This window comes from Erwinia sp. AC075 (genome assembly GCF_979253995.1).
The window spans coordinates 1597152-1827837 of the sequence record NZ_CEEDEU010000001.1; the positions used below are offsets into that span (position 1 = coordinate 1597152).

The following is a 230686-nucleotide window of genomic DNA, read 5'->3' on the forward strand; positions in this document are numbered from 1 at the left end:
CACACAGCAGCACTTCACGCGTGGCGTGCGCCTGCTCTTCTTTGCCGTTGCGTAACCAGCTGACGCCCGTGGCGGTTTTGCCGCTGAACAGAATGCGGTCCGTCTGCGCATGGGTGACGATGGTCAGGTTTGAACGCTGCTTGGCCACGTCCAGATAGCCTCTGGCGGTGCTGGAACGGCGGCCCTGGGCGGTCACGGTGCGATCCATCGGGCCGAAGCCATCCTGGCGGTAACCGTTAAGGTCATCCGTTTCGTGGTGACCGGCCTGAGTGGCCGCATCAATAAAGGCGCGGAACAACGGATTATTGCCGGCTTTTGGCGTGGTGACGCTCAGGTAACCTTCGCCACCGTGATAGTCGTTCTCGCCGATGTCGCGTTTCTCTGCCTTGCGGAAATATGGCAGGCAGTTCAGATACGACCAGTTTTCCAGCCCTTTCTTACTGGCCCAGTTGTCGTAATCCATCGCGTTGCCGCGGATGTAGCACATGCCGTTGATCAGGGAAGAGCCACCCAGACCTTTACCACGACCACATTCCATGCGGCGGTTGTTCATCTTCGGCTCAGGATCGGTTTCAAACGCCCAGTTATAACGTTTACCCTGCAGCGGGTAAGCCAAAGCGGCTGGCATTTGGGTACGGAAGTCCCAGCGGTGATCTTTCCCGCCCGCTTCCAGTAAAAGTACCGATACGTCAGCATCCTCAGTCAGTCGCGTGGCCAGTACGTTACCTGCTGAACCAGCGCCAATAATAATATAATCAAATTTCTGCATTAAGCCTCCAGATAGCCGCGACAGTACTGCCGCGGCAAAAAAATCAGTCTGCGAAAAAAAGCGCGCGCATCAGAACGCGGAAGGATACTCGCCCATCTCAATCAGGATGGATTTGGTGCGGGTATAGTGGTGCAGCGTTTCCAGTCCGTTTTCACGGCCGACGCCAGACTGCTTATAGCCACCGACAGGCATAGGTGCCGGTGATTCGCCCCAGGTATTCACCCAGCAAATCCCCGCTTCCATCTGATGGATCACGCGATGGGCGCGGTTCAGCGAGGTGGTGAAAATACCCGCTGCCAGACCGTATTCGGTGTTGTTAGCGCGATCGATCACTTCCTGCTCGTCATCAAATACCAGCACGCTCATCACCGGACCAAAGATCTCTTCCTGCACGATGCGCATATCATCGGTGCAGTCGGTGAAGACCGTGGCTTCCACGTAGCACCCTTTGGCGAACGCGCCGTCAGTCATACGTGAACCGCCTGCCAATACGCGCGCGCCCTCTTTTTTACCGATATCGAGGTAAGAGACGACCTTCTGGCAGTGCCCTTCGCTGACCAGCGGTCCAAAGTTGACCTCGGGATCCAGCGGGTCACCGGCTTTGATGCCGGCCATTTTTTCCTGCAGGCGTTTTTCAAAGGCCGGCAGCAGCGAACGGTGAACAAAGACGCGGGTGCCGTTGGTGCACACCTGACCGCTGCTGTAGAAGTTGGCCATCATCGCGCCGTCGACGGCACGCTCAAGCTCGGCATCTTCAAAGACGATCAGCGGTGATTTGCCACCGAGTTCCATGGTGACCGATTTGAGGTTCGCAAGAGCCGCATCCGCCATGACGCGTTTACCGGTTTTCACTTCCCCGGTGAAGGAGACTTTGGCAATTTTTGGATGCTGGCTGAGACCCTGGCCGACCGGGCCTGCGCCCTGAACCACGTTAAACACGCCATCCGGCAAACCGGCTTCGGTAAAGATTTTGGCCAGTTCCAGCACGCTTAACGGCGTGACTTCGCTTGGCTTGAAGATCATCGCGTTGCCGGTGGCCAGCGCCGGGGCACTTTTCCACAGGGCAATCTGAATCGGGTAGTTCCACGCGCCAATACCGGCACAGACGCCCAGCGGCTCGCGGCGGGTATAAACCAGCGCGCTGTCGCGCAGAGGAATGGATTCGCCCTCTACTGCAACCGCCAGACCGGCGTAGTATTCCAGCACGTCAGCACCGGTGACGATATCGACCGCCGCCGTTTCGCTGATGGGCTTACCGGTATCGGCAGTTTCCAGCTCGGCCAGCTGTTGATTGCGTTCACGCAGCAGCGCAACCGCTTTCAGCAGCACACGGCTACGCTCAACCGGTGTGTAGCCACGCCAGATACGCTGGCCGGCTTCTGCCGAGGCCACGGCACGGTCAATATCCTGCTGGCTGGCAGAGGTGATCTCAGCCAGCACTTCGCCATTGGCGGGATTGATGGTGGTGAATGTTTCGCCATGACCGGGTTCTTCACGGCCATTAATATAAAGTCCACGGCGTTGCATATCTGCCATGCATCCTCCTTTGGGGGTTAGTGTGCTGCGGCGTTCAGCCACAACGCGAGATTTTGATAACAGAGCTCACGGGCATTTTCTACGCCGTTTGCCATCGGCTGTGGCGCTAAGGTCATACGCAACCACAAGCCGTCAATCAGTGCCGCCAGGCTGGCACCCGCATCGCGGGCCTGCTGCGCCGGGAGAACCCGGGCAAACTGCGCGGTCAGGTTCGAATAAAGGCGGCGATCGTTAATCCGCTGCAACCGCTGCAAATCCGGCTGATGCAGGCTGTTGGTCCAGAAGGCCAGCCAGGTTTTCAGCACCGGCCCGGCAATCTGCGAGACGTCAAAGTTGCCATCAATAATGGCGCGAATCTGCGACGCCGGCTGGTCATCCGCCTGTTTCCGATGATGATCGACCGCCAGGTATAAGTCGGAAAGGATCTGACGCATACAGGCATCCAGCAAACCATTCTTGTCGCCAAAATAGTGGCTGACAATCCCGGTCGAGACGCCGGCCTCTTTGGCAATCAAGGCCAGACTGGCATCGGCCAGTCCCACCCTGTCAATTACCGTCAGCGTGGCGCGGATCAGTTGCGCCTGACGTATGGCTTTCATTCCAACTTTTGGCATCGTGCATCATCGGTTTTAACTATTGAATGACAGGGATTATAGACTTTTTATATTGAACGTTCAATCAATAAAAAATTTCAAGGCCTGAAAGCGCCCGTGGTTAAAATGTTATAAAAATCACATTGCGGTGAAAAATCACTGCGAGAGCAAAAAAAATGTGTGATTTCAGCTGTAAAGCCGCTCTGGAAGGTTCAGGCTTATTTTTCAAGATTTAATATGTGATTTTAAAGTGATCTAAATCACATTCAGGCGTTCCGCCTGCGCTAAAATTGCGCTTTTCGATGCTTTCGGATCTGTAAGACTGATTAAAACCGCCCGAATGGTCATTAATATTGCCGGGTTAATCTCTGGCGACAGATTGCTCTATCTTTATGCGCTAAGTTGGTTACTCCGCCAGTTGGATAAACTTACGTCTTATTTAAGCCACTTATATCGCCGTTGTAGAATTTATCAGTGTAATCATCCGCCCCGCCGCTATTAACTTATCTTTAACACTTCCGGGCGGTGCGCGGGCGACATATGAAAAAACACTTGCCTGATGTGGCCCGATGAGCGAAATTAATCGCCGCTTTTCCACTCTTATAATCATGCGGCGAATGCCCACCTTGAATGACGACGACTTATTTTCTATGTCGAATCAGGATACGAACTCCAGAGGTACCAGTGTCAACTGCAAACAAACATCCCGAGGCAAGCAGCCTCAATGCGTTCAAGCAACCTAAATCGTTCTACCTGATCTTCTCAGTCGAACTGTGGGAACGCTTCGGTTATTACGGCCTGCAAGGCATCATGGCCGTCTACCTGGTGAAACAGCTGGGCATGTCAGAAGCCGACTCGATCACCCTGTTCTCCTCATTCAGTGCGCTGGTTTACGGTCTGGTTGCCGTCGGCGGCTGGCTGGGCGATAAAGTGCTGGGCACCAAACGCGTTATCGTTTTGGGTACGCTGGTTCTGGCTCTGGGCTACGCGCTGGTCGCCTGGTCAGGTCATGACGTCGGCCTGGTGTATATCGGCATGGCAACCATTGCCGTCGGTAACGGCCTGTTTAAAGCCAACCCGTCCTCCCTGCTTTCAACCTGCTATGACAAAGACGATCCCCGTCTGGATGGCGCGTTCACCATGTATTACATGGCGATCAACATCGGCTCCTTCTTCTCTATGCTCGCCACCCCGTGGCTGGCCGCGAAATTTGGCTGGAGCGTGGCGTTCTCACTGTCGTTTGTGGGCATGCTGCTGACGCTGGTCAACTTTATGATGTTCCGCAAGTGGGTGAAGAATTACGGCTCTAAGCCGGACTTCCAGCCGCTGCACATCGGCAAACTGCTGGCAACGCTGGTCGGTGTCGCCGCGCTGGTGGTGCTGGCGACCTGGCTGCTGCATAACCAGGGCATCGCACGCCTGGTGCTGGCCGTGATTGCTGCCGGTATCGTGTTGATTTTCGCCAAAGAAGCCTTCGCCATGAAAGGGGCGGCCCGTCGTAAGATGATCGTCGCTTTCATCCTGATGGTTCAGGCGGTGGTGTTCTTCGTTCTGTATATGCAGATGCCAACCTCGCTGAACTTCTTTGCCATCCGCAACGTTGAGCACAGCATTCTCGGTATCGCGTTTGAGCCGGAGCAGTTCCAGGCCCTGAACCCGTTCTGGATCATGATTTTCAGCCCGATTCTGGCCGCCATCTATAACAAGATGGGCGATCGCATGCCGATGCCGCACAAGTTTGCGCTGGGGATGATCCTCTGCTCCGCCGCCTTCCTGGTGCTGCCAATGGGCGCGAAATTCGCTAACCAGATGGGCATCGTTTCCGTTAACTGGCTGATCCTCAGCTATGCGCTGCAAAGCGTCGGCGAGCTGATGATTTCCGGTTTGGGCCTGGCGATGGTTGCGCAACTGGTGCCGCAGCGTCTGATGGGCTTTATTATGGGTTCATGGTTCCTGACCACTGCCGGAGCAGCGATGATTGCCGGTAAGGTAGCGAACCTGATGGCGGTGCCGGAAAACATCACCGACCCACTGCAGTCGCTGCACGTTTACGGTGATGTGTTCTTGCAGATTGGGGTGGCAACCGGTGTGATTGCTATTCTGATGATGCTGACCGCGCCTAAGCTAAACCGCATGACTCAGGACGACCAACAGTCTGAGCTGAAAGAAGCCAAGATCTAATCCAACGTGGTTAAGCGAATAAGGGCGACGTGATGTCGCCCTTTTTTATGCCCGTTATCCGGCGGCCAGGGAAGAGTCAGCAAACTCCACCCGCAGTCCGGCAGCAGGAAATAGCTGACGCAGTCGGGTGACGTTTTCAATCTCAACCTGCCAGTAACGTTCGGTCAGCCCCTGCGCAGGCGACTGCCACTCAATCTCGGCCCGTCCCTGAATATGCAGCGCAGCGCCCTGATGAAAGTCCAGCAGCAGCAGTGCGCATCGCGGTTCAACCAGCAAATTGCCCAGCGTGTTCATATAGCGGTTACCGCTGTAGTCCGGGATGCGTAATTTACCCTGCTGCACGGTGATAAAGCCTGGCAGACCTCCCCGGTGCGAAATGTCCACACCGCCCACGCCATTCTCGCGCTGGGCATAGCTGGCAACAAAAAAGGTGTCGGTGGCGGCAATCAGATAGCGGGCATCGGCATCCAACGCCTGCAAAGGTTCAACCTCCACGCGCGGTATGCGCCCTTCGCTGCCGCCCGGGATGTCCCGCCGCTGGATGTAATTCGGACAGTTACCGAAACTTTCCAGGACGCGAATAGTGACCTGCCGATCGTTAACCGTCTCCACCACGCCATTCACCCGGTTGCGCCTTCTGTTTGAGAAGTCGATCCCCAACCCGCCAACGGGCATTCCCGGCTTCAGCAGCGGTAACAGTGGCGCGTCGTTAATCGCTTCCCGGGCTATCTCCAGCCGCGACGCATCATTGCTATCAAGAAAACCGGTCGAACCCTGCAATCGCATCGCGACAGGAAAGCCCGTTTCATCCAGCGCCGACAAATAAAAGGCATTCAGACCGGCGTAAAATTGCCGGTGCTGATCGGGCATGCTCGGATAGACGGCTGCCCGCACCGCACCATACCCCGCCTTCTGCTGCGCCAGTCTTTCACCCGGGTGGAACATGATTAACCTGCCTCAGGGATCGGCAGCGGAGGCAGGCCAACAAATCCAGGGATTGCCTCCACCTGCTGAATCCAGCGTTGAATGGCCGGGAACGGCGTCAGAGTGATGCCCCCTTCCGGCGCACAGGCAACGTAGGCGTAACAGGCCACATCGGCCAGCGTCGCCTGCTCGCCCACCAGCCAGCGTCTGCCGCTGAGATGTTGCGCCATCTGTGGCAGGAATTTCGCCGCCACGCTCTTTGCCGAGTCGTAGTTTTCCGGCGTGGAAAACTGTTTGATCAGCCTGGCCGACGCCACGCCATAGCGGATCTCGCCCGCGGCCTTCGCCAGCCACTGGTGGACCTCCACTTCCTGTTTGAGATCCTTTGGCAACCACTGGCTGTCTGGCGCATAGCGCTTCACCAGCCAAATCAAAATGGAGTTGCTGTCGACAATCGCCGTGCCGTCATCGATCAGCACCGGTACCTGCCCGAGGGGGTTTACCGCAAGAAACTCGGCCGTTTTACGTTGCTCTGCGCCGGCCTCACGTTCTTCAAACGGCAAGTTCAGTAGCGTAAGCAGTAACTTAACGCGGTGGCCGTGGCCGGAAAGCGGTGTGGTGTACAACGTTAAAGCGGTCATGAGCGTCTCCTTTAGGGTTTAGATAAGCTTACTCTTGCGATAAACGAGGTAAAACCTGCAAAATGGCAATTCATAATTTCATTTATCGGAATAATCATGGACAAACTGGATGAGCTTGAGGTGTTTGTTGCCGTGGTTCAGCAGGGCAGCCTGGCGGGCGCGGCGCGAAAGCTGCGTCGTTCTCCGCCGGCCATTACCCGCGCGCTGGCGTCACTGGAGAGCCGCTTTGACGCCAGCCTGATTGAGCGAACCACCCGACACCTTTCGCCGACGCCCGCGGGCCTGGTGCTGTTTGAGCGTGCCAAAACCCTGCTTAACGACTATACGCTGGCGATCCAGGATGCCGCGCGCACCCAGCTAACCGGGCTGTTACGCGTGACGGCACCCGTACAGTTTGGCAGAAAGCACATTGCGCCGCTGGTGATGCAGTTTCTCGACAGCTATCCCGATATTCAGATTGAGCTTCTGCTGAACGACAGCTATCAGGACCTGATTGAACAGGGGCTGGATATGGCAGTCCGCATTGGGCAACTGCGCGACTCCTCGCTGGTGGCCGTTGAGGTGGGTAGCGTGCAGCGCATTGTGTTAGCCAGCCCGGCCTATCTGGCAACAGCAGGCACGCCGACATCGCCCGGCGATTTGGTTAATCACCTGCTGATTGCGGGCACCTCGATCAGTTCCAGCCGAGAGTGGCGGTTTGGCCCACCGGAAAATCAGGAGCGGGTACGCATCCAGCCGGCAATGATGGTGAATGAAGTGGAAACGCAGCTGATTGCAGCGCGTGCAGGCAAAGGGATCACCCGTCTGCTCTCCTATCAGGCGTTCGAAGAACTGCAACAGGGGCTGCTTTGTGAGGTGTTAGCCGATTACCGGCCGCCTGGCCTGCCGGTTCAGCTGGTTACGCAGAATTTGAAGTATATGCCTGCCCGCGTGCGGGCGTTCTGGGATATGGCGCGTGAAACGCTTCCCGCGTTGCCCTGTTTTCATCCGTCAGTCTGAGGTCGGCGTAATATCAGCCAGATAGTTTGCAGAAGTGCGCCGCCGGGCGCTGACTTTTTCACCAGTCAGCATTAAGCTTGGAAGATCTTTCGCCACTGAGCTAAAGGAGCACCGATGAAACTGTATTATAAGGCTGGCGCCTGTTCGCTTTCTCCGCATATCGTCCTGCAGGAAACAGGCCTCGATTTTACGCTGGTCGCCGTCGATTTGCAGAGCAAGAAAACCGAGCAGCAGGAAGACTATCTGCTGACCAATCCGAAGGGCCAGGTCCCGGCGCTGTTGCTGGATGACGGCACCGTGCTGACCGAAGGCGTTGCCATCGTTCAGTACCTCGCCGACCTGAAACCCGACCGCCATCTTCTGGCCCCCACCGGTCACCTGACGCGTTATCAGACCGTCGAATGGCTGAACTTTATTGCCACCGAGCTGCATAAAACCATTAGCCCGCTGTTTGGATCGGCGACTCCCGAAGCATACAAAACCCAGCTGCGCGAGAAACTGCACGGCAAGTTTAGCTGGGTGAATCAGCAACTGGAAGGTAAACAGTGGTTGATGGGGCTGAAGTTCAGCGTGGCGGATGCCTATCTGTTTACCATGGTACGTTGGGCAAAAGCCCTCAAGCTGGATCTGGCGGGTTTTGAGGAGCTGGAAAGCTGGTTTACGCGGGTAGCAGAACGTCCGGCGGTAGAAGCGGCGCTGAAGGCCGAAGGGATGTGATCGGACATTCAGCAGACATTCCCCTCAGCGATGGCGGCTGAGGGGGAAAACCATCAGAGCTTCATCGCACCAAAATGCTGTTGAGGATTGGCAATGGCATCCTGGGCTGCAACCAGCTGCAGCTCATACTCGCCCATCTCATGGGTTTTCAGCATCACTTCATATACCGCTGCGGTGATATGCTCCAGCGCCTCGCGCAGCGATTTGCCCTGCAGGATATCCACCAGCAGCAGGCCGCTGGTCAAATCACCCACGCCAACCGGCTGACGCACGCCAAAATCGACCAGCGGACGGCTGATATGCCAGGCTTCATCCGCAGTAACCAGCAGCATCTCAAAGCGATCGCTGCGCTGTCCGGCCCTGGCCAGATGCTTAATCAGCACCAGTTTCGGTCCCTGAGCAATCAGTTCGCGCGCCGTGGCGATCGCTTCCTCAACGTTGTTTACCGCGTGGCCACTGAGGATTTCGAGCTCGATCAGGTTCGGTGCGATGATATCGCTGGCGGGCATCGCCACTTTGGTATGAAACTCGGCCACGCCAGGTGCCACGATGCAGCCTTTTTCCGGGTGTCCCATCACCGGATCGCAGAAATACAACGCATCCGGATTTGCCGCTTTCACCAGACGGACGATCTCCATAATCTGCTCGCCCTGCTCTTCGGAACCCAGATAGCCGCTCAACACCGCATCGCAGGTCTTCAGCCGATCGATCTCGGCAATCCCTTTCACAATCTCCGTCAGATGCGTGGCCGGCATGACCATGCCGGCCCATTTGCCGTATTGCGTGTGGTTAGAGAACTGCACGGTGTTCAGCGGCCAAACGTTTGCGCCCATACGACGCATAGGGAATTCGGAAGCACTGTTTCCGGCATGACCAAAAACGGTATGGGATTGGATAGAAAGTATGTTTTTCATAGCGAAACCTGAACCCTGCCAAAAATAAAGGCCGGACAAGCCGGCCTGATAGAGGTTGTTTTATTACTTCCAGACGATCAGACAGTAGTTTTTCTTGCCGCGACGCAGCAGCGTAAAGCGGTCAAACAGGCGGTCGGTCTCGGCAAAGGTATATTCAGCGCTCAACTGCGGCTCGCCGTTGATGCTGACCGCTTTGGATTCGATCAGCTTACGCGCCTGACCGCGTGACGGGGCCAAATCGCCATCGACCATCGCCTGCTGGAGATCCTGACCGCGATCCAGCGCCACAAACGGTATGCCGTCCTGCGCCAGCTGTTCAAAGTCGGCTTCGGTCATTTCGCTCAGCGAGCCAGAGAACAGGCTTTTGGTAATACGTTCTGCCGCGGCCAGACCTTCCTCGCCGTGAACCAGACGGGTGACCCGCTCCGCCAGCACATACTGCGCGCGTGGGGCTTTACCGCTGTTTTTGTCTTCTTCTTCCAGCGCGTTGATCTCTTCCAGGCTCATGAAGGTGAAGAACTTCAGGAAGCGATAGACGTCGGCGTCAGCGGTGTTGATCCAGAATTGGTAGAACTTGTACGGGCTGGTTTTGCTGGCATCCAGCCACACCGCGCCGCCTTCGGTTTTACCGAATTTGGTGCCGTCCGACTTTGTGATCAGCGGAACCGTCAGGCCAAAGACCTGATTCTGATGCAGGCGACGGGTCAAATCGATACCGGAGGTGATATTGCCCCACTGGTCCGAGCCGCCAATCTGCAGCGCGACGCCGTGACGCTCGTTCAGGCAGGCAAAGTCATACCCCTGCAACAGGTTGTAAGAGAATTCGGTGAACGAGATGCCCTGATCGTCACGGTTCAGACGCTGCTTAACCGCTTCTTTATTGATCATCTGGTTAACGGAGAAGTGCTTGCCGATATCACGCAGGAAGGTCAGCACGTTCATGTTGCCGAACCAGTCGTAGTTATTGGCCGCAATCGCGCTGTTATCGCCACAGTCAAAGTCGAGGAACGGTGCAACCTGGTGACGAATTTTCTCGACCCACTCGCCGACCGTTTCGCTGGTGTTGAGCTTACGCTCATCCGCCTTGAAGCTCGGATCACCGATCAGGCCGGTTGCGCCGCCCACCAGCGCCACCGGACGGTGACCGGCATCCTGGAAGCGTTTCAGGCAGAGTAACGGCACCAAATGGCCCAAATGCAAGCTGTCGGCAGTAGGATCGAAGCCGCAATACAGCGCGATTGGCCCTTGCGCCAGTCGTTCTGCTAACGCGTCTTCATCCGTTACCTGGGCTATCAGCCCGCGCTCTTGCAATTGTTTGATCAGGTTACTGCTGGCCATCTGTGACTCCATGTAGAAAAGTCTGCACCTTAGCTGGTACACAGCTTTCCGCTGACTCGCGGAAGAAAAAATAAGGCATATAGAATAAAGCGCTGACGCACTCTGTGCCAGCGCTTAACGGGATTATTTCGCGGAATTACGGGGCGAGTCGGTCGATTTTCCAGCCGTCAGCATCACGCTGGTAGAAAAAACGGTCATGGAGGCGATGTTCACCGCCCTGCCAGAACTCCATCGAGTCAATTTTGATGCGGTATCCGCCCCAAAAGCTCGGCAAGGGCACTTCGCCCTGCTGGAACTTTTGCTTCAGCTCGAGGAATTTGCCTTCCAGCACGCCACGGGCAGAAATGCGGCTGGACTGTTTTGACACCCAGGCACCAATCTGGCTCTCACGCGGACGGCTGTGGAAGTATTTCAACACCTCAATCATCGACAGCTTTTCCACCGTGCCGAGCACCATCACCTGTCGCTCCAGCATGTGCCAGGGAAACAGCAGGCTGATGCGCGGGTTGGCTTCCAGATGATGCGCTTTCCGACTGCCGAGGTTGGTGTAGAACACCATGCCGCGCGGGTCGAAATGCTTTAACAGCACGATGCGCTGATAAGGCTGGCCGTGCTCGTCAACGGTGGCCACGCTCATCGCCGTCGGATCCGGCAGTTGGGCGTCCACCGCCTGGCCCAGCCAGTGTTCAAACAGCGCCAGCGGATCGGCAGGCAGATCGTTACGGCGCAGGCCGCCACGGGTATATTCACGGCGCAGATGGGCAATCTGCTGCAGGTTATCACTCTCGTTCATCGCTCAGGCTTCTGCTGACAGGGGGATGGCACATTGTGCGCCCGATCCCAATGGGTTTCAACGGCTTAACTGGCGTCCAGGCGACAGTCATTGATAATGATTTTATCGTTACGCTCGATAAATGCGCCGTCACCTTTCGACCAGAAAACATATTTCCCGTCACTGTAGCGCGTGCCGGAAGCGGCCTCCTGCTGTTTTAAGGTCAGCGGATTGCCATCAAGGATAAGGTTAACCTCCTGGCGCGCATTATCAAGGCTGACCGTTAACGGTAAGGTGCCGCAGGTGTAATGCAGGGTTTTCAGTTGTTCCGGCTCAGCGTGGAAATAGCTGCAGCCTGACAATAACGCCGCGGTGGTGACTAACAAAATGCGTTTCATTTTCTCTCCGGTGGACAGTGTTTAGCGGTAATGGCCTGGATTAGCCGGATAGATCGCCCCAAGCACTGAGGCTTCTCTGGCACCCGTGACGGACGGTAGATTGCCGGGCAGACCTGAAAGCGTGCGATAGGCCAGCCAGGCAAACGCCAGTGCTTCCATATCATCGCCGCTGATCCCGGCTTCGTCGGTGGTGCCCACTTCGGTTCCCGGCAGCAGAGATCCTAAACGTGACATCAGCATCAGGTTGCGGCTGCCGCCGCCGCAGACCAACAAGCGTTCACAGCCGCCACTCAGCATCACCTGTTCGGCAATGGTGGTGGCCGTCAGTTCCACCAGCGTGGCCTGAACATCCTGCGGTTGCAGGCCCGGGAACAGTGAGAGCTGTTGTTCTACCCAGCTCATATTGAAATACTCACGGCCGGTGGATTTCGGTGCCGGCAACGCAAACCACGGATCGGCCAGCATCTGTTGCAACAGCGGCATGACCACACTGCCCTGACCGCCCCATTCGCCGTCTTTATCGTAGCTTTTTTGCTGATGGCGCCAGATCCACGCATCAAGCAGCATATTGCCCGGGCCGGTATCGTAGCCGCCGATGGGCTTGCCGGGGATCAGCAGAGACAGATTGGCAATACCGCCAATGTTCAGCACCATCCGACGCTCTTCGGGATGCATCAGGATCGCCTGGTGGAAGGCGGGAACCAGCGGTGCGCCCTGTCCGCCTAGGGCCATATCGCGACGGCGGAAGTCGCCCACCACGGTGATCCCGGTAGCGGCAACAATTTGGTTATTATCGCCAATTTGCAGCGTGTTTGGCGCCTCACCCTGCGGTTCGTGCCAGACGGTCTGTCCGTGGCAACCAATCGCGGTGATGTCCTCACGCTCTAACCCTTCACGCTGGATGAGGGTTTGAACCGCTTCGGCAAATACCCTGCCCAACTGCGTATCAATCTGTCCAAGCTGTGACAGGGTTAACGACTGTCCCTGGCAGATGGATAAAATTGCCTGGCGCAAGGCGGCAGGCAGCGGATGACAGTAGCTGGCCTGCTGCGCCACCATACGCTCATCTATCGCCGCCAGCACCACGTCAATGCCATCCAGGCTGGTTCCGGACATAACGCCGATATAACGTCCTGATCTCATGGTTTCGCCTTACCTGCTTTAGGTGTAAAAAGGATCCTGCATATAGCCTCGCAAAATTAACCAGGCAATTCTATGATTAACTAGCCATTTTTGGAGCCTGTAGCGTTTTCTGGCGTGGTTGAGTCAATTTTGCAGCTGATTGAGTCGGGGTTTATTCGTGCTGCGGTACACTTACCTCAGCAGTTTTTTTCCCCGAATCTTCGGCTCGTAACATATAATTACCCTATTGATCGCTGCACAGCTGACGGCAGCTAATGGATAACTAAGGAGTTTTAACGATGATAAAGCGCTTATTAATCGTGGCACTGACCGGCGTGACTTTGGCAGGATGCACCAACACTGACACGCTTTCTGGCGATGTTTACAGCGCCTCTGAAGCCAAGCAGGTGCAGAACGTCACTTACGGTACGCTGGTTTCCGTACGTCCGGTACAAATCCAGGGCGGTGATGACAGTAATGTGATCGGCGCAATCGGCGGTGCCGTGCTCGGTGGCTTCCTCGGTAATACGCTGGGTGGCGGTACGGGTCGCAGTCTGGCGACTGCCGCAGGTGCTGTTGCCGGTGGCGTTGCGGGTCAGGGCGTGCAGGGCGCGGTCAATAAATCGCAGGGTGTGGAGCTGGAAATCCGTAAGGATGATGGCAACACCATTATGGTGGTTCAGAAACAAGCGGCCAGCCGTTATGCTGTTGGTCAGCGTGTGACCATGGCGTCAAATGGTAGCCAGGTCACCGTTTCACCACGCTAAGTGATAAAAAAAACCGGCAATTGCCGGTTTTTTTATTCATCCCGATTTTGCAGTTCGAGAATGTTCTTTTCCAGACGGGCAATCAACGTCACCATCTTGTCTATCTCGCTTTGTGAGATGCCAGACAAAATATCATCACGGGTCGCATCAATTACATGCTCAACCTGAGTGATAACCGGCGCTGCTTCTACCGTCAGTTTGATACGCTTCGCACGACGGTCGCTTGCGCAGGTTGTGCGGGTAATCAGCCCCTTCTCTTCCAGCTGATCCAGCGTGCGGACCAGTGAAGGTTGCTCGATGCCAATCGCTTTGGCCAGTTGGATCTGAGACTGATCCGGTGGCAACTGGTGTATGTTGTGCAGCGTTACCCAGTGTGTTTGTGTCAGTTCCAGTGGTTTAAGGCGTTGGTCAATCAATGACCGCCAGATACGCACCAATCGCGAGAGGTCTGATCCTAAAGGGGTATCCAATTTCATCTCCTTATAATTAGCTTGCTAGCTATTAAGCCTCATTTTAGACTATTCTGCGAGTTTACAGGACAAAATACAAATTCATCCGTCATGAAACGTATTGATTACCCGGCGCCGTTAACGGCCAGGCAAGAAGGATTTCTTCCGTGGATAACGCACATTTTTCATCTCCATCACCGCTAACCGATTTAGTGTTCGGTGCTTCGGTCTATTTTCCACCGCTGTTTAAGGCCGTGCTGCTGGGCTTTTTCATCTGGTTGCTGCTCCATCCGCTGCTGCGAGGCTGGATCTATTCAGGCGAAATCTGGCATCCCACGCTGTTAGACCTCTCCCTTTTTATTCTCTGCGTCAGCGCTTCGCTGTGGCTGCTTATCTCCTGGTGATCGCATGAAATTCAGCACGTTAAAATATTTTTCCACGGTTATTTTCTTTGCTGCTGCCCTGCTCGCCGGCTGGTGGCTGTGGAACTACTATATGCAGTCGCCCTGGACACGAGACGGCAAAGTCCGCGCCGAACTGGTAAACATTACGCCGCAGGTGTCTGGCCGCATTGAGCAACTGCTGGTGAAAGATAACCAGTTCGTTACCAAAGGCACCAAACTCTTAGTGCTGGATGATGAACCCTTTCGCATTGCCGTGTTAAATGCTCAATCTCAATTAGCAAAGGCGCAATCTGACTTAGTCAAAGCGCAGCACGAGGCCCGTCGTCGCCAAAGCCTGCCGCGCAATGTCATTTCCGCTGAAGACCTGGATGCCGCCAACCTTACGGCTAAAGGAATGGATGCCGCAGCCAAAGCCGCGCAGGCAGAGCTGGATCAGGCCAACTGGAACCTGTCACAGACCCAGATTACCGCGCCGACAGATGGCTGGATCAGCAATCTGGTGATCCGCCCGGGCAATTATGCCACCAGCGGCACGCCGGTTTTCGCGCTGGTCGACAGCCACTCGTTCTATGTCATGGGCTACTTCGAAGAAACCAAACTGCGTCATATTCGTCCGGGCTACAAAGCCTCTATCCGGCTGTATAGCGACGATCGCGAACTGCAGGGCGAAGTCGAAAGTATTGGTCGCGCAATCTATGACCAGAGCGTGGAGACAGACAGCGGCCTGGTACCCGATATCAAACCCAACGTTCCCTGGGTGCGCCTGGCGCAGCGCGTGCCGGTGCGTATCCGCCTGACTGACGTTCCGGAAGATCTGCCGCTGGTCGCTGGCACCACCTGCACCGTTTCTGTTCAGCCATGAACCTGAGCTGGCTGGAATGGCAGAATCTGCCATGGATAAAAGCGACCCGCGGTCAGTGGCGCTACGCTTTACGTAACGCCATCGCCATGTGTCTGGCGCTGAGCATAGCTTATGGTCTGCAGCTTGATGAACCCTACTGGGCAATGACCTCCGCAGCGGTGGTCAGCTTTCCTACCGTCGGTGGCGTGATCAGTAAAAGCCTTGGACGTATTGCCGGCAGCCTGCTGGGTGCCAGCGCCGCGTTACTGATTGCCGGTCACACCTTGAATGAGCCCTGGCTGTTTGCGCTGGCGATGTCCGCCTGGTTGGCGCTCTGTACCTGGATTGCTAACCATTATCAGAATAACGTCGCCTATGCCTTCTCGCTGGCGGGCTACACCGCCGCCATCATTGCCTTCACTACGGTGAATATCACCGACATCAACGATCTGTGGGATATTACCCAGGCCAGGGTGTGTGAGGTGATCTCCGGCATTTTGTGCGGCGGGCTGATGATGATGGTCCTGCCCAGCACCTCAGACGGCGATGCGCTGATTAAGTCATTGAACGACATGCACACCAAGCTGCTGGAACATGCCGGATTACTGCTGCAAAAGGAAACCACGGACAATGTGCGCAGTGCTCACGAAAGTGTCATCAGCCAAATCCTGACCATGAATTTGTTGCGCATTCAGGCGTTCTGGAGCCATTACCGCTTCCGGCGACAGAACAACGTGCTTAATTACGTGCTGCACCAGCAGCTGCGCATGACCAGCGTGATTTCCAGCCTGCGCCGCATGCTGTTGAACTGGCCCGATCCGCCAGACGTGCTGTTTACCGCAATGCATGAATTGCTTAACGAGCTGGCAAAAAGTGACTGCAGTAAATACCGCCTGGCGCAGATCCTTAGCGCGGCGGCGCCAGGCGATAAAGGCGATTACCGCCATCAGGCTTTCTGGCACCGCTTGCGCTACTTCTGCTGGATGTATCTGAATATCAGCCGCTGGCTGCGATTATTTGAACGGGCAGATGCCGACACCAGCCTGTCGCCGCCTGCTGTCCCCGCCCTTGCCCGCCACACCGACAGCGCTGAAGCCAGTTGGAGCGCACTGAGAACCTTCGTGGTCATCATGCTCGGGTGCGCGTTTACCATCACAACGCAGTGGGATTCCGGGGATGCCGCCATCACCTTAGCGGCGATCAGCTGTGTGCTTTACTCGTCGGTGCCTTCGCCTACCAACAGCGTTTCCTTACTGTTAAAAACGTTGATGCTGTTGTCCGTGTTCAGCTTTATCATCAAATTTGGTCTGATGGTGCAGGTCAGCGTGCTGTGGCAGTTTTTGATTTTCCTGTTCCCGTTGCTGATCACGCTGCAGCTGTTTAAGTTGCAGCAAAAAAAACGGGCCAGCCTGTGGGCTCAACTGATTGTATTTGGCGGCTCATTCCTCGCCGTCACTAATCCGCCTACCTACGACTATCAGTCTTTCCTGAATGACAATATCGCCAAGGTGTGCGGCGTGATGCTGGCCTGGCTGGCGTTCCAGATCCTGCGTCCCAGTTCTGATAAGCGCCGCAGCCGCCGGCATATCCGCGCACTGCGTCGGGAATTTCTTGACCAGCTCAGCCGCCGTCCCCACCTCAGCCAGAGCAGTTTCGAATCGTTGATTTATCACCGCATCAATCAGCTCAACAGCAGCCGGGACGATCAGGCCAGGCTATGGCTGTTACGCTGGGGTGTGGTGTTGCTTAACTGTTCACATATTGTCTGGCAACTGAGGGAATGGGATTCCAATTCCCCGACATTGCTGGCGATACGCGATGCCACCCTGCGCGATCTCCATCAAATTATCAGCGAGCGTGGCGTTCATCACGGTTCATTGACCGAAACGCTGGATGAATTGCAGGCGATGGTGACGTCGTTAGCGGCGGAAGGCGGAGCACGGGAAACGGAGCTGGCGGGGATTATCTGGCGGTTGTTCTGTTCGCTATCGCAACTTCAGCAGGCGCTGCCAGAAGGCGCGCGCGCGCCTGCGTAAGACATCGGCCAGGTGAGTCCCGACCTAAAATAGCGTCGGCTGCTCGGGTTCTTCCGGCAGATCCACTTTCCCGGCCCGTTGCAGGCGCAGGAAACGTTGGCGGCAGAGGCGAATAACCTCCCGCTTTTGCGCATCGGTAAACTTCATCCAGTTGAATCGCTCGTCACGACTGCGCAGGCAACCGCGACAATATCCGCGTTGGTCTGACTGGCAAATCCCGCGACAGGGACTTGGCACCGGGAAAAACTCAAGTTGTTCAGCCACTGCCCCTCCTGATGGATGCAATGCCTCTATTGAAGATCGGTTATCGGTTGTCTGCAAGTCTGAGTGCCGTTTTTTTATCCAATACCCACACGCCCTGGTGCCGGAATGAGCAGTTTGTGCCGGGCGGAACCCGGCCGATTTGTAACAGACCGATCGGTCTGTTACTCTGTGCGCCATGAAAACGATTCGATCCGACACCCGAGAACATATCCTGCTTACCGGAGAACAGTTGTGCGTACAGCGCGGCTTCAATGGCATGGGATTGATCGAGCTGTTGAAAGTGGCTGAAGTGCCAAAAGGATCGTTTTATCACTACTTCCCCTCAAAAGAGGCGTTTGGAGTAGCGATGCTTGAACGTTATTTTGCCGTTTATCATCAACGTCTTCAGGCGTTTCTGGATGATCATCAGGGCAATCAACGCCAACGCATCCTCGATTATTACCAGCAATCGTTGAATACTTTCTGTCAGGAAAGTGCCTTCGCAGGTTGCTTATCAGTGAAACTGTCAGCTGAAGTGTGCGATCTGTCTGAACCGATGCGTATCGCACTAGATGCCGGTTCTAAAGCGCTGATCGCCACGCTAAAGCAGGCAGTTGAACGTGCGGTGCAACAAGGAACACTGACTCTGGTCAACTCCTCTGAAGCCTGCGCACAGAATCTTTATATGCTGTGGCTGGGTGCCAGTCTGCAAAGTAAAATCTCCCGTGACAGTTCGCCGCTGGTGAATGCGTGGGAGGAGATGACGCGGATGCTGCCAGAACCACATTAAAAAAAAACACCATGACTAGTCGACCGGTCTACCAGGAGTAAGTAATGGAATTGAAGAAGCTGTTTACCCCGTTAAAATTGGGTGCGATCACCGTTCCGAACCGCGTATTTATGGCGCCACTGACTCGCCTGCGTAGCATTGAACCGGGTGATGTCCCAACGCCGTTAATGGGCGAATACTATCGCCAACGCGCCAGTTCCGGACTGATCATCTCTGAAGCAACCCAAATTTCTGCCCAGGCCAAAGGCTATGCCGGTGCGCCTGGCCTGCACTCTTCCGAACAGATTGCTGCCTGGAAAGCGATTAACGCCGGGATCCACCAGGATGGCGGTCACAGCGCAGTACAGCTGTGGCACACCGGCCGTATTTCGCATACCAGCGTGCAACCAGAAGGCAAAGCGCCGATCTCCTCTTCTGCTATCAATGCAGAAACCCGCACCTCGTTGCGTGATGAGCAAGGTCAGGCTATCCGTGAAGCGACGTCCACACCACGTGCCCTTGAGCTGGATGAAATTGCGGGCGTCGTCGCTGATTTCCGCAAGGCGGTGGAGAATGCCCGTGAAGCGGATTTCGATCTGGTTGAACTGCACTCTGCACACGGTTACTTAATCCACCAGTTCCTGTCCCCGGCCTCCAACCAGCGTAACGATATCTATGGCGGCAGCGTTGAAAACCGCACCCGCTTTGCGCTGGAAGTGGTTGATGCCGCGATCGCAGGCTGGAGCGCGGATCGTATTGGTATCCGTATTTCTCCGCTGGGCCCATTCAACGGCCTGGACAACGGTGAAGATCAGGAAGCTGCAGCGCTGTATTACATCGCTGAACTGGCTAAACGTAACCTGGCCTATCTGCATATCTCCGAGCCCGACTGGGCCGGTGGCAAGCCGTACAGCGAAGCCTTCCGTAAAGCGATTCGCGCGGTGTATCCCGGCGTAATTGTTGGTGCAGGTGCCTACACGGCGGATAAAGCCGAAGACCTGATCGAAAAAGGGCTGATTGATGCCGCTGCCTTTGGCCGCGTGTACATCGCTAACCCGGATCTGGTAGAGCGTCTGCGTGAAAATGCCCCGCTGAACGATCCTCGCCCTGAGCTGTTCTACGGCGGCGGCGCGGAAGGTTATACCGACTACCCAACCCTCGCGGGCTGATACCCGATTGCGTGATAAACAGGCTGCGCTGAGCGCGGCCTTTTCTTTTATCACCGCAAGTTGATGAATTTCCCGGCAGACAGAGCCTTCTGATTACCCTGCGGGCAAATCGTCGCTATACTTATTTTTTCCCCGTTATCGGATGATGACGTTTTACACCAAGAGGATGTTATGCGCTTACTTCACACCATGCTTCGCGTTGGCGATCTGCAGCGTTCCGTTGATTTTTATACCAAAGTGCTGGGTATGCGCCTGCTGCGTACCAGTGAAAACACCGAATATAAATACACTCTGGCGTTTGTGGGTTACACCGATGAGAGCGAAGGCGCTGTTATCGAACTGACTTACAACTGGGGCGTAGACAGCTACAACCTGGGCGACGCTTACGGCCACGTCGCGCTGGGCGTTGATGATGTTGCAGCGACCTGCGATCGTATTCGCAATGATGGCGGTAACGTCACCCGTGAAGCTGGCCCGGTTAAAGGTGGCACCACCATCATCGCCTTTGTTGAAGATCCGGACGGCTACAAGATTGAACTGATTGAGAACAAGCACGCTGGCCACGGCCTGGGTGATTAATGTTCCGGGGTGCCATAATGGCACCCTTCTTCCCCCTTCCCCTGCTGCATCTCGTGGTGAAATTTGCCATAATGCGCGCTGCATTTTTTCGCCAATGAGATCCTGATGTCTGAATCGAACGAACTGAACGCCCTCAGCAGCCGTTTTCGCGGTTTTTATCCGGTAGTAATTGATGTGGAAACCGCCGGTTTTGATGCGAAGACCAACGCATTACTGGAAATAGCCGCCGTCACCCTGAAAATGGATGAGAATGGCTGGCTGGAGAAGGACGAAACGCTCCATTTCCACGTTGAGCCGTTTGAAGGTTCCATTCTGCAACCCGAAGCATTGGCTTTTAACGGTATCGATCCGTCGAATCCGCTGCGCGGTGCAGTGAGTGAATATGATGCCCTGCATGCCATTTTTAAACTGGTGCGCAAAGGGATTAAGGATCACGGCTGCAATCGCGCCATTATGGTGGCCCACAATGCCACCTTCGACCTTAATTTCACCAATGCCGCTGCTGACCGTGCAGGGTTAAAGCGCAACCCGTTCCACCCCTTCGTGACCTTCGATACGGCGGCACTGAGCGGACTGGTGCTGGGACAAACCGTGTTGGCCAAGGCCTGCGCCGCTGCGGGAATGGCCTTTGACAGCAGCCAGGCACACTCCGCGCTGTACGATACCGTGCAGACTGCCGACCTGTTCTGTGAACTGGTAAACCGCTGGAAACGCCTCGGTGGCTGGCCGCTGCCGATCGCAGAAGAAAGCTAGCCTGCTAACTTTCAGCCATACTCTGCTGACCTAATGTGGAGATGCTGAATGAAAACAATTGCTGTCGTTGCGCCCGGTGCCATGGGATCTGCCATTGCCGGGCTGCTCACCCACCATCATCTTGAAGTGCTGACCTTAATCGAAGGTCGTTCCCAGGCAACAGCTGAACGCGCTAAACAGGCTGGGATGACGCCGGTCAGTGCGGAAGAATTGATGCGCGCCGATGTCATCCTCTCTATCGTCCCTCCCGCCTCAGCGGTGACGCTGGCGGAGTTTCTGGCTCCTCTGCTGAGTGCTGCCCAGACCAAACCCCTTTATGTCGACTGCAATGCCATCGGTGAAGATACCCTGAAACGGGTTGCCGCAACGATTGCGCCTACCCGCGCGGGGTTTGTCGATGGCGCGATTATCGGTCTGCCGCCGGCGTCCCCTGAAGATGAAAGTCCGCAATTTTGGTTTGCGGGCGATCGGGCTGACTCTCTGGCGGAACTGGAGAGGTTCGGATTGCGGGTCAAAATCATGCAGGCGCAGACTGGCGCGGCGTCGGCGTTAAAAATGTCCTACGCCGGGATCAATAAAGGCATCACCTTGCTGTCTGCGCTGATGCTGATTAACGCCAGTCGGGTGGGCGCTGCCGGAGCACTGCTTGAGGAAATGGAGGCGAGCCAGCCGGCACTGCTGGCGCGTTTGCGCAAGGCTATTCCGGATATGTACAGCAAGGCCTGGCGCTGGGCGCCAGAAATGGAAGAGATTGCGACGTTAAATGGCCGCGAATTGCCCGACGAGCCGCTTTTTCACGCCCTTGCCACCTTCTGCCGTCAGATGGCTGAGGATCAGCAACAAGGCGGAGATTTCACCGATCTGCTTAACGCTTTTCTGCAGCAGCAAAAATAAGCATAAAAAAAGGCAGGCGCTCATCACGCCTGCCTTTTCTGCTTCTGACGGGCTTATTCAGCGGCGTCAGAAGGGTATTTTTGCGCGGTATCTTTAATCAGCTGCTGCAGTTCACCCTGCTGGTACATCTGAATAATGATGTCGCAACCGCCGACCAGTTCACCGTCAATCCACAGTTGTGGGAAGGTTGGCCAGTTGGCGTATTTAGGCAGCTCAGCACGAATTTCTGGGTTCAGCAGAATATCAACGTAGGCAAAACGCTCGCCACAGGCTGAAAGTGCCTGAACGGCCTGGGCAGAGAAGCCACAGCTTGGCAGTTTTGGTGAGCCTTTCATGTACAGCAGAATCGGGTTTTCTGCTATCTGGCGCTCAATTTTTTCAATAGTACTCATAAATGGCTTCCTTAATCGGATACTTCGTGTCTATTTATTGTAGCGACTGTGCGGGCCCGATGAAAACGACATTTTTTAACAGTTGGGCACGCCCTCAGAGCCGCCAGCGTGCAGGCGATAGCGTTAAAATAACATTTTCCTATTGCTTTCGCTGGATTAATGCATGAGAAAAGCACAGGTTTTGCGCAGATAAACAGCTGATTTGGCTAATTTTTACAGTTTTTACTTGCTCTGTATCATTGAAACAAAAAAGACCTTACCTTTTGTTAATGAGTTAGATTAGAATTGCAAAATGACGCTGCTGAAAGGCAGAACTCCCTGTTTCTGGCAAGCTGTGGCCTCTGGTCGTAGCACAAACTGTTAATGGTAACGATGCGTTTACTTATCACGCTCTTCATGCTGGCCTTTGCCCAGCTGTTTTTCAATATGGCGCACGCATCGCCACATGCCCCTATTAATGCAAATCATCATAAGGCAGATAGCGGCACGCCTGCCCGAGAGGATGAGCGACGTAAACGCCGACCGGTTAAAGCCAACAGCACCAAAAAAGTTAAAGAATCCACCAGCAAAAAATCTCGCTTAACCTCAGTACAAAAGTTGAAGCTTAAAAAGAAACCTTCGCTGCAAACCGCCTCTGTTCAGACTGCCCCGTTGCACTCCAGCAAATACAAAAAGAAAACCACCTTAAACGCCGGAAAAAAACGCTATGGCCGCCATCGTGGCAAGGTTGTCGATACTGCTGAAGAGCTGACGTCAGACTCTGTTTCTGCGCCATTAAAGTTAAGTAAAGCTCACCGCGCCCGCTATCAAAAAGCCCGTGAAACCGCGATGACCAAACTGATGGGCCAGCTGGGTAAACCTTACCAATGGGGCGGAACGTCGCCTAAAACCGGCTTCGATTGCAGCGGCCTGGTGTGGTATGCCTACAAGGATTTAGTGAAGTTTAAAATCCCGCGCACGGCGAATGAGATGTATCACCTGCATGATGCGGCTTCGATAAAGCGTGATGAGCTGGAGAAAGGCGATTTAGTCTTCTTCCGCATTAACGGGCGCGAGACGGCAGATCATGTTGGCGTGTATCTGGGTGGTGGGAAGTTTATTCAGTCGCCACGTACTGGCAAGGATATTCAGGTCAGCGCTCTGGCAGATGATTACTGGCAGCGCCACTATATTGGTGCCCGCCGGATGATGACGCCAAAAACCATTCGATAGCGGAAATACTCAGAGCCGATCGTCAGACCGGCCCTGTTTGCACTTAATGCATAATCGCGGTGAAGCTAAACGCCATAATCATCAACAGTGCGCAAACCGTGGTCAGTAAAGAGAACTTCAGATCGGTATCCATTTTTAATCCTAAATAGCCCTACAGTTTATGATGCCATCAATTTTCCCATACTTGACGGTAAAAATCTCGTTTTCTCTGCCAAGCCTTGTTAGAATTCTTTTTTTGTTGCGCAACGGCCCGCACCTTAAGGTGTTTAGCGGTCTTTAATCAGCGCTTTTTCCTTCCTGACGACTCCGGACAGCAACTAAAAAACGACTTCAGACGTCAGGTTTTCGATCTCACCAGGCAAACGATTAACAACAGGCTTATCAAACAGTTAAGATAGGCGCAGGAGTAGTTATTTCATGGCAACAATTAAAGATGTGGCAAAGCAAGCCGGGGTGTCCACCACCACCGTCTCCCACGTCATCAACAAGACCCGTTTCGTTGCAGAAGAAACGCGGGAAGCCGTGTGGGCCGCCATTAAGGCGCTCCACTATTCACCCAGCGCGGTTGCCCGTAGTCTGAAGGTGAATCACACCAAAACCATCGGGCTGCTGGCTACTTCGAGCGAGGCGCCCTATTTCGCCGAAATTATTGAAGCCATTGAAAACCGCTGTTTTGCCAAAGGCTACACGCTGATCCTCGGTAACGCCCACAATGATCTTGCCAAGCAGCAGGCCTATCTGTCGATGATGGCGCAGAAACGCGTGGATGGCCTGCTGGTGATGTGTTCCGAATACCCGGACGAGCTGATCACCATGCTAGAAGATAACCGCAATATTCCTATGGTGGTGATGGACTGGGGCAAATCGCGCGGTGACTTTACCGATACGGTAGAAGACAACGCCTTTGAAGGCGGTTATCTGGCTGGCCGTTATCTGATCGACCGTGGGCATCGAGATATTGGTGTCATACCCGGTCAGATGGAGCGTAACACCGGCGGTGGCCGTCTTGCCGGATTTATGAAAGCATTGTCTGAAGCGGGGATTACCTTGCGTGACGAGTGGCTGGTTCAGGGCAATTTCGAACCTGAATCAGGTCACCAGGCGATGCAGCAAATCCTCTCGCAGAAGCAGCGTCCAACGGCGGTGTTCTGCGGTGGCGATGTGATGGCGATGGGCGCAATTTGTGCGGCTGATGAGATGGGCCTGCGCGTTCCGCAGGATATATCGGTGATCGGGTACGATAACGTACGCAACGCCCGTTACTTCACACCGGCCCTGACCACGGTTCACCAGCCAAAAGAACAGCTGGGCGAAACCGCCTTCGATATGCTGTTAGATCGTATCACCAGCAAGCGTGAAGAACCGCAGACGATTGAAGTACATCCTACGTTGATCGAACGCCGTTCGGTTGCCGATGGTCCCTTCCTGGACTATCGCCGCTAGTCCCGCTCAGTGCTGAGGGCGAATTCTCCCTCGGCACACTATGTTGACTCAGGGCTCTTCCTTCAGCCATTCACTGTTCAGCGTGTCACTGTCACCCAGATAATCCAGCAACCAGCTCAGCGCCGGTGAAGCCTGCTGCTCAGACCAGCTCACGCAGCACGGACTGTCCGGAAATCCGCCTTCCAGCGTCAGTTCATGCAAAGCGCCCTTTTGCAGCAGCGGTTGCGCCAGATGGCCCGGCACCATCCCCACGCACAAGCCCGCCAGCAGGCAGTCAAACGCGCTTTCCCAGTCTGGCACCACCAACCGCCGCTGATTATCCAGCGTCCATGTGGTGCGTTTCGGCAAGGCTCTTGAGGTATCTTCCAGCACCAGTGAAGGCCATTCGCCAATGGCCTCTTCACTGGTTTCTGCGTGCTGACGTGCCAGCGGATGATCCGCGGCGACCACACAGCGCCAGTTGAGCGCGCCCATATTGCGGAAGGCGAAGCGGCCACCTACCGGGATAGCCTGTGTCGCGCCGATGGCAACATCCACCCGCCCATCGGCCAACGCATCCCAGACGCCGTTAAATACTTCTGCTGACAGATGCAGTTCCATATCCGGAAAGTGCCGATAAAAGTCGACTACCAGCTGTCGGGTGCGCTGAGATTTAACGATGCGATCGACGGCGATATTAATTTGCCCTCGCCAGCCGTTAGCGACCTGTTGGCACTGCCGTCGGGTGGCTAGCATTTTTTTGATGACACTGCGGCCCTCCTGGATAAATACCCGTCCCGCATCGGTCAGCACCACATCACGGTGGCGACGCTCAAACAACGGCACGGCAAGCCATTCCTCCAGCTGCCGCACGGTATAACTGATGGCTGAGGGTACGCGATGGAGCTCTGCGGCGGCAGCGGTAAAACTGCCGCTGCGGGCAACTGCATCAACCACTTCAAGGGAATGTTCTGACCACATAATCTGCCTGCAATATTTTTGAACGCAACCTGCAAATATTACCGTTTCACAAGCTGTATGGCACGCGATTACACTCTGCGGCGTTTCGTTCATCACAAATAAAGAGCAAAAGAATGCCTTCGAAAGGATTTATTGTTTACCTGGCGCTGTTAAGCGTGGCAGGTTTCCTCGCTACCGATATGTACCTGCCTGCCTTTGGTGCCATGCAACAAGACCTGCAAACCGATGCCGGGATCATCAGCGCCAGCCTCAGCCTGTTCCTGGCGGGTTTTGCCATCGCCCAGCTGTTTTGGGGTCCGTTGTCGGATCGTATTGGCCGTAAGCCTGTGCTGTTGATGGGTCTGAGTCTGTTCGCCGTCAGTTGTGGCGCGATGTGGTGGGTAGATTCTGCTGCTGCCCTGCTGGCGTTGCGCTTTGTGCAAGCGGTGGGGATTTGTGCCGCTGCCGTCAGCTGGCAGGCACTGGTTGTCGACCGCTATTCCGCCAGCCAGGCAAATCGCGTATTCGCCTCCATCATGCCGTTAGTGGCACTCTCGCCTGCGCTCGCGCCGTTACTGGGCGCCTGGTTACTCAACCATTTCAGCTGGCGCGCCATTTTTGTCGCGCTTCTGCTGGTCGCGGTGGTGCTGCTGATTTCCACCTTGTTCCTCGCGCCAACGGTGAAGAAGCCGGTGGTGGATGGCGTGAAGAAAATGGGCTTTTTCAGCCTGTTAAAATCGCCGGTTTACAGCGGTAACGTGCTGATTTATGCCGCCTGTTCAGCCAGCTTCTTTGCCTGGCTGACCGGTTCGCCCTTCATTCTTGGCAATCTTGGCATGTCTCCCGGTGACATTGGGCTGAGCTACGTGCCTCAGACGCTGGCCTTTTTGATTGGCGGCTTCGGCTGCCGCACGTTGCTGAAACACACTGAAGGCCGCTCCCTGCTGCCCTGGTTACTGGCAATCTATTCACTCAGCATTGTGGCTTTTTTTATCGCCGCGCAGATTGAAGATCCGTCTATGGTGGCGTTATTGCTGCCGTTCTGCGGTATGGCGTTAGCAAACGGTGCGATTTATCCGATTGTCGTGTCGAATGCCCTCTTACCTTTCCCGCAATCGAGTGGTAAAGCCGCTGCCCTGCAGAACACGCTGCAACTGGGTTTGTGCTGCATCGCCAGTCTGATTGTTTCCACATTTATCAGCACTTCGCTGTTCACCACCTCGCTGGTGATGATCTCGACTGTTGTTCTGGCAGGAATCGGCTATATTTTACAACGGGCGAAGGCGGAAAAGCTCGCTCTGGCGGACGCGCACAGCGGTCGCTAACAGCTTGATTCCAATTGGTTAGCACCCTAACAATAAACAATTGAATATTGCCTGGCGTGAGCATATACTCATTTCAGGCAACACAAAATAACAAGTTCGTCGCAATTTTTTGAGTCCTGACAAGGTGGTCAAGGTGTTATCCCGCGCGGCATTCGTTGCGCAACTCTGCAGGCACTATTCTTAACAATCCTCTGTAACGCCGGATATCAGGCGTACGGTTTATCCGTGCGTGTTCTCAAATCCTGTAGAAATTGTCTATTCTATTTCTCAGGTTTCAATCACACAGGGTGATGGAGAAGCTATGAGTTCATCGTGTATAGAAGAAGTGAGCCTGGTCGAGGATCATTGGTATCGAATCGTCCAGGAAATGCTACGCAATGCAGATATTGAGGTCAACGGCACACGCCCCTGGGATATCCAGATTAAAAATCCGGAGTTCTTCAAGCGCGTGATGCAAGAGGGCTCACTGGGATTGGGCGAAAGTTATATGGATGGCTGGTGGGAATGCGAAAATCTGGATATGTTTTTCCATCGCGTTCTGGTCGCCAAACTCGATCAACAACTCCCCCACCACTTTAAAGATACGCTCAGAATAGCTGCCGCCAGATTAACCAATCTGCAATCACGAAAACGCGCCTGGATTGTCGGTAAAGAGCATTACGATCTGGGTAACGATCTGTTCTCACTGATGCTTGATGATCATATGCAATATTCCTGTGGCTACTGGAAAGAAGCGCAAACGCTGGAAGAAGCACAGAATGCTAAATTAAAAATGATCTGCGATAAACTGCAATTAGCACCAGGCATGTCACTGCTGGATATTGGCTGTGGTTGGGGCGGACTGGCTGAATATGCCGCCAGAAATTACGGTGTCAGCGTATTTGGCGTCACTATCTCTGCTGAACAGCAGAAAATGGCTCAAGAGCGATGTGAAGGGCTGGATGTCACTATTCTGTTGCAAGATTACCGCGATTTAAACCAGCAGTTTGACCGCATATCTTCCGTAGGCATGTTTGAACATGTTGGACCTAAAAACTACGCCACCTATTTTGACGTGGTAAACCGCAATCTGAAACCTGACGGTATTTTCCTGCTTCACACCATCGGTGCCAATAAGACCAATGAACATGTTGATCCCTGGATCAATAAGTACATTTTCCCTAATGGCTGTCTGCCTTCAGTACGCCACATCTCTGAAGCGCACGAGCCGCATTTCGTTATGGAAGACTGGCACAACTTTGGTCAGGACTATGACACCACTCTGATGGCATGGCACGAGCGGTTCCTCGCGGCCTGGCCCCAGCTGGCAGAAAAATACGGTGAGCGTTTTAAACGGATGTTCGTCTATTACCTGAATGCCTGTGCCGGCGCTTTCCGCGCCCGCGATATTCAACTGTGGCAGGTGGTCTTTACCCATGGGGTTGAGGGCGGTTTACGCGTCCCGCATTAAGATCACCCAGATAAAAAAAAGGCTGACAGGATGAATTGTCAGCCTTTTTTATTTTATGGGCTACTCATCAAGTTCTGAGGCTGCCGCAGCAAGCAGAGCCGCTTCACGTTGAGCCAGTACCCGTTCAACGGTTTCGACAATCGCCTGGGTATGAGGATCGATTTCAATATTTACCCGATCGCCCAGACGTTTCGCGCCCAGCGTGGTTCTCGCCAGCGTTTCAGGAATAAGGTGGACACAGAATTTAGTTTTAGTCACTTCACCCACCGTCAGACTGATCCCATCAATGCCAATAAAGCCTTTATGAAGGATATATTTCATCTGCTGAGCGTCCTGCGGCTTAAACCAGATTTCGCGATTATTCTCAGAAGTAATTATTTTGCTGATTTCTGCGGTGGTCATAATGTGCCCGGACATCAAATGACCGCCAATTTCATCGCTGAATTTTGCCGCACGTTCAACGTTAATCGTATCGCCGACGTTAAGGTCGCCAAGATTAGTAATACGCAGTGTCTCTTTAACCAAATCAAAACTGACGCGATCGCCCTGCACTTCAGTTACCGTCAGGCAGCAGCCATTGTGAGAAACAGATGCGCCCAATTCCAGACCCGGCAACAATTCAGTCGGTAAGCGGACGATATGCGTGCGGAAATTAGGTTTCTCTTCAATTGCCAGCACCTCTGCGGTGCCCTGCACAATACCGGTAAACATAGTCATGGCCTCAATAATTGAATTCTTACGCTAGTTTGCCCTGGCTAAGTGAGAAAACCAAATGCAACCGGATGATTTAGCGTGACATGAAGAGCTATTCTTAACGCGAATCATTGGCTATTTCCTCTGCGATCATTACACTGTGCGGCCTGCCCTGCTGATAATTCGCCAAAATAACGTTTTTTGCCTTCGCAGAGCCCCTTCCTCCAGTTAATTCAATAGGTGTATAAGTGCAGAAGTACCTGACAGAGGCGCGTCAATTATTAGCGCTGGCAATCCCGGTGATCCTTGCGCAAGTTGCGCAAACCGCTATGGGTTTTGTTGATACCATTATGGCCGGCGCAGTGAGCGCCACGGATATGGCCGCCGTCGCCGTGGGCACGTCTATTTGGTTGCCTACCATTCTCTTCGGCCATGGTCTGTTATTGTCACTTACGCCTGTCGTTGCGCAATTTAACGGCTCTGGCCGACGCGATCGCGTGGCTTATCAGGTTCGCCAGGCTTACTGGCTGGCTGGCGTAGTCTCCATCGTGATCATGGTGGTGCTGTATAACGCCGGATTTGTTATCCGTTCGATGAAGAATATCGACCCGAAAATGGCCGAGATTGCTGTCGGCTATCTGCATGCGCTGCTATGGGGTGCGCCGGGCTATCTGTTCTTCCAGGTCATGCGCAATCAGTGCGAAGGGTTGTCTAAAACCAAACCGGGCATGGTGATGGGCTTTATTGGTCTGCTGGTGAATATCCCGGTTAACTATATCTTCATTTATGGTCATTTCGGCATGCCGGCGCTCGGCGGCGTAGGCTGTGGCGTGGCAACGGCTTCGGTCTACTGGGTGATGTTTATCGCCATGAAGTACTGGGTCAGCCGCGCACGATCGATGCGTGATATCCGCCTGACCGATCGCTTCACCCGTCCCGATCATGCGGTTCTCTGGCGCCTGTTCAAGCTCGGCCTGCCGGTGGCACTGGCGCTGTTCTTTGAAGTGACGCTGTTTGCCGTGGTTGCCCTGCTGGTTTCCCCCATGGGCATCGTCAAAGTGGCGGGCCATCAGATCGCACTGAACTTCAGTTCGTTGATGTTCGTGCTGCCGCTTTCGCTGGGTGTGGCGACCACCATCCGGGTTGGATTCCGCCTGGGTCAGGGCTCAACTGAAGCGGCCCGGGTTTCTGCCTGGACTGCGCAGGCGGTTGGCGTGTCGCTGGCCTTGATAACCGCGCTGTTCACCGTCACCTTCCGTGAACATATCGCCCTTCTTTATACCGATAACCCGGAAGTGATCACCCTTGCCGCTCATCTGATGCTGCTGGCAGCGATTTATCAGTTCTCTGACTCTATCCAGGTGATCGGTAGCGGTATTTTGCGCGGCTATAAGGACACCCGGTCGATCTTCTTCATCACCTTTATTGCCTACTGGATACTCGGCCTACCGTGCGGATATGTTCTGGCGATGACCGACTGGGTAGTGCCAGGCATGGGGCCAGCCGGTTTCTGGATCGGTTTTATTATCGGCCTGACCTCTGCGGCAGTGATGATGGTGTGGCGGATGAGACGTCTGCAACAACAACCGGCAGCGGTGATTCTGGCGCGCGCAGCACATTAATTTTTCGGCGATTTTCTGCCGATGATGTTCAAAATTGCTGCGCTTCGCACAGTTGCGCAGCAGTCGCGAAGAAAAAAGCAGATTTCCGCTTGCCAGTCGTTGAGGCTGTCGTTAATATTCGTCCCCGCTGTTACCAAGACAGCAATCAGTGCGTTCTTAGCTCAGTTGGTTAGAGCACCACCTTGACATGGTGGGGGTCGGAGGTTCGAGTCCTCTAGAACGCACCACAGTGCGTCCGTAGCTCAGTTGGTTAGAGCACTACCTTGACATGGTAGGGGTCGGTGGTTCGAGTCCACTCGGACGCACCATTAGTTTCGCGTTCTTAGCTCAGTTGGTTAGAGCACTACCTTGACATGGTAGGGGTCGGAGGTTCGAGTCCTCTAGAACGCACCATCTCGCCTTACTCTGCGTTAAATCCTAAAAACACCCGTCTCCTTTTTTGCGCAACAAGCTGATCTATCGCAACCTTTGCCACACTCCCTACTGCTTTTTAATTGGTTTTCGCCAACTTAACTACTATAATGTGCAACGTTGTTTCACTTGAATGGTTTCAGCGTATGGTTGACCCTATAGCAAAAACGATAGCATGTTGCGCAACGCACTCTTGCGCGCGCGCTGAAACCGCGTCTCAACTTCCCCTGCACGCTTTACCACAGTCACCTATTCTTATTTTGTATCGCAGTTCGCCTTTCAGGCACGAATTCTTAGCCGGCGCTTTCCAGCTCCCGGGATCTCGCTTTTCTCATCCATCACAACTTAATAGATAACTCGTCATGAAAAAGACTAAGATCGTTTGTACTATCGGTCCAAAAACCGAATCCGAAGAAATGTTGACCAACCTGCTTGATGCAGGCATGAACGTAATGCGCCTTAACTTCTCCCACGGCGATTACGAAGAACACGGTAAACGTATCTCAAATCTGCGTGCCGTGATGAGTAAGACCGGACATCAGGCGGCTATCCTTTTGGATACCAAAGGCCCTGAAATCCGCACCATGAAACTGGAAGGCGGCAACGATGCCTCGTTGAAAGCCGGCCAGACCTTTACCTTCACCACTGACCAGTCAGTGATTGGTAATGATTCTCGCGTCGCAGTGACTTATGCAGGCTTTACCGCCGATCTGAAAATCGGTAACACCGTGCTGGTTGATGACGGTCTGATCGGTATGGAAGTGACTGAAGTCACCGAAAACACCGTGGTCTGTAAAGTGCTGAACAACGGTGACCTGGGCGAAAACAAAGGCGTTAACCTGCCGGGCGTTTCTATCCAGCTGCCTGCACTGGCTGAAAAAGACAAACGTGACCTGATCTTTGGTTGCGAGCAAGGCGTGGACTTCGTGGCCGCGTCCTTTATCCGTAAGCGTTCAGACGTGCTGGAAATTCGTGAGCACCTGAAGGCGCACGGCGGCGAGCACATTCAGATCATCTCTAAAATCGAAAACCAGGAAGGCCTGAACAACTTCGACGAGATCCTCGAAGCGTCTGACGGCATCATGGTTGCTCGTGGTGATTTGGGCGTTGAAATCCCGGTTGAAGAAGTGATCTTTGCGCAGAAGATGATGATCAAGAAATGTAACCGCGCCCGCAAAGTGGTGATCACCGCGACGCAGATGCTGGATTCAATGATCAAAAACCCACGCCCTACCCGTGCGGAAGCTGGCGACGTGGCAAACGCCATCCTGGACGGGACTGACGCCGTCATGCTGTCTGGTGAAAGTGCTAAGGGTAAGTACCCGCTGGAATCAGTGACCATCATGGCCACTATCTGCGAGCGTACTGACCGCGTGATGAAGAGCCGTATCGACTCTCAGCATGACAACCGCAAAATGCGCATTACCGAAGCGGTATGCCGTGGCGCCGTTGAAACTGCCCAGAACCTGGAAGCGCCAATCATCGTGGTTGCGACCGAAGGCGGTAAATCAGCCAAGTCAGTGCGTAAGTACTTCCCGAACGCCACTATCCTTGCGTTGACCACTAACGAGCAGACGTCTCGTCAGCTGCTGTTGAGCAAAGGTATCATCACTTCTGTGGTGAAAGAGATCGCCTCTACTGACGATTTCTACCGTTTAGGTAAAGAAGCCGCGCTGGCTAGCGGCTACGGTGTGAAGGGTGATGTGGTAGTCATGGTTTCTGGTGCGTTAGTACCAAGCGGAACTACCAATACTGCCTCTGTGCACGTGCTGTAATAGAAGATTACGCCTTGTAGATAAAAAGCGCCCCGAGAGGCGCTTTTTTTACAACTTGTGTTAAGGCCTTTCATAAAACTTCCATTTGAAATTAACCGTTCGAATAGAAAAATCTTAAGATGTGTCCGATTAAAGTAGCCTGTTTTAGCTAATTTTTTTGCATAAAACTGGAAAGACGGTGCATCTTTGAGCGAACGATCAAATTTAAGCACGTTCTCATCAAAAATTTATTCTCATTAGAAAATACTTTGTGTAATACTTGTAACGCTACATGGAGATTAACTCAATCTAGAGGGTATAAATAATGAATCGTACTAAACTGGTACTGGGCGCGGTAATCCTGGGTTCAACTTTGCTGGCTGGCTGTTCAAGCAACGCTAAAATCGATCAGCTGTCTACCGACGTGCAGACTCTGAACGCTAAAGTTGACCAGCTGAGCAACGACGTGAACGCAATGCGTTCTGACGTTCAGGCTGCTAAAGACGACGCAGCTCGCGCTAACCAGCGTCTGGACAACCAGGCTCACTCTTACCGTAAGTAAGAGTTCTGGTTTGAAAATGGCGCACATTGTGCGCCATTTTTTTTGGCTTTTTTTCAGCTTCCCTGCTGACCTCTTCTTCACTTCCCTTCCTGATATCCTGCTATAACCGACAAGGGTATGCTAAACGCGCCACAATCAATTCTGCGGGGTTTCGCCCTCAGCCTGACTCACGGTTGCCGGTTCCGCTTTCGCGCGCTCAGAATCGCTCTGCTGCATAATGGCAGGCATCGGCGTATCTGAGGTCACCGCTTCACCCTGACTCACCAGCACCGGCATGCCTGAACGGCGCGCTAAAACCTCTTTAATCACCTCAGCGTCGCTGTGCTCGCTTTTAACGAACTTCTTGCCCGTGGCATTAAGTGGCAGCGGCATGATCTGCGGATCGTCCTTATCGCTGTGTGAGAGCGGCTGATGGACCTCCAGATAGCGTTTGCCATCCGGTTCAACGGCATACTTCACCGGCTGGTTGATAATCTGCACCCTGGTGCCTTTCGGCACGCTGTTGAACAGTGCCTCGATATCATCCGGTCTGAGGCGAATACAGCCTGAGCTGACGCGCATGCCGATACCAAAATCCGCGTTGGTGCCATGGATCAGGTAGTGCCCCTGTCCGTAAGCCAGGCGCATCGCATACAGCCCCATCGGGTTGTCCGGACCCGCAGGCACCGTCACCGGCAAGGTTTTGCCTTCAGCGGCGTAGCGTTTACGGATATTGGGGGTGGGCGTCCAGGTAGGATTGGGGATTTTCTGGCTAACACTGGTGACCATCGGTGGCGTGTTCGCGCCCAGCTGGCCGATGCCGATTGGATAAACCACCACTTTGTTTTCCCCTTTCGGGTAGTAATAAAGCCGCAGCTCCGCCACGTTCACCACGATCCCTTCCCGCTTGGTATCCGGAAGCAGCATTTGCGTAGGAATGGTCAACTGACTGCCCGCTTTGGGTAACCAGGGATCGGTGCCGGGATTCGCTTCTAACATGCCCAACAGGCCAATTTTATATTTGGCGGCAACGACTTCCAACGGGCGACCGTCATTGGGTACGGTATAGGTGGAATTTTCGCCGATTAAGCGGCTGTTATCTGCGGGCAAAGGATAGTCGGTGGCGCGGGCATACTGCGTTGAGGCAAGGAGTGTCAGGAGCAATGCGGCAAGAGGAGACAAAAGTTTCATGCGAATTTCTCGGTTAGGATGAAGAAACTTCCCGCGTGCGAAGCGGGAAGCCTGTCGAGAAGTGTAGCAAGTTAGCCCTGGCTGAGAACCTGAGCTTTTTGACGAATAGCGCGGATCATCGCTTCCAGTCCCTGAGAACGGGAAGGCGTAAGGTGCTGAGCTAACGCCAGCTGTTCGAAAAAGGGACGCACATCAAAGGCCAGAATTTCTGCGGGTGTCATCTGCTGATACAGAATAAAGACCACCGCAATCAATCCTTTAACGATCGCTGCATCGCTGTCACCATGTAACTGAACACGGCCGCTGTCATCGGTGCTCATCAGGATCCACACCTGACTCTGACAGCCAGAAATGGTGTTTTCCGGCTGATGCAATGATTCAGACAATTCTGGCAACATCGCGCCTAATTCAATGACGTACAGATACTTCTCTTCCCAGTTCGCACAGCGGGTAAAGTTGCGAACCAGTTTTTCTTTCTCTGGCAAGGTTGCCATTCGTTCCTCCGAAAGCCGCCGGGCAATCAGCCCAACAGACGGTGTATACGTGTCAGTCCTGCCGCCAGGCGGTCGGCTTCTTCTTCGCTGTTATACAGCACGAAAGAAGCACGACACATCGCCGGCACGCCGTAATGGGTCATCAGCGGCATGGCGCAGTGGTGGCCAGTGCGGATAGCAATACCGTACTGATCGAGGAAGCTACCGACATCGTAGGCATGATGCTGTCCCAGATTGAAGGCGATGACGCCTGCACGCTGCTGCGGACCGTAAATCACCAAATCGGGAACCGAAGCCAGCTTGTCGAGGGCATAACGCATCAGCGACTGCTCACGCTCCTGGATAACGTCCAGACCCAGATCGGTTACCCATTTTAACGCAGCGCCCAGGCCGATAATGCCACCGGTGTTCGGTGAACCGGCTTCAAAACGCCATGGTGCCGCGTTATAGGTGGTCCCTTCTGTCAGGCTGACGTTGGCAATCATCGATCCGCCGCCTTCCCAGGGTGGCATCTGATCCAGCATGGCTTTACGCCCAAACAGGATGCCGATGCCGGACGGGCCGTAAATTTTATGCCCGGAGAAGGCATAAAAATCACAGCCGAGATCCTGCACATCGATGGTCTCATGCATTATCGCCTGAGCACCATCGACCAGCGTCGCCACGCCTGCGGCTTTCGCCTGCGCGATAATCTCTTTCACCGGGTTTACCGTGCCAAGCACGTTGGACACCTGAGTCAGCGCCAGCATACGCGTGCGGCTGTCGATCAGACCTGGCAGCGCCGAGAGATCCAGCTCACCGGTGTCGGTCAGCGGGATAAAACGGATTTCAGCACCGGTACGCTGGGCCACCATCTGCCACGGAACGATATTGGCATGGTGTTCCATCGCGGTGATGATGATGTTGTCACCCGCCTGTAACTGACTTCCGCCCCAGCTGCTGGCAACCAGATTGATCGCCTCAGTGGTGCCTTTAACAAAGACAATCTCTTCTGGCGAAGCAGCATTAAGGAAACGTGCCGCCTGAATGCGGACGTTTTCCATTTCGGTGGTCGCTTCTGCACTCAGGGTATGAATACCCCGGTGCACAGCGGCATAGCCATGTTGATAAAAATGGCTTTCAGCATCGATCACTGCTTGCGGCTTCTGGGCGCTTGCGGCGCTGTCGAGATAGGCCAGAGGCTGGCCATTCACTTCTCGCGACAGAACCGGAAATTCAGCCCGGACGCGTGCCAGGTCAAAACTCATTGAAGGCCTCCAGGGAAACGCTGAGCAATACGTTGCATCACCGCTTCTTTCAGCACCTCATCCGTAATGGCTTCAGTCAGTTCGGCGGCAAAGGCGTAGATAATCATGCGCTGGGCAGACTCTTCGTTAATCCCACGGGCACGAAGGTAGAACATCTGCTCATCGTCAATACGACCAATGGTTGCACCATGGCTACACTTCACGTCATCCGCGTAGATTTCCAGCTGAGGCTTGGTATCCACTTCGGCCAGGCGGCCCAGCAACAGGTTGTTGTTGGTCATCTGTCCGTCAGTTTTCAGCGCGTGCTTCGCCACTTTAATCATGCCGTTAAACACCGCACGGGCTTTATCACGCACGATGGTTTTGTGCAGCTGACGGCTCTGGCAATGACCTTTGTTATGCTCAAGGTAAGTGCGGCTGTCGCAAACTTCTTTATCTACTGGCAACATCAGGCTGTTGATACCCAAATCGGTACCCTCACCGTTCAGCTGAACGCTGGTGTTGTGGCGAGTCAGGCCCGCGCCCAGCAGGAAGCTGTGGCTTTTCACATTCGCGTCACGCTCAATCACCAGATCGTTGTGCGAGAAGTGATAGCTGCTGTTATGTTCAAACGCCAGTTTGTAATGCTTCAGCTGGGCGTTGTTCGCAACGTTAGCGGTGAAGCGTGCGCCGGTGAAATGACTGGCTTCGTTCAGGCTGACGTAGTGCTCAATAATGGTCGCTTCCGCGCCTTCATCTAACTGCAGATGATGACGGTAATGCGAGGTGCTCATTTCTGCCTGCGCGCTGCTGCTGATGTGCAGCATATACAGCGCACGTGCGGCCGATTTGCCACGGGCAAGGTGAATTGACGTCACCTCTTCCGCCAGGCTTTCGGTCAAATGCAGGAACACTTCCGCTTGCACAGGTGCGCTTAATTCGCGACGTTGCGCTGAATCCGTCACCTGAACGTTAAACAGATCGAATTCGCTGTCGCTTAAGGCGGCATTGAAGCGGCCATCAACGAAGACCATTTTGATCGCGTCAATATCCAGCGCCAGGGCTTTAACCTGCTCTGCCGTCACGTCAGCCGCTGTTGGTGCCGCAAACTGATGGTCGAACAAGCCTTCCAGCGGGGTGTATTTCCAGTTTTCCTGCTTGCGCGTAGGCAGGCCTAAACGCAGCACCTGCTGCCAGTGCTGCTGCGCCTGCAGGGAACGGTTAGCGCTCTGCGTTTCAAACATGTGATGCCACTGCTGGAGGGCATTGTCACTATTCCTGGTCGGTAAGCCAGCCATAGCCTTGCTCCTCGAGTTGTTTCACCAGCGAGAAGTCACCAGACTTCACAATCTTGCCCTGATACAGCACGTGGACGAAGTCAGGCTTGATGTAATCCAGGATACGCTGATAGTGAGTGACGATGATGAAGGCACGCTTGCCATCACGCAGCGTGTTCACGCCGTTGGCAACGGTTTTCAGGGCATCGATATCCAGACCGGAGTCGGTTTCATCCAGAATGCACAGCTCAGGTTCCAGAGCCGCCATCTGCAGAATGTCGTTACGTTTTTTCTCACCGCCGGAGAAGCCGACGTTTACTGAACGGGTCAGCAAATCTTCAGGCATTTTCAGCAGCTGAATTTTGTCTTCGATGAAGTCCTGGAAATCAAAACGGTCCAGCGCATCCTGATCGCGGTATTTGCGCACTGAGTTGACGGCCGTCTGCAGGAAGAACTGGTTGCTGACGCCTGGGATCTCAACCGGGTACTGGAAAGCCATAAAGATGCCTTCGCCAGCGCGATCTTCAGGGGAGAGTTCCAGCAGGTCTTTGCCTTTAAAGCTGACCGAACCACCGGTGATTTCGTACTCTTCGCGGCCCGCCAGCGTGGCAGACAGCGTACTTTTACCTGAACCGTTTGGGCCCATGATCGCGTGAACTTCACCCGCTTTCACCTCGAGGTCCAGCCCGCGCAGGATCTCTTTATCTTCAATGCTAACCTGTAAATCTTTAATACTTAACATAGTGTTTCCCTGGCAGTGCTGTCCGGCACTGCGCTGAATGACCGTTAGCGCGGGGGCTTAGCCCACGCTGTGTTCAAGGCTGATCGCCAGCAGTTTCTGCGCTTCCACCGCGAATTCCAGCGGCAGTTCGGAGAAGACGTCTTTACAGAAGCCGTTCACAATCATCGAAATTGCGTCATCTTCACTGATGCCACGCTGCAGGCAGTAGAACATCTGATCTTCACCAATTCTTGACGTCGTCGCCTCATGCTCCAGCTGTGCCGTGTTGTTACGCACTTCCACATACGGGAAGGTATGCGCGCCACAGTCAGCACCAATCAGCATCGAGTCACACTGGGTGAAGTTACGGGCATTGGTTGCCGTCGGCATGATTTTCACCAGACCACGGTAAGTGTTCTGGCTTTTGCCCGCTGAAATACCTTTAGAGATGATGGTCGACTTGGTGTTCTTGCCGATGTGGATCATCTTGGTGCCGGTATCCGCCTGCTGATGACCGCTGGTCAGCGCCACAGAGAAGAATTCACCGACCGAGTTGTCACCACGCAGGATCACACTTGGGTATTTCCAGGTGATCGCCGAGCCGGTTTCAGACTGCGTCCAGGACATCTTGCTGTTCTCACCTTCACACAGCGCGCGCTTGGTAACGAAGTTCAGGATACCGCCTTCAGACTCGCCGCCGGAGAACCAGTTCTGCACGGTGGAGTACTTCACTTCAGCATCTTTATGAATGATGACTTCAACAACGGCCGCGTGCAGCTGATAGGTGTCGCGAACCGGCGCTGAACAGCCTTCGATGTAGCTGACGTAGCTGCCTTCATCGGCGATCAGGATGGTGCGCTCGAACTGACCGGTTTTCGCCGCGTTGATGCGGAAATAGGTCGACAGCTCCATCGGACAACGGACGCCTTTCGGGATGTACACAAAAGTACCGTCGGAAGCCACCGCGGAGTTCAGCGCAGCAAAGAAGTTGTCGTTAGCAGGAACCACGGTGCCCAGATACTGTTTAACCAGTTCCGGGTGATCGTGGATCGCTTCGCCGAAGGAACAGAAGATAATCCCCTGCTCTGCCAGCTTGCCACGATAGGTTGTGGAAACCGATACCGAGTCAAAAATCGCATCAACAGCCACTTCCTGACCTTCACGAACCGGGACGCCAAGCTGCTTAAAGGCGTTCTCCACTTCTTCAGTCAGGTAGTTAGCAGGCGTCGCACCGGAAGTCTGCTGGGCACCAGGCTCGGAAGCACAGCTGTCATCACAGTTGCCGCACGATGGCGCGGAGTAGTAGCTGTAATCCTGGTAATCCAGCGATTTGTAGTTCGCCTTCAGCCAGTGCGGCTCTTCCATTTCCAACCAGGCAGCAAACGCCTTCAGGCGGAATTCAAGCATCCACTCTGGCTCGTTACGCTTGGCAGAAATCGCGCGCACAACGTCTTCGTTGATGCCGTTTTCAAATTCTTCGGTTTGCAGCTGAGTGAAGAAACCTTCTTTGTACTTCTGATGGTTTCCTTCCCAGACCTGCACATCATCCGATGTATCAGTGTTTCGGGACATAAGTTTTACTCAACGCCAAAGCTCTCACCACAGCCACAGGCGTGTTGAGCTTTAGGATTATTAAATTTGAAAATCTGGTTCAGACCTTCACGAACGAAATCTACTTCGGTACCGTCGATGAAAGGCATAGCCTGCAGAGGCACATACAGATGCGCGCCCTGATGGGTAAAGACCAAATCGTCGTCGGCAGGCTCTTTCACCATATCCATGGTGTAGCCAAAACCGGCGCAGCCAGACGTTTTCACGCCGAGCTTTAAGCCCTTCACTTGCGCGTCATCGGCTGCCAGCACAATGATCTGTTTTGCGGCGCTGTCAGTGATGGTCAGTCCCTTCCAGACGTAGTCGTCGGGAGAAAAAGAAGCCGTAGTTGCTGATGGCATAACATTACCTCGTGAGTCGATAGCCGTTAAGGCTAATGCCCCTATGTTAGTGATAATGAATATCGCTTCAACCTCTTGTTTTGCAGGGATTAAGGCCAAATGGGGTTTTTTAGCCCTCTTTATTCAGTTTAGACCCTGTAAGGAGGATTGCGATCTGCGTCACGCGTCGATTTAACGTAATGGTAACACATTGAAAACAAGTCAGTAAATCCAGGCGCGCTTACGCTAAACGGGAATAATACTCATTTTAACTCTTTCAGCGTCGCCAATTATCGTTATGACCAATTTATCTGAGAGGCCGCATTTATCGATAAAAATTTCTTACGGTGACGTTGAATTATACACCAGTTACTCTATGATAATGATTATCATTAACGAGTGAGCCCTAAAATGAATCTGTCGATAAGTGCCTGGCTGCAACACAAGATTGACGAATACAAATATTCCGTTCGTGATATCACCGTCGATTACTACATGGCACAAGCCAAAGTAGACCGTCCGGAATGCACCCTCGAACAACTGCGCAAATTCAATGATACCTGCCTGGATATGGCCGAACTTTGCCAGCTTAACGGCGACGACCACAGCTACCTGCATGCCATGGGAAAACTTCACCATCGCCTGGTTCAGGAGTTGGGAAACGCCGAACGTGACAGGTTGTTCCGTATGCAAGCCTGGCAGCTAGCCCGACACTCACTTACCCGCTTGTGCCATCAACTGGCAATGAGCGGCGAATGGGATAAAGCCACCAAACTGCAAAGCGAATTCGTTAAGCACGCATCCTGGATACTGTGAGGCGTCCGGGCGCGATTTTAAAGGCCCAGAAGTATATCACTCTTTTGCGCTGGCTGATATCACCGTGGTAGTGAGCCTGGAGCTGCAGCACAGGCGCTGCTGCGGGTCATAAACCTCAATCTGCCAGACCTGGTGACGACGTCCCAGGTGCAGTGCGCGACAAACTCCCCTCACCTCTCCTTCACGCACTGAGCGCAGATGATTGGCGTTAATTTCCAGTCCAACGATACGATCATCGCCTTCGGTACAGAGATAGCCCGCCATCGAACCCAGGGTCTCTGCCAACACGGCGGACGCGCCGCCGTGTAACAGGCCAAAAGGCTGACGCGTGCGGGCATCCACCGGCATTGTCGCCGTCAATGTCTGCTCATCCACCGCGGTGAAGACGATGCCCAGATGCGCCACCAGCGTGTCCTGGCTGCGCTGGTTAAGCTGCTCCAGGGTGAATTCACGCTTCCAGATTGTCATCGGATTAACTCCAGTAATGCCTGTAAGGGATGACGCATGCCGTTACCTTCCACACGCTTCACCTGGCTGCGACACGAGTAACCGGTGGCCAGACAGCGTTGGCGAGGCAGTTTTTGCAGCGCCTGATGCCACGAGAGCTCGTAAATGCCCAGCGAGTTTTCCAGGTTTTTGCTTTCGTGACCGTAGGTTCCCGCCATGCCACAGCAGCCGACGCTGATGTTTTCCAGCTTCGCGCCGAAACGGGCAAATATCCCTTCCCATTGCTTCGTCGATGCCGGCAATGCCGTCACTTCGGTACAGTGGCCAAACAGATACCAGGCCTCCTGATTGCCAGACTGAACGTCCTGAGGCGGAAGCGCCTGTTGCAGCCACTCATGCACCAGCTGCACGTGGAAGTCACCACGCTGATCTTTCAGGATCTCTTTGTACTCATCGCGATAGCACAACACCAGCGCCGGATCGACACCGACCAACGGCAGCTCCAGTTTTGCCACGCGATTGAGGAAATCGGCGGTTTTCCTGGCGGTCCGCGCAAAACTCTGCAGGAAACCTTTCACATGCTGCGCTTTCCCGTTCGGTGAGAAAGGCAGCACCACCGGTTTGTAGCCCAGCTTGCTGATAAGCTTGACGAAGTCTGTTACCAGCTGCGCTTCGTAATAGCTGGTAAACGGATCCTGTACCACCAGCACATGGCGCTCGCGCTCCGCCGGGCTCATCGCTTCCAGCGATTCCAGCGTGGTGTTGATGGCGGGCTGACCCGCGAGCTGCTTTTTCAGGTTCGGCGAGGAAAGCAAAGGCAGATCGACCATGCCCACGTGGCGTTTACTCATCTCCCGCACCAGCGGCTGGCGCAGGAAGAAGTTAAAGAATTTCGGCGCTTTGGCCATCAGCGGCGCGTAGCTCTCCACGGTGCCGACCAGATAATCACTGGCCGGACGCAGATAGCGTGTGTGATAGAGCTGCAGGAAGCGTGAGCGGAAGCCCGGCACATCAATTTTGATGGGGCACTGCGTGGAACAGGCCTTGCAGGCCAGGCAGCCGGACATGGCTTCTTTAACCTCATGGGAGAAGTCATATTCACCACGGCGCGCGTACCAACTGTTGCGGGTGCGCTCAATCATTCCCCGCAGGGTAACTTTGGCTTCCGGCAGACGCTTTTCCAGCTCCAGCGGATCAACGCCCTGCTCCGCCAGCAGCCGCAGCCATTCGCGGGTCAGGGTTGCGCGACCTTTGGGAGAATGAATGCGGTTGCCGGTGATTTTCATTGATGGGCACATAGGGCTGCGCACATCAAAGTTAAAGCAAAGTCCGTTGCCGTTACACTCCATGGCACCGCGCCAGTCGCTACGGACAGTAATCGGGATTTGACGATCGTAAGTGCCGCGCTTGGTGGCATCCACTCTCATCATTGGCTCGTCAACGCCTGCTGGCGCACAGATTTTACCCGGATTGAGCCGGTTAGCCGGGTCGAACACCGCCTTGATGTGGCGAAGATCGTTAAACAGCTCTTCGCCAAAGAACTCCGGGCTGTACTGTGCGCGGAAGCCCTTGCCGTGTTCTCCCCACAGCAGACCGCCATAGCGAGCCGTCAGCTCGACCACTTCATCAGAGATTTGCTTCATCAGCATCTCTTGTTGTGGGTCACACATATCCAGCGCTGGACGCACATGCAGCACCCCCGCATCCACATGGCCAAACATGCCATAACTCAGGTTATGGCCGTCCAGCAGCGCACGGAACTCCACGATGTAGTCAGCCAGATGCTGCGGCGGAACACAGGTATCTTCCACAAACGGGATCGGCTTGGCGCGGCCTTTGGCATTGCCCAGCAGGCCGACCGCTTTTTTACGCATCGCGTAGATGCGCTCAATGCCGTCGAGATCGTCGCACAGCTGATAGCCAATCACGCCCGCCTGGCGATTGCTGATCAAGCCATCCAGTCGCTGACAAAGTGACTCAAGCTGGCTGTCGATCAATGCCTTATCGTCACCGGCAAACTCGACTATATTCAGGCCGAGCATCTCCTGGTCGGGCACATCGGTAATCAACTCGCTAACCGAATGCCAGACGATATCTTCACGCGCCAGATTCAACACTTTTGAATCGACGGTTTCGACCGACAACGCTTTGGCTTCAACCATAAAAGGTGCACTGCGCAGTGCCGAGTCAAACGAGTCGTACTTGATATTCACCAGACGGCGAACTTTCGGGATCGGCGTGATATCCAGCCGCGCTTCGGTAATAAAGGCCAGCGTGCCTTCGGCGCCACACAGGATCCGCGTCAGGTCGACATACTGAAGATCGTCGCTGACCACATGACGTAAATCGTAGCCGGTCAGAAAACGGTTCAGTTTCGGGAAGTTATCAATGATGTTCTGGTGACGATCGCGGCAGCGTTCGAGAATGGTGCGGTAAATGCGGCCTTCGTTGCTCTGTTCTTTTGCCAACGTTTCAGCAAGCGCCACGGGAATACTGCGGGTGTCGAGAATATCGCCGCCCAGTAACACCGCTCTCAGGCCTGTTACGTGATCCGAGGTTTTGCCGTACACCAGCGATCCCTGCCCCGACGCATCGGTGTTGATCATCCCACCTAAGGTGGCGCGGTTGCTGGTTGAGAGTTCAGGAGAGAAAAAATAGCCAAAAGGTTTCAGGTAAGCATTGAGCTGATCTTTAATGACGCCAGCTTCAACCTTTACCCAGCCCTGTTCAACATTGATTTCAAGGATGCGGTTCATATGGCGGGACATATCGACCACGATCCCCTGATTCAGGGATTGCCCGTTAGTGCCGGTTCCGCCGCCCCTGGGAGTAAACACCAGGCTGTGGAAGCGTTCTTCACCCGCCAGGCGGGCGATTAGCGCCACATCAGCCGTGGAACGGGGGAACAGAACCGCATCAGGAAGGAGCTGATAGATGCTGTTGTCGGTGGACATGGTAAGACGGTCGGCATAGCTGGTGGCGGTATCGCCGTTAAAACCCTGCTGCTCTAACGCCTGCAAAAAATTCAGCACCAGTTGAACGAGGCCTGGCGCCTGGGAAATCTGTGGGATCATTATCGGGTGACCAGAATGTTGGGTAAACGATTGCTATTGCTGACTCTGTTTTTATCACATTTTTTTATGACCTGTCGCGATCTCAACAATATAGCTGAAAAGAATCGCGTGCCGTTTCTGTCGAAAATGCGTTTAATGCATCATGCTAAGGGATGTTCGGGGAGACAAGGGGTCTTCCGGGAGTATCCCGTCTGTTTTTCTCGCTGAGGTTACCGTGTCAACCATAAAGAACGTGCAAAAAAAAGGCTGGGATTTGCCGCAAATCGTCTTCTCGCTGATGTTTATCATTTTGATGATTGTGGCCTGTTTTTGGGTGGTTCAGCCCTTCGTGCTGGGCTTTGCCTGGGCCAGTATGGTGGTGATTGCCACCTGGCCATTGATGATCAAACTGCAGGGCCTGCTGTGGGGCCGACGCTCGCTGGCGGTGATTGCCATGACGCTGCTGCTGATCCTGCTGTTTGTGCTGCCGGTATCGGTGCTGGTCAACAGCCTGATTGACAGCAGCGGGCCGGTGATCGCCTGGGCCTCTGCCGGGCACATTCAACTCCCCGACATGCACTGGATGAACAGCATTCCGCTGGTCGGCAGAAAGCTGTTTTCCGCGTATCACAACCTGGTGCAGGGCGGCGGCAGCGCGATGATGACCAAAGTGCAGCCTTATATCGGCCGCACCAGTGGCTTCCTGTTTGCGCAGGCCGGGCATTTTGGCCGCTTTATGATGCACCTCGGTCTGATGCTGCTGTTCAGCGTGTTGCTCTATGCCCGGGGTGAACAGGTGGGTCATGGCATACGTCATTTCGCCTTCCGCCTGGCCTCACGTCGGGGTGATGCGGCGGTACTGCTGGCCGGTCAGGCGATCCGCGCCGTGGCGCTGGGCGTAGTGGTCACCGCGCTGGTCCAGGGCTTGCTGGGCGGTATTGGTCTGGCGATATCAGGCATTCCTTATGCTACCGTGCTGACGGTAGTGATGATCCTCTCCTGCCTGGTTCAGCTGGGTCCGCTGGTGGTGTTAATCCCGGCGATTGTCTGGCTGTACTGGACAGGTGATACCACCTGGGGAACGGTGCTGCTGATCTGGAGTTGTGTGGTTGGCACGCTGGATAACGTGCTGCGACCAATGCTCATCCGCATGGGCGCGGATTTACCGATGATCCTGATCCTTTCAGGCGTGATTGGCGGACTGATTGCCTTTGGCATGATTGGCCTGTTTATCGGTCCGGTGGTGTTGGCCGTCTCTTATCGTCTGGTGTCGGTCTGGGTGCATGAAGCGCCGGCGCCGGAAGATGACCCGCTTGAAGTGGTTGAAGAACTGGCAGAGATCGAACACGAACACAGCGCAAAATAATCCTTCCTCTGCGGCCAGCTTGCCTGGCCGCTTTCGTAATTAAAAAAATGTGCGTCACGTCTTAATTCACTTTGATTAGGGTTTTTTACCAGAAAAGCGCATTTTTCACCCTTTTAGCTGATAACACCTGGTAATTGATTACCAGATATACAGTTTCCCAGACGATGTCACCCGGGATCTGTCACAAAAGGTTATGGGTTTTAAACTAATAAGAGGATTCTTAATGACTCCCCCTGCCCGGCTGAATAGTATGAATGACATGTTTATGATCAAACCGCTGATTTCTAAACAACCTTTTTCCCCTGAGTAAACTAAAGAATTGCTGTGTGTAGTCTTTGCCCATCCCATGTGATGGGCTTTTTTTTGCCTGTAGAAAAGCAAAAAGGCCAGATAAACTGGCCTTCGGGGTTATTACAGCGAAATCTGCTACTTTTTCGGTATTTCCGCCAGGCTTAACCAGGTCTGAACCACCGTATCTGGGTTAAGAGATAAACTGTCGATTCCCTCATCCATTAGCCACGCTGCAAAGTCTTCATGATCGGATGGACCTTGTCCGCAGATACCCACGTATTTCCCTTCTTTTTTCGCCGCGCGGATGGCCATTGAAAGCAAGGCTTTAACCGCTTCATCACGCTCGTCAAACAGTGCGGACACCACGCCGGAGTCTCTGTCCAGTCCCAGCGTCAGCTGAGTCATATCATTCGAGCCAATAGAGAAGCCGTCGAAGTATTGCAGGAACTGTTCAGCCAGCAGCGCATTGGACGGGATCTCGCACATCATGATCAGCTTGAGTCCATTCTCGCCGCGCTTCAGGCCCTGACGCTCTAACTCCTCGACAACAGCTTTAGCCTGCGCGACGGTACGGACGAACGGCACCATGATTTCAACGTTGGTCAGTCCCATATCGTTACGCACACGTTTTACGGCTGCGCACTCCAGCGCGAAGCAGTCACGGAAACTGTCTGCCACGTAGCGACCTGCACCACGGAAGCCGAGCATCGGGTTTTCCTCTTCAGGCTCGTAGCGCTCGCCGCCCACCAGGTTTGCGTATTCGTTGGTTTTGAAATCGGACAACCGTACGATGACGCGCTTCGGTGAAAAGGCGGCGCCCAGGGTGGAGATCCCTTCGGTCAGACGCGCAATATAGAACTCAACCGGATCGTCGAAGCCTTTCATCATCGAGCGGATTTGCTTCTGCAGTTCCGGGGTTTGCTGATCAAACTCCAGCAGCGCTTTAGGGTGCACACCTATCATGCGGTTAATGATGAATTCCAGACGAGCGAGGCCCACGCCTTCATTTGGCAGGCAGGCAAAGTCGAAGGCACGATCGGGATTGCCGACGTTCATCATGATTTTCAGCGGCAGCTTCGGCAGCTCATCAACCTGTGAACTCTTCACTTCAAAGTCCAGCAGATCGTTATAGACGTAGCCGGTATCCCCTTCAGAACAGGAAACCGTGACCTTGTGGCCATCCTTAAGAATATCCGTCGCGTTGCCGCAACCGACCACCGCAGGAATACCCAGCTCACGGGCGATGATCGCCGCGTGGCAGGTACGTCCGCCACGGTTAGTGACAATCGCCGAGGCTTTTTTCATGATCGGTTCCCAATCCGGGTCGGTCATGTCGGTAACCAGCACGTCACCTTTCTCAATGCGGTTCATTTCGCTGATGTCGTGAATGACTTTGACTTCACCGGCACCGATGCGATGGCCGATTGCACGTCCTTCCACCACCACCGTACCTTTGCCCTGCAGCGTATAGCGCTCCATCACCTGCCCGTTGGAACGGACGGTTTCCGGGCGTGCCTGTACGATAAACAGTTTGCCGGTATGGCCATCCTTCGCCCACTCAATGTCCATCGGACGCTGATAGTGCTTCTCGATCAGCATCGCCTGGGTGGCTAAGGCTTCAATCTCTTCACTGGTCAGGCTGAAGCGATCGCGCTCTTCTTCAGGCACATCCTCAATTCGCACCTGCTCACCGTGCTCTTGAGAGTCGGCATAAACCATGCGGATTTTTTTGGATCCCATGTTACGACGGACAATCGCCGGCCGGCCGGCAGCCAGCGTCGGTTTGTGCACATAGAATTCGTCGGGGTTAACCGCGCCCTGCACCACCATTTCACCGAGGCCATAAGCCGCAGTGATAAATACCACCTGGTCGAAACCAGATTCGGTATCAATGGTGAACATCACGCCTGCAGAACCCAGATCTGAACGCACCATACGCTGAACACCGGCAGACAGCGCCACGCCACGATGGTCGTAGCCCTGATGCACGCGGTAAGAGATGGCGCGGTCGTTAAACAGGGAAGCATAAACATGCTTAATGGCAATCAGCACGGCATCGAAGCCCTGCACGTTAAGGAAGGTTTCCTGTTGGCCGGCGAAGGAGGCGTCCGGCATATCTTCTGCCGTGGCGGAAGAACGCACCGCGAATGAAGCTTCCGCATCATCGGAGGAGAGCTGCTCGTAGGCTTCACGTACGGCCTGTTCCAGCGCGGGCTGGAAAGGTGTTTCGACAATCCACTGGCGGATTTGCTTACCCGCTTTTCCCAGTTCATCAATATCATCAATATCGGTCTTATCCAGCAGATCGTAGATACGCTGATTGACGCCGCTTTGATCGAGGAACTGATTGAATGCATCTGAGGTCGTCGCAAAGCCGTTCGGTACAGAAACGCCGAGCGAGGACAAATTAGTAATCATTTCACCCAGGGAAGCATTTTTGCCACCCACCCGATCAACATCGTTCATGCCAAGCTGGTTATACCAGAGCACAAGCGGCAGTTCGCCTTTATTGGACATTGAAACAATCCTTTTAAGATTAATGAATAATATGAGGACAGAGTAGTGCGTTTTGAGCCTGGCACATTCCGGTGTTGGAAAGAAACTGTTGAATCGATCAAGCGGATTAAAAATGTCATTTTAAGAAAACTCCGCGCTGTTTTGCGGCGTTGCGCAACGAAGGGAATAAGATAAGTCTTTATCTTTCAGTCGCCTGCTCACAGTTTTATCTTTATCAGAGTAAACGGGTTGCGCAACAAAACTTGATGAAGAATTAGAATGCTTTTTTAACTAAGGGCTATTTTTATGAATAATAAAAGGGAACGTCATTTCATAAATCGGCTTTTTTTCGCTTTAATCTCAGTTTATAAAAATAAAAAGTTCATATCATTAACTTATGGAGCGTTTATTTTATTTTGCAGGCAACATCACTATTTGCTTTCACAGGCTGGATTAATTTAGTCTGAAATGATGCACAGCGAACGGAGATAAAATGGACGTGAACAGCGAGAGAAGTGTTTTTTATATTTCAGATGGCACAGCGATTACGGCTGAAGTGCTTGGACATGCGGTGCTGTCCCAGTTTCCGGTCGGGATCAACAGCGTAACCCTGCCGTTTGTGGAGAATGTGCAGCGCGCGCAGGCGGTCAAGGCACAGATCAATGCCTTATACCTGAAAAGCGGCGTACGTCCTCTGGTGTTTATTTCTATCGTGACGCCGGAGGTCCGGGAAATCATTCTGCAGAGCGACGGTTTCTGTCAGGACATCGTCCAGTCGCTGGTGGCACCATTGCAGCAGGAGTTGGGCATTGCGCCCGCGCCGGTCGCCAACCGTACCCACGGCCTGACGGCCAATAACCTGGGCAAATACGATGCCCGTATTGCCGCGATAGATTATACCCTGGCGCATGATGACGGGATTTCCCTGCGTGGGCTGGAAGATGCCCAGGTAATTTTACTGGGCGTTTCGCGCTGCGGTAAGACCCCCACCAGCCTTTACCTGGCGATGCAGTTTGGTATCCGCGCCGCCAACTATCCTTTTATCGCCGATGATATGGATAACCTGAAGTTGCCCCCTGCGTTGAAGCCTTTTCAGAATAAGTGTTTTGGGCTGACCATCGATCCGGAGCGTCTGGCCGCCATCCGTCAGGAACGGGCGGAAAACACCCATTACGCCTCGATGCGTCAGTGTCGCCTTGAAGTGGGCGAAGTTGAGGCGCTGTTCCGCACCACCCAAATTCGTTACCTCAACAGTACCAATTACTCGGTGGAAGAGATCGCTACCAAGATCCTCGACATCATGGGACTGACCCGCCGGATGTATTAATTAGTGATATTTATCGCGTTACGCCCGATTAGCGGGCGTTTGCGGTTGAAATCATCGCTGGTTGGTTTATTGTGATCGCCATCACTTCCCGGTACTCCTGCCGCTGCGAAGAAAAAAATTTAGAGATGGTTATGAACAAAACAGATGAACTGCGGACCGCGCGCATCGAGAGCCTGATTACGCCTGATGAACTGGCAAAACGGCACCCGATCACCCCGGCCATCGCAGCCAACGTCACCGACTCCCGTAAGCGTATTGCCCGTATTCTCTCCGGCGAAGATCCTCGTCTGCTGGTGGTGATTGGCCCATGTTCCCTGCACGATCCCGAAGCGGCGGTCGATTACGCCCGCAGGCTGTGTGTACTGCGTGAGAAGCACCAGTCGCGCCTTGAAATCGTTATGCGCACCTATTTTGAAAAACCGCGTACCGTTGTCGGCTGGAAAGGATTGATTTCTGACCCGGATCTGGATGGCAGTTTCCGCGTGAATCACGGTCTGGAGATTGCCCGCAAACTGCTGCTGGACATCAATGCGTTAGGCATGCCGACCGCCACCGAGTTCCTCGATATGGTGGTTGGGCAGTTTATCGCTGACCTGATCAGCTGGGGTGCCATTGGGGCCCGCACCACTGAGAGCCAGATCCACCGCGAAATGGCGTCAGCTCTCTCCTGCCCGGTCGGGTTTAAAAATGGTACCGATGGCAATATTCAGATTGCCGTAGATGCGATCCGCGCCGCAAGAGCCAGCCATATGTTCCTGTCGCCGGACAAGCATGGTCAGATGACCATCTACCAGACCAGCGGCAATCCTTCCGGCCATGTCATTATGCGTGGCGGTAAACAGCCGAACTATCATGCGGAAGATATTGCAGCGGCCGCAGCCAGCCTGCGTGAGTTCAAACTGCCGGAGCAGCTGGTGATCGACTTTAGCCATGGCAACTGCCTGAAGCAGCATCGCCTGCAAAAAGAGGTGTCAACGTCGGTCGCACAGCAGATCCGTGAGGGCTCGCGGGCCATTGCCGGCGTGATGATTGAAAGCTTCCTGCAGGAGGGTACGCAGAAGGTTGAGTCCGGCAAACCGCTGGTGTACGGCCAGTCGATTACCGACCCGTGCCTGAACTGGGAAGACAGCGAAGCCGTGCTGGCGCAGCTGGCTGCGGCGGTGGATGCTCGCTTCTGAGGGTAAAGCGTTAACTTCAGTGATGGGATGCAGCAACCCCGCTGCATCCCCTTTGCTCACCTGCGATCCCCACCTGCCAGTCGACATCGAAGATCACGGTCGGCCCTGCAATCGCCACTAAAATCAGCTCGAACAGCTTACTTCAAGTTTTTTGCCCCAGTCTGGCGGGCGCTGCATCAAATCGGCAAATTCTGGCGCGTCCGCATAAGGCTGGCTCAGCGCCTGATGCAATCTGCTCAGCACGCTGATGTCATCCTTTTCGGCCTGCTCGATCGCCTGCTGTGCCAGGTAATTACGTAACACGATGGCGGGATTGGCCTGCTTCATCTGCTGCTGGCGATCTTCATCGCTACGCTCTTCTTCCAGCACACGCTGTCGCCAGATGTTGTACCAGCTGTCAAACGCCTCACGATCGATAAACTCGTCACGCAGCGGTGAAGTGGATCCCTGCTGTACCGAATCAGACAGCTGACGGAAGGTCCAGGTGTAGTCGCTACCCTCTTTGGTCATCAACGCCAGTAACCCGGTCAGGATATCGTTGTCATGCTTGCCCTGCGTGGTGAATCCAAGTTTGGCGCGCATCTGCTGGCCCCAACAACGCATCAGCTCGGGCTCGTATTCTGCCAGCGCCTGCTTCAGCTGCTCGGTGGTCATCAGGCCCGACAGCGCATGAGCCAGGCGATTCAGGTTCCACAAGCCCACCACCGGCTGATTTTCAAAGCTATAACGCCCCTGGTAATCTGAATGATTACAGATAAAGTCAGGCTTGTAGTCATCAAGGAATCCGTAAGGACCGTAATCCAGCGTCAGGCCCAGAATCGACATATTGTCGGTATTCATCACGCCGTGAGCGAAGCCCACGCTTTGCCAGTGAGCAATCAGGCGCGCGGTTCTGCGGACGACGTCAGTAAACCACAACCGATAGCGATCCTCTTCGTCCTGCCACTGTGGCCAGTGATGGCGGATGGCATAATCGGCGAGTTCGCGGACTTTTTCCGGCTGCTGATTATAAAAGAAGTGTTCGAAGTGACCAAAACGCAAATGGCTTTCCGCCACGCGCAGCAACATCGCCCCGCGCTCCGTGGTTTCACGGTAAACGGGCTCATCGCTGGTCACCACAGTTAACGCGCGGGAAGTGGGGACGCCAAGATGATACATCGCTTCAGAGGCCAGGAACTCGCGCAGAGAGGAACGTAAAACGGCCCGACCATCACCCATGCGGGAATAAGGCGTTAAGCCCGCCCCTTTCAGGTGCCAGTCCATTTTACGGCCATCCTCCAGCCGTTGCTCACCCAGCAAAATCCCTCTTCCGTCGCCTAACTGACCGGCCCAGACGCCAAACTGATGGCCACTGTATACCTGCGCCAAAGGCTGCATGCCCGGCAGCAGAGACTCGCCGCTCCAGATACCAATTTTATCCGCAGCAAACCAGCTGTCATCAAGCCCCAGCTCAGCGGCAAGCCCGGCACTGTGATAAAGCAGACGTGGATTTTTTAACGGCGTGGGCGTGAGCGCGGTGTAAAACCCCTCAAGCTCCTGATGCCAGGTGTTAGTAAACTGCATGAGATCCCCTTGCGATATGCCCGTGCGGTCGCGACCGGACCGCAGGCAAACTATCGGTTAGTGTAAACCGCCTCGCAGCAGCTTAACACGGATACTGAAAGGGGTTATTAATGCGGCAGGCCCTGCAACTCTTTAGGAGGATGAATCAATGACGAGAGCGCGTCTTCGCCCACGGGCGAAAATAGTGCGCTTTGTATTCCGTCAAACTGGAAATGGCTAATCTTTTCCAGACCGGATAAATCATCAATTCCCTGAACGATTATCTGATGGCAGTGCGGTTTGATATGATCCAACACTGTACTTATAAATGGTTTAAAAGATAGCTTGTTGATATTGTGTTTAATAAAGCCTTTGTCGAGTTTGATGCGGTAGAACAGATCGTCATACACCGCTTTCGACGGCGCTTTACCGGATCCGTAATTTTCCAGACTTAAGTCAAATCGCTCACTTAAAGCCATTAATTCCGGATGGTCTTTACCCAGTTTTAAATTCGGGAAGCTTTCATTAATTTCAAGCTCAAGCCATTCCAGCGCATCCAACTTTTTCGCCAGAAAATCACTATCAAGGATCGCCTGTGAGGTGATGTCATCAATTTTCAGCGTCACCTTCACACCCTGCTGGCGAAAGAAGTCGTGATGTTTTTCAATGCTGGCTATCTGGCTTTGCAACAGAAGAATACGTTGTTCGCTGTCCATTTGCGGCAGCAACATTTCTTGCGGCATGGCGACATTGGCTGTGGTATGGGAAAAATGCGTCAACAATTCGACAGCGATTAAAAGGCCGTCAAAGCTGTAAACTGGGTAGAATGCTGTGTAACTTTTATAATCCGCTTCCAGATGGATTTTCATTTTATTCAGCCATGATGAAGTGCCAATTCGTGCACCCTGCTTCACCGCTAATGGCAATTAACAGTGCCAATATTAAGTGAGATTGTCGCATAAAAAGCAAAATAGACAGGGTGAGGCCCGTTGCGAAACAGTAAACTATCACACAATTGATAAGAAAGATGCTGAGCAGTTTATCGGTTCACTGGTGTTTAAGCACCAACTTGTCATTAACTTCAACATCTCTTTACTAAAATTTGACGTAATGCTGACATAAAAAGAGACTTAAGGGAAATTGAATTATTTTATCCCGGGTGGGCAATGCGTTATTTAATATCATCCCATAAATCAAATGACGAATAAATGAGCTTTATCTGTAATTGCTTAGCACGCTAAATATAAGGCGGATCAAATTCGTCTTGCCTGCCAGAACACTTTTTTCCAGTAAACGTTATTTAAAGAAGAACGAATCACACCCTGGCTGGTTGAAGCATGAATAAATTGATCGTCGGTATCGTAGATCCCAACATGCAGACCATTTTCGCCACTGCCCGTTTTAAAAAAGACCAGATCGCCTGGCAGCAATTCATCTTTGCTAATGCGGGTGCCGATATCGGTTTGTGCAACCGTCGTGCGGGGAAGTTGCAGATCAAAACGATCGCGGAAGGTCAGATAGACAAAGCCCGAGCAGTCAACGCCACCCCTTCCCATGCCGCCATAGCGATAGGGCGTGCCGTGCCACTGGCTAAGCTGCTCATTCAGTTGGGCAATCACCGTAATTGAATCGGACAAACGCCCATTGGGTGGCGGTGCATGGCGACTACAGCCCGCAAGAATAATGACGATCAGCAACAGCCAGTAGCGCATAACGGAGATCCTTCTGAGATGACGACTTACTCTACCTGCAAACGGGGTTTTCAGACAACAATGTCCGGCTAATCAGAGGAATGTGGTGAGGATTTGGTGATTTTCCACACTCAGTCGCCGGAACGGCACGTCAAAGACCTTGCTCAGCCCTTCGGGTTGCAGAACCTCATCAACGGTGCCCTGCTGAACCAGCGCCCCCTGTTTCATCAACCAGACGCGGTGAGCGTGGTGCAAACTGTGGTTGATATCGTGCCCGCTCATGATAATCGTCAGCCCCTGCGCCACGCAGCTGGCCAGATAACCATCAAACGCGGCCTGCTGAGCCAGGTCCAGCCCGGTCAGCGGCTCATCAAGCAGCAGGAGTTTGCCGTCGGGCTGAGACATCTGAAATAACACCGCGGCCAGGCGAACGCGCTGCCATTCCCCTCCCGACAGTTGGCTCAGCGGTCTGGCCAGTTTATCCACCAGCTTGAAGGTCTGGCAAAGCGCCATCAGTGCCGCCTCATCGGTTACCGCATTGTGCAGCGTGAGGTAGTGCCAGACCGGCATTCTGCCAGCGGGCACCTGCTGTTGTGCCAGATACGCCCGCGTTCGTGCCAGCGCACTGTGACGCCAGGCTTGCAAAGGCTGCCCCGATAGCAAAATGGTCCCTTCTCCGGGCAGCATACCGGCCAGACAGGCCAACAGAGAGCTTTTACCGGCGCCATTCGGCCCCAGCAGATGGATAAGCTCTCCGGCGTTCACCTCAGCGTTAAATGGCGCAAGGCGCTGCTTAATGGCAACACCCTCACACTGCAACAGCATTTATTTTGCCAAAGCCTGTTTAATCGCACTCTCAATCAGCGGATCGGCGGGTTCCATATCCGGCGAGAAGCGCTGGATCACCGTGCCGTCGCGACCGATCAGGAACTTCTCGAAATTCCACAGGATGTCGCCAGGCTCTTTCGGCGCACGGCCTTTGCTGGACATGCGCTCGAGGAAACCACTGTTATCGGGTGCGCTGGCCGTAGGCTGCGCCGCCACCAGCTGTTGATACAGTGGATGACGATCCGGGCCATTGACCTCGATTTTGCTAAACATCGGGAAGGTCACGCCATAGGTGGTGCTACAGAAGGTTTTGATCTCTTCTGCGCTGCCAGGTTCCTGACCGAGGAATGCATTGCACGGGAAGCCCAGCACCGAAAAGCCTTTCTCCTGCCAGTTTTTCTGTAAGGCTTCTAACTGCTCGTACTGAGGGGTAAGCCCGCATTTGGATGCCACGTTCACCACTAACAGTACGTCGCCCTGCCAGTTCGCCAGAGAAGTCTGTTCGCCATCCAGCGTTTCCAGTTTTGTGTCGAAAATAGTCATCGAGTGTTCCTGTTCAGTAGAGAGTGAAAAAGGGAGGCCGCTATGGCCGGTTGCGTAACAGTAACCAGATAAAGACCGGAGCGCCGAGCGTTGCCGTCACCACCCCAATCGGTAATTCTGCCGAAGACATGGCGACTCTGGCCAGCACATCAGCGGCCAGTAATATCGCCCCACCAGCCAGCGCACAGGCAGGCAACAGCATACGATGATCGTTGATGCCATTGAGGCGCAGGATGTGCGGGATAACCAGCCCAATGAACCCAATCGCGCCCGCCAGCGCCACGCTGACACCGGTGAGCCAGCCGATGCTCAACACCAGCAGATTGCGCCACATCAGTAAAGGCAGGCCTAACTGCCTGGCAGAAATTTCGCCCAGCGCAATCAGGTTCATCACCCGCCACAATGAGCAGAGCCAGATCAGCACCGGCAGCAACGCCAGCATTAACCAGCGATAACGCCAGTCTACGCCACTGAAACCGCCCATCATCCAGTACATCAACTGCCGTAAATCGAGATCGGTACTGAAATAGACTGCCCAGGTCATCACCGCACTGCAGATGATCCCCAGCGCCACGCCCGCCAGCAGCAGGCGGCTGTTAGAAAGATGCTGACGGGAAAACCTGAGCAGGATAAGCGTGACCACCAGCGCGCCGAAGATGGCACACAGGCTGATTTGCCAGAGCCCGGCAGCACCGGCAAAAATACACAGCACCAGCCCAACCCCTGCCCCGTTAGAAACGCCTAACAGACCGGGTTCGGCCAGCGGATTTTCAAACAGCGCCTGCATCACCGCGCCCGCAACGGCCAGCGAGGCGCCCACCAGCAATACCGCCACCGTTCTTGGCAGACGCAGTTGCCAGACATACAGCGAATTATCCGGCATAAACCAGTCGACAGGCATCAACCAGCGATCGCCGGCTGACAAACTCAGCATTATCATCAGCAGGCTAAAGACCAACAAACCTGCCAGCCAGCGCCGCTGGTGCTGCCGGGCGCTTTTCATGTGTTCAGAAAGCAGCGTCATGGTTCACTTCATATGAAAAAGGCCGCATAAGCGGCCTTTTTGACTAGCAGAAATCAGTCTTCTTTCGGTGTTGCGTTCTCGACCCGGCTTTTCAGCTTCTGACCAGGTCGGAAGGTAACCACACGACGCGCCGTGATTGGAATATCTTCACCAGTCTTGGGGTTTCGTCCCGGACGTTGGTTTTTGTCGCGAAGGTCGAAGTTGCCAAATCCTGACAGTTTCACCTGTTCACCGTTTTCCAAAGCACGACGTACTTCTTCAAAAAACAGTTCAACCAGCTCTTTGGCATCCCGTTTGCTAAGCCCCAGCTTCTCAAACAGGTATTCAGACATCTCAGCTTTTGTAAGCGCCATAGGTTCAATCCCTCAAGGATGCTTGGAATCGCTCTTTCAGTGCCTCTACGCATTTTGCAACGGTAGCGGCAATCTCATCTTCTTCGAGTGTCCGGGCGGTATCTTGCAAAATCAGGCTGATAGCGAGGCTCTTAAAACCTTCATTTACGCCCTTACCGCGGTACACGTCAAACAAGTTTACGCCAACTACCTGATTTACGCCAACTTTCTTACACTCTGTGATGATATCTGCTGCAGGGACGTTTTCAGCCACTACAACGGCGATGTCGCGACGGTTTGCCGGGAAACGGGAAATGCCGCTCGCATCAGGCAGGACGCGGTCTGACACCTTGTCCCACTCCAGTTCAAACACCACAGTACGGCCGTTAAGATCCAGTTTCCGTTCAAGTTCTGGATGCACCACACCGATAAATCCGATGCGATCGCCGCGTAAATAAATTGCTGCGCTCTGTCCCGGGTGCAAAGCAGGATTTGCTTCAGCGCGGAACTGAATCTCAGACAATTTACCGGTAAGTTCGAGGACGGACTCCAAATCACCTTTCAAATCATAGAAGTCAACTGCCTGACGCGCCAGATCCCAATGCTCTTCATTACGCGTACCGCTGATCACACCGGCCAGCATAACATCCTGACGAATGCCAAGGTTTGCCTGAGTATCAGGCACAAAGCGTAGGCCGCTTTCAAACAGACGCACACGGCTTTGCTGACGATTCTGGTTATACACCACCGCAGATAGCAGGCCCGTCCACAGCGAAAGACGCATCGCCGACATTTCAACCGAGATTGGGCTTGGCAGCACCAGATTCTCTTCGCCCGGGTGCAGCAACGCCTGGATCTTAGGATCGACGAAGCTGTAAGTGATCGCTTCCTGATACCCTTTATCGACCAGCATCGATTTCACGCGCTTGAGCGACAGATTCGCTTCGCGGTGCTTAGTCATAATCAGGCCGGCCTGCACCGGCACGTCTGGAATGTTGTTATAGCCATACACGCGAGCCACTTCTTCGACCAGGTCTTCTTCGATTTCCATATCGAAACGCCAGCCCGGCGCGACCGCCTGCCAGAAACCCTCACCTTCGGTCACTTCACAGCCCAGACGACGCAGAATGTCGCTGACTTGATCATCAGATACAACGTGGCCAATCAGACGGTCCAGCTTTTCACGGCGCAGCGTGATGGTGGCACGCTTTGGCAACGTCTCTTCATTGGTGACATCGATAACCGGGCCAGCTTCGCCGCCGCAGATGTCCAGCAACAGACGCGTTGCGCGCTCCATCGCCTTGAACTGCAGTTGCGGATCAACGCCACGCTCATAACGGTGTGAGGCGTCAGTATGCAAACCGTAGCTACGCGCACGTCCGGTGATGGAGAGCGGGTTGAAGAACGCGCACTCGAACAGCACATTGCGGGTCTCTTCGTTCACACCTGAGTGTTCACCACCGAAGATGCCACCCATGGCCAACGCTTTCTGATGATCGGCAATCACCAGCGTGTCCGCTTTGAGTTTGGTCTCGGTACCGTCCAGCAGAGTCAGCAGTTCACTCTCTTCTGCCAACCGCACCACGATACCGCCTTCGAGACGATCGAGGTCGAAAGCATGCATCGGCTGGCCCAGTTCAAGCAGCACAAAGTTAGTGATGTCGACAACCGGATCGATAGAGCGGATGCCACAACGACGCAGCTTCTCTTTCATCCACAGCGGCGTTGCCGCCTTAACGTTAATGCCTTTCACCACCCGGCCCAGGTAACGCGGGCAGGCTTCTTTCGCGTCAACACGGATTGGGAAGGTATCCTGGACTGTTGCTACCACCGGTGAGATGTCTGGCTCAGTCAGGGTCATTTTGTTCAGTACGGCCACATCACGTGCCACACCAATAATGCCCAGGCAGTCCGCACGGTTCGGCGTGACGCTGATTTCAATGGTGCTGTCATCAAGCTTCAGGAACTCACGGATGTCCGTTCCAACCGCCGCATCCAGCGGCAGCTCAATAATCCCGTCATGATCGTCGGAAATACCCAGCTCAGAGAAGGAGCACAGCATCCCTTCTGAAGGTTCGCCGCGCAGCTTGGCTGCTTTAATTTTAAAATCACCTGGCAGCACGGCACCGACCGTCGCTACGGCGACTTTCAGTCCCTGACGGCAGTTAGGCGCGCCACAGACGATATCCAGCAGGCGATCGCCGCCCACATTAATTTTAGTGACGCGCAGTTTATCTGCGTTTGGGTGCTGGCCACATTCCACCACTTCACCCACCACCACGCCATGAAACGCCCCGGCGACAGCTTCAACGCCATCCACTTCCAGGCCTGCCATGGTGATCTGTTCTGACAGTGCTGCACTATCAATAGCCGGGTTAACCCACTCACGTAACCAGAGTTCGCTGAATTTCATTGGTTTGACCCGCCCTTATTTAAACTGTTTGAGGAAACGTAAATCATTTTCGAAGAAGGCGCGTAAATCGGTCACGCCATAGCGCAACATGGTAAGACGCTCCATACCCATCCCGAACGCAAAGCCAGAGTAAACTTCTGGATCGATGCCGACGTTTCGCAGAACGTTAGGGTGAACCATGCCGCAGCCCAGCACTTCCAGCCACTTGCCGTTTTTACCCATCACATCCACTTCGGCAGACGGTTCGGTAAACGGGAAGTAAGAAGGACGGAAGCGAACCTGCAAATCTTCTTCGAAGAAGTTGTTCAGGAAATCGTGCAGCGTGCCTTTCAGGTTGGTAAAGCTGATGTTTTTATCAACGATCAGCCCTTCCATCTGATGGAACATTGGCGTGTGGGTCTGGTCGTAATCGTTACGGTAGACACGGCCCGGGGCGATGATACGGATTGGCGGCTGCTGGTTCTTCATGGTGCGGATCTGCACGCCAGATGTCTGGGTACGCAGCAGGCGAGTCGCATCAAACCAGAAGGTATCGTGATCGGCACGTGCCGGGTGATGGCCAGGAATATTCAGCGCATCAAAGTTATGGTAGTCATCTTCGATTTCCGGGCCCGTTTCCACGGCAAAGCCCAGTTCACCAAAGAAGGTTTCGATACGATCGATGGTACGGGTTACCGGGTGCAGGCCACCGTTCTCGATACGACGGCCAGGCAGTGAGACATCAATGGTCTCTTCTGCCAGACGCGCGTTTAGCGCAGCCGACTCCAGCGAGTCTTTACGCATGTTCAGCGCTTCCTGAACCTGCTGCTTGGCTTCGTTGATAACCGCGCCGGCTGCCGGGCGATCCTCCGCAGGCAGTTCACGCAATGTTGTCATCTGCAGCGTCAGATGTCCTTTTTTCCCCAGATATTCAACGCGTACCGTATCTAACGCGGCAACATCGTGAGCATCAGCGATGGCCGCTTTCGCGTTAACCACCAGTTCTGCGAGATGTGACATGCTTTCCTCTTCTTCCAGCCGCCGTGGCCGGTCTGTTTTTTTATGTGGACGAGCATTCGTCCGTTATCAGCTACGCCAGAAACAAAAAAGCCTCCACGGGGGAGGCTTTAAGCGCGATTTTTCGTTTCTTTTCTTTGCGCACAAGCCCCGATATTCAGGTGCTAAAGTAAAAAAAGAAACGGAAAATAGCAGCATTCATGCTTGCGATACCTTGTACAGAAAGAACGGGTGGGGCTTCAGTGAACAAAAAATAAAAGAGGGAGACAAGCTCCCTCTTCCACCTGACTTACGCCAGAGCTGTTTTCGCTTTCTCAACCAGTGCCGTGAAGGTCACTTTGTCGAAGACTGCGATGTCAGCCAGAATCTTACGGTCGATTTCAATAGAAGCCTTTTTCAGACCATTAATGAAACGGCTGTAAGACATTCCGTTAGTGCGTGCCGCTGCGTTGATACGCGCGATCCACAGCTGACGGAACTGACGCTTCCGCTGACGACGGTCACGGTAAGCATACTGACCAGCTTTGATAACAGCCTGGAAGGCAACGCGGTAAACACGTGAACGTGCACCGTAATAGCCTTTAGCTTGTTTTAAGATTTTTTTGTGACGTGCGCGAGCAACTACACCACGTTTTACACGAGCCATTTAGCTCTCCTGTTTAATATTCTGTTAAAAAAAAATAGACTTATGCGTACGGCAGGCAGGCAATAACCAGACCCAGATCGCCTTTAGAAACCATGCCTTTCGGGCGCAGGTGACGTTTACGCTTAGTAGATTTTTTAGTCAGAATATGACGCAGGTTAGCGTGTTTACGCTTGAAGCCACCAGAGGCGGTCTTCTTGAAGCGCTTGGCCGCGCCACGTACAGTTTTAATCTTTGGCATTTAAAAACATCCACTTCGCATTGTTAATAAAATGAATCAGACAGGCGAATAAAAGTCCGGGCCGAAGCCCGGACTTCGATTACTTTATGGCCTACTGCTTCTTCTTCGGAGCCAGCACCATGATCATCTGACGACCCTCGATCTTCGAAGGGAAGGATTCGACGATAGCCAAATCGATGTCTTCACACAGATCTTTACGGACGCGGTTAAGCACTTCCATGCCGATCTGCTGGTGCGCCATCTCACGTCCACGGAATCGCAGCGTGATTTTGGCTTTGTCGCCCTCTTCGAGAAAGCGAATCAGGTTGCGTAGTTTTACCTGATAGTCGCCATCATCGGTACCAGGACGGAATTTGATTTCCTTAACCTGGATAACTTTTTGCTTCTTCTTCTGTTCTTTAGAAGATTTGCTTTTTTCGTAAAGGAATTTGCCGTAATCCATGATACGGCAAACGGGCGGCTCGGCGTTAGGGCTGATTTCAACTAAATCAACACCTGCTTCCTCAGCTTTTTCCAAAGCCTCATTCAGACTGACAATACCAATCTGCTCGCCATCGACGCCAGTCAGTCGTACTTCTGTGGCGCGGATTTCTCTGTTAATGCGATTAGGACGCGCCGGTTGAACTCGTTTTCCGCCTTTAATACTTTATTCCTCCAATTGATGAAGATTGCGACTGCGAATTTCGTCTTGCAGCTTCGCGATCACTTCGTTTACGTCCATGCTACCCAGGTCTTTACCACGGCGGGTGCGAACGGCAACTTTGCCAGATTCCACCTCTTTATCACCACAGACCAACATATACGGGACACGTCGTAAAGTATGCTCACGGATTTTAAAGCCAATCTTCTCGTTTCTCAAGTCCGCTTTTGCACGAATGCCCGCATTCTGCAGTTTTCGGGTCAATTCTGCAACATATTCGGACTGGCCATCGGTGATATTCATCACCACAACTTGTACTGGAGCCAACCAGGTCGGGAAGAACCCGGCATACTCTTCGGTCAAAATACCGATAAAGCGCTCCACTGAACCCAGAATTGCACGGTGGATCATCACCGGCACCTGACGCTCATTATTTTCCCCAATATATGAGGCACTCAGACGGCTCGGCAATGAGAAGTCGAGCTGAACGGTACCACACTGCCATGCGCGATCCAGGCAGTCATGCAGGGTAAATTCAATCTTAGGACCGTAGAAAGCGCCCTCTCCCGGCTGATATTCGAACGGAATGTCGTTCTCTTTCAGCGCGGCAGCCAGATCGGCCTCGGCGCGATCCCACTGTTCTTCAGTACCGATGCGTTTTACCGGACGGGTAGACAGCTTCACCACGATTTTTTCAAATCCGAAGGTGCTGTACATGTCATACACCATGCGGATGCAGCTATTTACTTCATTACGCACCTGCTCTTCTGTACAGAAGATATGGGCATCATCCTGAGTAAAGCCACGCACACGCATCAGACCGTGCAACGCGCCTGATGGCTCGTTACGGTGACAGCTACCGAACTCCGCCATACGTAACGGCAGGTCGCGGTATGATTTTAGACCCTGATTGAAAATCTGCACGTGGCCTGGGCAGTTCATTGGCTTGATGCAATATTCACGGTTCTCTGAAGAGGTGGTGAACATCGCTTCTTTGTAGTTTTCCCAATGCCCTGTTTTTTCCCACAGCACGCGGTCCATCATCAATGGGCCTTTCACTTCCTGATAGTCATACTCAGTCAGCTTGCTGCGCACAAAGACTTCCAGCTCGCGGAAGATGGTCCAGCCGTCATTGTGCCAGAACACCATGCCCGGCGCTTCTTCCTGCATGTGATACAGGTCAAGCTGCTTACCGATTTTACGGTGATCGCGCTTGGCCGCTTCTTCCAGACGCAGTAAATAGGCAGCCAGCTGCTTTTTATCTGCCCAGGCAGTGCCGTAAATGCGCTGCAACATTTTATTGTTGCTGTCGCCACGCCAGTAAGCACCAGAAATTTTCTGCAGCTTAAAGTGGTGGCAGAAACGCATATTCGGCACGTGCGGACCACGGCACATATCGACATATTCTTCATGATGATACAGACCAGGCTGGTCATCATGGCTGATGTTTTCATCAAGAATGGTGATTTTGTACGTTTCGCCACGTGCAGCAAACGCATCACGCGCTTCCTGCCAGCTCACTTTCTTCTTGATGACATCGTAATTGGTTTCAGCCAGCTGGTGCATACGCTTTTCCAGCTGCTCAATGTCTTCCTGGGTCAGGGTACGGTCGATATCAACATCGTAATAGAAGCCGTTGTCGATTACTGGACCAATAGCCATCTTGGTGTCAGGCCACAGCTGTTTGATAGCGTGTCCCAGCAGGTGAGCACAAGAGTGACGAATGATCTCAAGACCGGCTTCATCTTTTGCGGTAATGATAGCGACATTGGCATCCTCGGTGATCGGATCAACCGCATCCACCAGTTCACCATTCACGCGGCCAGCAATACAGGCTTTCGCGAGGCCAGGACCGATGTCCTGAGCAATGTCCATCACGCTGACGGCGTGATCAAAAGAACGCTGACTTCCATCAGGAAGAGTAATAACGGGCATTTTACATCCTTAATTGCAGTGGTAACCCATACGCAAGGCTACATACAAAAGTAGTATTTAATTTGTACATCAAGGACTTTGCACTTGAAACCCACTCACATTTGTCGGTTTGGTACAGAGTCTGGTACACATATTCAAAAGTGTCTGTTTAACAAAAACTTCTGAGGGACGAACATCTTACACGCTATGCATCCTACGTCAAAGTATGAACACCGTGAGTTCTTGTCGGATAAGTAAAAGATGGGGACGAAAAGAAGAATGACAACAGGTAAGTGGAGGAAGAGCTTGAAGGTTTAAAGATTCGGGCCGATGGACTCGGCCCGGAACGCATTACATCGCGTAGGACAACATGATGGTGGTCTTGGTGTCGGTTTTGTCTGGAGCAGAATCAGGTGGGTTCTGGTTCCAGGTCACGTTGTAGGCTAGCTTCAACGAGAAGGACTGGTTGATAGCAACCTGCAGACCGGTTTCGGAGTTGACTGTCGTATCGTCACTACCCAACACGGACACACCCTGAATGAACTTGGTGGTATCGGTCAGCTGCCACTGGTAGCTCAACGCACCGTATGCCAGCGCGGTGGTATCGTGGCCACCGTCATGATAATCGTCATAACGCACGCCCGGACCGGCTTCCACACGCAGCGAGTGCACCGGGCCGTTCAGCAGCTGACGACCATAACCTGCCGCCAGGAATGAACGACCGTCGTAACCGTTGAAACGGTCGCTGAGCCAGCTGGCCTGACCGAACAGGTAGTCATAGCTGTTCATGTTGTAACGTGTACGGCCACCAACCTGGTACGTTTCTGAAGAACGCTCGTCGTTAGACGATGTATTGCTGGCGTTGCCCCACAGGCTGTAAGCGGTATTTGGCTGATACCAGGTCATGTTGGTATTGGCGGTCAGCGAGGAGCTGGTGGTGTTACCGGTTTGTGCCAGGTAACCCGCCGACGCACTCCCATCAAAATCCTTCTTTGCCGTGGAAGGGTCATCCATGACCGTAAAGACGTTGTTGTCTGCCAGAGCTTGATGGCAAATAGCTCCCCCGGAGAGCAAAAGAACTACAGACAGCTTGTTAAGCGCTTTCATTAAGTGTGACCCATACGACAGTTTAAAAAAGAGTGAGTCTGAAGGGTTTTGCAGGACGATCAATGCCTTTTACTGTAAGAAACGTAACATTTTATGAAATCGCTCTTTTTACCTGGCACATTGGCAAATTCAGACTCTGAATGAGAGGATTCTCATTAACGCGGCGAAGTATAATGGTTATTTAGGCATTATCCAGCATTGAGTAAATGAAATTTTTCTTTGAAGGGGGCTTGAAAGATGTCATTTGGTGTCAAAACATCTCTCAATGTTAATACCGGCGTAGGGGTTTGTCCGCGCTAAAAGTAAATCAATAAAAAAGGACGACCGTTACGGATCGCCCTTTTCTCATCAGACCTACCTCAGGTATTCCTGAAAATCAGTTTGCCGGTGCCTGAGCACCCAACACACCCTTCCCTAACGGCACTTTGGTGAAGCGAGTGACAATTTCTTTCCAGGTGTTAGCCGGGTCAAGTTCCGTAAACTGCTGCGGATAGATGAACTTCGCCAGGTACTCAAGTCCGACAATATTGTACGGATGGTTGTAGAAGTTGTGATACAGCCCGTAGAAGCGATGGTTGCTGATGGCGGATACCTCAGAGAAGCCGGGACGCTGCTTCATCTTATCGAAAGCCTGATCGACCTGCGCCTGCGTCACGTTGTAGCCGAATGGCACGGCCGCATTGTTTTTACTGGCCCACTGCGATCCAGAAACGATATAGACATCGGGTTTCATGGCGATCACTTTTTCCAGCGAAATATCGCCAGTGGCGCCCGGCAGCAGCCCGGAACCGATATTTTTGGCACCAACCGCCTCCACCATCGCACCCCAGCCCACATGGGCATGAGTAAAGCAGCAGGACTCAAGGCCACCCAAACCGGCTTTGGCTTCGATAAACACCTGCGGTTGCGGCTTAACGTCGCGGGTCTTATTAATGATGGCCTGATAATGCTGCTGATAAAAATCGGTATAGGCCTTCGCTTCGGACTCACGGTTCAGCGCCACGCCCAGTGACGTGATGCTTTTCGGGGTGTCGACAACCGGCTGCTCAAAGGTGTCAATAAACAGCACCGGGATGCCGAGCTGTTTCATTTTATCCAGCACGCCGCCCTGGCTCAGCGAAGGTTTAGAGCGCAGCTGGGCAATCATCAGGTCAGGATGTTCGGCGACCACACTTTCCAGATTCACCTCACCTTTGTCGCTGAAGCCCATATCGATGATCTTTTTGGCTTCCGGCCATTTCTTCTCCATCAACTCCCACGTCGGTGCATCACTTTTCTTCAGCAGGTTGTTCCAGGCAACCAGACGCTGGAAAGGATCGTCACGGTCCAGCAGCGCCAGCGTCAGAATATCGCGGCCATCCTGTAGCACGACCCGTTTCGGCTCCTGCTTCAGCGTAACCTGTTGGCCATCGCTGTCGGTAAGGGTCACCGGATAGGTGGTGGCAACGGCAGAGAAAGTGGCGGTGGAAAGCGCCAGCAATGAGGCAAGCAGGGAGAATTGAGGCTTCAGTAGCACGTCGGGCTCCGGAATGAACGTCAAAAGAAAGGGCCACAATAGTAATGATTATTACTTGCATTGGCAACATTCCCCCGGCCGGGATCCCCTTTCCTGCCGATGGGCTATGCTGAAAATCACGGATTAACAATGAGGTGAATTATGAGTGCTTCTGATATTGCGCAATACGTCGTGACCTTACGTTATCAGGAAGAAGGCCTTTCTGACGTTCTGGAACTTAATAGCGTGCTGACCAACGGCGGTTTCAGTACTTCGCTGACCGATGCGGATGGCACTTCCCATCAGCTGGGTACCAACAGCTTCGGCATTACCAGCCCGCAGGATAAAGAGAAGATCCGCGAACAGGCAGAAAAACTGGCTGAAGTGGCGTTAGGTCAGAAACCTGAGGTCGAGGTTCAGACCTTTGAAGCCTTTTTGCAGAACAATAAAAGCTAAGGTTGTGTAAAAAATGCGCCATGCTTTGCGCAGGCGCTGGTTTTGATTATTCTTTAAGCGCTATTATCCGTTAGTCCTGCAAGACACAGCGAAAAGAGGAAACCGCCATGTGGTCAGCCATTAGTCGTCTGTTGAGTGAGCAGTTAGGCGATGCTGAAATCAGCCAGCGTACGGAGTTACCGGGTGGCGACGTTCACCCGGCATGGCATATTCGTTATGGCGAGTATGATGTCTTTGTGAAGTGCAACAGCCGCGACATGCTGAATCTTTTTGCCTGGGAGGCCGATCAGCTGCAACTGCTGGCGCGCACCAAAACCGTTCGCGTACCGGCCGTCTATGGCGTCGGCAGCGATCGCGAAGTGAGTTTTTTGCTGCTGGAATACATTCCGCTACAACCGCTGGATCGGCACAGCGCCCACCAGCTGGGTCAGCAGCTGGCCCATCTGCATCAGTGGAGCGAGCAGGCGCAGTTCGGTCTCGACTATGACAACAACCTCACCACTTCCCCTCAGCCCAACAGCTGGCTTAAACGCTGGTCCATCTTCTTTGCTGAACAGCGTATTGGCTGGCAACTTCAGTTAGCCGCTGAAAAAGGCATTCAGTACGGCGATATCGAGCTGATTACCCATTGCGCGCAAACCGCATTAGGGAGCCATCATCCTCAACCTTCTCTGCTTCATGGCGATCTCTGGCCTGCCAACTGTGGTGGCAGCAGCACTGGACCCTGGATCTTCGATCCTGCCTGCTATTGGGGCGACCGCGAGTGTGATTTAGCGATGCTGTCGTGGTATGCGGATTTGCCGTCGGAAATCTATCAAGGCTATGAATCCGTCTGGCCGCTGCCGGCAGATTACCTTCAGCGTCAGCCGGTGTATCAGCTCTATTATTTGCTTAACCGGGCGAATGTCTTTGGTGGGCACTGGTTTGGCGAGGCCCAGCAGGCGGTAGGTGCGCTGCTGGATGCCGATGAACTGGGCAAGAAAAATGCCCGCCCGGCCTGAAGTGTGCTTCAGGCCGGTCTGTCAGAAGATAAAGCCGAGCAGCTTAAGGACAAAGTAACCCGCCACCGCAATCACGATGGGTAAGATATACAGCGGGAAAAACTGCAGGAAAATCGTGTGGCGTGGCACGATAATTTTCTCTTCCAACTGCTGGCGGCTGCGCCCTTCTGGCCCTTTCGCATTCTCCAGGATCACCTGATCCTCAATCCCTTCACGCAGATGGCGCGACTGTCGCCACATTCTCGCGCCGGAAGCCTGTAAGGCCAGCCCGACGAAGATCAGCCAGTAGACAATCCAGAAGGTGACGTTGCTGCCGTGATTAAAATCGGGCTGCGGTGAATTATTCCAGAACGCATTAAGGAACCCGGTGTTGAAGCGAATCATATCGATCATCACATGGGAGAAATCCTGCATCACCGCATTAATCCCTTCGCGCTTTTCCCGGCTCTTCTCGAGGAAGGTCATCAGTGAAATCAGCGTTGAAATGAGCGCCGGAATAAAAATAATCCAGCCAGCGACTCGCTTGAGGATCGCGACCCGGCCAGCTTGTTGATAAGTCATGCTTTCTCCTGACTAAGGTTTGAGGTGATAAGTTTACCTTCAGGTAGCGAAATGTGCCTGAAAAAAGTCGCCATGTCGCGTTAAAAGGGGAAGAACCGCCGCAAGCGGGACAATGTTGTCGGTGAAAGCTTCATGCTATGGTGAGGTAAATTTTCAAAAGGAGCCGCAAAATGTCCTATTCCCGCCCCGTCCTTGCCGCCATCTTTGATATGGATGGCCTGCTTATTGATTCTGAACCGCTGTGGGATCAGGCTGAGCTGGACGTGTTTTCCACGCTGAATATCGATTTGACCCGTCGGAATGAGTTGCCCGATACGCTGGGTTTGCGCATCGATCAGACCGTCAGAATGTGGCATGAAGCGCTGCCGTGGAGCGGCCCTTCACAGGAAGAAGTTACCCAGCGGATTATTGCCCGCGCGCTGCATTTAGTCGAAGACAGCCGGCCTCTGCTGCCGGGCGTGGAGCAGGCATTAAAGCTGTGCAAAGCCGAGGGCTTGAAGATCGGCCTGGCGTCCGCTTCACCGCTGCATATGCTGAATCGCGTGCTGGAGATGTTCAATCTGCGCGACTACTTTGACGTGATTGCCTCTGCTGAAGCCCTGCCTTACAGCAAGCCGCACCCACAGGTTTACCTCGATGCCGCCGCCGGATTAGGAGTAGACCCGCTGAATTGCGTCACCTTAGAAGATTCGATTAACGGTATGGTGGCAACCAAAGCCGCCCGCATGCGTTCAATCGTTATCCCGGCGCAAGAACATGCTGATGATGCCCGCTGGTCGCTGGCGAACGTTAAGCTGGCTTCGCTTAACGAACTCACCTCCGCGCACCTGCACGGCAGGTAATCCACACCCGGAGCCGGGTTTCTGCCCGCTCCGGTCTGATTTTTCGCCCGAAATCGCCCGCGCGACATCCTTCCTGCTGTTAACCCCTTCAATAACGTAAAAATAGTCATCTTTAGTTACAGGGTAACGTATAGTTTCTACTGTATATATCCCCTATACTGTATACATCGACAGTTCAGCAGCCAGGTGTTCCCATGACGGCCGAAGGCCATCTCATTTTTGCTATTGCCAGTGCCATCTTTGCCAAACGCGCCGACCTGACGCCGGAACTGGCTAACGGCGACTGGTGGCATATCGTGCCTGCGACACTGCTGACCTGCCTGCTGCCGGATATCGATCACCCCAAATCTACCCTGGGGCAACGCTTCAGATGGATTTCGCAACCTGTCGCGCGCGTGTTTGGACACCGCGGTTTTACCCATAGCCTGCTTGCGGTTCTGGGTGGCGTGGCGCTATTCCATTTGAAGGTCCCAACAGACTGGGTGATCCCCGCCGATGTCTTTCAGGGATTAGTACTGGGATATCTAAGCCATATCGCCGCCGATATGCTGACCCCTGCCGGCGTCCCTTTATTGTGGCCCTGCCGCTGGCGGTTTCGCCTGCCGCTGTTAAGGAGCCAGAAAGGCAATCAGTTAGAGCGCGCGTTATGCCTCGCACTGGTGGGTTACGCCATGTGGTTTCCGCAGGGAATGCCCCCCTTTGGTGCGTCCGGCTGGCCCGCGCAAATGGTTAATTCGGTGCAAAGCGGCATGAACCGGCTGATAAACTCGCAAAACGCCCATTAAACACCCAATTAAACGCAAATCGTTATAAGCCATATTTTTTGGATATATGGCAGCACCAGTTTGAGCTGATACCATTCACGCACGTGTCGTACTTGGTACGCGATAAAAATTATCTGAAGCTTACCGGCGTAGGGAATTACGCCATATTGACTGGAGAATTGGGGATGAACCTTCCATTACTCGCTAACCTGGCCGCGTTTGTTGCCCTGTTAGTGATCCTCGCCAAAACCGGCGGCGCCAACTGGAGCCTGTCGAAAAAAGTCCTGGTGGGACTGGTGCTCGGCGTACTGTTTGGCCTGGGCCTGCACACCATTTATGGGTCTGACAGCCCGGTGCTGAAAGAGTCGATCAGCTGGATTAACATTGTCGGCAACGGCTATGTGCAACTGCTGCAAATGATTGTGATGCCGCTGGTCTTCGCCTCGATCCTGAGCGCGGTTGCCCGTCTGCATAATGCCTCGTCGTTGGGCAAAATCAGCGTACTGACCATTGGCGTGCTGCTGTTTACCACCGCCATCTCCGCGTTGGTAGGGGTGTTTGTGAGCTGGCTGTTTGGTCTGAATGCTACCGGCCTGGTGCAGGGTGTGCAGGAAACCGCGCGTCTGGCTGCGTTGCAAAATAACTATGTGGGCAAGGTGGCTGACCTCTCCACGCCTCAGCTGCTGCTCTCCTTTGTGCCGAAAAACCCGTTTGCTGATTTGACCGGCGCAAGCCCGACCTCAATTATCAGCGTGGTAATCTTTGCCGCCTTCCTCGGTGTTGCTGCTCTGCATCTGCTGCGCGACGACAAACCGAAAGGTGAACGCGTGCTGGCTGCCATTGACGTGCTGCAGGCATGGGTGATGAAGCTGGTGCGTTTGATCATGAAGCTCACCCCATTTGGTGTGCTGGCGCTGATGACCAAAGTGGTTGCCAGCTCCAACGTGAACGACATTATCAAGCTGGGCGGCTTCGTGGTGGCGTCTTATCTCGGTCTGGCGATCATGTTTGCGGTCCACGCGCTGCTGCTGTCGGTGAATGGCGTGAATCCACGCCGCTTCTTCCGCAAAGTCTGGCCGGTGATTACCTTCGCCTTCACCAGCCGTTCCAGCGCCGCCACCATTCCGCTGAGCGTTGAGGCACAAACGCGTCGTCTGGGCATCCCGGAATCCATTGCCAGCTTCTCCGCCTCGTTCGGTGCCACCATTGGCCAGAATGGCTGTGCGGGACTCTACCCAACCATGCTGGCAGTGATGGTTGCACCAACCGTTGGCATCAATCCCTTTGATCCAATGTGGATTGCCACGCTGGTCGGCATCGTTACGCTGAGTTCAGCGGGTGTGGCCGGTGTTGGCGGCGGAGCGACCTTCGCGGCGCTGATTGTCCTGCCAACCATGGGCTTACCGGTGACGCTGGTCGCATTACTGATCTCCATTGAACCGCTGATTGATATGGGCCGCACGGCACTGAACGTCAACGGCTCGATGACCGCCGGTACGCTGACCAGCCAGTGGCTGAAGCAGACCGATAAAACGTTGTTAAATGCCGATGCAGATAACGACGTGGAACTGGCGCACCGTTAATCTCCACACGGGCTGGCACACTGCTGGCCCGTTCTGTTTTATCCCACCAAACATCCTGTCATGATTCCCCCGCCGCATATCCCTGCACTTTCCGGGCGTACCCGCGTCCCTGTTCTATAGTTACTGGAGTCTGAAACGACAATTGCAGGAGTAAGTGAGCATGTCGAAAGAAACCGATAACAAGGAACTGAGTCATAATGCGCCCTCTACCGGCCCCGATTCTGCGCGGCCAGGTATGGATTCACTGGCCCCTGAAGATGGTTCACACAAGCCGCTGGCTGAACCCACCGCGCCAGGCAAACAGCCTACGGCACCCGGCAGCCTGAAAGCACCTGATACCCATAACGCCAAGCTTGATTCGCTGGAGACCTTCCGTAAAGGAGGTGAAAACTTCCCGCTGACTACTAATCAGGGCACCCGCATCGCCGACGATCAAAACTCCCTGCGTGCCGGAACCCGTGGCCCAACGCTGCTGGAAGATTTTATCCTGCGCGAGAAAATCACCCATTTTGACCACGAACGGATCCCCGAGCGCATCGTCCACGCCCGTGGCTCGGCGGCTCACGGCTATTTTCAGCCCTACCGGGATATGAGCGAGATCACCAAAGCGGACTTCCTGCGCGACCCGGAGCGGATCACGCCGGTCTTTGTGCGTTTTTCTACCGTGCAGGGCGGTGCGGGATCGGCCGATACGGTGAGAGATATTCGTGGCTGGGCGACAAAGTTCTATACCGATGAAGGCGTGTTTGATTTAGTCGGCAACAACACGCCGGTCTTCTTTATTCAGGATGCGCATAAATTCCCTGATTTTGTCCATGCGGTTAAACCTGAGCCCCACAATGAAATTCCACAGGGACAAAGTGCCCACGACACCTTCTGGGATTATGTGTCGCTGCAACCTGAAACCCTGCATAACGTGATGTGGGCGATGTCCGATCGCGGCATTCCCCGCAGCTATCGCACCATGGAAGGGTTTGGTATTCACACCTTCCGCTTTATCAATGCCGAAGGGAAATCCACCTTCGTGCGTTTCCACTGGAAGCCCGTTGCCGGGAAGGCATCGCTACTATGGGACGAGGCGCAAAAGCTGACCGGGCGCGATCCGGACTTCCACCGCCGCGACCTGTGGGAAGCGATTGAAGCGGGCGACTACCCGGAATATGAACTTGGCGTGCAGCTGATCGCCGAGGAGGATGAATTCAAATTCGACTTCGATATCCTTGATGCCACCAAGCTGATCCCGGAGGAGCTGGTGCCGGTGGAGCTGATTGGCAAGATGGTGCTCAACCGCAATCCTGATAACTTCTTTGCCGAAACCGAACAGGTGGCCTTCCATCCTGGCCACATTGTTCCCGGCATGGACTTCTCCAACGATCCGCTACTGCAGGGCCGGCTGTTCTCCTATACCGATACGCAAATCAGTCGCCTTGGCGGGCCAAACTTCCATGAGATCCCGATAAACCGCCCGGTTTGCCCTTACCACAACTTCCAGCGTCAGGGCATGCACCGGATGGACATTGATACCAACCCGGCGAACTACGAGCCGAATTCAATCAATGATAACTGGCCGCGTGAAACGCCCCCTTCACCGCATCGCGGCGGCTTCGAGAGCTATCAGGAACGGATTGAAGGCCACAAAATCCGCGAGCGCAGCCCCTCATTTGGTGAGTATTACTCGCAGCCTCGCCTGTTCTGGAACAGCCAGACGCCGGTAGAGCAACAGCATATTGTGGATGCCTTCTCGTTTGAGCTCAGCAAGGTCGCGCGTGAATATATTCGCGAGCGGGTAGTGGATCATCTGGTGCATATCGATATTTCGCTGGCAAACGGTGTGGCCGAGCACCTGGGGATCTCCCTTTCCGACGAGAAGATGCACACCGCGCCGCCGAAGGATGTAAACGGGCTGAAAAAGGACGCCAGCCTGAGTTTGTATGCCGTTCCCAATGGCACCATTAAAGGTCGTCAGGTTGCACTACTCATGAGTGATGGTGTGATTGCGGCGGATACGCTGGCAATCCTGATGGAGCTACAGCAGCACGGGGTTCACGCCAAGCTGATTGCGCCTCATATGGGCCAGGTTCGGGCCGATGATGGCTCAGATTTGCCGATCGATGCCACCTTCAGCGGACTGCCGTCACTGACCTTTGATGCGGTGATCGTGCCGGATGGCAATATTGATGCGCTGCTGCTGAGTGGCGATGCGCGTTACTTCCTGCTGGAAGCCTATAAGCACCTGAAAGTGATCGGCCTGAGTGGCGATGCCCGGCGCTTCAAATCCCAGTTTGGTCTGGCTGACGATCAGCAGGAAGAAGGCATCATTGAAGACAGTAAAGCTGAAGGCGTGTTCATGAGCGAGTTCCTTGCAGCGATGGGTGCGCACCGCATCTGGTCACGCAGTCAAAAAGCGTTGAGCGTGCCGGCTTAACGATCGGGAAGTTGCGGTATTAGCTGAGGTTTTAATCAGCACAACGTCGTGATATGACAGGCTTGATGGAGGAAGCGTTAAGGAAGTGTTAAGCACTGTTAGCAAGCCACAATAGCGGCCCACTTGCTCTTGCGTTTTGACTGGCGCGGCGTAATGTTAGCGTCAGTCAGAACCAGGAGGATCCTTATGAAAAAGGTGATGAGTGCACTGTTAGTTGTAACGTTGTTGTCGCCTGCGCTGGCCTTTGCCCACCCAGGTGGCTGGGGACCGGGCCCAGGTCCTGACTGGCATGGCGATCCAGGACATGGATGGCACGGTGGCCACGGGCCAGACCACCTCTCTTTCCTGCCAGAAGCGGCAGCTGCGGTGTTAATCGGCGGCCTGACCTATTACGCGTTGAACGGTAACTACTATCAGCGGCAGAACGACAATACCTATGTGGTGGTGCAGCCTCCGATTGAGCGCGTCAGCGGCGATATGCGTTCACTGGATTACAACGGCGAACGTTTTTATGTGCAGGATGGCCACTACTACCGTCGCGACATCGACGGTCGTTATCTCGAAGTGCCTCGCCCGCCGGGCCTGTAACTTGCAAAAAAAAACGGTCACCCGAAGGTGACCGTTTTTCATTAAGCGGGTGCGATTACTGAGCCGCTTGCGGATCGGTATCGTACTCTTTACAGCTCTGGAAGCCATAGTTCATCACACGGCCAGTATCACTGTAGCTGACGAAGTAAGTCTGGATTTTGCCATCACGCTCGCCGAGCACATAGCTCTGGCAAGTACCACGGGCATGGACCATGGTGATTTCGGTAGAAGGAGGACCGGCAATATCACGAACCTGCTGGCGGGTCATTCCTTTCTTCACGTCCTGAACAACCGGTTTGGTCACGTAGCTTTCTGCACGGTCATAGGCCGAACAACCAGACAACACGGCCAGAGCCACCGCAGCACCAATAAATCCCGTTACTTTATTCATGTTTTTATTCCTCGTTTATTTTCCATGTGAGGATAAGCCTGGTACATAAACGCTGATTTATCAACTTTATGGCAGCAAATTGCCCAAAACACTTCGCCACCGAACCTCCGCAAGCCTATAATGCCGGCGTTGAGAATGAACGTTCGCTCTCACCCCGCTATCCCGCAGGTTTTCGCTCACCCGCGAACCGCTTACCGGCTTGAGGTCATGATGAGTACCCCAAATGAAGCCCGCGATGCCCGCCATCGTCAACGCCAGGATGAAATTATCGCCGCCGGACGGCGTTGTTTTCGTCGCTCTGGATTTCATGCTGCCAGTATGGCGCAGCTGGCGGCTGAAGCTCGCCTGAGCGTTGGGCAGATTTATCGTTACTTCACCAATAAAGACGCGATTATTGCTGAGATAGTGAAAAGGATCATCGATAACCGCCTGGTCTATATCGAAGAGACCACCACCTCGCTCAATCTGCCGCAGCTACTGGCATGGCGTCATGCGCTGGATGAGGATGATGAAGCCTTGATGCTGGAAGTCGCCGCCGAAGCGACCCGCAACCCGGCGGTAGCCAGCATGATGGTGGAGGCCGATGAGCGGATGTTCTCTCATGCCTGCCAGAATGTGAAAAAAAGCCATCCCGACCTCGACGATGAGCATATCCGCGCCTGCGTGGAAGTGTTTGCCGTACTGGCCGAAGGTACGTCGTATCGCCGACTGACGCCTCAGAAAGCGTCAGCGGAAAGACTCTTCGCCTTATACCAACAATTTATGGACCACCTTTTTAAGACAGAGGAAAAATGACAACTGCACACCGTAACCGTATTGGCTATGCCATTACGCTTGGACTTCTGGCGGCTCTCGGGCCGCTTTGTATCGATCTTTATCTTCCTGCCCTGCCGTCTCTGGCAAAGGATTTGCAGACGCCAACCGCCACCGCGCAGTTAAGCCTGACCGCCGGCCTGATCGGCCTGGGATTAGGTCAGCTGATCTTTGGCCCGATGAGCGACAAGTTTGGCCGCATCAAGCCGCTGCTAATCTCGCTGGTGCTGCTGCTGATTGCGTCAGTAGGCTGCGCGCTGGCACAGAATATCAACCAGCTGTTGCTGGCGCGTCTGTGTGAAGGGCTGTTCGGTGCCGGTGGCGCAGTGCTGTCGCGCGCCATTGCCCGTGATATGTACAGCGGTCATGAGCTGACGCGCTTCTTTGCCCTGCTGATGCTGGTGAACGGCCTGGCGCCGATTGCCGCGCCGGTGATGGGCGGCGCGTTGATGGCCGTACTGGACTGGCGCGGGCTGTTTATGGTGATTGCCGCCATTGCCGCGCTGCTGTTTGTACTGGCAAAAGTGAAGCTGACCGAAACCTTGATCCCCGAAAGGCGCAGCCAGGGCAGCATTTTTTCGGCCTGGGCCGCGCTGGGCTCGGTGATTAAACACCGTCCCTTTATGGGCTTCTGCCTGACGCAGGGCTTTATGATGTCCGGCATGTTTGCCTATATCGGCGCCTCGCCTTTTGTCCTGCAGCAGCTGTACGGACTATCGCCTCAGGCCTTCAGTTTCTGCTTTGCGGCCAACGGCGTTGGTCTGATCCTTGCATCACAAATCAGTGCCCGCCTGAGTCCGCTGTTTGGCGAATATCGCGTGGTTAAAGGTGCCTTAACGCTGGCTTTCGTCTCCTCCGGCACCCTGCTGATTACCGGGCTGACCGGCGCGGCGTTACCGATGGTGCTGGTAGCCCTGTTCTTCAGCGTGGCCAGTAATGGCGCGGTGGGTGTGGCGGCAGCATCACTGGCGATGCAAAGTCAGGGACATCGCGCCGGCAGTGCTTCAGCGGTGATGGGCGTCACCATGTTTACCCTTGGCGGCATCGCTGTGCCGGTCACCGGCATCGGCGGCACCTCGGTGCTGACCATGACGGCGACCATTTTTGGCTGCTATATGCTGGCAATCACACTGTTTTTACTGCTGGCCCAAAAACCGAAAACGTCTGATTAATCAGTAAAAGGTGGCGAAACAACAGCATTGATTCTTGTTGTTTCGCCCCGGGCGCGTTAGTTTTACCGCAGACATTTTTTAACTGCCGCGGATCGCGCGGAACGAATCTGAGGAGAGGTAAATGGCTCTGCAACAGGAAATTATCGAAGCGCTGGGCGTTAAGCCCACCATTGAGGTTAAGCAGGAAATTCGCACCAGCGTCGACTTTCTCAAGTCGTATCTGAAAACCTATCCCTTTATCAAGTCTCTGGTACTGGGCATCAGCGGCGGTCAGGACTCCACCCTGACCGGCAAACTGAGCCAAACGGCGATCGCCGAACTGCGTGAAGAAACCGGCGACAGCGCTTACCAGTTTATTGCCGTGCGTTTGCCTTATGGCGTGCAGGCGGACGAGCAGGATTGCCAGGATGCCATCGACTTTATCAAGCCGGACCGCGTGCTGACGGTCAATATCAAAGAAGCGATTCTGGCCAGCGAGAAAGCCCTGCGCGATGCAGGCGTGACGCTGTCGGACTTTATTCGCGGTAACGAAAAGGCCCGCGAGCGCATGAAGGCGCAGTACAGCATTGCCGGGATGAACGCCGGTGTGGTGGTCGGAACGGACCATGCCGCAGAAGCAGTGACCGGCTTCTTCACCAAATACGGTGATGGCGGCACCGATATCAACCCCATCTTCCGTCTGAACAAAGGCCAGGGCAAACAGCTATTAAAAGAACTGGGCTGCCCGGAACATCTCTACCTGAAACAGCCGACCGCCGATCTGGAAGATGACCGTCCTGGCTTGCAGGATGAAGTCGCGCTGGGTGTCACCTATGAAATGATCGACCAGTATCTGGAAGGCAAAACCATTGACGATGCCGCCGCCAAAATCATTGAAGGCTGGTATCTGAAGACCGAGCACAAGCGTCGCCCACCGATTACCGTGTTCGACGACTTCTGGAAGAAATAACCCTCACTTCGTCACTCCGGGCGGTCATCACCGCCCTTTTTTCATCATAACGGACCCTGATGGCACTGACACCGCAACGCGCAACGCTGACTGGCCTGTGCGCCATAGTTTTATGGAGCACCACCGTAGGGCTAATCCGCAGCATCTCTGAATCGCTTGGCGCCACCGGCGGCGCAGCACTGATTTACAGCGCCAGCGCGCTGTTCCTGTGTCTGGCTCGCGGCTTGCCCCGCTGGCGCAATCTGCCTCCGCGCTATTTATGGTGGGGCGGCGCGCTGTTTGTCAGCTACGAAATCTGCCTGGCGGTGTCGATCGGTCTGGCCCACAACCGCCCGCAGGCGCTGGAGCTGGGGATGATCAATTACCTGTGGCCCAGCCTGACCATTGTCTTTGCTATCCCGTTTAATCAGCAACGCTTTCGCTGGTGGCTGTGGCCGGGCCTTGCGCTGGCGCTGGGCGGCATCGTCTGGGTACTGAAAGGCCACAGCGTCTGGACGCCACAGCTGTTGTGGCACAACGTGATGGACAACCCGCTGGCCTATGGCCTGGCGTTTTTCGCCGCGATTGCCTGGGCGCTGTATAACAACGTTACCCGTCGTTATGCCGAAGGTCAGAGCGGCGTCACCCTGTTCTTCCTGATCACCGCGGTAGCGCTGTGGCTGAAATTCGCCATTGGTGGCCAGCCGGAGCCGATGCATTTCTCCCCCGGCGTGGTGGCTGAAGTGCTGTTTATGGCCGCCTCCACCGCCATCGCTTACTCCGCGTGGAATGCCGGCATTCAGCATGGCAACATGACGCTGCTGGCCACCGCATCGTACTTTACGCCGGTGTTCTCTGCGTTGCTCGCCACGCTGTGGTTACAGCTCACGCCCGCCTTCAGCTTCTGGCAAGGCGTGGCCATGGTAACCTTGGGTTCGCTGATTTGCTGGCGCGCCACGCGATAACTGGCGCTTTTTTATCCGCAGACCTCCTGCTACACTGTACAAGTAAACAGTAACTGGAGCGCAGTGTGCCAAGACGTGCAGCAAGTCATCGCCTGGAATTTGAACCCGCGGCGATCTACCAATATCCCGACCATCTCCGACCGTATCTTGAAGGCTTACCTTCTCTGCCCGGCGTGTATGTTTTTCACGGCGAGAGTGAAACTATGCCGCTGTATATTGGCAAGAGCGTCAATTTGCGCAGCCGGGTGATGTCCCATTTCCGCACCGCTGATGAAGCAAAAATGCTGCGTCAGGCAAAGCGTGTCACCTTTATCCCGACGGCCGGAGAGCTGGGCGCCCTGCTGCTGGAAGCGCAGATGATTAAGGTGCAGCAGCCGTTGTTTAATAAGCGACTGCGTAAAAACCGTCAGCTCTGCTCACTGCATATGGCCGGAGAAAAACCCACCGTGGTGTATGCCAAAGAGCTCGACTTTTCCCATACGCCGGATCTGTTTGGCCTGTATGCCAGCCGCCATGCCGCATTGGAAAAATTGCAGAAAATTGCCGATGAACAGCGCTTGTGTCTGGGGGTTTTAGGACTGGAGAAGCTGAGCAAAGGGCGCGCCTGCTTCCGCGCCAGCCTGGGTCGCTGTGCCGGTGCATGCTGTGGGAAAGAGAGTCTGGACGATCATCAGCAGCGGCTGATTGCGGCGCTGGAGAGAGTACGGGTGCAGTGCTGGCCGTGGCAAGGCGCGGTCGGCGTTGTTGAGCAGGGAATCAACCACCAGCAGATCCACATCATCAATAACTGGTTCTATCTCGGCTCGGTAGAAGATCTGGCGCAGGCCAGCGAACTCACCACCACGCCGCAAGGCTTCGACAGTGACGGCTACAAAATCCTCTGTAAGCCGATTCTCAGCGGAAAGTTCCCGATCCTTCCCCTGCCTTAAGCCGCACAAACGAAACCGCCGACGCTGTTCACGGCACCTGGCCCTCATGAACAACGTCGGCGGTCTCAATTCAGTTGAGGATTAGCAAGGCTTAGCCTTCTGCGTCCGGTGGAAGCATTTTACCTTCATGCTTCGGCTTTTCTGTCAGACGTTTCTCAAAGTTCTGGTTGAACTGCTTCTTCTGCTCTGGCGTCAGCACGTTATACAGCTTGTTCTGCGTTTCCATCATCTTCAGGGCACGATCCTTACCCTCTTCAGACATTTTCGTTGCCTGCGCTTCGGCTTTCGCCTGGTCGAAGCTGTCGGAGGCAATAATGCTGTGCATGGTGCGACGCTCATCCAGAGAAGGACGCTTCATGTCTTTGTGGGCATCTTTCATGATGCTGCGCATTTGTGTTTTCTGCGCGTCGGTCAGGTTAAGACCTTTAAACATTTCGTGGTGCATGCCGCCATGACGTGGTGGCTGATGCATGGTTTTATCGGCTCCGGCTGGAGGAGGCGTCATGTTATCAGCCGCAGCGTGAACGATATTCGCAGCACCCAGGGCCAGTGTCATTGCAACAACAAGAGAAGTTAATTTACGCATCGTTTTTATCCTTACTTTTCAGTTCTGTTACGACAACAATGTCGCGATGTCGGAACTCAGTTTAGGGCACTGAACGTCAAGTACTCAGAGCCTGGGTAAAGCCCTGAAAGCATAAAAGACAAAATGACGGCAATCATGGAGAGAATGCGAAGATTATCGTGAGGAATTGCTAACAGATATGAATTTTAAGGGATTAATGCAGGAATTATGGAGAAGTGTAATACGTTCGACAGGATCCGGAAAGGGAAAAGTAAGGGCGAAAATCCCTGGGCGACCAGATTAACGATCGCCCTGAATCAGGCCAGCGGCCAACGACTACTCGGTCGAACCTAAGGCTTCATTGTGGGCGTTATCTTCCACCAGCATCAACCCGGCCCGCTGCCCCAGCGCCACATTGGGATTGGGGAAAATCACGTACTCGCGCGCCTGCTGCACATAGAAACGTTCTTCGCCATCTTCAGCCAGTAAACTTCCCTGCGGAAAGGCGGTGAAGTTCAGCGTGTCATCGCTCATATGTAGCTTAAAGGCTTCGGTGTGACGGGTAATCTGCTGTGACACGCGATAACGCTGTGGCTGGGCAGTCACTTCAGGCAAGGCGTCACCGAACAGCACCGCGGCCAGCGCCTGTTTGGCGGCACTGAACTGGGTTAAGTCATTGCTGCCGAAAGGCAGCGCTTTGCCCAGCTCCAGCGTACAGCTGGCGGCGCTAAAGTGTTTACCGCTGTAATGGGTAAAGGTGCCGCCGGCGGAACGGTGAAACACCAGCGCTTCCAGACCTGCCGCACCCAGCCAGTGAAGGAAATCTTCCGGCCACGGAGTGGTCCGCAGCGGCATCACGCCGAATCGCGTGTGGTAAGAACCACGGATCGCCGTGTGCAGATCCAGGTGCCAGCGAACTTCATCACTGCTGCCAGCCTGCCAGAAGGTTTCCATCGCCTGCTCAAGCCGCCATGCACGGCGCGCTTCGGGGCAGTCTTCATACTGCTGCCAGCGGCCACCAAACATCCGGTTGATGTCGCAGCGCTGATAACGTTTATTGTTGCGTAACGCCGCCGGGTTGCCGTAAATCACCAGCAAACGAGGCAGCAAAGGCTTCTCGCCGCGCAGCAGCTGGCAAATCAGTTCATTGAGAATTTCAACCGGGGCGGTTTCATTACCATGAATACCCGCTGAGACCACAAACGCCTGCGACGTTGTGTTAATCGGGGTCAGCTCAAGGATCCCTTCATCAAGCCACTGCCAGCTCAACTGGTCATTGCGACCGGCGATCTGTTCGGGTAGCTCTCCGCTCAGGGTTTGTTTCAGGAAGTCCTGCATACGTTCTCCTTGTTGTGAGTTTCTGCTCCTTCAATAAGGCAAGGCGCATCACAGAGTACCATGATGCGCTTCGCGTCATCCGTGATTACTGCTGAAAGTTATAGACATTCCCTAAGTTTAGCAGCTTCGTCAGTTCGTCCAGTGCTTGCCGCCCTTCAATCAGCAATTGTGGGTCTGCCAGGTCATGCTGAGACAGCCTGTCGCGATAATGCCGCTCGACCCAACCATTCAGCGTGGCAAACAGCGAATCGTTCATCATCACCGACGGATTGACCGCCGCCAGCTGGCTGTCGTTGAGCACCACCCGCAGGCGCAAACAGGCCGGACCGCCGCCGTTGCACATACTTTCACGCAGGTCGAACACCTTCAGCTCGTCAATGGCGCCGCCGCTCTCCACCAGATCGCACAGATAACGCCAGACGCCCGGATGCTGACGCGCCTCTTCTGGCAGCACCAGCAGCATTTTGCCGTTCGGCTTGCTCAGTAACTGGCTGTTGAACAGGTAGGTGGCGACCGCATCTGCCACGCTGACCTGATTATCCGGCACCACAATTGGCGTAAAACCGGGCATTTTTTCCGCCAGCGAAGCCAGTAACGCCGGCTGGTCCTGAAACGCCAGCTGATGGCAAAACAGCACCTGCTGATTGCTGACCGCGATGACGTCATTATGGAAAACGCCCTGGTCGATCACCGCCGGGTTCTGCTGAGCGAACACCGTGCGTTCGGCATCCAGCTGATGCAGTCGGGCGACGGCCTGGCTGGCTTCAAGCGTCTGACGGGCAGGATAACGCGCGGGCGCGATGCCGCTTTTGCCCTCTTCCCGACCATAAACAAACAGCTGCACCCCGGGATCATTATGGGAAGCGCTAAAGCGGTTGTGGTTAGCCGCGCCCTCATCGCCAAACATGCCGACCTGCGGCAGCGCATCGTGCACGCTGAAATGCTGCGGATCGCGGAAAATCGCGCGCAACAACGCGCCGGTTGTCGGCGCTTCCATCGCGCGGTGGAATTTATTGTTCAGGTTGGCCACCGTCAGATGCACCCGTCCGTCGGCACTGTCCGTCGAAGGCGACACGGTGGCCGCGTTGGCCACCCACATGGCGGAGGCCGAGCTGGCGGCAGACAGCAACTGCGGCGCCTGCTTGGCCGCTTTGGCCACCACTTCCGCATCGGTGCCACTGAAACCAATCTGGCGCAGTGCGGCGACGTTCGGCCGTTCATGCGGCGGGATTACCCCCTGCACAAAGCCCATATCGGCCAGCGCTTTCATCTTCATTAAGCCCTGCAACGCGGCCAGCTTCGGGTTAGACACCTGATGCTGATGGCGGGTTGAGGCCTCATTACCAAACGACAGGCCGGCGTAATGGTGCGTCAGGCCCGGCAGGCCATCAAAGTTTGCTTCACGTGCACTCATTGCGTGCCTCCCGCCGGACCGAAGTCCAGACCAGGTGACAACGTCACGGGCAGCGACAGGTCAGCAGACTCCAGCGAGGCCATTGGCCATGCGCAGTAGTCGGCAGCATAGAAAGCGCTGGCGCGATGATTACCGGACGCGCCGATGCCACCGAACGGCGCGCTGCTGGCGGCACCGGTCAGCGGTTTATTCCAGTTGACGATACCGGCGCGGCACTCAATCAGCAGGCGATCGAACAGCTCACGCTTCGGCGAAATCAGCCCGCAGGAAAGGCCATAACGGGTGTTATTGGCCAGGCGGATGGCCTGATCGAAATCGTCGTAGCGGATCACCGTCAGCAGCGGCCCAAACACCTCTTCATCCGGCACGTTGTTAAGCGTGGTGATATCAATAATCCCCGGCGTCAGGATCGCGCTGTCGCGGGCGGGCCAGGTCATTGGCAGCAGCACCTTGCCACCGGCTTCCACGCGGGCCTGCCACTCGCTGAAGATACGCTCCGCCGCCTGCAGCGAAATCACGCTGCCCATAAAGGGTTGCGGCTGCTCGTCCCAACCGCCGGGCTTGATCCGCGCGGCCACTTCCGTCAGGCGGGCCAGGAAAGCATCCCCTGCCGCGCCACGTTTCACCAGCATCCGACGCGCGCAGGTGCAGCGCTGACCGGCGGTGATAAAGGCCGACTGGATCGCCAGGTTTACCGCGGCATCGATATCATCCGGGTCTTCAACGATCAGCGCATTGTTACCGCCCATCTCCAGCGCCAGCATTTTGTCCGGACGTCCGGCAAACTGGCTGTGCAGCTGATAACCGGTCGCCGCGCTGCCGGTAAACAGCACGCCATCCACCTGAGGTTCTTTCGACAGGCTTTGGCCGGTTTCGCGTCCGCCCTGCACCATATTCAGCACGCCATCCGGCAGGCCCGCGCTCTGCCACAGCTTGACGACTTTCTCGGCAATCATCGGCGTCAGTTCGCTGGGCTTGAAGACCACGGTGTTCCCGGCCAGCAGCGCCGGAACGATATGCCCATTCGGCAGATGACCGGGGAAATTATACGGCCCGAACACCGCCATCACGCCATGCGGGCGGTGACGCAGTGAACTTTCTGCCTCTACCGTCGTGCCGGTGCGGGTGTGATAGGCCTTTACCGAAATCGCGATTTTGTTGATCATCGCCTGAATCTCGGTGGCGGACTCCCAGCGCGGTTTGCCGGTTTCACGGGCGATGGTAACGGTCAGCTCGTCTTTATTTTTTTCCAGCAGCGCGGCAAATTTTTCCACTATCGCCTGACGCTCAGCAAAGGGACGACGCGCCCACGCCGGGAACGCCGTGCGGGCTGCACCAACTGCCGCCGACACCTGGCCGACGCTGGCCGCTTTGCCCTGCCACAGCAGCTCACCGCTGACCGGATCCAACTTGCTAAAATTCTCGCCCGCGCCCGTCAACCATTGACCTTCAATACAGTGCGTCATGCTTTACTCTCCGCATTCAGTGTTACCACGCGCAGGCTGTCGCCCGGCCCGCAGCGTAAAATTTCAGCCTGTTCAGCGCTGAGCATCATGCTGTCGCCATGCGGATCGACGTTCAGCAGGATCGCGCGGAAATCGGCGTAACTGTCGTTAGCCACCAGGCATAACGGCAGGCTGTTATCCGCCTGCTCACCCAGGCTGACCTTCAGCAGTCGGCTTTTACGGATTGCCCTCACGCGATCGATATCGCATTCCAGCGTTGGACCGCCGTCAAAAATGTCGATGTAGTTCATATAGCGGAATCCCTCCGCTTCCAGCACCGCACGGGCCGGTGCGGTTTGCGGATGGGTCTGACCAATCACGCCCTTGGCTTCTTCCGACAGGTAATCGAGATACAGCGGATGTTTCGGCATCAGCTCGGCAATAAACGATTTTTGTCCGGTGCCGCACAGGTAGTCCGCTTCGCTGAAGGACATCGAGAAGAAACGGCTGCCGACACTTTCCCAGAACGGCGAGTGGCCGGCTTCGTCGATCACCCCACGCATTTCCGCCACCACCTTCTGCATAAAGCGATCGCGGAAGGCGGCCATAAACAGGAAGCGGGATTTCGACAGCAGATAACCATTCTTGCCGTTGCGGTAGTCCGGATCGAGGAACAGCGTGCACAGCTCGCTGCTGCCGGTATGGTCATTGCTGAGTGACAGCGTCGGCATCATGTTGTAAACATTGAGTTCTTTTGAGGCATGGACCTGGCTTCCCACGCGGAAGTTATACCAGGGATCCTGCAGTCCTACCGCCACCTCAATCGCACATATCCCGACCGCTTTGCCCGATTCACTGTCCTCCAGCACAAACACATAGCCCTGCTCAGCCTGCGGCAATTCGTTCTGCCAGGTCTGAATAGAACGATCGATACGCGCCGACAGCGTGACGCTGTCAGCAGGCAATGAGGTCAATCCCCCACCCGTTTTGCTGGCAAGGGCCATCAGCTGAGCGAGATCGTCACGTTCAACAGGACGGATGACCATCATTTTGCGGCTCCTTCGATCACGGCGCGGCAGGCAATTTCAAAACGGGCCAGCCCTTCTTTCACTTCGGCTTGCGAAATGATCAGCGACGGTGCAAAGCGAATGACGTTAGCGCCGGCAATCAGCACCATTAAGCCTTCAACCGCCGCCGCCTGGTTAAACTGCTTCGCCTGGCCGTTGTAATCCTGGTTCAGCACGCAACCAATCAGCAGACCCAAACCGCGGATCTCGCTGAACAGATGCAGACGTTGGTTAATCTCATTCAGGCCGTCAACGAACCACTGGTGACGCAGTGCGACGCCAGCCATCACTTCGGGCGTATTGATCAACTCCATCACTTTGCCGCCCACCGCGCCCGCCAGCGGGTTACCGCCGTAGGTGGTGCCGTGGGTGCCGACGCCCATTGCCGACGCCAGCGTTTCGGTGGTCAGCATCGCGCCCATCGGGAAACCGCCACCTAACGCTTTGGCGGTGGTCAGCACGTCAGGCGTGACGCCGTAGTGCATGTAGGCGTAAAGGGAACCGGTACGCCCCACGCCACTTTGCACCTCATCAAAAATCAGCACAGCCTGATGTTGGTCACACAGCTCACGCAGGCCACGCAGGAAAGCGGGTTCAGCAGGCACAACGCCGCCTTCGCCCTGGATGGGCTCGACGATCACCGCACAGGTCTGGTCGGTAATCAGCGCGGCGGCCGAGGCCAGATCGTTATAAACGGCATGGTCGATTCCGCCCGGAAGCGGCGCGAAGTCTTTGGAATAGGCAGGCTGGCCACCGGCAGTCACGGTGAATAAGGTGCGGCCATGGAAGGCATTCTTGAACGCCACGATGCCGCTTTTCTTCTCACCCACCTTGTCGTGGGCCACTTTACGCGCCAGCTTCAGGGCGGCTTCATTCGCTTCGGCCCCGGAGTTACAGAAAAATACCCGGTCGGCAAAGGTGGCATCAATCAACTGTTTCGCCAGGCGCAAAATCGGCTCGTTAGTGTAGCCATTGCCGGTATGCCAGAGTTTTGCCGCCTGCTGTTGCAGCGCCTTCTGCAGATCCGGATGGGCATGGCCCAGCGCATTCACCGCGATACCGCCGGCAAAGTCGATATACGACTTGCCCTGCTGATCCCAAAGTGTGGATCCCTCGGCACGCACCGGGACAAAGCTGGCGGGTGCATAGGTTGGCACAATCCACTGATCAAAATTCTCGCGAGATACTGACGGGTTCATAACGGCCTCTGTTTACTGCGCACTGGCAGGTAACTTAAAAGTTTAAATAATGTTAACGAAATGATTCATTGCGGCTCTACTGTAGATTGCACGCAGCGTGCCAGCCAGCGATAAAAATGCATAAACCGATCGTATCCACCAAATATCAAGGAGTTACGAAAATCACTTATGCACAGTTAATGCATATAAAGTGAATAACATTCTGATTGGGGTGGGTTTGCCGAATAAAAAAGAGAAGAATTATGCAACGAGAAAATAAAATATCGCTTTTGTGATCGAAGCCGGGATTAGGGTTTAAAAAGAGGCATTTAGCGCACCATAATCGCGCTTTACGCACCCCTTTGAGGCAATGCCGGGCGCAACTGTTGCAACAGATTTCATATTAATGTGAGGCAACACGGTTAAAAATTGCTGTCTGTCCCCACCTCTTACGGCGGCAGCCCTCCGCGCGCGCTTGTCGGTTTAACGCGATAAAATTCGTCTGCTTAATCCTACGGCTCGCAGTTCTGCCATTAAATGCGTTAACAGCCAGTTGAGCATGCTGGGAAATTAATTATCACGCTAATTAAAAAAGCGGAAAGTTAACTACTCTCCGCGACAATAATAACCCTGGTAATTATCAATTCCCAGCTTGAAAGGATTAAAAAAACAACAGAAACATCCCGCAACACCAAATTAACTAAAATCGCAAATACGCTTTTATTCCAAGCCCATTTTTATTTTTGTTATTGAACAAAATAAACACAAAAAACACACGGCAGCACTAGTTATTAAATTAGAGAAATAATGTTATAGAAAGGTAAAATAAGGACACTTTATACTCTAAAACAACAATATACACCGAAATACAACGACAAAAGCAACCTCTATCCATGATAAGAAAGTGGCATTAAAAAGAAGAAAAAAAGCTAATTACTATTGGAAATTCTGATAACCCACCCTTATTTACATAATGTTACATATATTTAGTTTTTATGTCACGCTGTCCTGTGTCATTTTCTTTTCCGACGCATTCGACGTCATTACAATAATTAATTCACAGGGTTACTTAATGATGAAGCGCAACTTTCTGGCATGGGTCATTCCTGCCATCCTCGGGATTGGTAGCGTTAACGCCGCCGAAATCTACAATAAAGACGGTAACAAAGTTGATCTGACCGGCAAAATTAACGTCAGCCACCTGTTCTCTTCTGATGATGCTAACAACAGCGATAACAGCTATGCCCGTATGGGCTTTAAAGGCCTGACGCAGATCACCGACCAGCTCAGTGGCTATGGCCGTTGGGAATATCAGTACCAGTTGAATAACTCAGAAGGTGATGACGCGCAGACCGGCAATAAAACCCGACTGGGTTATGCCGGCTTGAAGTTCGGTGACGCCGGCTCGTTCGATTACGGCCGCAACTACGGTGTGATTTACGATGCGCTGGCTTACACCGATATGCTGCCAAAATTTGGCGGTGATTCCGCCTATACCGATGCCTTCCTGGCCGGCCGTTCCACCGGCGTCGCCACCTGGCGTAACAGCAACTTCTTTGGTCTGGTTGATGGCCTGAGCGTGGCCGCCCAGTATCAGGGCAAGAATGAGCGTAGCGGCGCTAACGCGGTCCGCCGGGCAAATGGGGATGGCTATGCGGCGTCCATTGCCTATGATTTTGACTTTGGCTTAAGCATGGTTGGCGCCTACGGCAGCATTGACCGCACTAACGCCCAGAATCTGGCTACCCGCGGTGAAGGCGACCGCGCTGAAATCTGGTCAACGGCCGTCAAGTATGATGCCAACCAGATCTACCTTGCTGCAATGTATGGCGAAACGCATAACGCCACGCCAATCAGCGGCGGATTTGCCAACAAAGCGCAGAACTTTGAAGCGGTTGCGCAGTATCAATTCCTCAACGGTTTCCGCCCTTCCCTGGCGTATGTCTCTTCACGGGGTAAAGACATCGAAACCATTGGCAGCGCAGACATCTATAAATATGTCAGCGTGGGTGCCAACTACTACTTCAACAAAAACATGCTGGCGTATGCCGAATACCGTATCAACCTGCTGGACAGCGATAATGGGCTGGGCCTGGCGGATGACGACATTACCGCCGTCGGTCTGACTTACCAGTTCTGACCGATCCTGACCTCATCACCCTCTGCCTGTGTCTGAAGAAGGTGACGTGTTAAAGGGCCTTTACGGCCCTTTTTTTATGCTCAGCAATCCCGCGTGTGCATCAGGTCAGGCGGTAGTACCTGTCCGGTTTTGGTGTGTCAGGCAGATCGCGCTGGTTATTCATCTCGAGAAGATTGATCTCAATATTGGTGCACATGGCATCCATCGGCAGGTGGTTGTTGGCATAGCCAAACGGCATCTCCAGCTCTTCGGCCAGCGTATCCAGCGACAGGAAACTGTAGGCGATAAACACCGAGACCAGCGGCGTCATGTAATGCAGATCCGGCACCAGCGCAAACGGCAGTAAGGTACAGAACAGATACACCGTGCGGTGCAACAGCAGACCATAGGCAAAAGGCAGCGGCATGCTGGCTAAACGCTCACATCCTCCCAATACCTGCGACAGCTGATGAATGCTGCTGTCCAGCTGCGCATACACGATATCGGATACCTCGCCAGTACGGCGCTGCTCCGCCAGCCACTGAGAAATCTTCATTTCGATGGCATTGGTCTGCGCCCGGCGGCGCAAAATTTCCTCGGCCTCGTCACCTAAATAACGATGAAGATCCTCTTTGGGATCGGTCTGACGTAACTGATGCTTCAGGCTGTAACAGAAGGCCATCAACAGGGCACTGATGCGCGGCGCATCGGTCGGCGAAATCGCCAGTACCTGACGCATAATGGTTCGACTGGCGATCAGCAGATTGCCCCACAGCTGGCGGGCTTCGGTGAAGCGTGCATAGCAGACGCTGTTACGGAAGCCGAGGAAGATGGCGATCGACACGCCGAGCAAACTGAACGGCGCGAGCGTCAGCTTGACGCCCAGCGTCTCGTACCAATCGAGGCAATAAATCGCCACGATAGACATCAGCAAATTCAACCCAAGCCGAAACATGATGCCGGACAGCACAGAACCGTGCCAGGAGAATAAACGAACAAACCAGTGGCGATGTGGACGAATTATCATAATTGAGGATCTGCAGGATTTTTCTGGATTCTGGCAAATTCCGACGGCGCTGCACAGCGGTTTTTTGTGATATTGATCTCATTTAATCGTGACAGGAGCGCGTACTGACGACCCCCTGAGCGCCTTCCCTTCCCTGCTTAACACAGCAAAACTTACCCGCTGACACCCTAAATTGACGTAATAGAGGGCGTTGTAGTCGATCGGCGGGCGGAATTGCCCCGACCCACGGTCGGAATATTTTTCAGGATACTTTCGACAAAAATACACGCTTATCAGACCTGATTAAATAAACACCCTGCGTTACAGCGCTAATTAAATGGAACCGATAAGCGATTCACGTAACGGTTAACATTAATAATAAAAATATTAAGCGGTAAACACCCCATCAACAAATTGAACTTATTCCCTGTGGATGCCATTAAAGATCGCTCGCGAGCGAAGCCAAATAAAACACAATAAAATCAACGCATTGTTAAATTAGTAAACATAATAATAACGTTATCGTTAAATAAAAAGCGCATAACACCTCAATTACCCACCCGCGAAATAAGTGATCTAAATTAAATATTTACATTTTGTTACGTATATTATGTTCATTTATTCAGCCCCTTCATGGCATTTTCTAACGCGACGCAAGTGGGCGTCTTAAAATGAACAGGGTGTTCGCATAATGAAAGTCAAATTATTAGCATTGGTTATTTCTACCTTCATGGGAATCGGCTGTATTCATGCAGCTGAGATCTTCAACAAAGACGGCAATAAAATTGACCTCAACGGAAAGGTCGATGTCTCGCGCATTTTTTCCTCTAACGACAGCAAACACGGTGATGACAGCTACGCCCGCTTAGGCTTCAAGGGCGAAACGCAAATCAGCGACAGCCTGACCGTCTACGGCATGTTTGAATACCAGTTCCGGCTTGATAACCCCGAAGGCGAAGGCGTGCAAAACGGCAACCGCGCCCGCCTGGGCTTTGCGGGTCTGAAGTTCGGTGACTACGGTAGCCTCGACTATGGCCGCAACTACGGCCTGATTTATGACGCGCTGTCATACACCGATGTGCTGCCTAAGTTTGGCGGTGACGCCGCCTACAGTGACGTGTTCCTTACCAGCCGCTCGGGCGGTGTCGCAACCTGGCGCACGTCAAACCTGTTCGGTATGGTTGAGGGTCTGCAGTGGGCTGCCCAGTATCAGGGCAAAAATGTACGTGAGGGCAGCCGCAGCGTTGTCCGCTCTAACGGTGACGGTTACGCCACGTCGGTGGGCTATAACAGTGATGCCGGTATCAGCATGGTTGCCGCCTGGGCCAGCATCGATCGAACCGATGCGCAGAACCTGGCACTACGCGGCGAAGGCAAGCGTGCCGAACTCTGGTCAACCGCCATTAAATATGACATGAACCAGTTCTATCTGGCGGCCATGTATGGCCAGACGCGCAATGCGACACCAATCGACGGCGGCTTTGCCAACAAGGCGCAAAACTTTGAAGCCGTGGCTCAGTATCTGTTCCTTAATGGCTTACAGCCGTCGCTGGCGTATGTCGCCTCGCGCGCGAAGGATATTGAAGGGGTGGGCGATGCGGATATTTATAAGTACGCCAATATCGGCGCGAAGTACTTTATGAATGTGAATATGGTGGCGTACATCGAGCACCGCATCAACCTGTTGAAAGAGGACAACCCGCTGGGTCTGCCAACGGATGATATCACCGGCATCGGCCTGATTTACCAGTTCTAACCCTCGCTGCATTACCCCCGGGCCTTTCACCTGTGTCTGACAAGGAAAGGCCCTTTTTGACGTCTGCGGCTCAGGGTGCCATCAAATCATACGGGTTTTGCTGATCCCCCTGCAGAGTGACCGGTGCAACCAGCTTCAGGGTGATCCAGTTAGAGGTGACGCGCTGCTGCTTGCTGTCCTCCAGCGTGACCGAAAGACGATACTCATTGCTCGCCCCTTCTGAACTGTCCCAGGCCGGAATAATGATGCTCCAGCCCTGCGGATCGGTATTGCTGGCGGGCGGCGTCAGGCTCAGCGCCTGGGTATCACCCTGCCAGCTGATGGCCTTGATCGCATTGGCATGACGAATTTGCAGCTTCAGCGGCAGCGTTTCGCCCGGCTGAACCTGCCACGGCGGCGTGGCGAGGAACACCGACAGCGTCTTACTTTGACGGAACTCCATCACCGGTGAGTTATTCCGGTTCACCGTGTCATAGCGGCTGCCGCTCAGCGAACGGGCTGCCGCCACGTTATCCGCCGACAGCTGCTTGCTAAGCGCGACGCCAATCTGATAATTCATCTTCAGACCGAACTGATCCTGGGTTTCGCCGGTATCTGCGGTTTTATGGCTGGCGGTGACGGTAAACAGCGGCACCGGGGTATAGCTGACGCCCAGCTCAATCGCCGACGGATTGCTGCCCTGGGTGCCGCTGTTAAACAAATCCACGTTGTCACCAAGATATTGCTCATAGCTTAACGAGACGCCCAGCTGGCGGTAAAACGGCAGATAGCCCTGCGACGTGATGTCATAACCGCGCGCCATACGCATCTCGGTCAGGCTGTTTTGATCACGCCAGCCGGACAGCGGCTGATAATAGTTGGCGGAGAAGCGCAGATAGTCGCCCCAGGCTTCCGCGCCCAGCGATCCGCGCTGCTGATTGGATTCAAACATCTGATCGACAAAGGCGTTGTATCCGACCCGCCAGTGACCGGCCACCCAACGCTGCCCCACGCCGGCATTGCCCACCAGACCGTAATCGGTCTGTTCGACGCCGAGCTGGCTGAAGGTGAGATAGCGATAGTTGTCCGCCCAGGGCGTCACTAATTGCGCAGAAGTGCCGGAAAAGTCGCCCTTCATATCCACCATCAGCGACATACTGGCGCGACCGTAAGGTGAGAGCAGCTGCTGCCCTTCGGTCTCGGCCCGTTTGGCGGCCTCGTCCCGGAAGTGATTGAATGCCCACTGGCCCGCCTCGCTGCCCAGTGACTGATCGTCATCACTGCTCATACTGGCTTCGCCAATGGTTTTCATCGCCTGGGCGACGCGTTTCTCTAACGCGCTGTCATCAGATGCGGTGCTGCCTAAGTCCGGCAGCGACTGGCTAAAACGGGCGGGATCGTCAAACGGCGCATCGGCGACACGGGTATCCGTGGTCAGCGCCTGCGCATCATGGTCAGCACCGCCGGCCAGAACCAGCACCAGCACAGCGCAAAGTGAGCGGATCGGGTGAAATTTTGTCATAACCTCAATGATTGCCTGCGGCAATGCAGTTTTTAAACGTGAAAAACGTAAGACAGATCACAAATCTAATCAAAGGGTAACGTAATACGCGGAGGAGCGCGAGTCAGATGGCTCCTGGTTGATCGGATTCTATCCAAATCATCCAGTTAACTGGCGAACATAAGGAGGATCGTCCAGGCTTTGACCAGGCATTTACCAACAGGATGTGACTGATGAAAAGAATTTTGCTCTGTTTCTCTTTGCTGGCTTGTGCGACTGCGGCCAGCGCCGCGCCCGTTTTCACCCTCAATTCGCCCGACTTTAATGACAATGATGTGATGGCCAAAACCTTTGCCGGCAATGCCAAAGGGAATGCCAGCTGCACCGGCGAAGGCATCTCGCCGGCCCTGAGCTGGAACAATCCGCCGCCGGGCACCAAAAGCTTTGCCCTGACGCTGGTGGATCCGGTCGGCGCAAAAGGACTGGGCGTCAATCATATGGTGGCCTACAACATTCCCTTCCAGCGCACCAGCTTTGCCAGAGGAGAGTTGACTGACGGCAAAGGCTATACCGGCGGCAAAAACAGCCCAGGCACCCTGCGCTATTACGGCCCTTGCCCGCCGGCAGGCAGCGGACAGCACCACTATAACTTCACGCTGATCGCCACGGATTTACCCGCCAACGCGCTGGGACAGGGCTTAACCCGTGAGGAATTGCTCAGCAAATTAAAAGGCCACACCTTAGGTGCGGCCGGATTGATTGGGCGGTTTGGCAACGAGTAACCGATGTCCTCAGGACATGATTAATCCGCCGTCGACGTTGATGGTCTGTCCGGTGATGTATCGCGCATCATCGGACGCTAAAAAGGCCACCAGCCCGGCGACATCCTGCGGCTGCCCTGCCCGCTTCAACGGAATATTTTGCACCCACTCCGCCATCAGCTCGCCCTTGCCGTAGGTTTTCTGTTCGGTGCTGAGAATTTCGCCCCACACCCGATCGTTATAATCCCACATCTCGCTTTCGATAATGCCCGGACAGAAGGCATTGACGGTGATGTTCCACGGTGCCAGCTCCTGCGACAGGCTCTGGGTAATGCCAATCACGCCCATTTTACTGGCGGCATAGTGCGGCGTGTAGATAAACCCCTGACGTCCCTGGCCTGACGAGGTGTTGATCAGGCTGCCCGACTGCTGTTTGACCATATATTTTGCCGCTTCACGGCAGCACAGCCAGACGCCGGTAGTGTTCACCGCCAGAATCTTATCAAAGTCAGACTTCGGCATTTTGTCGAAGGTATCGATGGTGATCACCCCCGCGTTCTGAATCGAGACGTCGATGGTGCCAAAGCGGGATGCCGCTTCCTGATACAGATGCTGCACCTGCTGTTCATCGGTGACGTCCACCTGCAACGCGAGGATCTCACTGCCGTGCGCCGCCTTAATCTTTTCGGCGGTTTCGAACACCCGCTCAGCGTTTGAAACCATCACCAGACGGGCGCCGTCGCTGGCGAAACGCTCGGCGATGCCCGCCCCAATTCCCCGACAGGCGCCGGTGATCACCACGGTTTTGCCCGCAAAATTACGCTTCATGCTGTTCTCCTTGATGGGTTTGGCCAGCAGGCTGCCAGAGCGTGCGCTGTACCGCCTCACGCCAGCCTTGCCAACTGGTGTTAAGTTGCTGATGGCGGGCGGCGTCAGGCAGCCAGCAATCGTGTTCAGGTAACAGCGCGATCAGCTGGCTGTCGTTAAGCTGTTCCAGTGCGCGCCTTGCCAGTAGTCCCGCGCCCAGCGCCGACAGTTCTGGCGTACTGCTGCGCGCCACCGGGCAACCCAGCAGATCGGCCTGAAACTGCATCAGCCACGGGTTTTGCGTCGGGCCGCCGTCGACCATCAGCGTCTCAAGATGGAAGCCGGGATGCTGACGCATGGCGGAGATCACGTCGGCAATCTGGTACGCAATGGCTTCCAGCGAAGCGCGGATCAGATGGGCTGGCTTCACGCCACGACTGAGGCCGCAAATCACCCCGCGCGCCTGATCGTCCCACCAGGGCGCGCCGGTGCCGGTCAGCGCCGGCACGAAATAAGCGCCCAGCGTTGAGTCGATGCTGGCAGGCAGTTCATGCAGCGCCCGGCTGAGGACCTGTCCTTTGCCGTCGGTCAGCCCGGTGGCCTGTGCCATCCAGGCCACGCCGTCGCCGGTGTGCGGAATATTGCCTTCCAGCCCGTACACCAGACGTTCGCCATCGTGCCAGGCGACGGTGGTCGCCAGCTGAGTAATACTGGTGTCCGGCGTCAGCAGCGGCGCCATCACCGAAGAACCGGTGCCGTAGGTCGCTTTTACGCCGCCCGCCTGCCCCAGCCCGTGCCCATAGAGCGCGGCATGGGAATCGCCGACCATCGCCATAATCGGCAGACCATCGGGAATTCCGCGCAGGCCACGGGTGGTGCCAAACAGTCCGCTGGACGGATGAATTTCGGGTAAGGCCACGCGCGGCAGGCCAAACAGCGCCAGCATCGCCTCATCCCACTCGCCGGTTTGCAGATTCAGTAGCTGGGTGCGTGCCGCGTTGGAGGTATCGCAGCGGAACTGCTTGCCACCGGTAAAATGCCACAGCAGCCAGGCATCGATAGTGCCGAGGCAGAGCTCACCGTTAGCCGCCCTTTCCGCGCCATCTGCGGTGTTATCCAGCAGCCAGCGCATTTTTGAGGCGGAAAACAGCGGCGCAATCGGCAGGCCGGTCACCGAGCGGATCAACGCGTCCTGATGATCGCCTCTGAGCTGCTCGCAAAATGGTGAAGAGCGGGAACACTGCCAGGTTATTGCCGGCGCGATCGGTTTCCCGGTCGCCCGCTCCCAGCCCATCGCCGTTTCACGTTGGTTACTGATTGCCAGTGCCGCGACACGATTTTCGCCAACGCTGTGGATAACCTCGCTGACCACGGTCAGCGAGGCGTTCAGCAGCATCATGCCGTCCTGCTCCACCCAACCTGACCGTGGCGTGTCCACCGTCAGCGGGCGCGAGGCTTTGGTCACTACCTGTCCACGGGCATCAATGGCGACCGCTTTAACATTGCTGGTGCCTTCATCCAGCGCAATGATCAGCTCTCTAGCCATGACTGACCTCAGAGAGCGGCGCGGCCGCCTGCTTTTTTTCGTGACGACGCATCAGCACCACTTTGCTTTGCAGCCGTTGCTGGAACTGGTCGATAACCACCGCGGTGACAATCACCAGGCCTTTGATCACCATCTGCCAGAAGTCGCTGACGCCCATCATCACCATGCCATCGGCGAGGAAGACGATCACGAACGCGCCGATAATTGAGCCCGACACGCGACCGCGACCGCCCGCCAGTGCGGTTCCACCCAGTACCGTGGCCCCGATAGCGTCCATCTCAAACATGTTACCGGTCATCGGGTGCGCCGTTTGCAGCTGCGAGGCGACAATCAGCCCCACCAGCGCCGCACACATCCCCGAGAAGGCGTAAACAAACACTTTCACTTTGATGATCGGCACACCGGCCAGCCGGGCCGCCGACTCGTTACCGCCGCTGGCGTAGATATAGCGACCCAACGGCGTTTTACGGGTGATATACAGGCCGACCAGCAGCAGGCCAACCATCATCCAGATCGGGATATAGACGCCCAAAATGCTGCCCGAGCCAAGAATGGCAAAGCCGGTATTGCCCAGCTGCGGCAAGCCCACCAGGTTGGCGTAGGTGCTGCCATCGTTCCATAACAGCGCGGCACCGCGCGCGACATACATCATGCCCAGCGTACAGATAAACGGTGCCACACCGAGCCGGGTGATCACCGCGCCATTGATCAGCCCAACCACGATGCCGAACAGGGTGACCACCAGGATCACTTCCGGCACGTTCAGGAACAGCGTTTGTCCGCCCCACAGCGGCAGGCCGTTGGTCAGCAGCGCACCGGCCACCATGCCGCAAATCCCGGCCACCGCGCCGACCGACAGGTCGATACCGCCGGTGAGGATCACCAGCGTCATGCCGATCGCCAGCAGGCCGGTGATCGCCACGTGCTGGGTCATGATCAGCAGGTTAGACGGAGTCAAAAAGTTCGGCACCATCACGCTGAAAAAGCCAATGACGATCAGCAACGCGATAAACGTACGGGCCTTCAGCAGATACATATAGAGCAAATATTTCTGGTTCATGGTCTTGTTCCTCAACGCCCGGGGGGCACGCTAATCATGTGGAGTGGACGCCGTGATAAGCCGCTCGCGGGTGGCTTCAGCCCGGGGTAAATCGGCGGTGATTTTTCCATCGGCCATCACCAGGATCCGGTCGGCCAACGCCATGACCTCATCCAGCTCTGAGGAGGAAAACATCACTGCCAGTCCCTGCCGGGCCATTGACCCAATCAGGTGATAAACGTCAGTTTTGGCGCCGACATCAATGCCGCGCGTCGGCTCGTCCAGCAGTACCACTTCCGGGCCGGTCATCAACGCTTTGCCTAGCACCACCTTTTGCTGATTGCCGCCGCTAAGCGAGGTGATCGGCAGTTCGACATCGCTGACCTTGATCGCCAGCCGTTCAATCATCTCGTTGACCCGCTGCGCTTCTTTCTGCGGATGCAGCAGGTTCAGCGCGCGGCGAAAGCCTTTCAGGCTCAGATCGCTCAGGGTCATATTGGTTTTGATCGACATCAGCTCGATCACACCTTCGCCTTTACGATCTTCCGGCACCAGCGCAATGCCCTTCTTCAGGCGGTACTGGAAATTGCGCTTGTCGAGGCATTCGCCGTTCAGCGTGACGCTGCCGCTCTGGCAGGACATCAGGCCAATCAGACCTTTGAACAGCTCGGTACGTCCGGCCCCCAACAGGCCATAAATGCCGACCACTTCGCCTTTGCGCAGCGAGAAGCTGACGTCGTTAAGCTTGTAGCCGCCGTTCTGCGCCAGCGCGGTTAAGCCATTGACGTTGAGTACCGCGTCGCCCTGCTCGGCGGCCTGATAATCAAAGTGCTTTTTCTTGTCGCCGACCATCTGCTCGATGATCCACGGCACGCTGGCATCGCGGACTTCACGCTCGCTGATAAAACGGCCGTCGCGGAAAATGGTGATGTGATCGCCAATTTCCATCAGCTCTTCCAGCCGGTGCGAGATATAGATGATGGTGACGCCACGGCGCTTCAGCGCCTCAATGACGTTAAACAGCACCTTCACTTCCGACTGGCTGAGGGCGGAGGTCGGCTCGTCCATGATCAGCACGCGGGTGTCTTTCGACAGCGCCCGGGCGATCTCGACCAGCTGCTGATGACCAATGCCCAGTTCGTTCAACGGCGCATAGGGATCGACATCCAGCTCCAGCCTTTCCAGCAGCGCCTTCGCCAGCTGGTACTGGTATTTCTCGTTGATCACCCCGCGCTGGAAGAATTCGTTGCCGATAAAAATGTTGTCCATCACGTTCATATTCGGGAACAGGTTCAGCTCCTGAAAAATGATGCTGATACCGTGTTTCTCGGCCTGCTGCGTGGTGTGTAAGGTCACCGGCTCGCCATCCAGCAGGATCTGCCCGGAGGACGGCACTTCCACGCCCGCCAGCATTTTCATCATGGTGGATTTGCCCGCGCCGTTTTCGCCAATCAGCACGTTGACCTTGTTGCGATACACGCGATAGTCCACCGAATCCAGCGCGGTGACGCCCGGATAAATGCGGGAAACATTGCGGGTTTCGATAATCACGTCCGACTGCTGGCTGGCCGGCGTCAGGACATCCGCTTCAGTGCGCGCCATGATTTACTCCTGTTGACGGACAACGCGGGCCGGAGTGATATCCGGTGCGGATTGCGGCACGTCCCAGCTGCTGAACACGCCATCGACTTCCACCCGATCGCCCACTTTCGGCTGAAGTTTTTTCACTTCATTCGAGGCCAGGGTGTTGATCGCCCGGCCGTAATCCCCAAACAGCACCTGATCGTTGAAGTCCTGATAGCTGGAACCTTTGTAGACATCGCGCAGGGCGGTGCCACGAATTATCGGGCCAATCTGCACCACCACGTCCTGGCCGCTGACGTCTTTTATCGTCATCTTGCCGCTGCGTGAGGTGGTATTCACCGCCGACACCGTGCCGTTAATCTTCACGGTGAAGACGCACGGATTCTCTTCCTGGCTACGGTAGCCAAACTGCTTACAGGCGCTGTCGATGTCCTTCGCCGCGGCCAGATCTTTCATTACCTCGCCCAGCGGTTTGGCATCGTTTAGCACCTGCGGCACGATCTTCTGCTGATAGGTATTGGTGACGTTCGCCATGGCCGGATTGGGTGGGTTTTTCAGGTCGGCTAATTCCTGTTGCGACACAATGCGGCAACCGCCAAGGGTTAACGCCGCGACTGCCAGCCAGACTCGCCTGGACATAAATTCTCTCCTTTGCGCCCCGTAAGGGGCGCAGCAGTATCACCACAACCACGACTCAGGATTTGTAATTGAAGTCCTGAACCTTCGAGGCATTGTCCGGGTTGATCAGAATGCCGCGGAACATCACACGCTGTTTCTCAGGCTTGGTGCCTTTCTGGATAAAGTTATCGAGATCGGTCACACCCTGCGCAGCGATGGCCTGAGCCTGCAGCATCACGGTGGCTTTCAGCGTGCCGGCTTTCACCGCGTCACGTTCATCATTGCTGCCATCAATACCGACCACGATCACATCGTTACGGCCTGCGGCTTTCAGCGCGGCAATCGCCCCCAACGCCACCGGGCCATTACCACAGATCACCCCTTTCACGTCCGGATGCGCCTGCAGAATACTGTCCATGATGCGCTTGCCGTCGATCAGGGTGCCTTTCGCATCCTGGCGGGCGACGCTTTTCATGTCGGTGTACTGGTCGAGAACCTGGTGGAAGGATTTGGAGCGGGTCACGCAGTTATTGTCGGCGAGGTTACAGGTCAGTTCGGCATAGCTGCCCTTTTCACCCATTTTCTCGACGAAGACGTTGGCGACGTCAGAGCCGGCCTGGAAGTTGTTGTGGGTAATCTGCTCCAGCGCGACGTTGTCGACCGGAATTTCGCGGTTAATCAGCACCACCGGAATGCCGGCATCCTTGGCTTTCTGAATGGCGGCGACGCTGGCGGTGGAGTCGGCGTTATCGAGGATAATGCCCTGCACTTTTTTACCGATCGCGGCATCGATCAGCTCGCTTTGTTTCTTCACATCTTCGCCGTGAGACAGGACCGACGTTTTATAGCCTAACTCCTGCGCCTTCATATTGGCCCCTTTCGCTTCTGAGGCGTAATAAGGGTTATCCAGCGAGTTCACCATTATCATAATGGTGCCTTTATCGGCTGCCAGCGCCGCATGGGAAAAAGTGCAGGCGGTGGCAACGGCTAATACAGTTAAACGCATGTTCATAGTGATGTTCTCTCATTATTGTAGGGTCAGCGTGTAGGGTATTGCGTTCGGACTCGCTTCTCTGGTCTGGGCGAAGTACTACCAAATGGTAAAGCCGCCATCGATCATCAGATCGGCGCCGGTAATCATGTCGCTACCGTTGCTGGCAAAGAACAGCACGGCGGCGGCAATCTCGTCGGTGTAGGCGAAGCGTCCCATCGGGATTAATTGCTTCATTGCCTCACCTTTTTCTCCCCGCCAGGCTTTTTCGCCCATTGGTGTCAGCACCACGGTCGGAGAGAGGGTATTCACGTTAATTTTGTGTGGCGCAAACTCCTTTGCCATCACCTTGGTCATGCCCAGTAATCCGGCTTTGGCTGAGGTGTAAGCCACATGGTTATCGATGGCGATGGAGGCGGCCTGCGAGGCGATATTAATAATTTTTCCGCCCTTGCCGGCTTTCACCATGCGTTTTGCCACCGCCTGCGAGCAGAGGAACGGCCCGGTCAGGTTAACGGCGACCTGCTTTTGCCACTCGTCAAACGCGGTTTCCAGCACCGGCTGCAGCATCACATAACCGGCGCAGTTGACCAGAATGTCGATATGGCCGTAATGCGCATCCACGTCTGAGATGGCCTGTTCCACTGAGGCCGGGTCAGTCACATCGCACTGCACAAACTGCACGCGGCTGGCGTCAAACTGGCTGGCCACGTCGCTCACTTTGCTCTGTTCAAATGCCGGGTAAAGCAGCGCCAGGCTGGCGCCTTTTTCCAGCAGCATTTTATTGCTGGCCATGGCGATGCCGCCCAGCCCGCCGGTGACCACCGCGACCTTGCCGGTCAGATCCATGTTGGTATCCACGCCATAGCGCAGATTGACATCATATTCATTGCTCATCAGTGGGTCCTCAGGCGGCGGCGACAACGTGTTGTAAGGTGGTGCGCAAACCTTCCGCATCAATGCGGAACTGGCTGCGCAGTGCAGCGCGACTGCTGCTGTGGGTAAATTCGTAAGCCGGGATCCCCAACGGGGTAAACCGCTGGCGCAGCGCATGCTTATGCAGAATTTCACCGATAATGCTGCCCAGACCGCCGCTCAGCGAATGCTCTTCCATGGTGATCACCTGCTGGTGCGCGCTGATCAGTTTCACCACCGCAGCTTCATCCAGCGGCCACAGCGAAGGCAGGGAAACGATGGTGATGCTGTCGTCTTTTGCCGCCAGCGCTTCATGGGCCAGCGTGCCCATACAGAACACCACCGTCTCTTTGCCTTCCTGCAGCACTTCCGGCTTGCCGGGAACGAACTGGTAATCGTCGCCATGCAGCACCGGCACTTTGTCACTGTCCATACGGATATAGACCGGACCGGTGTGCTGAATGGCGTAACGTGCAATGGCGCTGGCCTGCACGGCATCGGCCGGGGCAAACACCTGCAGGTTGCCGAAGGTGCGGGCAATGGCAATGTCATTGGTACAGTGGTGAGTGGCACCCAGCGGCCCGTAGGCGAAGCCGGCGTTCAGGCCAAGCATTTTGACGTTGGTTTCGGTGTAGCAAATATCGTTTTTGACCTGCTCATTAGAGCGGGCAAAAAGGAACGGTGCGGCGTTGGCGGTAAACACCGTGCGGCCGCTCAGGGCCATTCCCGCCGCCATGCCGACCATGTTCTGCTCGGCGATGCCGACGTTAATCACCCGATCGGGAAAGGCCTTTTCAAATGGCGCAATTTTGGAGGTTGAGGTGGAGTCAGCAACCATCACGCTGAGGTTCGCCCCGTTCTGTTGTTCATCCACCAGCGTGGCGATGATCGCGTCGCGTAAGTCTTGCATTAGTCTTCCTCCAGCTCTGCCAGCCCAAGGGCCAGCTGCTCATCATTAGGGACCGAGTGGTGCCAGGCCGGGACGTTCGCCATAAAGGAGATGCCGTGGCCTTTCTCGGTATTGGCGAGGATCACCCGGGGTTTGCCGGTCGACGGCTGATTCACCGCATTGGCAATGGCTTCAGGATCGTGACCGTCGCACTCCAGCACCTCGAAACCGAACGCCAGCCATTTATCTGCCAGCGGTTCCAGCGGCATGATGTCTTCGGTTTTGCCCGCCAGCTGCAGGCGGTTGCGGTCCACAATGGCCACCAGGTTATCGAGCTTGAATTTGCTGGCGGACATCGCCGCTTCCCAGTTCGAGCCTTCCGCCAGTTCACCGTCGCCCAGCAGCACAAACGCCCGACGATGGCCCATGCCGGACAGCTTGTTGCCCAGCGCCAGGCCGACGCCGATCGGCAAGCCGTGCCCGAGGCCGCCGGAGTTAATCTCGACCAGATCCGGCAGCTTTTGCCTGACCGGATGGCCTGCCAGCAGCGTGTCGTCGCCCATAAACTGGTCGAGGATCGCCGGGTCAATCAGCCCCATCGCCGCCGCGCTGCAATACAGCCCGCCTGCGCCGTGGCCTTTCGATAAAATAAAACGATCCTGATCGGGACGCTCAGCACCGCGATCCATCACCCCCATAAACAGCGTACAGATGATGTCTACCTCTGAGAGGTCGGCGCCGGTATGCCCTTTTCCCGCCCGATGATTCATTTGCAGGACATAACGTCGGGCCTGACGCGCTGTCTGTTTGATTGCCTGAAAGTCCATCATTACCTCTTCGTCTGTAACGCCGCTGACCGGATAGCGAAGTGGCAGTCCTGCGGCTCATTCGTTTTCGAATAAAAATATACGCTATCGTTTCTAAGCATATTGTGGGGTGGATCAAATTTCAAACAAAAGCCGGTCGAAAGATTAAGTCCTTGATCTACCAGTTTAATCCCCATTATTCAGAATAAGAGTAAGGACAAAAATGCTAAAAATATGTTTAAAATCAAGGCTGTTGCCGTGCATAGACTTTCGAACGAAAACGAAAAGGGAAAAATACCAGACTCGCATTCAATCGAATGCAGAGGTAATATTTGCGCTAATGGCCGTTTGGCGCGGGTTTTCGCCCGTTCAGCAGGTGAAGGGAGAGTTTCGGTTGAAAAGCAAAAGCGAACAATTAGCCGACATGCAGCAACGGCGGGAAAAAATCCTTGAGATGATCCGGGAAGACGGCACGGTGACGGTGAAGATGCTGACGGAGGCCTTTGGCCTGACGGAAGCCACCATCCGTACCGATCTCCGCGTGTTGCAGAAAGAGGGACATGTCCAGCGTTATCATGGCGGTGCCACGCTGATGACCGGTAAGCAGAATACCGGCGCGCTGATGCTGGAGAGGCAAACCCATCTTGATGAGAAGGATGCCATTGGCCGGCTGGCGGCGGAGTATATCGAAAATGGCGATACGGTGATTTTCGACTCCGGTACCACCACCACCGCTATCGCCCATCATCTGGGGCACATCAACAAGCTGTCGGTGGTCACCACCGCAGTCAATATCGCGCTGATGCTGGGCGGTGAGCCCGGCGTCAATATTCTGCTGACCGGCGGCACCTTTAAGTTCCCGACTCTTTCCACTTCCGGCGAGAAAGCGGCCAGCTTCTTTGAGAACGTACTGGCCGAGAAGCTGTTTCTGGCGACCGCCTGCATTTCACCCAAGCTGGGGCTGAGCTTCCCGAGCGAAACCGATATCAAAGTCAAAAGCGCGATGATCCGCTCGGCCAGCACGGTGTATGTGGTGGCCGACTCCAGCAAGATCGACAAGGTGTCGATGTTTGCCCTGCCCTGTGACTGGAGCAATATTCAGTACCTGATCACCGACAGCGGCATCAGCGCCGAGTCGACAGAGGCGTTTGAAGCGCTGGGCGTCAGGGTATTGATTGCCCGGGGATAGCCTCACTGGCGTAAAACCGGCAGGATAAAAAAAGGCGTCCTGCCTGTGCCGTGAGCACGAAGTTGGACGCCTTTATCCAAAGCACTCGCGCAACCGTCAACGGTCAAACAAATGCATTGTTGTGTATCCCTGTTTTTGCAAAGCCTGTGCCAGATCGTCAACCCTCTGATTCCTCTGATAAAGGCCAGAAAGCGTCAGGTCAACTGGCGCCAGTTGCCGAATCACGCCGGCGATTTTGCCCTGCCATGATGCACAAATCGCACTCCCGCTGTGCATTTCCTGACCAGCCCGATTGCGCGGCTTTTTTTAGCACTGTCCGCTTGCCGCCAACCGGCTTCTGATTGGATTAAGCACCTTCAGAGCCGCCTGCTGAAACTCGCTGGCTTTTAACTGAAAAAAGCGTGTTGGCATAAAAAAATCAGCCTGGGCAAAACATTAGCCACATTGATACGTTAAGCCTTGAAGCCGTTAACAGATGATGCCCGCTCTGAGCGCCGCTATTCATGCGGTCTGGCGACAGTTTATCGATCCTAATCAAATTGACTTCTTGTCACCTTTCAGGCAAAGATTGTCACCTCTCAGACCGCTGATAACATGTAAAGTGGCGGCCTGCAATTGTTCCCATTCTCAAAAGCGTCAGGTAAACTGACAACGAATTTATCTTTCTGTAAACCTGACTCTTTTTTTCTTGTTACCGACAGTTTACCTGAGCGGACGATGACAATGATTGTGGGGTTTTGCCTGTGGACTATAAGACTCACTGATGAAATGCATGAGGACCAATGTGAAAATAAGCATCGCGTTTACCCTGTTGGCAGTGCTGTCCCTGTCCGGATGCAAGGCTCCTCCTCCGCCGATAACGGATGACACCATCGTAACCAGCGAAGTGGATGGCGTGAAGTTCACCCACCGTCACGCGGTGCAGGCACCGACGTCGTTTACCCCCGTCAATGAGACCTACCGCGCGCTGTATAATGCGTCGGTGATGACCAGCCCGGATTTCAGCGGCAAGAACGTCCGCTATCTTGAAAATGGCAAACCTTTCACCGTACTGGGTGAAGTGGAAAATCACTGGCTGGCTATCGCCGATCCCGATCAGGAACAGCTGATTGGTTACGTGCCGTTCAAAGCCGGCGTGAAAACCGACCTGTATGACGCCACGATCAAAAGCGATCGTCCCCGCCCACGTAAAAACGCCAAAAAAGTGTGCGTCGATGTGGGTGGCCAAAGTAAAGCCTGCCGCAACAACGCGACGGCCACCTGGATCCTGGAATAATCGCGTTCTGCGCCACGGACGGCCAGAAATCACTCTTCGATCCGACGACCCAAAGCGCCCGCCTTGCTGGCGCCACACAGCCGAGACAGTAAAAGCCTGATGACCCCGGAATACCCCGCTGACGCGCTTCCTTACGTCAGCCCAGAAAACCCGTTGCTGGCCGCAGCGGCACCGTTGCTGAATGCAATTGTGCAGATCCGCCTGGCAGCCACGCATGACGACCCTGCCGGCCTGCGTCAGCAACTGGTCGATGAGATCCGCCTGTTTGAAACCCGATGTAAACAAGCCGGCCTGCCTTTTGACATGATCATTGGTGCCCGCTACTGCCTGTGCAGCGTGCTGGACGAAGCCGCGGCGCAAACCCCGTGGGGCACGCGCGGCGTCTGGTCGGGCAACGGTCTGCTGGTCACCTTCCATAATGAAAGTTGGGGTGGCGAAAAAGTCTTCCAGCTGCTTTCCCGCGTCTCGCAAAATCCCAAATTGCATCTGCCGCTGCTTGAGGTGATCCACTACTGTCTGCTGCTGGGCTATGAAGGCCGTTACCGTGGCATCGACCAGGGTAAGCTGCAGCGTGATGCGTTGCGCACCCGCCTGGCCCAGTTGATAAGCGATACCCGCGTGCAGCAGCAACCGCTGGTCGAACCCCAGCCGTTATCGCCCGCCAGCCAGAACACCTTCTGGCGACCGCCGGTGCCGTTGTGGGCATGCGTGATGCTGACCGCCTTTGTGGCCTGCCTGATTTATTCCGGCCTTAACTGGCGTCTGGGGAATTCGGCGGAGCCGCTGCTGCGTGCCATCTGGCAAACGCCGCTGCCCAAGGCCGAACCGGTCAGACGCTCAAACTCGACGCAGGCGATGCTGGATTTGCGCACGCGGCTGGACGATCTGATTGTTGACCGCACGCTGGATGTTGCCGACGGCGCCAATGGCAGCAAGGTGATTATTGCGGCCGACAAGCTGTTTAACCGCGGCGGCAGTGATTTAACCCCTGCGGGCCGGGCGATCATGGTGCGCGTCGCCGCCGCCATGGACAACATCAAAGGCACGCTGCAGGTCAGCGTCTATACCGATAACCAACCGCAGCGCACCGCCCGCTTCCCGTCTAATTATGAATATTCGCTGGCCCAGGCCCATACGCTGACCTCGCTATTGCAGCAGCTGATGATCCAACCTGGCCATATGATCCGCGGTGAAGGCCGCGGTGACAGCAACCCACTGCTGCCGAACGACAGCCAGGAAAACCGGGCGCAAAACCGCCGGGTGGAAATCCTGCTTTTCCCGGCGCCTGAAGTTCAAAGCAGCAGCAAACCCGCGGGGAAATCCTGATGTCTTCTCGCCTTTATTCCCTGATTTTTAGCCGCCTGCTGTGGGGCTTTTTCGGCATCAGCGCGCTGTCGGCGGTGATCTGGATGCTTGGCCCTCAGCTGTTAATCGGCAGCCACCACTGGCTGGAGCCGGTCATTAATCGCCAGCTGGCCATTTGCCTGTGCTTCTTCCTGTGGATTATCTTCCAGCTGATCCCCCAGCTGTATCGCGCCTGGTTTAACTCGCGCTTGCTGAATAACCTGCAGCACAATGACAACGTCGATTATGCCGACCGGGCGATGACCGAAGAGTTGCTCAGCACCCGCTTCAGTGAAGCGGCCATGCGGCTGAAGAAAACCCAGTTTAGCGGGCGGGATCGCAAGAAAAAGCCGCGCGGCTGGCTGCAGCGCGTTAATTCCCAGTATTTGTACCAGCTGCCCTGGTACATGATTGTCGGCGCGCCTGGCGCGGGTAAAACCACGGCGCTGGTGAATTCGGGTCTTGAATTCCCGCTCAGCGACAGCTTTGGTAAAACCGCGCTGCGCGGCGTTGGCGGCACCCGTCATTGCGACTGGTGGTTTACCGAAGACGCGGTGCTGCTGGATACCGCCGGGCGTTATACCCTGCAGGAAAGCCAGCGCGCGAAGGATGCCAGCGAGTGGCAGACCTTTATCACCCTGCTGAAACGCTACCGCACGCGTCAGCCGATCAACGGGGTGATCATGACCGTCAGCGTCGCCGACCTGCTTAGCGACTCGGCGGAAGCGCGCTTTAATCAGGCGACGGCGCTGCGCCAGCGTATGTCCGAACTGCACCAGCAAACCGGTATCCACTTCCCGGTGTATGTGATGGTGACTAAAACGGATCTGCTGAAAGGCTTTATGAGCTATTTCGCGTCGCTGGATAAAGCGCAGCGCGATCGCATCTGGGGCTTCAGCTTCCCGTGGGAAAATAACCGCCAGAGCGAATCGGCCATCAACCAGCTGTTCGACCGCCAGTTCCGCCTGCTGACCCAACAGCTGCAGGACGATCTGGCCGGCAATATGGCGCGGGAAAGTGACCTGACGCTGCGGGCCGAGTGCTTCCTGTTCCCGCAGGAGTTTGCTTCTTTACGGCCACTGCTGGCGGAATACCTCGATATTGTCTTCTCACCGGAAAATGGCGAGATGCCGTGGTCCGTGCGCGGCGTGTTCTTTACCAGTGGCACCCAGGAAGGGCTGCCGTTTGACCGCATTATGGGTGAGTTGAACAGAAAGCTGCAGCTGCCGCAGGCGTCAGGCCACTCCATCGCCAGCTGGGATTCGGTTAACCGCCATGCGCCAATCCCCGCTAACAAAGGCCAGAGTTATTTTATCCGCTCGCTGATGGATGACATGATTTTTGCCGAAAGCGGGCTGGCAGGCAGCGATCGCTCCTGGGAGCACCGCAACCGGCTGCTGCACTGGGCCGGCTATGCCTCGCTGGCACTGGCGCTGATGATTGCCACCATGCTCTGGACCACCAGCTATTATAAAAATCAGCAGTATCTGCACCAGGTGGAAAGCCGGATGATCGCGGTCGACCAGCAGGCGAAACGGCTGGCAGCCAATAACTCCGGGGATATCCTGGATCTGCTACCCTTCTTAAACAGCCTGGTGGCGTTGCCGCAAAGTGAGAGTTTCTCGGTTGAAGCGCCCCCGCTCAGCATGCGCGGTGGATTATATCGCGGTGGCCAGGTGAGCGATGCGGCCTGGGGCTTTTATCAGAACGCGTTGAAATCTCTGCTGCTGCCGCGCGTGGCGCAAAACATCACCCAGACCCTGCGGCAGGATAAAGGCGATGACAGTGAATTCAGCCGGAATGCGTTGCGCGCGTATCAGATGCTGTATCAGCCACGCAGCTATGACGGCGAATTCTTACGCGGCTGGGTGATGCAGAATCTTCAGCGCACCCTGCCGGCGAACGTCACGACCCGCCAGCTTCAGCAGCTGGACTGGCACCTGAGCCAGCTGCTGGACCGGCAGATCCAGAGTTCTCCCTTTATCCGGGACAATACGCTGATGATGAGAAAGTTAGCGCTGGATTTGGAAAATGCAGGACGACAGCCCGAAACAGGCACGGTAATTATTCCTGCGGCTGAACGTGTGGCAGCGAACGTTCACTGAATAAGGTCAGCACTATGGCAGAAAATACAGAGTTGGGATGGTACGGCAAGCTGCCTTCCACCGGTGATTTTCTTCAGCGCAGGTTGCCTGAGGCGATGGTCAACAGCTGGTCAAACTGGTTCCAGCTCGGTTTATCGCACTGGCATCACCACAGTGAGCGCAACGCCGAGCTGTTCAGCCGGGCGCCGGTATGGAATTTCGCCCTGCCCGCCACGCTGGGCGTGCAGCGGGTGCAGATTGGCTGCCTGCTGGCCTCACGTGACAGAGTGGGTCGCGCGTGGCCGCTGCTGGCGGTACAAAGCGTGCCGGTCAGCCTCTGGCATCCGGCGCAGCTGGCGGTGTCGGGCGACTGGTTTAGCCACCTCGGCCTGACTTTGCACCGTGCGGTGTCAACGAACGTCACCCCTGACGCACTCAGCCAGGCATTACTTTCCCTGCCGCCCCTGTCGCTTCCTGACACCGGCAGATCGGACATTATGGACGTGATTGGCTACCAGGATCTTCCCTGTACGCTGGCCTGGCATGAAGTCTCCCAGCGTTTTAATCCCGGCCAGTACACCAGCTACTGGTGGACCAATCAGAGCGACGGCTATCCTCTGGTCAGCCATAAACACAGCGGCAACCTCACCGCACAGCTTTTTTCACAATTATTCGATCCGGCCGCCGTGGCGCAACCGGGTCGACATGGACTCTATCCTCCGATGTTTGAATAGAGTTATTTGGCCTCTGGCCCTGGCTTCAGGAAAAGCGCATGCGATTTACCATTGTTGAGAGCAGAACCGAGGCGCCCGTCACCGCCTGTGACTTTGTCGCCCCCGGCGGCACCATTGGCCGCAGCGTGGATAACGATCTGGTCCTTCCCGATGACGAACGTGCTATTTCTCGCCTGCAGGCGGTGGTGCACGTGGCCAGCAGCGGCGACTGCCGGCTGACCAGTCACGGCAGTGTGATTGCGGTGTTGCATAACCAGGCGCCGCTGGCACGCGGCAGCCAGATTGCGCTGCAACATGGCGATTTGCTGAGCATTGGCGACTATCAGATCCAGGTCAGCGATCCGGCACGGGCCAGCGAAACGCCGTTCAGCGATGTCGACCCGCTGGCCCTGTTTGGCGAGGATCACTCGCTGCCGGCCGATCCGTTGGGGATCCTGCATGAAGAAGAGCCGATCGTTATCCACTCCAGCGATGCGCAGACGCCGGAGCAGCTCGCGGCGCGCACCGCCCGCCAGAATGATGCCAGGCTGGGAATCGAACCGATTGGTCATGACGCGCCTTACAGCGAACGCCCGGCCAGCGACAGCAACGCCGAACGGCTGCTGGCGGCGCTGATGGAAGGCATGGGTCTGGAGCACGGTGCGGGTAAACCGGCGCTGACCGAAGATCAGCTGCGGATGACCGGCAGAATGCTGAGCCTGTTTTCGCAGGGAACGGTTGCCCTGCTCTCTTCGCGCTCGATCCTCAAGCGCGGCGTGAAGGCCGAAATGACCATGATCCTCAATGAAGCCAATAACCCGTTCAAGATCCTGCCGTCGGGTAAAACCGTGCTGATGCAGATTTATCAGAGCCAGATGCCGGGCTTTATGCCGCCAGAGCAGGCGGTGCGCGATGCGCTGGTCGATCTGCAGGCGCATCAGCTGGGGATGATTGCCGGTATCCGCGCGATTATCGCCGCCATGCTGCAGTCATTTAATCCTCAGCGGCTGGAAGATAACGCGAAACGTGATGGCGTCTTGCCAAAATTTGGTCTGCCGGGCAGCAAAAAAGCCGCGATGTGGCAAGCCTATCAACGTCATTATCAGAACACCTCAGGCGAAATTGAAGACGATTTCCATACCCTGTTTGGCGATGCATTCCTGCAGGCCTATGACATGGAAGTGAATCAGTACAAAGACTCACAAATCCGACCGGAAGATGAATGAAGATTAACACTGCCTCGACCTCAGAAATTGGCGCAAGAGAGAGCAATCAGGATGAAACGGGTGAGTACACCGGCGCGCATTCTGCCTGTTTTTTAGTCTGCGATGGTGTGGCGGGCACCGAGGGTGGTGAGATCGCCGCCCGGCTGGCCCGTGATTCGTTACTGACCGAATTTGCCGATGACCGGCCGATAAATCCGGCTGATACCGAAAAATGGGTCACCAAAGCCGACCAGGCGATCCGCCAGGCGCAGAGGAATAATCTGAATTTTAAGCGCATGAGCACCACCCTTGCCGCGCTGTTTATTGACCGCGTGCAACAACGCGCATGGTGGGCCCACGCTGGTGACAGCCGTGTTTATCACTTCCGTCGTGGCTTCATCAATACGGTGACCCGTGACCACAGTCTGGCCCAGCAAATGAAAGAGGCCGGTGTTGATAATTCCGGTATTAACAGTAATTTACTTTATAATGCGCTCGGCGCGGATGGCACGCTTCCGGTCAGCTACAGCGATGTGATCCAGCTGGAAGATGGCGATGCCTTTCTGGTCTGTACCGACGGCTTCTGGTGCAGCCTGTCGCCGCAGGAAATGGAGCAGGCGCTGCGGATGGTCAACTCGCCGGAAGAGTGGCTGGCACTGATGCAAAAAGCCATTAATCGCAGTGAAAAAAAAGACAATTTGAGTGCTGTGGCCGTTTGGGTAGGCTCGCCACAGGAAACCACCCTATTACAATCGATGGCGGATTCGGCTCGTTTTTTACCGCCGCGTGATTAACACCAAGGATCGCTATGAAATTCTGGTTGCCAGCTACTGCCACACTGTTGATAGCAACTGCCGCACAGGCTGATGATTACCGCGTGGTTTACTCTCCCAGCCTGGCGCTGGAAGTGTTTATTGATAACGTGGAGAGTAACGCGCCGCAGGACTGGTGCCAGGATAACATTCATTTGCGTATCGTCTCCGGCAAAAGCAAAGAGTCCAGCGTGCTGACCACCTTCCTGCCGCGCGTGGGCAACCTGTTGCAAAATCAGTGTGGCAAGCTGGTCGAGCTGCCGTGGCAGATGACCAACGATGCCGGATCGGTTCTGGCCACCGGTACCGCCTCGAAAGAGCAGAGCTGGCGCCCGATCGTCATCGCCGATGCCACCGCCGCCGCGACCGCCAGCAATGCCTCACCGCTGGATCTGTCACAGCCGGCCAACAGCGCACCGTTGCAGCATTTCGATCTGCCTGCCGGCTGTCATTTCCGCACCTGGTGGGACGACAAAGGCCAGTCGCTGTTTATCCCCGACAGCAAGCGGCTGACCTGTTCAACCGAAGGCTGGCTGGAAGGCCCAAGCGAACTGACCCTTTCCAGCAACGGGAAATCCGAGCCGGTGCCGGTGCAGTTCTACGAAGGCTACCCGCTGAAAAATATTCACCCTGCCTCCGGGGCGCTGGATATTGTCGCAGCCAACAATCAGCGCCTGGTGGCCGCCAAAGCCGACGCGCCTGACAGTTGGTTGCTGCTGCCATTTAACGCCACGCAGCACGTCTGGTCGTTTGATGGCGTGATGCTGGTTAAAATGGACAAAACCCAGGCGACCGATCCCGAACAGCTGAAAACCCGGGTTGATGCACTGCGCAAGGCCTGGGCGAAAGTGATGGATCCGCAAGCGAAGATTACCGTGCTGCTGGTTGATGACCTGCATGCAGACCTGGCCGATCCGGCTATTGGCGCCTGGCGCACCGTTAACTAACTCCGGATGGATACTATGTCGGCGAACGAGAAAACCAAAACAGTCCCCAATGCGCTTCCGGCCGGGCACCGTTTTAATGAGTTTGAGATCAAGGAAGTGATTGGCGGTGGCGGCTTCGGGATCGTTTATCGTGCCTGGGATCATCTGCTTGAGCGCACCATTGCGATCAAAGAGTATCTGCCGATTTCGCTGGCCTCGCGCGGGGACGATCTGACCATCGTGCTGCGCGGTGAACGCTATCAGAAGTTATTTAACGCCGGCTTGAACAGCTTTATTCAGGAAGCCCGCCTGCTCGCCCGCTTTAATCATCCTGGCTTGCTGCACGTGCTGCGCTTCTGGGAAGAGAACGGCACCGCCTATATGGGCACGCTCTACTACAGCGGAATGACGCTGAAAGAGTGGCAGCAAGGCAGCCCGGAAAGCGTGACCGATGGCTGGATCCGCCAGCTGCTGCCGCCGTTATTCGGCGCCATTGATACCATTCATCGCGGTGGCTATCTGCATCGGGATATCTCCCTCGACAATATCCAGATTCAGGATAACCAGCTGCCGGTGCTGCTCGACTTCGGCTCGGCGCGCAAAGAAATCGGCAATCTCTCCGATGAAACCGAAATTATGCTCAAGCCTGGCTATGCGCCGATCGAGCAGTACAGCGAAGAGAGCGACAGCGAACAGGGTCCGTGGACCGATATTTACGCGCTGGGTGCGGTGCTGCATACGCTGGTGACCGGCAATCCTCCGCCGGTCAGCGTGGTGCGCTGTATCGAAGATCGCTATCAGCCGTTGACCCAGCTGCGACCGGAAGGCTTCTCGCTATCCCTGTTAAACGCCATCGACCAGTCGCTGGCGATGAAACCGCAGGATCGTCCTCAGTCTATCGACGCGCTGGCGGCGCTGATCGAGCTGCCGGTCAGCACGGTTGAGCAGCTGGTGACGGCGGTGACGCAAATCTCCGAACCGGCTCCCGAGCAGTCAGTCGAGCCGGAGCCGCTTCCTGAGCCGGTGATGATTGCCGTTAACCCGACGGCGGGCTCCGCAGAGATTGTCAGCCCGCGCAGCAGCCGTAAGCTGTCCAAACCGCTGGCGGTGTTGAGCGCGGTGGCACTGGTTGCGGTGGTGGGTCTGGTGGTGATGCTGAACCGGGGAGGCGATAAAACCGTCGAGCATCCGGCCGCGGCGGCGACGGCAGATGCCACGGCACCGGTCGCCAGTGCTGCGCCACCGGTAGCAGCGCAGAACACCGGCCCGATGCTGGCAACGGTCTATCTGAAGCTGACCGCCGGCGAAACCGTGTTGCTGAACGGCACGCCGATGGACGTTAAGCCCAATAACAACGGCTATGCCTCGCTAAATCTGGCGGCGGGAAGCTATAAAATCGAAGTCCATTCCGGCACGGCGGTACACAGCCAGCAGTTGGATATCAATAAAGCGGGTACCTGGCTAATTAACCCGGGCGTGTAAACGGTGGGGATCACCCCACCATATTGTTGTGGCACTCCTGCAGCTCGCGCACGCGCTGAACCAGGTCAGTCAGACAGTCGTCATACAAGCCCCGCTTCTTTAACTCCTGTTCAAGGGAGTAAAGATACTGCGCGTTGGTGCCCAATGGACCGCTGGCTTGTGCAATCAGCGGCGCAATGGTTTTCGGGCAGGAATCGGCTTCATACAGCGCATGGCGTGGGTCCATCACGAACGCCATTGCGGTCACCGTGCGGCCGTCTGCCAGCTTCAAATCGCACCAGGTCGGCAGATAGCAGCCGGTGACCATTTCGCGCTTCCACAGCAGCTCCAGCTCTTCATGCAGCTTCTCTTCGGGCAAACGATAGGCCAGCCCGGTGGTTTCACCGCCCTCTTTCAACGCCAGCATGCGTCCCGGCTGGGTCGCCGTGCCGCGCCCGGCGGTTAAGCGCAGGCAGAATGCCCGATGCCAGCCTTCCAGCGTGCCTTCGGCAATTTCATCCGATTCGAAGATCGGGTTCCACATCAGCGAGCCGTATCCAAAAATCCACACCGGGCTATGATTGGGACGACAGGCCAGCGTAGCGGCTAATGAGGCTGCCCGTTGCTCACAGGTCCATAACAACGATTCCTCAATAGCACCAAAAGCTGTCTTACAATCCGCTTTTAACAGGAAATCTCTTGTTAACATAACCCCTCCGCCCGCCACTGCTCACTCCCTGCCACTGCGTTTTACCGTCCCTGAAATTGAATTATTATGAAACTCATGGTTTCAACGCTATCAATGACCCTATGTCATTCATCACGCGCAATCAAGTTTGAACCGCGTCACAAAAGAAAAAATTTCACTTAACTTCATCATCGGCATTATAAGAATAAACTTCAGCAGCAATGTGGCGAACAGAGGGCTTTATCCGCCTCTTTTGCTGCTGCCTGGAACAGCGCATTGCTGGCCGCCTCTAAAGTCACGCCTTTCACCGCTCTTAAGCAAAAAATCTGCTTTACGCCCTGTTTACTCAGCAAAAATCCGCATAAAGCCAAATAAAGGTGGGGTTAATGATGAATAAAGACAAAATAAGCTATGCCAATACAGTATGATAGGTAACTAAAGTCATAGTTATTGGTCATTTGAGCTAAAAACATTAAAAACCTGTAAATTATGGTAAATAGTACAGGTTTAAAGTTGATAACCCGTTACAATTCCGTTGCTTGTAATATAACCACTGCCGTTCGATGCTATTATTTATGCCTGCAGGTGTTCCCTGAATTCAGGCTAACAGGACAGATAAACAAGGATAAATCAGCCTATGAGTGCCCATGAAGGCGTCAAAACACGCCATAAAGAAACATCCTTAATTCTTCCCCTCGCCGCGCTGGGTATTTTGTGGTTTTGGGGTGCCTCAAGCTCGTTTCCCATCGTTATCACCATCAACCTTATTGCCCTGTTCGCTATCCTTAGCAGCGCCTTTAGCGTGGTTCGCCATGCGGATGTGCTGGCACACCGTCTGGGAGAACCCTACGGCTCGCTGATCCTCAGCCTGTCGGTGGTGATCCTGGAAGTCAGCCTGATCTCGGCGCTGATGGCGACCGGCGATGCCGCACCGGCATTGATGCGCGACACCCTCTATTCAATCATCATGATTGTGACCTGCGGTCTGGTCGGCGCGGCGTTGCTGTTGGGCGGACGCAAGTTTGCCACCCAGTACGTTAACCTCGCCGGGGTTAAGCAGTACCTGATCGCCATTTTCCCGCTGGGTATTCTGGTGCTGGTGTTTCCCAATGCCCTGCCCGGCGGCAACTTTTCCGTCGGCCAGGCGCTGCTGATTTCGGCAATTTCTGCCGCGATGTATGGCGTGTTCCTGCTGATCCAGACCAAAACGCACCAGAGCCTGTTTGTTTACGAACATGAAGATGAGGGCGATGACCCGCACCACGGCAAGCCCTCCGCGCACTCCAACATCTGGCACTCGGGCTGGCTGATTGTGCATCTGATTGCGGTGATTGCGGTCACCAAGATGAACGCCACGCCGCTGGAGTCCTTGCTGACCACGCTGAATGCGCCAGAGCAGTTCACCGGCTTCCTGGTGGCCTTGCTGATCCTCTCACCGGAAGGTCTGGGCGCGATTAAAGCGGTGCTGGCGAATCAGGTGCAGCGTGCCATGAACCTGTTCTTCGGTTCGGTACTGGCGACCATCTCGCTGACGGTGCCTGCGGTGACGATTATTGCTACCCTCACCGGCCAGCAGCTGATCTTCGGCCTGGAGCCGCCACAGATGGTGATGATGATTGCGGCGCTGCTGTTATGCCAAATCTCCTTCTCCACCGGCAGAACCAACGTGCTGAACGGCGCGGCGCATCTGGCGTTGTTTGTCGGCTATCTGATGACCATCATGCTGTAACGCTAAACGCAAAGCATAAAAAAACGGGGCGAAATTATTCGCCCCGTTTTTATTTGACTGACTGACTGAAGAAGAGTTACTGCGCGCGATACACCAGCGAGTGGCCCGCGCCGGTCAGCGTCAGCGTGTTCTGCTCGAGCTTAACGGTGGCGCCCGCGGTCAGCATTTTACCAATGGCCATTTCCCACTGGTTCAGCTTCGGATCGCTACACATCATGCGGGTAGACGCCATTTGCGGCACGCTCAGCACGTTGCCTTTTAGCGTGCCCTGACCAAAGAAGCGATTACACATCACGCCGGTGACGCGCATTTCATCACTGAAGTTGATCCCCGGCTTCATGCCCTGAGGCGCGCTGATGGACTGGCCATCCACGGTGGTCAGCACAAAGTTACGGTTCGCTAGTGACGCCTGCGCGTCGTGCTGAGCAGCGCTACTGCATCCGCCCAGCACCATGGCGGCCGTTAACACGGCGAGGGTTCTTTTCATCATTCACTCCTTGTCCTGATTGTCCTTAACCGCTTACTCAGTTGCTGGTATCCAGCTCCGCAAAGCTTTTTACCAGATCATCAATCGCTTTGATCTGCGCCAGGAACGGCTCCAGCTTATCCAGCGGCAGCGCCGAAGGACCGTCGCATTTCGCATTAGCCGGATCCGGGTGCGCTTCGATAAACAGGCCGGCCAGGCCAACGGCCATCCCGGCGCGTGCCAGTTCGGTGACCTGACCACGACGGCCGCCGGATGCGGAGCCAAACGGGTCACGGCACTGCAGCGCGTGGGTCACGTCAAAGATCACCGGGCTGCCATTAGACACCTGCTTCATCACGTTGAAGCCCAGCATATCCACAACCAGGTTGTCGTAACCAAAGTTGGCACCGCGATCGCACAGGATCACCTTGTCGTTGCCGCCTTCGGCAAACTTATCGACGATGTTACCCATCTGGCCTGGGCTGACGAACTGGGGTTTTTTGACGTTGATCACCGCGCCGGTTTTCGCCATCGCTTCAACCAAATCGGTCTGACGGGCGAGGAAGGCCGGCAGCTGGATTACATCCACCACGTCAGCCACGGTCTGCGCCTGGCTGGCTTCATGCACATCGGTGATTACCTTCACGCCGAAGGCCGCTTTGATGTCCTGGAAAATGCGCATTCCCTCTTCCAGGCCTGGGCCACGGTAAGAGTGAATGGAAGAGCGGTTGGCCTTATCAAACGAGGCCTTGAACACGTAGGGGATACCCAGCTTCTGGGTCACGGTGACGTAATGCTCACAGATGCGCATCGCCAGATCGCGAGATTCCAGCACGTTCATGCCACCAAACAGCACGAACGGCAGGTCGTTTGCTACCTTGATATCGCCAATGTTAACCACTTTCTGTTTCATGTCTTCGCCTTATTCTCTGTTAATGCAGCGTAATCTGTTTTTGTTCAATCGAATGGATCTGCAGCTTAATCATTTCGCTGACCGGGTCTTCTGGACACTGTTCAACAAAGTAAGTCAGATCCGTCAAAGCCACATGTTCACACTCTAACTGGGCGAAAATCAGCCCACGGTCGCGAATTTCGTAGGGATCTTCCGGGTCCATCTGCACCAGCACCTGGCTGACCTGCAGTGCCAGCTCCATCTGCTTCTCTTCCATCAGCGCGGATTTCAGCGTATCGAGCATTTTATTCAGCACCAGCTGCGGTTCGGCTTCCTGAAGGTCGTCGTCATACAGCTCCGCGACCGGGCCAATATTGCCCTTAAGCCAGGCTTCCAGCGTATGTTCATCGAGGGTATCGCCGTTGAACGGGTTAATTAACCACATCTCTTCGTCGATCCAGTCGGCACGTAAAATCAGCTGGGTGGGGAAAATGACCGGCATCAGCGGTAACGACAGCTGACCGGCAATATGCAGGAAAATGATGCCTAACGAGACAGCCGTTCCCTGACGGGTTCTGAGAACATTATCCAGCCACAGAGTGTCGGACAGGCGATATACGCCGCTGGCGCCGCCAAATCCCCACTGTTTCCAGAACAGCTCAATTAACTTCTCAAGCTGCATGTCCTGCTCTAACTGCTGTGGAATTGCTGCGCGGGCCTCTGCTACCAGTGCCGCTAACTGCTTATTCACGTCTTCAGCAGGGAAATCGGGGCGGATAGCTTTGGTGGCTGCTATTACCGCCTCACACAGTGGTAACACTGTGAGATCTTCAGTTGCTATCGACGTCATACACTCCCCAACAATGGCATTTTGCCACGATGATACCGCCAAATAGCCTCCCCGTCAGCCGGGGACCGCGCCATTCGGTCATTCTCTTGCGTTCATTTAGCGTTTCTGGGCATAAGTCACACGATCGTTGCCACCATAATCTTTTGCGGTGGCGACGCTGACAAAATGATTCTGCTGCAGGATCGCCCGCACTGTCTCCGCCTGCTGCCAGCCATGCTCCAGCAATAACCAGCCGCCGGGCAGCAAATAGTGCCCCGCTTCTGCTGCAATCAGCTTAATGTCCGCCAGCCCATTATCGGCGGCAATCAGGGCGCTGTCGGGCTCAAAGCGCACGTCGCCCTGCTGCAGATGTTGATCTTCAGCATCAATATACGGCGGATTGCTGACGATCAGCGTGAACTGTTCGCCGGAGACCGCGCTAAACCAGTTGCTGAGCCGGAACCGTGCGTTGGTGATGCCCAGCCGCTGCGCATTGCTTTCGGCCAGCGAAACGGCGGCGGCAATGCGATCGACACCCGTCACCTGGCAATCTGGCCGCTCGGAGGCGATGGCTAACGCAATCGCACCGGTGCCGGTGCCGAGGTCAAGAACGGTACTCGCAGTTTCGGGAAGATGGGCCAGCGCCTGCTCGACCAGCAATTCGGTATCAGGACGGGGGATCAGGGTGTCGGGGGAAACGCTCAGGGACAGCGACCAGAATTCGCGCTGGCCGGTCAGATAGGCAACCGGCTCGCCGTTGGCACGGCGCGCCAGTAAATCGTCCAGCTGGCTGAGCTGTTCCGCGCTCAGTTCGCTGTCATCAAAGGCAATAATCCAGCTGCGGGATTTGCCAGTGACGAAGCCCAGCAGGATTTCGGCATCCCGCTTGGGGCTTTCGCTGCCCGCCAGGCGGGCAATCGCCGCCCGCAACCACTGGCGTACGGTCATTAGTCCTGACCGGACAGTGCGGCCAGCTGATCCGCCTGATATTCCTGCACGATAGGCTCAATCAGCATATCCAGCTTGCCCTGCATCGCTTCATCCAGACGGTAAAGCGTCAGGTTGATGCGGTGGTCGGTAATACGACCCTGCGGGTAGTTATAGGTGCGGTTACGGTCGGAACGATCGCCGGTGCCCAGCAGGTTGCGACGGGTAGAAGCTTCTTCCTGATGCAGCCTGGCGGTTTCTGCCGCACGGATACGCGCGCCCAGCACCGACAACGCTTTCGCTTTGTTTTTATGCTGTGAACGTTCGTCCTGACACTCCACCACGATGCCGGTTGGCAGGTGGGTAATACGGATTGCCGAGTCGGTGGTGTTAACGTGCTGACCACCGGCACCGGAGGAGCGGAAGGTATCGATTTTCAGATCGCCGGCGTTGATTTCCGGCATTTCCGCTTCCGGCAGCTCGGGCATAATCGCCACGGTGCAGGCAGAAGTATGAATACGGCCCTGCGATTCGGTTTCCGGTACGCGCTGCACGCGGTGACCGCCTGATTCAAACTTCAGACGCCCGTAGGCACCGTCGCCGATCACTTTGGCAATCACTTCTTTATAGCCACCATGCTCACCGTCGTTGGTGCTCATGATTTCAATTTTCCAGCGGCGGGTTTCAGCATAACGGCTGTACATACGGAACAGATCGCCGGCGAAAATCGCGGCTTCATCGCCGCCGGTGCCGGCGCGCACTTCCAGATAACAGTTACGCTCGTCATCCGGATCTTTCGGCAACAGCAGAACCTGCAGCTCCTGCTCCAGCTGTTCGCTGGTAGCACGCGCGTCTTTTAATTCTTCCTGCGCCATGTCGCGCATTTCAGGATCGTCCAGCATCTCTTCGGCTGCGGCGATATCGTCCTGGTTCTGCTGCCAGCGACGGAAACACTGGCTCACGTCGGTCAGCTGCGCATATTCGCGTGACAGAGCACGAAAACGGTCCTGGTCGGCAATCACGCCCGCATCGCCCAGCATCGCCTCAACTTCTTCATGGCGTTCCTGCAAGGCTTCCAGTTTGGCAACAATAGAAGGCTTCATTGGTGTTGTTTTACCTTGTATTCAATAGAGGCTAAAACGCTATTCCAGCCCGAGGCTGTCGCGTAAAATCTGCAGGCGTTCATCATCCCCATCACGGGCAGCCTGCTGAAGAGATTTGGTAGGAGCGTGGATCAAACGGTTGGTCAGCTTGTGGGCCAGATCGCGCATCACTTCCTGCGGATCGGCACCCTGTTGCAGCGCGGTCAGCGCACGGGCCTGCAGCTCTTCACGCACCTGGTCGGCCTGCGAACGGTAGTCGCGAATGGTTTCCACCGCGTTCTGCGCCCGCAGCCAGGACATAAACTCACTGCTTTCCTGCACCACAATGGTTTCGGCCTGCACGGCGGCGGCTTTACGCTGCGCCATGTTGCTTTCAATGATCGCCTGCAGGTCGTCAACGCTATAGAGATAGGCGTTCGGCAGCTTGCCGACTTCCGGCTCCACATCGCGCGGTACGGCTATGTCCACCAGTAACATGGGTTGGTTGCGGCGTTTTTTCAACGCCCGCTCCATCATGCCTTTACCGATAATCGGCAACGGGCTGGCGGTGGAACTGATAATGATGTCGGCTTCGGCCAGGCGCGCGTCGATTTCCGCCAGGCCGATCACTTCCGCCCCCACCTGATCGGCCAGAGACTGGGCACGTTCACGGGTGCGGTTGGCGATAATCAGATTTTTAACGTTGTGCTCACGCAGATGGCGCGCGGCCAGTTCGATGGTTTCCCCGGCACCGACCAACAACACGGTGACGTCGGCCAGGGATTCAAAGATTTGTCTTGCCAGCGTACAGGCCGCAAAGGCGACCGATACGGCGCTGGCGCCAATCTCGGTTTCGGTGCGCACGCGCTTGGCCACCGAGAATGTTTTCTGGAACATCCTTTCCAGCTCGCTGACAATCGGCTGTCCGCGATGGGAATCGGCAAAGGCTTTCTTCACCTGCCCCAGGATCTGCGGCTCCCCTAACACCAGTGAATCTAAGCCACTTGCCACGCGCATCAGATGGCTGACGGCGTCGTTATCATGGTGCCAGTAGAGGCTTTTCGCCACCTCTTCGGCACTCAAATGATGGTAGTCACATAGCCACTTAACCAACTGTTCCTGCAGGTTTTCCTGTTGCTCAACGCTTAAGTAGAGCTCGGTCCGGTTACACGTAGACAGCACCACGCCGCCCTGCACCATTGGCTGGGCCAACAGACTGCTAAGGGCTTGATCCAACGTCTCCGGGGAGAACGTCACGCGTTCACGCAGAGCAATTGGGGCCGTTTTGTGATTAATTCCGAGAGCCAGCAAGGTCATGGTGATTAGGTTGGGGTTATCCCACAGTTGATAGGGTTTTGTGAGGCGCATTCTACAAGATGCGCGAGATCAAGAAAAGCCATCGTTCACCGAAGGCTGTAACAAGATATAGTTATTATGCATCAAATAAGACAAATTGAGCATTGACGCCGTCCGCCGGTCTGGTTAGCTTGGACGGTTACTTTGGGCATGAAAGCCCTTCCGGAGTCTGAGGAGTTGACCCCTTAATGTTTACGCAGAATCGCCGCCTGATGCGGCTTCTCCCGCTTGCCGCCCTGTTATTGACCGCCTGTACCATCAATAAACCGCAAGGTCCTGGCAAGAGTATTTCCTCGCCACAATGGCAGCAGCACCAGCAAGACGTTGAAAAAATCACGCAATATCAGACCCGCGGCGCTTTTGCCTATCTTTCTGATAGCCAGAAAGTCTATGCCCGTTTTAACTGGCAGCAGACCTCCCCCGATCGCTATCGTTTGATCCTGACCAACCCGTTGGGCAGCACCGAGTTGCAGCTGGATGCCCAGGGCAGCGTGGTGCAGCTAGTCGACAACAAAGGCAAACGCTATACCAGCAATGACGCCGAGAAGATGATTTCTCAGCTGACCGGCATGGATATTCCGTTAAACAGCCTGCGTCAGTGGATGATGGGCCTGCCGGGTGATTCGTCCGATTACACGCTGGACGACCAGTATCGCCTCAAGTCGGTGAATTACAGCCGCGACGGCCAGAACTGGCAGGTGACCTATCAGGGTTATGACAGCAAGCAGAACCCGACGCTGCCGTCCAATCTTGAGCTGAAAGAAGGCAACCAGCGCATCAAACTGAAAATGGACAGCTGGATCGTTGAATGAGTGCAGGCAACGTTCCCCTGACGGCGAGCAGCCGTGAAAGCTGGCCGGCGCCCGCCAAGCTGAATTTATTTCTCTACATCACGGGCCGTCGTCCTGACGGCTACCATAATTTGCAGACGCTGTTTCAGTTTCTCGATTATGGCGACACCCTGACCATTGAAACCAACGCCAGCGGGCAGATCGGCCTGCTGACGCCGGTGGTCGGGGTAAAAGAGGAAGATAATCTGGTGGTGCGGGCGGCGAAGCTGTTGCAGCAGCAGGCAACATTGCGCGGAACGCTACCGGCGCAGGCCGGTGCCAGCATCGCCATTGAGAAACGCCTGCCGATGGGCGGCGGGCTGGGCGGCGGCTCGTCTGATGCGGCCACGGTGCTGGTCGCGCTGAATCACCAGTGGCAAACCGGCTTCACGCTGAGCGAGCTGGCCGACTTGGGATTATCGCTGGGCGCGGACGTTCCGGTGTTCGTGGAAGGCTTCGCTGCTTTTGCTGAAGGCGTCGGCGAAAAATTGACTCCGGTGTCGCCTGCAGAAAAATGGTATCTTGTTGTCCACCCTGGCGTGAACATTTCCACACCGGCTGTTTTCACCGATCCTGAGCTGATCCGCACCACGCCAGCCCGCGAAATCAGTGAGTTATTAAGTGCTGAATTCCGTAATGATTGTGAACCAGTCGTAAGAAAACGTTTTCGCGAGGTTGAACAGCTCGTTTCCTGGCTGCTAGAATACGCGCCGTCGCGCCTGACCGGGACAGGAGCTTGTGTGTTTGCTGAATTCGACACCGAGTCCGCTGCCCGCCAGGTGTTTGAGCTAACGCCGAAAGCGTGGCAGAGCTTTGTTGCGCGAGGCGTTAACGTTTCGCCGCTGCACCGCCACCTTTCGACGTTATTAGAGTGACCGTGACAGCATCGCCACGTTCCTGATGCTGCACGTAGATGACTATACCCGTATGAAACCGTCGTTACGGTATTCCGCCCAGTGCCGCTAACGATGATGTTCATTCTCTGGACGCAAAGCCTGAGGTTCTTCTCGTGCCTGATATGAAGCTTTTTGCTGGTAACGCAACACCCGAACTAGCACAACGTATTGCCAACCGCCTTTACACTAGCCTGGGCGACGCCGCCGTCGGTCGTTTCAGTGATGGTGAAGTGAGCGTACAAATTAATGAAAATGTACGCGGTGGTGATATTTTCATCATCCAGTCCACCTGTGCCCCTACCAATGACAACCTGATGGAACTGGTTGTGATGGTAGATGCCCTGCGCCGTGCATCCGCTGGCCGTATTACTGCCGTAATCCCGTATTTTGGTTATGCCCGTCAGGATCGTCGCGTACGTTCCGCTCGTGTACCCATCACGGCCAAAGTGGTTGCTGACTTTCTTTCCAGCGTAGGTGTCGATCGCGTACTGACTGTGGATCTGCATGCTGAACAGATTCAGGGCTTCTTTGACGTCCCGGTTGATAACGTATTTGGTAGCCCGATCCTGCTTGAGGATATGCTGCAGATTGGCCTGGAGAACCCGATTGTGGTTTCCCCGGACATCGGCGGTGTGGTTCGCGCCCGTGCTATTGCTAAACTGCTGAACGACACTGATATGGCGATCATCGATAAACGCCGTCCACGCGCTAACGTTTCACAGGTGATGCACATCATCGGTGACGTCGCTGGCCGTGACTGCGTGTTAGTGGATGACATGATCGACACCGGTGGAACGCTGTGCAAGGCTGCTGAAGCGCTGAAGGAGCGTGGTGCCAAGCGTGTATTCGCTTACGCCACGCACCCTATTTTCTCCGGCAATGCCGTGGAAAATCTGCGTAATTCCGTGATTGATGAAGTGGTGGTTTGCGACACCATTCCGCTGCCGGAAGAGATCAAAGCCCTGCCAAACGTGCGCACGTTGACGCTGTCTGGCATGCTCGCTGAAGCGATCCGTCGCATCAGCAATGAAGAGTCTATCTCTGCGATGTTCGAGCATTGATAGCGAAGGGACGGGTTCGCCCGTCCCTCTTTTTTCCCGGCCAATTATTCCAAATTCGTTAACCTGTTTTATCACTTCCGTAACAATCTAAGGGTCCGCCTCCAGCCTTCCCCGGCGATTGCCTCTGTTCTCAGCCCTTCTGTACCGCCCTTTAGTCCTGATTGTCCTCTCTCGCAACTCTTTTTTATCATTCCCGCCAGCCAGCTCTTTTGGCCGCTATTTATTAATGATATTTTGCCTGAATGATTCCACCAGGAATAATCCTAAGATGACGCTGGACGTCTATACCCTGTTTGTTTGCGAGCTCTATGTGCTGTTTTTTCTCAGCATCATCATGGTGTTTGCATGGAAAGGCTCACAATATAATCGCGTATTGGGCTTTCAGTGCCTGGCGATGGTGATCACCATCATTGCGGTGTTCCTGAGCAGTTTGCGCAGCAACGGCAGTCTGTTTCTGCCGGTTGGCGTGGGCAATTTGCTGGTGATGCTGGCCTACAGTCTGCTGGTGATGTCGTTTCGGGCGTTTCGCGGCGCGCGCAGTGGCTGGTTATGGCTGGCCGGGCCACTGGTCTGGGTGGTTTTGTGTCAGTGGTCGACGTTTTATCACTCGATGCCGATGCGCATTCTGGCCGTCTGTCTGCTGTGTGTGATTTACACCGCCTGGATGATTATTGAGTTGCACCGTTCGCGGGCCACCTTGCCGGTGACCTACTGGCCGGCCCAGCTGCTGTTATGGATCCATCTGGTGTTCCATCTGACGCGCGCGGTGGTGGATGGCGGCATTCCCAGCCCGCTTCATGGCGCGATTGGCGGTTCGACCTTTTCGGTTTACGTCATTCTGGAGTCGATCATGATGGTGATCGGGCTGACCTTTACCATGTTGGCGATGGTCAATGAGCGCACGCAGATCAAGTATAAGAACGCCTCGTTGCTCGATCCCCTGACCGGCGTCTGGAACCGTCGCGCGTTGTTTGAGCAGGGTGAAGCGTTGGCTCGCCGGTGCGATAAAACGGCGCAGCCGCTGACAATTATGCTATTCGATTTGGATCATTTTAAGAGCATCAACGACCGCTTTGGTCACAATCAGGGCGATCTGGTGCTGATTGATTTTTGCCGACAGGTGCAGCAATCACTGCCGGCGCAGAGTCATTTTGCGCGATTAGGCGGCGAAGAGTTTGCGGCGATTCTGGTGGCCAGCGAGCGCGATGCCTTGCGGATTGCGGAGAAGATCCGTCAGACGGTGGAGCATTCCCATCCGGAAGGGGTGAATTACACGGTGAGTATCGGTGTCGCCACCGCGCAGGGTGCTTACCATCAGATACCGACGTTAATGGTCGCCGCTGATGAAGCCTTGTATCAGGCGAAGGCATTGGGGCGAAATCGGGTGATGCGTTTTGTGGCAACCGAGGTGAATGAGCTGTCAGGCGTGGCGGGATAAGGGATGAAAACGCCTCTGAACAGAGGCGTTTTTAACGGGATTAATGGTGGCTATGGCCATCGGTGCTGCGACGGCAGCGTTTATCGTAGTGACGCACCCAGTAGTAGCGGTCCGCGACTTTTTCACGTCCGCTGATGCGCGCGCCGACCAGCCAGAGCAATGCGCCGATAAAGATGCTGAAGATTGCGCCGTGAACCATAAACTGGGGCAATTGCAGTTGCGGCAGCTGATTAAGCACGGAGTAACCGACACCAGCGACCATCACCACCAGCCCAAACACCATTAATGAATTACCGGTCAAATTGGCATGTTTACGTTTCATCATTCCCCTCCAGTTTCCAGATAAGGGCGTTGTCCTGTGCCCGGATGTCATAAGTTTATGCAATAGATGTTTAAGTTGGTGCGGGACAGATCACATTTGTTGCTAAAAGTTTGACAATTCTTTACGCACAAGCGACTGATTTCTTATAGAAAATGCATTATCACGCCAATGAACTATTGCGAAGTGTGTCACATTTTGGTGGGGGATTTTGCGTTTTCAGCCGGGCAAAGTACACTAGCCCCCTTCTTCACCGCACTCTTCAGGAAAACAGACAAGTGAGCAGCATTAAACTGATTGTGGGCCTTGCCAATCCCGGCGCAGAGTACGCCGCCACCCGCCATAATGCCGGTGCCTGGTACGTTGATTTATTGGCACAGCGTCACAATCAAGCGTTAAAAGAAGAGAGTAAGTTTTACGGTTACACCGCGCGTTTGAATATTGGCGGCGAAGATGTCCGTTTACTGGTTCCGACGACCTTTATGAATTTAAGCGGTAAAGCGGTGGCCGCGATGGCGACCTTTTACCGGATCACGCCGGAAGAGATTCTGGTAGCGCATGATGAGTTGGATTTGCCGCCGGGCGTGGCGAAGTTCAAGCAGGGTGGCGGTCACGGCGGTCACAATGGCTTGAAAGATATCATCAGCAAGCTGGGCAACAATCTAAATTTCCACCGTTTGCGGATTGGCATTGGTCATCCGGGCGATCGCAACAAGGTGGTGGGATTTGTGTTGGGCAAGCCGCAATCAGCCGAGCAGTCGTTGATTGATAATGCCATTGATGAAGCCGCGCGCTGTACTGAGGTGTGGTTGAAGGAAGATCGCTTGAAGGCGATGAACCGGTTGCACAGTTTTAAGGCTGAGTAATTTCTTCGGTTGAAGGTCAAAACCGGGTCGGTGGCTCGGTGATTTTAAGGTCAAAACCGGTGCAGTGGCTCGGCGTTACCACAGGGCGCGTTATCCGGGACGCCGTGAACCCATCCCTGGGGGCTTGGATGCCGCATCCCTGCGGCATACACCCGGCTAACGCGCCCTGTGGCACCACCCTGTAGCAATTGAGATAGTTACCCGTTCGGTGAACACACAGGTCAAAGGCTGAGATCGTTACCCGCTCGGTGAACATACAGGTTAAACGAAAGATTACTGGTCGGCTTTGCCCAATTCTTTCAGCGCCACCATCGGTAAGAAGTAGCCCTGAACGCCCCAGATTTTGCTTTCGGCCAGTTTCCCCAGTTGAATTTCACTCTGAACCCCTTCGACAATCACCCGGTTGGTGTACTGGCGGATATTGGCGATCAGGATGCTGAACCAGGGTTTGGTGACGTTATCGAGAAAGAACTGCCGATCCAACTTCACCGCTTCGAACATTTTCGACTGCAGCGCATTCAGGTTCGCGTCCCCTGCCCCTAAATCATCCAGCCACAGGATATTGAGCTGTTCGATCAGCGTGCGCAGCAGCGGATTGTTCGGGCCATCGTGCAGGTTCGGGAAATCCTCTGACAGTTTCAGACGGATAAAGGGCAAATGGCTGAGGATCTGCTGGATAAACGCCGACTGGCTAACCACTTTGGCCAGTTGGAAGTTGATTGTCAGGCAGCACAGCAAGCCGTGTTGTTGGAAATAGTCAGCGTAATGCTCAATGGTGAGCAATTGATTAAGCAAAAGGGTTTCCGGATCGAGCTGATCGACCAGCGGAGTACCCGAATCAATGTCCATTTCGCCCGGCGTCAGATCGAGTGCGATCAGTTCACCGTTCAGCGTGTGGATAGGAACACAGTTGTAATTATGTATCATGCCTTCATGCCAATGTTCAGGCGTCCTGCCAATGCTAAAAATCGTCGTACAGATAAAACATAGATGCTTATTCTGTAAAACAGCGAATCAATACGACGATTTTTAACGTTATCGGCAGGTCCAGCGGCAGCTTTACTGTTTAGTCACCCCTGGCAACAATTTTTATGCTTCTCAACCTTTCCTGAAGGTCAGGATTTTTTTACCGTATTGGAATCATTTAGATTGCCGGTTGGCCCGGCAATCATTTCATTACTCAGGCATCATTACTGGCGACTTTATAATCCGGATCGTCCAGTTCATGGCTGCAGAATGGCCCGGCCTGGCGCAACAGGCTGATGCAATCTTCGCTCAGATGGCGCAGACGCAGGCTCTTGCCGGCTTCAAGGTAGCGCGCGGTCAGCTTGTCGATCGCTTCCACCCCGCTGGAATCCATCACCCGGGTGCGGGCGAAATCGATCACCACACTGTCGGCATCCTGTTGCGGATTAAACAGTTCCTGGAAACTGGCGGTGGAACCAAAGAACAGCGGCCCTTCCAGACGGTAGGTTTTCTCACCCTCTTTTTCCGACTGCGCGATAATGGTGATGCGCGCATGCTGCCAGGCAAAGACCAGCGCCGAGATAATCACCCCGCAGATTACTGCCATTGCCAGGTCGGTGAAAATGGTCACCAGCGTCACCGCGATCATGATCACCGCATCGGCTTTCGGCATGCGTTTCAGGCGTTTAATGGAACTCCATTCAAAGGTGTTAATACACACCACGAACATAATTCCGGCCAGTGCCGCCACTGGCAGCAGCGCGATATAGTCCGACAGGCTAATGACAAACAGGATCAGCAGGACCGCGCCGACCAGGTTGGAGATGCGCCCGCGCCCGCCGGAGGTGAAGTTGATAATTGACTGACCGATCATCGCACAGCCGGCGAAGCTGCCGAAAAAGCCGCAGATGGTGTTGCCGATGCCCTGCGCCACGCACTCCTGGTTGCCCGCGCCCTTTTTACTGCCCATCTCATCCAGCACCGCCAGCGTCAGCAGCGACTCAATCAGCCCCACCAGCGCAATCACCACCGCATACGGCAGCACGATCTTCAGGGTGTCCCACGTTAATGGCGCGGTCGGCAGATGGAAGGATGGCAGTGACCCGGAGATATTCGCCAGGTCGCCAACGCGCTTGGTATCCAGGCCAAAACCAATGGCAATCGCACTGATGGCAATCAGCGCCGCCAGCGAACCGGGAATGGCTTTGGTCAGTTTTGGGAACAGCCAGACGATCAGCATCGCCAGCGCCACCAGCGCATACATCACCGGCCCCTGCCCTTTAATCATCGGGAACTGCGCCAGCATAATCACAATCGCCAGGCCGTTAACGAAACCATAAATCGCCGGTTGTGGCACCAGACGGATAAACTTACCGAGCCGCAGTACGCCAATCGCCAGCTGGATAAGCCCGGCCAGAATAGTCGCCAGCAGCACATACTCATAGCCGTGCTGGGTGATCAGGCTGATCAGCACCACGATGATTGAGCCGGCGGCACCGGAGATCATTCCCGGCTTACCGCCGAAGAAGGCGGTGACCAGCCCGAGAATAAAGGCGGTATGCAGACCGATGGTCGGCGACAGCCCGGCCAGCAGAGAAAATGCCGTCGCTTCCGGGATCAGCGCAACAGACACCACGGCACCGGCCAGCACGTCATTTTTGACGTCACTCGCCCTGAGCTTGCTCAGATTAAACATTAAAATTTCCAGTTATCATTATTCAGATGAAATCCTGCACCGCGGAAGAACGGGCGCAAAGAGGCTCGTCAGAGAGACGAGTGGCGCAACAGGCGTTGCTGGCAAGGGAAGTCTTAAGGTGGCGTAAGCAGCAAGCGATGCATCTGCGGCGTTCTCCGTCAGCTGTAAAGTTAGGTCAGTATCGGGAATTGTGAGGCAGATCTCAACCCTAATCCCGAACGTCAGGGCATAAATCAACGTCATTTGCCGCATAATTCCGTGTATAATGCGCGGTAACTTTTTAGTCGTAACCAACTAATACTACCGGTGAGTCGTCTATCTCATTGGTTATCAAGCAATTAAGGTGATTCAAACATGGGATTCAAATGCGGTATTGTGGGCCTGCCAAACGTCGGGAAATCCACCCTGTTCAATGCGTTAACCAAAGCGGGCATCGAAGCAGCTAACTTCCCGTTCTGTACCATTGAGCCAAATACCGGCGTGGTGCCAATGCCTGACTCCCGTCTGGATCAGCTGGCGGCCATCGTTAAGCCTCAGCGCATCCTGCCAACCACCATGGAATTCGTGGATATCGCTGGCCTGGTAAAAGGCGCGTCGAAAGGCGAAGGCCTGGGTAACCAGTTCCTGACCAACATCCGCGAAACCGAAGCGATCGGCCACGTGGTGCGTTGTTTTGAAAACGACAACATCATTCACGTGAACAACAAAGTGGATCCGGCTGACGATATTGAAACCATCAATACCGAACTGGCGCTTTCTGACCTTGATACCTGCGAACGTGCTCTGCAGCGCGTGCAGAAGAAAGCCAAGGGCGGCGATAAAGACGCCAAAGCTGAACAGGCTGCGCTGGAAAAATGTCTGCCGCATCTGGAAAAAGCCGGCATGCTGCGCGCGCTGGATCTGAGTGACGAAGATAAAGCGGCCATCCGCTACCTGAGCTTCCTGACCCTGAAGCCAACCATGTATATCGCCAACGTGAACGAAGATGGTTTTGAAAATAACCCGTACCTCGACATCGTGCGTGCGATTGCGGAAGCAGAAGGTTCCGTGGTGGTGCCCGTGTGTGCCGCCGTTGAGTCTGATATTGCCGAGCTGGAAGATGCCGATCGCGAAGAGTTTATGGCCGAGCTGGGTATTGAAGAACCCGGTCTGAACCGCGTGATCCGCGCCGGTTACTCGCTGCTGAACCTACAGACCTACTTCACCGCGGGCGTGAAGGAAGTACGTGCCTGGACCATCCCGGTCGGTGCCACCGCGCCACAGGCTGCCGGTAAGATCCACACCGACTTCGAGAAAGGCTTTATCCGCGCCCAGACTATCGCCTTTGATGACTTCATCGCCTGCAAGGGTGAGCAAGGCGCGAAAGAAGCCGGCAAGATGCGTTCAGAAGGTAAAGAGTACATCGTCAAAGATGGCGACGTGATGAACTTCCTGTTCAACGTCTAAATCGTTATTGCGGTCTCATGAGGTTTGAATGAATCTCATAAGAATCACAAAAATTATAAAATCCACGCAATTGCGTGGATTTTTTATTTCACAGCGTCTCAAATGTTTTCGTAAAAGCGCAGTTAAATTTGAGTACGCAGGTGAGTACCTCTGACTTTAATGGACTGTGGCAGCTCAGGAACAAAAGCAGATCTTATTAATTCCAAGCTAAATGAATTATTAAAGGGCAGGCCTTATCACCTCCGCTACTTATATTAAGAGCCCCTCATGCTGCCCAGCTATGAAACAGAAATCAGGTGTAGATAAAGTCACACATCAGTAACAAACAATTCCCAATTCATATTATTTCCATTCTGATTGATCAAATTCCTTAAGAAAAAACCTCAGAATTTGTAGGAAATTTCTTATATTTTAACGTTAGAGAAATCTCACAGTGAATATTGAAATCACAAAATAAACAGGTAAAGTATAAACATTAGTCAGGACCGACCATAATTACGGAACACACTCATGGAAGAGAAAGCAGGCATATCGCTTGCCGTTGGCGTATTTGCGCTGGCAGTCGGCACCCTATTCCCGCAGATCGCAACCGCTGGCGAACAGGACATTATTCAACAACAGCGCCAGAAAGCGATTGAAGCCCAGCTTCAGCCGCCGACGCCTGACATCCGTCTCCCTGCGCCCGCAAGCAGTTCATCGCGCGTCAGCTTCCCGCAAGAAAATCCCTGTTTTGAGATTCAGCACATCACGCTGAACGGCCTGAATGACTTTCCGGGCTGGCTTCCATTGCAACGTTTGGCTAATCAGGGCCAGGGGCATTGTCTGGGCGTTAAGGGGATTAACCTGCTGATGAGCGTGCTGCAAAACCGCATGATCGACAGCGGTTACGTCACCAGTCGCGTGCTGGCAACGCCGCAGGATCTGACACGGGGCACGCTGACGCTCCAGCTGCTGGCCGGAAAAATCAGCCACATTACGCGCACCGATCCCAGCGATCGCTATGTCACGCTAGCCACCGCACTGCCCTCGCGTGAAGGCCAACTCTACGACCTGCGTGATACCGAGCAGGGACTGGAAAACCTGCAACGCCTGCCTACCGTTCAGGCTGATATGGCGCTGATCCCCGGTAGGGCGCCTGGCGAAAGCGTGATGGCCGTGCAGTGGAACCAGAGCAAAATGTGGCGACTGGGGGCATCGCTCGATGATTCCGGATCGACGTCTACCGGGCGTTACCAGGGCGGTCTCACGCTGTATGTCGATAACCCCCTTTCGCTGAGCGATATGCTCTACGTTTCGGCGAGCCATGATTTGCAGTTCGGCAATGATAAAGGCACGAAGAACTTCACCGGCAGCTATTCGGTGCCGTTTGGCTACTGGCTGGCGGGCATCACCACCAGTGATTACCGCTACAACCAGACGGTTGCCGGGGCGTTCACCGACTATCAATACAGCGGCAAGAGTAAAAGTCTGAACGTCAATATCAGCCGCGTGTTGCACCGCAACGGCAGCCAGAAAACCACGCTAAGCTATGACGTCCTCACGCGAGAGACCCGCAACTTCATCAACGATACCGAGATTGAAGTGCAGCGCCGCCAGACCTCGGCGTGGAAACTCGGTCTGCAACATCGCCACTATCTCGGTAGCACCACGCTGGATGCGGGCGTCAGCTATCAGCGCGGCACCCGCTGGTTTGGCGCACAGCCCGCGCCGGAAGAGTATTGGGGGGAAGCCACCGCCCTGTCGAAGATTGTCCAGCTGAATGCGCAGCTGGCCGTGCCGTTCTCACTCCTCAACCAGCGATTCAGTTTTAACACCCAGTATCTGCGCCAGATGAGCAACACGCCGCTGACGCCGCAGGACCAGTTTGCCATTGGCAACCGCTGGTCGGTGCGCGGTTTTGACGGCCAGCGCACGCTGAACGCCGATGAAGGCTGGTATCTCCGTAACGACATTGGCTGGGCCACACCGCTACCGTCGCAGGAACTCTATCTGGCGCTGGATTATGGCGAAGTCAGCGGACGTAACAGCGGGCAGGATTATCTGATCGGCAAGCATCTGGCCGGTGGCGCGGTAGGACTGCGCGGCTACGCGCTGCGCACCAGCTATGACCTGTTTGCCGGAATTCCACTCTCTAAACCCGCAGGCTATCAAACCAGCGGCCTGAGGCTGGGCTTCAACCTCAACTGGAGTTACTGATGGAAATCAATGGCTACAGGTTGATTGCGCCGTGGGTCACGCCTGATGACACCCGCGAAGCCGAAGTGCTGGGCATGGCGGTCTGGCTGTGGATGCACTCAGAACGCCATCGCGATGCGCCGCTCCATACCCTGCCGACGTTGCTGCTGCCACTGATTAAACAGCAGCAGTACGCCATCGCGGTGAAAAACGGTAAACCGGTGTTCTTCCTCGGCTGGGCGCGGATGGATGAAGACGCTGAACGGCGCTATCTCACGAACGCTTCGGTGATGATGAAAGAACAAGACTGGACCAGCGGCAATCGCCTGTGGATCACCGATTTCATTGCCCCATTTGGTGAGGTGCGCGCGCTACAGAAGCTCACTCGCGATGTGATTTTGCCTGAGCAGTGCCTCCGGGCATTAGATCATCAGGGCGAGCAACGCGGTCAGCGGGTGCGTTTTTTTCATGGAAAGAGCATTAAACATGACGCCGCCAGGCAATGGCAGCAGGCAAATCCACTCAGCGTGGCGCTTCCAGAAATCGGATAAGGACATCAGATGAACAAACTTCTCTATCGCATCATTTTCAACAAAGCGCGCGGCATGCTGATGGTTGTCGCCGATATCGCCCGCAGCGGGCAAGGCAAACAGGCGCGCACGCAGCGGAGACATCAGAAAGCCAGCCAGACTTGTACGCTCTCCGCGATGCGCTTCGCCCTGCTGAGCGCACTGGGCTGCGTGACCGTGCTGCCCGCTCAGGCGCAGATCCTAGCCAACGGTCAGGCTCCGGGTAACCAGCAACCCACCATTATCGCTACGGCCAACGGCACGCCGCAGGTCAACATCCAGACGCCAAGCGCGGGCGGCGTATCACGCAATAACTACAGCCAGTTCGATGTCGATCAGAAAGGTGTCATCCTCAACAACTCACACGGCAACACCCATACCCAGCTCGGCGGCATGGTCACCGGTAACCCGTGGCTGGCGCGCGGTGAAGCCAGCGTGATCCTCAACGAGGTGAATTCACGCAACCCCAGCCAGCTCAACGGCTACGTGGAAGTCGCCGGCAGAAAAGCGCAGGTGGTGATTGCCAACCCGTCCGGTATCACCTGCGATGGCTGCGGCTTTATCAACGCCAACCGCGCCACCTTGACCACCGGCCAGACGCAGCTGAGCAACGGCAACCTGACCGGCTATCAGGTCAGCGGCGGCGAAGTCGCCATTAACGGCAAAGGTCTGGATTCACGCGGCCAGGATTACACCGACATCATTGCCCGCACAGTAAAGTTGAACGCGGGCGTCTGGGCCAACGATCTAAAGGTAACGACCGGTCTCAATCAGGTCGATGCGGCGCATGAAATGCTGACGGCTGGCCAGACCGCTGCGTCAAGTCGCCCGCGGATAGCGCTGGACGTGGCAGCACTTGGCGGCATGTATGCCAGTAAAATCCGTCTGATTGGCACTGAACAGGGTGTTGGCGTGCGCAACGCCGGTTCGCTGGGCGCCACGGCGGGCAACTTTACCCTCAGCAGCGACGGTCGCATTGAAAACAGCGGCAGCATTAACGGCGCACAGGATATTGCGCTGACCAGTAACGCCGATATTCGCAACAGCGGCACGGTTTACGCGCAGCGTGACAGCCAGATTCAGGCCGTTTCCGAGGTCAGTAATCAGGGCGTACTGGCGTCCGCAGGCAATAACCGCATTCAGGCCGGTTCACTCATTAATGCCAGCAGCGGCGTGCTGGCCGCAGGGATGAAGGCCGACGGCGCACTCGGTACACAAGGCGATTTGAGTCTGACCACGCGCGGGCAGCTCACCAGCAATGGGCGTAACCTCGCGGCGGGTAATCTCAGCGCTCAAGGCAGCGCGGTCGATCTCAGCGGCAGCCAGACCTATGCCAGCGATATCAACCTGAATGCCAGTCGCGGCGATGTCACCACGCGCAGCGCCACGCTTGAAGCAAAAAACAACCTTCGCGCCAGCAGCAATACGCGCATTAATAATGACGGCGGCAAAATTCAGGCGGACAGGCTTAACCTCACTGCTCCCGCGCTATCCAATCGCCAGGGAATTATTAGCCAACTGGGTGACGCCGACCTGCTGCTGTCGCACGCCGCAGGCATCGACAACCATAGCGGCACCCTTGCCAGCAACGGCTACAACATGACGCTGAACACCGACGTGCTGGATAACGGACTCGGCAAAATTCAGCACGCCGGTGATGGACTACTGAACATCCAGGCCTCCACGCTGAACGGCAGTCAGGGCAGCCTGATCAGCAACGGTGGATTAGCGCTGCGTGGTGATGCGCTCAATTTTGACGGCGCGACCACCGCCGCGGCGCAAATCCGTATAGATGCCAGCACCCTTTCGCACCGTCAGGGTGAGATGGTGCAAAGCGGCAATGGCGCGATGGATATCAACGTGACGTCGGCGCTGGACAACCGCGACGGCAAACTCGCCGGTAACGGTAATGTGAACCTGAACGCGGGTTCATTGAACAATCATAATGGCCAGGTTATTGCCGCCGGTACCGGTTCGCTGAATACCCGCATTGCACAAAAACTGGATAACCACAGCGGCACGCTGGCGGCCAGCCAGAATCTGGCCGTTAACGCCGGAGCGCTTGATAACACAGCGGGAGTCATCAGCGCCGTGGCGGGCAACACGCAACTGGCCAGCCAGGTGCTGAATAACAGCAGCGGAAAAATTAATGCCGGTCAGACACTCTCAGTCACCAGCAACGGTCTGAACAACAGTGACGGCCTGCTTACCGCCACCACCACCACGTTGCAGCTCGGCAGCGGCGCGGTGCACAATCAGCGTGGCACGATTGCCGCCGCTGAACAGCTCAGCATCACCAGCGGTACATTTGATAACACCACCGGACTGCTGCAAAGCCTTGGCGATGCGCGCATCGATACCCAGGGCGATGCCTTCATCAACCGCGACAGCGACACTGACGGCGGCGTCATCGCGCTGGGTTCACTGACGCTTCGTTCCGGCCTGCTGGATAACCGCAACGGCGTGATCAACGCGCAGGATTCACGCCTGTTTAACGGCGATATCACTAACCATCACGGCCTGCTGGCAGCGCAGAACGCGCTCAGCATAACGGCGGGGAGCATTGATAATCAGCAGGGCAATCTGGTTGCCGGTCAGTCACTGGCGCTGCAAAGCGCTGAGCTGCTGAACAGCAATGGGCTGGTGATGAGCAGCGGCACGGCAACGCTTGCCACGGCGAATCTCGATAACCGTCTGGGACAAATCGGCGCTGTCGGCGATTTATCGCTCAGCACGCAACAACTGCAAAACGACAACGGCGGTCGGATGCAGAGCGGCGCTGCGCTGCGTATCGACACGCACGGCCAGCGGCTGAGCAACACCAATAGCGGCGCAACCGGCGGGATAATCAGCCAGGGCAATATGCATCTGGCGACCGGCGAGCTGGATAATCAGCACGGCACGCTACTGGCCTCCGGTGCCATCAGCCTTGCGTCCGGGCAGGTGCTGAACCCGTTCGGGCAAATCACCGGGCTCGGCGGCATCACCGCACAAACTCAGTCAGTGAATAATCAGCATGGCACCGTTCAGGCTGGCGGGATTCTTGACTGGAATACGCAAGGCAGTCGTTTCAACAACGCCAGCGGTCTGATTAGCGCCCAGGACGATTTCACGCTGCGCAGTGGCGAAGTCAATAACCATGAAGGCCAGGTGATTTCCGGCAGCAATCTGGCGTTGAACACCGCCGCACTCGATAACACCGACGGCATGCTCGCCAGCAAAGGCGATTTTACTCTGGTTGCCAGCACGCTGACCAACCTGCGCGGCGCATTGCAGGCCGCGGGTAATATGGCGGTGACGCTGGTGAACAACTTCACCAATCAGGGTAATGTGCAGGCCAACGGCAATCTGACGTTCACAAGTCACGGTGATATCCGCAATGAAAAGCTGATTCAGGCCGGTGAAACGCTGCACGTCACCGCCATCAATCTGACTAACCTGCAGGATGCTGAACTCAGCGGCGACAGCACACTTCTTGATGTCAGCAACACCCTGACCAACTACGGCCTGATTGATGGTTATTCCACGCGGCTGAACGGCCGAACCGTCAGTAATATCGGCACCGGACGCATCTATGGCGATTTTCTAAGCATCCAGGCAGGCACGCTCAATAATCTCGCTGAGAATGGTACTGCAGCAACCATCGCGGCCCGTCAGCGTTTAGATCTTGGCGTCGGCACGCTGAACAATCGCGATCACGCGCTGATTTACAGCGAAGGCGTGATGAGCGTGGGTGCCGCGATTGATGCCAATGGCCACGCTACCGGACAGGCCGGAACCGTTAACAACCACAGCGCAACCCTCGAATCTGCGGGCGACATGCTGCTTAACGTCGGCAGCCTGAACAACATTAACGACAATTTTGAAACCGAGATCGTCGAAGTGTCGCGTGAAGATATTGAGGAGTATCAGGTCTCGGGCAATGCCAATCGCTATGGTCGCGATGAGGTCAGTTTCGCGCATGATGAGGTCGATTTTGTGCTCACGCCCGATTATCCGGGGCGACAAAATGACAAAAACGACAACTGGTATCGTTACGAATATGAACGCACCGTTGAAGAAACGCGCATCAAAACCAGCGATCCGGCGCGCATCATTGCGGGCGGAAATCTGACGATTAACGCGGGCAACGTACTGAACGACAAGAGCCAGATCATCGCCGGTAATAATCTGGTGATTAACGCGGCCACGCTCGACAACGTGGAGGTGGCCGGTGAGCGGCACATCAGTGACGTTGGCAAGGCGTTCCATTACTGGCGCATCCATAATAAAGGCGGCGACAGTCAGGGCAAGAGCACGGCGGATTACATCCCGCCCACCGTTATCCAGAGCATTACCTTAAAACCCAGCACCTTAGAGGAGCATCAACAAATTAGCGGCAGCGGTCTGGTGATTGACAACCGGACGGGCGGTAGCGTGGGTGATATTTCGCTGGGCGACCTCAGCGCAGGCGCGGCGTTTAATCCCGGTAACGCGGTATTGCTGCCGCCGGGTAAAACCTTTGAAGTGCCGGTGAATACCGCCGCGAAAGGCGATGCGGCGGGCAGCGTGATCCGCACTCAGGGTCCGAACACCCGCCTGCCGGATAACAGCCTGTATAAAACCCATCCGGCTGGCAGTGATTACCTGGTCGAAACCGATCCCCGTTTTACCAATGCGCAAAAATGGCTCGGCTCGGATTACATGATGCAGGCGTTCGTCACCAATCCTGACAACGTGCACAAGCGGCTGGGCGATGCGTATTACGAACAGAATCTTATCCGCCAGCAGGTGATTTCATTGACCGGTCAGCGCTATCTGGACGGTTATGACAGCGATCAGACGCAGTACAAAGCGCTGATGGATGCGGGCATCGCCTACGGTAAACAGCTGAATCTGGTGCCTGGCATGGCGTTAACGGCTGAGCAGATGAGCCTGATCACCGGCGACATGGTGTGGCTGGTGACGCAGACCGTCACCCTGCCCGACGGCAGCCAGCAAAAGGTACTGGTGCCGCAGTTGTTTGCCAAAGTGCAGTCGGGCGACCTCGACGGCAGCGGCGCGCTGCTGGCCGGGAAAAACGTCAGCCTGAACCTGAGCGACGATCTGAACAATAGCGGTCGCATCAATGCGCGCGCCAGTACGCAGGTGGTGGCCGAAAATATTAATAACCTTGGCGGGCTGATTCAGGGCGACAGCACCGCTCTGCAGGCACGTACTGATATCAATAATTTCGGCGGCGTACTGAAAGGCAGCTCTGCACTGGCAGCGCTGGCCGGGCGTGATATCAACGTCGTCACGGGCACACGCACCGCTGAAAGCGCCGACGGTAACTTTGCCCGCACCAGCCTCGATCGTATCGCCGGTATTTACGTGGACAAAGGCGACGGCACGCTGGCATTGCAGGCCGGACGCGACATCAATCTGACGGCCGCGCAGGTGGTGAACAGCAGCGAGAATGGCAATACGGCGATTATCGCCGGACGCGATATGAACCTGAACGCTGTCACCACCGGCAGCCGCGACAATCTCAATTTTGACAGCGACAACTGGCTCCATCAGTCGTCATCCACGCAGCTGGGCACGGATATTGTCGGTAAAGGCAACGTGGATCTGGCCGCAGGCAATAATCTGCTGGCAACGGCGACCAGCGTCAATGCCGGCGGCAGGCTGGCATTGAGCGCAGGTAACGATCTGAGCATCGTCAGCGGTGAATCCCGCACGCAGATGGATGAGCACACCAAAGCCAGCGGCACCAGCGGCATCGCCTCCAAAACTACCCGCGAGACGCACACCACCATCGATGCGCGCACGGCGGTCGGCAGCTCGCTGTCTGGCGACAGCGTCCAGATGCTGGCTGGTCACGACCTGCTGGTGAAAGGCAGCGACGTGGTGGGAACGCAGGATGTGCGGCTGGCGGCGGGCAATAATCTGACCGTGACCACCGCCGCTGAACAGCGCGACGAATCGCGCATGATTCAGGAGACCAAATCGGGCCTGTCCGGCACCGGCGGCATCGGTGTGAGTTACGGCAGCAACGCGCAAAAATCCACCACCACCACGCATACCGACAGCGTGCGTGGCAGTACGGTGGGCAGCGTGCAGGGCAACCTGACGATGCAGGCGGGCAACGATCTGCTGGTTCACGGCTCTGATGCCGTCGCCGGTAAAGATCTTACGCTTACCGGAAAAAATGTCACGGTCAGCGCCGCCGAACAGGGGCTGAGCCAGCGCGATACCTATGAAACCAAACAGAGTGGTCTGACGCTGGCACTCTCAGGCGTGGCGGGCAGCGCGCTGAATACCGCGGTCACCACCGCAAGAGATTCGCGTGAGGAAAGCAGCGGACGGCTGCAGGCGCTGAAAGGCGTGCAGGCAGCATTGTCCGGGGTACAGGCCGCGCAGGCAACGCAGCCAGGCGCTGCAAGTCAGGACAACGCCATTGGCATCAGCCTTTCCTACGGCAGCCAGCAGTCGAAGTCTGAAACTAACCTGACGCAGAAAACGCATCAGGGCAGCACCCTTACCGCCGGTAATAACCTTAACGTCATCGCCAGCAGTGGCGACATCAACGTACAGGGCAGCCAGCTGCAGGCGGGCAATGACGTGCTGCTGAACGCCAGCCGCGACATCAACCTGACCTCCAGCCAGGACACCGAACGCTCACGCGGCACCAACTCGTCCAGCGGCGGCTCGGTGGGCGTGGGCATCGGTGCGGGTTCTGGCGGCTGGGGCATCAACGTCTCTGCGAGCATCAACAAAGGCAGCGGGCACGAGAACAGCGACAGCCTTGTCCACAATGAAACGCAGGTTACGGCCGGTAATCGCGTGACGCTGGTCAGCGGACGCGATACTACCCTGACCGGCGCACAGGTGAGCGGCGAATCCATTAAAGCGGATGTCGGTCGCAACCTGACATTGACCAGTGAACAGGACAGCGCGACCTACGACGCGCAGCAGAAAAATACCAGCGCGGGTGCCAGCTTTAACTTTGGCTCGATGTCCGGCTCGGCCAGCATCAACATGAGCAAGGATAAGATGCACAGCGACTATCAGTCGGTGCAGGAGCAGACCGGACTGCTGGCGGGCAAAGGCGGCTTCGATATCACGGTGGGTGAACATACGCAGCTGAACGGTGCGGTTATTGGTTCGACGGCGGATGCATCCCTTAACAGGCTGGATACCGGCACGCTGGGCTGGAGCGACATAAAAAACGAGGCTGAATATAAGGTTCAGCACCAGAGCGTGGGCATCAGCACCGGCGGCAGCATCGGCAACCAGTTTGCCGGGAACATGGCCAACGGCCTGCTGACCGGGGTTAACGGTTCGGGCAGCGCGGACAGCACCACCAAAGCAGCGGTATCGGATGGCACGATTGTTATTCGCGACCAGCACGCGCAGAAACAGGACGTGGCCGACCTGAGCCGAGACGTGGAGAACGCCAATCCGGGTCTGGGGCAAATCTTTGATAAAGAGAAAGAGCAGAACCGGCTGAAGGAAGCGCAGCTTATAGGTGAGATAGGGTCACAGGTTGGGGATATTGCACGGACCCAGGGCCAGATTGAAGCCACAAAAGCAGCGACTGATAAAATGAAGGATGTGACGCCGGAACAGCTGCAGGCGGCGAAGGAGGACTGGAGCAAAGCCAATCCGGGCAAAACGCCATCGGCAGACGATATCAGCGGCCAGGCGTACCAGAACTTCTATAATAAGGCGTTTACCGAAAGCGGGTTCGGAACCGGCGGTAAAGTTCAGCAGGCTATCCAGGCGGCAACAGCGGCGGTACAGGGGCTCGCGGGCGGCGACATAACAAAAGCACTGGCCGGGGCTTCAGCGCCTTATATTGCCAATGTTATCGGCCACAGTGGACTTGAAGGTCCGGAGAAAGGATTGGCGCATGCAGCTGTAAATGCGGCACTGGCAGCAGCTCAGGGAAATAATGCGCTGATTGGTGCGAGCGGCGCTGCTACGGCGGAGATGATCGGTATGATCGCGCTTGATGCCTACGGCAAACCGGCTGGTCAACTTAGCGAAACAGAGAAACAGACAGTGAGCGCACTGGCGACCCTGGCGGCAGGTCTTGCGAGCGGTCTGGCTGGAGGTAGTACGGCAGATGCGGTTGCGGGAGCGCAGGCCGGTAAGACGACGGTTGAAAATAATCTCTTTGGAGGAAATGACGAATCGCAAATTAAGTACTTGCAGGCACACGCGAAAGACGTGATGTCCTGTAATGATGATCCTTCTTCAGAATCCTGTCGCCGTGGTGGGGCTGTTAATAAAGCTATGGCTGGGGCGTTAGCAACAGGTGGTATTGCATCCCTCTCAGCACCAGCCCAAGCTATGTGGGCTCTGGGTGCCGGAGCTAATGCAGGAATGCAATATATTGGTAGTGGAGAAATAAATCCGGGGAATTCTGTTATCGCAGGCTGGGCAAATGTCATTACTATGGGTCATGGTCTTGCTGGAACAGTGACATGGAATGCCGGTGCCGGTGCTCTGACTAATCATCTAAATGGAGATGACCCTCTTACGGGAGCAATAACAACAGGTCTCGGCGCTGGCGTAGGGTATGGCGTTGGCAATCTGATTTTCAAACCAATTGCAAACACTACAGGTAAGTTGGTTACTGGAGGTTGGGATCCCAAGTTCAATCCAGAACTACTGAAATACACTGAGATTAAGGGGCAACTGGGTATATCAAAAGAGATGTTACCAAGTAAGATTCCGGGGGCAATAGGAAACGTCAGTGGTTCCTCCAGTTCTGAATATGCCGGTTATGAAGCTCAAAAAATTATTGATAAGGTAAAAAAATGAGGATCCGTAGCTATAATTTAAAAAAAGAATTAGCTCTTAGCCTTTACATCTTTTTTGGCTGTTTACTGTCAGTAATAATCGCGGGGTTATTAGTGAAATTATGTTTTTCAGTCATTTTGTGGATTTTAACTGATGAGTTTGAATTGACATGGAATGAAGTTTTCCTAGGGATTAAAATCGGGGGGGGCGGAGGAGCAATATTAGGGATTGGATTAGTTCTGTTGCGGGCATTCAAAGTTAAAGGATTTTAATTTTCAGGAAAGAGGAGCCGGAGCCTCCGGCTCGGTAATGGGTGAATACATTGCCCAGCAGATGTATCCGGGCGTTCACCGTAAAGACCTGACGGAAGACCAGCGCCAGACGATAAGCGCGCTGGGGACACTGGCGGCAGGACTTGCGGGCGGCGTTGTGGGTGACAGCACGGCGGATGCGGTTGCCGGGGCGCAGGCAGGTAAAAATGCTGTTGAGAATAATTTTCTGCACGTTTCGGAGAAGACTGAACTTGAGATAGCGAAGCAGAAACTCCAGAACAGTAAAGACCCGGCAGAGCGTGAGCAGGCGCAGCAGCAGATCAACGATCTGCGCGAGAAGGATATCAGCCGCGACCAGAAGGTGATTGAAGCCTGTGGTAACGGTAAAGCTGCCAGTAGTGGTTGTGTTTCAGCTAGACTGGAGGCTTACTCAGCCAAAGCTGAGTATGAAACCGGGCAATACAATAACAAAGTCAGCGAGATGTATCCGGACGCTTACGGCCAGATAGTAAACCTGCTGAATATCACCAGCGTTGATGCCCAGAATCAGCAGCAGGTGAAAGATGCGATGGTGAACTATGCAATGGTTCAACTTGGTGTTGATAAGGTGACAGCTGAAAATTACATCGAAACCTATGACGGGATGAAGACGGTTGCCGCTTCGATGACGCCAGCTTTGGGTGTCGCGGCTGTCAGTAAACTCAGTACATTGGCTGAAAAGGTTGTAGTTTATCCATCGGGAATCAATTTCAAAATTGATCAGCCAAAACATTTGGCAACCGTCGATAGTTTTACACAGAAAAATGGGATCTCGGGCGGTCATAATGCTAATGCATTTTATGAGTCAGCGAAAGAATATAATGTGAAAGTAGTCAGTGAAAGACCTACAAGCGTGAAGGGTATTACTGAAGTGAAATATCTGGTTCCAACCAAGAATCGGATGGAAGTCTTACTGGTGAATATAAAACTACCGTTGAGACTAAAACCATCTATGATCCTAATGTATTCACCGATCAGAAAATCTTAGATCTTGGGCAACAGGCTGCTGCCAAGGGATTCAATGAGGCAATGTCGAGTAAGAGTGGTCAGGTAAATGTAACCGTGGATGGTGTTAATTTTAGAATTTACGTAGATAAAACGACTGGAACAGTTCGTAACTTCCATCCTAATTGAGGTGATCCATGATAAAAGAATTATTTACTCAACAAGATGTAGATGGCGGGCTCAATTTAATTGTTGCGTCCTATTTTGACAGAATGTATGAGGATGATAATTTTATTGAAGCTCTTGAATTATTTTCAAATGGAGGTTCTTTAAATAAAGACGGTGCCTATTGCAATTTCCCCGACATGAATAGCTACGATGAAAGCGAACATTTTGAAGGTGTAGAATTTGCTGTAGGTTATCCGCCTTCTGAAGCGGAGACAGTCATTGTCAGCCAAGAAACCTGTTATCAATATGTCCGTTTAGCCTGTGAAAAATATCTTAAGCTGCATCTTGAAGATACAGATAAAGTTAACGAATTACTGGCTAAGATCCCTTCTTGAATAGCAGATCCCAGCCATTAAGGCTGGGATTTTACTTTATAACCAACGAGTTACCTCAGACGGCTCGCCACTAAACCGCCCCTTCCGGGATCTTCCATGGCCGCTTCTACTGGGTGGCAAACAGTTAAATAAAGCAGCTATCTCACGCTACTTACGGTCAGAGAGTTTCTTGCAGGCCCGCTTCAGCGTGGTCACCACCTCCGGCTCTGCGGGCAGTTCCGGCTGTGGTTCCTATGCGTCATCAGCGCGGATAAAAACCTGTACCACTGCTTCGGCTGCGATGCGGGCGGTTCGGTGCTAGACTGGCTGCTGCATACCGAACGGCTGAGGTTCCTACAAGGGATCCTGTGGCTGCGGCAACTGAACGGTACTACCTATGTGCGCCCCGCTCCTTCGCCGCCTGTGGCCCGTCAGTTCCTCACCGATCTGGACGATGACGGCCAGGCCCTGCTGCACCAGGTCACCGAATTCTATCACCGTAACTCGCCAGATAACGAAGGCGCGCAGGCGTGGCTGGCGTCGCGCGCGATGGCCGATCATATGATCATGAAAGGATCGGCCAGGCATCTGTAACTGCCCTCGCACCAAGCCGGGATCTTTTTATCCGTCGATCACCCCTCAGCCAGCCGGATGATCAACTCTTCGGTAGTTGCTTGTGGTCAGCGGGGTTAAGGTGCCAGTGACACCTCAGTCCCGCGCTAAAAATCACGTTGTGATCCTCTGCTAATCAACCGACCTTACGGCCGTCTCCAGCCGGTGCTTCACTATCGCCGCATCAATCAGCTTAATCACCGTCCCCTGCTCTTCCGGCTGACACTGAGACAGCGCCCTCAACCGATCAAGAAACATCCCGATCCACCTCCCTCCCGTTGCGATCCTGTCACTACGCTAAACTTGTCTGATATCCAAATCTGTCGGGTTGCAGTCAATGCCGGACGCACTCAGGAGAAGACGATGAAAGCAGTTATCTATAACGGTCCTTATGATGTTCAGGTGAAAGATGTCCCGGACGCAAAAATTGTTCGTCCCACGGATGTCCTTGTTCGCATCACCACCACCAATATTTGCGGTTCAGACCTGCATATGTATGAAGGGCGAACCAGCTTTGAACAGGGGCGCATTCTGGGTCATGAAAACCTCGGAGAGGTGGTCGAAATTGGCTCAGGCGTTGAGCGTATCAAGGTGGGCGACTATGTGTGCCTGCCGTTTAACGTCGGCTGCGGTTTTTGCGAAAACTGTGAAAAAGGCCTGACCGGCTTTTGCCTCACCACCAACCCCGGCACGGCGGGTGCAGCCTATGGTTTTGCCGAAATGGGCCCGTGGGAAGGCGGTCAGGCCGAGTTGCTGCGGGTGCCTTTTGCCGATTTTAACTGCCTGGTGCTACCGCCAGACGCGGCAGAAAAAGAAGATGACTATGTGATGCTCTCAGACATCTTCCCCACCGGCTGGCACGCAACCGAGCTTGCCGGCGTGAAGCCCGGCGAAAGCGTGGCGATTTATGGCGCGGGACCGGTCGGATTGATGGCGGCGCATTCGGCGATCATCAAAGGCGCGTCCCAGGTATTTGTGGTGGATACACATAAAGACCGGCTGGCGCTGGCAGAAAAATTGGGCGCCACGGGAATCAATGCGACGGGCGATGAGGCCGTGCAAAAAATTCTCGACCTGACCGATGGGCGCGGTACCGATTGTGGCTGTGAATGTGTCGGCTATCAGTGCTGTGATAAACATGGCCACGAAGACAATTCGGCTACCATGAACAGTCTGGTTGCCTCGACGAAAGCCACCGGGGGGATCGGCGTGGTCGGCGTGTTTATTCCTCAGGATCCGGGGGCTGAATCCGAGCTGGCCAAACAGGGTAAAATGCCCTTTGATTTCGGCAGTTTCTGGTTCAAAGGACAGGCAATCCGTACGGGCCAGGCGAACGTCAAAGCCTATAACCGTCAGCTGGCGCGCCTGATCCATCATGGAAAAGCCAAACCGGGCGAGATCATTTCACATCGCCTTTCGCTTGATGAAGCGGCTGCCGGTTATAAGCACTTTGACGACCGGGATGAAGGATGGACGAAGGTTATCCTTAAGCCTTAAGCCCCGTTGCCCGGCAGGGGAAAACACCTGGCGGGCAAGGCTGCATTCGGCTTTGATGACGCTGTTGCCTGCGCAAGGGTGAGCATGGCGCAAAAAAACCGCAAAATGTTGCAGGTGAAAATGCTGCTTTGGGCTTCAGCCTCCCAGAGACTTAAGCAGGGCAACGCTGTTAAGGATGACCAGCTGTCTTTTACTTTCAAGCTCGATTTGCACGCCAGAGTAAATATCCAACGCTTCATAATGCGTATATAAATCCTGATACCCTGCTTCATATCGGCGTTTATTGTTGTCGAAGTTAACGGACTGAGCCTTTAGCTCCTCACGCACTACGGCGAGACTCCCCTGAGACAGGCGTAGGGCATCGGTGGCATCTTTAATCTCCTTCAATGCCTGAGCAATGGTGTTGCGGTAATCGATGATCGCCATCTTCTGTTGGGTTTCAGCATATTTAAGGCTGGCATAATGTTTGGGCAGGTCGAACACCGGTATCATCACCGAGGGTGTCAGCGTCCAGTTATCACGATAGCTGTCCACTATTCCGTCCAGCGAACTGGAGGTGCGCCATGCATTAGCAAACAGGCTGACGCCGGGAAGCAATGCAGCACGAGCGGAACCAATATTGCCGTTGGCCGCCTTAATCTGCCATTCGGCAGCGATGACGTCAGGTCGGTTAAGGATAATGTCGGAGCGGATCGCCTGCATAAGTTGAGGCGCCTCGTTGTAACTCACAATCGTTTGCCAGTTCTCGGCGTTCAGTGCCGGTGAAACCGTGCCGGATAAATATTCAAGCTGATGTATTCTCGCCAGAATCTCCACTTCAAGATTATGCGTGGTGCTTTCGTCAGTGCCTTTACCTCGCAGAAACTTGGTTAAAATAATTGGCTCTAACCTGCCTTGCTGATTAATGCGCATCAGCTTTTCTTCAATACGCTGCATCTCGATCTTTTTATTTTGCAGTATATGCCATACCTGAATCATTGAATGCGCTTCATACCAGGCTGTGGCTAAATCAGACATCAACGTCAGCTGCACATTGGCGACCAGGCTACGATGACTTTCTTCACTGCTATTCATTGAGGCGATCTTATTGCGCTTTTTGCCCCACAGATCGACCTCCCAGGAGTCAACGCCCATTCGCCCCTGATATTGTTCAGATCTCTGTTTAAGCGTCTGATTGGTGAGCGGCGAACTGACCGAATTCATCGAGATTGTTTTACTCGCGGTGTAATTCAGGCTGGGAATCAGGTCAAACAGCGAACTCAACTTTTGCGCCCGGGTGCTTTCAACGCGAGCCATGGCCAGCTGAAGATCAAAGTTATTGATGAGCGCATTTTCCAAAATAGCCAGCAAGGCCGGATCGTCCCGGTAGAGATCCTGAAAGCGGTAACGGCCGCTGCTCTGCGCGGCTTTCAGCTCAACAACGGGATCGGCCACGCTGTCAGGACGCTGATATTCAGGCGCCAAAGAACACCCGCTCAGGCTTAATGTCGTGGTGATAAACAGGGTCCTGAATGAGAATAATTTAGTCATAGTTGCGACGGTATTTGTTGTTTAACACAGTAAAATGGCGCATCTCTTTTTCGTTTTTCCTGTGAAGGGCGATCAGTGGAAAATGGTAATAGGTGTCAAGGGTTGAAATGAAATGCCATTGCCATGGGGTTTCCCTGACATAGCGTTCAAGAAAACCGACCATTTCATGGTTTATTTCTTGCTGTTGCCTACCGATAACCGCTGCGGTTGTCACCGTGAATTTTCGGGAAGCCTCGTTATAGCGGTTAGAGACAAGTTTCATACACACCGATCGTTTTATGGCGAGTTTTATAATCCCCGTGGTCATATGGCCTTTTTTATTAAAAAACGTCACCGGCTCGACCGCTCCGGTTAAATTCCCGGCCACATAACAGGGCAGATCATAGAAAACAGCCACCACCTTATTCGGCTCCCGCAAATAACGCGCGATCTTAATCAACGCGCCTGGCGCGTTGATATTGATAAAGGATACGCGTACGCCGGGTATGGCGATCAGGTTATAGTTTCGCGCATTTTCTTCGGTAATCTCTTCAAATATCGGCACCAGAAAATCGTAATCCATGCCCTGGTATTGCCTGGCCAGAGTTAATATTGTCAGCCAGTAATCTCCGGTATGCGTACAGAGCAACAATTTCGCCTGTGTCAGATTCGGATCGGACAGATGACAAACCTTCTCCAGCAAAGCCGAAACCGTTTTCCAGTCATGTGAAAACATGAACAGTGAGAGGTAACGGGAAATTAGCTTGGTTAAAATAAGCTGCCTTCCAGACCATGGCTCCTGCCTACCGGTAACCTTTGCAGATAACTGCATGGCCGTCTTGACAGAATAGTATTCAGAAAGCGTCCTTCTGAATAAAACAGAAACCATGTTTATCAATACCAATGCGGTGGATAAGGATCGGCATGCCGCTATCACCGCCATTGCCCTGGCAACCATTGCCAGCAAAACACGCCTGTGCAGCAGGCCTGGCCTCGCATTGATGCCCGATATCATCTGGCCTCTCCCCGCAGAACCACCCGCTGTTCAATACTGTCTATTAAGGCAGTATCATGACTGACAACCACGCAGGCGACGGGCAGGCGGCGAATAAGCGCAATGATTTTGTGACGCGATTCATCATCAAGATGTGAAGTGGGTTCATCCAGCAGCAAGAGCTGCGGCTTTCGGTACAAGGCTCGGGCAATCATCAGTCGTTGCTGTTGGCCGGATGAGAGCCTGGTACCGTTAGCGCCGAGCGAAGTATTCAAACCGGATTTCAAACTTCTGATAACCTCGGCAAAATCTGCCTGTTCGATGCAGTTCTCCAGTAACGTCATATCATAGCGATCGGATTCAAAAATAATATTATCCATCACGTTACCTTTGATTAACTTCCCATTAGGACTCACCAATGAGATCTGTTGCTGGAAGGGATTGAGTCCAAACCTGGCCAGTGAAATATCATTAATCAGAATCTCACCTGCCGTAGGTTTGAGCAGGCCCGATAACATATTCATTAAGGTGGTTTTACCGCAGCCCGAGGGCCCGGTGATGACGAGTTTCTCACCTTCGTGAATATCAAAATTGACGTTTTTTATGAAATTATCGTCAAGATTACTGTAGGCAAAGCTGATATCACGGAAACTCACTTTTCGCACCGGTTCAGTTATCTCTTTGACCGAAGACTTGAACGATATCGCAGCCGTTTTATCAGACGGTAGTATTTCCTGTAAGCGTTTAACCTCAACGGAACACACCCGGATATTGACATGACTTTCGACAATTGACTGAATATTATTAATCAGACAATTTTTATAGAAGATAAAAGTCAGTAACTGCCCCGCCGTTGTCTCACCCTGCAGTACGCTTAACGATCCCAGGCCGATAATCAGTAAGGTCTGAACATGCGAAAGGGTTGTCACCATTAATTCAATCAGCGACTGCGTTCTTTCAATTGCGGAGCGATTGTATTCCAGCTCTGAATGATGCTCGGACCATGCCAGGATCCTGTGATGTTCATTGTGATTGATCTTAATCACATCGATATTATCTACCGACTCCAGCAATACATTATCTCTGCGGACTTCGGCATCCAGAGAAGCATATTGGCGGGAGAGCATTTCTGGCAGCATTAACACTCTAACGAGGATCATTATGGAGGTCACCGCAAGGGTGAGCATGGCCAGATGGGTGTTGATGAAAAACAGCAGCACCACAAATAAACCGGCAAAAAATGACTGTATGAAAATATCTATCCAACCATTGGTATAGATAATGTGGAAAACATCAACGGATTTAATTTTACGTAAAATATCCGATGCCATTCGTTTACCGAAATACTTCAACTCCATGTTGAGAAGATCGCTGACTATCCGGTGCCCTTCATTCAGGCTTAACATCCTTCTTAATCGCTGGGCTTGGGCGATTTTCAGATAGCTTGCAATCGCCTGCAGCAGATAGACAAAACCGAAGATGTACAGCAACAGAAACAGTAAATCATCGTCGTTTTTTGACAAGACTTCATCGAAGACTAAAGAAATAAACTTAGGAATGGCAATATGGGTCAGCTGAATGATCACCGCCAGCACCGCCAGCGGGATCAGATAGCTTTTCCAACTCTTAAGTCCTTTTCTGAAAGCACTGGCGCTGAAAAAATGGCCATTGTCTGCGGAATTTTCCCTGCGCTGCCCTTTCGTATCGGCCACGAAGCTGTTATCGGGTATGACTTCAAGCGCAACGCCTGAGTAAAACTTCTCTACTTCCCGCCAGGTGAAGGAACGGCTGCCGATGGCAGGATCCATGACTTCGATTTTTGTTTTGCTGGTTTTTTTAAGCACCACAAAATGGCAGTTATCCCACAGTAAAATTGCCGGCGTTTGCAGCTCACGCAGGCTGTCTGCGGCGACCTGAACGCCGGTGGCAATCATCTGATGCTCGGAAAAAATCTTTATCAGATGAAAAAATGAAAGCCCCTCAAGAGTGACCTCATACTGGTTACGGAGGGTCTGCAACTGCAGCGTCTTATTAAACATTGCGCTGATATAACTGACACAGGCCAGACCGCATTCTGCGCACTCATCCTGTAGGACATCTCGTACATTATTTTTCAGCATGGATATAATCCGGATTACGTTTGAGGGCTTGTTTCACAGGAAGGAATAACCACTCAATTAACGTTTGCTTTGGCTGACGTAATGAGGCACTCACGGTCATGCCGTCCGCGAGAAATTCCATCGGGATTTTATTATGTTTGTCATTAGCCAGAATATTCAGCTTCACCCGGAACCAGGATTCTTTATCATCCACACTGACCCGGGTCGGTGTAGTAGAAATATTGATGACCTTTGCGGCCAAAACGCCATAGCTTTCATAGGGGAAAGTATCAACACGTACGAAGACCTTCTCGCCAGGGCTTATCAGGCCGATTTGCTTACTGCTCAGTTGCAGGACTACAACGGGTTCTGCAGCGCTGTTTTCTTTCAGGATCACTGATGGCGTCAGGGTGCGTCCATCAATGAAGTCCCCTTTCAATATCCCCATATCATGGACAATCCCTTTTATGGGTGAAGTGACAATATATTCCTGTCGCATGCGGATATTATTTAACTCGCTACCGATTTCCCTGATTTTACGGCTGATGTCATTTTTACGTTGTAAGGACTCTTGCTCAAGCCTGGCGTAATGAATCTCTTTTTCTATTTTAGTTTGCAACAGTCCAGACTTTTCAACCTCACTCTTTTTCACACCCAGCTCATTTTCAATGATCAGCTGCCTGGTGTTTTCCACTTCCGTCTTAGTAATAGCGTTGTCTTTGTATAATCGCGTTAAATCGCGTAACTGAGTGGCATAAAGACGTTTTTTATCGTAATAGTCTTTGATTGCGTTTTCGGCAATGGCAATAGATTGTGTCAACTCGTTAAAATAACTTTCTTTTTGAATGAGAAGTTGGTCATGATTTTCAGACTGATTTTTTCGTTCAGTCTCGAATTCCACTAACGTCTCATTCAACCGCTTGGTTGTCTCCTCGGCCATATTACCAACACCATTATGGTCTTTGGTATTTTGCCACAGTAAAGCCACGCTAAAAATGGCATCTCCCGGATTAACGCTGTCGCCTTCATTAACGTAGATCGCAGAAACATTTCCGGGTTTTTCTGCCGTTAGCCGGTAAAATGACTCGCTGCGGATCAAACCCTTAACGTCTTCTTGTTTACCATAACGGCCATTCAGCAATAACAACATAAAAATAGCTGTCATAAGCGCAATGACACCGCAAAAAAAATTAAGACTGATAGGAGCACGCGTAAAACACTGATTAAATTGATTTGACATAATAGCTTAATATCAGAGGTGGGGTTTACCCCACCTCTTATTGATGACGAATAAAATATCAGGCGAGATTAAGAAGCACTTTTCTCAATCGCTACACCAGCAGCACTGCCAACCAGTGCGCCTACAGCAGCTCCCGGAATACCCATAATTGCGCCAATACCGGCGCCACCGATCCCACCAATAGCGCCGCCGCCCCATCCACTCCCCCAACCACCGCGCACTTCCTTACAGTGTTCAGCACTCATTGCTGTTTTGTTCAGCATCATATTTCTCCATAAATAAAGTTAAAGTAGAAACCAGGTGTTATATAAAATCGCAGCTATACTCATTGCAGCCTCGGCAATATATATCACAACGTCATGCTGCCTTGTTAATCTGGCGGCAACAATATTTATGGAAAAAAAACCCTTAATTAGATTTTTATTCTACCATCGGAATGATATTTATATTTAAAATCTATGAATTTAACAGTTTTATGAAAAAATTTTAAAAATATCACAACACCTTCAAAAAAACCAAAGTGGATAATCTTTGTCGACATGCTAAAATATTGACATATTTTAGTTTACTTAAAGGAAAAACAGTGAAGCCTATTGTTATATTGTTAGGGTGTGTGACCCTCGCTGCCTGCACCACTGAGGAAGGTAAACCTTCTCCCTCGCTGAATATGGCGAATCCGGCTGCAGTCTATTGTCTCCACGTCGGTGGTAAGTTAAGTACCAGCGAGTCTGACGCAGGAAAAAAAGGGTATTGTACGTTAGCGGACGGTGAACATATCGATGAATGGGATTTATACAGAAGGGAGCATAAACAGAACTGATTTCAAAAACTCTGTTTAAACGGGTCGGTCATCGTCGCCAGATGATGACCCGTTCTGAGAATAGATAGGCATAACTTCATTTGTAACGCGACAGACAAACTGTAGGGACAACAAACGCCTGCTTAAATGATTAATAGCGGATACAGGAACTGGTAAACGAATAAGGACCACCAACAATGTAACTTTTTTTATCCAGAGGGAAAATGTCAATCTGGAAAGTCTCAGGATTAAAGGTGTACTCGCCTAACAACATTTTAAACACGTTATCGGGGGTATCATCCAGTATTGATTTTTTCATGTCTTTGATATGATAGCTGATGGTTTTTCCTTGTAAAAATACGCCGTCCGACAGCAACAGGCTCCGGTTCAACTTTTTGGTTTCACCGTTGATGGTAACTTTGCCATTAAAAATCACATAGCCGGATTCTTTCGAATAAAACCGCATATCCTGGGTGACGGAAAACGTCAGGTCACTTTGATTTTTTCCAAAATCATAATGGGTGAAGAACGTGCATTTAAAGGGAACGATTCTCTCCCGCCAGACGACCCAATGCCCGATAAAAGCGGTCATCGCCACGGCAACAATCACTACAAGACTCACAGTAATAAAAAGGACCGTTCTTTTACTTTTCATCACCACTCCAGTCCAGATAATAAACATTTTCACAAGATATGTTATAACCATTATTACCAATACTGCAGTACGACAGCATTGTGCGCCCGTAAGTTTGTAAGGATGAAGAGGCATAATTGTCGAAATAGACGCGTTTACCGGTCTGACAGCTCAGTTGATTTTTCTTCATGATTATTCCCACTTGCTTCTTCACATTGGCAACTTCACTGTCATTAAAGGTTTTAAGCATAGTAAGTTCACATCCACCTTCCATCTTCACAACCTGAGCGGTAGGATCTAAACTATCCGTATACAGGTATTTGTAAATTAAACCGCCGCTGATGATGACCAGCATCAATAACAGCACAGACAGAATCTTTTTTCTTGAAAAGGAAAACGACTTTCCCAGTTCACTGACATCCTCTGAGTTGATAATGTGCGGAATCCCTGGCACGTCTTCTTTCGTAATGAGCACATTTTCACTCAGTCTGATGCCCACCGTCGGTAGCGTGACAATAAAGTTATCACACCCCAACCTCACCAGGCTCCTCCTGAGGATACTCATATACTGATTCAGGTTGCTGTTGGAACTTCTCAGGCCATATTTATCCCATACTTCGACGAACAAAAAGTCGCGGGTTAATATTTCCCCTTCAGATTCTAAAATCAATTCAATTAATCTTCGGGCAGGCAAAGGCAAGGTTAACGTGTCATTGGTCGACACTAATGTTAACGAACCTTCATACGTATTATACTTTATTGTATTATTGATGGTGTATTGCATTTTTAGACCATTAAGGAAATAATTAAAAATGTCAGGTAAGTGTAGTTGACAACAATAAACAAGTACAGTTAATTCCGGTAGTTAAGTAAGCACTCAGCACAGTTTCATATTCCTCCGCTGCCAGCCTGGGTTAAGTAAAAAATGAAAAGCTTCCTCTTTTACTTTGCGGCTTTCCTTCTTTAATGCGTGATTGATTTTGAAAAAAGATTCACCACTAAAACCCCAGCAATAATGAGAGTCAATCCCGCGATCCCGGCGGCGTCTAGTTTCTGGCCATACAAGAGATAGCTGGTGACCGATATCAATACGATGCCAACCCCTGACCAAATGGCATAAGCAATGCCGGTGGGCAAGGCCTTCAATGTCAATGATAAAAAGAAAAAGGCCACCGTATAGCCCAGCACGCAAAGCACGGTTGGCCATAAGCGGGTAAAACTTTCCGAGCTTTTTAAGCTGCTGGTCGCAATGACTTCAGCAATGATTGCAATACCCAAAAACATATACGTTTTAATCATAACCTGTCCTTTAATAATTACTGAAATCGATGTGGTGCTCGTTACAATATGCTAACCTTGCCAGTAGCCACTGGTTCAGATCGGTATTATTGCACAATTTCAATACCGTCATCGCCTTGCGCTTATGCTGACTAACGGTTTTTTCACTTATATTCATATAGTTCGCGATATCTAACGGTTTCTCGCCTAATGAAAAATAATATAGCACCAGATTCTGCTGTATTGAAAGCTTGTCAGAAACAAATTCTCGATGAAGCGAACAGATGCGCATCCGGATAATATTGAAAAGAATATCGTGCAATACGGAACAAGGTGCATCCCGATAGACTTTCGCCCGGAAATACCCATGTTTTTGTTTATTGCCAATCAATATTATTCTCTTGTCGTAGGCCAGATCGATGGGTATTTCATCCCACGAAATATTAGGCGCCCAAAATATAATATCTGCAAGAGGATGCGCATTTTCCATTTTGATAAACATCACATCATGGCGTGTCTTTAGAAAGTAATTTCTGATAATCGCTTTCAGTCCAGCCTTAAAATACTCATTGCTGTCTATAATCATGATTTTATATAGCATATTTCCATGTCCTGTCGGTCTAAAAAATCCTTTTTTCTCACGAAAGTTTGATCAGCACCATGCCGGAGAGGATAAACAGCACGCCAGTCCAGCCCTTTCGATTTAACCGCTGATTAAATAATACACCACCGGCGATAATGGTTGCGATGATGCCAAATCCTCCCCACACCGCATAAGCTACGGAAAGCTCAATCCCTTTCACCGCTTGCGCAAGTGAAGCAAATGCGCATAGCACCGCGGCAAGTGACAAAAGGCCATATTTTCTATTTCTGAAACCATCCGAATATTTCAGCCAAATGTTAGCGACAACTTCAAGCAACACGGCAACAATTAACCAGCCCGCATGGATCCATTCAAATTGTTGCATCACTCACTCCTTTTTTAAGCTTGGTTCCTGATTTAATCAACGCAATGCCGATAATCAACAGGGTCAGACCGGCGACTTTCATTAAGGTCAGTGATTCATCAAATAATCGCACGCTCAATGCCGTAATAATCACAATGCCGATCCCTTCCCATAGCGCATAGGCAACCCCGAGGGCGACCTTCTTTACGGAAAAGGATAACAACACGTAGGATGTGGCAATCATCACTAACATAAAAATAAAACCAATGTTGTTATCATTGACGCTTGACCACTTCATCGATAGCGTGCCAATAACCTCTGTTGCGATTGCAAGACCTAAATAAACCCAGTAAATAATCATATTTTATATTGGGAAGTAAACTCCCTCCTGATAATTGAGTTGATTTTGAATTACGCTGGCGTTTGACAGGCAGAATGCTATTGAACTATCAATAAGTTTCGGGTTAAATATCACCGTCCCGCTACCGCGATAGGTATCAGGCGCGTTTTTTAGCATGTTGCCCACGTCCCGTTTGTCTACATTGAAATCAATGCTTCCTTTGACTCCTCTGGCAAACGTATCGGTGTGAAAAATATTTTTGCTGGTATCAAATCCGGTATACAGTTCCTGGCGAACCACCGTAGTGCCTGATTGAACGTCTGTAATATTGACGGGCAACGTTAAGAAGGTTTTCACGTGAACCAGCTCCCCCGTTTTGTCGCTGCTTATGGCACACCCTGTTCCGCTTTCATACTCACAGGTCAGATAGACGGTGAAATTGCCTGAACTTGAAAGATTGAAACTGCTCTTACCCGTCAATTGAGGTGTAATCCGCGTAACAACCCATCTCTCACAGGCCGGTCGACCGAGCTGATACCATAGCAACCTTGATTCCCTTCTGGTACGCGCCACAGCCATGCGACTTGCGTAGACCCCACTATCCAGCCAGCACTTTGGTTAGAGCACCCAACCTTAGGGAATAATGAAAACGCCTGGTCTCCGCCTCCCCATTCAGAAATTTTGGAGTTGTTATTCGCCGTGTAATTTCCGCTAAAGGCTTCTATGCGAAATTTTACGGTTTGTTTGTCGGAATTCTTTGAAACCCGCTTAGCCAGAGGTTTCGTCGATGGGGTCCATTCTCACGGAAAAATCCTAGACAGGCCATATATATCGAAAATTATTGCTTCTATAGATTAATATTCTGCCTATGAGAAATAAATTATATCTTCATACCGGCAAATGAGATTGGCGTTTCAAAAGAGGGGATATTGAGGCGATAAAAAGGCTTTATTCGCAATACAAAAAAGGCAGCCCCCCAAATTCGAAGAGTCTGAGAATAAAAGCGACCGTTAAAAGCGATTAAACGTTTAGAGACGGAGTTAGGGTGAGTATCTCAGGTGGGGCGTCGGAGAAGGCCTTTTGGGCGTAGCCATCGTCTGCGGGTTCACCCAGCGGATTTGGGCAATTGGCAATGAAATAGCTAATGATCATCACCCCTACAAAAAGCAGTGCGGTTGTCTTATTCATGCTGAAATTACTCAATACCATGGTGAAAGGTGTTGCGATCCCCCAGCGCCTGATTACAGGGTCGGTAGATGAAACCGTTAATAAGTTGGCGTCAGCGTTAGCCAATTCATTTAAAGAGGGTTTTCTCTCGTAATTCGCGAATATCCTGGCAGGTATAGCAGGTCACTGCGCTGGGGATAATTCGACGCCGTTCATCTGAAATAGTCTCTCCGCAATCCTGACAACTTTCCTGACCTGTTTGTGTCAGCATTATCCGGATTGAGATAATTTCGTTACGCTGCGCCAGCGTAATGCATTTTTCAGCCTCATCAGCTAAGTCGGCCACAGGAGCCCCCTTGTTAGTCATGTCCTGAACGTAATAATTATTATCAGGTAGCCCAGGCACCTGCATCAACTCATGCTGTTATGAAGTCTTTGAAGCCTTTGATGTTTTTAAATTTTGAAGTCGGTTTGAGGGTTTTGCCCTGCGGTCTTATCCGTTCTGATGCAATTTACCCATTGATATCTCAGCCGCTTCAGATACATGAGAAAAGCCTGATAAAAAAGTGAACCGGCATCATTAGTGGCGCTTATAATTCTGTGATACTTTGATTTTTTACTGAAATTTCAACCGGGTTGGGTCGAGACACTATGGGCATTAAAACCATTCATCTGGAGGGTAACGTGGTGTATGCCCCGATCACGCACTCTCTTTATAAGGCCGGAGACAGTGAGAATCAGGTTGCTTTAGCCATTCCTGCCAGCCTGTGCCTGTTAAGTTTGCTGCAGCATAAAGGCGAGATTGTTTCTCATAGCGATCTGCTTTCCTTCGCCTGGGAGGCAAGGGGAATGATGGTTTCTCCGAATACGGTTTATCAGAACATGTCGATACTGCGTAAGGCGCTGGAATCGATGGGTGTTTCCAGCGAGATGATAAGAACGGTGCCCAAGCGTGGATTTATGATACCGGCCGGTTTTCCGGTTGAGTTTATTTATGAGAATGAAGATAACACCCCACTCAGCCAGGCTGAAGAGGAGATAATCCCGGCGCCCTCCCCGGTCCTTCCGTCAGCTTTAGAAGATCCCCCTTCAATCCCGGACACCTCAGTCCCTGCAGCGCCCGCTGCCGGTAAAATCAATCGCAGGCTTCAGGCTGTTTTATTCGGCATCGCCTGTTGTATGGCGTTTTTGATTACCACGGCTGCGACGCGTTATCTGGGCAACGATACTATCCCTGCCTATATTGCGCCGGACTTTTCACCGTTGGGCAACGTTAAAGACTGCCAGGTATTCAGGAATTACTCGTCACGAGACGACGCGTTCTTCACCAAATTCATTGCGGATAAGAATGTCGAATGCGGAACGCAGAAATGGTGGTACATCACTAATTACCCACCGTCTGAAGAGGTGTCGATATTACGTTGTTCAAAAGAACTTACCGCGTCAGGCAGCGATAAAACTCCGCTCTGCACCTCCGACTTCTATAGCGAAAACGGTCAACAACAATGAAGAAAATTAACCTACGCACCGTCCTGATGTCGGTGGTGATCCTGCTGTTTGGCTTTGCCGGTTATTCGCTGGGTAAAGAGCAGGTCCGTGCAAACGATGTCTTCTTCTGCACCGCTAATTTCAATACCCATTCAGGCGATGAAATGCTCAGCCTGTCGATTAACTACAACCTGAACCATGGCGATGGCTATATCACCATGAACGGGACTTACTTTAAGGATGGGGTCAAAAAATCTGACATCGATCTGAAAAAGGAGTTTCTTTACACGCAACAGGATGGCGAGTTTACCTTTACGGAAAAACCCAACGGCGTAATGGAAGTGAATGACGGCGATCAGCAGGTGCTGCGAAAATTCCTCTCTGACTTTTACTTCAGCAGGAATGTCGGGACGCATCACGTCAGAATAAAGCAGATCCGGCCGGGCGTGTGGATTTTCACCACCACCCCGACGCCTTATATGATTTGTTCGGAATACTAACTTTTGCCCGCCCGGCCACTCTTTGTTTTGGCCCCCTCGCCATCACATCCGGCTCCATGAACACCAACAAAAAAATGCCCGCCGATCGGTTAACGCGATTGGCGGGCATTCCCTACAGCAGTTTTATTAATCAGGCTGAATATTCAGTCTTTCGATGCCAGAACAAAACGGTAAACCAGACCACCGATAACACCGCCGATAATTGGCATTAACCAGAACATCCACAGCTGGTCCATTGCCCAGGTGCCCTGGAATATCGCCACTGCGGTACTGCGCGCCGGGTTGACCGAGGTGTTGGTGACCGGAATGCTGATTAAGTGTATCAGCGTCAGCGACAGACCGATGGCAATCGGCGCGAATCCGGCCGGCGCACGCTTGTCGGTTGCACCGTGGATCACAATCAGGAAGATTGCGGTCAGCACGCCTTCACACACCATCGCCGCCATCAGGCTGTAACCACCCGGTGAATGCTCGCCGTAACCGTTAGACGCAAAACCGCTGGCGGTGGCATCAAAACCGGCATGGCCACTGGCAATCACATACAACACGGCGGCGCCAGCGATCCCACCCAGAACCTGCGCAAGGATATACGGCACCACGTCGCGGGCGGCGACACGGCCACCGGCGAACAGGCCCAGCGTCACCGCCGGGTTAAAGTGCCCGCCAGAAATATGGCCGACCGCAAAGGCCATCACCAATACCGTCAGGCCGAACGCCAGCGCCACACCGGCAAAGCCGATGCCTAATCCCGGAAAACCGGCGGCAAAAATGGCGCTACCACAACCGCCAAACACCAATACAAATGTACCGATAAACTCTGCGGATAATTTCTTAAACATACCGTCACCTGAAACGTTAAGTGGAGTGTAATGCGCAAAGACATTTGAGGATCGTTGCACATCGGGAATTAATGAAGGGATCGAGACGTCATAGTGAGAATAAAATCATTCGAATGGGCTGAATAAATTAACGTCACTTTTCTTAGGGGCAGTTTACGGGCTGAGTTATTCTGTTCAACTCATAAAGTTATCATTTGGCCGGCAGGAAATAGGAAGCCAGTCAGCCTGACGCATTACAAAGCAGTTACACCGCTAATCACATGATATAATTCGATTTATTTTACACACAAAAATGCCTCACCCGCAAAGATGAACAGCGTTTATAACGATCTGAAGTGAAACATGAGAGTTTTATGAGATGTATTTTCAGGCGAGGATGGATATTGCCTGATGAATTGACTCTTCACCAGACAATAACCCCGGCAGCAGGCGTTAGAATATTCGCCCTGCTGCCGCTTACGACATTATGTCTCTGTCGTGTCCTCACCCGCTAATAGCGAAACCGGTGAGGGTCACTGCCGCGCGCTAATTACACCATCACTGCCGGGTGCTGTAATAAGTGGTCAGCCAGCGTATAAGGTGAGTCGTTAACCAGCGTACTTTCGACCGGGATATGGCTGGCGGAACTGGCCGTGGTGTCCGTGGCCACGCTGGCCGTCACGGGCGATGAACTCGCCGTTGCCCCATCATCCTGAGCAACGGTTGGCGCGTAAAACGCCAGTAAATGATCCATATTCAGCGCGGTTTCGTGGGACGCCACGGTGACATTTTCACTGGCCGTGGCCTGGTTGCCGGCGCTGTCATGTGCCGTCACCTTGATGACATAGTCGCCGTCATCCAGCGGCGCCAGCTGTCCGGCAAGAATCGTCAGCGCCCATTTGCCATCGGCTTTAACCGCCGCGCTGTAGCTTTGATCGCCGAGAGTTAAGGTCACCGTACTGCCCGCATCGAGATGGGTTGAACTGCCCTGCAACAGATGCCAGGTATTGACATCATCCGCACCGATAACGTGATCCGCAAACGCGGTATCCAGCGTCAGCGTCGGTAAATTGTGCGTTGCGACGTCAAAAAAGTCGCTCAGGGTTTGGCTATCGCTGTTGCCATACTGATCCGAGCGATGGGCACTGGCGGTCACCGGCCCTTCCGCCAGCGCCAGCAGATCGGCGCTCGGTAAGGTGATCATCCCGCCGCTGTCCGGCTGGTAGGTTTTGCCGTTGATGTCCAGCGAGGTCACGCCTTCAATATAGAAACTCAAATCCTGCTGTGCTTCCTGATAGTTCAGGATCATGTCACCGCCGATATCCATCTCGTAATAAACCGGCGTCAGCTGGGTGACCACATTCAGCTCTTGCGCCATATCGGTATAGTTATTGGCCCCGTCATGATACCAGGCGTGGATCTCACCATTTTTAATAAATCCGGCCACGTCGGCCGCGGCGATCAGCACCTGCCAGTGTCCCTGAGCATCAATGGTTGCGGCATGCTCGTGACCATCGCTACCTTTCAGGATCAGCGACTGACCCAACGCCACGGCAGACAGTGAGCCGCTCAACAGCAGATCGTGTTGGCTCTCCGCCAGGTTGATCACATTGTCATCCGTGACCTTGTCGAAGTGGATTTCTGGCACGCTGGTCATATGGGTGATTAACGTCAGATCGTGGCTGACGGTGCTGGTTTTGCCATTCGCATCAACCGCGGTCAGGGTCAGACTGTGCAGGCCATCCTGCATTGCCAGCAATTGCTCGGTGGTAAAGTGGCCGGTCCAGCTGCCGTCAGCATTGACTAAAGCGGTGACGGTCGCGGCGCCCAGCGTCAGGGTAACTTTGTTGTGGTTGGCCATATGCGTTGAGGTGCCGCTGATGTCCACGCCATAAATGCTTTCGGCGACGTTGATGGCGTTATCGCCGCTGATGGCGTCCACCGTCAGGGTCGGCTTGATGGTCTTATCAACATACAGGCCAAAATCCACGTTGGTATCGGTGTGGTTGCCGGCTTTATCGGTGATGGTCAGCTTCAGGCTGTAATTGCCGTCGGACAAGCCTTTCAGCACCTCTGGCGGCATCGAGGCGTTCCAGTAACCCCACTTGTTGACGGTACTGGTCCAGCTTTGATCGTTAAAGCTCAGGGTGACGGTCGAACCGGCCTCGCCTTCTGCCCGGCCACGCAGATGAATACGGTGGCTGGCTTCCCAGGCGGCAATCACGCCATCGCTGGCGACCGGTTCATAAGGGCGCAACGGTGCAGGCGCATCGGTATCCACCGTGCTGACCGCCAGGGTATTGATGCCGGGCGCACTCAGGCTGCTGGCCATTTCCGGCGTGAGGGTGGGTACCGCCAGGCGGCTGGATGATGCAGGTTCCGTGGTTTCGGCGGCAGCATAGTTGCTGACCGCATTCTGGAAAACAGACTCCAGACGCAGAGCACGGTAGTCAACGCGTTGGGACATAGGTCACCTCGTTCAGAATTTTGGCGCGCAAGCCATCGCGACACCTGAAGGTGCGGGATGGCGGATGGTTTGTGCGAGCCATACGAGACGGCCCGTTTCCTCTGGCAGGAACGGGTTACCTTAACGGGTAACAATTTTGCAATAGCAAATCCCCTTTTCATTTTGAAAAGAGGAATAAACAGCAAATGATTTTTTTAATCTTGTGCCCTTCAAGGTGGGTCACCGTTTAAGCTGCCCTCACCCTAATCCTTCATTTGATTTATAGATAGTGGCCAAATTCTGAATACTAATCTGCGTATTGATTTAGCTTATGATTATTTCTACCTGTTTATTCTTCACCAACCCCTTTACAGTTTGAATACCGACAGCGCGGTAACGGTTGCCTAATTTCAACCGTCACCGACTCGCCAGCCAAATCACTTTCACATTTAATATCAGTAGATTAATCAATGGTATGGCGTTTGCTAAAACCGTTTAGCGCGAATTAACGATAAGGGATCAGCATGTCGCAAATTGATGCAGCCTGGGGGGCAGGCCCAACGCCTGATTATGAGCAACTGGTGGAACGTTTCAGGCCACTCTTTACCAGAATTCGCGACGGCGCGATTGAACGGGAAATAAACCGTGAATTACCTTTCGAACAGATTCAGTGGTTAAAAGAGAGTGGTTTCACAGCATTGCGCGTACCGCAAGAATATGGCGGCAGCGGTATTTCCTTACCTGAGCTGTTTAATTTGTTAATTGAGCTCGGCGAAGCTGATTCAAATCTGGTCCAGTCGATACGCGGTCATTTGGGGTTTGTCGAAAATGTGCTGAACAGTGATAACCCCCGACGACGCGAAACCTGGTTACCGCGACTGGGCCGCGGTGATATCGTCGGCCCGGCCTGGAGCGAAGCCGGTGACGTGCAGCAGTCGGCGTTTTCGACGCGGCTTGAACAGATTGGCAATCAGTGGCGCATAGATGGCAAAAAGTTCTACACCACCGGCTCGCTCTATTCTGACTGGATTGACGTCGGCATCAGTGATGAGACGGGGAAAACGCTGGCGATCACCGTTTCACGCTCGGCACCCGGTGTGACGGTGGTTGATGACTGGAATGGGTTTGGTCAACGGCTCACCGCCAGCGGCACGTCGGTGTTTAATAACGTGGTGGTGGAGGAAAGCGATATCTACGACGAGGATAAATTCAAATACTCCCCGGCATTTTATCAGCTGGTTCACCTCGCGACTCTTGCGGGCCTTGGCCGCCAGCTCAGCCGGGAAGTGGCTGAAAACGTGGCCACCCGCAAACGCACCTACAGCAATGGCAACGCCGCCCGGGCCGCGCAGGATCCGCAGATCCTGGCGGTGGTCGGCAAACTGCGCGGTGCGGCCTATACCAGCGGCGCGATTGTGCTGAAAACGGCCGAGGCGCTGCAGCGGGCCTACGACAGTCGCTATGCCGGCGATGAACCGGCGGAAGTGCAGGCCAACGCCATCGCTGAGATCGAGGTGTCACAATCGCTGAATGTGGTGACCGATCTGCTGCTGAATGCCGCCACCATTTTATTCGATGCGTTAGGCGCATCCGCCACCCTGAATCCGCTGTCGTTAGACCGGTTCTGGCGCAATGCCCGCACGCTTTCCTCCCACAATCCCCGCATCTATAAAGACCGTATCGTCGGCGATTTTGCGGTGAACGGCACCTTGCCGCCGCCGCAGTGGCGTATTGGTGTCGCCTCTTAGCCGGATTAAATCACCAATGGCGGATTGCGATCGCCTCCTGGCCGGGTTCAATCACCCGTGGCAGATTGCGATCGCCTCACCACCGAATTCAAGCACCAGATACTGCTGAGCCTGTATAGCGCTCAGCAGCCGGTTCTGTTAATCCAGCGTCAGCGTTCTCTGTGGATGCGTCGCCGGTAGCTGGCTCTCTTTACCAAAGAGTTTCTCACGCAGGGTGCCAGGCCGGTATTCTTTGCGCGCCAGTCCGCGCTTTTGTAGCACCGGCACCACATGCTCAACCCATTCATCCCACCAGCCCAGCGTGGTGACCGGCACCACGTTAAAGCCGTCGACACCCGCGTCCGCATACTGCTGCACCTTATCGGCGATTTGTTCCGGCGTGCCGGCAAAACGTCCTGGCAGTAACGCATGTTGCAGCAGGTATTCGCGCCAGGTGAGCACGCGGCCCTGACCGTAATCCGCATCGACCGCAATGCGGAATTTGGAACGCATATGCTGGCTGAACTGCTCCTGACGGCTGAGCTCGGTCAGCGGCGTATCGGGATCGATACTGGATAAATCGATCCCCGAACCGCCGCTGTAAAAGCCCTGCAGGGCATTGATATCGATATTATCGAACAGATGCTGCTGCTTGCGTTTGGCTTCTTCCTCGGTCGAGCCGATTACCGTTGACAGCGACACCAGCTTTTTCAAATCTTCCGCCTGGCGGCCATAGTTAATCAGCTCGCGATTCAGAATAGCGATATCTTTGCGCGCGGTTTCCGGGGTTTGCGACGGCAGGAACGTCACCTCCGCATTGCGCGCCGCAAACCGCCGGCCCGCGTCGGAATTACCGGCCTGGAAGAACACCGGGCTACGCTGCGGCGAAGGCTCGACAATGTGCGGCCCCTCGACGCGATAGCGTTTGCCGACGTGGTTAATCTTGTGGATCTTATCCGGATCGAAGAAGCGATTAGTGGCCGGATCGTGCAGCACCGCGCCATCCTCCCAGGAGAGTTCCCACAGCTTATAGGCGACATCGAGATATTCCTGCGCCCATTCATAGCGTTCATCGTGCGGCACGATGTCATTGAAGCCGTAGTTGCGGAAACCGTTCGATAAATAGGAGGTGACAATATTCCAGCCGATACGCCCGCGGGTGAATTCATCCAGCGAGGAGATCTGGCGGGCAAATGAAAACGGATGGGCCTGAATCACGTTACTGGTGACCACAATCCCCAGATGCTCGGTCACCAGCCCCAGCGCAGACACAATGGTGATCGGGTCCGGCTCGGGAAACTGCGTGCCTGCCCGGATGGTGGTTTTACCGTCGCCAAAGTCGGCATCATACACCCCCACCACATCGGCGATAAACAGCGTATCAAAGCGCCCTTTTTCCAGCGTTTTGACGGTTTTGACGTATTCATCCAGCTGGTTATAGCCGTACTGGACCTGGCCTTCGGTGGTGCGCCAGTAACCATGGCTGTGGTGGTTCGGCGTCAGGTGCAAAAAACCGTTATAAATCAGTTCGCGTGACATTATGACTCCCGTTTTAGTGGTGGGCGAATTCCGCCGCCTGCAGCCGTGGCAACGAGGCGAGTAACTTTGCGTATAAGGATGGCGCGGACGATAGAAGATCTCGCTGGCGGTGCCCTGTTCCACCGCGACGCCGTTTTGCATCACCAGCACCCGGTCGCTCATATGGTGGATCACCCCGAGATCGTGGGAGATAAACAGGTAGCTCACGCCCAGCTGCTGCTGTAGATCGCTCAGCAAATCGAGGATCTGCGCCTGAATGGTCACATCCAGCGCCGACACCGCTTCGTCGAGCACAATCACCTGCGGTTGGGTGGCAATCGCCCGTGCAATGGCCACGCGCTGGCGCTGGCCGCCGGATAACCGAGCCGGCTTTTGCGCCATATGTTCTGGCCCCAGCCCCACCGACGCCAGCAGGCTTAACGCCCGTTGCGTCGCGGTCTGTCCGGGGATCGCCGGCCCGAGGGCAATGGCATCGAGCAGAATCTGTGACACCCGCCAGCGCGGATCGAAAGAGGAAAGCGGATCCTGATAGACCACCGAAATATGGCGACGTATTGCCCGTTGCTCCCGCGCTGAAGCATGGCTCCAGGGCTGGCCGCGAAACAGGATCTCACCGCTGTCCGGCTGCACTAACGCCAGCGCAATCCGCGACAGGGTGGTTTTGCCCGAGCCGGATTCCCCCACAATGCCCAGCGTTTCGCCGCGCCCGAGGGTAAAGGAGACGTCCGACACCGCGCGGTGTCCCTTAAAGCCTTTGACGATATTCCGCGCTTCCAGCAGCCATTCTGCCGACGCATTCGCCGCCGTTGCCGGTGGCGCGACCGCGACCACCCTGTCGCCCGCAGACAGCCGCTGCCCTTTGGTGTGTTCGCTGGGTATGGCGTTGATCAGACCCTGGGTATAGGCATGCTGCGGGCGTTGTAAGACCTGTTCGACCGTGCCCGATTCCACCAGCGTGCCGCCCTGCATCACCAGAATGTGGTCGGCAATTTTTGCCACCACCGCCAGGTCATGGCTGATCAGAATGATGCTGGTGCCGCGATCCAGCATCTGCCTCAGCACCTCCAGCACCTGCGCCTGAACCGTGACGTCCAGCGCGGTGGTCGGCTCATCAGCAATCAGCACGTCAGGATGCAGCGCAATCGCCGAGGCGATCAGCGCGCGTTGACGCAGGCCGCCAGAAAGTTCGTCCGGCCGCTGGCTGGCGCGGAAGGCCGGTTCAGGCACGCCAACCTCTTCGAGCAGCGCCTCGACCTTTTGCTGGCGGGTCGTCCGGTTTCCCCAACCGTGTAGCGAAAGCGCTTCAGCGATCTCTTTGCCTACCGGCCGCAGCGGATCCAGTGACACCAGCGCGTCCTGCAGGATGAATCCTACCCTGACGCCGCGCACCTGCTGCCACCAACCGTCACTGCGATCGAGCAGCGTCTCGCCATCAAGCGTGAGGTTCCCGGCCTGCACCTGCAGCTGTTCCCCGGCCAGCCCTACCAGCGATCGGGCGGTGACGCTCTTGCCCGATCCGGACTCGCCGACCAGCGCCACGCACTGACCCCGTTGCAGGGCGAAACTGACATCCTTCACAATGTGCCGGCGCGGGCTGCCTTCGCCCGTTGTCCAGACGTTGAGTCCCCGGACATCAATGATGGTGTCGGTGACGCCGCGCGGGATGGCCTGACTTTCGTTTTGCTTGCTCATCAGCGCGATTCTCCTTCTGCACGCTGTTGCAGGTAACGACCAATCTGGGTGAAGGAGAGCGCCACCAGCACGATGGCGATCCCCGGCAGCACTTCCAGCCACCAGGCCACGGTGACGTTGATTTTTCCGGCTTCCAGTAACGCGCCCCACTCTGGCGACGGCGGCACCACACCCAGCCCAAGGAAGGATAATCCCGATGCCCAGACCACCGACTGACCGATGCCCAGCGCCACCAGCGACACCAGCGGGCGAAAGGCATTCGGCGCTATATGCTGTAAAAACAGCCGGTGCCAGGGATGCCCCAACGCCCGCGCGGCCTCAACGTAACCTGACTGCCGCACCTTTAGTGCCTGGGCACGCACCAGCCGTGCATAGCCCGGCGCGGTACCAATCCCTACCGAAATCAGCAGGCTGCTGGCGGAAGGACCCAGCAGCGCCACAAACAGTAACGCCAGTAACAGCGTGGGAAACGCCAGCAGAATTTCCAGCAGGCGGTTAACCGGCTCGGCAATCCAGCGCGGTGCCAGCGCGGCGCTGAACCCGAGGACGATCGCGCCCACCAGCGCAATGGCCATCCCCCCCAGCCCGATCGCCAGCGACTGACGCGTGCCCCAGATGATGCGGCTGTAGAGATCGCGGCCAATATCATCGGTGCCCAGCCAGTGGGCGAAAGACGGGGCCTGCAGCGCATTAAGCAAATCGGTACTGAACGGGTCATGGGTCGCGAGCAGTGACGGCGCCACGGCGGCGACGATAAAGAACAGCGCAACCAGCAGCGACAGTGCGGTGGAAAGCGGTATCACCGTCAGGGCGCGCCGCAAGCGCTGACGCGGGACGTGCCCGGCCTTCGCATCTGAAAAATCGGAAATATGGCTGGTCATCAGTGGCCTCGCAGTCGCGGATCGACGATCAGATAGATCAGGTCGACCGCCAGATTAATAACGATATAGAGAAAGCTGATCAGGATGACGATCCCCGATACCAGCGCGAAATCCTTATTGCTGACCGCATTGACCAGCACGTTGCCGAGGCCGGGACGGGCAAACACCGCCTCCACCAGCACCGCGCCGGAGAGTAAATTGCCGATCGCCCAGCCGCTGAGGGTAATCGCCGGGATCAGCGCATGGCGCAGGACGTGATGCAGTTTGACCTTGCGCAGACTCATGCCGCGCGCACGCGCAGACAGCACAAAGGGCTCCTGCATGTTGCGCTCAAACTCTCCCCGCAGGGCGTGGCCAAGAAATCCGGCCAGCGGGATGGCGAGGGTAATCGCCGGCAGTAAGGTGCCGTACAGGCTGTCGCCTCCCACCACCGGGAACCAGCGCAGATCGATGGCAAATACAATCAGCAGCAGGATGCCAATCCAGTACTGCGGCAACCCGGCCATTATCGTCTCCACCGCCGAACCCAATGCCCCCAGCCTGGCGCTGCGCCCCGCCGTCAGCAGCGTCCAGGGAATGGCAATCACCCACGCCAGCAGCAGTGCCGCAATCGCCAGAGTAAAGGTAGGAATCAGCTGTTCGGCAATCACATGCACCACCGGGCGCTGTAGCTCGAACGAAAAGCCAAAATCGCCGTGCACCAGACGCCAGAAGTAGCTCAGGTACTGTTCGGTAATTGGTTTATCGAATCCATACAGCGCGTTGATCGGCGCAAGCTCCGCCGGGGTGCGTTCAATCACCTGCCCTGAGGTGATGTTGAGCAAAATCGTGGCGCGGTCGCCGGGCAGAATCGATAGCACGACAAAGGTCACGGTGATCGTGCCCCACAGCACAAACAGTGCCGAGCCCATCCTCACCAAAATGCGGCGCCACAGGCTGCGGTGTTTAACCAAAGTGTCGCCCGATCCCTCGCTGGCGTTCGGTTGATTCCCCGATGAAATAAGATCGGTCATGGCTTCTCCTGCACGAAGTAGGCGTCGTTGAAATTCAGTAAGCCATTGCCGCTGTCCTGCCAGATGCCCCGGACGTTATTGGCTATCGCGACGTTGTAAGTGAAGTTGTATCCCCCGATGGCAATCGCCTGATCGTCAAACCACTTTTGCAACACAGCGAATTTCTGGCGACGAAGGGCAGGATCGGGTTCGCGTTGTGCGTCGAGGATCTGTGACTCAACCTGCGGGTTATTGAAGAAACTGGTGTTATTGCCGTTGAACGCGCCGGCAAGCGTCGCGTTATAGACGATGTCGAGAATGTTTGGTGACGGCCAGACCCAGTAACCAAAGCTGATCTCCTTATCCGCCGGTCGCGACTTCGCGCCCGCAAAGCCTTCGGTTTGCGTCAGCGGGATCAGCACCAGTTTGATACCGACCTGCTTAACCTGATCCTGCACCGCCTGCAGCATCAGCGCGCCTTCCTGATCGATAATCGCCTGAATAAAGGGCAGCCTGGCAACCAGCGACTCGCCGTCCTTCACCCGATAGCCTTCGGCATCGCGTCCGGTCCAGCCAGCCTGATCCAGCAGCGCATTGGCTTTGGCAACATTGAGCGAATAACGATTGTCGACGTTGAGATACAGCGGCGTGCTTTTACTCAGGGATCCGTTGCCTTCATACGGCACCGCCCCCTTGAACACCGTTTTAACAATCTGCTGGCGATCCAGCGCATAGGCAAAGGCCTGACGTACCCGCCGATCGGTAAAGGGGCCGCGCTGAACGTTGAACGAAAAGGCCTGTGGCCGGCCGGTGGCCACGTATGACAGGGTTTGATAGTCCCGCTGCAGCGCGTGCCACTGCGCGGAAGGTGGCTGGTAGATCACGTCTGCGCCGCCGCTGACCAGCGCACCCCAGCGGGTGGTTGCGTCCGGCACAAATTTCCATTCCAGATGCTTTATAAAGGCCGGGCCATTGTGCCGGGCGTTTGGCGGTGCCCAGTGATAATCATCGTTGCGGACAAAGCTGATCCCTTCCCCTCTGACCCATTTTTCCACTTTCCATGGGCCTGTCCCGACCGGTTTCAGGCATTTTTGCTCACTGCTGTTATGCGCAATGGAATCCGGTGACTGGAAACCATAATGCCCATTCGCCAACACGTTATAAATTTCGGGATTGGGCTCAGATAAATGTAACTCAACGGTATAATCATCGACTTTAGTTAACCCGGTCATATAGGTAAAACCGTGCCAGCCAATGCCTTTAGTCCACGCGGAATAATTAGCGACCACCGCATCGGCATTAAATTTATCGCCATCGGTAAATTTAACGTCTTTGCGTAAATGAAAGGTAATGGTTTTGCGATCCGCTGATTCCGTCCAGTCGGTTGCCAGCCAGGGACGTATTTTACCGTGATCAAAACTGACCAGATAATCGAATACCTGCCGCGACAGATAGGCCTGCTGCACCCATCCACCCCACAGGCACGGCGGCTCCTGTTCGTGCAGGTAAACCAGCGTGCCGCCGTCCTGATTATGCCCTGCCACCGGCGCCGGCGCTGGATCCGCCAGGGCGACAGGCTGCCCCACCAGCAGCAGTATCGCCGCTGCCGCCAGCGGTAATATGGTTTTATTTATGCGTAAACTGCTCATCGCGTCATTCTTTCCCCTGATAATGCCAAATATCCGCTGGACCAGAATTGATGCTGCGGCCTGAACGTTATTTAAATGAAGATCGCATTCTGTTTATAAGACGAATAGAGCACACAAAGCCGCGAGGGCAAATATCAATACCGGCAGTAGATAGTTAAATATGACACACCCGTGTCACGCTTTTTGTTACTGAACAAATAGCGCTGCGTGACGGTCAATACAGGTCGGCTTGTTGACAGTATTGATAATAAAAGGTAAATGGTTGACCTGTCTTAATGCACAGAGAACAGCGTCTAAAGGAAAGAACATGACTGAACGTAGCTATTTTGATAACGATGCGCTGGAGATGGAAACGACGGTCATCAGCTGTACACCGCAGGACGATGGCCGTTTTCGTGTCATCCTCGCCGCCACCCTTTTCCATCCGCAAGGCGGCGGGCAGCCTTCCGATCGGGGAACCCTTGGCACGGCGGACATGCTCCATGCCGCACAGGAAGACGGCGAGATCGCCCATTACACCGATGGGCCGGTCGCACCCGGCCCGGTTCACATCAAGGTGGATGAAACGCTGCGGCGGTTGCATAGCCATTATCACTCTGCGGGACACTTTATCGCCGTGGCCGGGGAGACATTTGGCTGGCACGGCAGCAAGGGCAATCACCGCCCTGGCGAAGCGCGGGTGGTATTTGAGCCCACTGAGCAGAAAACGCCGGTGACGGCAGAGCAGATTGCGGCAGATGTCGCTGAGATCGTCGCGCGCGATCTTCCGCGCCAGCTGTCGATCGCCGACGGCCGTCGTGAGGTGACCTGGGGAGACTTACCGGCGTATGCCTGTGGCGGCACCCACGTGGTCAGCACGGCTGAGGTGGGTTTGGTGCGCATTGTGAAAATCAGCGAAAAGAAAGGCGTGATGACGGTGAAATATGAGGTTGGCGAGTAGGTGTTACTTCAGCGCTGAAGCCCTGCGTAAAACGCTTAAAAAAAGCGCATTTTTCGGAAACTACTGACCATATTAACATGGCATTAAAAACAGTATTGACTCGTGATCTTATTGGAGTAGTTTATTAACCAACGGCAGGAAAAACCCTCCAGTCGTTAATAAGTTAACGCTTTACAGTGTTAAGTAAGTAATCTGCGATGAAGGTCACGAAGTATTGTTGTATGGGCATTGACGGTGGGGAAGTTATCCACCCGACGCGTTAGGGCCTCGAAACAAAATCTGTACCGATCGCAGGATGGGAATGAAAACGCGATGATGTCAGGCCATGTTTCAACAGTACTCAGAGTCGACGTATCGTTATCATATATAACGATTTTCCGACGATAGTCAGGCCATGCATCAAGAGTATATATCGCGATGGGGAGATGTACGTGTTCCGCCCGCTCGTAGAGTGGGCTGTGTTTAAGCGGTAATAATAGGAGGTCATTTATTAACACAGTGCCTAATATTATCTGTGTGGACTTGTACATTTAACGTTGTACAATCAGCAGTAAATCGATGTAAGTAAATTAATGCTAAATTACGAGTATGCAGTACGTTAAAAGCCCTGACCTGAAAAGTCGGGGCTTTTACATTTCTGCGGTTGTCGAAAAACGTTCCAAACCTTACCGGTAATTATCCGCCCTGCTTAACTGAACAGGACGGCATTTTGGCTGTTACGCGTCGGACAAGCGGAAGGTGGAGACGGAATGGGTCAGGTAATGCACCTGCTCTTCCAGAGAAGCCGCCGCCGCTGCAGATTCCTGCACCAGCGAGGCGTTTTGCTGGGTCACGCTGTCCATCTCGGTCACCGCCTGCTCAATCTGGCTGATGCCACGACTCTGCTCATCAGAAGCGGTCGAAATATGATCCATCAGCACATCCACCTGACTGACTGAGGCAATTATCGCCCCGATCGCCTCGCCGGTCCGGCCAACCTGATCCGATCCGGCGCGAATGTTGATAACGGATTCGGCAATCAGACTTTCGATCTCTTTGGCCGCCACCGCACTGCGCTGGGCAAGATTACGCACTTCCGCTGCCACCACCGCAAACCCACGGCCCTGTTCACCGGCACGCGCCGCTTCTACCGCCGCATTCAGCGCCAGGATATTGGTCTGGAAAGCAATGCTGTTAATAACGCCGGTAATATCTTCGATTTTCTTCGAACTGCTGTTAATCAGTCCCATGGTGACGATCACCTGCTGGGAGACCTTTTCGCCGGTTTTGGCATTTTTCACCGCTTCGCCGGTCAGGCGGCTGGCTTCGAAGACGTTTTCGGTGTTCTGTTTCACCGTCGCGCCTAACTCTTCCATGCTGGCTGCGGTTTCGGTCAGGGCGGCGGCCTGCTGCTCGGTGCGCGACGCCAGATCGATGTTGCCGGCAGCAATCTCTTTCGAGGCGTGCGACACGGTCAGCGTCGAGTTGCGAACCTGACCAATAATGTCGGTCAGCGACTGGCGCATCTGCTCCATGGTGGCCATCAAATCCTGGATTTCGCTCTTAGAACCGACAGTGACCGGCACCGGCTGGTCGAGGATCCCTTCGGCGATTTTGCTGCAATAGGCTTTCGCGCTGTCCAGCGGATTCAGCACATAGCGCTTGATAAAGAACAGCACGACGGTGATCACCAGCAGGAACAGCACGCCAAAGAAGATAATCACGCTCATCCCCAGGCTGAAGTGGCTCTGCGCATCGCTGTTGAGCTTTTTGGCATAGGCCTCGTGCTCGGCGAGCACCTGATCGAGGACGATTTCATACTGTCGGTCGAGACGGATCACCGTTGCCAGCTGGTCCTTAAAGCGCGCCTGATCGTTGGCTTCCGCCGCGTCGATCATCGGCTGAATGCCCTGCTGACGGTAGGTCAGATAGGCCTGCTCATAGGCTTTTGCTGCCGCGTCTTCACCGGCTAAGCGCGGCGCATCTTTATACGCCTGGAATGCGGCATCGGCCTTGCCGATCACCGTCTTCACGCCTTCCAGCGATGGCTTAGACAGCCCATCGCTCCCCTCACTGGCCTTCATATATTCCATCAGTCGCAACCGTAAGGTGCGGCTGTGGTTAATCGGGTCGATGATTGACAGCACAACGCGGATCTCTTTATTGACCGCATCAAGCGACTGGTTGCTGCGGGTCAGCAACCAGATGCTGGCGAACATACTGCTAATAAAGATGATAAATAAGAACAACATAATCAACAGCGAGGATTTTTTAACCGACATAGCGTTATCCAGATAAGGGGAGGTCTTTAACTGTTAACGGCATAAATTTCGAAAAATTTAGCCCCTGCCCCCAGGATCTGCTTTGAAAAGGCGATTTTGCAGCGAATGTTAAAATCGGTGTCGGCTACGCCGGGATTAATGTCGGCTGGCACAACCACATTTCGGGATGTCACCGAGCACTTCTTTGCCTAAATGCGAATGCCTGACCTGCAGCTGGCCCTGCTGCCACTGGCCGCTGAGATCGGCCCGCTTGTCCAGCAGGCGGTTTAGCGCCTCGGTCACCAGCAGATCGCCGCGCGGTGCCCAGCTGGTCAGGTGCCAGGTGGATGAACCGGCATCATCACTGTCATTGAAGCCCACCACGCCGATATGCACGCCCTGACCAAAATCCCGGATTGCCTGAATCGCGCCGAACGCCAGCAGATCGTTTTCACATAACAGCGCATTAATGCGTTCTGACGCCCGGGTCTGTTTCAGGTAGGCGGTCATTGCCTGCCACGCCAGTTCGCGGTCGTTGTTGCCGGCAATCAGCACCCTGTCCAGCCGTTTATCCGCCGCCGTCAGGCTGTCGACAAAACCGGCCATCTGTCGCAAAGGCGTTAAAGCGCGGTCTTTCCCCTGCATAAAGCCGAAACGCTGATAGCCTTGCGACAGCAGCAATTTTCCGCTCTCAACGCCCGCCTGATAACCCCCGGCCGCAACCACCGACTCCTCACCCTCGCTCGCGCCGCCAAGCTGGACGACGGGAACGCCGGGAAGAAGATCGCCCGCCACCGACTGCGCAGTGCCGTCGGCAGTGAGGAATACCAGTCCGACGGGTTCGAGGCCTGCGGCTTTTTGCATCAGAGATGGCGTGCGGTCCGCAGAACGGGCGTTGAGCAACAGCGGCAGATACCCGCGCAGATCCAGCTGCCGGGTGACTTCGTCCAGCATTTTCAGGGTCCAGGGATTGTTGAATCCCTCGATGACCACGCCAATAACGCCGGCGCGCTGGCCGCTTTTTTGCTGCTGCTGGGGCTTATCCGTCATGAGTATTTTCCCGCTTATCAGGCTGATTCGGTTGAGAGAATTAACAGGCATTCGCGCTGTTAAGATGGCGCGATCTGTCATCAGCATGACGCAAAGTCCGGTAGCTGTCACCGTCGCGAAGCGACATCTGCAACACAGATCGTCTGATAAAATGCATTTACACATTTAAATTTATAAATATAATGGCCCGGCAAATTATTCTCAGAAAACCGGAAGCTTTATGAATCGTCCTACCCTTTTTTCCCCGCTTCAGCTTGGCGGCTTCACGCTGCGTAACCGTATTGCCTTGCCGCCGTTAACACGCTGCCGCAGCGAACAGCCTGGCAACATTCCTGGCGAGATGATGGTGGAATACTACCGTCAGCGCGCCACCGCCGGCTTTATGATCACCGAAGGGACGCAGATTGAGCCGCGTGGACAGGGCTATGCCTGGACGCCGGGGATCCACAGTGAACCGCAGATCGCCGGATGGAAAAAGGTCACCGAAGCCGTACACCAGCAAGGCGGCACGATCTTCTGCCAGCTGTGGCACGTGGGCCGCGTCTCGCATACTGCGCTTCAGCCCGGCGAACAGCCGCCGGTGGCACCTTCTGCGGTCACCGCCACCGGCGTTCGCGTGTTTATCGAAACCGGGCCGGGCGAAGGCATGTTGACGTCGCCCAGCGATCCCCGCGAACTCAGCACCGACGAAGTGAAAGAGATTGTCGGGCTGTATCGTCAGGCGGCAGTCAATGCGCAGGCCGCCGGATTTGATGGCGTGGAGCTGCACTCTGCCAATGGCTATCTGATCAATCAATTTATCTCTGAACACACCAATTTCCGCTGTGATGAGTACGGCGGTTCGCTGGAGAACCGGCTGCGCTTCCTGAAAGAGATTGTCGAAGCGGTCAGCGAGGTGTTTGGTAGCCAGAAAGTCGGCGTGCGTTTTGCGCCGCTGTTTACCAGCACCGACGAAGAGCGCGTCTATTTAGGCCTGGTTGAAAGCGATCCGCAAGCGACCTATATCGCTGCGGCCGGCATGTTGAATGAACTGGAGATTGGCTATCTGTCGATTGCCGAAGCCGACTGGGATAACAGCCCGGATCTGCCGGTCAGCTTCCGCACGGCGCTGCGGGAAACCTTCCACTGGCCGATCATGTATTCCGGCCGCTATACCCGCGAGAAAGCCGAAAGCATTCTGCAAAATGGCTGGGGCGATCTGTTTGGATTCGGCAGAACCTTTATTGCCAACCCGGACTTACCGGCCCGCTTTGCGTCGGATGTTGCGTTAAACCCGGTGGATGCGTCCTCGCTGTATGGTGGCGGCGCTAAAGGGTATACTGACTACCCGGTTTACCGCTCCTGATTGTTTGTGAGGCTGCATGTCCCCTGAAAGCGCCATGAAATTACTGTCCAACCCGACCCGGTTGGCGGTGTTGCAGTGGCTGAAGAACCCGCAACTGGCCTTTGCAGGCTATAGCCAGCTCTATGACTATGACCTGTACGGGGTGTGTGCCAGCCTTATTCAGGACAAGGCCGGCTTATCCCAGCCGGCCACCTCGCTGTGCCTGAAAGTCTTGTTTGAAGCCGGACTGCTGGAAGCCAGTAAGGTCGGAAAGTGGACCTATTATCGCCGCAATGAAACGCGCGTTAATGACGTGCGCGAAAGCCTGGTCGGCTTTCTGCAGGATTTATAACGCCGTCGCATCACCCTGCGGTTCATCCCGATCGCTCAACCTACTGACGGCGAATTAGCGCGTAATCATCGGCTTAATTCAGCCAGCCGTGGATTTTGTAACAGGCGGCGCCAGGCGCTTTCCACTGCGCCCGGCAGCTCAACCGCGCCAATAAATCCTTTACCGTTCGGGCCATAACCGTGGACATCATCCTTCAGGCGGACCATTTCCCCCAGAATCATCGACAGATAGCGCTCCAGTGACCAGATCCCGCCTGATCCCGGCGCGCCGGTAATGGTGAGTTGCGAATCCACCCTCGTCAGCACGGGGGTAAATACCGGCCAGCTCAGGCATTCAGCCTGCACGCCCTGCTGTTGCCACTGATGTAAATAGGTGGCTTTGGTGCGTCGCTGCATCAGCGGATCCTGCACCAGCAGATATCTGGCCGGAACCTTCCCGGCCTTTTGCAGAAAATTAAGGCTGAACAGCGCGTTTTCGCCACAGTTTCTCGAACGGTTTTCATTCAGCACCTGCTCTGGCGGTAAACCAAAAGCCTGTATTGCCATCGCTTGCAGCAGATCGCCCTCCCCGCCGGGCAGCGCAGCGAATTGCTGATAACGCCTGTCTGCGGCCAACGCCGCGCGCAGCAGCTCGGTGGAGTGTCCCTCGCCGCCGCTGAGCAAAAGAGGAATGCCGCGCTGACTGGACAACGCCATCGCCCCTTCAATTTCCGGGAGGATGGCATTACCTGCGAGGATAATAAGTTGAACGTCGTCGATCTCCCGTTCCGCCAGATCGTTTTCCGCCAGCCAGTGGGACAACAGATTGAAATCATCGACTTCATAAACGCTGAGTTGCATTAAAAACTCCTTATTAAAAGCATTACAGGTCAGGCAGAGTCAGATAAATTTACCTTAATGGAAAGCCTCCGCAGGAAAATTCGGAAATCATGCCATGAAACGCCAGCCAACCCTTCCGGGGCTTAAACGCCCGATGAAGCTCAGTACCTCCGTCAGCCTGATGGTCAGCGCGGTGATTGTCGCCGTCTTACTGGCCGTCCACTTTTTCTATTTCCTGCAGATAAGCCAGGTCACTAACAAAGGCGTCGAGGATAAAGCATTGGCGGTGGCGCGGACGCTGGCGGATTCGCCGGATATTCATCGCGGACTGCTGTTACCGCCGGACAGCAACGTGATTCAGCCGATCGCTACCGCCGTGTTGCAGAGCAATGACCTGCTGTTTGTGGTGGTCACCAATATGGCCGGCATTCGCTATTCGCATCCCAATAAAGACGCCATTAATCACCACTTTATTGGCGACGATTTGCAGCCCGCGTTGCTGGGCAAAGAGAATGTTTCGATCAACCGCGGGCAGTTAGTGCAGGCACTGCGGGTGTTTACTCCGGTGTTTGATGCTGAACACAAGCAGATTGGCGTGGTGGTGATTGGCATCTCGCTAAGTGAAGTGGCGGATCAGATTAACCAGAGCCGCTGGAACATCCTGTGGACCGCCCTGTTCGGCATCCTGGTTGGCGCTATCGGCACCTGGCTTTTAGTAAAAGCCTCCCGACGGATCCTGTTCGGCCTGGAACCGTACGAAGTCTCTGAGCTGTTTGAACAGCGTCAGGCCATGCTGTATGCCATCAAAGAAGGGGTGATCGCCGTGGATATCAACGCCCAGGTGACGTTGATTAACCATGCCGCGCGCAAGCTGTTCCGCGAGACCGGCATGCCGCAGGCGCTGGAAAGCGAAATCATTCAGAGTATTCAGGCCACCGGCGCGCTGATTATCAACCTGCGTGAAGTGCTGCGCAGCGGAAAACCGCAGCGGGATGAAGAGATCCTGTTCCGCGGTCGGGTTTTGCTGTGCAACACCATGCCGGTGCTGAAAGGCGGCGTGATGATTGGCGCGATCTGCTCTTTCCGCGATAAAACCGAAGTGACCCAGCTGACCCAACGCCTGAGCGGCATGGTTAACTATGTGGACGCGCTGCGTCAGCACTCCCACGAGTTTATGAACAAGCTGCATGTGATCCTCGGCTTATTGCATATGAAAAGCTATGCGCAGCTGGAAGAATACATTCTGAAAACCGCCAATAACTACCAGACCGAGATTGGCTCGCTGGTGAAAAAAATCCAGTCGCCGGTGATTGCCGGCGTGCTGCTGAGTAAATTAAACCGCGCGGCGGACAGCGGCCACCAGCTGATCCTCAGCGAGGACAGCTTCCTGCCCGACAGCGGTAACGAACAGCAAACCTCGGTACTGGTCACCGTGCTCGGCAATCTGATTGAGAACGCCTTTGATGCGCTGGCGCAGCAGCCTGATGGCGAAGTCAGCGTGCTGCTACACTATCAGAACGGCTGGCTAAGCTGTGAAGTCAGCGATGACGGCCCCGGCATCCCGGCAGAACAGCTCGATGCGATCTTTGAGCACGGCTTTTCGTCGAAGGGTGAGCAACGCGGCGTAGGTTTATTCCTCTGCAAGCAGCAAATCCAGAGCCTTGGCGGCGAAATTATTGTAGAGTCCGACCCTGGGGTTTATACCCAATTCTTAGTACAACTGCCGTGGGATGGAGGAAACCGATCCGCATGCTAAATGTGTTAGTCGTCGATGATGATGCGATGGTGGCAGAGCTGAACCGCTGCTACATTGGCCAGATCCCGGGATTTGCCTGCTGCGGCGTGGCGTCAACGCTGAAACAGGCCAGAGAAATGGTGCTGCACAGCGAACTGTCGGTGGATTTGATCCTGCTGGATATCTACATGCAGCAGGAAAACGGGCTGGATTTACTGCCTGAACTGCGGGCGGCCAGGCGCAATATCGATGTCATCGTCATCTCTTCCGCCGCCGATGCCCAGACCATTCAGCAATCGCTGCATTACGGCGTGGTGGATTATCTGATCAAGCCGTTCCAGTTCTCACGCTTTGAGGAGGCGCTGACCGGCTGGCAACATAAGAAATCGCTTAAGGACCAGCATCCGTGGTATCAGCAGACCGATGTCGATGCCCTGCTGCACGGCAATCCGCCGGACGTCACCGAAGCGCACCGTCTGCCAAAAGGCTTAACGCCGCAAACGCTGCGCACGCTGTGCCTGTGGATTGACAGCCATCATGACAGCGAGTTTTCAACCGACGATCTGGCCGCCGCCGTGGCCATTTCCCGCGTGTCCTGCCGCAAATACCTGATCTGGCTGGCGCAGCGTAAAATCCTCTCCACCAACCTGCATTATGGTTTAACCGGCCGGCCGGTTTATCGCTACCGCCTGCAGGCGGAACATCGCGAGCTGTTAAAACAGTTTTGCCAGTAGCCTTAAACGGCGTGAAAATCCGCGTCCAGCAGCGTGAAGCTGAACTGCCGCTGGGAAGAGCAAATCACCTGGCGGTCGCGGGTCACAAAAACGGCTTCGATTTCGGGTGTGTTTGCCAGATAGTCGAGGCCTTTTTTAACGCCCATTCCGTACAGCAAGGTGGTGTAGATATCCCCGTCGATGGAGTCCTCAGAGATCACCGTCACGCTCAGTAATTCGTTATCCAGCGGATAGCCGCTGGCCGGGTCCAAAATGTGATGGTAGCGCTTGCCGGCCAGCTCGAAATATCGCTCGTATACGCCGGAGGTCACCACCGATTTGCCGCTGACGGTGATCACCCCAATCAGTTCTTCCGGCGCGCCAAACGGCTTCTTCAGGCCGATGCCCCAGCCCGGCGCCTCGCTATCCGGCGTTCCGCCCAGCGTCTGCACGTTGCCACCCAGATTGATCAGCGCATGTTCAACGCCCTGCTGACGTAAAAAATCCCGTACCCGATCGGCAATATAGCCTTTGGCGATGGCCCCCAAATCGATCTCCATCCCGCGCTGTGGTAGAAACACCGAACGGGCCGCTGGGTCGAGGATCACCTGCTGCGGATTGGTCAGCGGCAGCAGCGCCTGAAGTTCTTCCGCCGGCGGCACGCTGTCGCCGTGAAAACCGATCTTCCAGCGTTTAACCAGCGGGCCGATGGTGACGTTAAACAGGCTTTCCGGTAATACGCTGACCGCTCTGGCGCGGGCGATCAGGTCAAACACCGGCTGGCTGACCACCACCGGTTCGACGCCGGCGGCATGGTTGACCGACATCACTTCCGACTGCGGCCGGTTGACCGTCAGCAAAATCTCCTGCTGCTTAATCACTCTGAACACCGCGCCGGCCAGCGCTTCATTATGATCAAACAGTTTGAGAAGGATCGGCGACCCCATCAGCACTGCGGAGTAGGAATAGACGTGGGTGTCAGATGACATGCTGCGCTCCTGCTTTCTGCCCAGATAGGGCTGACATTGTGCCACGGCGCATCATTTTCTGCTGGTTTTTGCCATCCGCATCGCTGGGCGATCGATAGCCGGTGAGGCTTAAGATTGTTTTATCAGGGTTAACATCTGCTTATTCACCGCTACGCCTTCACGCCAGCAGTAAGTAAAGAATAAAATAACTCAGCAGATAGCCGGCAAGTATTATGCACAGTACTTCCCCTTCGCCTGATTCTTTTTCAGTCGACCGCAATTCTGTGGAATGATTCCGCGACCGGTAAGGTTCCGGATACTCCGCTGAGCGTTTTGTCATATATTTCACCACGCGTAAAGGTTAATAACCTAATAAACCAGACTTAAGGTAAATCAGAAGCTGTAAGTAATGGCGGCGATGGCGGTAAATTCATTCCGGCGATAAACAATCGGGCTGTCATCCGCCTTATCACCCAGCCAGGTATAATTACCGATCAGCATGCTGCCCCACTGCGCGCTGTACTGATGATTCCAGGTCAGGCTCGACTGCATGCCGTAGAAGCCACCGCCGGTGTGATAAGTTGCATAGCCGCTGCGCTCGCTCTGCTGTGGGTTAACGCCATAAAAGGTATTGTTGTAGCGGGCATCGCCAAACAGCGCCGCCGTCTGTAACGCCACCGTGTCGGTGCTGGTCTGCCAGGGCAGCAGCGTGACGGAGCCCTGATACTGCACGCCCTGCGAATCCGTCAGCGGTAAGGTGGCCTTACCTTCAACGGAAAACCACGGCGTGGCCTGCCAGCCAACGGCGATCGCCGTATTGGCCACCGCGCTGATGTTGCCCATGCCCTTCAGCTTATCGGAGCCATCCCGCCAGAGATTGTTGTCGTCTGACCGCCCAAGGTTGTAGCCCAGCGTGTGTTCCAGATAGAGGCCATTATCCGCCTGCAGGTCGTAGCCCAGACCTTTTTGCGAATCGAAGAAAAACGCGCCGTCGCGCGCCTGCACCAGCGGAACAACCTGCCACTGACGCTGGTCGGAACCGCTGTAACGCGGCGTATTCACCGCGCCGATGCCCACCATCAGGCTGGGATCGGCCGGTGCAGCCTGATCGGCTCGTACTGACGCGCTCTGGGCAATTAACAGCAGGGAGGCTAAAGGCCACAGTCTATTTATCGGCTTCATCACAATTACTCATGTCGGATTTTCTTACCCTGACTCAGGGTCCCTGGAATGAGCGGATGATGAGCGCACGTTATCAACATACGGTCGGTTATTTATTAAGAACGTGTCAAGACCGACTTATTTCACAGAAAAATAGTGCTATTGATGGCGATTGTTTTGTTGTACTCTGCTTTTAATTTCAGGAAATAGTTTTACCAGCAGCCGCTTAATACAAATTAAATGACCATTACATTTTATTTAATGCGTGACGTGTTGATAAGTAAATTATAAATACGCCAATATTATATTGGCAGATGATTATCAAGAAAGAGTCAAGGTGCAGCGATGCAGTCAAAAAGAATTCTGATCGTTGAAGATGATGCGGATGCCGCCAGCGTGCTGGAGGCCTATCTGAAAAGGGACCATTTTGAGGTCGCCATTGTCGGCGATGGGCTGCGCGCGCTCGATGTTGTCGCCCAGTGGAAACCGAATCTGATCCTGCTGGACGTGATGTTGCCCGGCCTGAATGGCACCGAGGTGCTGGCTGCGCTGCGGCGAAAAAGCCACGTACCGGTGATTATGGTCACCGCGATGGGCGAAGCGCATGACAAGATTGGCGCGCTGCGTTACGGCGCCGATGACTACGTGGTCAAGCCCTACAATCCCGGAGAAGTGGTCGCCCGCGTCCACGCCGTGCTGCGGCGCGGCGTCCCGGCGGCGCTGGCGGATGAGCGGCTGCGCTGGAACGGGCTGGAAGTCGACAGCGAATCGATGACCGCCACGGTGGGCAGCGAAGCGGGCCGCGCCCTGCTGGACCTGACGCCGACCGAATTCTGTCTGCTTACCACCTTAATGCAATCCCCTACCCGTGCTTTTTCACGCCTGCAACTGCTGGAAAAATGCCTGCCGGACAGCGAAGCGCTGGAACGGGTGGTTGATACCCACGTTTATAATCTGCGCAAAAAGCTGGAGCTGGCGGGCATCAGCGAAGTGTTGATCAATGTGCGTAGCGTCGGCTACCGGTTCAGACAGCCATGAGTAAAATTTCCCATCAGTTTCTATGGCGCTGGATCTGTATGCGCATCCTGGCGCTGGCGATTGGCACCATCGTCATTATCGCGGCGTTAATGTGGCTGCGGTTTGCGCTGGAAAATATGTGGATCATGCAGCGGATGTCACCGGCACTGAAGCAGGAGTTTCAGATCCTCCTTCACAACCCGACCCTCAATCCTGCCCGCTTCCATCAGATTATGGACGATCGCTGGGGGCTGCAGTATTCGGTGCCCTCTATCGCCTCGCCCGACTGGATTGCGCTGGGGGTGATGATCGTCATTATGATCCCGGTGATCACCCTGGTCGGTTTGCGTATCGCCCGGCCGTTATCTGCACAGTTTGGCAGCCTGGTGCTGGCCGCCGGCGCGGTGGCACGCGGCGAATTTGCCACCCGCGCGGCACAGATAAAAAATGCCCCGACCGAGCTGGTACGGTTTACCGCCGACTTTAACGCCATGACCGCCCAGCTGGAGAGGTACGATCGTGAGCTGCAGGCGTCGCACGTGGCGATGGCCCATGAACTGCGCTCGCCATTAACCGCCGCCATCGGCCGGATGCAGGGCATGCTGGATGGGGTTTTCCAGCCGGAGCCTGAGCAATTGCAGATGGTGATGAAGCAGTTACAGCATCTCAGCCGCTTAACCGATGAGCTGCACCTGCTCTCACTGGCGGATGCCGGGCAGCTGGTGTTGCATCATGAGAGCCTGGATATCACCGAGCTGCTGCACGAGCGGGCGAACTGGCTGACGCCGCAGGCGGAAGCGCTGGGCATGGCGATCGTCATCAGAGAACAGGCCCCCTGCATGATCACCGGAGACGCCTTCCGTCTGGCGCAGGTGTTCACTATCGTGATGGAGAATGCCCTGCGCTATGCCGCCGAGGGCCGTTGCCTCAGCGTGTGGCTGGAAAGCCAAGGCGACCGGCAATCGATCTGTTTTAAAGATCGTGGCCCGGGAGTGGCAGAAGACTTTCTGCCTTCGCTGTTCGACCGCTTCACCCGGGCCGATTCCTCACGGGCGCGGCATTCGGGCGGCAGCGGTCTGGGTCTGTCGATTGCCCGCGCCATCTGTCTGGCGCACGGTGGCGAGGTAGTTGCAACGCTGCCGGACGACGGCGGCCTGCTGATAACGGTTATGCTTCCCATCGACCGGGATAAAAGTGCGCAATAAAGTCAGAAATTGACCCCATCTTGATAAAACATACGGCGATTCTGGACAGGTGGTCCTGAAACTGACGCGATTCAGTTTCAGGACGATGACCATGACCGCGTTGATTATCCCTTTCGTCAGACAAACACTGCATGCCCTGGCCGTGAGCCTAAAAAACACCCTGCTGGTTATCCTGCCGGTGACCTGTTCACTCTGCGGCTGCGGCGAAAAATCCCCGCTGCCGGTCGCGCCTCCGCGCCCCGTTCGCTTCATCCTGGCCCCCGCTCCCGAGTCGGGTGTGTCACTGAGCCAGACCGGCGAAATACGTGCCCATGATGAAATCACGCTGGGCTTTCGCCTTGATGGCAGGATCACCGCCAGAGCGGTGGACGTTGGCGACCGGGTGCACGCCGGACAGTCGCTGGCGACCATCGAAAGTGAGAGCAGCCATAATCAGCTGCTCAGCGCCCAGGCAGACGTTGAAAGTGCCGCGGCTGCCGAACATCTGGCCGCCCTCAGCCTGAAGCGAATGACGCTGCTGATGCCGCAGGGCGCGATTGCCCGCGTCCAGCTGGATACCGCGAAATCAGACTGGCAGTCCGCCGCCGCCCGACTGAAAAGCAGTCAGGCAGCCCTCAGCAATGCCAGAGAAACCCTGTCATGGACCACGCTGAACGCGCCGGAAGACGGCATTATCACCGGCGTCAGCGCCTCTGCCGGACAGGTGGTCAGCGAAGGCCAGACCGTGGTGACGCTCGCCACCTCAGGCAGCCGCGATGCCGTCTTTGATGTCGCCGACCCTCACCTGTTCAGCGCAAACGCCAGCACACCGTTGCTGATCACCCTGCTTGCCGATCCGGCGGTTCAGGTCAGCGGATCGCTGCGTGACGTCAGCCCGCAGGCCGATGCGCAAACCCGCACCTGGCGCATCCGCGTCACCCTGAACAATCCGCCGGACGCGATAGCGTTGGGAGCCAGCGTACTCGGCCAGATAACCCTGCCGGGACAGTCTGCCATCCGCCTTCCGGCGTCGGCGCTGACCCGTTCTCAACACGCCGCCGCGCTATTCGTGGTCGATCGCCACACCCAGACCGTGCACCTGCGTCCGGTGGTGGTCGACCGCTTCACCGTGGACGCGGTATGGGTGAAATCCGGCATCGCACCCGGTGAGGCGGTAGTGACCGCCGGCGTCAGTCATCTGCGCGATGGCGAGAAAGTCAGTGCTGGGGAGCCGAATCCATGAATACCAAATTCAATCTTTCACGCTGGGCGCTGAGCCACCAGCAGCTGATGGTGTTTTTTATGCTGTTAATCATGGCTGCGGGCATTATGAGCTTTGAGCAGCTGCCGAGAAACGAAGATCCTGCTTTCACCATCAAAACGGCGGTGATCGGTGCGCAGTGGCCTGGGGCGACGGTCACGGACATGGTCAATCTGGTGACCGATCCGCTGGAACAAACGCTGCAGGAGATCCCGCATCTGGACTATGTCGAAAGCGAAACGCGTGCCGGTCAAACCACCCTGTTCGTCAACCTGCGCGATGACACGCCGCCCAAAGCGGTGGCGGATATCTGGTATCAGGTCAGAAAGAAGGTGCAGGACCTGACGCCTTCCCTGCCTGATGGCGTCAGTACCCCGGCGGTCAACGATGAGTTCGATGACACCTGGGGCACTATTTACGGCTTTACCGCCGAGGGGTTTAGCCCGCAGGAGTTGCGCGACCGGGTTGAAACGGTTCGCCGCAGCCTGGCCAGCCTGACGGACGTGGGCAAAATCCGGCTGATCGGCGTTCAGGAACAACAGATCACCGTGGCCTTCTCGTTGCATAAGCTGGCGGGAATGGGGATCACTGCCGATCGGGTGGCGGACGCGCTGAAACAGCAGAATGCCGTGGTTTCAGCGGGCACCTTAAGGACGCCCAGTGAAAATATCGCGCTGAGGGTCAGCGGAGCTTTTACCTCAGAACAGAGTCTGCGCCAGGTGACCTTGAATATCGCCGGTCGCTATATCCCGCTGGCGGATATTGCCAGCGTCACCCGTGATATCGCTGACCCGCCTGCGCCGGCATTTCGCGTAAACGGTGAGCCGGCGATAGGGCTGGCCATTTCCATGGCCGCTGGCGGCAATATGCCGGCATTCGGCAAGGCGCTGAATCAGCGGATGGCGGCGATCCAGCAGCAGCTGCCGCACGGCATTGAGGTGGTGCGGGTTGCCGATCAAAGCCAGGTGGTGGTTCAGGCAATTGGCAGCTTTGTCCGGGTGCTGCTGGAAGCGATCGCCATCGTGCTGGCGGTGTCTTTCCTCTCGCTGGGAATGCGGGCAGGCCTGGTGGTGGCGGCCGCCATCCCGCTGGTGCTGGCCCTGACCTTTATCGGTATGCAGCTGGCGGGGATCGGGCTGCAGCGCATTTCACTGGGTGCGCTGATCATTGCCCTCGGCCTGATGGTCGATGACGCGATGATCGCCGTGGAAACCATGGTCACCCGTCTGGAAGCGGGCGACAGCCGCTGGCGGGCGGCGACGGTAGCGTTTGAAACCACGGCGTTTCCGATGCTGACCGGCACGCTGGTGATGATCAGCGGCTTTATCCCGGTCGGTTTTGCCGCCTCTGCCGCCGGGGAATACTGTTATTCCCTGTTCGCAGTGGTGCTGATTTCGCTGCTGTGCTCCTGGGGCGTGGCGATACTGTTTTCACCCTTGATCGGCAGTTGGATGTTGGCCGAATCCCTGCACGGGCACGTCAGAAAAGAAGGCAAACTCATCGGCTGGTATCGCGGAATTCTCCAGCGCGTGTTGCGCCACCGCCTGCTGACCATTGGCATCACGCTGTGCCTGCTGGGCCTTTCAGCGTGGGGAACCACCTTTATGCAGGGCGAGTTCTTCCCGGCCTCCGATCGTCCCGAGCTGCTGGTCAGCCTGAACCTGCCCGCTAATGCCTCTCAGGCGGAGACCGCCCGCAGAACCCGCGATCTGGAAGCCCGGCTGAAGGGCAATCACAACGTCGATCGATTCAGCAGCTATATTGGCGGCGGCGCGATCCGCTTCTATCTGCCGATGGACGTGCTCAACGACAATGAAAATACCGCGCAGCTGGTGGTGGTGGCGAAAGACCTCGCCGCCCGCGATCGCCTGCGCAGCCAGCTACAGGCGATGCTGAGTCAGCACTTCAGCGATATCACCACCCGCGTGTCGCCGCTGGAGCTGGGGCCGCCGGTGGGCTGGCCGGTTAAATACCGGGTGACGGGACCGGATAACGACACCGTCGGCATCTTTGCCCGTCAGCTGGCGGAAGTGATTGGCAAAAATGCCCTGACCCGCGACGTGAATCTGACGGCAGGTGAGCCCGAGCGGGTAACCAACCTGCTGGTTAACCAGACTGCGGCGCGGGCGGCGGGTCTGTCTTCGGAAAGTCTCGCCGACGGGCTGAACACTTACTGGTCAGGTAAGCAGGTCACCACCTTGCGTGAGGGTAACCGTCAGCTTGGCGTGGTGCTCCGCGGCAGCGACAGCGATCGGCAGGACCTGGCGGCGCTTTCCGGGATGCTGTTTACCAACAGTCGGGGAGAGAAGATCCCGCTGGCCCAGGTGGCAACGCCACAATGGCTGGTTGACGATCCGGTTATCTGGCGACACCAGCGGCTGCCGTTTATTACCGTGCAGACCGATGTGGCACCCGGCGTCCGGGCTGAAGCCCTGTCGGACAGCCTCGCACCGGCTATTGACCGATTCCGCACCTCGTTGCCCTCGGGCTATAGCATCGAAGAGCTGGGCACGGTGGCCGAATCAAACAAAGGCAACGGCTCGATCTTTGCCGTGCTGCCGGTGACGCTGGGCATCATGCTGGTGCTGCTGATGGTGCAGCTGCAGCGCTTTTCACGGCTTTTCCTGGCGCTGCTGATGGCACCCTTTGGCCTGATTGGCATCGTGATGGCGATGCTGCCGTCGGGCACGCCGATGGGGTTTGTCGCCCTGCTGGGGGTGATCGCGCTGACCGGGATGATCATCCGCAATGCGGTGATCCTGATCAGCGAGGTGGATAACAATACCCGCGCCGGCATGGCGCATGATGCCGCGATCATTGCGGCGGCGCTGAACCGTTCACGTCCGATTATGCTCACCGCCTGCGCGGCGATCCTCGGGATGATCCCGATCTCCCATCAGGTTTTTTGGGGTCCGATGGCCTGGGCAATCACCGGCGGACTGTTAGTGGCGACGGTGGTGACGCTGACCGTGCTGCCGGCTTCGATGAGCCTGGTGATGCAGACTGAGGTTGATTAACCGCGCAGAGTAGGTAGACTGGTCTACCTACTTTTATTCACGAGGTGACTTATGGCTGGCCTGCCTGTGGGTTCTGAATCCGCCTATGAAAAGCTGCTCAACGCGGCACGCGTCCTGTTTTATAACCATGGCGTCAACGGCACCGGCATTGATGCCATCATCAAGCGGGCTGGGGTGGCCAAAAAGAGCCTGTACAACAACTTCGCCTCAAAAGATGAGCTGGTGGCCACCTACCTCCGGGTGCGTCATGACGAGTGGCTTTCGCTGTACAAAAACCGGGTGGCCAGCGCCATCACCCCGCGCGACCGGGTGCTGGCGGTGTTTGCTGCCTATGAGGATCACGCCGAATTTGCCTATGAAAATGGCTTTCGCGGCTGCGGGCTGCTGAACGCGGCGGCCGAGCTGCCGGCCGGATCGCCGGGACGTCAGGCGGTGCGTGAACACAAGGAAGAGGTCGAGGCCATTCTGACCGCGCATCTGAGCGATTTGCTCGGCGGAGACGCCGGTGCTGCCGGTGAAATGGCCCGGCATTTTGCCTTTCTGCTGGAAGGCAGTATCTCACGCGCCGGGCTGGAAGGCCGCAGTGACTGCGTTACCCAGGCCGCCGCCATGGCGGGCAAAATGATGGAGGCCTGTTAATGCTGTCATCCGGACAACGACTGGGCGGTACGGCGGGCGTGCTGATTGCGGCGATCCTGTGGGGCACCACCGGCACCGCCGCCACCTATGCGCCCGGGCTGAGCCCGCTGGCGGTGGGCGCGGTAGCAATGGGGATTGGCGGACTGCTGCAGGCGCTGATTGCTGCGACCACGATTATTCGTCAGCGCCGCCTGATAGCCCGACACTGGCCTTTTCTGTTGACCGGTGCCCTCGCGGTCGCGGTCTATCCCCTCGCCTTCTATACCTCAATGCGCTATGCCGGGGTGACGGTCGGCACGGTGATCTCCATCGGATCTGCACCCCTGCTCTCCGCGCTGATCGAAACCCGTCTTGACGGACTGCGCCTGACAAAGCAGTGGGCGATCGGCGCCTTGGTTGGCGTGGCCGGCATGGCCTTGCTGTGCATGGCGGAAAGCGGCGGGCACGGTGCCGGCAACGGCTACGCCATGGCGGGCATCGCTTTGGGACTGCTGGCCGGCTTTACCTATGCCCTGTATTCGTGGTCAGCGCGGCGGTTAATGCAGCGCGGCGTGCTGCCCCGCGCGGCGATGGGTGCCACATTTGGTGCCGGGGGTCTGCTGCTGATGCCGGTATTGCTGCTGACCGGCGCGCCGCTGCTGGCCGCCTGGAATAATGCTGCGGTTGGGATATATATGGCGCTGGTGCCGATGTTTATTGGTTACGTCTGCTATGGCTACGGGCTGGCACGCATTCCCGCCAGCATGGCCACCACCATCACCCTGCTGGAACCGGTGGTTGCCGCGCTGCTGGCGGTGGTGCTGGTCGGAGAAAGGCTGCCGTTTTATGGATGGGCTGGCGTCACATTAATCGTCGCCAGCCTCGCGGTGATCACCATGCCGTTAAGCGTGCTACGCTTCCCTGCGGGCAGACGCCGATCGGAAAGGGTCTGAGGCGATAACAGGCAGCTAAGGGTAACTGAATGGCACAATTGCGTATTGCGCGCTATGCACCGGGTGATGAGCGCGGGTTAATCCCAATGATTTTGCATATCCAACGTGAGGAGTTCGGCATCGACATCTCGGCTGAGGATCAACCCGATTTGATGCAAATCCCGTCATTTTACCAGTGTGGCAGCGGTGACTTCTGGGTAGCACGGATGGCGGACGCGGTGATTGGCACCATTGGTCTGAAAGACATCGGTAACAATATGGCGGCCTTACGCAAGATGTTCGTGGCCGCCGCCTGGCGAGGACGTGAACTGGGGATTGCCCGCCAGATGCTGGCGCTGCTGATTGAAACCGCTAAACAGCGCGGGATCAAAACGATTTATCTCGGTACCACCGACAGGTTTCTGGCGGCGCATGCCTTTTATGAAAAGCACGGTTTCAGCCTGGTCAGCCAGCATGATTTGCCCTCAACATTCCCTTTAATGGCGGTCGATACGCGGTTTTATGCCCTGCACCTGTGAACGGCATAAATTTATTGATGAGTGGGATACCTGCCAACGAGGTTGGCAGGCTTAATTTCGCTCAGGAGAAATTCTCCAGCACCGAGATAAAGGAGTGCCGATCGCCCTGCCCTTCGGTCAGGTGGACCCGGCCTTCAATATCGGCAAGATGATGGTCCATCAGCTGCTGAGCCTTGGCCAGATCTTTCGCTTTCAGCGCTTTGACAATCATCCGGTGATGATCGGCACCGCAGTCGTCGGTGTGCTTCTCTTCATACAGCGCCATCACCAGCGACAGCCGCGCCACGATTTTAGACAGCATTTCGGTTAACACCGAATTGCCGGCCATTTCCGCCAGTACCAGATGGAATTTCCCGGACAGCACGGTTTTGGATTTTTCATCGCCATGTTGATGGATATGCTCTTCCTCATCGGTGAGCTTTTCCAGATAGTCCAGCTGGTCCCTGGTAGCCCGCTGCGTCACCAGCTCCAGTAAAATGCCTTCCAGCTTGCGGCGCGCTTCAAACAGGCTTTGCGCTTCCTGGATCCCAGGCTCGGCAACAAAGGTCCCGCGATTGCGCTTTCTTTCCAGCAGGTGATCGCTTTCCAGAACACCCAGCGCGCCGCGCACCACGGTGCGGCTGACGCCGAAATGCTCGGCAATCGCTTCTTCCAGGATCTTGCTGCCCGGTTTCAGCGCGCCCTCGCCGATGGCGCTGGCCAGCGTAATGCGAATGCGCTCGGACACATCATCAGTCACGTCGCCCGTCGCGGCCTCTTTTCCGGTTGCCGCTGCCCCCCGGCTGCGCGTAGTTTTCATGCTTTTCTCCCTAATCTTGCGATGAGCACACCCACCGCATTTGGTCTTCAGACCCACCGCCGCCTACTATCTCCGTAATACAATCCCTGCGCAACGTCTCAATTTAAGATGATGCCCTGTTCCGCACAGAGAGACCGGATATGGTCGGCAGAGCTGCGGATCGCGCTGACGGCCTGGCGGTAACCGTAAGGCTGATGCTGATAGGTGGGATAACCGTAGTTGGCCGACTCATAGCCTTCCCAGTCGGCCACTTCGCCGGCCTGCACGCGCAGCTCGTAAGCGTCCAGCATCGCCATATAGGCGTCCAGCTCTTCCGGCGTTAAATCAGGATGGCCGGCGCGCCACAGCGGATCGTTAATCTGGATGCACTGGCGCGGATTGGCCTTGCGCGGCTTATCATCCGATGACTGCGCAATTTCCAGCGACAGGTTAACCTGCGGATTAGCCTGCGCCAGCAGCGCCAGAATGGCGGAAAAGTCGACGATGCCGGTACCGCACGGACGCGGCTGGAAGTCCAGGCCGCCGGGTGCCCGGCCAATATAGGCATCTTTAATATGCGTCTGTCTTACCCACGGCGCCAGTCGGCGCGCGGCCCAGACCGGATGTTCCGCACGCTGCAGCATGTTGGCGGTATCCAGCACCACGCCGACGCAATCCTCACCCACCGCCTCAATTAAGCGCAGGATCTCAAACGAGGTGATCTCGTCATGGGTTTCGATATTCATATGCACGCCGTTGGCGCGAGCCGCCGGCGCCAGCTTGCGCAGCACCTTTTCCATCGCCAGCAGCTGATCGTCCCAGCTTACGTCGGTGCGAAAACGATCGACCGCCAGTCGGCCAGGGTAAGCCGGTTTGAAGTTGCCCGGCGACACCCACAGCTCTTGGCAGCCAATGGCCGCACCGGCCTCAATCATCCGGGTTAGGCCAGCGATGATGTCACCGTTACCGATATCGCGCAGCTCCGGGGACTCGGCGCTGCAATAAGGATTGATTTTGCCGAGGCCACTTTCGAGATACAGGCCGAGGCTGTCGGCCTTGTCGCGGATCGCCCGCAGCTCGCCGGCATCCAGCGTGGGACTCATATCCAGCAGGGTGCTGAAGAAAACGCCGTCCAGGCCCAGCTCGACAACGTGGTCGAGACTCGCCAGCGGGCCGCGCTTTTTAACTTCCGGTAGCTTTAAACCATCAATGCCTAATCTCATCAGGGGAATTCCTTTATTGGGGACTGTCTGATTTGCTGTGCAAGCGGTATGCCAGGCATAAACGCATCGGGAGTAACTCACTGATTAACAGTAATAAAAATTTAATAATAAAGTTTCGAATCTACATTATACAAAAATAAAAATTAATCACCAAACAAACGGATCTCAACAGGCCATGCGCCGTCACTCCTTGCTGCACAAGGCCTGATAGCCGATACGCGCCCTGAATCCCCCTGCTTACCCTCAACTTTGCTTCTGCCTTTGTGCCGTTTCCTGGGCGAATCTGCACCATTTTGATGAAACTTCCGCACCAAAAAAGTGACCTTTCATTGTCAAAAACTGTAGAATATTTCGTATTACATAGTTTCGCATATATTTACGAACGTAATTTCGAAAATAATAATCATTTAAATCATAAGATTAGGATTTATTCCGCCGCGTAACGCGTGGTTGGCATGTCGCTTGCAATTTTCCTGTCATCTCGGTTCTTTATTTAGCGTCTCAGCACCAGGGAAGCACTATGTCAACTATGCCTAAAACATCAGAACGCAAGCGGCTCAGCGTTCAGGGTCTTACCCATAGCTACGGCGGCAATAATGCGATCAGCGACATTGCCTTCACCATTGAACCCGGCGAAATCGTGGCGTTACTCGGCCCGAGCGGCTGCGGGAAATCCACCGTGTTGCGCGCCATTGCCGGACTGATTCAGCCCAAAGCCGGAAAGATTGAGCTGGGAAATCAGAACCTCGCGGCCGTGTCGGCCAGGGCGCGCGGCATTGGCATGGTTTTCCAGAACTATGCGCTGTTCCCGCATCTGACGGTGGCCGAGAACATTGCCTATCCGCTGGCGTGCCAACAGGTGCCCCGCGCTGAACGCAAGGCGCGCGTGACGGAGATGCTGGAGCTGGTGCGGCTCGGTGAGTACGCCAACCGCCTGCCGCGTGAACTGTCGGGTGGCCAGCAGCAGCGCGTTGCGGTTGCCCGTGCCATTGCCGGCCGTCCATCCCTGTTGCTGCTGGACGAGCCTTTCGGTGCGCTTGACCGCGCGCTGCGCTTCGATCTTCAGGTTGAGCTGCTGCATCTGCAAAAGAGCCTGGGCATCACCACGCTGATCGTGACCCACGATCAGGAGGAAGCGCAAAGCCTGGCGAACCGTCTGGTGCTGATGAATAAGGGCAACGTTGAACAGATTGATACGCCGATGGCGGTTTACGATCGCCCGAAATCGCTGTTTGTGAATACCTTTATCGGCCAGACCAACCAGCTGCCGGGCGAAGTGCTGCGTTTTGAGGGTGACACCACGGTGATTGGCCTGGCGGATAACAAATTTCTGCGTCTGCCGCGCCGGCTCAATTTTACCCTCGGTTCCAGGGTGGTGATTACCTTCCGTCCTGAAGAGGTGCAACTGACCGAACACCCCGGCGACAACCGCCATCCGGTGACCTTAACCGTGTCGGTGCCATTGGGCCCGGTGCTGGTTCACGACCTGTCGCTGGACTGCGGTACCGGTTTGCGTGCCTCGCAGGTGCGTGGCCCCGGTACGGCTATACCGCTTCCCGGTTCTCAGCTGTTTGCTGAAATCGATACCACTCGCTGTCACGCCTTCCCGGCTGAACCGCAACCCGTTAGTTAACACCAGGAGTGAACAACATGAAAGACTTTGAAATCAGTCGTCGTCGGTTCGGTCAGCTTATCGCGGGCGCAGCGGCCACTTCCCTGCTGCCGCTGTCATTTCGGGCGTTGGCTGCGGGCCAGCAGACTGCGGTTGCCGCCACCTTTCCCGGCAACTGGGAAGATGCCTATCGCAACGTGCTGACCCCGATCATGAGCAAATCGGGTTTTGGCCTGACCATTGCCCCGGCGATGGCGCAGGATCAGCTGGCAAAAGTGATGGCCAGCCCCGGCAATCCGCCGTATGACGCGCTGCTGATGTCGCCAGGCCAGATGGATATTGCGGTTAAAAACGATTTGATCCAGAAGATCGATCCGTCACGGCTGAAGAACTGGAACCTGCTGGACAAAAGTTTCCAGGGCGAATATGGCCCAACCGTCACCGTGGAAGTGAACGGTATCGCGTATAACCCGGAGATGGTTCCGCGTCCCGCCGGTTATGCCGACCTGTTTACCGATCCAAAATATAAGGGGCTGGTCTCCTGGACCGGTTTCGCCTCTAACACGGCGGTCATGGCCTACACCGAAATTGCCAAAATTTACGGCACCGGCCCGAATGATATGGCGGCGGTGTTCAAGCTGTTTAAGGAACATCCTGAGCAGTTTGCCAGCATTGTCGACAGCACCAACCATCAGATGACCCTGTTCCAGCAGCAGGAAATCGCGGTGTTTATGTGCAGCACCAGCAACGTTGCCCGCCTGAAAAGCCTGGGTATGAAGGCCGAATTTGTCCACCCCGTCACCGGCTCACCGGCGGCACCGGTCAATATCCATATGACCAAAGGCACTAAAAATGCCGACGCCGTGTATGCCTATATGGATGCCGCCATTTCAAAAGCCGCACAGGATCAGTTCAAGATGCCGCCGGCGGAAATGTTCCCAACCAACAAAGAGGTTGAGCTGACGCCCTCCATTTCGGCCTACGTCACCCGCGCCGAGCTGCCGAAGCTGGTCTACCCGGACTGGGCGGCAATTAATCAGAATCGCGATGCGTGGATCCGCGAGTTCGACACCCTCGTAGCGGGATAAGGTGAGGTTATGAAACAGAGCGGCTTTCCGTATGTCCTGCCCATGCTACTGCTTTCCGTGGCGTTCTTCGCAACGCCGCTCGCTGTTTTAGTCGGGTTTAGTTTTTTCTCAAAAAGTGGCATTACGCTGGATCACTATTTCCGCTTTTTTGGTGACGCCTTCAACTTCCACGTGCTGATCAACACGGCGCGACTGGGGATTGAAACAGTGATCGGCACCACCCTGCTGGGCATTCCCATTGCGCTGCTGTACTGGCACAGCGGGAGAACCGTGCGGCAGATGGTCATTTTCCTGACGCTTGTCCCGATGCTCACCAGCAACGTGGTCAGAACCTTTGCGTGGATTGTTATTCTTGGTCGCCAGGGGCCGATCAGCGATGCGCTGATGGCGCTGGGCATCACCGGCATGCCCACCAGCCTGATGTTCACCGAAACCGGGCTGGTGATGGCGATGTGCCAGATCGATCTGCCGCTGATTATTCTGCCGCTGATTGCCATTCTGACCCGTACCCCTTACTCACTGACCGAGGCCGGACAGGTGTCGGGCGCCGGACCCTGGCGCATTCTGTTTACCGTGCTGCTGCCGCTGATGCTGCCGGGGCTGCTGGCCGGCTGGATCCTGGTGTTTGCCAGCACCAGCAGCTCGTTTGTCACTCAGTCCGTGATTGGCGGCGCGCGTAATGTCTATGTGCCACAGCTGATTTATCGCGAAGTCGGCACGCTGTTTGACTGGCCACTGGCGTCCGCTATCGCGGTGGTACTGCTGGTGTCGACCGGCTGTCTGCTGGTGGCACTGACCATGATTTCACGTCACAGGAGGCTGAGCGGCCATGTCTGATCACCGAGAAAACCCAATCCCTGGCTGGCTTTACACGCTGTTCGTCTATGGCTTCGGCACCCTGTGTCTGATCTATCTGGTCGCGCCGATCGTCATCGCCATCATGATGTCGTTTACCGCCGGGCAGACGCTGAAGTACCCGCCGGAAGGCTTCTCCCTGCGCTGGTATGAAGCGCTGCTGGATCCGGTGCGCTCCGGGACTGAGCATATCGCCGCCTGGAACTCGCTGAAAATTGCCGGATGGGCGGTGCTGGGATCGCTGCTGTTTGCGGTGCCCGCCACCATCGGCATGACGCGGATGAAGCGTAAAAGCGTCAATGCCATTGAGCCGCTGCTGCTGGCGCCGCTGGTGTTGCCAAGCCTGGTGTATGGGCTGGCGGCGCTGATTGTCGCCAACTTCTTTGGCTTCGCGCCGTCGCTGTGGCTGACGGTGCTGGGACACGTGGTGGTGTTTGGTCCGTTGATGTACCGCGCCGCGTCGGTGGTGGCGCAGGGGCTGAATCCGTCGCTGGCCGAAGCCTCCACCACCATGGGTGCCAGCTGGTTTATGACCTTGCGGCGGGTGATCCTGCCGCTGCTGATGCCGGGCATCCTCGCCGGCGCGTTTCTGGTGTTTATCCAGTCGCTGGATAACGTCACCGTCACGCTGTTCCTGGCCGATGCCAGTACCACGGTTCTGCCGCTGCGTATGTTTGCGCTGATTGAAGAGTCGCTGGATGTGCGCGTTGCCGCCATCTCCGGGATCCTGATCGCCATTACGCTGCTGGGCCTGCTGGTGGCCCGCCGCGTGCTGGCCCCGCGCCCGCAGAACCCTTAATTTACTGAACAAAAAGGAATGATTATGACCACGCAAGGCAACCCGGCCGCCGGCTATCGTATTGGCGCGCTGCTGGCTGATTTTCAGCCCGATTTTGAATTCTCAGCGCCGCTGCCGCTGCCGCTGGACGAGTTTGAGGAACGTTTACGCCGCGTCCGCCGTGCCGCGGTGGAAGCCGGACACGATGCGCTGGTGGTACATGCCGGCAGCGTCGGCTGGTTCCATGCCTCTAACCACTATTTGCGCTACCTGTGTGACTGGATGCGTGAAGGGGTATTAATTATCCCCACCGACGCCGACAAACCGCTAACGCTGCTGTCATTCTTTACTCAGTCGGTGCTGCTGCCGCCTGCGGGTGAGCCTTTGCTGGTCAACGATATCTGGCAAATTGGGCCGATTGGCCGCGAATATTCGGATCGGCCGGGTGATTCGGTGGTGAAAACCGCCGAGAAATGTGCCGAGATCCTCACCGGTCTGGGTCTGAAGAAAGCGCAGATCGGCCTCCTCGGCGATCGCACCGCCCTGACCTTCTGGGCCGGACTGGAATCGATGCTGCCGGGCGCTAAATTTGTTGCCGACAACCCGATCCTCGACCGCCTGCAGAAGGTGCGTTCCCCGCGTGAAATCGAGATGTTCCGCGCCGCAGCACAGCTGATCAGCATCGGTACCCAGGCGGCCTACCATGTCGCCAGGCCCGGCGTGACCGACCACGAAATCTTCGCCGCCTTCACCGCCGCGCAGATGGCCTTTGGCGGCGAGACCGGCGACGGCTATCAGATTGGCATCAATGAATTCGGCACCCACTGCGGCAAGCCGTACGGTCACGTGGTGCGTCCGGGGGATTTGATCAATCTGTATATCTCCAACGTCACCTGGCGCGGCTACACCGCGCAAACCGCGCGGATGATCGCGGTAGGCGAGATCACCGAACGTCAGGAAAAAGTGCTGGCAGCCTGCACCGACGGCGTAAAGCGCGCAGAGCGGCTGATCAAGCCCGGTGCGCTGATGCGCGATATCAACAACGCCGCCTTTGAGTCGATGATCGAACAGGGCCTGCTCACCTCGCCGGAAGCGCGCACCATGCCGTACAACTGGTCGCCGATGCCGGATGGCGGCGCACGACTGATCCCGCAGCAGTACGTCAAGGATATCGACTGGGAGGCTCAGGGCCGCAAGCTGATGCATGTTTATCCGGCCACGCACGGTCCGCATAACCCCAATCTCGGCCATTCGGTCGGCATGGCCGGCGGTCAGAACAGCTTCAATATTTCATCGCACAACTACGACCGGCTGGAAGAAGGCATGGTGTTTGTGCTGCACACCCAGTGGCTGGAACCGCTCTCTGCCGGCTGCAACATTGGCGACTGCTACGTCGTGACCCGTGACGGCTTTGAGAACCTCAGCCGCCATACGCCGTTAGAAACTCACCGCATTCGCTCTGGAGCCTGAAATGAATCCCGCCGTCCCGCACACCTTTTTTGATTTCGCCGACTTAACCGAGCGCGAACGCTACAAGATCTTGATTGGCACCGTGATCCCGCGCCCGATCGCGCTGGTCACCACGCTCAGCAAGGATGGCGTGCCAAACGCCGGTCCGTTCAGCTTTTTTAACGTACTGACCCACGATCCGGCGATTGTGGCGATTGGCGTCGAGAACTATGACGATATGCGCTTCAAGGACACCGCGCGCAACATTCGTGAAACCGGCGAATTCACCGTGCATATCGTTGACGATGCGCTGGTCAGTCAGATGGAGATCTGCGCCATTAAGTTCGGCCCCGAGGTGGATGAGCTGGAGACCGCCGGGCTGAATACCACGCCCGGAAAAATGGTGCGCAGCCCGCGCATTCTGTCCGCACCGGCCGCGCTGGAGTGCCGCCGTCATACCACGCTGCAGGTTGGCGCCGCGCGCGAGATCATTTTAGGCGAAGTGGTTGGCGTGTATATCCGCAGCGATGCGGTCAATCCTGAGAATATGCATATCGATCAGCAGCTGATGGATGCCGTGGGTCGCATGGGTGGTAATACCTACTGCCGCACCCGCGATCAGTTTGACGTAAAAACATTAACCAAAGAACAATGGGAGGAACGCCAGCTCACTAAATAAGTTCAGCGTAATCACAGACAGGGATTCTATTATCAGTAAATACCCCCCTTAAGGGGGGAAATAAAAACAACATTAAACAGGGTTTATAAAATGATGAAGCGTTCTCTTGCAATGGCAGCCATGCCACTGTTGGCTTTCCTGTGCCCGGCACACGGAGCTGAGATCTATAATAAAGACGGAAACAGACTTGATTTGACCGGACGTATTAAAACCTCGCATGTTATTTCCAACGATGCGAATAACGATGGCGACGCTTCATCAAATCTGCAGGGTGGGTTTTACGGCGAAACGCAAATATCCAGCCAGCTCACCGGCTATGGCACCTGGTCGTATCAGTACAGCCTGCATAATTCCGAAGGCAGCGATGCGCAAAACGGCAACGCCACCCGCCTGGGCTACGCCGGATTAAAGTATGGCCAGTGGGGCTCGATTGACTATGGCCGCAACTTTGGCCTGGTGTATGACGTGATGAGCTATACGGATATGCTGCCGTATTTCGGCAGCGACTCCGACTATAACGACGTGTTCCTGGTGGGACGTTCCGCCGGATTACTCACCTGGCGTAACAACGGCTTCTTCGGCCTGGTCAGCGGGCTTAACGTTGCCGCGCAGTATCAGGGCAAAAACGAACGCGCCGGCGACAGTGATGCCATCACCCGCTCCAACGGCGACGGCTTTGCGCTGTCGGCCACCTATGATTTTGGCTCGGGCGTCAGCCTGGTGGGATCCTTCGCCAGCCTCGATCGCACCGAGGAACAGAACACCATGAGCCGCGGCAACGGCGAGAAAGCACAGCACTGGGCCGCCGGGGTAAAATACGACGCCAACAGTATCTATCTTGCCGCTGACTATGATGAAACGCTGAACGCCACGCCGATTAGCGGCGGGTTTGCCAATAAAGCACAAAATATTGAGGCGGTGGCACAATATCAGTTCACCAATGGCTTCCGCCCGTCTCTGGCCTGGATATTCTCCCGGGCTGAAGATATTGAGGGGATTGGTGACACGGATATTATTAACTATATCGCACCGGGCGCGTATTATTACTTCAATAAGAATATGGTGGTGTTTGCAGAATATAAAATAAACCTGCTGAAAAATGACAATCCGCTGGGGTTAGCCACGGATGATGTGATGGCACTGGGAATTGCGTATCAATTCTAAGCTGCGGCAAGGGTTTAATTCAGCGTTCTGATAAGCGTATTCGCGCAATAAGAGGGGGTCACGTCCCGTGCCTGAAAATGGCCGGAGAGCGTGACCCCATTGTTGCTTTAGCGTCGTGCCAGCGCCGCCGCGTTTTTACCGGCCAGGATACCGAAGATAATGATATCGGCCACGGCGTTACCGCCGATACGGTTTGCACCGTGGATACCGCCAACCACTTCACCTGCCGCCCAGGCACCTTCAATCACCTGTTTCTGCGCATCCAGCACCGCGGTGTCCGGATTGATGGTCACGCCACCCATGGTGTGGTGAACCCCTGGGGCAATGCGAATGGCGTAGAACGGTCCCTGATTCAGTGGATGACGCAGCGCGGTTTTACGGCCAAAGTCTTCATCATCCTGTTTTTCAACAAACAGGTTGTAGCGTTCCAGCGTCGCCAGCAGCGCATGGAGATCCATGTTCAGCTTAATCGCCAGTTCCTGCGGTGACGGTGCGCTGATCACAAAGCCCTTGGCGATATACTCGTCGGCCGCTTTGTTATTCAGGCGAACCTGCTCATCAAAGATCACCCAGGCACTTTTCTCCGGCAAGGCGATGATTTCGGCGGAGACTTTGTCGCGGGTTTCCATCTCATTAAAGAAGCGTTTGCCCGCCTGGCTCACCAGAATCGCCCCACCACCACGAATGGCTTCGGAAATCAGGTAGGAGGTGGTCTGCTCCACGGTTGGGTGGATTTGGATCTCGCCCATATCCACGGTATCGGCACCGATTTTCTGCAGCATGGCGATGCCGCTGCCGGTGGCGCCGGCATGGTTGGTAGTGACGAAGCCATCCAGTTCAGGACGGTATTTCACCACCATCTCGCGGTTGGCGCTGAAGCCGCCGGTCGAGACAATCACGCTTTTGGCATTCAGGATGCGGGTGTCGTTGTATTCATCGACCACCTTCACGCCTTTAACCACACCGTTCTCAACCAGAATGTCCGCCACGGAGGTTTCCAGCAGCACTTCGATATCGCGCTTGTTGATGTTTTTCACCAGGCCGCTGATCAGGAAGCCGCCAACCGCAGACCGGTCAGCCGGACGGTGCGTACGGTCAATGCTCATGCCGCCGGTGATGGTGATATCGCACAGCTCAATTTCCTTGGCCGCCAGCCATTCAATCGCTTCCGGCGCCAGCTCAACGAACTCTCTCAGCAGCACCGGATTGTTTTTGAATTTGCCGCCCTTCAACGTTTCGTCATAGAACAGGTCTTTGCTGTCCTCGATGCCTTTCAGTTTCTGGAAGCGGGTTTCTGCCGCGTTCATCCCGACCGACGCCTTGATGGTGTTGCCGCCGATGGTGGGCATCTTCTCGATGATCACCACGTGAGCGCCGTCGTCGCTGGCCTGAATGGCGGCGGCCAGGCCTGCGCCACCGCTGCCGATCACCACCACATCGTAATTCACCGGTGCCGCCGGGTTGCCGCCTTCCTCAATCACGTGCTCTTTACTGGAAGTGGCCAGCGCGCGGGAAACGGCTTTTTTCAGCGCTTCACTCTGGGTGGTCGCGCCGGTGATGGCGTCCACGTGCGGGCTGTTGGCGACCAGGATGCGGCTGCGCAGGCTTTCGAAGGTGGTGGTGAAGTCCACGTCCAGTGTGTCATCCGGCACCAGAATAATGTCGGTGATACGGTCGGTATCCAGCGTGACGTTGATTTTCAGCTTCAGCGCTTCGGCTTCCACTTTTTCCTGATAGACGCCAGCTTTGTATTTGCGGCCGGTGGTGCTGGTATCGCGGATCATCGCGTCGACCAGCGAGAAGCGCCACAGCGGCTCAGGAATGTTCAGCGCCTCGCGCTTGTTGCTGTCGATATAGAGTTCAAGGTGTTCGTTGTTGGTAATGCGATCGGCCCAGTCGGGATAGGCGATGCAGGCCTTACCGATCGCCACCAGGTCAAAGCCATGTTCCAGCGCGCTTTCGGCATCTTCTTTATTCACCACGCCACCGACGCCAATCACCGGCACTTTGGCGAGGGTTTCAGAGCGCATGGCGATAAATTTGCTGATCAGCGGCGTCGGATCTTCACGGTCGACGATGGAAGAACGCAGCAGCTGGCCGACGGAGAAGTGCACGTAATCCAGGCCACGCGCGGCGAGCTTCTCCAGCAGGTACATGGTGTCATCGAAGCGAATGCCGGGAACTTCCAGCTCTTCTGGCGAGAAGCGATAGCCGATAATAAAAGAATTATCCGCGAAGCGTTCGGCCATTTTATGGGTGATTTCCAACACTTCCAGCGGGAAACGGGCGCGGTTATCGCGGCTGCCGCCCCACTTGTCGTCACGCTGGTTGGAGTTCGGGGAGTAGAACTGTTGGATCAGATAGGTGTTCGCGCCGTGGATTTCCACGCCGTCGAAGCCGGCTTTGATTGCGCGGTTAACGGCATCACCAAATTTGGTGATCATCACCTCCACGTCTTCCGCGGTCAGCGCCTGCGGCGTGGTGGCACCTTCACGGGGTGCGGCGATGGCACTCGGCGCAACCGGCGTTCTGCCGCCAATCAGCTCAGGCTCAACCATTCGGCCGCCGTGGTAAATCTGCAGAATCGCTTTCGAGCCTTTGGACTTGATGGCATGGGCAATTTTGCTCAGGCCGGAAATTTTGTTGTCGCTGTCGATAGCGATGGCGCCGGGGAAAGCCGGGCCTTTAGGATCGATAAAACAGCATTCCACGATCACCGTACCAATGCTGCCTGCACGGTCACGGTAGTACTCCACCAGCTCGCTGGTCACGGTGCCATCATAAAATCCGGTACAGGTGGTCATCGGTGCCATCAGCAGGCGGTTTTTCAGCACCGCGCCATTGGGCAGAGTCAGGGGATTCAGGATCGGGGTGAGAGTATGCATTATGATCAACTCCAAAATTTAAAAGTTTTGAATTCTGTCGCGGACGCGTTACTTTCCATTTAATTAAGTGGTCCGATGTGATGCAGTTAATATAACAATTTCTTTTCTTATATAACCGTTAATTTTAGTTATAAAACTTTTAAACGAACTGAAGTCGGTTAATTGATGGCCATACTTCAAATACCCACTTTAATTGTTAATCATTAGTAGTAAAAAATCAACCCTTCATTAACATACCAAATAAACCCATACAAATCATACACATAAAATCGTAGTGGATTTTTTAAGAAATTGAATCTACTGTCTTTAAGTTCAAGGCGATAGCGAAGATATGGTCGACTTTATACCGAAAACAGGGTTTTATTAAATGAATTAAATTTTTATATTAATTTAAGGGTGGCGAGAATATTTTATTGATCCAGATCAAAATTAGCGTCACGGGTAAATCGCATTATATTCGCACGTTGTCATTAATATAAATATGAAGACGGAAGATAAGGAAGGGAAATTAACTCAAATGTCACGGTAAAATAGCTAAAGTAACGATTAAGAAACTAAAAAAAGTGGCTGTAGACAAACCGGGGCGTTAAATCGCATTCTCCACAACTTGCAGACAAATACTATGAAAACGACATCAACTTTGAGTGAACCCGTCGCGGCACCTCCTGCCCCAGCGGGACAAAAAAAACGGCTGATTATGATGTTCCTGCCGGTGCTGGTCGCCGTGCTGCTGCTCCTGACCCCAGTGCCTGCCGGGTTGGAACCCTATGCCTGGCACTTCTTTGCTATCTTCGTCGGTGTCATCGTCGGGTTGATCTTTGAGCCTCTGCCGGGTGCGGTAATCGGCCTGACCGGGGTGGTGGTAATCGCCCTGTTTAGCCAGTGGCTATTATTCAGCCCGGCCGAACTGGCCAACCCGAAATTTAAAATGGCCACCGAGTCATTTAAATGGGCGGTGAGCGGCTTCGGTAATTCCACCGTCTGGCTGATCTTCGGTGCCTTTATGTTTGCCGCCGGTTATGACAAGACCCAGTTTGGTCGTCGTCTGGCGTTGATTCTGGTGAAATACCTCGGTCGTCGCAGCCTGACGCTGGGTTACGCCATTACCTTCGCGGATTTACTGCTGGCGCCCTTCACCCCGTCCAACACCGCGCGCAGCGGCGGCACCATCTACCCGATTATTGCCAACCTGCCGCCGCTGTACGGTTCTAAACCGAACGATCCGAGCGCCCGCAAAATCGGTTCTTACCTGATGTGGGTAGCGATCACCGCCGCCTGTATCACCAGTTCGATGTTCCTGTCGGCCCTGGCTCCGAACCTGCTGGCGCTGGCGCTGGTGAAAAGCATCATCGGTTTTGAAATCTCCTGGGGCACCTGGTTCCTCGCCTTCCTGCCGCTGGGCGTGCTGCTGATTCTGACCATGCCGCTGCTGGCGTACTGGTTCTACCCGCCGGAAGTCAAAATCAACGACGAAGTGCCAAAATGGGCAAAAGGCGAGCTGGAAAAACTCGGCAAACTGTCACGCAACGAAATTCTGCTGCTGGTGTTTGTCTGTAGCGCCCTGCTGATGTGGATTTTTGCCACCGCCTGGATTGAACCGGCCATGGCCGCGCTGCTGGTGGTGGTGCTGATGCTGTGGACCGGCGTACTGAACTGGAACGACATTACCAGCAACAAACCGGCCTGGAACACCTTCGCCTGGTTTGCCACCCTGGTGGCGCTGGCGGATGGTCTGGCACGCGTCGGCTTTATTGCCTGGTTAGGTAAAGAAGGTGGTCAGCTGCTGACCGGCATCGACCCACAGGTGGCGGCGGTGATGCTGCTGGTGGCCTTCTTCCTGCTGCACTACCTGTTCGCCAGTACCACCGCGCATACCACCGCGCTGCTGCCGGCCATGCTGACCATCGCCGCTGCCATACCGGGCATCAATATGCCGGTCTACTGCCTGATGATGGTGACATCACTGGGTGTGATGGGGATTATCACCCCGTACGGTACTGGCCCAAGCCCGATTTACTACGGCAGTGGTTACCTGCCAACCAAAGACTACTGGCGCCTTGGCACCATCTTCGGGGCCATCTTCCTGGCGGGCCTGATGCTGATTGGTTATCCGTGGATGGTCATGATGTTCTGACCCGCTGCGGCCCCGGCCGCAGAAGCATGCAGATGTTGAATAATTGTTATATCATCTCTTCCCTTGCCGGTCTTAGCGGGCCGGCAAGCCTAAAACCAATAAGATGCTGTCGCCAATGATATTGCCTGTTGCTCACGCAGCAACGCGTCATTAAGTGAGAAAAAAATGTCGAATAAACCTTTCTACTATCAAAATCCCTTCCCGCTCGCCGCTGACGATACCGAATACTACCTGCTGACGGCGGATCACGTTTCCGTTGCCGAGTTCGATGGTCAGGAAGTGTTGAAGGTTGACCCGAAAGCGCTGACCGTGATGGCGCAGCAGGCTTTCCATGACGCCTCCTTTATGCTGCGTCCTGCCCACCAGCAGCAGGTTGCTGCGGTGCTGGCCGACCCGGAAGCCAGTCAAAACGACCGCTATGTGGCGTTACAGTTTCTGAGAAACTCGGAGATCGCCGCGAAAGGCGTTCTGCCAACCTGCCAGGATACCGGCACCGCGATCATCAGCGGCAAGAAAGGCCAGCGTGTCTGGACCGGCGGCGGTGACGAAGCGGCGTTATCTCAGGGCGTCTACAACACCTATATTGAAGACAACCTGCGCTACTCCCAGACCGTGGCGCTGGATATGTATAAAGAAATCAATACCGGCACCAACCTGCCGGCGCAGATCGACCTCTATAGCGTTGATGGCGATGAATACAAGTTCCTCTGCATCGCCAAAGGCGGCGGTTCAGCCAACAAGACCTATCTCTATCAGGAAACCAAAGCCCTGCTGAGTCCGGCGAAGCTGAAAGATTACCTGATCGGTAAAATGCTGACCCTCGGCACCGCTGCCTGCCCGCCGTACCATATCGCCTTTGTCATTGGCGGTACCTCGGCAGAAAGCACCCTGAAGACGGTCAAACTGGCATCCACCCACTATTACGACGGGCTGCCAACCGAAGGCAACGAGCACGGTCAGGCCTTCCGCGATGTGCAGTTGGAAGAAGAGTTACTGGTTGCCGCGCAGCAGCTGGGGCTTGGCGCGCAGTTTGGTGGCAAGTACTTTGCGCACGATATCCGTGTGGTGCGTCTGCCGCGTCACGGCGCGTCCTGCCCGGTGGGCATGGGCGTCTCCTGCTCCGCAGACCGTAATATCAAAGCCAAGATCAACCGTAAAGGCATCTGGATTGAGAAGCTGGAAGATAACCCAGGCAAATATATCCCTGAGGAACTGCGCGAGCAGGGCGAAGGCGACGTACTGCATATCGACCTGAACCGTCCGATGAAAGAGATCCTCGATCAGCTTTCTCAGCATCCGGTCTCAACCCGCCTGTCGTTAAGCGGCACCATTATCGTGGCGCGTGATATTGCCCACGCCAAGCTGAAAGAGCGTCTGGATAAAGGCGAAGGTTTGCCGCAGTACATTAAAGATCACCCGGTGTATTACGCCGGTCCGGCCAAAACGCCTGAAGGTCATGCTTCCGGTTCATTGGGCCCGACCACCGCAGGCCGTATGGATTCGTATGTCGATCAGCTGCAGGAAGCGGGCGGCAGCCTGATTATGCTGGCGAAAGGCAACCGCAGCCAGCAGGTGACCGATGCCTGTCAGAAACACGGCGGCTTCTACCTGGGCAGCATCGGCGGCCCGGCAGCGGTGCTGGCGCAGCAGAGTATTAAGAGCCTGGAGTGTGTGGAGTACCCGGAACTGGGTATGGAAGCCATCTGGAAAATCGAAGTGGAAAACTTCCCGGCCTTTATTCTTGTCGATGACAAGGGCAACGATTTCTTCCAGCAGATCCATCAGGAACAGTGCGCGAAATGCGTTAAGTAAACTGACCTGACCGGTGCCCTTCTCTTTCCAGAGCAAGGGCACTTTTTTTTGCCTGAACTAACTCAAATCCGCACCGTTACTGGCAATCACTTTCTGATACCAGTAGAAGGATTTCTTGCGGGTTCGCGCTAACGTTCCCTGCCCCTGGTCGTCACGATCGACATAGACAAAGCCATAGCGCTTGCTCATTTCGCCGGTGGACGCCGACACCAAATCGATGCAGCCCCATGAGGTATAGCCGATCACCGGAATGCCATCGGCAATGGCTTCGCCCATCGCTTTAATGTGCTCGCGCAGATAGCTGATGCGGTAGTCATCGACGATCTCGCCCTCAGGGGTAATCTCATCTTTGGCCCCGAGGCCGTTTTCCACCAGGAACAGCGGTTTCTGGTAACGGTCATACATCATATTCATGGTGATACGCAGTCCGAGCGGATCGATGCCCCAGCCCCAGTCGCTGACCTGAATATGCGGGTTTTTCAGCGATTTCACCACGTTGGCGGCACTGCTGTTGTTCTCGTTCATATCGGCCGAGGCACAGCGTGAGGCGTAATAGCTAAAGGAAACGAAGTCGACGGTATTTTTCAGTAGCTCGCCGTCACCCTCTTCCATCTTCACGCTAATGCCTTTCTCGGCGAACAGACGACGGGTATAGGACGGATACGCGCCGCGCGCCTGCACATCAATAAAGAACAGGTTTTCGCGGTCTTTCTCCAGCGCGGCCCAGACGTCCTCGGGCTTGCAGGTCCGTGGGTAGAAGTTTCCGCCGGCCAGCATGCAGCCCACCTGGTTCTCCGCATTGACTTCATGGGCGATTTTGGTCGCCAGCGCGCTGGCCACCAGCTCGTGGTGCGCGGCCTGATATTTGACCTGCGCCGGGTCTTCACCTTCTTCAAACACCAGTCCGGCACCGGAGAACGGGCTGGCCAGCAGGATGTTGATCTCGTTGAAGGTCAGCCAGTATTTCACCAGCCCGTCAAAAGCTTCAAAACAGGTGCGGGCATAACGGGCGAAGAACGCCACCATTTTGCGGTTACGCCATGAGCCGTATTCAGTGACCAGATGCATCGGTACGTCAAAATGGCACAGCGTCACCAGCGGTTCGATGTTGTGTTTTTTGCACTCATTAAATAGATCGCGATAGAAGGCGATGCCGGCTTCATTGGGCTCCAGCTCGTCACCGTTTGGATAGATGCGGCTCCAGGCGATGGAGGTTCTGAACACGGTGAAGCCCATCTCGGCCATCAGTGCGATATCATCTTTGTAACGATGGTAAAAATCGATCGCCTGATGGCTGGGATAGAACTCATCCTCACGCAGCGCAACGCGCTTTTCTAATCCGACTTTGACCGCCAGACGATGCGTGCCATGCGGGATGACGTCCACCGTCGTCAGCCCTTTTCCACCTTCAAAACTTGCGCCTTCGGCCTGGTTAGCGGCTAATGCGCCGCCCCATAAGAAACCGTCGGGAAACTGTGTTGCTGACATGACTTTCCTCTCTATCAGGGTGTTTTTACGGCAAGGGACGCCGGTGGTACGGCATCACTCTGCTTACTCTGTGCGGTGCGCGGCGCGTCGACCGGAATATCCTCAAAGCCGAGCAGTAAGGTGGTAACAAATGAGACCACCACCGCCAGCACCATCACGCCGACCACCCAGACAATGCTCATCGGATTGGCCGGATCAAAGAACTGCACGCTGGTGAACAGGCCTGGCGAGGCCATCGAGTGACTGGCCAGACCGCCAATTCCGGCTACGGCGCCGCAGATAAAGCCACTGATCAGGCAGGCAATCAGCGGGCGCTTAAGGCGCAGGGCCACGCCGTACAGCGCGGGCTCGGAAATGCCGGCCACAATGGCGGACGCCGCCGCAGCCAGCGCCGTCTGGCGCAGCTCCGGGTTTTTGGTGCGCCACGCGACGGCCAGTGAGGAACCGCCCAGCGACAGGTTGGCCCCGATTTCCGACGGCATTACCATGCCCTCTTTGCCGGTTTCGGCAATGGTCTGAATAATGGTGGGGGTAAACACGCGGTGCATACCGGTCATCACCAGCAGCGGCCAGGCGGCGCCCATGATCGCCACCGACAGCCAGCCAAGGTAGCTGTGCACGGTATAAACCACGGCAGAGATCCCGGTACCTATCCAGATGCCCAACGGGCCAATCAGCACGATGGCGATGGGTGCGGCGATCAGCATAATCAGCATCGGCTTAAGGAAGTTTTTGGTGACCACCGGCGTGATGCGATCCACCCAGCGTTCGATATAGGACAGCAGCCAGGTCATGCACAGTGCGGGGATCACCGTGTAGGTGTATTTCACCGCCGTCACCGACAGGCCAATAAACTCCACTTTTTGTCCCTGGGCAGCCTTGGCCATCAAATCGATAAAGGCCGGATGCACCAGCACCCCGGCGATGGCAATGGCCAGCGACAGATTGGTTTTGAATTTAACCGCCGCCGAGGCGGCGACCATCACCGGCAGGAAGAAGAAGGCGCCATCGCCGATGACGTTAAGGATCACCAGGGTCGGATCGGCTTTGGTAAAGACGCCGGACATTTCCAGAATCATCGCCAGCAGCTTGACCATCGAGCCGCCGATAATCGCCGGGATTAACGGTGACATGGTGCCGATCAGCGCATCGAGAATGCCCGCGCCAATGCGCTTAAAGGAGAATTTCGTGTGGCTTGGGCTGGTCTCTTTTGCCGCGACGTCGGCGGGCAGCAGTTTCTGCACTTCGGCATAGGCCTGAGAGACGTTATTGCCAATGATCACCTGGCACTGGGTGTCGTTGCTTACCACGCCCATCACGCCGGTCAGTGACTTCAACACCGCCGTATCCACCTGGGCAGCGTTAACAACCACGAAGCGTAAACGGGTCATGCAATGGGTCACGGCGGCGATATTGTCCACGCCGCCCAGCGCAGCGACTATCGACTGCGCCAGAGGTGCAAAGTTCTTGGCCATCAGGGACTATTCTCCAGAATTCATAGGGTTAGGCGTTCAGGCTGCAGGAGCACGGTCTCTTGTTGGCCGTTAATCTGCACCGCTGAGAAAAATAGGTAACCGGTTTCACACGAGAATGTTCAACTCAGGGCTAAACTTCAATCAATTTGGTAAATGGCGGTCTGAATTTGTGACAGCGATCGTTATTAGCGGGTATTTCATCGCGTGGTCTGCAGAATGTGTAGAATGACGCTTCATTTTGACTCTTCCAGGAGGGGCCTGTGTCAACAATGCAGGAAGTGGCAGCCAAAGCAGGCGTCTCAAAGGCCACGGTTTCGCGTGTGCTTTCCGGTAAAGGCTACGTCAGCCAGCAGACCAAAGATCAGGTCTACAAGGCCATTGAAGAAGCCGGTTACCGGCCTAATTTGCTGGCACGCAATCTGGCCACCAGCAAATCAATGTGTATTGGTCTGGTGGTCACCAACACCCTGTATAACGGCCCTTACTTTAATGAACTGATCTCGCAGGCGGCCAAAAAGCTCGATGCCAACGGCCGCCAGCTGTTGCTGGTGGATGGCAAAAACAGCGCGCAGGAAGAGCTGGAGGCGATTGATTTCCTGCACGATCTGCGCTGTGACGCGATCATCATCTATCCGCGTTTTTTATCGGTGGATGCGCTGGACCGGCTGATCGATAAAGACAATAAGCCGCTGATGGTGGTGAACCGTAAACTGCGCCAGCACCAGAGTCACTGCATCTGCTGCGACCATAAAGGCGCCAGTTTTAATGCCACCCGTTATCTGATTGAACGCGGTCACCGGCAGATTGCCTTTATCACCGGTTCGCTGGACTCCCCTACCGCGCTGGAACGCCTGTCCGGTTATAAGCAGGCGTTGGCGGATCATGCCCTGCCGGTTAGCGACGAGCTGATCGTGAGCGGGAAATGGTCGCCCGCCAGCGGCGCGGCCGCGGTGGAAACCTTGCTGAAAAACGAAACCGCCTTTAGCGCCCTGCTGGCCAGTAACGATGAAATGGCGATCGGGGCGATGAAAAAACTCAATCAGGCCGGCCTGGCGGTACCTGCCCAGGTGTCGGTAATGGGGTTCGATGACATCCCCACCGCCGCCTATTTGATCCCGGCCCTGTCGAGCGTTAAAGATCCGGTCAAACAGATGGTCAACGAAGTGATCGGCCAGATCATTTCGATGCTCGATGGCGGCTATTTAGCCAAGCAAAACACCTTTGTCTCCGAGATGATCGTCCGGGATTCGGTCGCTGACGGACCTTTTCTGTAATACACACTGACTCTCCACTCTGCGGCATCATAGTCTGATGCCGCTTCTGATTTGATACCTGCAAAACCCTGACCAGTTCACATTTCCCGGCATAGCCGAGGTAGGACCAAAGAAAGTCGTCTAAAGTTTGTTTCAGGGTCAATAACTTACAGACAGCCATCGTCTGGACATGGAGAACTACCTATGCAGAGAGTTGAGAAGCGTCAATGGAAAGCGGTTCTGGTGCTGCCGTTAATGGTCGCAGCGCTGACACAAACGGGCTATGCGGCAGAGAATGATGCCGGGCAACATCTGCTGAGTAGTGCACCTCAGCCACCCGATATCCGGCTGGGGCCGTTGTTCCATGCGGTTCAGGCGGCGAAACTCTACCCGGATCAAAAAACCTTTGCCGATGCCGTGCCTAAAAGCAATCCAACGTCGATTCTGGCCGACTGGCAGATGCAGAAAAAACAGAGCAACTTTGATTTACGCCATTTTGTTGAGGCTAATTTCACCCTGCCGGCTGCCGGTGAAAAGTATGTTCCGCCGTCCGGACAGAGCCTGCGCGAACACATTAATGGCCTCTGGCCGGTGCTGACCCGCTCGACGCAGCAGGCCAGCCAGTGGGATTCGTTGCTGCCGTTGCCGAAACCGTACGTGGTGCCTGGCGGCCGCTTCCGCGAGGTCTATTACTGGGACAGCTACTTCACCATGCTCGGCCTCGCCGAGAGCGGCCACTGGGATCGCGTGCAGGATATGGTGGAAAACTTTGCCCACGAGCTGGATACCTACGGCCATATTCCTAACGGTAACCGCAGCTATTACCTCAGCCGCTCGCAGCCGCCGTTCTTCAGCATGATGGTCGATTTGCTGGCTCAGCATCAGGGCGACAGCGCCTACAGCAAATACCTGCCTGAGCTGCAGAAAGAGTACGACTACTGGATGGCGGACGCCGACAGCGTTAAGCCGGGCCAGGCCAGCAAGCGGGTGGTGAAGCTGAAGGATGGCACGCTGCTGAACCGCTACTGGGACGCCCGCGACGTACCGCGTACCGAATCCTATATGGATGACATCGCCACCGCGCAGAAGGCCAACAACCGCAATAAAGCTGAGCTGTACCGCGATCTGCGTGCCGGCGCCGCCTCCGGTTGGGACTTCAGCTCGCGCTGGTTTGATAAGCCGGGCGATCTCTCCACCATCCACACCACGCGGATTGTTCCGGTCGATTTGAATGCGCTGATGTTCCATCTGGAGCAAACGCTGGCGCGCGCCAATAAAGTGGCGAAAAACGACGATGCGGTGAAGAAATTTGACGCGCTGGCGAAGAAACGTCAGGCGGCGATCAACCGCTACCTTTGGGACAATAAGCAGGGCTTCTATGCCGATTATGACTGGCAGAAAGCCACCATCCGTCCTCAGCTGACGGCGGCTACCCTGTTCCCACTGTATCTGCAGGCGGCAACGGAAGAGCACGCCACCCGCACTGCTGACGCGGTGAAGTCCCAGCTGCTGAAAGAAGGTGGACTGGCGACGACCAACGTCAACAACGGTCAGCAGTGGGATGCGCCAAACGGCTGGGCACCGCTGCAATGGGCGGCGGTTCAGGGACTGAATAATTATGGTAAGCAGGCGCTGGCGAAGGATGTCGGCATGCGCTTCCTGCAGAACGTGCAGGCCACCTATGACAAGGAACACAAGCTGGTCGAAAAATATGTGGTTGAAGGTAAAGGGCTCGGTGGCGGTGGCGGCGGTGAATATCCGTTGCAGGATGGTTTCGGCTGGACCAACGGCGTGACGCTGAAGCTGATGGACCTCTACTGCCCGAAAAACAGCACCTGTAATAACGTGAGTGATATAACGAAAACGCAGTAAGCGTTGCAAACCTCGCGGCTGCCGGTCGGCAGCCGCGGCGATAACCCTATCCTATTGTTCTTCCGTGACTATAAAAGGCACTCTGCGTTAACCCCCTCACCAGGACCTCCCTTTATGCAGACCACTGACTCTCGCTTCCCTGAGAAAAAAATGTTAATTGCCGGATCGGTTGGCAACTTTATTGAATGGTATGAATTCGCGGTGTATGGCTTTCTGGCGACCGTTATCGCCGGAAACTTTTTCCATCTGGAAGGTGAGAGCGATCTGACCAGCCTGATCCTCACCTACGCCGCCTTTGCGCTGGCCTTCTTTTGTCGGCCGATTGGCGCGATGATTTTTGGTCGCATCGGCGACCGCATCGGCCGCAAGCCGACGCTGATAGCGGTGCTGCTGCTGATGACGCTGGCGACCTTTCTGATTGGACTGATGCCCACTTATGCCACCGTCGGCGTGGCGGCACCGCTGCTTCTGACCCTGCTGCGGATGCTGCAAGGGCTGTTCGCCGGCGGGGAATTTGGTGGTGCGGTGGCGCTGATGACCGAATTCGCCCCGGCGGGAAAACGCGGACGCTACGGCGCGTGGCAATCCTTCACCGTCGCGCTGGGGTTACTGGCGGGTGCCGGTCTGGTGGCATTGCTGTCGGCGCTGCTCACGCCTGAACAGCTGAAAGGCTGGGGATGGCGAATCCCCTTCCTGCTGGCGTTACCGATGGGGCTGGTGGCGCTGTGGCTGCGGTCACAGCTGGAAGAGCCGCCCACCTTTGCAAAAGCGCAGAAGCTTGAACCCGCACCGCTGTCTTCAGTTGTGAAAGCCATCGTACTGGGCATCGGCAGAATGATGGGCTGGTCGGCCGCGGGCTACACCTTCCTGGTGGTGATGCCCTCGTGGCTACAGACCGCGCTGCATGCCAGTTTTCAGCAGGCGTTGCTGGCAACGGTATTGGGCAACGTCGGTTTTGCGTTAACCATTTTACCGGCGGGAAGACTCAGCGATCGCTATGGAAGGCGCAGTATTATGCTGCTGGCGATGCTGGTAGTGGTGCTGTTTAGCTACCCTCTGCTGGCCCTGTTGCAGCAACCGGACGCCGCGCTCTGGCTGAAAGGATTAGCCGTTCTGATTGCTGGTGCGGTGGTGGGGATGATCGCCGGTCCCGGTCCGGCGATGCTGGCCGAGATGTTTCCTACCCGCATTCGCTATACCGGCCTGGGCCTGGCCTATTCACTTTCTAACGCCGTTTTCTCCGGCTGTGCCGGGCTGATTATCACCGGACTGATCAAACAAACCGGAAATATCTATATTCCAGCGTGGTATGTGATGATCACCGGGGCGATCAGTGCGCTGGCGCTGCTGACGCTAAACCGCGACGATCATCTGCACGACCTCAAGCCTTAGACTCACCTCAAGCCAGCGGCGCGCTCCGCTGGCCTCTCCTGCCGGCGATATAATTCCCTTATTTTCGCAAGTGAATAGATAAGCAAATTCAATGCTTGAAAGTATGTTACGGAAAGATAATAATTCTCATTGAGATTATCATATATCTTTACATTACCGTCACGACGCGTCTTTCACTGTAACAGCGTCGGCGGACCTTTCTTCGCATTTTGTAAGGGAATTGACAATGAGAATGGCTTTTTCTTTAAAGCGTTCTGCTTTGCTTTGCTCCATCGCTCTGGCTACACCTGCTTTCACCTTTGCGGCCGAGACGCTGGTCGTTACCGCGCAACCCGCAGAAACGGCGACCACGCCAACAGAGGGTTACACGGCTAAAACCAGCAAAGGCGCAACCAAAACCGATCGTCCGCTGATCACCACCGCCCAGTCCGTTTCCGTGGTTACCCGTCAGCAGATGGAAGACCAGGGCGCGATGGACGTTAACCAGGCGCTGAACTATACCGCCGGTGCCTTTACTAACTTCGCCGGTGCCGCAACCCGTTATGACACCGTTTCTCTGCGCGGCTTCCACGGTGGGGATGTTGATAACATCTTCCTCGATGGCCTGCGTCTGATGAGCGATCCGGGCAGCTATAACGTCCTGCAAGTCGATCCCTGGTTCCTGGACCGTATCGATGTGATCAAAGGCCCGTCTTCTGCCCTGTATGGTCAGACCGTGCCGGGTGGACTGGTGATGGAAACCTCTAAGCGTCCACAGTTCACGCCTGAAGGCCACTTCCGTGCCTCTACCGGCACCAATTCCACCAACAGCGCCGCCTTTGATTACACCAATGCGATCAACGATCAGTGGGCGTTTCGTCTGACCGGTATCACCCGCAACAGCGACACCCAGTACGATCACACCCGTGAAGAAAAATACGCCATCTCCCCTTCCGTGCTGTGGCAGCCGGATGAAGATACCTCGCTGTTGCTGCGTGCCTATCTGCAGAAAGACCCGTCAGGCGGCTATCACGGTGCCGTGCCGGGCGATGGCAGCATTACCGAACATAACGGCCGCAAGCTGAGCAACGGTTTCTACGACGGCGACAGCTCGCTGGATCAGTTCAAGCGTAACGAGCAGATTTACAGCTACGAATTCGCTCACCGCTTTAATGACACCTGGGCGTTCCGTTCTAACGCCAGCTATTCCCACTCCAACGTCGACCTCGATCAGGTTTATCAGATTGGCTGGGACGCCGATAACCCGAATCTGCTGAACCGCTACTACTCCGGTTCACGCTCCTCGCTGGATGCGTACGCCATTGATAACCAGCTGGAAGCCGATTTCGCCACTGGCGAAGTGGATCACAAAGTGGTGCTCGGCGGGGAATATCACCAGTACAAGAACGATCTGAGCGATGCCAGCGGCTATGCAAATCAGCTGAACGCGCTAACCGGCCAGGCCGTCGGCGATCGTCTGAGCTATGACTTTACCGATTCGCAGCGTCGTTATTACCAGACCGGCGTCTATCTGCAGGATGAAATGACCTGGCAGAAATGGCACCTCGACCTCTCTGGCCGTTATGACCGCATCGTGTCGGAAACGGATGATTACTCCACCAGCACCAAAAACCGTCGTCAGGACGATCATGTCAGTGGCCGTGCCGCCCTGTTGTATGCGTTCGACAATGGCATTTCGCCGTACGCCAGCTACAGCCAGGCCATTACGCCGCAGTCACTGTCCGGTGAAGATGGCAATCTGCTGAAGCCAACCACCTCCGAGCAGTATGAAGCCGGGGTGAAATACCAGCCGAACGGCACGTCCGATCTCTACTCGGTTGCGGTGTACGATCTGACGCAGAAAGACGTGGGTAACCGCGTTGTGGTCGGTTCCTATTATGAGCCTGCCGGTAAGGTGCATTCACAAGGGTTTGAACTGGAAGCACATAACCAGATCACGCCTCGTCTGAGCACCATTGCTAACTACACCATGAACCACGTGCGCTTTAAGGATTCTGTGGATGGCAACGACGGCCACACGCCGTACGTTACGCCAAACTCCATGGCCTCGGCCTGGGCAAAATACCAGCTGGATTGGGGTATCAGCGTCGGTGCCGGTGTGCGTTACATCGGCAAGCAGTGGGCGGATAACGAAAACACCACCCGTCTGCCCTCCACCACGCTGTTTGATGCTTCTGTGCGTGCCGATCTTGGCGCCTGGAACAGCAGCCTGAAAGGCGCGTTTGTGCAGGTTAATGCCAATAACGTGACTGACCGTGATTATGTCTCGGCCTGTTACGGTACCGGTTACTGCTACTGGGGCGCAGAGCGCACCGTGGTGGCGACCGTCGGCTACGATTTCTAATCCGCCATCCATAAAAAAAGGGAGACGATATCGTCTCCCTTTCCTTTACTGCCCATCGCTGGTCAGCTTTTCACTTTACGGTAAATCCACAGCACCACAATCGCGCCGATCACCGCGACAACAAAGCTGCCGAAGTTAAACCCGTCTACCCTGCCGAAGCCGAACAGCGTACTGATCCAGCCGCCGACCACAGCACCGATGATGCCGAGAACCACGGTGATGATAAATCCGCCGCCGTCTTTACCTGGCATAATCCACTTAGCGATAATCCCTGCGATCAGACCAAAGATGATCCAAGATAAAATTCCCATTTACAGCTCCTTGTTACTTACTGATTAGACGGGAATAGTATAGGACAGGATTCTAACTCTGTGATTTAAATCTAAACTTTTTGTCAGTTTTTTTTGTTTCAGCCCTAAAGCGTCACGCTGAGATGCCGATACTTCGACGTATCACCGCTCAAAGCGTGTTTTCTGGCAGTCAACCGGAGTGGAATGTGAAAGAAAACGATAATGAACAGTACCTGAAACGCGGCCCGTTGGCGGTGTTGGCGGTATTGAAGAATCTGATGAAAAATCAGACGCCAATCCTGGTCTCTCACGCGCGTGGCCAGTTTATTACCAAATTGCTGGATGCCGACAAGGATCGGATGGTGCTCGATCTGGGCAGTAACGATCATGAAAACCAGCTGGCGATGGACGCCGAAGACCTGCATCTGACGGCGGAAACGCACGGGGCGAAGGTCGAATTCGCTCTCGGCACGCTGACTGACGATAAGTTTGATGGCCTGCCCGCCTTCGGTGCCGACCTGCCAGATATTCTGTGGATGATCCAACGGCGGGAATTTTTCCGCGTGAATGCCCCGCTTGACCCGATATTTTATTGCTACGTGCAGTGGCCCGACGGCAGCGGCGAAGGCCGGATGCGTCTGCAGGATTTGTCACTCGGCGGCATTGGCGTGCTGGGCGATTCGCCGATCCCGGAAGGGCTGCACGGTGGCGAGCAGTTTAAGAAGCTGCGCGTTGAGCTGGGGGAATATGGCCGTTTTGAAGTGGATGCGCATCTGATTAATGTTGGTAAGCGCAGCATTGTTGGCAATAAAAATGAAACCGTGGTCACCCCACGTCTGAGCTTCCGCTTCAGTTCATTAAATGCGGGCGAAGAACGTTCGCTTCAGCAGGTGATTTTCTCTCTTGAGCGCCTGGCGCGCGATAAAGCCACTCGCTTCCAGTAAATTGCCGACCTGAAGAACAGCCGGCGCGCTGAGCATTCAGCACGCCGGACGGTTTAGATGGTGCGATAAGCGGTGGTCACTTTCCACAGATAACGCGGTGCCTGAGCGGCAGGATGCTTATTCTGCACGTGCTGGTAAAACTCTTCCGGCGACATTGAATTGATCATTGCAATCGCCTGATCCCGATCGCGTGAGAAGGTTCTCAGCAACGCACCTGCACCGTTGGCATACGACACGATGGTGGCGTAACGCAGCGTTTTCGGATCGCGGATGCCAGCCAGTGACTGATCCTGCAGGATCTTCAGATAGGCCGTACCAATATCAATGTTCCTCACCGGATCGCGCAGCTCTTTACTGCTTGGCTGCCCTCTTCTTCCCTGAACCCGGTAAACTTCACGGCCTGCTGTTGAGGCTTTAATCTGCATCAATCCAATGGCATTCGACTTACTGACTACCGTTGGATTGCCGCCCGACTCGACTGAAATAATGGCATCTACCAGCTTTGGATCGACCCCGTAGTTATTTGCTGCGCTCTCCGTGAACATCGACCAGGCCTGAGCCACCTTTTCTGGCGGCGCCTGGGTTAACGGCGTTTGCTGCTGAGTTATTGTTTGTTTATGCGGTTCACTGGCACATCCCGCCAGCAGTAACACGCCCAGTATCGCAACCGTTTTCACTTTTCTCACGCTGTTTTCATCCTCTGAGCCTTAGCCTCGCGCCTTACAATAGCGTGCGCCGGACAAAAGAAAATTACCGAAACTCTGAATTTGACGTGCTTGCGGGTGACTTCACCTGCGCTTTTCGTCATCATCAGTGGTATTGGACCGTCAGTGGCGTAAAAAAATTCCTTTCGAAGTGGATAAAAATCACACAGATTGTGATTGAAGGCGACTTTTTTTTTCGCACTGCCTGCAAAATGCCGTTGAAATACGGCCGATCTTTCGCCGCACCGAGGATTAAAGTGAACATTATGTCCGTTACTCCGCGCACTTTTCATCTGATTGCTCCTTCTGGCTATTGCCATAATCAGCCGGCCGCGCAGCTGGCGGTAAAACGGCTGCAGGATCAAGGGCATCACGTGGTGAATACCGAGGTGATTGCCCGCCGTGACCAGCGCTTTGCGGGGGATGATGCCGAACGTTTGCAGGATATAAACGGTCTCGCGCAGATGGAGGATCTGCCGGATATCCTGCTGGCGGTGCGTGGCGGTTATGGCGCGACCCGGCTGCTGCCGCAGATTGATTTTGCCGCCGTCGCTGCCCGCCTGAAGGACCAGCCGGTGGCGCTGTGTGGCCACAGCGACTTCACCGCTATCCAGCTTCCGCTGCTGAAACAGGGTGCCATTTCCTTCAGTGGCCCGATGCTGACCGGCAATTTTGGCGCTGAGGTTTTATCTGATTTCACCGTTGACCACTTTTGGCGCGCGCTGACTTCGCCTAAATTAACCCTTAGCTGGGAAACGCAGCCGCAGGATATCGACGTACAGGGCACCGTCTGGGGCGGTAATCTGGCGATGATTGCCTCGATGATGGGCACACCCTGGCTGCCGGAGATTGAAGACGGCATTCTGGTGATTGAGGATGTGAATGAGCACCCTTTCCGCGTGGAGAGAATGCTTCTTCAGTTGGCACAGAGCGGCATCCTGGCACGACAGAAGGCAATTGTGACCGGCAGCTTTACCGGCGCGACACTCACCGATTATGACAATGGCTATGACTTCGACAGCGTCTGGACGCTGATTCGTCAGGTAACGGGCGTACCGCTGGTTACCGGTCTTGAATTTGGCCATCACTGGAATACCGTGACGCTTCCGTTAGGCGCGCAGGGACATTTACAGGTCAAGGGTTCAAGCAGCACGCTGACGCTATCAGGGCACCCTACGCTTCGTTAACCATCCGGAGCGCCCATGAAGCAGTTGTACGAGGATCTCTGGGTTTCAACCCCGGAGTTTCCGGCCAGTGAGCATGAGCCGGAACTGATGATGCATGGATTTTTGCTGCAGCATACGCGGGGAAACTTACTGATTTCCCGCGTGGAGAATCTGAACGACCATCAGGCGATTGAAGATTTGGGCGGGATTATCCGCCATTATCTGACCCACTCCCATGAAGCCGGGCCGGGTGCCCGTTTACTGCAAACGCGCTTTAACGCGGCGTTGTATTGTCATAACAAGGCGCTGGGCGCGATCAGCCCGTATGTCGAAGCTGACGACACTTTCAATCAGGCTGAGCTGCACTGTGGCAGCTTTCACGTGGTTCCCACGCCGGGCCATACGCCGGGCAGCACCAGCTATCTGTATGCCTCACCCTTTGGCAAAACCTATCTGTTTGTTGGCGACACCATCACCATGTCACACGATCGCTGGGTGACGGTGTTGGTGCCGGAAAGCAACGAAGCGGATTTGAAAAAGTCGATTGAGTTCTATCGGGCGCTGAGGCCCGACGTGGTGTTGATGGGCACCACCGCCGGACATCTGTCCTGGCAGGAAGTGACGATGCGCGAATGGCTGGCATTGCTGGATGAGGCGGAGAGTTCGCCGCTGGATCTGCGCCAGCGGCTGCCTGACTAGCCGGCGATCAGGAGGCGACGTTGCCGGACGAATCGGTACGTTGCAGATCGACCGCGCTGTTTTCACGCTCGCTACTGCGGCTACAGGGCACCAGTTTTTGTACGCCGCTGTAGGAGAAGAAAGTGTCATCGTCCGAGGTGTTCACCACCATCTGATCGCCATTGCGGAACAGCACGATCGACACCTTTACCCCGTTATCCGTTTTGGAACGCTGATTACCCGCCGCAATCTGGAAATTATCGCCCGGCCACATAAGGGTGGTCAGGCCATATTGCGCCTGGGTGACGGTCATCGTGGGGCGGCCTGGGCAGGTAATCTGAAATTCGGTATTGAGTGGCGGCGTGTCGTTGTTAGCCTGTGCAGCAAAGGTGGCACAGACGAGCAAACATCCAGTGGCGATAGTGCGGAACATGGGCAGCGGTCTCCGGGCGATTCTCTCTGATTTCATTGACTATATGTCAGAAAGCCTACCACAGGACGCTACCCACGTTTGCCTTAAGTGTTACTAAATCCCCGGCAGAGATTAATTATTCAGCGAGTTCATCTCTTTGATTTGATCCTGATTCACCGCCTGCTGCTTACCATTTTCATCGGTATACATCACCATGCCGGTGGCTTTATCGACTTCAGGTTTCCCCTGGACCACCACGGTGCTGCCATCCTTCATCTGCAGAACATGGTCGCTGGAACAGCCTGCCAGCAGCAATCCGCCAGCGAGTAAGGTCAGTGCACAAGCTAATTTTTTCATTTTAGGTTTCCTTCATTGGATTCAACACTGTGCAGTGTAGCCTGGTGATTTTCGTTAATTTGATGAATGTTGCGGAGAATTCCGTTTGCTTCACAGATTGGCGGCGCGAGGCCATTTTTCAGTTTATTCCTGGAGGGCAAATTTTCATTGAAGGTTGCGGACATTAACTGTATTTTTATCCAGCATTTATAACCAGGATAACCCCATGTTTGTAGAACTGACTTACGATAAGCGCAACGTTGCCGGATTGCCCAATGCGCAGGAACTGATTCTGAACGAGCTGGAGAAGCGTATTCAACGCGTTTTCCCGGCTGCCGAAGTGAAGGTAAAACCGATGCAGGCTAATGGCGTGAAAACCGATGCCAGTAAGAGTGACAAGTCGGTGATGCTGCGGATCATTGAAGAGATGTTCGATGAAGCCGATCAGTGGCTGGTGTCAGAAGAATTTTAAACGACGGTGGGCATTTTTCACACTGTGCGCGTCCATCGCTAAAGTTTTCACCCGCTGAGCCGAAGATGTTCCCAGGGCATAACGATTGGGAATGCGATGATGGCAGTACTTTATATTCCGTCACTGGTCAGTTTACTGGTGAACGCTGAAAAGCAAAAAGGCAGTGGGTTGACGCAGCAGGAAGTGGAACAAATTCGTGATAATGCCACCTGCATTTCCGTGCCGGACAACCTTGTCCGGGGGATGGATCCGTCACGAGGATACCGTGATATCGATCCTGCAAGATGCTGGGAGGCGTGGCGTGACTCTCGCTCTCCGGGTCTGGCACAGACGGCATAATACGCAGTCGCCGGACTATTTCGCCCGTTGAGCAATTTCCGCATACAACAATTCGTAAACTTTCGCGGCATGGGCCGCACTGTCGCGCAGCATTTGAATGGCATCTTCCAGCGTCTGCGGTTCGATATTGCCAACAATACGCCAGCCCAAAGCGATGTTTTTCGCTTCTTCCAGTCGGTTGGGGTTATCTTCGATTGAAGCAGCTTCTGACACAGAATTCTCCTGATTTGCGTTTTGGCCCTATTTTACGGATCAACACTCCGCCATCTCAACCCCCGATTTCTGCCGGAGTGTAAAAACGTCCGTTTTTTACGCTTTTTTGACCAAAAAGGCGTTTTATACGCCCAAATCAGAAAAAATCACGGCAAAAAACAGATTAATCCTGGTGATGAATCAGCACTATTTCACCCTTTGCCACTGACTACCAGCCCTTTCGCTGTAAAAGTTCGCTTAAAATCCTCAGACGAAAAAAAACCGCCCTTAGCAGGCGGTTTTCGTTAGCAAGCTACTATTCAGCTGAAGTAAGGGAATTTACGATCTATCCCGTTAACGTTAAGGGTGATATACCCCACCGGGGCCGCGCTGACCGGGGATGCCGCCTCCGTTGTCGCTAAGGTCACGACCCCATTTTCATTGGCGCCGATGCCCGCCAGGCCGTTGTGGAAACTTAAGCGCGCGTTGGGCGTGACGGTGCCGACGGTGGTCAGATCGGTAACCTCCGACAGATCCGGTGTAAATAAGGAACACTCCCCGGCTTCAAACCGCGTTGGCCCGGTCGATCGCACGTTAAACATGGTGTCGCCACTGCCCGCTTTCAGCTTCACCCAAACCTCGACGATATTCTGATAGCTGCGCGCATACTTGACGTCAACCACCGCCGTGGTGCCGCGATGGAACATATCGGCCCACACCGAGCTGACGCAGCGCTGCAGATTCAGGTAGGTGACGCCCGAGGAGATGGTTTGCAGCGGGCTGGCCGCGGTGCCGGAAGGATTGGCCGTCGACTGTTTGCTGACCATCTCCAGCGTCCACTGCTGATTGGCTTTCGGGAAGACAAATTTGCCGATGCGATACCATTTATCGGTGTCCGAGGTGTTACTGAGCTTATAGCCGCTGTACCAGCCGGCTTTCATCGATCCGGTCATGGTGGTGCCAAAGTTTTCATCACGACGCCAGCCGCTCTCATAGCCTGACAGCCAGCGATCGGAGGTATTGTCCAGATTGACCGTCGCACCGGCCTGCAGGCTGAGCTGACGCAGCAGCACCCGGCTGTTATTCAACAGCAGCGGATTGGCGCAATCCTCCAGGCTCAGGGCATCGATAATCCACTGGCCGTTGCTTAAATCACCGGGGAAGCGGGTATGTTCAACCCAGACGTTGCGGATCAGCCCCTGGGTTAATCGCGGCATCTTCAGCGTGGCATCGCCATAACCGTACTGGAAGTTGGCATTCGACAGCTCAATGGCGGTCGAGTGATCCCAGACGCCGTTTGGCGAGTTAGACCAGCTGACGTCAAAGACCCGGGCATAGGTATTTTGCGAATAGATTTGATCGAATCGCGTGTCGAGGGTATCCAGCAGTTTCACCGCCGTGCCGCCGTTATACTGCACGCGGAAGCAGCGGATATTAACGAACTCCCCTTCAATGGTGGTGTTCTCAAAGAACGGCTGCACGTTGGACAGCATGTCCGCGGTGATCGCCCCGGTATTGCTGGCCGTATCCGCCGTGGCCTGGCCGTTCCAGCTGATGCCGCGAATGATGGTCCGGCGGGCATTCACCTTGAACACCGTGTTGATCGATTTGTCAGAGATAATCACCGTTCTGGGCGTGACGCCATACGGCGCGTCGTCACCGTACAAAGCGAAACACGGGATTTCGCTGGCGCTGAGGTCGACAGGCGAGATTAAAAACTTGCCTGCCGGGAAACGCACGCCAATATCTTTTGCATTAACATCATAGCCTTGCGACCAGCTAAACATCCGCTTAAAGGCGTCGGTATCGTCGGTGACGCCGTCACCTTTCGCGCCAAAATGGTACAAATTCACCTGTTCGGTGTCATTAATGATGCGCTTCCAGTAGAAGGTGCTGCCCTTCGCCATCGAGCCGCCGTCATCGCTCAGCGTGGTGGTGCCGAGGAAGCCGACAAAGTCGCCGCCGCCATGAAAACTGGAATCCTTGTCGTAGTAGCGTTTGAGTGCCGCAATATCACCGGCTTTCGTTGGCGCAGTGGTTCGCAAATCAGCAAAGCAGTTTACTTCGATCATAAAGACCTCCGGATGGATGGTTACGTACAGTGAGATGCCCGTGACGGGCAGGATGGAGATTGAGATGGAGATTGAGATGGAGATGGGACGTTACGTTGCAGGGTATTAGAATGATTTCGGCCAGGCCGCCTGGAGATAAAAGGGATTCAGTGCCGGTAACGCTATTTTGTTACCAGCTTCTTGGCCAGCGCGACGATTTCGGCGTACTCATCGATGTTGTGCCCGACCGAGCTCAGCAACTCGCCGACTTTTTCCAGCACCACGTCATTGGTGATTACCGTGACCTGGCGAGTTTGGGTATTGCTGCTTAACGGGCCGTTGCTCTCTTCGGGGATCGTGGTGGTATCAGTCATGATAATGTCCTCATTTTGCTTCGGGGTGCGGAGGCCGGACAGCAAACGCCATCCCGCCCCCAGTAGTTGCAGACGATTCATGTGTGTTCTCCGCAATCGAGTTTCTCTCGTTCAGTCGCTAACGGCCGCTGGCGGACAAACTGCGCCATCACCGCCATCGCCACCATAAATGCCCCAATCATGCCGAGGTAGTTGGGGGGAATAACGCTTTTGGCATCGGGCGGTAACAGCTGCCAGGCGCGCATCGCGGAATCAGGAAAGGATTGCACCCAGGCGCTGATCACCGATCCGGCTGAAGCCAGCCACACCGACCAGGTTTTGAACAGCAGCCTGGCATGATGCACAAACTCAACCGAGCTGTACTTGCGGATCGTTAACAGCAGCAGAATGGTCATCAGGATGGCGCAGAGATAGAGGGCGAATTTCATAGCAACCCCCGATAGCAGTCGTAGGTGCCGCTGCGCATCACCGCAGCATGACGTTTCGCCCGGGCCGGCGTCTGCCTGGCCCAGAGGCTGTTCAGCATGCCGTCCGCCGCAGAGGAAAAGTCGCCGCGTGACATCGCTTTCAGGCTCTCTTTGAATCCCGACAGCCCTTCCACCCCCATTTGATAGGCCATGCTGTAAAGGATGTCGGCCCGCGCCTCATTGCACTGGCGAAGCGCATCGGCAAGCAGTGGGCGCTGCTTTAGCTCAAAAATTTTGCTCTCGACCAACATCTGCATCCACAGCTCACCGACCGGCGCCGGCACTTTGAAGATATAGCTGGTCAGGGCCGCGCCTTTTGGACCGATTTTGATCCCTGCGGCCACGGTGGGATAGCCCAGGGTGTCTATAAAGGGAACGTCGCGATACCCTTCTTCATACTTTAGGATGGAAACTATCTGACTCATGGTAAATACTCCTCTTGACGCAAAAAATGAGTATCAGACAGCAAGGCTGGCTGAAAAATGCGTAGGAATCATTTTTCACCTGTGGAAAAATGTTCGACAGGCAGGTTAAATGCGAGGTTTACAGGCACCTGTATCGGCGCGGCCAGATTGTGTAAAGAGCGTAACGGCTTCAGATGTTGCGTGGAGACGTTATTTAATGCGTTATACGCATATTAGTAGGCAGTATTTTATTGCGCAAGGCGATTTGTGTAAAACGCATAAAAAAGGTGTGAACGCTTAATGAAACCCGGAGAAAGAATCAGACAGCTTCGCAAAGCGAAGAAGATGACGCTAAACGCGTTAGCAATGCAGGTAGGAAGTGATGTCGGGAACCTGTCCAGACTGGAACGCGGGGTGCAGGGATACAGCGATGCGTTGCTACAAAAATTGGCGGATGCACTCGCAGTGCCGATTTCTGCGCTATTCTCATCAGAAGAGCTGAAGAATACTGGTGATTTATACAGTATATCTTCGTTAACCGAAATGGGGAGAGATGATGTGTATCGTGTTGACGTCCTTGATGTTTCTGCCAGTGCGGGTGAAGGTTCACCGGCCAGAGAAGTGGTTCAGGTCATTAGATCTATTGAATATGTGCGGAAGGAAGCCAGCGTTATTTTTGGCAATAAACCTGAGGCCATTGTTAAATTGATAAACGTCCGGGGCGACAGCATGGAAGGAACCATTGAACCTGGCGATCTGATTTTTGTCGACGTCAGCGTCCCCTTCTTCGATGGTGATGGGATTTACGTTTTTGATTTCAATGGCGATATGTTCGTAAAACGCCTGCAAAAAGTGAAGTCAGAACTGTATGTCATTTCCGATAACCCCCGCTATAAAGAGTGGACGATTTCCGCTGAGGAGATGGCGATGCTGCATGTGGCCGGCCGGGTAATGCTCAGCCAGTCGCAACAGTTCCGCCGCCATGGCTAAGTCTCTGTGCAACCCGCTTCCGGCGGGTTTTGTTTCCTTCCCCGCTATTTAATGCGTTTGACGCATATAAAAACCCCTTCTAAGGTTAGTTTACCGATACTCTCCTTAACGAGGTGCACTGATGAACTCACGACAACGCCGGGCCCTACGCTATCGCGAGGCCTGCAAAAAACTGGATCGCCAGCTCACTCAAGCCCTGACCGGCAGTAACCGCCGGATTGATAAAGCCCTGGCGTTGCCGCCAGGGGTGAAAGAGTGACGGTTAACCTATTTCTGTGGTCGCAGCACGGCAAAAATCAGCGCCACATTGCCTTTCGCCCGAAAGACGGCTGCGGCAAAAATCAGGTTAACCATCACCGACGCCCAGCTGGCATGGGCGTAAGCATCAAAGAAATAGCGGAAAGGAATCGAGGCGTAGGACAGCACAATTAAGTAAGCCAGCCACGATGCCCACCATTGGTGGTGGGCGCCCGGTTTGCGAAACATCATGAGCCGCAGCGCAATGGCGGTGGCGGTGACGACGTTGGTGAGTACCAGAGGATCATTTGTTACCATGGAAACCTCCTTTAAGGCGTGCCAGCCAGCTGACCGGATCATGCTCACTGAATAAGGTTAAGGTTTTGATTGCCACGGCGGAAAGTAATATGGCTCCCAGCCCATCCAGCGGACGGTCGGTATAGCCCGATAACTGTTCCAGCTTGGCACCTGCCAGCCCTGAGCCAAACACCCCCACAATCCACGAGACAAGGAAATAGGCTGCACGCACAATCAGTCTGAGATCGACGGCGCTGGCAACATAGTAAACAGCCCCCGCAAAGGCACCGAATAACACCCCATAATTGATGCCGGCCATCGGACCGGACAACAATGAACCTGCTGAAGATGCCGCGCCTGCGCTAACGGCGAGTAAGTTCCCGACCATAATGCCCCCTTTTGCTACAGCGTCTTCTCAAGGATTTGAGCAACAAAAAACCCCGGCCGGGGCCAGGGTTCCAAAAATTCGTTTGTCTGCGCTGTTGCTGCTGATAGTAATACCTTAGATCGCTTAATGCGTACGCGTGAGCACTTTAATTCATTATTTTTTGGCGCTGATTATGCCGTTGTTTTCCCTCAACTCCGGCGAATTCACCGCACGCGATGCGACAACTTCAAGGCTATGAACTAGCCTTTAACAGCCCGACCTGCCACAGGTAATGTTATTCCCAATCAATCAGTTAATTGTATGAGGAGTGAAATAATGTCATCAGGTAGCTATCTAAAACTCAAAGATGGGACAAGCCTTTACTATAAAGACTGGGGCAAAGGCCAGCCGATAGTGTTCAGCCACGGCTGGCCTTTGTCCGGGGATGCGTTTGAAGATCAGATGTTTTTCCTGGCCTCGCACGGTTATCGGGTGATCGCCCATGACCGTCGGGGACACGGCTGCTCTTCCCAACCCTGGGACGGCAACAATATGGACCAATACGCTGACGATTTGGCTGAACTGACCGCCGCGCTGGATTTACAGGATGCGGTGCATATCGGCCACTCTACCGGCGGCGGCGAAGTGGCCCGCTATATTGGCCGTCACGGCATCTCACGCGTGGCAAAAGCGGCACTGATTGGTGCGGTGCCGCCGATTATGGTTAAGACCGATTTTAACCCGGACGGTTTACCCAAAACGGTGTTCGACGGGATCCGCGAGGGCTTGCTGAAGGATCGATCCTCACTGTTTAAGGACTTCCCCACTGCCTTTTATGGTTTTAACCGCGACTCTGCGCAGTCCTCACAGGGATTGCGCGACAGCTTCTGGCTGCAGGGAATGCAGGGATCGCTTAAATCGTTATATGACTGTGTGGCGGCCTTCTCCGAAACGGATCAACGGGAAGACCTGAAGAAGATGACCATCCCAACGCTGGTGCTATACGGCGACGACGATCAGATTGTGCCGCCGAAGTCGTCCAGTGAAGCGGCCATCAAGCTTTTGCCAAACCCAACGGTAAAAGTCTATCCGGGTGCGCCGCACGGATTGTGCAGTACCCATAAAGATCAGGTGAATGAGGATTTGCTCAACTTTATTAAAAGCTGATCGCGCCTGCGGGGCGGGATGCCCCCTTTTTGCTGTGCAGATCGCGGCGATAGACTTCACCCCCTGCCTTCTGCTAGTTTTTAAACCATGCACCCTGATTCCTCTACCACCCAGATGATGATTATTACACCCGTAATTCCGGTGGGATAACGTTCGTCTTTCAGTCGACACCCGCCAGATAAGGCGGGCGCCTTGTCTGGTTACTTACAGCGAGGTTAAAAATGTCTACCGGTTCCCTTCCAAACGCTTCCTCCCCCACCCTGCATTTGCTGTGCGGGAAAATTGCTTCCGGCAAATCGACTCTGGCCCATCAGCTGGCTGAGGCGCCCGCTACGCTACTCATTTCTGAAGATCGTTGGCTGGCGGCGTTGTACCGCGATGAAATGAACAGCGTGGCAGATTATGTCCGCTGTTCGGCGAAGCTGCGTACCGCAA

At 54.8% G+C, this 230686-nt stretch carries 211 protein-coding genes, 3 tRNA genes, 1 other RNA gene, 2 pseudogenes and 1 other annotated feature (2 of these 218 only partly in view); of the genes and pseudogenes, 105 read left to right on the forward strand and 112 right to left on the reverse strand.

The annotated features are described in order from the left end of the window. The 3 genes from betA to betI all read right to left on the reverse strand — a co-directional run. A protein-coding gene (gene betA, locus AC0IXH_RS07450; protein ID WP_471720274.1) for a choline dehydrogenase crosses the window boundary here: on the reverse strand, nt 1-769 show its 5' portion. The gene continues 914 nt to the left of window position 1, outside the view; the window shows 769 of its 1683 coding nt (coding positions 1-769); it begins with the start codon at nt 767-769; its stop codon lies beyond the left edge, outside the window. A 69-nt stretch (nt 770-838) separates the two neighbouring features. Further along, nucleotides 839-2296, reverse strand: a complete 1458-nt coding sequence (betB, locus tag AC0IXH_RS07455; RefSeq protein WP_082267236.1) for a betaine-aldehyde dehydrogenase — start codon at nt 2294-2296, stop codon at nt 839-841. Between the two features lie 26 nt (nt 2297-2322). Further along, on the reverse strand, nt 2323-2919 hold the full coding sequence (gene betI / locus AC0IXH_RS07460; protein ID WP_013201961.1) for a transcriptional regulator BetI: 597 nt from the start codon (nt 2917-2919) through the stop codon (nt 2323-2325). Between the two features lie 663 nt (nt 2920-3582). Between betI and dtpA the strand changes: the two genes are divergently transcribed. Then, complete coding sequence (gene dtpA / locus AC0IXH_RS07465) at nt 3583-5079, forward strand: dipeptide/tripeptide permease DtpA (RefSeq protein WP_471720275.1); 1497 nt, start codon at nt 3583-3585, stop codon at nt 5077-5079. A gap of 54 nt (nt 5080-5133) precedes the next feature. On the opposite strand, the gene AC0IXH_RS07470 is transcribed toward dtpA, so the two are convergent. Further along, nucleotides 5134-6024 (reverse strand): pyridoxamine 5'-phosphate oxidase family protein, encoded by an 891-nt coding sequence (locus AC0IXH_RS07470; RefSeq protein ID WP_471720276.1) that lies wholly within the window; start codon nt 6022-6024, stop codon nt 5134-5136. 2 nt (nt 6025-6026) lie between these two features. Next, complete coding sequence (locus tag AC0IXH_RS07475) at nt 6027-6644, reverse strand: glutathione S-transferase (RefSeq protein WP_471720277.1); 618 nt, start codon at nt 6642-6644, stop codon at nt 6027-6029. A 96-nt stretch (nt 6645-6740) separates the two neighbouring features. Between AC0IXH_RS07475 and AC0IXH_RS07480 the strand changes: the two genes are divergently transcribed. Then, entirely contained in the window at nt 6741-7643 is a 903-nt protein-coding gene (locus AC0IXH_RS07480; protein WP_346598647.1) for a LysR family transcriptional regulator, read from the forward strand. 114 nt (nt 7644-7757) lie between these two features. Next, nucleotides 7758-8360 (forward strand): glutathione transferase GstA, encoded by a 603-nt coding sequence (gene gstA / locus AC0IXH_RS07485; protein WP_013201956.1) that lies wholly within the window; start codon nt 7758-7760, stop codon nt 8358-8360. 53 nt (nt 8361-8413) lie between these two features. Here the strand turns inward: gstA and pdxY are convergent, their stop codons facing one another. The 5 genes from pdxY to anmK all read right to left on the reverse strand — a co-directional run bounded on the left by pdxY (nt 8414) and on the right by anmK (nt 12925). Next, on the reverse strand, nt 8414-9274 hold the full coding sequence (pdxY, locus tag AC0IXH_RS07490; RefSeq protein WP_134824017.1) for a pyridoxal kinase PdxY: 861 nt from the start codon (nt 9272-9274) through the stop codon (nt 8414-8416). A gap of 63 nt (nt 9275-9337) precedes the next feature. Further along, nucleotides 9338-10612 (reverse strand): tyrosine--tRNA ligase, encoded by a 1275-nt coding sequence (tyrS, locus tag AC0IXH_RS07495; protein WP_134824016.1) that lies wholly within the window; start codon nt 10610-10612, stop codon nt 9338-9340. Between the two features lie 136 nt (nt 10613-10748). Next, nucleotides 10749-11405, reverse strand: coding sequence for a pyridoxamine 5'-phosphate oxidase (gene pdxH / locus AC0IXH_RS07500; RefSeq protein ID WP_013201953.1), 657 nt, complete (start codon nt 11403-11405; stop codon nt 10749-10751). A gap of 65 nt (nt 11406-11470) precedes the next feature. Beyond that, entirely contained in the window at nt 11471-11782 is a 312-nt protein-coding gene (locus tag AC0IXH_RS07505) for an MliC family protein (protein ID WP_013201952.1), read from the reverse strand. A 21-nt stretch (nt 11783-11803) separates the two neighbouring features. Further along, a complete protein-coding gene (anmK, locus tag AC0IXH_RS07510) occupies nt 11804-12925 on the reverse strand; it encodes an anhydro-N-acetylmuramic acid kinase (protein WP_471720278.1) in 1122 nt (373 codons plus the stop codon). A gap of 278 nt (nt 12926-13203) precedes the next feature. Here anmK and slyB point away from each other — a divergent pair, with 278 nt between their 5' ends. Further along, nucleotides 13204-13671 carry an outer membrane lipoprotein SlyB gene (gene slyB, locus AC0IXH_RS07515; RefSeq protein WP_013201950.1) on the forward strand — a complete coding sequence of 156 codons (468 nt, stop codon included), beginning with the start codon at nt 13204-13206 and terminating at the stop codon, nt 13669-13671. 32 nt (nt 13672-13703) lie between these two features. On the opposite strand, the gene slyA is transcribed toward slyB, so the two are convergent. Continuing rightward, nucleotides 13704-14141 (reverse strand): transcriptional regulator SlyA, encoded by a 438-nt coding sequence (gene slyA, locus AC0IXH_RS07520; RefSeq protein WP_041692287.1) that lies wholly within the window; start codon nt 14139-14141, stop codon nt 13704-13706. 146 nt (nt 14142-14287) lie between these two features. Between slyA and AC0IXH_RS07525 the strand changes: the two genes are divergently transcribed. Genes AC0IXH_RS07525 through AC0IXH_RS07535 form a run of 3 tightly spaced genes read left to right on the forward strand, consistent with a single transcriptional unit; the run spans nt 14288 to nt 17401 of the window. Continuing rightward, nucleotides 14288-14524, forward strand: a complete 237-nt coding sequence (locus AC0IXH_RS07525) for a DUF1656 domain-containing protein (RefSeq protein ID WP_013201948.1) — start codon at nt 14288-14290, stop codon at nt 14522-14524. 4 nt (nt 14525-14528) lie between these two features. Further along, a complete protein-coding gene (locus tag AC0IXH_RS07530; RefSeq protein ID WP_151037601.1) occupies nt 14529-15386 on the forward strand; it encodes an efflux RND transporter periplasmic adaptor subunit in 858 nt (285 codons plus the stop codon). Continuing rightward, nucleotides 15383-17401, forward strand: coding sequence for an FUSC family protein (locus AC0IXH_RS07535; protein ID WP_471720279.1), 2019 nt, complete (start codon nt 15383-15385; stop codon nt 17399-17401). The genes AC0IXH_RS07530 and AC0IXH_RS07535 overlap by 4 nt, the downstream gene beginning before the upstream one ends. Before the next feature lie 24 nt (nt 17402-17425). Here AC0IXH_RS07535 and AC0IXH_RS07540 read toward each other — a convergent pair whose 3' ends face one another. After that, a complete protein-coding gene (locus AC0IXH_RS07540; protein WP_041691996.1) occupies nt 17426-17665 on the reverse strand; it encodes a DUF1289 domain-containing protein in 240 nt (79 codons plus the stop codon). A 175-nt stretch (nt 17666-17840) separates the two neighbouring features. Between AC0IXH_RS07540 and AC0IXH_RS07545 the strand changes: the two genes are divergently transcribed. The 5 genes from AC0IXH_RS07545 to AC0IXH_RS07565 all read left to right on the forward strand — a co-directional run bounded on the left by AC0IXH_RS07545 (nt 17841) and on the right by AC0IXH_RS07565 (nt 21808). Beyond that, nucleotides 17841-18434 (forward strand): TetR/AcrR family transcriptional regulator, encoded by a 594-nt coding sequence (locus tag AC0IXH_RS07545; RefSeq protein ID WP_346594747.1) that lies wholly within the window; start codon nt 17841-17843, stop codon nt 18432-18434. A 44-nt stretch (nt 18435-18478) separates the two neighbouring features. Continuing rightward, nucleotides 18479-19582, forward strand: coding sequence for an alkene reductase (gene nemA / locus AC0IXH_RS07550; protein ID WP_134824010.1), 1104 nt, complete (start codon nt 18479-18481; stop codon nt 19580-19582). 171 nt (nt 19583-19753) lie between these two features. After that, nucleotides 19754-20161 (forward strand): lactoylglutathione lyase, encoded by a 408-nt coding sequence (gloA, locus tag AC0IXH_RS07555; protein ID WP_013201941.1) that lies wholly within the window; start codon nt 19754-19756, stop codon nt 20159-20161. Nucleotides 20162-20266: 105 nt separating this feature from the next. Continuing rightward, nucleotides 20267-20914 carry a ribonuclease T gene (rnt, locus tag AC0IXH_RS07560; protein WP_013201940.1) on the forward strand — a complete coding sequence of 216 codons (648 nt, stop codon included), beginning with the start codon at nt 20267-20269 and terminating at the stop codon, nt 20912-20914. A gap of 48 nt (nt 20915-20962) precedes the next feature. Continuing rightward, nucleotides 20963-21808 (forward strand): NAD(P)-dependent oxidoreductase, encoded by an 846-nt coding sequence (locus AC0IXH_RS07565; RefSeq protein WP_471720280.1) that lies wholly within the window; start codon nt 20963-20965, stop codon nt 21806-21808. A gap of 53 nt (nt 21809-21861) precedes the next feature. Here AC0IXH_RS07565 and AC0IXH_RS07570 read toward each other — a convergent pair whose 3' ends face one another. Continuing rightward, complete coding sequence (locus AC0IXH_RS07570; RefSeq protein WP_013201938.1) at nt 21862-22200, reverse strand: Grx4 family monothiol glutaredoxin; 339 nt, start codon at nt 22198-22200, stop codon at nt 21862-21864. Nucleotides 22201-22572: 372 nt separating this feature from the next. On the opposite strand from AC0IXH_RS07570, the gene AC0IXH_RS07575 reads away from it, so the two are divergent. Then, nucleotides 22573-23412 carry a C40 family peptidase gene (locus tag AC0IXH_RS07575; RefSeq protein WP_053143553.1) on the forward strand — a complete coding sequence of 280 codons (840 nt, stop codon included), beginning with the start codon at nt 22573-22575 and terminating at the stop codon, nt 23410-23412. Between the two features lie 43 nt (nt 23413-23455). Here the strand turns inward: AC0IXH_RS07575 and cydH are convergent, their stop codons facing one another. Further along, nucleotides 23456-23545, reverse strand: coding sequence for a cytochrome bd-I oxidase subunit CydH (gene cydH / locus AC0IXH_RS07580; protein WP_041691995.1), 90 nt, complete (start codon nt 23543-23545; stop codon nt 23456-23458). Nucleotides 23546-23829: 284 nt separating this feature from the next. Here cydH and purR point away from each other — a divergent pair, with 284 nt between their 5' ends. Further along, nucleotides 23830-24855 (forward strand): HTH-type transcriptional repressor PurR, encoded by a 1026-nt coding sequence (gene purR, locus AC0IXH_RS07585; RefSeq protein ID WP_013201936.1) that lies wholly within the window; start codon nt 23830-23832, stop codon nt 24853-24855. 48 nt (nt 24856-24903) lie between these two features. On the opposite strand, the gene punR is transcribed toward purR, so the two are convergent. Continuing rightward, nucleotides 24904-25815, reverse strand: coding sequence for a DNA-binding transcriptional activator PunR (gene punR, locus AC0IXH_RS07590; RefSeq protein WP_013201935.1), 912 nt, complete (start codon nt 25813-25815; stop codon nt 24904-24906). Nucleotides 25816-25928: 113 nt separating this feature from the next. Between punR and punC the strand changes: the two genes are divergently transcribed. Continuing rightward, nucleotides 25929-27119 carry a purine nucleoside transporter PunC gene (gene punC / locus AC0IXH_RS07595; RefSeq protein WP_455864558.1) on the forward strand — a complete coding sequence of 397 codons (1191 nt, stop codon included), beginning with the start codon at nt 25929-25931 and terminating at the stop codon, nt 27117-27119. A 301-nt stretch (nt 27120-27420) separates the two neighbouring features. Beyond that, nucleotides 27421-28569, forward strand: a complete 1149-nt coding sequence (gene cfa / locus AC0IXH_RS07600; RefSeq protein ID WP_013201933.1) for a cyclopropane fatty acyl phospholipid synthase — start codon at nt 27421-27423, stop codon at nt 28567-28569. Nucleotides 28570-28629: 60 nt separating this feature from the next. On the opposite strand, the gene AC0IXH_RS07605 is transcribed toward cfa, so the two are convergent. Next, nucleotides 28630-29280 (reverse strand): riboflavin synthase subunit alpha, encoded by a 651-nt coding sequence (locus tag AC0IXH_RS07605; RefSeq protein ID WP_151038723.1) that lies wholly within the window; start codon nt 29278-29280, stop codon nt 28630-28632. A gap of 230 nt (nt 29281-29510) precedes the next feature. Between AC0IXH_RS07605 and AC0IXH_RS07610 the strand changes: the two genes are divergently transcribed. The 6 genes from AC0IXH_RS07610 to AC0IXH_RS07635 all read left to right on the forward strand — a co-directional run bounded on the left by AC0IXH_RS07610 (nt 29511) and on the right by AC0IXH_RS07635 (nt 33611). Further along, nucleotides 29511-30884: an MATE family efflux transporter gene (locus tag AC0IXH_RS07610; protein WP_471720281.1), complete on the forward strand. Its 1374-nt coding sequence runs from the start codon at nt 29511-29513 to the stop codon at nt 30882-30884. A gap of 150 nt (nt 30885-31034) precedes the next feature. Beyond that, a tRNA-Val gene (locus AC0IXH_RS07615) sits at nt 31035-31111 on the forward strand. A 4-nt stretch (nt 31112-31115) separates the two neighbouring features. Further along, a tRNA-Val gene (locus AC0IXH_RS07620) sits at nt 31116-31192 on the forward strand. Nucleotides 31193-31200: 8 nt separating this feature from the next. Then, a tRNA-Val gene (locus AC0IXH_RS07625) sits at nt 31201-31277 on the forward strand. 380 nt (nt 31278-31657) lie between these two features. Further along, complete coding sequence (gene pykF, locus AC0IXH_RS07630) at nt 31658-33070, forward strand: pyruvate kinase PykF (protein ID WP_013201930.1); 1413 nt, start codon at nt 31658-31660, stop codon at nt 33068-33070. Between the two features lie 304 nt (nt 33071-33374). Beyond that, nucleotides 33375-33611 carry a major outer membrane lipoprotein gene (locus AC0IXH_RS07635; RefSeq protein WP_013201929.1) on the forward strand — a complete coding sequence of 79 codons (237 nt, stop codon included), beginning with the start codon at nt 33375-33377 and terminating at the stop codon, nt 33609-33611. A gap of 135 nt (nt 33612-33746) precedes the next feature. Here the strand turns inward: AC0IXH_RS07635 and AC0IXH_RS07640 are convergent, their stop codons facing one another. The 7 genes from AC0IXH_RS07640 to sufA form a co-directional block, all read right to left on the reverse strand. After that, entirely contained in the window at nt 33747-34781 is a 1035-nt protein-coding gene (locus AC0IXH_RS07640) for a L,D-transpeptidase family protein (protein ID WP_346594751.1), read from the reverse strand. A 71-nt stretch (nt 34782-34852) separates the two neighbouring features. Further along, nucleotides 34853-35275 (reverse strand): cysteine desulfuration protein SufE, encoded by a 423-nt coding sequence (gene sufE / locus AC0IXH_RS07645; protein WP_105759138.1) that lies wholly within the window; start codon nt 35273-35275, stop codon nt 34853-34855. Nucleotides 35276-35301: 26 nt separating this feature from the next. Beyond that, nucleotides 35302-36522, reverse strand: coding sequence for a cysteine desulfurase SufS (gene sufS / locus AC0IXH_RS07650; protein ID WP_471720282.1), 1221 nt, complete (start codon nt 36520-36522; stop codon nt 35302-35304). Further along, nucleotides 36519-37799, reverse strand: a complete 1281-nt coding sequence (gene sufD / locus AC0IXH_RS07655) for a Fe-S cluster assembly protein SufD (RefSeq protein ID WP_053143483.1) — start codon at nt 37797-37799, stop codon at nt 36519-36521. Before sufD ends, sufS begins: the two co-directional genes overlap by 4 nt. Further along, on the reverse strand, nt 37774-38520 hold the full coding sequence (gene sufC, locus AC0IXH_RS07660) for a Fe-S cluster assembly ATPase SufC (RefSeq protein ID WP_013201924.1): 747 nt from the start codon (nt 38518-38520) through the stop codon (nt 37774-37776). The genes sufD and sufC overlap by 26 nt, the downstream gene beginning before the upstream one ends. A gap of 57 nt (nt 38521-38577) precedes the next feature. Then, nucleotides 38578-40071: a Fe-S cluster assembly protein SufB gene (sufB, locus tag AC0IXH_RS07665; RefSeq protein WP_013201923.1), complete on the reverse strand. Its 1494-nt coding sequence runs from the start codon at nt 40069-40071 to the stop codon at nt 38578-38580. Nucleotides 40072-40076: 5 nt separating this feature from the next. Further along, the gene (sufA, locus tag AC0IXH_RS07670; RefSeq protein ID WP_013201922.1) at nt 40077-40451 is read right to left on the reverse strand and encodes a Fe-S cluster assembly scaffold SufA; all 375 of its coding nucleotides are present in this window, start codon (nt 40449-40451) and stop codon (nt 40077-40079) included. 390 nt (nt 40452-40841) lie between these two features. On the opposite strand from sufA, the gene AC0IXH_RS07675 reads away from it, so the two are divergent. Then, nucleotides 40842-41246, forward strand: a complete 405-nt coding sequence (locus AC0IXH_RS07675) for a hypothetical protein (protein WP_013201921.1) — start codon at nt 40842-40844, stop codon at nt 41244-41246. Nucleotides 41247-41282: 36 nt separating this feature from the next. On the opposite strand, the gene AC0IXH_RS07680 is transcribed toward AC0IXH_RS07675, so the two are convergent. Both AC0IXH_RS07680 and ydiJ read right to left on the reverse strand, forming a co-directional pair. Continuing rightward, the gene (locus AC0IXH_RS07680; RefSeq protein WP_455915299.1) at nt 41283-41714 is read right to left on the reverse strand and encodes a hotdog fold thioesterase; all 432 of its coding nucleotides are present in this window, start codon (nt 41712-41714) and stop codon (nt 41283-41285) included. Next, nucleotides 41711-44767 (reverse strand): D-2-hydroxyglutarate dehydrogenase YdiJ, encoded by a 3057-nt coding sequence (gene ydiJ / locus AC0IXH_RS07685; protein WP_471720283.1) that lies wholly within the window; start codon nt 44765-44767, stop codon nt 41711-41713. The genes AC0IXH_RS07680 and ydiJ overlap by 4 nt, the downstream gene beginning before the upstream one ends. A gap of 223 nt (nt 44768-44990) precedes the next feature. Here ydiJ and ydiK point away from each other — a divergent pair, with 223 nt between their 5' ends. Together ydiK and rprA are read left to right on the forward strand one after the other, a co-directional pair. Then, the gene (ydiK, locus tag AC0IXH_RS07690) at nt 44991-46112 is read left to right on the forward strand and encodes an AI-2E family transporter YdiK (protein WP_041692286.1); all 1122 of its coding nucleotides are present in this window, start codon (nt 44991-44993) and stop codon (nt 46110-46112) included. A 257-nt stretch (nt 46113-46369) separates the two neighbouring features. Continuing rightward, an RNA gene (rprA, locus tag AC0IXH_RS07695) (antisense sRNA RprA) lies at nt 46370-46479 on the forward strand. A 59-nt stretch (nt 46480-46538) separates the two neighbouring features. Here the strand turns inward: rprA and ppsA are convergent. After that, nucleotides 46539-48920 carry a phosphoenolpyruvate synthase gene (gene ppsA / locus AC0IXH_RS07700; protein WP_013201917.1) on the reverse strand — a complete coding sequence of 794 codons (2382 nt, stop codon included), beginning with the start codon at nt 48918-48920 and terminating at the stop codon, nt 46539-46541. A 472-nt stretch (nt 48921-49392) separates the two neighbouring features. On the opposite strand from ppsA, the gene ppsR reads away from it, so the two are divergent. Next, the gene (gene ppsR, locus AC0IXH_RS07705; RefSeq protein WP_013201916.1) at nt 49393-50226 is read left to right on the forward strand and encodes a posphoenolpyruvate synthetase regulatory kinase/phosphorylase PpsR; all 834 of its coding nucleotides are present in this window, start codon (nt 49393-49395) and stop codon (nt 50224-50226) included. Nucleotides 50227-50357: 131 nt separating this feature from the next. Then, complete coding sequence (locus AC0IXH_RS07710) at nt 50358-51404, forward strand: 3-deoxy-7-phosphoheptulonate synthase (RefSeq protein WP_338568867.1); 1047 nt, start codon at nt 50358-50360, stop codon at nt 51402-51404. 123 nt (nt 51405-51527) lie between these two features. Here the strand turns inward: AC0IXH_RS07710 and AC0IXH_RS07715 are convergent, their stop codons facing one another. The 16 genes from AC0IXH_RS07715 to AC0IXH_RS07790 form a co-directional block, all read right to left on the reverse strand. Next, nucleotides 51528-52967 (reverse strand): protein adenylyltransferase SelO, encoded by a 1440-nt coding sequence (locus AC0IXH_RS07715; protein WP_013201914.1) that lies wholly within the window; start codon nt 52965-52967, stop codon nt 51528-51530. Nucleotides 52968-53074: 107 nt separating this feature from the next. Then, complete coding sequence (locus AC0IXH_RS07720) at nt 53075-53815, reverse strand: EAL domain-containing protein (protein ID WP_105759143.1); 741 nt, start codon at nt 53813-53815, stop codon at nt 53075-53077. Nucleotides 53816-54199: 384 nt separating this feature from the next. After that, a complete protein-coding gene (locus tag AC0IXH_RS07725) occupies nt 54200-54658 on the reverse strand; it encodes an NlpC/P60 family protein (protein ID WP_471720284.1) in 459 nt (152 codons plus the stop codon). Nucleotides 54659-54730: 72 nt separating this feature from the next. Beyond that, nucleotides 54731-55462, reverse strand: a complete 732-nt coding sequence (gene btuD / locus AC0IXH_RS07730) for a vitamin B12 ABC transporter ATP-binding protein BtuD (protein ID WP_013201911.1) — start codon at nt 55460-55462, stop codon at nt 54731-54733. Beyond that, a complete protein-coding gene (locus tag AC0IXH_RS07735; protein WP_013201910.1) occupies nt 55463-56008 on the reverse strand; it encodes a glutathione peroxidase in 546 nt (181 codons plus the stop codon). 40 nt (nt 56009-56048) lie between these two features. Then, the gene (gene btuC / locus AC0IXH_RS07740) at nt 56049-57032 is read right to left on the reverse strand and encodes a vitamin B12 ABC transporter permease BtuC (RefSeq protein WP_013201909.1); all 984 of its coding nucleotides are present in this window, start codon (nt 57030-57032) and stop codon (nt 56049-56051) included. Between the two features lie 53 nt (nt 57033-57085). Further along, on the reverse strand, nt 57086-57385 hold the full coding sequence (gene ihfA, locus AC0IXH_RS07745) for an integration host factor subunit alpha (protein WP_004157378.1): 300 nt from the start codon (nt 57383-57385) through the stop codon (nt 57086-57088). Between the two features lie 4 nt (nt 57386-57389). Next, complete coding sequence (gene pheT, locus AC0IXH_RS07750) at nt 57390-59777, reverse strand: phenylalanine--tRNA ligase subunit beta (RefSeq protein WP_013201908.1); 2388 nt, start codon at nt 59775-59777, stop codon at nt 57390-57392. Between the two features lie 15 nt (nt 59778-59792). Then, nucleotides 59793-60776 (reverse strand): phenylalanine--tRNA ligase subunit alpha, encoded by a 984-nt coding sequence (gene pheS / locus AC0IXH_RS07755; protein WP_053143492.1) that lies wholly within the window; start codon nt 60774-60776, stop codon nt 59793-59795. Nucleotides 60777-60856: 80 nt separating this feature from the next. After that, nucleotides 60857-60980: a sequence feature (Phe leader region), on the reverse strand. Beyond that, nucleotides 60931-60975 (reverse strand): pheST operon leader peptide PheM, encoded by a 45-nt coding sequence (gene pheM, locus AC0IXH_RS07760; protein WP_001386830.1) that lies wholly within the window; start codon nt 60973-60975, stop codon nt 60931-60933. Its footprint overlaps the feature before it by 45 nt. Before the next feature lie 82 nt (nt 60981-61062). Then, entirely contained in the window at nt 61063-61419 is a 357-nt protein-coding gene (gene rplT, locus AC0IXH_RS07765; RefSeq protein WP_013201905.1) for a 50S ribosomal protein L20, read from the reverse strand. A gap of 40 nt (nt 61420-61459) precedes the next feature. Further along, complete coding sequence (gene rpmI / locus AC0IXH_RS07770) at nt 61460-61657, reverse strand: 50S ribosomal protein L35 (RefSeq protein WP_004157374.1); 198 nt, start codon at nt 61655-61657, stop codon at nt 61460-61462. Nucleotides 61658-61748: 91 nt separating this feature from the next. Next, the gene (infC, locus tag AC0IXH_RS07775) at nt 61749-62300 is read right to left on the reverse strand and encodes a translation initiation factor IF-3 (RefSeq protein ID WP_071822113.1); all 552 of its coding nucleotides are present in this window, start codon (nt 62298-62300) and stop codon (nt 61749-61751) included. A 3-nt stretch (nt 62301-62303) separates the two neighbouring features. After that, nucleotides 62304-64232, reverse strand: a complete 1929-nt coding sequence (gene thrS, locus AC0IXH_RS07780) for a threonine--tRNA ligase (RefSeq protein WP_471720285.1) — start codon at nt 64230-64232, stop codon at nt 62304-62306. Nucleotides 64233-64562: 330 nt separating this feature from the next. After that, nucleotides 64563-65318: a DUF481 domain-containing protein gene (locus tag AC0IXH_RS07785; RefSeq protein WP_013201902.1), complete on the reverse strand. Its 756-nt coding sequence runs from the start codon at nt 65316-65318 to the stop codon at nt 64563-64565. A 376-nt stretch (nt 65319-65694) separates the two neighbouring features. Then, nucleotides 65695-66828, reverse strand: a complete 1134-nt coding sequence (locus tag AC0IXH_RS07790; protein WP_041692284.1) for an ABC transporter substrate-binding protein — start codon at nt 66826-66828, stop codon at nt 65695-65697. 147 nt (nt 66829-66975) lie between these two features. Here AC0IXH_RS07790 and ghoS point away from each other — a divergent pair, with 147 nt between their 5' ends. Both ghoS and AC0IXH_RS07800 read left to right on the forward strand, forming a co-directional pair. Then, a complete protein-coding gene (gene ghoS, locus AC0IXH_RS07795) occupies nt 66976-67269 on the forward strand; it encodes a type V toxin-antitoxin system endoribonuclease antitoxin GhoS (RefSeq protein ID WP_134823997.1) in 294 nt (97 codons plus the stop codon). A 107-nt stretch (nt 67270-67376) separates the two neighbouring features. Continuing rightward, nucleotides 67377-68270: a fructosamine kinase family protein gene (locus AC0IXH_RS07800; protein WP_471720286.1), complete on the forward strand. Its 894-nt coding sequence runs from the start codon at nt 67377-67379 to the stop codon at nt 68268-68270. 21 nt (nt 68271-68291) lie between these two features. Here the strand turns inward: AC0IXH_RS07800 and AC0IXH_RS07805 are convergent, their stop codons facing one another. Next, nucleotides 68292-68831 (reverse strand): YniB family protein, encoded by a 540-nt coding sequence (locus tag AC0IXH_RS07805; protein ID WP_053143495.1) that lies wholly within the window; start codon nt 68829-68831, stop codon nt 68292-68294. Nucleotides 68832-69001: 170 nt separating this feature from the next. On the opposite strand from AC0IXH_RS07805, the gene hxpB reads away from it, so the two are divergent. The 5 genes from hxpB to AC0IXH_RS07830 all read left to right on the forward strand — a co-directional run bounded on the left by hxpB (nt 69002) and on the right by AC0IXH_RS07830 (nt 75033). Next, the gene (hxpB, locus tag AC0IXH_RS07810) at nt 69002-69673 is read left to right on the forward strand and encodes a hexitol phosphatase HxpB (RefSeq protein WP_471720287.1); all 672 of its coding nucleotides are present in this window, start codon (nt 69002-69004) and stop codon (nt 69671-69673) included. A 194-nt stretch (nt 69674-69867) separates the two neighbouring features. Continuing rightward, complete coding sequence (locus AC0IXH_RS07815) at nt 69868-70458, forward strand: metal-dependent hydrolase (RefSeq protein ID WP_134823994.1); 591 nt, start codon at nt 69868-69870, stop codon at nt 70456-70458. 164 nt (nt 70459-70622) lie between these two features. After that, nucleotides 70623-72020, forward strand: a complete 1398-nt coding sequence (locus AC0IXH_RS07820; protein ID WP_471720288.1) for an L-cystine transporter — start codon at nt 70623-70625, stop codon at nt 72018-72020. A 160-nt stretch (nt 72021-72180) separates the two neighbouring features. Next, entirely contained in the window at nt 72181-74445 is a 2265-nt protein-coding gene (katE, locus tag AC0IXH_RS07825; RefSeq protein ID WP_471720289.1) for a catalase HPII, read from the forward strand. A 186-nt stretch (nt 74446-74631) separates the two neighbouring features. Beyond that, a complete protein-coding gene (locus AC0IXH_RS07830; RefSeq protein ID WP_013201893.1) occupies nt 74632-75033 on the forward strand; it encodes a DUF6515 family protein in 402 nt (133 codons plus the stop codon). Between the two features lie 55 nt (nt 75034-75088). On the opposite strand, the gene osmE is transcribed toward AC0IXH_RS07830, so the two are convergent. Continuing rightward, nucleotides 75089-75424: an osmotically-inducible lipoprotein OsmE gene (osmE, locus tag AC0IXH_RS07835; RefSeq protein WP_013201892.1), complete on the reverse strand. Its 336-nt coding sequence runs from the start codon at nt 75422-75424 to the stop codon at nt 75089-75091. A 210-nt stretch (nt 75425-75634) separates the two neighbouring features. On the opposite strand from osmE, the gene AC0IXH_RS07840 reads away from it, so the two are divergent. From AC0IXH_RS07840 to cho, 5 genes are all read left to right on the forward strand, one after another. After that, nucleotides 75635-76219 carry a TetR/AcrR family transcriptional regulator gene (locus AC0IXH_RS07840; RefSeq protein WP_041691992.1) on the forward strand — a complete coding sequence of 195 codons (585 nt, stop codon included), beginning with the start codon at nt 75635-75637 and terminating at the stop codon, nt 76217-76219. Then, nucleotides 76216-77409 (forward strand): multidrug effflux MFS transporter, encoded by a 1194-nt coding sequence (locus AC0IXH_RS07845; protein ID WP_206401494.1) that lies wholly within the window; start codon nt 76216-76218, stop codon nt 77407-77409. The genes AC0IXH_RS07840 and AC0IXH_RS07845 overlap by 4 nt, the downstream gene beginning before the upstream one ends. Before the next feature lie 121 nt (nt 77410-77530). Next, nucleotides 77531-78358 (forward strand): ammonia-dependent NAD(+) synthetase, encoded by an 828-nt coding sequence (gene nadE / locus AC0IXH_RS07850; RefSeq protein ID WP_013201889.1) that lies wholly within the window; start codon nt 77531-77533, stop codon nt 78356-78358. 59 nt (nt 78359-78417) lie between these two features. Further along, complete coding sequence (yddG, locus tag AC0IXH_RS07855; protein ID WP_471720290.1) at nt 78418-79302, forward strand: aromatic amino acid DMT transporter YddG; 885 nt, start codon at nt 78418-78420, stop codon at nt 79300-79302. Nucleotides 79303-79367: 65 nt separating this feature from the next. Further along, nucleotides 79368-80231 (forward strand): excinuclease Cho, encoded by an 864-nt coding sequence (gene cho / locus AC0IXH_RS07860; RefSeq protein ID WP_053143504.1) that lies wholly within the window; start codon nt 79368-79370, stop codon nt 80229-80231. 91 nt (nt 80232-80322) lie between these two features. Here cho and spy read toward each other — a convergent pair whose 3' ends face one another. The 6 genes from spy to AC0IXH_RS07890 all read right to left on the reverse strand — a co-directional run bounded on the left by spy (nt 80323) and on the right by AC0IXH_RS07890 (nt 87259). Then, nucleotides 80323-80817 (reverse strand): ATP-independent periplasmic protein-refolding chaperone Spy, encoded by a 495-nt coding sequence (gene spy, locus AC0IXH_RS07865; RefSeq protein ID WP_053143505.1) that lies wholly within the window; start codon nt 80815-80817, stop codon nt 80323-80325. A gap of 315 nt (nt 80818-81132) precedes the next feature. After that, nucleotides 81133-82134 carry a succinylglutamate desuccinylase gene (gene astE / locus AC0IXH_RS07870; protein ID WP_346598609.1) on the reverse strand — a complete coding sequence of 334 codons (1002 nt, stop codon included), beginning with the start codon at nt 82132-82134 and terminating at the stop codon, nt 81133-81135. A gap of 85 nt (nt 82135-82219) precedes the next feature. Further along, nucleotides 82220-83548 carry an N-succinylarginine dihydrolase gene (gene astB / locus AC0IXH_RS07875; RefSeq protein ID WP_013201884.1) on the reverse strand — a complete coding sequence of 443 codons (1329 nt, stop codon included), beginning with the start codon at nt 83546-83548 and terminating at the stop codon, nt 82220-82222. Then, entirely contained in the window at nt 83545-85014 is a 1470-nt protein-coding gene (gene astD / locus AC0IXH_RS07880; protein WP_346598606.1) for a succinylglutamate-semialdehyde dehydrogenase, read from the reverse strand. Before astD ends, astB begins: the two co-directional genes overlap by 4 nt. Next, nucleotides 85011-86042 (reverse strand): arginine N-succinyltransferase, encoded by a 1032-nt coding sequence (gene astA / locus AC0IXH_RS07885; RefSeq protein WP_471720291.1) that lies wholly within the window; start codon nt 86040-86042, stop codon nt 85011-85013. Before astA ends, astD begins: the two co-directional genes overlap by 4 nt. After that, the gene (locus tag AC0IXH_RS07890; protein ID WP_105759160.1) at nt 86039-87259 is read right to left on the reverse strand and encodes an aspartate aminotransferase family protein; all 1221 of its coding nucleotides are present in this window, start codon (nt 87257-87259) and stop codon (nt 86039-86041) included. Before AC0IXH_RS07890 ends, astA begins: the two co-directional genes overlap by 4 nt. Nucleotides 87260-88310: 1051 nt before the next feature. Between AC0IXH_RS07890 and AC0IXH_RS07895 the strand changes: the two genes are divergently transcribed. Beyond that, nucleotides 88311-89378, forward strand: coding sequence for a porin OmpC (locus tag AC0IXH_RS07895; RefSeq protein ID WP_013201880.1), 1068 nt, complete (start codon nt 88311-88313; stop codon nt 89376-89378). Between the two features lie 100 nt (nt 89379-89478). Here AC0IXH_RS07895 and AC0IXH_RS07900 read toward each other — a convergent pair whose 3' ends face one another. After that, nucleotides 89479-90384, reverse strand: a complete 906-nt coding sequence (locus AC0IXH_RS07900; RefSeq protein WP_105759161.1) for a bestrophin family protein — start codon at nt 90382-90384, stop codon at nt 89479-89481. A 667-nt stretch (nt 90385-91051) separates the two neighbouring features. Between AC0IXH_RS07900 and AC0IXH_RS07905 the strand changes: the two genes are divergently transcribed. Then, entirely contained in the window at nt 91052-92119 is a 1068-nt protein-coding gene (locus AC0IXH_RS07905) for a porin (RefSeq protein ID WP_471721136.1), read from the forward strand. A gap of 70 nt (nt 92120-92189) precedes the next feature. On the opposite strand, the gene AC0IXH_RS07910 is transcribed toward AC0IXH_RS07905, so the two are convergent. Further along, a complete protein-coding gene (locus AC0IXH_RS07910; protein WP_013201877.1) occupies nt 92190-93620 on the reverse strand; it encodes a YchO/YchP family invasin in 1431 nt (476 codons plus the stop codon). Nucleotides 93621-93832: 212 nt separating this feature from the next. On the opposite strand from AC0IXH_RS07910, the gene AC0IXH_RS07915 reads away from it, so the two are divergent. Then, a complete protein-coding gene (locus tag AC0IXH_RS07915) occupies nt 93833-94381 on the forward strand; it encodes a YbhB/YbcL family Raf kinase inhibitor-like protein (RefSeq protein ID WP_346567976.1) in 549 nt (182 codons plus the stop codon). A 9-nt stretch (nt 94382-94390) separates the two neighbouring features. Here the strand turns inward: AC0IXH_RS07915 and AC0IXH_RS07920 are convergent, their stop codons facing one another. The 9 genes from AC0IXH_RS07920 to AC0IXH_RS07960 form a co-directional block, all read right to left on the reverse strand. After that, nucleotides 94391-95188, reverse strand: a complete 798-nt coding sequence (locus AC0IXH_RS07920; RefSeq protein WP_053143516.1) for a glucose 1-dehydrogenase — start codon at nt 95186-95188, stop codon at nt 94391-94393. Next, a complete protein-coding gene (locus tag AC0IXH_RS07925) occupies nt 95178-96713 on the reverse strand; it encodes an FGGY family carbohydrate kinase (RefSeq protein ID WP_471720292.1) in 1536 nt (511 codons plus the stop codon). The genes AC0IXH_RS07920 and AC0IXH_RS07925 overlap by 11 nt, the downstream gene beginning before the upstream one ends. Further along, a complete protein-coding gene (locus AC0IXH_RS07930) occupies nt 96706-97773 on the reverse strand; it encodes an ABC transporter permease (protein WP_013201873.1) in 1068 nt (355 codons plus the stop codon). The genes AC0IXH_RS07925 and AC0IXH_RS07930 overlap by 8 nt, the downstream gene beginning before the upstream one ends. Before the next feature lie 30 nt (nt 97774-97803). Beyond that, entirely contained in the window at nt 97804-99354 is a 1551-nt protein-coding gene (locus tag AC0IXH_RS07935) for a sugar ABC transporter ATP-binding protein (RefSeq protein WP_471720293.1), read from the reverse strand. Nucleotides 99355-99357: 3 nt separating this feature from the next. Then, nucleotides 99358-99975, reverse strand: a complete 618-nt coding sequence (locus tag AC0IXH_RS07940) for a DUF2291 family protein (RefSeq protein WP_471720294.1) — start codon at nt 99973-99975, stop codon at nt 99358-99360. A 55-nt stretch (nt 99976-100030) separates the two neighbouring features. After that, on the reverse strand, nt 100031-100966 hold the full coding sequence (locus tag AC0IXH_RS07945) for a D-ribose ABC transporter substrate-binding protein (protein WP_041691990.1): 936 nt from the start codon (nt 100964-100966) through the stop codon (nt 100031-100033). Between the two features lie 78 nt (nt 100967-101044). Continuing rightward, complete coding sequence (locus AC0IXH_RS07950) at nt 101045-101842, reverse strand: GolD/DthD family dehydrogenase (protein WP_053143520.1); 798 nt, start codon at nt 101840-101842, stop codon at nt 101045-101047. 10 nt (nt 101843-101852) lie between these two features. Then, nucleotides 101853-102770, reverse strand: a complete 918-nt coding sequence (locus AC0IXH_RS07955) for a transketolase family protein (protein WP_013201868.1) — start codon at nt 102768-102770, stop codon at nt 101853-101855. Further along, entirely contained in the window at nt 102770-103576 is an 807-nt protein-coding gene (locus AC0IXH_RS07960) for a transketolase (RefSeq protein ID WP_041692280.1), read from the reverse strand. The genes AC0IXH_RS07955 and AC0IXH_RS07960 overlap by 1 nt, the downstream gene beginning before the upstream one ends. Nucleotides 103577-103949: 373 nt before the next feature. Between AC0IXH_RS07960 and AC0IXH_RS07965 the strand changes: the two genes are divergently transcribed. From AC0IXH_RS07965 to AC0IXH_RS08005, 9 genes are all read left to right on the forward strand, one after another. After that, nucleotides 103950-104744, forward strand: a complete 795-nt coding sequence (locus AC0IXH_RS07965; RefSeq protein ID WP_346594766.1) for a DeoR/GlpR family DNA-binding transcription regulator — start codon at nt 103950-103952, stop codon at nt 104742-104744. Between the two features lie 763 nt (nt 104745-105507). Next, nucleotides 105508-106020: an SH3 domain-containing protein gene (locus tag AC0IXH_RS07970; RefSeq protein WP_013201865.1), complete on the forward strand. Its 513-nt coding sequence runs from the start codon at nt 105508-105510 to the stop codon at nt 106018-106020. Nucleotides 106021-106119: 99 nt separating this feature from the next. Continuing rightward, nucleotides 106120-107346: a type IVB secretion system protein IcmH/DotU gene (icmH, locus tag AC0IXH_RS07975; protein WP_013201864.1), complete on the forward strand. Its 1227-nt coding sequence runs from the start codon at nt 106120-106122 to the stop codon at nt 107344-107346. After that, nucleotides 107346-109469: a type VI secretion system membrane subunit TssM gene (tssM, locus tag AC0IXH_RS07980; protein WP_471720295.1), complete on the forward strand. Its 2124-nt coding sequence runs from the start codon at nt 107346-107348 to the stop codon at nt 109467-109469. The genes icmH and tssM overlap by 1 nt, the downstream gene beginning before the upstream one ends. Nucleotides 109470-109483: 14 nt before the next feature. Beyond that, nucleotides 109484-110182 (forward strand): type VI secretion system-associated protein TagF, encoded by a 699-nt coding sequence (tagF, locus tag AC0IXH_RS07985; RefSeq protein WP_346567985.1) that lies wholly within the window; start codon nt 109484-109486, stop codon nt 110180-110182. Between the two features lie 38 nt (nt 110183-110220). Next, nucleotides 110221-111387: a type VI secretion system-associated FHA domain protein TagH gene (gene tagH / locus AC0IXH_RS07990; RefSeq protein WP_471720296.1), complete on the forward strand. Its 1167-nt coding sequence runs from the start codon at nt 110221-110223 to the stop codon at nt 111385-111387. Next, complete coding sequence (locus AC0IXH_RS07995; RefSeq protein ID WP_134823983.1) at nt 111384-112160, forward strand: PP2C family protein-serine/threonine phosphatase; 777 nt, start codon at nt 111384-111386, stop codon at nt 112158-112160. Before tagH ends, AC0IXH_RS07995 begins: the two co-directional genes overlap by 4 nt. A 14-nt stretch (nt 112161-112174) precedes the next feature. Next, nucleotides 112175-113125, forward strand: coding sequence for a hypothetical protein (locus AC0IXH_RS08000; RefSeq protein ID WP_013201859.1), 951 nt, complete (start codon nt 112175-112177; stop codon nt 113123-113125). A 15-nt stretch (nt 113126-113140) separates the two neighbouring features. After that, a complete protein-coding gene (locus tag AC0IXH_RS08005) occupies nt 113141-114586 on the forward strand; it encodes a serine/threonine protein kinase (RefSeq protein WP_471720297.1) in 1446 nt (481 codons plus the stop codon). A gap of 10 nt (nt 114587-114596) precedes the next feature. Here AC0IXH_RS08005 and AC0IXH_RS08010 read toward each other — a convergent pair whose 3' ends face one another. After that, nucleotides 114597-115274, reverse strand: a complete 678-nt coding sequence (locus tag AC0IXH_RS08010) for a gamma-glutamylcyclotransferase (RefSeq protein ID WP_013201857.1) — start codon at nt 115272-115274, stop codon at nt 114597-114599. Nucleotides 115275-115890: 616 nt separating this feature from the next. Here AC0IXH_RS08010 and chaA point away from each other — a divergent pair. Next, nucleotides 115891-116982 (forward strand): sodium-potassium/proton antiporter ChaA, encoded by a 1092-nt coding sequence (gene chaA, locus AC0IXH_RS08015; protein WP_013201856.1) that lies wholly within the window; start codon nt 115891-115893, stop codon nt 116980-116982. A 76-nt stretch (nt 116983-117058) separates the two neighbouring features. On the opposite strand, the gene AC0IXH_RS08020 is transcribed toward chaA, so the two are convergent. The 6 genes from AC0IXH_RS08020 to hemA all read right to left on the reverse strand — a co-directional run bounded on the left by AC0IXH_RS08020 (nt 117059) and on the right by hemA (nt 122495). Next, nucleotides 117059-117472 (reverse strand): META domain-containing protein, encoded by a 414-nt coding sequence (locus AC0IXH_RS08020; RefSeq protein WP_455915276.1) that lies wholly within the window; start codon nt 117470-117472, stop codon nt 117059-117061. Nucleotides 117473-117506: 34 nt separating this feature from the next. Next, nucleotides 117507-118361, reverse strand: coding sequence for a 3-deoxy-8-phosphooctulonate synthase (gene kdsA, locus AC0IXH_RS08025; RefSeq protein ID WP_053143528.1), 855 nt, complete (start codon nt 118359-118361; stop codon nt 117507-117509). Between the two features lie 19 nt (nt 118362-118380). Beyond that, nucleotides 118381-119190 (reverse strand): invasion regulator SirB1, encoded by an 810-nt coding sequence (sirB1, locus tag AC0IXH_RS08030; RefSeq protein WP_013201853.1) that lies wholly within the window; start codon nt 119188-119190, stop codon nt 118381-118383. Nucleotides 119191-119286: 96 nt separating this feature from the next. Beyond that, nucleotides 119287-120117 (reverse strand): peptide chain release factor N(5)-glutamine methyltransferase, encoded by an 831-nt coding sequence (gene prmC / locus AC0IXH_RS08035; protein ID WP_471720298.1) that lies wholly within the window; start codon nt 120115-120117, stop codon nt 119287-119289. Then, nucleotides 120117-121199: a peptide chain release factor 1 gene (gene prfA / locus AC0IXH_RS08040; RefSeq protein WP_013201851.1), complete on the reverse strand. Its 1083-nt coding sequence runs from the start codon at nt 121197-121199 to the stop codon at nt 120117-120119. The genes prmC and prfA overlap by 1 nt, the downstream gene beginning before the upstream one ends. 39 nt (nt 121200-121238) lie before the next feature. Next, entirely contained in the window at nt 121239-122495 is a 1257-nt protein-coding gene (hemA, locus tag AC0IXH_RS08045; protein WP_013201850.1) for a glutamyl-tRNA reductase, read from the reverse strand. 227 nt (nt 122496-122722) lie between these two features. Here hemA and lolB point away from each other — a divergent pair, with 227 nt between their 5' ends. The 4 genes from lolB (at nt 122723) to AC0IXH_RS08065 (ending at nt 126759) form a co-directional block, all read left to right on the forward strand. Further along, nucleotides 122723-123346, forward strand: coding sequence for a lipoprotein insertase outer membrane protein LolB (gene lolB, locus AC0IXH_RS08050; protein WP_471720299.1), 624 nt, complete (start codon nt 122723-122725; stop codon nt 123344-123346). Then, complete coding sequence (gene ispE, locus AC0IXH_RS08055) at nt 123343-124239, forward strand: 4-(cytidine 5'-diphospho)-2-C-methyl-D-erythritol kinase (protein WP_013201848.1); 897 nt, start codon at nt 123343-123345, stop codon at nt 124237-124239. Before lolB ends, ispE begins: the two co-directional genes overlap by 4 nt. 134 nt (nt 124240-124373) lie before the next feature. Next, complete coding sequence (prs, locus tag AC0IXH_RS08060; RefSeq protein WP_013201847.1) at nt 124374-125321, forward strand: ribose-phosphate diphosphokinase; 948 nt, start codon at nt 124374-124376, stop codon at nt 125319-125321. Nucleotides 125322-125589: 268 nt separating this feature from the next. Next, nucleotides 125590-126759 (forward strand): GGDEF domain-containing protein, encoded by a 1170-nt coding sequence (locus AC0IXH_RS08065; protein WP_346567994.1) that lies wholly within the window; start codon nt 125590-125592, stop codon nt 126757-126759. Nucleotides 126760-126799: 40 nt separating this feature from the next. Here the strand turns inward: AC0IXH_RS08065 and ychH are convergent, their stop codons facing one another. Beyond that, on the reverse strand, nt 126800-127081 hold the full coding sequence (gene ychH / locus AC0IXH_RS08070) for a stress-induced protein YchH (protein WP_041691986.1): 282 nt from the start codon (nt 127079-127081) through the stop codon (nt 126800-126802). Nucleotides 127082-127356: 275 nt separating this feature from the next. On the opposite strand from ychH, the gene pth reads away from it, so the two are divergent. Then, nucleotides 127357-127944 carry an aminoacyl-tRNA hydrolase gene (pth, locus tag AC0IXH_RS08075; protein ID WP_151037660.1) on the forward strand — a complete coding sequence of 196 codons (588 nt, stop codon included), beginning with the start codon at nt 127357-127359 and terminating at the stop codon, nt 127942-127944. Nucleotides 127945-128217: 273 nt separating this feature from the next. Here pth and AC0IXH_RS08080 read toward each other — a convergent pair whose 3' ends face one another. Together AC0IXH_RS08080 and AC0IXH_RS08085 are read right to left on the reverse strand one after the other, a co-directional pair. Further along, nucleotides 128218-128871, reverse strand: a complete 654-nt coding sequence (locus AC0IXH_RS08080) for an EAL domain-containing protein (RefSeq protein WP_013201843.1) — start codon at nt 128869-128871, stop codon at nt 128218-128220. A gap of 253 nt (nt 128872-129124) precedes the next feature. Continuing rightward, the gene (locus tag AC0IXH_RS08085; protein ID WP_013201823.1) at nt 129125-130606 is read right to left on the reverse strand and encodes a SulP family inorganic anion transporter; all 1482 of its coding nucleotides are present in this window, start codon (nt 130604-130606) and stop codon (nt 129125-129127) included. Nucleotides 130607-130960: 354 nt separating this feature from the next. On the opposite strand from AC0IXH_RS08085, the gene ychF reads away from it, so the two are divergent. The 9 genes and pseudogenes from ychF (at nt 130961) to AC0IXH_RS08130 (ending at nt 145960) form a co-directional block, all read left to right on the forward strand. Continuing rightward, nucleotides 130961-132052 (forward strand): redox-regulated ATPase YchF, encoded by a 1092-nt coding sequence (gene ychF / locus AC0IXH_RS08090; protein ID WP_013201822.1) that lies wholly within the window; start codon nt 130961-130963, stop codon nt 132050-132052. A 510-nt stretch (nt 132053-132562) separates the two neighbouring features. Beyond that, the gene (locus tag AC0IXH_RS08095; RefSeq protein ID WP_471720300.1) at nt 132563-134248 is read left to right on the forward strand and encodes a ShlB/FhaC/HecB family hemolysin secretion/activation protein; all 1686 of its coding nucleotides are present in this window, start codon (nt 132563-132565) and stop codon (nt 134246-134248) included. Continuing rightward, the gene (locus AC0IXH_RS08100) at nt 134248-134778 is read left to right on the forward strand and encodes a toxin-activating lysine-acyltransferase (protein ID WP_346594781.1); all 531 of its coding nucleotides are present in this window, start codon (nt 134248-134250) and stop codon (nt 134776-134778) included. Before AC0IXH_RS08095 ends, AC0IXH_RS08100 begins: the two co-directional genes overlap by 1 nt. A gap of 9 nt (nt 134779-134787) precedes the next feature. Then, nucleotides 134788-143589 carry a hemagglutinin repeat-containing protein gene (locus AC0IXH_RS08105; protein ID WP_471720301.1) on the forward strand — a complete coding sequence of 2934 codons (8802 nt, stop codon included), beginning with the start codon at nt 134788-134790 and terminating at the stop codon, nt 143587-143589. Then, nucleotides 143586-143840 carry a hypothetical protein gene (locus AC0IXH_RS08110; RefSeq protein WP_346594785.1) on the forward strand — a complete coding sequence of 85 codons (255 nt, stop codon included), beginning with the start codon at nt 143586-143588 and terminating at the stop codon, nt 143838-143840. Before AC0IXH_RS08105 ends, AC0IXH_RS08110 begins: the two co-directional genes overlap by 4 nt. Before the next feature lie 16 nt (nt 143841-143856). Further along, a pseudogene (locus AC0IXH_RS08115) lies at nt 143857-144867 on the forward strand (VENN motif pre-toxin domain-containing protein); the annotation flags it as partial. Next, nucleotides 144861-145013: a hypothetical protein gene (locus tag AC0IXH_RS08120; protein WP_428980833.1), complete on the forward strand. Its 153-nt coding sequence runs from the start codon at nt 144861-144863 to the stop codon at nt 145011-145013. The pseudogene AC0IXH_RS08115 and the gene AC0IXH_RS08120, both read left to right, overlap by 7 nt. Nucleotides 145014-145021: 8 nt before the next feature. Continuing rightward, nucleotides 145022-145387: a ribonuclease toxin immunity protein CdiI gene (gene cdiI / locus AC0IXH_RS08125; protein WP_346594788.1), complete on the forward strand. Its 366-nt coding sequence runs from the start codon at nt 145022-145024 to the stop codon at nt 145385-145387. A 240-nt stretch (nt 145388-145627) separates the two neighbouring features. Beyond that, nucleotides 145628-145960: a CHC2 zinc finger domain-containing protein gene (locus tag AC0IXH_RS08130; protein WP_346595252.1), complete on the forward strand. Its 333-nt coding sequence runs from the start codon at nt 145628-145630 to the stop codon at nt 145958-145960. A gap of 150 nt (nt 145961-146110) precedes the next feature. On the opposite strand, the pseudogene AC0IXH_RS08135 reads toward AC0IXH_RS08130, so the two are convergent. Further along, nucleotides 146111-146230, reverse strand: a pseudogene (locus AC0IXH_RS08135) (helix-turn-helix domain-containing protein); the annotation flags it as partial. A gap of 111 nt (nt 146231-146341) precedes the next feature. On the opposite strand from AC0IXH_RS08135, the gene AC0IXH_RS08140 reads away from it, so the two are divergent. Beyond that, nucleotides 146342-147475, forward strand: coding sequence for a glutathione-independent formaldehyde dehydrogenase (locus AC0IXH_RS08140; RefSeq protein WP_471720302.1), 1134 nt, complete (start codon nt 146342-146344; stop codon nt 147473-147475). A gap of 135 nt (nt 147476-147610) precedes the next feature. Here AC0IXH_RS08140 and AC0IXH_RS08145 read toward each other — a convergent pair whose 3' ends face one another. From AC0IXH_RS08145 to AC0IXH_RS08165, 5 genes are all read right to left on the reverse strand, one after another. Beyond that, nucleotides 147611-148825, reverse strand: a complete 1215-nt coding sequence (locus AC0IXH_RS08145) for a TolC family protein (RefSeq protein WP_471720303.1) — start codon at nt 148823-148825, stop codon at nt 147611-147613. Between the two features lie 172 nt (nt 148826-148997). Beyond that, nucleotides 148998-149999 (reverse strand): LpxL/LpxP family acyltransferase, encoded by a 1002-nt coding sequence (locus tag AC0IXH_RS08150; protein ID WP_471720304.1) that lies wholly within the window; start codon nt 149997-149999, stop codon nt 148998-149000. Beyond that, the gene (locus AC0IXH_RS08155; protein WP_471720305.1) at nt 149996-152098 is read right to left on the reverse strand and encodes a peptidase domain-containing ABC transporter; all 2103 of its coding nucleotides are present in this window, start codon (nt 152096-152098) and stop codon (nt 149996-149998) included. The genes AC0IXH_RS08150 and AC0IXH_RS08155 overlap by 4 nt, the downstream gene beginning before the upstream one ends. Continuing rightward, a complete protein-coding gene (locus AC0IXH_RS08160; RefSeq protein ID WP_134823958.1) occupies nt 152085-153317 on the reverse strand; it encodes an HlyD family secretion protein in 1233 nt (410 codons plus the stop codon). Before AC0IXH_RS08160 ends, AC0IXH_RS08155 begins: the two co-directional genes overlap by 14 nt. Before the next feature lie 68 nt (nt 153318-153385). Then, a complete protein-coding gene (locus tag AC0IXH_RS08165; RefSeq protein WP_013201807.1) occupies nt 153386-153583 on the reverse strand; it encodes a hypothetical protein in 198 nt (65 codons plus the stop codon). A 401-nt stretch (nt 153584-153984) separates the two neighbouring features. Between AC0IXH_RS08165 and AC0IXH_RS08170 the strand changes: the two genes are divergently transcribed. Next, nucleotides 153985-154137 carry a putative hemolysin gene (locus AC0IXH_RS08170; protein WP_371732188.1) on the forward strand — a complete coding sequence of 51 codons (153 nt, stop codon included), beginning with the start codon at nt 153985-153987 and terminating at the stop codon, nt 154135-154137. A gap of 130 nt (nt 154138-154267) precedes the next feature. On the opposite strand, the gene AC0IXH_RS08175 is transcribed toward AC0IXH_RS08170, so the two are convergent. The 8 genes from AC0IXH_RS08175 to AC0IXH_RS08210 form a co-directional block, all read right to left on the reverse strand. Further along, the gene (locus AC0IXH_RS08175) at nt 154268-154771 is read right to left on the reverse strand and encodes a FidL-like protein (protein ID WP_134823955.1); all 504 of its coding nucleotides are present in this window, start codon (nt 154769-154771) and stop codon (nt 154268-154270) included. Next, a complete protein-coding gene (locus AC0IXH_RS08180) occupies nt 154761-155534 on the reverse strand; it encodes a winged helix-turn-helix domain-containing protein (RefSeq protein WP_013201804.1) in 774 nt (257 codons plus the stop codon). Before AC0IXH_RS08180 ends, AC0IXH_RS08175 begins: the two co-directional genes overlap by 11 nt. Nucleotides 155535-155713: 179 nt before the next feature. Beyond that, nucleotides 155714-156046, reverse strand: a complete 333-nt coding sequence (locus AC0IXH_RS08185; RefSeq protein ID WP_471721137.1) for an SMR family transporter — start codon at nt 156044-156046, stop codon at nt 155714-155716. A gap of 13 nt (nt 156047-156059) precedes the next feature. After that, nucleotides 156060-156629, reverse strand: a complete 570-nt coding sequence (locus AC0IXH_RS08190; protein ID WP_013201802.1) for a helix-turn-helix transcriptional regulator — start codon at nt 156627-156629, stop codon at nt 156060-156062. A 37-nt stretch (nt 156630-156666) separates the two neighbouring features. Then, the gene (mdtI, locus tag AC0IXH_RS08195; protein ID WP_013201801.1) at nt 156667-156996 is read right to left on the reverse strand and encodes a multidrug/spermidine efflux SMR transporter subunit MdtI; all 330 of its coding nucleotides are present in this window, start codon (nt 156994-156996) and stop codon (nt 156667-156669) included. Further along, nucleotides 156983-157336: a multidrug/spermidine efflux SMR transporter subunit MdtJ gene (gene mdtJ, locus AC0IXH_RS08200; protein ID WP_245174122.1), complete on the reverse strand. Its 354-nt coding sequence runs from the start codon at nt 157334-157336 to the stop codon at nt 156983-156985. Before mdtJ ends, mdtI begins: the two co-directional genes overlap by 14 nt. Before the next feature lie 3 nt (nt 157337-157339). Next, nucleotides 157340-157672, reverse strand: coding sequence for a hypothetical protein (locus tag AC0IXH_RS08205; RefSeq protein WP_471720306.1), 333 nt, complete (start codon nt 157670-157672; stop codon nt 157340-157342). A gap of 937 nt (nt 157673-158609) precedes the next feature. Continuing rightward, nucleotides 158610-158828, reverse strand: a complete 219-nt coding sequence (locus tag AC0IXH_RS08210; protein WP_134823950.1) for a TraR/DksA C4-type zinc finger protein — start codon at nt 158826-158828, stop codon at nt 158610-158612. A gap of 305 nt (nt 158829-159133) precedes the next feature. Here AC0IXH_RS08210 and AC0IXH_RS08215 point away from each other — a divergent pair, with 305 nt between their 5' ends. Beyond that, nucleotides 159134-159991 carry a winged helix-turn-helix domain-containing protein gene (locus AC0IXH_RS08215; RefSeq protein WP_471720307.1) on the forward strand — a complete coding sequence of 286 codons (858 nt, stop codon included), beginning with the start codon at nt 159134-159136 and terminating at the stop codon, nt 159989-159991. After that, entirely contained in the window at nt 159988-160470 is a 483-nt protein-coding gene (locus AC0IXH_RS08220; protein WP_013201797.1) for a hypothetical protein, read from the forward strand. The genes AC0IXH_RS08215 and AC0IXH_RS08220 overlap by 4 nt, the downstream gene beginning before the upstream one ends. 143 nt (nt 160471-160613) lie before the next feature. Here the strand turns inward: AC0IXH_RS08220 and aqpZ are convergent, their stop codons facing one another. After that, complete coding sequence (gene aqpZ, locus AC0IXH_RS08225; RefSeq protein WP_134823948.1) at nt 160614-161309, reverse strand: aquaporin Z; 696 nt, start codon at nt 161307-161309, stop codon at nt 160614-160616. Between the two features lie 529 nt (nt 161310-161838). Further along, entirely contained in the window at nt 161839-163755 is a 1917-nt protein-coding gene (locus AC0IXH_RS08230) for an Ig-like domain-containing protein (protein WP_471720308.1), read from the reverse strand. A gap of 503 nt (nt 163756-164258) precedes the next feature. Here AC0IXH_RS08230 and AC0IXH_RS08235 point away from each other — a divergent pair. Next, nucleotides 164259-165482: an acyl-CoA dehydrogenase family protein gene (locus AC0IXH_RS08235; RefSeq protein ID WP_471720309.1), complete on the forward strand. Its 1224-nt coding sequence runs from the start codon at nt 164259-164261 to the stop codon at nt 165480-165482. A gap of 138 nt (nt 165483-165620) precedes the next feature. Here the strand turns inward: AC0IXH_RS08235 and AC0IXH_RS08240 are convergent, their stop codons facing one another. From AC0IXH_RS08240 to AC0IXH_RS08255, 4 genes are read right to left on the reverse strand one after another with little or no spacing between them, the layout of a single operon-like run. Continuing rightward, nucleotides 165621-168692 carry a dipeptide ABC transporter ATP-binding protein gene (locus tag AC0IXH_RS08240; protein WP_471720310.1) on the reverse strand — a complete coding sequence of 1024 codons (3072 nt, stop codon included), beginning with the start codon at nt 168690-168692 and terminating at the stop codon, nt 165621-165623. Then, a complete protein-coding gene (locus AC0IXH_RS08245; RefSeq protein ID WP_471720311.1) occupies nt 168692-169573 on the reverse strand; it encodes an ABC transporter permease in 882 nt (293 codons plus the stop codon). The genes AC0IXH_RS08240 and AC0IXH_RS08245 overlap by 1 nt, the downstream gene beginning before the upstream one ends. Next, nucleotides 169573-170586 (reverse strand): ABC transporter permease, encoded by a 1014-nt coding sequence (locus AC0IXH_RS08250; protein WP_346594803.1) that lies wholly within the window; start codon nt 170584-170586, stop codon nt 169573-169575. The genes AC0IXH_RS08245 and AC0IXH_RS08250 overlap by 1 nt, the downstream gene beginning before the upstream one ends. Beyond that, a complete protein-coding gene (locus AC0IXH_RS08255) occupies nt 170583-172214 on the reverse strand; it encodes an ABC transporter substrate-binding protein (RefSeq protein ID WP_471720312.1) in 1632 nt (543 codons plus the stop codon). Before AC0IXH_RS08255 ends, AC0IXH_RS08250 begins: the two co-directional genes overlap by 4 nt. Before the next feature lie 307 nt (nt 172215-172521). Here AC0IXH_RS08255 and AC0IXH_RS08260 point away from each other — a divergent pair, with 307 nt between their 5' ends. Next, on the forward strand, nt 172522-173154 hold the full coding sequence (locus tag AC0IXH_RS08260; protein WP_346594807.1) for an alanyl-tRNA editing protein: 633 nt from the start codon (nt 172522-172524) through the stop codon (nt 173152-173154). A gap of 716 nt (nt 173155-173870) precedes the next feature. Here AC0IXH_RS08260 and AC0IXH_RS08265 read toward each other — a convergent pair. Then, nucleotides 173871-175415: a methyl-accepting chemotaxis protein gene (locus AC0IXH_RS08265; protein WP_346594809.1), complete on the reverse strand. Its 1545-nt coding sequence runs from the start codon at nt 175413-175415 to the stop codon at nt 173871-173873. 135 nt (nt 175416-175550) lie between these two features. Beyond that, nucleotides 175551-176444 (reverse strand): substrate-binding domain-containing protein, encoded by an 894-nt coding sequence (locus tag AC0IXH_RS08270; protein ID WP_346594811.1) that lies wholly within the window; start codon nt 176442-176444, stop codon nt 175551-175553. A 220-nt stretch (nt 176445-176664) separates the two neighbouring features. Between AC0IXH_RS08270 and AC0IXH_RS08275 the strand changes: the two genes are divergently transcribed. Together AC0IXH_RS08275 and AC0IXH_RS08280 are read left to right on the forward strand one after the other, a co-directional pair. Then, nucleotides 176665-177789 carry an alkene reductase gene (locus tag AC0IXH_RS08275; protein ID WP_471720313.1) on the forward strand — a complete coding sequence of 375 codons (1125 nt, stop codon included), beginning with the start codon at nt 176665-176667 and terminating at the stop codon, nt 177787-177789. A 16-nt stretch (nt 177790-177805) separates the two neighbouring features. Continuing rightward, the gene (locus AC0IXH_RS08280; protein WP_471720314.1) at nt 177806-178120 is read left to right on the forward strand and encodes an ArsR/SmtB family transcription factor; all 315 of its coding nucleotides are present in this window, start codon (nt 177806-177808) and stop codon (nt 178118-178120) included. Nucleotides 178121-178185: 65 nt separating this feature from the next. Here the strand turns inward: AC0IXH_RS08280 and AC0IXH_RS08285 are convergent, their stop codons facing one another. Next, entirely contained in the window at nt 178186-178959 is a 774-nt protein-coding gene (locus AC0IXH_RS08285) for a YdcF family protein (protein WP_471720315.1), read from the reverse strand. A gap of 94 nt (nt 178960-179053) precedes the next feature. Between AC0IXH_RS08285 and AC0IXH_RS08290 the strand changes: the two genes are divergently transcribed. Continuing rightward, nucleotides 179054-180694 carry a sensor histidine kinase gene (locus AC0IXH_RS08290; RefSeq protein ID WP_471720316.1) on the forward strand — a complete coding sequence of 547 codons (1641 nt, stop codon included), beginning with the start codon at nt 179054-179056 and terminating at the stop codon, nt 180692-180694. After that, complete coding sequence (dcuR, locus tag AC0IXH_RS08295; protein ID WP_013201781.1) at nt 180688-181407, forward strand: two-component system response regulator DcuR; 720 nt, start codon at nt 180688-180690, stop codon at nt 181405-181407. The genes AC0IXH_RS08290 and dcuR overlap by 7 nt, the downstream gene beginning before the upstream one ends. A 2-nt stretch (nt 181408-181409) precedes the next feature. On the opposite strand, the gene AC0IXH_RS08300 is transcribed toward dcuR, so the two are convergent. Further along, nucleotides 181410-182375 carry an FAD:protein FMN transferase gene (locus AC0IXH_RS08300; protein ID WP_013201780.1) on the reverse strand — a complete coding sequence of 322 codons (966 nt, stop codon included), beginning with the start codon at nt 182373-182375 and terminating at the stop codon, nt 181410-181412. 372 nt (nt 182376-182747) lie between these two features. Beyond that, nucleotides 182748-183536 (reverse strand): MipA/OmpV family protein, encoded by a 789-nt coding sequence (locus AC0IXH_RS08305; RefSeq protein WP_471720317.1) that lies wholly within the window; start codon nt 183534-183536, stop codon nt 182748-182750. A gap of 324 nt (nt 183537-183860) precedes the next feature. On the opposite strand from AC0IXH_RS08305, the gene AC0IXH_RS08310 reads away from it, so the two are divergent. The 7 genes from AC0IXH_RS08310 to AC0IXH_RS08340 all read left to right on the forward strand — a co-directional run bounded on the left by AC0IXH_RS08310 (nt 183861) and on the right by AC0IXH_RS08340 (nt 192083). Next, complete coding sequence (locus tag AC0IXH_RS08310; RefSeq protein ID WP_013201778.1) at nt 183861-184553, forward strand: response regulator; 693 nt, start codon at nt 183861-183863, stop codon at nt 184551-184553. Next, complete coding sequence (locus AC0IXH_RS08315; RefSeq protein ID WP_471720318.1) at nt 184550-185737, forward strand: sensor histidine kinase; 1188 nt, start codon at nt 184550-184552, stop codon at nt 185735-185737. Before AC0IXH_RS08310 ends, AC0IXH_RS08315 begins: the two co-directional genes overlap by 4 nt. A 91-nt stretch (nt 185738-185828) precedes the next feature. Next, nucleotides 185829-186959, forward strand: a complete 1131-nt coding sequence (locus AC0IXH_RS08320) for an efflux RND transporter periplasmic adaptor subunit (RefSeq protein ID WP_471720319.1) — start codon at nt 185829-185831, stop codon at nt 186957-186959. Then, entirely contained in the window at nt 186956-189994 is a 3039-nt protein-coding gene (locus AC0IXH_RS08325) for an efflux RND transporter permease subunit (RefSeq protein WP_471720320.1), read from the forward strand. The genes AC0IXH_RS08320 and AC0IXH_RS08325 overlap by 4 nt, the downstream gene beginning before the upstream one ends. Before the next feature lie 51 nt (nt 189995-190045). Next, a complete protein-coding gene (locus tag AC0IXH_RS08330; protein ID WP_134823929.1) occupies nt 190046-190633 on the forward strand; it encodes a TetR/AcrR family transcriptional regulator in 588 nt (195 codons plus the stop codon). After that, nucleotides 190633-191565, forward strand: coding sequence for a DMT family transporter (locus AC0IXH_RS08335; protein ID WP_471720321.1), 933 nt, complete (start codon nt 190633-190635; stop codon nt 191563-191565). Before AC0IXH_RS08330 ends, AC0IXH_RS08335 begins: the two co-directional genes overlap by 1 nt. Nucleotides 191566-191594: 29 nt before the next feature. After that, complete coding sequence (locus AC0IXH_RS08340; RefSeq protein ID WP_053145412.1) at nt 191595-192083, forward strand: GNAT family N-acetyltransferase; 489 nt, start codon at nt 191595-191597, stop codon at nt 192081-192083. Nucleotides 192084-192144: 61 nt separating this feature from the next. Here the strand turns inward: AC0IXH_RS08340 and AC0IXH_RS08345 are convergent, their stop codons facing one another. After that, the gene (locus AC0IXH_RS08345; protein ID WP_013201771.1) at nt 192145-192882 is read right to left on the reverse strand and encodes a GntR family transcriptional regulator; all 738 of its coding nucleotides are present in this window, start codon (nt 192880-192882) and stop codon (nt 192145-192147) included. Nucleotides 192883-192980: 98 nt separating this feature from the next. Further along, nucleotides 192981-194084, reverse strand: a complete 1104-nt coding sequence (locus tag AC0IXH_RS08350; RefSeq protein WP_013201770.1) for a sugar phosphate isomerase/epimerase family protein — start codon at nt 194082-194084, stop codon at nt 192981-192983. Between the two features lie 520 nt (nt 194085-194604). On the opposite strand from AC0IXH_RS08350, the gene AC0IXH_RS08355 reads away from it, so the two are divergent. From AC0IXH_RS08355 to AC0IXH_RS08385, 7 genes are all read left to right on the forward strand, one after another. Further along, the gene (locus AC0IXH_RS08355; protein WP_471720322.1) at nt 194605-195717 is read left to right on the forward strand and encodes an ABC transporter ATP-binding protein; all 1113 of its coding nucleotides are present in this window, start codon (nt 194605-194607) and stop codon (nt 195715-195717) included. A gap of 17 nt (nt 195718-195734) precedes the next feature. Then, nucleotides 195735-196784: an ABC transporter substrate-binding protein gene (locus AC0IXH_RS08360; RefSeq protein WP_471720323.1), complete on the forward strand. Its 1050-nt coding sequence runs from the start codon at nt 195735-195737 to the stop codon at nt 196782-196784. A gap of 9 nt (nt 196785-196793) precedes the next feature. Then, nucleotides 196794-197621, forward strand: a complete 828-nt coding sequence (locus tag AC0IXH_RS08365) for an ABC transporter permease (RefSeq protein ID WP_134823922.1) — start codon at nt 196794-196796, stop codon at nt 197619-197621. After that, on the forward strand, nt 197614-198438 hold the full coding sequence (locus tag AC0IXH_RS08370) for an ABC transporter permease (protein WP_134823921.1): 825 nt from the start codon (nt 197614-197616) through the stop codon (nt 198436-198438). Before AC0IXH_RS08365 ends, AC0IXH_RS08370 begins: the two co-directional genes overlap by 8 nt. Before the next feature lie 24 nt (nt 198439-198462). Further along, on the forward strand, nt 198463-199887 hold the full coding sequence (locus AC0IXH_RS08375) for a M24 family metallopeptidase (protein ID WP_346566166.1): 1425 nt from the start codon (nt 198463-198465) through the stop codon (nt 199885-199887). Nucleotide 199888: 1 nt separating this feature from the next. Then, nucleotides 199889-200545, forward strand: coding sequence for a flavin reductase family protein (locus AC0IXH_RS08380; RefSeq protein WP_346566165.1), 657 nt, complete (start codon nt 199889-199891; stop codon nt 200543-200545). Between the two features lie 90 nt (nt 200546-200635). Continuing rightward, nucleotides 200636-201709, forward strand: a complete 1074-nt coding sequence (locus AC0IXH_RS08385) for a porin (RefSeq protein WP_346594833.1) — start codon at nt 200636-200638, stop codon at nt 201707-201709. A 107-nt stretch (nt 201710-201816) separates the two neighbouring features. Here AC0IXH_RS08385 and AC0IXH_RS08390 read toward each other — a convergent pair whose 3' ends face one another. Continuing rightward, nucleotides 201817-204594: a flavocytochrome c gene (locus tag AC0IXH_RS08390; RefSeq protein WP_471720324.1), complete on the reverse strand. Its 2778-nt coding sequence runs from the start codon at nt 204592-204594 to the stop codon at nt 201817-201819. A gap of 622 nt (nt 204595-205216) precedes the next feature. Here AC0IXH_RS08390 and AC0IXH_RS08395 point away from each other — a divergent pair. After that, nucleotides 205217-206728 (forward strand): anion permease, encoded by a 1512-nt coding sequence (locus AC0IXH_RS08395; RefSeq protein ID WP_346566163.1) that lies wholly within the window; start codon nt 205217-205219, stop codon nt 206726-206728. Nucleotides 206729-206893: 165 nt separating this feature from the next. Then, nucleotides 206894-208540: a class I fumarate hydratase FumA gene (gene fumA / locus AC0IXH_RS08400; protein ID WP_346566162.1), complete on the forward strand. Its 1647-nt coding sequence runs from the start codon at nt 206894-206896 to the stop codon at nt 208538-208540. A 57-nt stretch (nt 208541-208597) separates the two neighbouring features. On the opposite strand, the gene AC0IXH_RS08405 is transcribed toward fumA, so the two are convergent. Both AC0IXH_RS08405 and ascF read right to left on the reverse strand, forming a co-directional pair. Further along, nucleotides 208598-210028 carry a 6-phospho-beta-glucosidase gene (locus AC0IXH_RS08405; protein WP_471720325.1) on the reverse strand — a complete coding sequence of 477 codons (1431 nt, stop codon included), beginning with the start codon at nt 210026-210028 and terminating at the stop codon, nt 208598-208600. 14 nt (nt 210029-210042) lie between these two features. Then, the gene (gene ascF, locus AC0IXH_RS08410) at nt 210043-211503 is read right to left on the reverse strand and encodes a PTS cellobiose/arbutin/salicin transporter subunit IIBC (RefSeq protein WP_471720326.1); all 1461 of its coding nucleotides are present in this window, start codon (nt 211501-211503) and stop codon (nt 210043-210045) included. 260 nt (nt 211504-211763) lie between these two features. Between ascF and AC0IXH_RS08415 the strand changes: the two genes are divergently transcribed. From AC0IXH_RS08415 to AC0IXH_RS08430, 4 genes are all read left to right on the forward strand, one after another. Then, nucleotides 211764-212777: a LacI family DNA-binding transcriptional regulator gene (locus AC0IXH_RS08415; protein WP_471720327.1), complete on the forward strand. Its 1014-nt coding sequence runs from the start codon at nt 211764-211766 to the stop codon at nt 212775-212777. 183 nt (nt 212778-212960) lie between these two features. Then, nucleotides 212961-214628 carry an alpha,alpha-trehalase TreA gene (treA, locus tag AC0IXH_RS08420; protein ID WP_134823911.1) on the forward strand — a complete coding sequence of 556 codons (1668 nt, stop codon included), beginning with the start codon at nt 212961-212963 and terminating at the stop codon, nt 214626-214628. A 114-nt stretch (nt 214629-214742) separates the two neighbouring features. After that, on the forward strand, nt 214743-216020 hold the full coding sequence (locus tag AC0IXH_RS08425; protein WP_053145462.1) for an MFS transporter: 1278 nt from the start codon (nt 214743-214745) through the stop codon (nt 216018-216020). A 226-nt stretch (nt 216021-216246) separates the two neighbouring features. Then, on the forward strand, nt 216247-218364 hold the full coding sequence (locus AC0IXH_RS08430) for a TonB-dependent siderophore receptor (RefSeq protein WP_471720328.1): 2118 nt from the start codon (nt 216247-216249) through the stop codon (nt 218362-218364). A 62-nt stretch (nt 218365-218426) separates the two neighbouring features. Here the strand turns inward: AC0IXH_RS08430 and AC0IXH_RS08435 are convergent, their stop codons facing one another. Next, nucleotides 218427-218675 (reverse strand): GlsB/YeaQ/YmgE family stress response membrane protein, encoded by a 249-nt coding sequence (locus tag AC0IXH_RS08435; protein ID WP_013201740.1) that lies wholly within the window; start codon nt 218673-218675, stop codon nt 218427-218429. Nucleotides 218676-218860: 185 nt separating this feature from the next. Here AC0IXH_RS08435 and AC0IXH_RS08440 point away from each other — a divergent pair, with 185 nt between their 5' ends. Then, a complete protein-coding gene (locus AC0IXH_RS08440) occupies nt 218861-219598 on the forward strand; it encodes a flagellar brake protein (protein ID WP_053145464.1) in 738 nt (245 codons plus the stop codon). Between the two features lie 53 nt (nt 219599-219651). Here AC0IXH_RS08440 and emtA read toward each other — a convergent pair whose 3' ends face one another. Beyond that, nucleotides 219652-220275 carry a membrane-bound lytic murein transglycosylase EmtA gene (gene emtA, locus AC0IXH_RS08445; protein ID WP_371732187.1) on the reverse strand — a complete coding sequence of 208 codons (624 nt, stop codon included), beginning with the start codon at nt 220273-220275 and terminating at the stop codon, nt 219652-219654. A gap of 293 nt (nt 220276-220568) precedes the next feature. Between emtA and ldcA the strand changes: the two genes are divergently transcribed. Continuing rightward, entirely contained in the window at nt 220569-221489 is a 921-nt protein-coding gene (ldcA, locus tag AC0IXH_RS08450) for a muramoyltetrapeptide carboxypeptidase (RefSeq protein ID WP_338569243.1), read from the forward strand. A 15-nt stretch (nt 221490-221504) separates the two neighbouring features. Further along, nucleotides 221505-222167: an MBL fold metallo-hydrolase gene (locus AC0IXH_RS08455; protein WP_013201735.1), complete on the forward strand. Its 663-nt coding sequence runs from the start codon at nt 221505-221507 to the stop codon at nt 222165-222167. 7 nt (nt 222168-222174) lie between these two features. On the opposite strand, the gene AC0IXH_RS08460 is transcribed toward AC0IXH_RS08455, so the two are convergent. Continuing rightward, a complete protein-coding gene (locus AC0IXH_RS08460; RefSeq protein WP_041691970.1) occupies nt 222175-222579 on the reverse strand; it encodes a hypothetical protein in 405 nt (134 codons plus the stop codon). A gap of 111 nt (nt 222580-222690) precedes the next feature. Beyond that, complete coding sequence (locus AC0IXH_RS08465) at nt 222691-222915, reverse strand: YgdI/YgdR family lipoprotein (protein WP_013201733.1); 225 nt, start codon at nt 222913-222915, stop codon at nt 222691-222693. A gap of 205 nt (nt 222916-223120) precedes the next feature. On the opposite strand from AC0IXH_RS08465, the gene AC0IXH_RS08470 reads away from it, so the two are divergent. Further along, nucleotides 223121-223366 carry a DinI-like family protein gene (locus AC0IXH_RS08470; RefSeq protein ID WP_013201731.1) on the forward strand — a complete coding sequence of 82 codons (246 nt, stop codon included), beginning with the start codon at nt 223121-223123 and terminating at the stop codon, nt 223364-223366. Nucleotides 223367-223462: 96 nt separating this feature from the next. After that, nucleotides 223463-223705, forward strand: a complete 243-nt coding sequence (locus tag AC0IXH_RS08475) for a hypothetical protein (protein WP_231853687.1) — start codon at nt 223463-223465, stop codon at nt 223703-223705. 15 nt (nt 223706-223720) lie between these two features. Here the strand turns inward: AC0IXH_RS08475 and AC0IXH_RS08480 are convergent, their stop codons facing one another. The 5 genes from AC0IXH_RS08480 to AC0IXH_RS08500 form a co-directional block, all read right to left on the reverse strand. Further along, complete coding sequence (locus AC0IXH_RS08480; RefSeq protein ID WP_013201729.1) at nt 223721-223918, reverse strand: hypothetical protein; 198 nt, start codon at nt 223916-223918, stop codon at nt 223721-223723. Nucleotides 223919-224217: 299 nt separating this feature from the next. Continuing rightward, nucleotides 224218-225969, reverse strand: a complete 1752-nt coding sequence (locus AC0IXH_RS08485) for a glycosyl hydrolase family 28-related protein (protein WP_206403141.1) — start codon at nt 225967-225969, stop codon at nt 224218-224220. A gap of 161 nt (nt 225970-226130) precedes the next feature. Next, complete coding sequence (locus AC0IXH_RS08490) at nt 226131-226403, reverse strand: hypothetical protein (RefSeq protein WP_041691969.1); 273 nt, start codon at nt 226401-226403, stop codon at nt 226131-226133. Then, nucleotides 226400-226750, reverse strand: a complete 351-nt coding sequence (locus AC0IXH_RS08495) for a DUF7940 domain-containing protein (RefSeq protein ID WP_013201726.1) — start codon at nt 226748-226750, stop codon at nt 226400-226402. Before AC0IXH_RS08495 ends, AC0IXH_RS08490 begins: the two co-directional genes overlap by 4 nt. Continuing rightward, complete coding sequence (locus AC0IXH_RS08500; RefSeq protein WP_013201725.1) at nt 226747-227214, reverse strand: lysozyme family protein; 468 nt, start codon at nt 227212-227214, stop codon at nt 226747-226749. The genes AC0IXH_RS08495 and AC0IXH_RS08500 overlap by 4 nt, the downstream gene beginning before the upstream one ends. A 279-nt stretch (nt 227215-227493) precedes the next feature. Between AC0IXH_RS08500 and AC0IXH_RS08505 the strand changes: the two genes are divergently transcribed. Then, nucleotides 227494-228183, forward strand: coding sequence for an XRE family transcriptional regulator (locus tag AC0IXH_RS08505; RefSeq protein ID WP_471720329.1), 690 nt, complete (start codon nt 227494-227496; stop codon nt 228181-228183). A gap of 121 nt (nt 228184-228304) precedes the next feature. Continuing rightward, on the forward strand, nt 228305-228442 hold the full coding sequence (locus tag AC0IXH_RS08510; RefSeq protein ID WP_206403132.1) for a hypothetical protein: 138 nt from the start codon (nt 228305-228307) through the stop codon (nt 228440-228442). Nucleotides 228443-228450: 8 nt separating this feature from the next. Here the strand turns inward: AC0IXH_RS08510 and AC0IXH_RS08515 are convergent, their stop codons facing one another. Both AC0IXH_RS08515 and AC0IXH_RS08520 read right to left on the reverse strand, forming a co-directional pair. Next, nucleotides 228451-228738: a phage holin family protein gene (locus tag AC0IXH_RS08515; protein WP_013201723.1), complete on the reverse strand. Its 288-nt coding sequence runs from the start codon at nt 228736-228738 to the stop codon at nt 228451-228453. Further along, nucleotides 228725-229105: a putative holin gene (locus AC0IXH_RS08520; protein WP_013201722.1), complete on the reverse strand. Its 381-nt coding sequence runs from the start codon at nt 229103-229105 to the stop codon at nt 228725-228727. Before AC0IXH_RS08520 ends, AC0IXH_RS08515 begins: the two co-directional genes overlap by 14 nt. A gap of 315 nt (nt 229106-229420) precedes the next feature. On the opposite strand from AC0IXH_RS08520, the gene AC0IXH_RS08525 reads away from it, so the two are divergent. Both AC0IXH_RS08525 and AC0IXH_RS08530 read left to right on the forward strand, forming a co-directional pair. Then, on the forward strand, nt 229421-230251 hold the full coding sequence (locus tag AC0IXH_RS08525; RefSeq protein WP_471720330.1) for an alpha/beta fold hydrolase: 831 nt from the start codon (nt 229421-229423) through the stop codon (nt 230249-230251). Nucleotides 230252-230472: 221 nt separating this feature from the next. After that, nucleotides 230473-230686, forward strand: partial view of a P-loop nucleotide/nucleoside kinase family protein gene (locus AC0IXH_RS08530; protein ID WP_471720331.1) — the 5' end (the start) only. Its footprint extends 314 nt past the window's final position; 214 of the gene's 528 nt are visible here — the first part of the coding sequence; it begins with the start codon at nt 230473-230475; the stop codon falls past the right edge of the window.

Excerpts from the sequence above, each read along its gene's own strand:
- betB (WP_082267236.1), bottom strand. The coding sequence starts at position 2,296 with ATGCAACGCCGTGGACTTTATATTAATGGCCGTGAAGAACCCGGTCAT.
- betI (WP_013201961.1), bottom strand. The coding sequence starts at position 2,919 with ATGCCAAAAGTTGGAATGAAAGCCATACGTCAGGCGCAACTGATCCGC.
- AC0IXH_RS07470 (WP_471720276.1), bottom strand. The coding sequence starts at position 6,024 with ATGTTCCACCCGGGTGAAAGACTGGCGCAGCAGAAGGCGGGGTATGGT.
- AC0IXH_RS07475 (WP_471720277.1), bottom strand. The coding sequence starts at position 6,644 with ATGACCGCTTTAACGTTGTACACCACACCGCTTTCCGGCCACGGCCAC.
- AC0IXH_RS07480 (WP_346598647.1), top strand. The coding sequence starts at position 6,741 with ATGGACAAACTGGATGAGCTTGAGGTGTTTGTTGCCGTGGTTCAGCAG.
- gstA (WP_013201956.1), top strand. The coding sequence starts at position 7,758 with ATGAAACTGTATTATAAGGCTGGCGCCTGTTCGCTTTCTCCGCATATC.
- pdxY (WP_134824017.1), bottom strand. The coding sequence starts at position 9,274 with ATGAAAAACATACTTTCTATCCAATCCCATACCGTTTTTGGTCATGCC.
- tyrS (WP_134824016.1), bottom strand. The coding sequence starts at position 10,612 with ATGGCCAGCAGTAACCTGATCAAACAATTGCAAGAGCGCGGGCTGATA.
- pdxH (WP_013201953.1), bottom strand. The coding sequence starts at position 11,405 with ATGAACGAGAGTGATAACCTGCAGCAGATTGCCCATCTGCGCCGTGAA.
- AC0IXH_RS07505 (WP_013201952.1), bottom strand. The coding sequence starts at position 11,782 with ATGAAACGCATTTTGTTAGTCACCACCGCGGCGTTATTGTCAGGCTGC.
- anmK (WP_471720278.1), bottom strand. The coding sequence starts at position 12,925 with ATGAGATCAGGACGTTATATCGGCGTTATGTCCGGAACCAGCCTGGAT.
- slyB (WP_013201950.1), top strand. The coding sequence starts at position 13,204 with ATGATAAAGCGCTTATTAATCGTGGCACTGACCGGCGTGACTTTGGCA.
- AC0IXH_RS07530 (WP_151037601.1), top strand. The coding sequence starts at position 14,529 with ATGAAATTCAGCACGTTAAAATATTTTTCCACGGTTATTTTCTTTGCT.
- AC0IXH_RS07535 (WP_471720279.1), top strand. The coding sequence starts at position 15,383 with ATGAACCTGAGCTGGCTGGAATGGCAGAATCTGCCATGGATAAAAGCG.
- AC0IXH_RS07545 (WP_346594747.1), top strand. The coding sequence starts at position 17,841 with ATGAAAACGATTCGATCCGACACCCGAGAACATATCCTGCTTACCGGA.
- nemA (WP_134824010.1), top strand. The coding sequence starts at position 18,479 with ATGGAATTGAAGAAGCTGTTTACCCCGTTAAAATTGGGTGCGATCACC.
- gloA (WP_013201941.1), top strand. The coding sequence starts at position 19,754 with ATGCGCTTACTTCACACCATGCTTCGCGTTGGCGATCTGCAGCGTTCC.
- rnt (WP_013201940.1), top strand. The coding sequence starts at position 20,267 with ATGTCTGAATCGAACGAACTGAACGCCCTCAGCAGCCGTTTTCGCGGT.
- AC0IXH_RS07565 (WP_471720280.1), top strand. The coding sequence starts at position 20,963 with ATGAAAACAATTGCTGTCGTTGCGCCCGGTGCCATGGGATCTGCCATT.
- AC0IXH_RS07570 (WP_013201938.1), bottom strand. The coding sequence starts at position 22,200 with ATGAGTACTATTGAAAAAATTGAGCGCCAGATAGCAGAAAACCCGATT.
- AC0IXH_RS07575 (WP_053143553.1), top strand. The coding sequence starts at position 22,573 with ATGCGTTTACTTATCACGCTCTTCATGCTGGCCTTTGCCCAGCTGTTT.
- cydH (WP_041691995.1), bottom strand. The coding sequence starts at position 23,545 with ATGGATACCGATCTGAAGTTCTCTTTACTGACCACGGTTTGCGCACTG.
- purR (WP_013201936.1), top strand. The coding sequence starts at position 23,830 with ATGGCAACAATTAAAGATGTGGCAAAGCAAGCCGGGGTGTCCACCACC.
- punR (WP_013201935.1), bottom strand. The coding sequence starts at position 25,815 with ATGTGGTCAGAACATTCCCTTGAAGTGGTTGATGCAGTTGCCCGCAGC.
- punC (WP_455864558.1), top strand. The coding sequence starts at position 25,929 with ATGCCTTCGAAAGGATTTATTGTTTACCTGGCGCTGTTAAGCGTGGCA.
- cfa (WP_013201933.1), top strand. The coding sequence starts at position 27,421 with ATGAGTTCATCGTGTATAGAAGAAGTGAGCCTGGTCGAGGATCATTGG.
- AC0IXH_RS07605 (WP_151038723.1), bottom strand. The coding sequence starts at position 29,280 with ATGTTTACCGGTATTGTGCAGGGCACCGCAGAGGTGCTGGCAATTGAA.
- pykF (WP_013201930.1), top strand. The coding sequence starts at position 31,658 with ATGAAAAAGACTAAGATCGTTTGTACTATCGGTCCAAAAACCGAATCC.
- AC0IXH_RS07635 (WP_013201929.1), top strand. The coding sequence starts at position 33,375 with ATGAATCGTACTAAACTGGTACTGGGCGCGGTAATCCTGGGTTCAACT.
- AC0IXH_RS07640 (WP_346594751.1), bottom strand. The coding sequence starts at position 34,781 with ATGAAACTTTTGTCTCCTCTTGCCGCATTGCTCCTGACACTCCTTGCC.
- sufE (WP_105759138.1), bottom strand. The coding sequence starts at position 35,275 with ATGGCAACCTTGCCAGAGAAAGAAAAACTGGTTCGCAACTTTACCCGC.
- sufS (WP_471720282.1), bottom strand. The coding sequence starts at position 36,522 with ATGAGTTTTGACCTGGCACGCGTCCGGGCTGAATTTCCGGTTCTGTCG.
- sufD (WP_053143483.1), bottom strand. The coding sequence starts at position 37,799 with ATGGCTGGCTTACCGACCAGGAATAGTGACAATGCCCTCCAGCAGTGG.
- sufC (WP_013201924.1), bottom strand. The coding sequence starts at position 38,520 with ATGTTAAGTATTAAAGATTTACAGGTTAGCATTGAAGATAAAGAGATC.
- sufB (WP_013201923.1), bottom strand. The coding sequence starts at position 40,071 with ATGTCCCGAAACACTGATACATCGGATGATGTGCAGGTCTGGGAAGGA.
- sufA (WP_013201922.1), bottom strand. The coding sequence starts at position 40,451 with ATGCCATCAGCAACTACGGCTTCTTTTTCTCCCGACGACTACGTCTGG.
- AC0IXH_RS07675 (WP_013201921.1), top strand. The coding sequence starts at position 40,842 with ATGAATCTGTCGATAAGTGCCTGGCTGCAACACAAGATTGACGAATAC.
- AC0IXH_RS07680 (WP_455915299.1), bottom strand. The coding sequence starts at position 41,714 with ATGACAATCTGGAAGCGTGAATTCACCCTGGAGCAGCTTAACCAGCGC.
- ydiJ (WP_471720283.1), bottom strand. The coding sequence starts at position 44,767 with ATGATCCCACAGATTTCCCAGGCGCCAGGCCTCGTTCAACTGGTGCTG.
- ppsA (WP_013201917.1), bottom strand. The coding sequence starts at position 48,920 with ATGTCCAATAAAGGCGAACTGCCGCTTGTGCTCTGGTATAACCAGCTT.
- ppsR (WP_013201916.1), top strand. The coding sequence starts at position 49,393 with ATGGACGTGAACAGCGAGAGAAGTGTTTTTTATATTTCAGATGGCACA.
- AC0IXH_RS07710 (WP_338568867.1), top strand. The coding sequence starts at position 50,358 with ATGAACAAAACAGATGAACTGCGGACCGCGCGCATCGAGAGCCTGATT.
- AC0IXH_RS07715 (WP_013201914.1), bottom strand. The coding sequence starts at position 52,967 with ATGCAGTTTACTAACACCTGGCATCAGGAGCTTGAGGGGTTTTACACC.
- AC0IXH_RS07720 (WP_105759143.1), bottom strand. The coding sequence starts at position 53,815 with ATGAAAATCCATCTGGAAGCGGATTATAAAAGTTACACAGCATTCTAC.
- AC0IXH_RS07725 (WP_471720284.1), bottom strand. The coding sequence starts at position 54,658 with ATGCGCTACTGGCTGTTGCTGATCGTCATTATTCTTGCGGGCTGTAGT.
- btuD (WP_013201911.1), bottom strand. The coding sequence starts at position 55,462 with ATGCTGTTGCAGTGTGAGGGTGTTGCCATTAAGCAGCGCCTTGCGCCA.
- AC0IXH_RS07735 (WP_013201910.1), bottom strand. The coding sequence starts at position 56,008 with ATGACTATTTTCGACACAAAACTGGAAACGCTGGATGGCGAACAGACT.
- btuC (WP_013201909.1), bottom strand. The coding sequence starts at position 57,032 with ATGACGCTGCTTTCTGAACACATGAAAAGCGCCCGGCAGCACCAGCGG.
- ihfA (WP_004157378.1), bottom strand. The coding sequence starts at position 57,385 with ATGGCGCTTACAAAAGCTGAGATGTCTGAATACCTGTTTGAGAAGCTG.
- pheT (WP_013201908.1), bottom strand. The coding sequence starts at position 59,777 with ATGAAATTCAGCGAACTCTGGTTACGTGAGTGGGTTAACCCGGCTATT.
- pheS (WP_053143492.1), bottom strand. The coding sequence starts at position 60,776 with ATGTCACATCTCGCAGAACTGGTGGTTAACGCGAAAGCGGCCATCGCT.
- rplT (WP_013201905.1), bottom strand. The coding sequence starts at position 61,419 with ATGGCTCGTGTAAAACGTGGTGTAGTTGCTCGCGCACGTCACAAAAAA.
- rpmI (WP_004157374.1), bottom strand. The coding sequence starts at position 61,657 with ATGCCAAAGATTAAAACTGTACGTGGCGCGGCCAAGCGCTTCAAGAAG.
- thrS (WP_471720285.1), bottom strand. The coding sequence starts at position 64,232 with ATGCCCGTTATTACTCTTCCTGATGGAAGTCAGCGTTCTTTTGATCAC.
- AC0IXH_RS07785 (WP_013201902.1), bottom strand. The coding sequence starts at position 65,318 with ATGAAAGCGCTTAACAAGCTGTCTGTAGTTCTTTTGCTCTCCGGGGGA.
- ghoS (WP_134823997.1), top strand. The coding sequence starts at position 66,976 with ATGAGTGCTTCTGATATTGCGCAATACGTCGTGACCTTACGTTATCAG.
- AC0IXH_RS07800 (WP_471720286.1), top strand. The coding sequence starts at position 67,377 with ATGTGGTCAGCCATTAGTCGTCTGTTGAGTGAGCAGTTAGGCGATGCT.
- AC0IXH_RS07805 (WP_053143495.1), bottom strand. The coding sequence starts at position 68,831 with ATGACTTATCAACAAGCTGGCCGGGTCGCGATCCTCAAGCGAGTCGCT.
- hxpB (WP_471720287.1), top strand. The coding sequence starts at position 69,002 with ATGTCCTATTCCCGCCCCGTCCTTGCCGCCATCTTTGATATGGATGGC.
- AC0IXH_RS07815 (WP_134823994.1), top strand. The coding sequence starts at position 69,868 with ATGACGGCCGAAGGCCATCTCATTTTTGCTATTGCCAGTGCCATCTTT.
- AC0IXH_RS07820 (WP_471720288.1), top strand. The coding sequence starts at position 70,623 with ATGAACCTTCCATTACTCGCTAACCTGGCCGCGTTTGTTGCCCTGTTA.
- katE (WP_471720289.1), top strand. The coding sequence starts at position 72,181 with ATGTCGAAAGAAACCGATAACAAGGAACTGAGTCATAATGCGCCCTCT.
- AC0IXH_RS07830 (WP_013201893.1), top strand. The coding sequence starts at position 74,632 with ATGAAAAAGGTGATGAGTGCACTGTTAGTTGTAACGTTGTTGTCGCCT.
- osmE (WP_013201892.1), bottom strand. The coding sequence starts at position 75,424 with ATGAATAAAGTAACGGGATTTATTGGTGCTGCGGTGGCTCTGGCCGTG.
- AC0IXH_RS07840 (WP_041691992.1), top strand. The coding sequence starts at position 75,635 with ATGAGTACCCCAAATGAAGCCCGCGATGCCCGCCATCGTCAACGCCAG.
- AC0IXH_RS07845 (WP_206401494.1), top strand. The coding sequence starts at position 76,216 with ATGACAACTGCACACCGTAACCGTATTGGCTATGCCATTACGCTTGGA.
- nadE (WP_013201889.1), top strand. The coding sequence starts at position 77,531 with ATGGCTCTGCAACAGGAAATTATCGAAGCGCTGGGCGTTAAGCCCACC.
- yddG (WP_471720290.1), top strand. The coding sequence starts at position 78,418 with ATGGCACTGACACCGCAACGCGCAACGCTGACTGGCCTGTGCGCCATA.
- spy (WP_053143505.1), bottom strand. The coding sequence starts at position 80,817 with ATGCGTAAATTAACTTCTCTTGTTGTTGCAATGACACTGGCCCTGGGT.
- astE (WP_346598609.1), bottom strand. The coding sequence starts at position 82,134 with ATGCAGGACTTCCTGAAACAAACCCTGAGCGGAGAGCTACCCGAACAG.
- astB (WP_013201884.1), bottom strand. The coding sequence starts at position 83,548 with ATGAGTGCACGTGAAGCAAACTTTGATGGCCTGCCGGGCCTGACGCAC.
- astD (WP_346598606.1), bottom strand. The coding sequence starts at position 85,014 with ATGACGCACTGTATTGAAGGTCAATGGTTGACGGGCGCGGGCGAGAAT.
- astA (WP_471720291.1), bottom strand. The coding sequence starts at position 86,042 with ATGATGGTCATCCGTCCTGTTGAACGTGACGATCTCGCTCAGCTGATG.
- AC0IXH_RS07890 (WP_105759160.1), bottom strand. The coding sequence starts at position 87,259 with ATGAACCCGTCAGTATCTCGCGAGAATTTTGATCAGTGGATTGTGCCA.
- AC0IXH_RS07895 (WP_013201880.1), top strand. The coding sequence starts at position 88,311 with ATGATGAAGCGCAACTTTCTGGCATGGGTCATTCCTGCCATCCTCGGG.
- AC0IXH_RS07900 (WP_105759161.1), bottom strand. The coding sequence starts at position 90,384 with ATGATAATTCGTCCACATCGCCACTGGTTTGTTCGTTTATTCTCCTGG.
- AC0IXH_RS07910 (WP_013201877.1), bottom strand. The coding sequence starts at position 93,620 with ATGACAAAATTTCACCCGATCCGCTCACTTTGCGCTGTGCTGGTGCTG.
- AC0IXH_RS07915 (WP_346567976.1), top strand. The coding sequence starts at position 93,833 with ATGAAAAGAATTTTGCTCTGTTTCTCTTTGCTGGCTTGTGCGACTGCG.
- AC0IXH_RS07920 (WP_053143516.1), bottom strand. The coding sequence starts at position 95,188 with ATGAAGCGTAATTTTGCGGGCAAAACCGTGGTGATCACCGGCGCCTGT.
- AC0IXH_RS07925 (WP_471720292.1), bottom strand. The coding sequence starts at position 96,713 with ATGGCTAGAGAGCTGATCATTGCGCTGGATGAAGGCACCAGCAATGTT.
- AC0IXH_RS07930 (WP_013201873.1), bottom strand. The coding sequence starts at position 97,773 with ATGAACCAGAAATATTTGCTCTATATGTATCTGCTGAAGGCCCGTACG.
- AC0IXH_RS07935 (WP_471720293.1), bottom strand. The coding sequence starts at position 99,354 with ATGGCGCGCACTGAAGCGGATGTCCTGACGCCGGCCAGCCAGCAGTCG.
- AC0IXH_RS07940 (WP_471720294.1), bottom strand. The coding sequence starts at position 99,975 with ATGTCCAGGCGAGTCTGGCTGGCAGTCGCGGCGTTAACCCTTGGCGGT.
- AC0IXH_RS07945 (WP_041691990.1), bottom strand. The coding sequence starts at position 100,966 with ATGAACATGCGTTTAACTGTATTAGCCGTTGCCACCGCCTGCACTTTT.
- AC0IXH_RS07950 (WP_053143520.1), bottom strand. The coding sequence starts at position 101,842 with ATGAGCAATGAATATGATGTCAATCTGCGCTATGGCGTGGATACCAAC.
- AC0IXH_RS07955 (WP_013201868.1), bottom strand. The coding sequence starts at position 102,770 with ATGCAAGACTTACGCGACGCGATCATCGCCACGCTGGTGGATGAACAA.
- AC0IXH_RS07960 (WP_041692280.1), bottom strand. The coding sequence starts at position 103,576 with ATGGACTTTCAGGCAATCAAACAGACAGCGCGTCAGGCCCGACGTTAT.
- AC0IXH_RS07970 (WP_013201865.1), top strand. The coding sequence starts at position 105,508 with ATGAAATGCATGAGGACCAATGTGAAAATAAGCATCGCGTTTACCCTG.
- icmH (WP_013201864.1), top strand. The coding sequence starts at position 106,120 with ATGACCCCGGAATACCCCGCTGACGCGCTTCCTTACGTCAGCCCAGAA.
- tssM (WP_471720295.1), top strand. The coding sequence starts at position 107,346 with ATGTCTTCTCGCCTTTATTCCCTGATTTTTAGCCGCCTGCTGTGGGGC.
- tagF (WP_346567985.1), top strand. The coding sequence starts at position 109,484 with ATGGCAGAAAATACAGAGTTGGGATGGTACGGCAAGCTGCCTTCCACC.
- tagH (WP_471720296.1), top strand. The coding sequence starts at position 110,221 with ATGCGATTTACCATTGTTGAGAGCAGAACCGAGGCGCCCGTCACCGCC.
- AC0IXH_RS07995 (WP_134823983.1), top strand. The coding sequence starts at position 111,384 with ATGAAGATTAACACTGCCTCGACCTCAGAAATTGGCGCAAGAGAGAGC.
- AC0IXH_RS08000 (WP_013201859.1), top strand. The coding sequence starts at position 112,175 with ATGAAATTCTGGTTGCCAGCTACTGCCACACTGTTGATAGCAACTGCC.
- AC0IXH_RS08005 (WP_471720297.1), top strand. The coding sequence starts at position 113,141 with ATGTCGGCGAACGAGAAAACCAAAACAGTCCCCAATGCGCTTCCGGCC.
- AC0IXH_RS08010 (WP_013201857.1), bottom strand. The coding sequence starts at position 115,274 with ATGTTAACAAGAGATTTCCTGTTAAAAGCGGATTGTAAGACAGCTTTT.
- chaA (WP_013201856.1), top strand. The coding sequence starts at position 115,891 with ATGAGTGCCCATGAAGGCGTCAAAACACGCCATAAAGAAACATCCTTA.
- AC0IXH_RS08020 (WP_455915276.1), bottom strand. The coding sequence starts at position 117,472 with ATGATGAAAAGAACCCTCGCCGTGTTAACGGCCGCCATGGTGCTGGGC.
- kdsA (WP_053143528.1), bottom strand. The coding sequence starts at position 118,361 with ATGAAACAGAAAGTGGTTAACATTGGCGATATCAAGGTAGCAAACGAC.
- sirB1 (WP_013201853.1), bottom strand. The coding sequence starts at position 119,190 with ATGACGTCGATAGCAACTGAAGATCTCACAGTGTTACCACTGTGTGAG.
- prmC (WP_471720298.1), bottom strand. The coding sequence starts at position 120,117 with ATGACCGTACGCCAGTGGTTGCGGGCGGCGATTGCCCGCCTGGCGGGC.
- prfA (WP_013201851.1), bottom strand. The coding sequence starts at position 121,199 with ATGAAGCCTTCTATTGTTGCCAAACTGGAAGCCTTGCAGGAACGCCAT.
- hemA (WP_013201850.1), bottom strand. The coding sequence starts at position 122,495 with ATGACCTTGCTGGCTCTCGGAATTAATCACAAAACGGCCCCAATTGCT.
- lolB (WP_471720299.1), top strand. The coding sequence starts at position 122,723 with ATGTTTACGCAGAATCGCCGCCTGATGCGGCTTCTCCCGCTTGCCGCC.
- ispE (WP_013201848.1), top strand. The coding sequence starts at position 123,343 with ATGAGTGCAGGCAACGTTCCCCTGACGGCGAGCAGCCGTGAAAGCTGG.
- AC0IXH_RS08065 (WP_346567994.1), top strand. The coding sequence starts at position 125,590 with ATGACGCTGGACGTCTATACCCTGTTTGTTTGCGAGCTCTATGTGCTG.
- ychH (WP_041691986.1), bottom strand. The coding sequence starts at position 127,081 with ATGAAACGTAAACATGCCAATTTGACCGGTAATTCATTAATGGTGTTT.
- AC0IXH_RS08080 (WP_013201843.1), bottom strand. The coding sequence starts at position 128,871 with ATGATACATAATTACAACTGTGTTCCTATCCACACGCTGAACGGTGAA.
- AC0IXH_RS08085 (WP_013201823.1), bottom strand. The coding sequence starts at position 130,606 with ATGTTTAATCTGAGCAAGCTCAGGGCGAGTGACGTCAAAAATGACGTG.
- ychF (WP_013201822.1), top strand. The coding sequence starts at position 130,961 with ATGGGATTCAAATGCGGTATTGTGGGCCTGCCAAACGTCGGGAAATCC.
- AC0IXH_RS08095 (WP_471720300.1), top strand. The coding sequence starts at position 132,563 with ATGGAAGAGAAAGCAGGCATATCGCTTGCCGTTGGCGTATTTGCGCTG.
- AC0IXH_RS08100 (WP_346594781.1), top strand. The coding sequence starts at position 134,248 with ATGGAAATCAATGGCTACAGGTTGATTGCGCCGTGGGTCACGCCTGAT.
- AC0IXH_RS08105 (WP_471720301.1), top strand. The coding sequence starts at position 134,788 with ATGAACAAACTTCTCTATCGCATCATTTTCAACAAAGCGCGCGGCATG.
- AC0IXH_RS08110 (WP_346594785.1), top strand. The coding sequence starts at position 143,586 with ATGAGGATCCGTAGCTATAATTTAAAAAAAGAATTAGCTCTTAGCCTT.
- cdiI (WP_346594788.1), top strand. The coding sequence starts at position 145,022 with ATGATAAAAGAATTATTTACTCAACAAGATGTAGATGGCGGGCTCAAT.
- AC0IXH_RS08140 (WP_471720302.1), top strand. The coding sequence starts at position 146,342 with ATGAAAGCAGTTATCTATAACGGTCCTTATGATGTTCAGGTGAAAGAT.
- AC0IXH_RS08150 (WP_471720304.1), bottom strand. The coding sequence starts at position 149,999 with ATGATATCGGGCATCAATGCGAGGCCAGGCCTGCTGCACAGGCGTGTT.
- AC0IXH_RS08155 (WP_471720305.1), bottom strand. The coding sequence starts at position 152,098 with ATGCTGAAAAATAATGTACGAGATGTCCTACAGGATGAGTGCGCAGAA.
- AC0IXH_RS08160 (WP_134823958.1), bottom strand. The coding sequence starts at position 153,317 with ATGTCAAATCAATTTAATCAGTGTTTTACGCGTGCTCCTATCAGTCTT.
- AC0IXH_RS08165 (WP_013201807.1), bottom strand. The coding sequence starts at position 153,583 with ATGATGCTGAACAAAACAGCAATGAGTGCTGAACACTGTAAGGAAGTG.
- AC0IXH_RS08170 (WP_371732188.1), top strand. The coding sequence starts at position 153,985 with ATGGCGAATCCGGCTGCAGTCTATTGTCTCCACGTCGGTGGTAAGTTA.
- AC0IXH_RS08175 (WP_134823955.1), bottom strand. The coding sequence starts at position 154,771 with ATGAAAAGTAAAAGAACGGTCCTTTTTATTACTGTGAGTCTTGTAGTG.
- AC0IXH_RS08180 (WP_013201804.1), bottom strand. The coding sequence starts at position 155,534 with ATGCAATACACCATCAATAATACAATAAAGTATAATACGTATGAAGGT.
- AC0IXH_RS08190 (WP_013201802.1), bottom strand. The coding sequence starts at position 156,629 with ATGCTATATAAAATCATGATTATAGACAGCAATGAGTATTTTAAGGCT.
- mdtI (WP_013201801.1), bottom strand. The coding sequence starts at position 156,996 with ATGCAACAATTTGAATGGATCCATGCGGGCTGGTTAATTGTTGCCGTG.
- mdtJ (WP_245174122.1), bottom strand. The coding sequence starts at position 157,336 with ATGATTATTTACTGGGTTTATTTAGGTCTTGCAATCGCAACAGAGGTT.
- AC0IXH_RS08215 (WP_471720307.1), top strand. The coding sequence starts at position 159,134 with ATGGGCATTAAAACCATTCATCTGGAGGGTAACGTGGTGTATGCCCCG.
- AC0IXH_RS08220 (WP_013201797.1), top strand. The coding sequence starts at position 159,988 with ATGAAGAAAATTAACCTACGCACCGTCCTGATGTCGGTGGTGATCCTG.
- aqpZ (WP_134823948.1), bottom strand. The coding sequence starts at position 161,309 with ATGTTTAAGAAATTATCCGCAGAGTTTATCGGTACATTTGTATTGGTG.
- AC0IXH_RS08230 (WP_471720308.1), bottom strand. The coding sequence starts at position 163,755 with ATGTCCCAACGCGTTGACTACCGTGCTCTGCGTCTGGAGTCTGTTTTC.
- AC0IXH_RS08235 (WP_471720309.1), top strand. The coding sequence starts at position 164,259 with ATGTCGCAAATTGATGCAGCCTGGGGGGCAGGCCCAACGCCTGATTAT.
- AC0IXH_RS08240 (WP_471720310.1), bottom strand. The coding sequence starts at position 168,692 with ATGAGCAAGCAAAACGAAAGTCAGGCCATCCCGCGCGGCGTCACCGAC.
- AC0IXH_RS08245 (WP_471720311.1), bottom strand. The coding sequence starts at position 169,573 with ATGACCAGCCATATTTCCGATTTTTCAGATGCGAAGGCCGGGCACGTC.
- AC0IXH_RS08250 (WP_346594803.1), bottom strand. The coding sequence starts at position 170,586 with ATGACCGATCTTATTTCATCGGGGAATCAACCGAACGCCAGCGAGGGA.
- AC0IXH_RS08255 (WP_471720312.1), bottom strand. The coding sequence starts at position 172,214 with ATGAGCAGTTTACGCATAAATAAAACCATATTACCGCTGGCGGCAGCG.
- AC0IXH_RS08260 (WP_346594807.1), top strand. The coding sequence starts at position 172,522 with ATGACTGAACGTAGCTATTTTGATAACGATGCGCTGGAGATGGAAACG.
- AC0IXH_RS08265 (WP_346594809.1), bottom strand. The coding sequence starts at position 175,415 with ATGTCGGTTAAAAAATCCTCGCTGTTGATTATGTTGTTCTTATTTATC.
- AC0IXH_RS08270 (WP_346594811.1), bottom strand. The coding sequence starts at position 176,444 with ATGACGGATAAGCCCCAGCAGCAGCAAAAAAGCGGCCAGCGCGCCGGC.
- AC0IXH_RS08275 (WP_471720313.1), top strand. The coding sequence starts at position 176,665 with ATGAATCGTCCTACCCTTTTTTCCCCGCTTCAGCTTGGCGGCTTCACG.
- AC0IXH_RS08280 (WP_471720314.1), top strand. The coding sequence starts at position 177,806 with ATGTCCCCTGAAAGCGCCATGAAATTACTGTCCAACCCGACCCGGTTG.
- AC0IXH_RS08285 (WP_471720315.1), bottom strand. The coding sequence starts at position 178,959 with ATGCAACTCAGCGTTTATGAAGTCGATGATTTCAATCTGTTGTCCCAC.
- AC0IXH_RS08290 (WP_471720316.1), top strand. The coding sequence starts at position 179,054 with ATGAAACGCCAGCCAACCCTTCCGGGGCTTAAACGCCCGATGAAGCTC.
- dcuR (WP_013201781.1), top strand. The coding sequence starts at position 180,688 with ATGCTAAATGTGTTAGTCGTCGATGATGATGCGATGGTGGCAGAGCTG.
- AC0IXH_RS08300 (WP_013201780.1), bottom strand. The coding sequence starts at position 182,375 with ATGTCATCTGACACCCACGTCTATTCCTACTCCGCAGTGCTGATGGGG.
- AC0IXH_RS08305 (WP_471720317.1), bottom strand. The coding sequence starts at position 183,536 with ATGAAGCCGATAAATAGACTGTGGCCTTTAGCCTCCCTGCTGTTAATT.
- AC0IXH_RS08310 (WP_013201778.1), top strand. The coding sequence starts at position 183,861 with ATGCAGTCAAAAAGAATTCTGATCGTTGAAGATGATGCGGATGCCGCC.
- AC0IXH_RS08315 (WP_471720318.1), top strand. The coding sequence starts at position 184,550 with ATGAGTAAAATTTCCCATCAGTTTCTATGGCGCTGGATCTGTATGCGC.
- AC0IXH_RS08320 (WP_471720319.1), top strand. The coding sequence starts at position 185,829 with ATGACCGCGTTGATTATCCCTTTCGTCAGACAAACACTGCATGCCCTG.
- AC0IXH_RS08325 (WP_471720320.1), top strand. The coding sequence starts at position 186,956 with ATGAATACCAAATTCAATCTTTCACGCTGGGCGCTGAGCCACCAGCAG.
- AC0IXH_RS08330 (WP_134823929.1), top strand. The coding sequence starts at position 190,046 with ATGGCTGGCCTGCCTGTGGGTTCTGAATCCGCCTATGAAAAGCTGCTC.
- AC0IXH_RS08335 (WP_471720321.1), top strand. The coding sequence starts at position 190,633 with ATGCTGTCATCCGGACAACGACTGGGCGGTACGGCGGGCGTGCTGATT.
- AC0IXH_RS08340 (WP_053145412.1), top strand. The coding sequence starts at position 191,595 with ATGGCACAATTGCGTATTGCGCGCTATGCACCGGGTGATGAGCGCGGG.
- AC0IXH_RS08345 (WP_013201771.1), bottom strand. The coding sequence starts at position 192,882 with ATGAAAACTACGCGCAGCCGGGGGGCAGCGGCAACCGGAAAAGAGGCC.
- AC0IXH_RS08350 (WP_013201770.1), bottom strand. The coding sequence starts at position 194,084 with ATGAGATTAGGCATTGATGGTTTAAAGCTACCGGAAGTTAAAAAGCGC.
- AC0IXH_RS08355 (WP_471720322.1), top strand. The coding sequence starts at position 194,605 with ATGTCAACTATGCCTAAAACATCAGAACGCAAGCGGCTCAGCGTTCAG.
- AC0IXH_RS08360 (WP_471720323.1), top strand. The coding sequence starts at position 195,735 with ATGAAAGACTTTGAAATCAGTCGTCGTCGGTTCGGTCAGCTTATCGCG.
- AC0IXH_RS08365 (WP_134823922.1), top strand. The coding sequence starts at position 196,794 with ATGAAACAGAGCGGCTTTCCGTATGTCCTGCCCATGCTACTGCTTTCC.
- AC0IXH_RS08370 (WP_134823921.1), top strand. The coding sequence starts at position 197,614 with ATGTCTGATCACCGAGAAAACCCAATCCCTGGCTGGCTTTACACGCTG.
- AC0IXH_RS08375 (WP_346566166.1), top strand. The coding sequence starts at position 198,463 with ATGACCACGCAAGGCAACCCGGCCGCCGGCTATCGTATTGGCGCGCTG.
- AC0IXH_RS08380 (WP_346566165.1), top strand. The coding sequence starts at position 199,889 with ATGAATCCCGCCGTCCCGCACACCTTTTTTGATTTCGCCGACTTAACC.
- AC0IXH_RS08385 (WP_346594833.1), top strand. The coding sequence starts at position 200,636 with ATGATGAAGCGTTCTCTTGCAATGGCAGCCATGCCACTGTTGGCTTTC.
- AC0IXH_RS08390 (WP_471720324.1), bottom strand. The coding sequence starts at position 204,594 with ATGCATACTCTCACCCCGATCCTGAATCCCCTGACTCTGCCCAATGGC.
- AC0IXH_RS08395 (WP_346566163.1), top strand. The coding sequence starts at position 205,217 with ATGAAAACGACATCAACTTTGAGTGAACCCGTCGCGGCACCTCCTGCC.
- fumA (WP_346566162.1), top strand. The coding sequence starts at position 206,894 with ATGTCGAATAAACCTTTCTACTATCAAAATCCCTTCCCGCTCGCCGCT.
- AC0IXH_RS08405 (WP_471720325.1), bottom strand. The coding sequence starts at position 210,028 with ATGTCAGCAACACAGTTTCCCGACGGTTTCTTATGGGGCGGCGCATTA.
- ascF (WP_471720326.1), bottom strand. The coding sequence starts at position 211,503 with ATGGCCAAGAACTTTGCACCTCTGGCGCAGTCGATAGTCGCTGCGCTG.
- treA (WP_134823911.1), top strand. The coding sequence starts at position 212,961 with ATGCAGAGAGTTGAGAAGCGTCAATGGAAAGCGGTTCTGGTGCTGCCG.
- AC0IXH_RS08425 (WP_053145462.1), top strand. The coding sequence starts at position 214,743 with ATGCAGACCACTGACTCTCGCTTCCCTGAGAAAAAAATGTTAATTGCC.
- AC0IXH_RS08430 (WP_471720328.1), top strand. The coding sequence starts at position 216,247 with ATGAGAATGGCTTTTTCTTTAAAGCGTTCTGCTTTGCTTTGCTCCATC.
- AC0IXH_RS08435 (WP_013201740.1), bottom strand. The coding sequence starts at position 218,675 with ATGGGAATTTTATCTTGGATCATCTTTGGTCTGATCGCAGGGATTATC.
- ldcA (WP_338569243.1), top strand. The coding sequence starts at position 220,569 with ATGTCCGTTACTCCGCGCACTTTTCATCTGATTGCTCCTTCTGGCTAT.
- AC0IXH_RS08455 (WP_013201735.1), top strand. The coding sequence starts at position 221,505 with ATGAAGCAGTTGTACGAGGATCTCTGGGTTTCAACCCCGGAGTTTCCG.
- AC0IXH_RS08460 (WP_041691970.1), bottom strand. The coding sequence starts at position 222,579 with ATGTTCCGCACTATCGCCACTGGATGTTTGCTCGTCTGTGCCACCTTT.
- AC0IXH_RS08465 (WP_013201733.1), bottom strand. The coding sequence starts at position 222,915 with ATGAAAAAATTAGCTTGTGCACTGACCTTACTCGCTGGCGGATTGCTG.
- AC0IXH_RS08470 (WP_013201731.1), top strand. The coding sequence starts at position 223,121 with ATGTTTGTAGAACTGACTTACGATAAGCGCAACGTTGCCGGATTGCCC.
- AC0IXH_RS08475 (WP_231853687.1), top strand. The coding sequence starts at position 223,463 with ATGATGGCAGTACTTTATATTCCGTCACTGGTCAGTTTACTGGTGAAC.
- AC0IXH_RS08485 (WP_206403141.1), bottom strand. The coding sequence starts at position 225,969 with ATGATCGAAGTAAACTGCTTTGCTGATTTGCGAACCACTGCGCCAACG.
- AC0IXH_RS08490 (WP_041691969.1), bottom strand. The coding sequence starts at position 226,403 with ATGAATCGTCTGCAACTACTGGGGGCGGGATGGCGTTTGCTGTCCGGC.
- AC0IXH_RS08495 (WP_013201726.1), bottom strand. The coding sequence starts at position 226,750 with ATGAAATTCGCCCTCTATCTCTGCGCCATCCTGATGACCATTCTGCTG.
- AC0IXH_RS08500 (WP_013201725.1), bottom strand. The coding sequence starts at position 227,214 with ATGAGTCAGATAGTTTCCATCCTAAAGTATGAAGAAGGGTATCGCGAC.
- AC0IXH_RS08505 (WP_471720329.1), top strand. The coding sequence starts at position 227,494 with ATGAAACCCGGAGAAAGAATCAGACAGCTTCGCAAAGCGAAGAAGATG.
- AC0IXH_RS08510 (WP_206403132.1), top strand. The coding sequence starts at position 228,305 with ATGAACTCACGACAACGCCGGGCCCTACGCTATCGCGAGGCCTGCAAA.
- AC0IXH_RS08515 (WP_013201723.1), bottom strand. The coding sequence starts at position 228,738 with ATGGTAACAAATGATCCTCTGGTACTCACCAACGTCGTCACCGCCACC.
- AC0IXH_RS08520 (WP_013201722.1), bottom strand. The coding sequence starts at position 229,105 with ATGGTCGGGAACTTACTCGCCGTTAGCGCAGGCGCGGCATCTTCAGCA.
- AC0IXH_RS08525 (WP_471720330.1), top strand. The coding sequence starts at position 229,421 with ATGTCATCAGGTAGCTATCTAAAACTCAAAGATGGGACAAGCCTTTAC.